This is a genomic window from Herbiconiux daphne (assembly GCF_024979295.1).
GTDB classification, from domain to species: Bacteria; Actinomycetota; Actinomycetes; order Actinomycetales; family Microbacteriaceae; genus Herbiconiux; species Herbiconiux daphnes.
Genome location: NZ_JANLCJ010000003.1, coordinates 1 through 230686, shown reverse-complemented (window position 1 = coordinate 230686; position 230686 = coordinate 1). Strand labels below are relative to the sequence as shown.

The window sequence follows — 230686 nt, the reverse complement described above, 5'->3', positions numbered from 1 at the left end:
CCGGCGACGTGCTCACCCGCATGGCGGGCAAGACGCTGGCGAGCGACGGCACCCTCGAGGAGTACTGCGACGTCATCCAGACCCAGGGCACCGACGGCACGATCGACGTCGACGTCTACCGCCCCTCCGACGACGCGCTCTACCGCGGGCAGTTCAACGGCAAGCCGCTCGAGGCGGTCACGGTTCCGGGCCACGGAGCCACGTCGGCCGGCCCCGACGACCGGGCCTACACGACGGTGTACGACGACTCGGGAGTTCTCGGCGTCGAGGTGCCGGCCGACTGGACCGACGTCGACGGTGCATCGTTCACAGGCATCAACGGGCACGAGTTCCTCGACGTGCGGGCCAGCACGAATCTGCAGCAGTTCGCGGAGTCGTGGGGCACGTCGGGGGTCACCCTGTCCGCCGCCGAGATGGCCGACGACCTCACGCCCGAGGCGATCTTCGCGTCGTTCGCCGACCTGACGGCGCAGTGCACGCCGGCCGAGACCGACGCCTACTCCGACGGCGTCTACGAGGGCCAGTACCAGTACTTCACCGCCTGCGGCGGGGTGAGCGACTACGCGATCGTGGTCGCCTACCCGAGCGATCAGAGCTACGTGGTGGTGGTCAGCGTCGCGATCGCGAGCGAAGCCGACCTGCCCGCGATCGAGCACGTGATGGGCAGCTTCGCCGCGGTGTTCTGATCCCGGTCGCCGCTCACTCGGCGACCCCGGCGAGCGAGCCCGTCACGGGCCCGTCGGGGTCGCCGATGATGCAGCTCACGAGGCGGTCGTCGCCCTCCGACCACGATCGCTCGGTCGGCGCGAAGTAGCTGTAGGCGTACTGCGAGTCGTCGTAGGCGATGCCGACGAACGGCTCGAATTCGTCGAGGCATCCGCTTTCGGCGCTGTCGGCCACGTCGGATTCGCCCGGGAAGTCGTCGCCCGAGAGGTCGAAGTCGGCGTACACCTCGAAGTCGTGGGGGTCGCCGCAGTCGACCACGGGCACCTCGGTCACCTCGGTGCCCGGAGCATCGTCGAAGCACTGGCCGACCGAGATCGTGAAGACGTCGGTGTCGTTCTGTTCGGGCTGGGCCTCGGCGTTCGGCGTGCTGCCGGAGCCCGACGCCGCGCCCGGGCCGTCTGCGCCCGAGTCGGCGGCGGTGCACCCCGCGAGGGCGAGGCCGAGGCACAGCGCCAGTGCGCCCAGGGCCGGAGCACGCCGGGCCAGCACGTGGCGGGTCAGCACGCGGCGGGCCGGCGCCGGCGCCGACCGCTCCGTCGTCGCGCCGGTCACTGCCGGGCGCGACGCACCCGCGCGCTCAGCGCGAGTCACGACCGCCGCCGACGATGCCGAGCACGGCGTCGTGCACGAGCCCGTTCGAGGCGAGGGCGCTGCCGCCCCAGGGCCCGGGTTCGCCCTCGACCGAGGTGAACCGGCCCCCGGCCTCCTCAACGATCGGCACCAGGGCCGCCATGTCGTAGGGCTTCAGATCGAACTCGGCCGCCACCTCGAGCTGCCCTTCGGCCACCATCATGTACGACCACATCTCGCCGTAGGCACGCGTGCGCCACACCGTCCGGGCGAGGGCGGTGAGGTCGTCGAGCCGGCCCTCCTCGTCCCAGCCCTTGAAGCTGTTGTAGCTGAGCGAGGAGTCGGAGAGATCGGAGATGCCCGACACCCGGAGCCGTCGCGGGGCATCCGCGCCGCCGTCGAGCACGTCGGTGGTGAAGGCGCCGGCTCCCTCCGCCGCCCACCATCGCCGGCCGAGGGCGGGCGCGCTCACCACTCCCACCACGGGAACACCGTCGACGGCGAGCGCGATGAGCGAGGCCCACACCGGAACCCCGCGCATGAAGTTGGCGGTGCCGTCGATCGGGTCGACGATCCACTGCCGGTCGGACTCCCCGGCCGTTCCGAACTCCTCACCGAAGATGGAGTCGGTGGGCCGGGTGAGGGTGAGCTCTTCGCGGATGACCCGCTCGACCGCGCGGTCGGCATCCGTCACCGGCGTCATGTCGGGCTTCGTCACGACGGTGAGGTCGGTGGCACGGAACCGCGACCGCGACACGGCGTCGGCCAGGTCGGCGAGCCGCAGGGCCAGCGCGAGGTCGTCGGCGTAGGGGCTCGTCGGGGGTGCTGCGGCGGCAGGAGTCGAGGTCACGGCTCCAGGCTACCGAAGCGGGTCGGCGGTCGTGCCGATGAGTTTGCGCAGCGACTCGATGCGCGCCTTGCCACACTCGCCGAGCTCCCCACCCTCGACGCGGTCGATGATCTCCCAGTCGTGCGCCTCGGTGAGCGGGATGCCGCCCGGCGGTTCGCCCTCGGGCACGAACGCGGTCGCCGCGAACGACTTGAGGATGTTCGCGGGGTCGACGTGTCCGAGCCCGAACGAGCGCACTCCCGGGGTGTCGATGATCCAGCCCGTGCGGCCGTCGGGCGCGCGCAACCGCAGGCAGAGGGTCGACGACGAGGTGTGCCGGCCGCGCCCCGTGACGGTGTTGACCACGCCGGTCGCGCGGTCGGCGCCCGGCACCAGGATGTTGACGAGCGTCGACTTGCCGACGCCCGAGTGCCCGACGGTGACCGTCGTGTGACCCACGAGCAGGTCGGTGAGCGCCGCGAGCGGCACGTCGTCGTGCGAGAGGGTGACGACGGTCAGGTCGAGACAGGCGAACTGCGTGAGCAGCGGCGCCGGGTCGGCGAGGTCGGTCTTCGTGATGCAGAGGATCGGCTTCAGGCCCGCGTCGAACGCCGCCACGAGGTAGCGGTCGATGAGGCGGGCGCGCGGTTCGGGGTTCGCCGCGGCCACCACGATCAGCATCTGGTCGGCGTTGGCCACGATCACGCGCTCCACGGCATCGGAGTCGTCGGCGCTCCGGCGCAGTAGCGTGCTGCGGTCGTGCACCCGCACCACCCGCGCCAGCGTGCCGGGCTCACCCGAGGTGTCGCCCACCAGATCGACCCAGTCGCCGGTCACGATGTGCGTGCGGCCGAGCTCCCGGGCTCGGGATGCCGTGATCTCGCGTTCGACGGGCGTGTCCTGATCGATCAGCACCGAGAACCGACCGCGGTCGACCGTCATGATGCGGCCGGCCAGCGCGTCTTTGTGCTCCGGCCGCGTCTTCGTGCGGGGGCGGTTGCCCTTCGGGTTCGGCCGGGTGCGGATCGACGACTCGTCGAACTCGTCGTCGTCATCGTCGTCGGCGTCGGACCACCAGCTCATAGGCCCCCCGCGAGCATGCCGCGCCACAGCTCCGGAAACTGGGGGAGGGTCTTGGCGGTGGTGGCGATGTCCTCGATCAGCACGCCGTCCGTGACGAGGCCGATGATGGCGCCGGCCGTGGCCATGCGGTGATCGGCGTAGCTCGACCAGAGTCCGCCGTGCAACGGCTGGGGGGTGATCGCGAGCCCGTCGGGCAACTCGACGACGGCTCCGCCGAGATTGTTGATCTCGGTGGCCAGGGCCGCCAGCCGGTCGGTCTCGTGATGACGGATGTGCCCGATGCCGGTGATCTCGCTCGGCTCGGCGGCGAGAGCCGCGATGGCCACGATCGCCGGCGCGAGCTCACCGCCGGTGCTGAGGTCGATGCTGATGCCGCGAACGGTGTCGCCGCCGGTCACGGTGAGCCGGTCTCCGTCGCGTTCCACGGTCGCACCGAACAGGGGCAGGATGTCGGCGAGATCGGCTCCCACCTGGGTCGTCGACTCCGGCCAGCCGGTGATCGTCACCCGTCCGCCGGTGACGACGGCGGCCGCGAGGAACGGCGCCGCGTTCGAGAGGTCGGGCTCGATCGCGACCTCCGCCCCCGCGATCGCGCCCGCCCGCACCGACCAGCTGCCGTCGTCGCCCGACTCGGCATCGACGCCGCGGGCGCGGAGGGCCGCGATGGTCATGTCGATGTGGGGCTGGCTCGGCAGTCGCGCGCCCGAGTGGCGCAACTCGAGGCCGTCGTCGAAGCGGGCGGCCGAGAGCAGCAGGCCGCTGACGAACTGGCTCGACGCCGAGGCGTCGATGGTGAGGGAGCCGCCGGCTACCCGGCCGAAGCCGTGCACGGTGAACGGCAGGGCGGCGCGGCCGTCGTCGCCGATGTCGACACCCAGCGCGCGCAACGAGGTGATCGTCGTCGCCATCGGCCGCCGCCGGGCGCCCTCGTCGCCGTCGAAGGTGGTGGGACCGAGGGCCAGCGCGGCCACCGGGGGAAGGAAGCGCATCACCGTGCCTGCGAGTCCGCAGTCGATCGTGGTGCTGCCGATCAGCTCCTCGGCCGGCGTGATCTCGAGATCGGCACCGTATTCTCCGGTGCCCTCGACGGGGGAGACGGTGGTGCCGAGCGAGCGGAGGGCCTCGATCATGAGATCGGTGTCGCGCGAGTGCAGGGGAGCACGCAGCACCGACGGACCGCTCGCGAGCGCCGAGAGCACGAGTTCGCGGTTGGTGAGCGACTTCGAGCCCGGCAGCGAGAGCGTGGCGTCCAGCGGCGCGGTCGCGCGCGGCGCGACCCAGTGCTCGTCGACCGTGATCGGCGCGTCGTCACCGTAGGGATTGAACTCCGGCTTGGAATATCTCGAAACAGGCATCGGTTATCAGAATAGTCGGGTGCAGGCATCCGGCCCCTGGAAGATCATCATCGGGATGCGACCGAGTAGACGACCCGGGCAGACGATCCGAGCAGACGAGAGGAGAGCGCGTGACGAGCACCACGGCAGTAGCCGAGCGCATCGCCCTCGCTCCCACGATCGACCTCAGCGCGCCGGTCGTAGACTGGGGCGTGATGAGCACTCCCACTCCCGCAGAGCAAGCCCCCGTCGAACCGGCTCCCGCAGATCCGCGCGCCCTGTTCGAAGAGCAGGCGATCCCGTTCCTCGACCAGCTCTACGGCGCGGCGTTGCGCATGACCCGCAACCCCGCCGACGCCCAAGACCTCGTTCAGGAGACCTTCGTCAAGGCCTACGCCGCGTTCGGCCAGTTCGAGCAGGGCACGAACCTCAAGGCGTGGCTGTACCGCATTCTCACGAACACGTTCATCAACACCTATCGCAAGAAGCAGCGTGACCCCTACCTCAACTCCACCAGCGACATGGAGGACTGGCAGCTCGGCACCGCCGAGTCGGCGACCGCCACGCTCTCGAGCCGGTCGGCCGAGGCCGAGGCCATCGATCACCTGCCCGACAGCGACGTCAAAGAAGCGTTGCAGTCGATTCCCGAAGACTTCCGTCTGGCCGTCTACCTGGCCGACGTCGAAGGCTTCTCCTACCAGGAGATAGCCGACATCATGAAGACCCCCGTAGGCACGGTCATGAGTCGCCTGCATCGAGGCCGACGGCTTCTGCGAGGGCTTCTCACCGATTACGCACGCGAACGCGGCCTGGCCACCGCCAGCGTCAAAGGGAGCAAGAAATGACTGACTGCGGCTGCGACAAAGCCCGAGCCGAGCTCGAGGAGTATCTGCGCAACGAGATCTGCCGAACGGATGCCGCCGACATCCGTGCTCACCTCGAAACCTGCGAGGGGTGCCAAAGTGAACTGCACATCGGCATCGTGCTGACCCAGACCGTGCAGCGCGCCTGCAAAGAGACCGCCCCCGAAGAACTGCGCGACCAGCTCCTGGTGCGCATCCGCAGCCTGCAGAGTCACTAGCTAGCTGCCGCCGCGGCCGTGCTTCGCGCGGCTGCGGCGGGGCGCGCCGCCGCCTCTGCGGCGCGCCGGCACATGTGAGCACGCGGTCGCTGCGCGGCCACGCGCTCACCCTGGGTCGTCGACAAGGCCCAAACACCTGCGGTGCCGTCCCCGTCATCCCCGCGACATCGCGCGCCCCCCCCCGTTCCTCGACCTCTTCCGCCGAGTGGTCGCTTTCGGCGGCAAACACGCGCCCTTGGCGCACTTTCCGCCCACTCGGGTCCGTATCGCGGCGATCTCGGACCTCCTCGTGCCTCCGATCCCACGTCCCGCTCCGCGAGTGGTCACTTTCGACGGTAAAAGGGCGATCTTGGCGCGAATAGTGCCCACTCGGGCAGTGCCTGCGGTGGCCGGACGATTGCGTTCTTCCCATCCGGCGATCCCGTGCGTCGAGTGGTCACTTTCCGTTGTTAGCGCGCGGGTTTGGCGCGGATTGTGCCCACTCGCGGCTGTGTCGCGGGGCGGCACGGTTCGGACGCCCGCGTAAGGGTGGGGCGCGCGCTCTCGTCCGTCAAGTTGGCGCACGCCCTCGTCCGTCGAGTGGTCACTTTTGGGGGTAAGCGCGGGGTTTTGGCACGGATAGTGACCACTCGCGGGGGAGGGGAGGGCTGCGTGTCTTGCGGAGGAGGGCGGCGTGTCTCGCGCGAGGGGTGGGGTGTCTTGCGGGGAGGTGGGTGCGGGGGCGGAGGCGCGGGCCGTACTCGACGACCCAGGCTGAGCGCGTGGCCGCGCAGCGACCGCGCGCTCAGGTGTCGCCCCGCGCCGCAGAGGCGGCGGCGCGGGCTTCGGACGCCGCGCGAAGCACGGCGCCCGAAGCAGCTAGCTCAGCGCCCTCGCGATCAGCTCCGTCTGCTCCACCGCGTGGCGTTTGGCAGAGCCGGCGGCGGGGGAGGCGGAGGCGGGGCGGGAGACGACTCGCAGGGGGCGGCCCTCGAGGCGCTGGGGGAGTTCGGCGTAGATGAACGGCCAGGCGCCCTGGTTCTGCGGTTCGTCTTGCACCCACACGAGCTCGGCGTTCGGGTATTCCGCGACGACCACGTTGAGCTCTTCGACGGGCAGCGGGTAGAACTGCTCCAGGCGAACGAGCGCCACACCGTCATCCGGGTTCTTCTGCAGTTCGCTGGCGAGGTCGTAGTGGATCTTGCCGGAGTGCAGCAGCACGCGGCGCACCGCGGCCTTGTCGGTGATGCGTGCGTCGTCGATGACCGGTTCGAAGCGACCCTCGGTGAGCGATTCCACCGAACTGGTCGCGCCGCGCAGTCGCAGCATCGCCTTCGGCGTGAACACGATCAACGGCTTGCGCGGGCGGGCGTAGGCCTGCCGGCGCAGCAGGTGGAAGTACGACGCCGGGGTCGAGGGCCGAGCCACGATCATGTTGTCTTCGGCGCACATCTGCAGGTAGCGCTCGATGCGGGCCGACGAGTGGTCGGGGCCTTGACCTTCGTAGCCGTGCGGCAGCAGCAGCACGAGCGACGAGCGCTGGCCCCACTTCTGCTCGGCCGACGAGATGAACTCGTCGATGATGGTCTGCGCGCCGTTGGCGAAGTCGCCGAACTGCGCCTCCCAGAGCACGAGGGCGTCGGGCCGCTCGACGGAGTAGCCGTATTCGAAGCCCATGGCGGCGTATTCGCTGAGCAGGGAGTCGTAGATCCAGAAGCGGGCCTGGTTGTCGGCGAGGTTCGCCAGCGGCAGCCACTCCTGGCCGTTCTCACGGTCGTGCAGCACCGCGTGCCGTTGCACGAACGTGCCGCGGCGCGCATCCTGACCCGCCAGGCGCACCGGGGTGCCCTCGACGAGCAGGGAGCCCAGGGCGAGCAACTCGCCGAACGCCCAGTCGATGCCGCCGTTGCGGGTCATCTCGACGCGCTTCGTGAGCAGCTGCTGCAGCTTCGGATGCACCGAGAAACCCGCGGGCGGGTTGTTGAACGCGTCGCCGATGAGCTGGATGGTCGACTCGGAGACCTTGGTCTCGAACGGCGACTTCGCGCTGTCGTCACGCTGCGCCTCGGGGCGCTCGAGGTCGGCCACGGCGTTGACGTCGCCCGTGACCACCGGGATCGACGCGGTCTGCGCCGCGTGCGTCTCGGCGAAGGCCCGCTCGAGGCGGTCCTGGAAGTCGGCGTGGGCGGCCTCGTACTCGGCCTCGGTGATGTCACCACGGCCGACCAGCGACTCGGTGTAGAGCTTGCGCACCGACCGCTTGGCCTCGATGAGGTTGTACATCAGCGGCTGGGTCATCGACGGGTCATCGCCCTCGTTGTGACCGCGGCGGCGGTAGCAGATGAGGTCGATGAACACGTCGCGGTGGAACTGCTGGCGGTATTCGAAGGCCAGCTGGGCCACACGCACGACCGACTCGGGGTCGTCGCCGTTGACATGGAAGATGGGGGCCTGGATGGTCTTGGCGACATCCGTTGAGTACACCGACGACCGCGACTCGGTGGGCGGCGTGGTGAAGCCGACCTGGTTGTTGATGTTCACGTGGATGGTGCCACCGGTGCGGTAGCCGCGCAGCTGCGACATCTGCAGGGTCTCGACCACGACGCCCTGGCCCGCGAGGGCGGCGTCGCCGTGGATGAGGATGGGCAGGGTCGAGAAGGTGCCGATCGGCTTGCGATCCTGCTTCGCGCGGGCGATGCCCTCGAGCACGCCGTCGGCGGCCTCGAGGTGCGAAGGGTTCGCCGCGAGGTAGACCGGGATCTCTTTGCCGTCGCTGGCTGTGAAGGTGCCCTCGGTGCCGAGGTGGTATTTCACGTCGCCCGAGCCCTGCACGGTGCGCGGGTCTTGGGTGCCCTCGAACTCGCGGAAGATCTGGCCGTAGGTCTTGCCCGCGATGTTGGTGAGCACGTTCAGCCGGCCGCGGTGGGCCATTCCGATGGCGACCTCGTCGAGATCTTCTTCGGCCGCTCCCTGGATGATCGCGTCGAGCAGCGCGATGGTCGACTCGCCGCCCTCGAGCGAGAAGCGCTTCTGGCCGACGTACTTCGTCTGAAGGAACGTCTCGAAGGCCTCGGCCTCGTTGAGCTTCTCGAGGATGCGCATCTGCTCGTCGTGGCCGGGCTTGGCGTAGGGCCGCTCGACCTTCTCCTGGATCCAGCGGCGCTGCGCGGGATCTTGGATGTGCATGTACTCGATGCCGATCTTGCGGCAGTAGGAGTCGCGCAGCACGCCCAGGATGTCGCGCAGGTAGGCCTGCCGGGTGAGGCCGAACTCGCCCGTGACGAATTCGCGGTCGAGATCCCAGAACGTCAGCCCGTGGGTCGCGATGTCGAGGTCGGGGTGGGTGCGCTGGCGGTATTCCAGTGGGTCGATGTCGGCCATCAGGTGGCCGCGCACGCGGAACGCGTTGATGAGCTCCTGCACGCGCGCGGTCTTGTCGATGGCGCTCGCCTCGTCGACGCTGATGTCGGCGGCCCAGCGGATGGGCTCGTAGGGGATGCGCAGCTCGGCGAAGATGTTCTCGTAGAAGTGGCGTTCGCCGAGTAGCAGCTCGTGCACCTTCTTCAAGAACTCGCCGGAGCCGGCGCCCTGGATGACGCGGTGGTCGTAGGTGGAGGTCAGCGTGATGACCTTGCCGATGCCGAGGTTCGCGAGCACCTTGGGCGAGGCGCCCTGGAACTCGGCGGGGTATTCGAGCGCCCCGGCGCCGATGATGGCGCCCTGGCCCTTCATCAGCCGCGGCACGGAGTGCACGGTGCCGATGCCGCCCGGGTTGGTCAGCGAGATCGTGGTGCCCTGGAAGTCGGCGGCGGTGAGCTTGTTCTGCCGGGCGCGCTGCACGAGGTCTTCGTAGGCGGCGAGGAACTCGTTGAAGCCCATGGTGTCGGCGCGCTTGATGCCGGGAACCAGCAGCGCGCGCGAGCCGTCGGGCTTCGGGATGTCGATGGCGATGCCGAGGCCGACGTGCGCGGGTGCCACGACGGAGGGCTTGCCGTCGACCTCTTCGTAGAAGACGTTCTGGCTCGGGAACTCCTTCAGCGCCTGGATGAGGGCCCAGCCGATGAGGTGCGTGAACGACACCTTGCCGCCACGGGCGCGACGGAGGTGGTTGTTGATGACGATGCGGTTGTCGATCAGCAGCTTCGCCGGGATCGACCGCACGCTCGTGGCCGTGGGGACGGTGAGACTCGCGTCCATGTTGGTGGCGAGCGACTTCGACATGCCGCGGAGCGGGGTGACCGTGTCTTTCTCGGCGTCTTCGGCCGCCTCCTTGGCGGCCTCTTCGGGGGTGCTCGGCCGGGCGCTCGGCGCCTCGGCCGGGATGGGCTGCGGCTTCGCCTCGATGCTCGTGGTGCGCGCGACCGGCTGGGTCGCGGGGCGCGAGTCGGCGGTGGGGGAGGGCGCGGCCGGCGCCGGGGCCGCGGGGCCGTCGGACTCGGCGGCCTCGATGCCCGTCGGGGCGGCGGATGCCGGTGCGGCGGTGGGGGCGGCGGGCGCGGGTGCGGGTGCCGCGGCGGCGGGTGCCGGGGGAGTTGCGGCGGCGGCATCCGGTGCGGCCGCGGCATCCGGAGCCGTGCTGCCCCCGGACACGTGCGAGCGGTAGCTCTCGAGCACCGGCCACCACGATTTGTCGACCGAGTTCTTGTCGGCGACGTACTGCTCGTAGAGCTCGTCGACGAGCCACTCGTTCGCTCCGAATTCGCCCGACGCGCCGTCGTCGGTGCTCGTACCTGTCAATTGGCTAGCCAAAGCCGATCGCCCACTTCCCGTTGCCTCACGTAGGTCGCACGTGCCGGTGTCTGCTGCGCTGCTTGTTCACGCGTGGACACGTGCAGCAACAAGCCTATGCCTTTCGCGCTGGTAGTCCGCCCAGCCGGGGCCGGTTAGCGTGGAAGCATGGAATTCTATGGCGATCCCGGCCGGAACGACTTGACCTATTCCGACGTCTTCCTCATTCCGAGCCGCTCCGCGGTGACGTCACGACTGGATGTCTCGCTCGATCCGACCGACGGCACCGGCGCGACCATTCCGATCGTCTCGGCGAACATGAACTCGGTCACCGGCCCCCGGCTCGCGGCCTCGCTCGCGCGCCGCGGCGGGCTCGGTGTGCTTCCGCAGGACATGCCGCTGCAAGACCTGGATGCCGCGATCCGCTGGGTCAAGCAGCAGCCGGTGGCCTTCGACACCCCGTTCTCGTTCAGCCCCTCCGACACCGTCGAGGACGCGCTGCGCGTGGTGCCGGCCGTGGCCGGCCAAGGGCTCGTGCTGCACGAGCCCGACGGCACGTTCGTGGGGTGCATCGCGGCGTCGCGCCTGGCGACCGCGCTGCCGGATGCCCGGCTGGGCGATCTGCTGCACGGAGCCCTGACCTCCATCTCGGCCGACGACGTCGCGGGCCCGCGTGACGCGTTCGACGCCATGGTCGCCGCCGACATCGACTTCGCGCCGATCATGCGGCACGGTTCCGTGGTCGGCACGCTCAGCCGCACGAGTGCGCTGCGCTCGACCATCTACCGCCCGGCGCTCGACGGTTCGGGGCGCCTGCGCGTGGCCGCCGCCGTGGGAATCAACGGCGACGTGGTCACGAAGGCGCGTGCGCTCGTGGCCGCGGGGGTCGACGTGCTCGTCGTGGACACCGCGCACGGCCATCAGGAGGGCATGCTGCGCGCACTGCGGGCGCTTGCGAAGGCGAAGCTCGGCATCCCGATCGCGGCGGGCAACGTCGTGACCGCGCGGGCCGTCGCCGACCTCGTGGATGCCGGTGCCGACATCCTCAAGGTGGGCGTCGGCCCGGGCGCGATGTGCACGACCCGCATGATGACGGCGGTGGGCCGGCCGCAGTTCTCGGCGGTTCTCGAGACCGCGGCGGCGGCGCGCGAGCTGGGGGCGCACGTGTGGGCCGACGGCGGGGTGCGGTACCCGCGCGACGTCGCCCTGGCGCTGGCCGCGGGGGCGGCATCCGTCATGATCGGCTCGTGGTTCGCCGGAACCATCGAGGCGCCCGGAACCCTCGACGTCGACCCGGCCGGCCGGCTCTACAAGGAGAGCTGGGGCATGGCCTCGACGAAGGCGGTGCAGGAGCGGTTCAGGCGGCTCGACGCGTATGAGCTCGCGCGCAAGACGCTGTTCGCGGAGGGCATCTCGTCGAGCCGCATCTACCTCGACCCGCTGCGGCCCTCGATCGAAGACCTGCTCGACATGATCACCGCCGGGGTGCGCTCGTCGTTCACCTATGCGGGCGCGTCGACGCTGGCCGAGTTCCACGACCGGGCGCTCGTCGGCATCCAGTCGGCCGCGGGCTACGAGGAGGGCAAGGCGCTGCCGGTCAGCTGGTGAGCCGAGCGGGGCGGTGGCGGGCCGGGGCGGTGTCCGGCCGGTCGCCGGCTCGGGGCCGTCGGGTTTGCGGCGCGGCCGCGTTCGGCTATCCACCCCTGGCTGACGGTCAGCAGCCCACGGTATAGTGGGCCGGACAATGGACGACCCTCCCTCTGCCCATCATCCGTCACCGACCATGATCACGCATGATCGACACCGCCGCGGGGGTTCCCGTGGTCTTTGAGTTCGTCATGCTGGGAGTCGGACTCCTGCTCACCGTCGGAACCGGCTTCTTCGTCGCATCCGAGTTCTCGCTGGTCAATCTCGACCGCAGCGACCTCGAGGCGCGCAGCGAGCGCGGCGAGAAGGGCCTCCAGCCCGCGATCGCCGCGCTGAAGCACACCTCGACCCACCTCTCCAGCGCGCAGCTGGGAATCACCCTCACCACGCTGCTCACGGGTTACACCATGGAGCCCGCGATCTCGAGCCTTCTGCGCGACCCGCTGATGGGCCTCGGCATTCCCGAGGGCGTCGTGCCGGCGATCAGTGCGGTCATCGGCATCCTGATCGCCACCCTGTTGTCGATGATCATCGGCGAGCTCGTGCCGAAGAACTTCGCGCTCGCGCTACCGCTCAAGACGGCGCGCATCGTGGTGCCGTTCCAGTTGGCGTTCACGATGGTGTTCCGCCCCGCGGTCTCGCTGCTCAACAACAGCGCCAACGGACTGCTGCGGCTCGTCGGCATCGAGCCGAAAGAGGAGTTGTCGGGCGCGCGCACGGCCGAGGAGCTCTCGTCGCTCGTGCGCCGGTCGGCGCTCCAAGGCAGCCTCGAAGAAGACACCGCGACGCTGCTGAACCGCACGCTGCTGTTCTCGTCGCATACGGCCGCCGACGCCATGACGCCCCGGCCCCGCATCTCGAGCGTGAAGCGCAGCGACTCCGCGGCATCCGTGTTGCAGCTCGCGCGCACCACCGGGCACTCCCGCTTTCCGGTCATCGACGAGGGCATCGACGACGTCGTGGGCATCGTGCACGTCAAGCAGGCGATGGCCATTCCGCACGAGCGCCGCGGCGAGGTGCCCGTGGTCGCCATCATGACCGAGGTCACGCGGGTGCCCGAGACGATGCGGCTCGACGTGCTGCTCGGCGAGCTGCGCGGCCGTGGATACCAGATGGCCGTGGTGGTCGACGAATACGGCGGAACGGCGGGGGTCGTGACCCTCGAAGACCTGGTCGAAGAACTCGTCGGCGACCTCGCCGACGAGCACGACCGCAGCCGGGCCGGAGTCGTGGTGTCGAGCGGTGCCACCACCTTCCCCGGCATCCTGCGCCCCGACGAGCTGGCCGACCAGGCGGGCATCCGGGTGCCTGAAGACGGACCCTATGAGACCGTCGCCGGTTTCGTGATGAGTGAGCTGGGGCGGCTGCCCGAGGTCGGCGACACCGTGACGCTGCCCGAGGGGGCGTTGCGGGTCGAGCGACTCGACGGCCGGCGCATCGATCGGCTGCGGTTCATCCCGTCGCCCGAGACCGCCGAAGAAGAACGAGAGGATGCCGCGCCCGGCAGACTCGCGACCGGCGAGAGCAAGGGGGCCACCCGTGGCTGATTGGCTGGGGATCTTCTGGCTCGTGGTACTGCTCGCGGGCAACGCCTTCTTCGTGGCGGCCGAGTTCGCCGTCATCTCGGCGCGACGGTCGCAGATCGAGCCGCTCGCCGAGCAGGGCAAGTCGAGCGCGAAGACGGCGCTCTGGGCGATGGAGCACGCCACGCTCATGCTGGCGACCAGCCAGCTCGGCATCACGGTGTGCTCGCTGCTCATCCTGAACGTCTCGGAGCCGGCGATCCACCACCTGCTGGAGGTGCCGCTGCACCTGACCGGGCTGCCCGAGGAGGCGATCGGCACCATCGCGTTCATCATCACGCTCGTGCTGGTGTCGTTCCTGCACGTGGTGCTCGGCGAGATGGTGCCGAAGAACCTGTCGTTCTCGATGCCCGACCGCGCCGTGCTCATGCTCGCGCCGCCGCTCGTGGGCATCTCGCGGCTGTTCAAGCCGGTGATCGTGGCGCTGAACTCGACGGCCAACGGTGTGCTGCGGCTGTTCCGGGTGGAGCCGAAGAGCGAGGCGGCGAGTGCCTTCACGCTCGACGAGGTGTCGACGATCGTGGCGCAGTCGAAGAAGGAGGGCGTGCTCTCCGATCGCACCGGCACCCTGTCGGCGGCGTTCGAGTTCACCTCGAAGACGGTGGCCGAGGTCGCGGTGCCGCTCGAGTCGCTGATCAGCCTGCCCGAGACGGCGACGCCGGCCGACGTGGAGCGCGCGGTGGCGAAGTACGGCTTCTCGCGCTACGTCATCGTCGACGACGAGGGCCTTCCGGCCGGGTACGTGCACCTCAAAGACGTGATCGACCTCGACGACGACGAGTTCGACGACCCCATCCCGCCCAAGCGCATCCGCCTGCTGCCGTCGATCTTCGAGAAGACCGACCTCGAAGACGCCCTCGCGTCGATGCGCCGCTCGGGCGCTCACCTGGCGCGGGCCTTCACCGAATCGGGCCTCACCACGGGCGTGCTCTTCCTCGAGGACATCATCGAGGAGCTCGTGGGCGAGGTACAGGACGCGACTCGGCGGTAGCTGCGGTGTGTTAGCTGCCGCCGCGGCCGTGCTTCGCGCGGCTGCGGCGGGGCGCGCCGCCGCCTCTGCGGCGCTCCGGGACATGTGAGCGCGCGGTCGCTGCGCGGCCACGCGCTCACCCTGGGTCGTGTGGGCGCGCCCAGCGGCTTCGCCGCCGCTGCCCCCACATTCTCCCGAGAAGTCACTTCTCGGTGCCCGAGGTCGCATTCGGCACGGATTGTGAAATCTCGCGGGCCCCGCCTGCGCCGAGAAGTCACTTCCTGTCACTGGCGGGCGCCATTTGCACCGAAAAGTGACTTCTCGCCGGGCGATGCCATCCCACCGTCTCCCTGTACTCCGCCACGAGGTCGTGTTTCGTCGCTGCCGCGCGCCATTTGCACCGGGCTGTGACTTCTCGCGGAACTGCGCAGGGAGGCTGAGTCGAGAGTGGGCGGGGTCGGGCGCGAGCAGGTGGCGGGGCTCGCCGCGAATGGGTGGTGTGTGCGCCGTTGGGTGACGTGGCAGATGAGCGGGCGGCATCCGCGTGCTTGCTACCCCACCTCCGCCGAGAAGTCACTTTTCGGTGCTTGAGGGGTGCACGCGCACCGGATTGTGACTTCTCGCGGGATGGCGCAGGAGCGAGTTGGGCGCGAGCGGGTGGGGAGAGCGCGGGTGAGGCCGGGCGCGAGTGAGGCCGGGCGCGGGTGGGTGGGGTGTGCGCGGGGTGGCTGGTGAGGGGCGGCATCCGCGTGCTCGCTACTCCCACCACCGCCGAGAAGTCACTTTTCGGTGCTTGAAGGGTGCATGCGCACCGGATTGTGACTTCTCGCGGGTGGCCGGGCCGGGTGGGCGGGGTGGGGTGCGAGAGGGGTGGGGTGAGCGCGAGTGGGGCGAGCGCGGGCGGGGGCCGCTGCTGTTCGCTGCCTCTGCCTGCGCCGAGGAGTCACTCTTGGGTGGCTGAAGGGGGTGATTGCAACGAGAAGTGACTTGTCGAGGGAGGGGCGCTCAGGGGTTGGGGCAGGGGCGGCACGGCAGCGCACGCAACGGGCCGCTGTCGACGACCCAGGCTGAGCGCGTGGCCGCGCCAGCGACCGCGCGCTCAGGTGTCGCGGCGCGCCGCAGGGGCGGCGGCGCGCCCCGTCGCAGCCGCGCGAAGCACGGCCGCGACGGCAGGGTCACAACTTCGCCCGCACGTACTGCGGCGGCCAGTAGGTGAGGTCGACCCCGAGCTCGCGGGCGGCACGGAGGGGGAAGTGGGGGTCGCGCAGCAACTCTCGGGCGAGCATCACGGCGTCGGCACGACCGGAGGAGACGACGTCTTCCGCCTCTTGCGGGGTGGTGATGAGGCCGACGGCCGACACGGGGGCGGGCGCGTGCTCGCGCACGTAGGAGGCCAGGGGCACCTGGTAGAGCGGGCCGACCGGGATGCGCGCGCCCACCACGTTGCCACCGCTCGAGATGTCGAACACGTCGGCTCCGGCATCCCGTGCCCAGCCGGCTACGGTGGCGGTCTGCTGCTCGTTCCATCCGTCGTCGACCCAGTCGGTGGCCGAGAAGCGCACGAACAGCGGAACGGCCTCGCCGATCTCTGCCCGAACGGCGCGCACGACGTCGATCAGCAGCCGCGCCCGGTTCTCGAGCGACCCGCCGTGCTCGTCGGTGCGCAGGTTCGACAGCGGCGAGAGGAACTGGTGCAGCAGGTAGCCGTGGGCGGCGTGGATTTCGAGCACCTCGAAGCCGGCCTCGATCGAGCGCCGCGCGGCGGACACGAAGTCGTCGACGACCCCGTCGATCTCGCCGGCCGACAGCTCGTGCGGCACGGCGTAGTCGCCGAACGCGATCGCCGACGGGCCCACGGGCTCCCACCCGCCCTGCTCGGCTGGCACGGTGCCGCGCTCGGGGCTCCACGGCTTGAAGGTCGAGCCCTTGCGCCCGGCGTGGGCGAGCTGGATGCCCGACACCGAGCCCTGCGACCGGATGAACGCGGTGATGCGGGCGAACGCGTCGCGCTGCTCGTCGTTCCAGATGCCGAGATCCTGGGGCGAGATACGGCCCTCGGGGCTCACGGCGGTGGCCTCGGTGAAGATGAGCCCCGCGCCGCCGGTGGCGAACGACCCCAGGTGGATCAGGTGCCAGTCGCCCGGCATGCCGTCTTCGTCGTCGGCCGAGTACTGGCACATCGGCGCCACCCAGATGCGGTTGCGAGTGGTGACCTCGCGGATGGACAGGGGGCTGAAGAGCGCGGATTCGGGCACTGACGACCTTTCGCAGGAGACGGTGGCAGACGATGACCACCGGTTCGATTATCGCCTGTGCCGGAGCGGCTCCGGTCGCCCTATCGTGGTGGGATGACCCAAGCGCCCTCCGATCCCGTCTCCGGCCCCGAGCCGACCGCCTGGCGCGACTGGAGCGAGCTCGCCGCCGCCGAGTGCGTGAAGGTTCCCGGCGCCGACGACGACAAATACACGCGCGGCGTGCTCGGCGTGGTGACCGGCTCGGCGGAGTTCCCCGGCGCCGCCGTGCTCGGCGTCGAGGCGGCCGTGCGCACCGGCCTCGGCATGGTGCGCTACCTCGGGCCCCGGCGACCGAGCCGCCTCGTGCTGCAGGCCCGGCCCGAGGTGGTCACCGTCGCGGGCCGGGTGCAGGCCTGGCTGATCGGGTCGGGCATGAATTCGGCGACTCGCACCGAGTCGGCCGGCGAACTGCTCGCCCACGCCCTCGACGACGGCACCCCGGTCGTGATCGACGCCGGCGCCCTCGACCTCGTGGGCCGGGTCACCGGCCCCGCCGTGCTCACCCCGCACGCCGGCGAGCTCGCGACCCTGCTCACCGCGGCCGGGTTCGAGGTCGACCGCCGGGCGATCGCGGCCGAGCCCGAGCGCTGGGCCGAGACCGCCGCCGACAGCACCGGATGCGTCGTGCTGCTGAAAGGGCGCGTCACGCACGTGTGCTCCCCGCTCCGCGACGGCGTGCGCACGGCGGCCCGCATCGAGGCGCCGTCGAGCTGGGCGGCGACCGCGGGCTCGGGCGACGTGCTGGGCGGCGTGGTCGGCGCCGTCGTGGCCACCCACGCCGACGAGGCCGGCGACCCGGCGCGCCTGGTGGCCCTCGCTGCCACCGGCGCCTACGTGCACGCCTGGGCCGCCGACCGGGCCTCCAACCGCGGCCCCATCGCCGCGCTCGACATCGCCGCGGCCGTGCCGCGCATCATCGCCCGCCTGGCGAGCGGCTCCGCCGACTGAGCCGACCAAGCAGACAGAGCCGACGAAGCAGACAGAGCCGACCAAGCCGATCAAACCGACTGAGTCTGAGCCTGAGCTCGAGCCCCGGCCCCGTCAGTCGGCCGACGCGACCAGGTCGACGTCGATGTACCCGGTGTCGTCGAGCTCGATCACGCCGAAGTCGGGCACCTGGATGCCGTAGGCCGCCAGATCGACGGGGATGCTGCCGGTCATCGCGCCGCTGTCGCCGTCGAAGTCGAGCTGCACCTCGGCCCGCACCTCGTTGGTGACGCCGCGGATGGTGAGGTCACCCACGATCTCGCCCTCCGACTGTCCCTCGGCGACCTCGACCGGCTCGGTCAGCACGAACGACGCCATGGTGTTGCCGCCGGTCGCGAACACGATCGTGCGCAACACGGCGTCGCGGGTGCCGTCGTCGCTCACGAGCGTCGACAGGTCGACCATGAACTCCGCGTCGGTGAGCCGGGAGCCCGACATCATCACGACGCCCGAGAGGTCGTTCGTGTGGCCGCTCACCACGTCGCCGTCGGTCGACGCCACGCGGTAGCCCACCGTCGACTCGGGGTCGAGGTGCCACGACGTGGTGGTCTGCGAGCCCGTGAGGGTGCCGTCGGGGGAGTCGAACACCGTCGGCATGACCTGCTGCATCGTGGCGCCGGGATCGAGCGAGACACCCTGACTCACGATCGGCACCGCCACCACCGCGACGGCGCCGACGGCGACGACGCTCGCCATGACGGCGACGGTGTACTTGACGGTGTTGTTCACTCAGCGGCTTCCGGTTCGTGGGATCGCCCCAGTCAAGCAAGTGAAGGTGGTCGGTGGCTGGGAGCCGCCGGAACGACACCTGTGCCGATGGTCACCGGGCATTCAGCCAGCCCGGATTAGGATGCATCCGTGCTGATACGCCTCCGACGACTCGCGGCTCATCCAGTCGTTCTCTGGGGCGCGTTCCTCGCCACCCACCTGTGGCTGGGCTATCTCGGCCTCACGCAGGCCAACGATCCGTTCGGCGACGTCACCAACGTCTACCTGCCGTGGGTGCAGCAGTCGCTCGACGGCTTCCGGCTCGGCATCGACGGGCCGTGGGTCTACCCCATCCTCGCCTTCCTGCCCATGCTGGCCGCGATGGTGCTGGGCCCGGGGCTCTACGGCATCGGCTGGGTCGTGATGGTCGCGATCGCGGATGCCGCGGTCTTCGCCTATCTGGTGGTGCGCCGTCGTGGCGCCGGAAACGACCGTCGCATCGTGGCGGCGTGGTGGTGGCTGGCCTTCTTGCTGCTGCTCGGGCCGGTGTCGATCGGCCGCATCGACATCTTCACCGTCGACCTCGTGATCGCCGGACTGCTCGTGCTGAGCACCCGCCCGGCGGTCGCCGGGGTGCTGCTCGCCCTCGCCACCTGGGTCAAGGTCTGGCCGGCCGCACTCATCGCGGCGGCCGTCATCGCGATGCGCCAGCGGCTGCGGGTGGCCGTGGCCGCGCTCATCACCCTCGTGGGTGTCGCTGCGGGTGCCATGGCGTTCGGTTCGGGCATGAACGTCTTCAGCTTCATCAGCGAGCAGAACGGCCGGGGCATGCAGGTCGAGTCGCCGGCGTCGACGCTGTGGATGTGGCTGGCCTTCGCCGGCGACCACTCCCAGGTGTTCTTCGATCAGCAGATCATCACGTTCGAGGTCACCGGCCCGGGCAGCGCCCTCGCGGCGAAGCTGATGACCCCGTTGCTCGTGGTGGCGGTCGCCGCCATCCTGGTGCTCGCGTTCCTGGTGGTGCGTTCGGGCGCGTCGTCGACCGTCGTGCTGCCGCCGCTCGCGCTCGCGCTCGTCACCGCGCTGATCGTGTTCAACAAGGTCGGCTCGCCGCAGTTCATGGTGTGGCTGTCGGCACCCGTCATCCTGGGCATCGTCACCCAGGGCCGGAGGTTCTTCGTGCCGGCGCTCACCGCGTTCGTGATGGGCGCGCTGACCCAGGTGATCTACCCCATCGCCTACGACTGGGTGATCGGGCTCGACCCCGTCATGCTCACCGTTCTCACCGTGCGCAACCTGCTGACCGTCTCGCTGCTCGTGATGGCCGTCGCGATGCTGTGGCAGAGTAGGAAGACCACTCCGAGAGAGGTTGAAGACGATGCTCGTGGCCTTTTCCGTGGCACCTTCCGGGGGGCCGTCACCCGACGCTAGCGTGCACGATGCCGTGGCGGCCGCTGTGGCCGTGGTGCGCGACTCCGGTCTGCCGAACTCCACCGATTCGATGTTCACCACGATCGAGGGCGAGTGGGACGAGGTGTTCGACGTCGTGAAACGCGCCACCCTGGCCGTGCAGGCGTTCGGGCCGCGCGTCTCGCTCGTGCTGAAGGCCGACATCCGGCCCGGTCACACCGGCGAGCTCACCGGCAAGGTCGAGCGCCTCGAAGCGGCCCTCGAGCGGCGCGACGAGGCCTGACCGCCCCTGCCAGACCGCCGCCGCCTCAGCTCGGCAGCACGTCGTCTTCGAAGTCGTCGGCCGACTGGTTGCCGAGGTATTCGTCGCGCGGCAGCAGGCCGTCTTGAATGGCCCGCTTGCGCAGGGCCACCTTCGTGCCCACGTCGATGCCGACCAGGCGGTACTTCTCGCGGATGCGCTTGAGGTAGCTCTTCGCGGTCTCCTCGGAGATGTCGAGGGCCTTCGCGACCTGCTTCACCGGCTCACCGCCGCCGTAGAGCGCCATCACCCGCCGCTCCTGCGCGCTCAGGCGGGGCGAGGCGTCGAGGTCGTCGGCCGCCAGGGCGAGGTCGAGCTCGGTCGAGATGAAGCTGTCACCGGCGGATGCCGCGCGGATCGCCTCGACGATCATGTCGGCCTCCTCGCTCTTCACCAGGTAGCCCAGAGCGCCGGCGGCGATGGCCTCGCGCACCACGACCGGCTCGGAGTAGGTGCTCATCAGCACCGTCTTCACCCCGGCCGACTTGAGGGCCCGCAGCTTCAGCGACACCGGCAGGTTGTCTTTGAGGTCGAGGTCGAGCAGCACGACGTCGACCGGGAACTCCGGATGCGTCAGCAACTCGGGCCAGGTCGTGACGGCCGCCACCATGGTGATGTCGTCGGCCGCTCCGCGGATCCACTCGGTGAGGGCGCCGAGGAGCATGCGATGGTCGTCGACGATGGCAAGGCGGATGGGATCGCGGGTGATCGTCACCTGGGGACTCCTTTCGTCCGGATCACCGTGCGGCATCCGGAACGACAACGTGGGCATCGACTCTGACTCTAAGCCGACCCGTGCGGGCGTCGACGGAGTACAGGCCGACTCGGGACAATGCCGACCAGACAGCCGGGTCGATTCGGCGCCGCGGGATGCCGCCGACCGACAGGGTTATCGGAAGCACCATCATATCGGCCGGCGTCGTTCTGGTCTTGGCGTCGGGGCCGCCCACCACGAGCTCGATCGTGGGGGTCCAGCGACCGGATTCGTCGACGATCAGCCAGATGGCCGAGAGCAGCCCGTCGCGCTGGGCCGGTTCGAGATAGCCCGCGAGCCCGTCGGGGTCGCTCAGCGTCACCACGGGGGCGAGGTACTCCGACTCGGAGATCGCGTGGTGCAGCCAGGTCTCCCGCCGGCCGGCCACGAGCATCCGCCGCAGATCGGTGGCGAGCATCGAGGCGGTCGACGAGAGATCGCGATCGAGGGGCAGTGCCGCGCGCCCGGTGGCGACATCCTGCAGCAGTTCCTCGGCGGCGAGGTCGAGCCGGGCGAGTTCGGTGGAGGCCAGGATGCCGAGTCCGTAGCGCGGGGCGTCGATGGTGCTCTCGATCACGGTGCGGTCGAGTTCGCGCTGCACGAGCTGGCCGAACGACCGCACCATCACGATGCCGGCGACGGCCGGCACGACGGTGAGCACGAGCTGGGCCACGCCGACCGAGGCACTCGCCGGCATGGTGAGCGAGAGCCAGCCGAGCCCCAGGAGCGAGATGCCGGCCAGCACGCTGACCGAGAGCACCATGTTCGCCATCGGGCGGAACGTGACGCAGGCGAGCAGGGTCGCCCCCACGCCGATGCCGACCGTGAGGTAGTTGGCTTCGTTGCCGCTCAGCAGCAGGGCGGCGTAGTCGAGCCCGAGGGCGATGCCGTCTCCGGTCACCACCACGACGAACGCCCACCCCGGCAGGCTGCCCCGGCGCCGCCGGCTGCGGGCGTAGAGGGCCGCGAAGGCGAACAGGGCCGCCACCACGACCCAGCCGATGAGGGTCAGTGCCCGCCAGTCGTTGTAGGGCCAGGCCAGCCAGAACGACGCGACGCCGCGGATGATGAGCAGGATGCCCACCATGACGGCCCCGACGCCGAGGTAGCCGATGCCGAGGCGCGAGTTGAGCTCGATGCCCTGCCGCACGGCGTCGACGGCCCGCGGGCCCATGCGGCGGGCCCGCACGAGCTCGGTCAGGGCGCTGTCGGACGGCGTGCGCGTGCGCCCGCGCAGGGGGCCCGTTCCGCTCATTTCGGCACCTCGAGCACGACGGTCGTCCCCGAGCCCGGGGACGAGAACAGTCGCACCTTGCCGCCGACGTCGCGGATGCGCGCGATCACCGATTCGGCGAGGCCCAGGCGGCCGACATCCACGGCCTCCAGATCGAAGCCCACGCCGGAGTCGGTGACCATCGCGCGCACCGTGCTGTCGTCTTCGGTGATCGTGACGTCGGCCGAGCCGACCTCGGCGTGCCGGCGCACATTCTCGAGGCACTCCGACAGCGACAGCAGAAAGGCGTCGAGAACGTGGCTCGGCAGCAGGATCTGGCCCGATCCGTGCCACGCCACCTGCAGTCCCATGCGCCCGAAGCGCTGCTTGACCGACTCGAGGGTGTGGCCGAGGTCGCTCGTCTCGACCGGCTCGAGCGTGTAGCCGCCCGACGACCGCGGCATCGGGGTGCCGCCGAGCCGCAGTTGACGCAGTAGCCTGGCGTCTTCGCTCGCCTGGTTGCGCAGCGCGTCGGGATCGACCCCGACGCCCGAGTGCGCGAGCAGGGTGAGCGTGGCCAGCACCGTGTCGTGCAGCAGGCGCGCACCGTGCCGGCGCTGGGCCTCGGTCTCGCTGGCCTGGCGCTCGACGGCGTGGGCCCGGCCGAGCCGCGCCATGCCGCCGAAGGCGCGCCGCAGGCTGGCGGAGAGCCAGGCGGCGGCGACGAACAGCGACACCCACCCCACGGCGAGGGCCACGAGCACGTAGGCGACACGGTCGGAGGGCCAGGTGGCGAGCGTGGTCAGCACGAGCACGGGCACGTAGCCGGGCAGCACCAGCCAGAGCAGGCGAGAGGATGCCGCGATCGTGCCGATCAGCGAGGGGATCGCCGTCGAGGCGAAGAACGTGACTGCGCTCGCCATCGCGGAGTCGGTCACAGCGGCGCCGGGCAGCAGGAAGGTGGCCAGCGTGGCGAGCCCCAGCAGGTAGGTGAGGCCCGGGATGACGAGCGACCGCGATTCGCCGACGAAGTAGAACGCGACCCCTGTCAGCGCCATCAGCGCGAGACTCGGCGCGAACGAGCCGAGCTGCCCGAGATGGGGCAGAACGACGCAGGTCATGGCCGACGCGGTGAAGAGCAGCCCGAAGTTGCGGGCCGATCGGGTCAGCAGTTTGCGGCGCTCGCGCTCGGTTCTCGGCATCAGACTCCCGCGACTCCCGGCACATCTGCATGATACAGCCGCGTGACCCCTGAATTGGGGAGCGTGCAAGTCGACAGGTGTCGCTAAAGTGAAGACCAAGACCTGGGGGGAATTGGCCGGGGAACCGTTGGCAAGGCGGTTCCCCGGCCGCATTTTTTTTGCGGCCCTGCCTCAGCCGGCCCCGCCCGGCCAGGCGCTCGGGTCGCCGCTCAGCTGGCGAGCAGCCGAGAGATCTGAGCGCCGACGGCGTCGAACTCGATCAGGAATCCGTCGTGGCCGAAGTTCGACTCGATCACGACGGGCCGGTCGCCGTCGAGCGTGTTCGGCAGGTGCCGGGCGATCAACTCCTGGTCGGCCACGGGGAACAACCGGTCGCTGTCGATGCCGATGACGAGCGTGGTGGCGGTGACCGACTGCAGGGCCGGCACCACTCCCGCGCGCCCACGCCCGATGTCGTGCGAGTTCATCGCCTCGACGAGCGTGATGTAGGTGTTCGCGTCGAATCGCCGGGTGAACTTGTTGCCGTGGAAGTCGAGATACGACTCCACGGCGAACTTGCCGCCACCGCCGAGCGGGCTGATGCCGCTCTGCCAGCTGCGCTTGAAGCGGTCGTTGAGTTCGGTAGGACTTCGGTAGTTCAGCAGCGCCATCCGCCGGGCCAGGGCGAGACCCTGGTGCGGGCCCTCGCCGTCGGCCGCGTCGTAGTAGTCGCCGCCGTGGAACAGCGGATCGGCCCGGATGGCCTGGATCTGCACCGAGTTCAACGCGATCTGATCGGCCGAGCTCGTGGCGGGCGCGGCGATCACGGCGAGGCGTTCGAGCTGGTCGGGAAAGCGCACGCCCCACTCGAGGGCCTGCATGCCGCCCATCGATCCGCCGACCACGGCGAACCACCGGTCGATGCCGAGTCGCTCGGCGAGCACCTGCTGGGCGCGCACCTGGTCGGCGATGCTCGTGTAGGGGAAGCGGGCGCCCCACTCGACGCCGTCGGGAGCCATCGACGACGGACCGGTGGTGCCCTGGCAGCCGCCCAGCATGTTGGGGGCCACGACGAACCAGCGATCGGTGTCGATCGGCAGACCCGGGCCCACGAGGCCGGGCCACCAGCCGTCGGTTGGCTGGCCGGGGCCGGCGGGGTGGTTGAGGTTGCTGTCGCCGGTGAGGGCGTGCAGCACCAGGATGGCGTTGTCGCGCTCGGGCGAGAGCGTGCCGTAGGTCTCGTAGGCGATGTGCACGTGCGGCACCACGTCGCCGTGCTCGAACACGAAGTCGCCGATCGCCTCGAACCGGCGCCGCCCCACCGGATCGCCCACCCGCCACGCCCCGGATGCCGGCGGCTTGCCGAGCACCGATCGAATCTGCGCCTCGGTGATGAACCCGCTAGGAACCGTGTCTTCGTTAGTCTGCCAGTCCATGTGTATCTTCCTGCTGGGCTGCTGCTGCGCGGCGGCCCAGCAGCCGGCGCCGCCGCCCCTGCGGCGCCGGGCGACATGTTCCCGTGCGGTCGCTCTCGCGGCCGCGCGCTCACCCTGGGTCGTCCAGGAGCGGCCTCTTGCGTTCGCTCCCGGTCTCTTGATTCTGGACGAGCGAGAGGCCCGGCACGTCATTGTTACGTGCCGGGCCCCTCGACTGTCTGGCTAAACCGCGTTCGCCTTGACGGTCGCGCGGGCCGCGGCGAGACCCTGCTCGAGGTCGGCCTTGAGGTCGTCGATGTTCTCGAGGCCCACCGAGAGGCGCACCAGGCCGGGGGTGACACCGGTGGTGAGCTGCTGCTCGGGGGTGAGCTGCGAGTGCGTCGTCGAGGCCGGGTGGATGACGAGCGAGCGCACGTCGCCGATGTTGGCCAGGTGGCTGAACAGCGACAGGCTCTCGACGAAGGTGCGGCCGGCATCCACGCCGCCCTTGAGTTCGAACGAGAGCACGGCGCCGACGCCCTTCGGGGCGTACTTGTTGGCTGCGGCATACCAGGGGCTCGACGGCAGTCCGGCGTAGTAGACGGTGGCGATGTCGGCGTGGTTGTCGAGCCACTCCGCGATCTCCTGCGCGTTCTGCACGTGGCGCTCCACCCGCAGCGAGAGCGTCTCGATGCCCTGGATGAGCTGCCAGGCGCTGGCCGGAGCGATGGAGGAGCCGAGGTCGCGCAGCAGCTGCACGCGGGCCTTGATGATGTAGGCGATGCCGTCGCCGAGCACGCCGGTGTAGCTGGCCCCGTGGTACGACGGGTCGGGCTCGGTCAGGCCGGGGAACTTCTCGACGTTCTTCGACCACTCGAACTTTCCGCCGTCGACGATGATGCCGCCGATGACCGTGCCGTGGCCGCCGAGGAACTTCGTGGCCGAGTGCACGACGATGTCGGCGCCGTGCTCGAACGGGCGGATGAGATAGGGCGTGGCGATGGTGTTGTCGACGATCAGCGGCACGCCGTTCTCGTGCGCGACATCCGCCACCAGCTCGATGTCGAGGATGTTGATCTTCGGGTTGCCGATGGTCTCGGCGAAGAACAGCTTCGTGTTGGGCCGCACGGCGCGGCGCCATTCGTCGGCGTCGTCCTGGTTCTCGACGAAGGTGGTCTCGATGCCGAGCTTCGCGAGCGTGTACTTGAAGAGGTTGTAGGTGCCGCCGTAGATCGACGACGACGACACGATGTGGTCGCCCGCCTGGGCGATGTTGAGCACGGCGAAGGTCTCGGCGGCCTGGCCCGAGGCGACCAGCAGCGCTGCTGTTCCGCCTTCGAGGGCGGCGACGCGCTCTTCGACCACGTTCTGGGTGGGGTTCTGGATGCGGGTGTAGATGTTGCCGAACTCCGCGAGGGCGAACAGGTTCTTCGCGTGCTCGGCGCTGTTGAACACGTAGGAGGTGGTCTGGTAGATCGGCGTCGCACGCGCGTTGGTCACCGGGTCGGGCTGGGCGCCCGTGTGGATCTGTTTCGTCTCGAACTTCCAGTTCGCAGCGTTGTCGCTCATGGACTTCTTCCTCAAAGTCAGGGGATTTGGGCTCTTCGAACAGTAGGCGCGGCCCCGGGAGGGGTCAATCGCCCCGGACACGCGGCGTAACGTTATGCGCCGCGGGCGGAGGGGGCGAAGAGCCACTTCGCGCGGGGCGCGACGAGCGGCCGGAAGACGCGCTGCACGACCTTCGTCGAGAGCGCCACGGCGATCAGGATGCTGAACGCGATCATGCCGACGAGCAGCAGGTCGTTCTGCGGCCCGCTGAGCACGCCCGACTCCCGGATCGGGTAGAGCACGAAGCTGTGCAGCAGATAGACGTACATGGTGGCCTGGCCGAGCGGCGAGAACCAGGTGGAGCGCCGGGGCATCAGCGTGAGGAAGGCCAGGATGAGCACCACGGCGAGCGCGATGGCGCCGAGCCGCAGGGCCCCCGCCCACCACTGGTCGTAGCCGAACTCGGGATAGGCCTGCTCGAACAGGAAGACGCGCCTGATCTTGAGGTCGCGCCAGAGCGGCACGTTCACCGCGATCACCACGGCCAGCGCCGCGAACACGGCGACCGCTCCCGCACGCACGATCAGGATGCGCCGTTGCGACGCGCGGATCCAGATGGCGGTCACCGGCAACTGCCGGATCTTCCAGCCGAGCACGAAGAACGGCAGCAGCGCCAGGGTGCGGTCCAGGGCGAACGCGCCGCCGACGCCGGGCAGGTAGCCGGCCGCCACCGACACCACGACCGAGATGAGGAACGGGAATCGCAGCAGCGCGAGGTAGGGCAGAACGACGCGCCACACGATCAGGGCGAGCAGGAACCACAGCGTCCACGACGGCGTGACGAGGTCGATCGACGGGCTGCCGGCCCGGAGGGAGTGGATGACCGACCAGATGGTCTCGAAGATCAGGTAGGGCAGCACGAGGTCGGTGACGATGCGCTTCAACTGCTTCACGCCGGGCGGGTTCGCTTTGGCGAAGTAGCCGGCGACCGCCACGAACACCGGCACGTGAAAGGCGTAGACGAAGAGGTAGACACCGTAGGCGGTGTCGGACTCGGCGATGAGCTTGAGGATGGCGTGCCCGATCACCACGAGGGTGATGGCGATGAAGCGCGCGTTGTCCCACAGGGGCACCCGCTTCGTCTGACCGGGCACCGCAGCGGGAGCGACCGGAGCAGACACGATTCCACACTACCTTTGAAGGTGCGGAAGGGACCGGGGTGGTCCCGGCCGGCAGAAGGATGCTGATGAAGCGAGCAGTGGTCACAGGAGCGAGTTCGGGAATCGGCGCGGCCACGGTGCGGCTGCTCCGCGCGCACGGCTGGAACGTGGTCGGGGTCGCCCGCCGCGAGGACCGCCTGCGCGAGCTCTCCGCCGAGACCGGAGCCGAGGTGTTCGTGGCCGACCTCACGGTGCAGGCCGACATCGACGCCCTCCGCGACCACCTGCGGGCGACCGGGGGCGTCAGCACCCTCGTGAACAACGCCGGCGGAGCCATGGGTCTCGACCCCGTCGAGGCCGGAGACCCCGACGACTGGCGCTGGATGTACGAGATCAACGTGATCGCCGTGCAGCGAGTCACGAGCGCCCTGTTGCCGCTGCTGCGGGAATCGGTGGAGCCGGGGGGCGTCGCCGACATCATGACCGTGTCGTCGATCGCCGGCCACATCGCCTACGAGGGCGGTGGGGGCTACAACGCGTCGAAGTTCGCGGTGCACGCCATGATCGACGTGCTGCGTCTCGAGCTGAGCGGTGAGCCGATCCGCGTGCTCGAGATCGCGCCGGGCATGGTGAAGACCGAGGAGTTCTCGCTCAACCGGTTCCGCGGCGACCAGTCGCGCGCCGACGCGGTCTACGCGAACGTGCCCGACCCGCTGAGCGCCGACGACGTGGCCGCCACGATCGTGTCGACCCTCGAACTGCCGCCGCACGTGAGCCTCGACCTCGTGGTGATCAAGCCGGTCGCGCAGTCGGCCGCCTACAAGGTGGCGCGGGGCCCGCTCGAGGTCAAGAAGCCGACCGCGGAATAGCGCCCGGCCGCGGGTCGTCGAGCGGCACGGTCGCGTCGGCGAAGGCGAGTTTGGGCACGAAGAACAGCAGCACCGCGGCCACCAGGGCGCCGGCCGAGCAGATCGACCACACGATCAGGTAACCCGACAGGCTCGACGCCGTGGCCGTGACGGCCGTCGACGCACCCTGGAACAGCACCACGGCGAAGATCGCGGATGCGAATGATCCGCCGATCGTCTTCGTGGTGTTGGTCAGCCCCGCGGCGATGCCGGTCTGACCCGGGGGAGCGGCGGCGGCCGCCGCGGCCGGCAGCGCCCCGACGAGCGCACCCGAGCCGAGCCCGGCGATGAACATGTTGACGAAGACCTGCCAGGTCTCCTGGTGGAACGGCAGGAACAGCGCGTAGCCGATCGCCACGAGGAAGGTGGCCCCGATGAGCGCCACCCGCGGGCTGGTCGCCTTCGACAGCAGCGGGAAGAGCAGGGCGCCGACGATCATCGAGATCAGGTAGACGCCGATCAGCAGCGAGCGGCTCGTGGCGCCGAGCCCGAGCCCGTAGCCGTTGACCGGATCGGTGCCGGCGAAGGTGCTGAGAGGGGCCTGCGCTCCGAGCAGGCTGATGCCCACGAGGCCGGCCGTCAGCTGAACCGGCCACATCGCCGGCTGCCGCAGAACGCGCAGGTCGATCGCGGGGTCGCGCTGACGCAGCTCGTAGCGGCCGAACGGGATGAACACCAGCACTCCGGCGGCGATCAGCGCCCACACCCACCAGGTGTCCGCCCCGTTGATGCGCAGGAAGGTGAGACCGCTCGTGATGAGCAGCAGGCCGAGGGTGAGGATCGAGAATCCGGCGACGTCGAGCGACCGGCCGGGCGTCGGCTGCGATTCCGGCACCCCGAACAGGATGGCGAAGAACACGAGCGTCACGGCGATGGCCGGCAGCACCATGGTGAGCGGCACGTTCTCGCCGAGGGCGGTGAACACCAGGCCGCCGGCCAGCGCGCCGATGATCGCCCCGGTCTCGAGCGCCACCACCAGCAGCCCCGCGGCACGCCGGGTCTGCGATGCCGCGCGCCCGGTGCGCCGGCCGCGATCGAAGATGAGGGCGACCTCGAGCGGCAGCCAGACCACGTAGAAGCCTTGCAGGGCCCAGGCGATGAGAAAGCTCGTGAAGTCGCCCGCGGCCACGAGCCACCAGCTCGCCAGAGCGGTCACGACCGTCGAGATCAGCAGCATCCGCTTGTGTCCGACCATGTCGCCGAGCTTCGCGAGCACCGGCACCACGAGCGCCGAGAGCAGCAGTTGTGCGGCTTCGAACCAGTTGAAGTCGGCGTCGCGGATGCCGAGATGCTTCACCAGGTCGGGGATGAGCGGAACGTAGTAGCCCTGGATGATGCCGCTCGTGATCTCGACCAGGAACAGGAAGCCGATCAGCGACGCCGTCACCCCGATCGCGACCCTCGTCGACCGTGCAGATTCCGGTAGCGTGGCCCCCATGAGTTTGAGCGTAGACCCTGAGCCCACCGCCGCACCGGAACGGGAGGTGCTCGGCTGGCTCGAGTTCGGCGACGCGTCGCGCTCGCTGGCCCGCGACATCGTCGAGAGCGGTTTCGTGCCCGATTTCGTGATCGCCATCGCACGCGGCGGCCTCATCCCGGGCGGAGCGCTCGCCTACGCGCTCGGCGTGAAGAGCTGCGGCAGCCTCAACGTCGAGTTCTACTCCGACATCGAGGAGACCCTGCCCGAGCCCATCATCCTGCCCCCGCTGCTCGACAACGAGCCGCTGATCGGCAAGAACGTGCTGCTCGTCGACGACGTGGCCGACTCGGGCCGCACCCTCGCCCTCGTGGTGGAGCTGCTCGAGAAGGTCGACATCACCGTGAAGTCGGCCACCCTGTTCATCAAGCCGCGCTCGGTGATCGCGCCCGACTTCCACTGGAAGACCACCGACCGCTGGATCGTCTTCCCGTGGTCGGCGCACCCCCCGGTCAGCGCGGAATCGATCGACGCGTCGTGAGCATCCACCTGGTGGGCGGCGGCTGGCCGTTCGACGACGACGGCGCCGTCTACCGCCCGTTCTTCGAGGAGGTGTCGGCGCACGCCGAGGCCGCCGGAAAGCTCGAGGGCGCCCACCTGGCCATCGTGCTGGTGCGCGACGGCGATGCGCCCGAGAAGTTCGCCGAGCTCGTCACGGCCTACGAGCAGTTCGCCAAGCTCGAGCCGGTGGGCGTGCTGTCGCCCGAGAACGCGCCGATCGACCCGGCGGTCTTCGCCGACGTCGACGGCATCGTGGTCTGGGGCGGTCTCACCCCGGCGTACCGCACGTCGCTCGAGCCGTGCTTCGGCGAGATCCGGCGCCTGGTGGCATCCGGAGTTCCCTACCTCGGTTTCTCGGCCGGCGCCGCCATCGCGGCCGAACGGGCCATCGTGGGCGGCTGGAAGATCGACACCGTCGAGATCGGCTCCGAAGACGCCTCGGAAGACCTCGAGCAGCTCACCGTCGCCGAGGGCATCGGCCTGATCGACCTGTCGGTCGACGTGCACGCCGCGCAGTGGGGCTCGGTCAGCCGCCTGATCGCCGCGGTGGAGGCCGGTGCGGTCGACGGCGGCGTCGCCATCGACGAGCACACGGCGCTGATCGTGGGGGAGGGCCCGCTGCGCGTGGCCGGCCGCGGCAGCGTCTGGAAGGTCACCCCCGACTCCGGCAGCGTGCGCGTCTCGACCGCGGGCGCCGACGCGAGCTGAGGATGCCGGGCCTCTCGCTCGCCGCGCTGGCCGAGAACGGGTCGATCGACCCGGGTTGGGCGACGGCGCTCGCCCCGGTCGGCGACCGGATCGCCGGGCTCGGCGACTTCCTGCGCGCCGAGAACGCCGCCGGGCGGGGCTATCTGCCGGCCGGCCCGAACGTGCTGCGCGCCTTCGGCACACCGCTCGAGAACGTGCGCGTGCTCATCGTGGGGCAAGACCCCTATCCGACACCCGGGCACCCGATCGGGCTCTCGTTCGCGGTGGAGCGGCACGTGCGGCCCCTGCCGCGAAGCCTCTCGAACATCTACCGGGAGCTGAACGACGACCTCGGCATCGCGCCCGCCGAGCACGGCGACCTGTCGTCGTGGAGCGCCAACGGCGTGATGCTGCTGAACCGCGTGCTGACCGTGCAGCCCGGCGCTCCCGCGTCTCATCGCGGCAAGGGCTGGGAAGAGGTGACCGAGCACGCGATCCGGGTGCTCGTGGCCCGAGGCGGCCCGCTCGTGGCCGTGCTGTGGGGCCGGGATGCCGCCGGGCTCGTGCCGCTGCTCGGTGCCGTGCCGCACGTGAGCTCGCCGCATCCGAGCCCCCTCTCGGCCAGCCGCGGCTTCTTCGGCTCGAAGCCCTTCAGCCGGGCCAACGACCTGCTCGTCGCGCAGGGCGCGGAGCCCGTGGACTGGACCGTCTCGTGACCGTCGTGCGGCCGCATCCCTGGCTAGGCTGACAGCATGTTGGAAGAGGAGTATCAACCGCGCCGCCGGCTGCCCCGCGAGCTCCGCCCCGTCACGGGCGAGAAGCCACCGCTCGAGGTGCCGTTCGAGTACTCCATCCGCGATGCGGTCGAGACCGACCTGCCCTACATCCGCGAGATCTACAACCACTACGTCGCCAACACGGTGGTCACCTTCGACGAAGACGCGATGACCCTCAAGGAGTGGCGGCACAAGTTCGCCTGGACGCGCAAGCAGAACTACCCGTTCCTCGTGGCCGTGTCGCCGACCGGCACCCTGCTCGGCTTCGCCTACGTGTCGGCCTGGAAGCAGAAGGCCGCCTACCGGCGCACGGTCGAGAACTCGATCTACCTCGGGCCCGCGGCCACCGGCAAGGGGCTCGGGCGTGCGCTGCTGGCCGAGCTGATCGACCGGTCGAAGGCGGCGGGCATCAAGGAGATCCTGGCCGTGATCGCCGACCGGGGCGCCGAGGCGTCGATCAGGCTGCACGAGAGCTTCGGGTTCAAAGAGGTGGGCCGGCTGGGGCGCGTGGGGTTCAAGTTCGGCCACTGGCTCGGCACGGTGCTGCTGCAGAAGTCGCTCAAGTAGCCCCGGCCCCGGTCGGGTCGCCCCACGGGGAGTAGCCCTGCCTCGGGTCGCCCGGAATCAGGTGGCCTTGGGAGCGTGGTCTCCGCCCAGCTCGAGCAGCAGCACGCCGCCCACCACGAGGCCGATGCCGACCAGCTGCTGCCAGGTGAGCAGCTCGCCGAACACCAGCCAGCTCACGATCGCCACGAGCACGACTCCGGCGCCCGCCCACACGGCGTAGGCGATGCCGAGGGGCACCCCGGCGCCGAGCGTCAGGCTCAGCATCGTGAACGCCAGCAGGTAGCCGGCGGCGACGATCAGGTAGTCCCACCACTTGGCGCTCTCGCCGGAGGCCACGCGCAGGAACGTGGTCGCGACGACCTCGGCGACGATCGCCACGGAGAGATAGAGATAGCCCACGGGTGCTCCTTCGGTCGGGATCATGCGAATGCTACTGGAGCGGCCGACGGCCGCCGTGCGCGCCGCCCCGCGCGGTATCGTCGCTCGTGTGACCGAGATCCACGACCTCACCGCGCTCGAGCAGTACCGGTTCCTCCAGCGAGGAGAGCTCGGCGTGCTCGAGGTGGTCGACCACTACCTCGAGCGCATCGACAGGCTCGACGGCGGGCTGGGCGCCTTCCACACGGTGACGGCGTCCGAGGCCCGCGCCCGGGCACGGGAGGTCGAGGCATCCGTTCCGCGCACCGCACCGCTCTGGGGCCTCGCCTACGCCGACAAAGACCTCGTGCGCCGCGCCGGTGTGCGCACGACCTTCGGGTCGCGCGTGTTCGCCGATTTCGTGCCCGACGAGAGCGACGAGCTGCCGCTGCAGCTCGACAGCGCGGGCGCCGTGAGCCTCGGCAAGACCGCGACCCCCGAGTTCGGGCTGCCGAGCTACACCGAGAACCTGGTGGCGCCGCCCGCCCGCGACCCCTACGACACGAGCCTGGGCGCCGGCGGGTCGAGCGGCGGCGCGGCCGTGGCCGTGGCGGCGGGACTGCTGCCGTTCGCGCCCGGCTCCGACGGCGGCGGCTCCATCCGCATCCCGGCGGCCGTGTGCGGGCTGGTGGGGCTGAAACCCAGCCGGGGGCTCGTGCCGGCCGGGTCGGGGCAGGACTCGCTCGCCGGCCTTCCGGTCGCCGGGCCGATCGCGCGCACGGTGTCGGATGCCGCCCTGCTGCTCGACGGCATGATCGCGCGTCGTGGCGACCGCATCCTGCACCACCACACCCTGCGGGCGCCGACGTTCGACGACGGCCTCTTCCTCGGGGCGGCGGTGCGCGGCGAGGGGCGGTTCCAGGTCGGGGTGACCACCGGGTCGCCCTGGGAGACGGCCTACGACATCCACCTCGATCCCGAGGCGCGCGCCGCGCTCGACGTCGCCCGCGACACGCTCGTCGCGCTCGGCCACGGCATGGAGGAGTTCGCGGTCGAACCGGCGCCCGACTACCCCGACGCCTTCCGGGTGATCTGGCAGGCGGGCGCGTCGCAGATCCCGGTCGACGACGACAGCGAGCAGCTGCTCGAGCCGCTGACGCGCTGGCTCGTGCACCGCGGGCGGGCGCTCCCGGCGTCGGATCTGGTGCGGGCTCTGGCGACCCTGTCGGCCTACGAGCGCTCGATCGTGCGGCAGTTCGACCGTTTCGACGCCGTGCTCATGCCGACGCTCGCGATGACGCCGCGGCCGATCGGGTGGTACGACCGCGACGACGGCGAACGCAACTTCGCGCAGCAGGTGGAGTACACGCCGTTCACGTCGTTCGTGAACGTGAGCGGGCTACCGGCCATCACGCTCCCGGTGCATCGCACCCCCGACGGTCAGCCGATGGGCGCGCAGCTGATCGGGCGCCCCGGCGGCGAGGCCACGCTGCTCTCGCTCGGCCGGCAACTCGAGCGCCGGCTGCACTGGGACCGGGTGCATCCGCCGCAGTGGTGACGGCCCGATTCCGGCCCCGACGTGGCCCGCAGTCGTGAGTCTGCCGAATGCCGGAGTTATGTATGGCAATCCTAAGTTAGGGATGCCTATACTGACTTCATCATGTATGTGATCGCTTCTGACGCCACCGTCGTCTCCCGTGCTGCCGGCCGTGTGCTCCTCGCCGGAACCGAGGCGAACCTCGACGAGATCCGCGCGATCGTCGCCACCCTCGCCGACAACGCTCGCGGGCAGGTGTTCATCGAGGTGCCGTCCGCTGCCGCGATCGACCCGATGGCCACGCCCGAGCGCGTGACGGTCACCTGGCTGGCCCGCGACGTGCGCTCCGGCGACATGGGCACGGGCCTCGCCTGCGCTCCCGGGCAGGCGGTCGCCCGGGCCATCCGCGCCTGGGTCGGCGAGATGTCGACCGGCGACGCCGACATCGACGGCGATGCAATCTGCGTCTGGCTCGGCAAAGACGTGCCGCACGACGCCGCGTCGGTCTAGTCCTTCAGATAGTTCCCGTCGCGAAGGCCCGCCTCGATCTCGAAGTGGTTGGTCAGCGGGTTCTGCCCGGCCAGAGCGTAGAGCAGCGGGAACATCATGCCGTACTGCTGCCACTGCGTGCGGTGCACGGCCTCGTGGCGCAGCACCCGCGGCGCGTCGTTCGTGTCGGTGAGGTAGACCCCGCCGATGCACGTGCCGCCCCGGCGGAACGCCCACGACGGCATGCCGGCGCACACGAACAGGCCGTCGACGCGCCGGATGCGCCCGGTGCTGAACAGCGCCCCGAGCGTGAGCCCGACCGCCGTGGCGTAGAGGTAGCCCGCCCGCGCGACCGGCGGTGCGTAGAGAACAGCCCGGATGCGCTCCATCACGCGCTGGCGTCCCGCCCGTAGGTCTCGAGGAACCGCAGCCAGACCTCGCTGATGGTCGGGTAGGAGGGCACGGCGTGCCACAGCCGGTCGAGCGGCACCTCGCCCACGATGGCGACCGTGGCAGAGTGCACGAGCTCCTGCACCGCGGCGCCGACGAAGGTGACACCGAGCACGACCTTGCGGTCTTCGTCGACCACCATGCGGGCGCGGCCGGCGTAGCCGTCGAGGTAGACGCTGGCGCCGGCGACCGAGCCGATCTCGTAGTCGACGACCTTGGTGCGGTACCCGGCCTTCTCGGCCGCGGCGGCGGTGAGTCCGACCGAACCGACCTGCGGGTCGGTGAAGGTCACCTGCGGCACGGCCTCGTGGTCGGCGGTGGCCACGTGGCGGCCCCACGGGGCATCCGACACCGGCAGTCCTTTCGCGCGCGCCACGATCACGTCGCCGGCCGCGCGGGCCTGGTATTTGCCCTGGTGGGTGAGCAGCGCACGGTGGTTGACGTCACCGGTGGCGTAGAGCCACTCGCCCGCGAGCGGCTCGCCGTCGTCGCCGAGCACGAGCATGGTGTCGTCGGTCTCGAGCCACTGGTTCGGCGTGAGGCCGATGGTCTCGATGCCGAGGTCGCCGGTGCGCGGCAGGCGCCCCGTCGCCACGAGGATCTCGTCGGAGTCGATGACCTCCCCGCCCGGCAGCGTGGTGTGCACGACCCCGTCGGCGTCGCGGGAGACAGCGGTGGGGGAGCCGCCGATGCGCAGGTCGACCCCCAGGTTCTTGAGCGATTCGGCCACCAGTTCGCCGGCGAACGGCTCCTGGTTCTGCAGGATCACGGTGCGGGCCACGAGGGTGACCTCGGTGCCGAACGACGCGTAGGCGGTCGCCATCTCGACCGCGACCACGCCGCCGCCGATGATGACGAGACGGGCCGGGGCCTTCTGGGCGCTGGTCGCCTCGCGGCTCGTCCACGGCGTGGCGTCGGCGAGACCCGGGATGTCGGGCAGCAGCGGCACCGAGCCCGTGGCCACCACGACCGCGTTCCGCGCGCGCAGCTCGGTGACCGTGCCGTCGGGCCCGGTGACCGTGACCTCCTTCACGCCGGTGAACACGGCGTGCCCGCGCACCAGGCCGATGCCGGCCCCCTCGACCCAGCTCACCTGGCCGTCGTCGTGCCAGTCGCTCGTGAACGAGTTGCGCCGCCGGAACACCGCGGCGACGTCGATCTCGCCGGTGACCGCCTCGGCCGCCCCGCCGACCCGCTGGGCCTCGCGGATGGCGTCGCCCGCGCGGAGAAGGGCCTTCGACGGCATGCAGGCCCAGTAGGAGCACTCACCGCCCACGAGTTCGGCCTCGACCAGCACGGCCGAGAGCCCGCCCTGCACGGCACGGTCGGCCGCGTTCTCGCCGATGGCTCCGGCTCCGATGACGATGACGTCGTATTCCGTGGTCATGACAACTCCTGATCGCTTCGTGGCTGCTGCGCGGCCCCCGGCCCACCCGGCGGGCTGCCGTTTCTTCTCATTCTCCGATGAACACCGCGTCGGTGCGCGAGAGGAAGGCCCGCATGCCGATGCGGGAATCCTCGGTGGCGACCAGCCGCACGAGTTCGGGCTGGAGCTCTCGGGCCGCGGCGGCGTCACCGGCGCGCACCGCGAGCCGCGCGTTCGCGAGCGTGGCCTGCACGGCGAGCGGCGCCTGAGCGGCCACCCGCTCGGCGATCTCGAGTGCGCGGGGGAGCAGCTCCGCGGGGGAGACGACCTCCTGCACGAGCCCGAGCCGCCGGGCTTCGGCGGCGTCGAACAGGTCGCCGGTGAGCATCCACCTCATCGCGTCGCCCCAGCCCGCGACGCGCGGAAACCGCAGCGTGGCACCGCCGAAGGGCAGGATGCCGCGACCGACCTCCACCTGGCCGAACCGCGCATCCGTCGCCGCGACCACGATGTCGCTGGCCAGCATGAGCTCGATGCCGAGCGTGAGGCAGATTCCCTGCACGGCGACGACGACCGGTTTGCCCACGCCATCGCCCTCCATGCGCCAGGGGTCGAGGCCGCCGTCGGGCACGAACCGCAGACCCTCGGGCGTGATGCGGGGCCCGAGATCGGCGAGGTCGAGACCGGCCGTGAAGTGCTCGCCGACGGCGTGCACCACGGCGACCCGCAACTCCGGGTCGCGATCGAACGCCCCATAGGCGAGCGCGAACTGCTGCAGCAGCTCGAAGTCGGCGGCGTTGCGCTTCTCGGGCCGGTCGAGCCCGATCAGCAGCACGTGCCCGCGTCGCTCGGTGACGATGCGCGTCATCGCACGAGGGCCGACACGATGCGCAGGATGGCCGGCAGGTCGTCGACCGCGGCCTCGGGCGTCGACGGCGCGAACTCGGTGATGCCCGCGCCGACCACGGTGAACTCCTCGCGCACGGCCCGGATGGCGGCCGTCAACTGCGCCGTCGTCACCCCGAAGGGTTCGGGGAACGCGATGCCGGTGATCTCGCTCGGGTCGAGCACGTCGAGGTCGACGTGCAGGTAGACCTCGGTCGCGCCGGTGTCGCGCAACGCGAGCACGACGGCATCCGGGCTGTCGAAGCGATCGGGCGAGATGAGCGCGATGCCGGCCTCTTCTGCGTAGTCGGCCTCGGCGTCGTCGAGCGCGCGCGTGCCCGCGAGCACCACGAGCCCCGGCTCGACCACCGGCGAGTCGGCGAACTCCGCGGGACCTCCGCCGAGCAGGGTGCGCAGCACCATGCCGTGGAACGCCCCGGAGGGAGAGGACTCGGGCGTGTTGAGATCGGCGTGCGCGTCGAACCACACCACCGCGACCGGCCCGGCCGAGCGCCGCACGGCGGCCCGGATGGCGGCGAACTCGACCCCGCAGTCACCGCCGATCACGATCGGCACGTCGGTGACGTCGGCGAGGGCCTGATCGACCGCCTCGGCGACGACGGTGAGCGACGAGAACCGGTGCACCCCGGTCTCGAGCGACTCACCGGCTCCCGCCGGCACCTCCACCAGCCGGGTCGCCGACGAGGGCAGGTCGCCCCGAATGGCGTCTGCCCCGTCGATCAACCGCATGGCACGGCTCGAACCCGAGCCCTGCCACTGCGGCACGACCACGAATGTCGCGGGCACCAGCGCCTCCGCGCCTATTCGCCGCTCGTCACGGCCTTGGAACCGGATGACGTCTTGAGCGCGGCGAGGCGGGCCTCGACCTCGGTCAGCTCACCGATGTCTTCGAGGCTCTCGAACTGGGCGTCGAGGCTCGACGCGTTGAGCTCCTCCTGGCCGCGCACCCGGGCCTCCTCGCGACGGATCTTGTCTTCGAAGCGGCCGAGGTCGCTCGTGGGGTCGAGCACGTCTATGTTCTTCAGCGCATCCTGCACCTGGCTCTGCGCCTGGGCGGTCTTGGCGCGGGCGACCAGGCTGTCACGCTTGGTCTTCAGCTGGTTCAGCTTCTCTTTCATGGCGCCGAGGCCGGCCTTCAGCTTGTCGACCGACTCGGTCTGCGACGCGATCGACGGCTCGGCGCTCTTGGCCTCGTTCTCGGACTGCAGCTGGCGGGTCAGCGCGACCTTCGCCAGGGCGTCGAACTTGTCGGCGTCGACGGTGTTGCCGGCCGTGCGGTATTCATCGGCCTTGTTGCTCGCGGCGAGGGCCTTGCGGCCCCAGTCCTCGGCCGCGGCGACGTCGTCGCGGTGGTCTTCTTCGAGCAGACGGAGGTTGCCGATGGTCTGGGCGATGGCGCTCTCGGCGTCGGCGATGTTCTCGGTGTAGTCGCGAACGAGCTGGTCGAGCATCAGCTGCGGGTCTTCCGCCTGATCGATGAGGGCGTTGATGTTCGCCTTCGCGAGCTGCGCGATGCGTCCGAAGATGGACTGCTTGCTGGTCATGCTGATCTCCTTCTGTTCTGGCTAATCGTGGCACTGATACGCGTTCTGGTGCGAGGTGCGGGGCAGGTCGATCAGAAGCGGCCGCCACCGCCGCGCCGGCCGCCACCGCCACCACCGCCGAAGCCGCCGCCTCCTCGGCTGCCGCCGCCCCAGCCGCCCCGGGAGCCGCCACCGCCGCCGCCGAAGATGCTGCCGCCGCTGTAACCGCCCGAGCGGCTGCCGCCCCCGCCGCTGAGAAGACCGCCGAGGATGCCGCCGAGCAGGGCTCCGGTGAAGTCGCCGCCGCCCCCGCCGCCCATGCCGGGCATGCCCTGGTTGCCCGATGACTGGGCCCAGGTGACGTCCTGCTGCGCCGTCGACGACGCGAGCTGGGCCAGCTGCGCTGCGCTCGACGCCTCCCGCAGCGAGCCCTCGGGGTCGGTGGTGGCGGTGGCGAGTGCTTGATCGAGGTGCCGCTGGGCTTCGGAGAGGCGGGTGCGGGCATCCGGACCCACCGCTCCGCGTCGGGTCTGGAGGTAGCTCTGGGCCGCCGCTATCTCGCTCTGCGCGGTGCTGATGGCCCGGTCGCGCTGGGCGGTCAGGCGGGCGACCCGCTCCTGTTCGCTGCGTACGGTGGCCAGGGCCGCGTCGAGCGGGGCGTTGGCCTTCTCGAGTGCGACGCGCGCGTTGAGCGGGTCGCGGGCGCCGCTCGTCTGCGCCCGCCGCACCTCGACGGAGAGGCCCGCGGCGAGCGGGTCGAGCCGGGCGGCGTTCGGATCGGCGGCGGCGTCGAGCCGTGCGGCCTCGGCGAGGTCTTGCTGCGCGTCGGAGATGGCCGCGTCGAGGCCGGTCGCGGCCTGCTCGAGATCGCGCTCGAGCGTCGCGATCGAGGTGACGAGCGTCTGAGCCTGCGTCACGGCCTGGCGAGCGGCCCGGATGCGCAGTGCAGCCTGGGCGTTGTCGCCCGACGTGATCGACTGCGCCGCCTGGTCGAGCTGCGTGCCGGCGAAGGCGCGCAGCTGGTCGGCCTGCTCGACGCTGCCGTTCACCGTGCCGAGCGCGGGTGGGTCGTAGCGTGCGGTGAGCCGGCCGAGGCGCTCGCGCGCGTCGGTGCCCGAACCGGTGAGCGCCGACAACTCGCCCTTCGCGGTCTCGAGGGCCGTCGTGGGGTCGCGTTCGACGTCGCGGAGGGCGGTGAACGCGTCGGTCTGGGCGTCGAGCTTGTCGGCGGCGGCGTCGCAGAGCGCGATGATCTGCTCCGACCACGCGCGCCGTTCGGCGTCGGTGTCGGGTTCGGCGTCGTCGAGGCGCTGCTTCAGCGTGAACGCCTGCGACAGCGACGCCTTCACCTCGGTGAGCACGTCGGAGAAGGTCTTCGTGGCCTCCGCGCCGAACTGGGCGACCGCGAACCCGAGCTCCTCCTCGCTCGAGGTGACGGCGTCGTCGAGGTCGACGAGCACCGCCCCCACCTGGCGGTCGAGCTCCTTCTGCGTCGGGCCGCTCACCGCCGCTTGCTGATTGACCGATCGATCGATCGACCGGCGCCGGCGCAGCACGAGCACGACGACGAGGGCCGCCACCACGACGATGATCAGGATGGCGATGACCCAGACGAACCCGCCGAGACCGCCGCCCGTGCTGGAGTCACCCGAGCCGCCCGACCCTCCGCCGAGGGCGTCGCCGATGCCCTCGGCCGCGGCGATGCCGGCGCCTGCCCAGTCGTCCTGCCGCAGCGCGGGCACGATGTCGTCGGTCTGGATGGCGCTCAGCTGGTCGACGGTCAGCGGCGAGTCCGACGCGACCGACAGCTGGTAGACCCGGTCTTCGGTGGCGACGGCGAGGAGCGCGTCGTTGGTGCCGAACTGGTTGATCTCGGCGACGTCGTTCGCCCAGGCCTCGCGGTCGGACGGGTTGGTGAAGCTGTCGGTGTAGATGACGAAGAGATTCACGCCGTGCTCGGTCGACAGGGTGTCGAGAGCGTCTTGCAGCTCGGCCTGGTCGCCGCCCAGCACGCCCGACTCGTCGGCGATGTAACGCCCGCCGAGATCGACGGGGTCGCCCGCGAAGGCGGGCAGGGCGGGGGCGAGCACGGCGAGGCCGATCGCTGCGACGACGGTGGCGACAGTGGCGAAAACAGGGCGGATGCTCGCCGCGCGGCGATTCCGGTGCGGGTGTCTCATTGACCCAGATTCTAGGAGGGCGGCGCCGCGGGCGTCTATGAATCTGAGCGTTCTCCCCGCGATTCCCGGGAGCCTCCCGGGTAGGCCGTCGGCTGTCCGTCGGCTGACCGTCGGCAGGCTCCGACGGGGGTGGGCGCGGTGCGGGCGCGTGGCGGTGGGCGTCATGTTTCCCTGCGTTACGCGAGGGGATGCATCCGTCGGCCGCCCTCGGCAGGATGAAGGCCATGAACTCCCGGGCCCGCCTCAGCGTCGTCGTGGTGACGCACGCCCGGCCGCATGCCCCGGAGTACCACGCCTACTCGTCGGTGCTGGTCGAGCGCGCGGTGCGGGCGTCGGAGCGCGCGGGCTGGATCGTCGACGTCATCGCCGCTGAAGACGAGGGCCTCGACGCGTCGCTGCGCCGTACGGTATCCTCCGACGCCCTGCTCGTGCTCGGCGGCGAAGACATCGCCCCCGAGTTCTACGGCGCGGCGCGCGGCTACCGCGCCGAGGGGCGCCACGCCGAGCGCGCCGACGAGGCGCAGATCGCCCTCGTGCAGCGGGCAGTGCGCCGGGGCACGCCGGTGCTCGGGGTCTGCCGCGGCCACCAGATCATCAACGTGGCCCTCGGCGGCACCCTGCTGCAGGATCTCGGCGAGTCGTCGGCGCACCGCCGCGACGCCGTGCCGATCGAGCGGGTGATGGCGACCCACGACGTGGCCGTCGCCGCGGGGAGTTCGCTCGCGCTCACGCTCGGCGACGTGGTGTCGACGCAGAGCGCTCACCACCAGGCCGTCGACCGGCTCGGCGCGGGCCTGCGGGTCGCGGCCACGGCATCCGACGGTCTGATCGAGGCGATCGAGCACGTCGATGCCCCCGTGGTGGGCGTGCAGTGGCATCCCGAAGACGCCGGAGCGCCGGTCGGCCAGCTCGACGCCCTGCTCACGCGGCTCGTCCTGCAGGTGGCCGTCGCCGCCTGACCGCGTGCGCCGGCGAGCTGTTCGCACCGCTGAGCTGCGCGTCAGGCCGGCGCGCGTGTCGCCGCGGCGATCAGCCCGGTGAGCAGGTCTCGCGTGTGCTCGAGCGTCTCGAGCGGAACGGCCAGCCGCTCGGCGACGGCGGCGGGCACCGCGAGCGCCTTCGACCGCAGAGCGCGGCCGGATGCCGTGAGCACGATGTCGAGGCGGCGCTCGTCGCCGGCCGAGCGGGTGCGGGTGACGTAGCCGGCGGCCTCGAGCCGCTTGAGCAGCGGAGACAGGGTCGCCGGCTCGAGTTGCAGCGCGGTGCCGAGCTCACCGACCGACCGGGGGTCGTGCTCCCAGAGGGCGAGCATCACGAGGTACTGAGGATGCGTGAGGCCGAGCGGTTCGAGCACGGGCCGGTAGAGCGCGATGACGCTGCGCGAGGCGACCGCCAGGGCGAAGCAGACCTGGTTCTCGAGCGCGAGCGGGTTGGCCACGGTGTCGGTCATCTGTCCATCTTCCCAGGTCGGAGCACTCGCTGAGGGTGCGAATAGTTAGTACACTAATCGATGTGAGCAAATTCATCGACCGGTTGAATCGCCGACTACTGCCCTGGATCGGTCCGCCGCCGCTCGGCCCCTATGACGTCGAGGTGCCGACGCCGCCCGCCGCCCGGGTCTGCCCCCTGTGCGGCCGGCCGATGGACGAGCACGAGATCGACCGCTCGGGAGAGCGCACGCAGCTCTATTGCCCGACCGCGGATCGCGGACTATAAACCCGACGATTCGAATTCGGCTGTCAGAAACGCCGGTGAGTTGCTAATGTGATCAGCGTTGTTGCTGTTGCGCGTGTGACTGGTGTGAATCGGATGCCGCGGAGCTCGATCGTTCGGGGGAGTACATGCGGGTCACCGCGTCATCTGCACATCGCCTCAAGCGGCTGTTCGGCGCGGGTGCGCTGGCAGTCGTCGGCGTGCTCGCCGCCACTCTGCTCGTGACGTCGCCGGCGGCCGCCACCGACTACCCGTCGTGGGACGACGTGCAGGCCGCCAAGGCCAGTGAGGGCGCGAAGCAGAGCCAGATCGACGAGATCGAGGGCCTGATCGCGGGCATGCAGGCCGAGGTCGAGGCCGCGCAGGCGGTGGCCAACCAGGCCTGGGAGGCCGACCAGATCGCCCAGAACGCACTCGCGCAGGGCACGCGCAAGGCCGCTGAACTCGGCGCGCAGGCCGCCACGGCGGCGACGATCGCCGACCAGTCGAGCAAGCGCGCCGCGGGCCTCGCGGCCCAGTTCGCCCGCAGCGCCGGCAACGACCTGACCTCGCACCTGCTGGTGTCGGGCGGCGGCAGCGACGACCTGCTCTACCAGCTCGGCACGATGTCGAAGCTGAGCGAGACCAGCAAGGGCGTGTTCGACAAGGCGAAGCAGGACGAGAACACGGCGTCGTCGCTCAGCGATCAGGCGGCGGTGGCGCAGGCCGGTCTCGCCGCGCTGGCGGCGGCCGCGGATGCCTCGTTGCAGTCGGCTCTCGAGGCGCAGAAGACCGTGCAGGGCGCCTTGATGGAGCAGGAGAACCATCAGGCCGAGCTGACGGTGCAGCTCGCGGCCCTGAAAGACGACACGGTGAACACCGAGGCGCAGTACCGAGAGGGCCTCGTGCAGGCCGAAATCGAGCGTCAGGCGAGGGCCGAGCAGGAGGCCGCGGCAGCGCAGGCCGCCCGCGACGCCGCAGCGGCCGCAGCCGGCGACGGCGGCGGGTCGGGTTCCGGGGGTGGGGGCTCCGGTTCGGGTGGGGGAGCTGGGTCCGGCGGCGGTGGGAGCGGCGGCATCGTCGTGGCGCCGCCGGCCCAGTCGTACAGCGGTGAGGCCGTCGTGGCCTACGCCGAGCAGTTCGTGGGCGTGGTTCCCTACGGCTACGGCGCCGACCCCAACGACAGCTTCGGCTGCGACGGTCTCACGCAATACGTCTTCGGTCAGTTCGGCATCCAGCTGCCGCGTCTGGTGAGCCGCCAGGCCGCCATGGGCGTGCGCGTGTCGCCGCAAGACGCCCAGGCCGGCGACCTCGTCGTGTGGCCGGGAACGCACATCGGCATCTACGACGGCACTGGCGGCGTCATCCACTCGCCCGACTGGGGCCGCTACGTCACCCACAACCCCGGCCTCTGGGGCAGCTACTACTTCGTCCGCCTGGTCTGACCCGAACACGACCCCGCACCGCAACACCGGCGGATAAGCCACCCGCGCCGCAGAGGCGGCGGCGCGGCATGAACACGGTGCCCCCAGTAGGATTTGAACCTACGGCCTTCTGCTCCGGAGGCAGACGCTCTATCCCCTGAGCTATGGGGGCTCGGGGTGCGTCACCAAGGTTAGCAGGATGTCGGCCGGTGATCGGTCACGCCGGGCTCCGCGGCCGTGACAAGATCGAAGGCATGCAGCGTTCCGTCTTCGCCCACATCGACGCGACCGTCGATTTCGGCACGACCGTCGTCTTCTCGATCGCCGCCGCACCGGGCGCGACGTTCACGCGGGAGGTCATCGACTACCGCGTCGACGGAAAACCGATCGTGCCGGAGGACATCACCGACAACCACGGCACGCGGCTGCACCAGTTCCAGGTGCCGCCCGGCCGGTTCACGGCTCGTTACGAGGCCGTGGTCGACGGCGAGGCGCCCGCGGCGCCGGTCGAGCCGGTCGATCTCATCCGTTACCTGCGCCCGAGCCGCTACTGCGAGTCCGACACCCTGATGCCCACGGCGCTGGGGGAGTTCCGGGGCCTGTTCGACCGCGAGCTGCTCGAGGCGGTCAGCTCGTGGGTGGGCTCCGAGCTGAGCTACGTGCCCGGTTCGAGCGCCCCCACCGACGGCGCCGTGCAGACCCTGCTGCTGCGCAAGGGCGTCTGCCGCGACTACGCCCATCTCGTCATCGCCCTGCTGCGCGCGCTCGACGTGCCGGCGCGGCTGGTGTCGGTGTATGCGCCCGGTCTCTACCCGATGGATTTCCACGCCGTCGCCGAGGCGTTCGTCGAAGGCGCCTGGCACATCGTCGACGCGACCACCCTGGCCCCCCGCCAGTCGTTGCTGCGCATCGCGACGGGGCGGGATGCCGCCGACACCGCGTTCCTCACCAACCACGGCGGCAACCTCGTGCTCGACCACCTCGAGGTGTCGGCGGTCGCCGACGTGCTGCCGGCCGACGATCTCACCCAGCTCGTCGAGCTGCACTAGCGTCGAGCTCGGGCGCCCCGCCGCCGGAGCGCTCAGCCGCGCGCGATAGGATCGTTGGCCGTGACTCCCGAAGCCCTCTCCGCCGCTCTGTTCGCCATCGTGACCGACCGCCTCGCCACCGCCGGGGGCGTCGAGATCACCGAGGGCGACACCGCGCTCGAGCGCCCGCGCAACCGCGACCACGGCGACTGGGCCTCGAACATCGCCATGAGACTGGCCAAGCGGCTCGGCACGAACCCGCGCGCGTTCGCCGAGGAGCTCGTTCCCGCCATCCGGGCTCTCGACGGCGTGGCCTCGGTCGAGGTCGCAGGCCCGGGCTTCATCAACATCACCCTCGAGGCCGCCGCGGCCGCCGAGGTGGCGCGCACGATCGTCGAGAGCGGCGACGGCTACGGCCACAACGACGCCCTCGCCGGCCACACCATCAACATGGAGTTCGTCTCGGCCAATCCCACCGGCCCGCTGCACATCGGCCACACCCGGTGGGCGGCGCTCGGCGACTCGATCGCCCGCGTGCTCAAGGCATCCGGTGCCGCCGTCACCACCGAGTACTACATCAACGACGCCGGCAGCCAGATGGATGTCTTCGGCCTCTCGATCCTCGCCGCGGCCAAGGGCGAGCCGACGCCCGAGAAGGGCTACCCCGGCCCCTACATCCAGACCCTCGCGCAGCGGGTGCTCGAGCAGATCCCCGACCTGCTCGAGCGGCCCGACGCCGAGGCGATCGCGCTCGCCCGCGACCTGGCCTACGAGCTGCAGCTGGCCGAGATCAAGCAGTCGCTGGCGAACTTCCACGTGCACTTCGACGTGTTCTTCTCCGAGCGCACCCTGCACACACCGGATGCCGCCACCGGCCTCACCGCGATCGACGACGCCGAGGCACGGTTGCGCGCCCAGGGCCACGTCTACGAGGCCGACGACGCCGTGTGGGTGCGCACCACCGACTTCGGCGACGACAAAGACCGCGTGCTCACCCGGGGCAACGGCATCGTGACCTACTTCGCCGCGGATGCCGCCTACTACCTGTCGAAGAAGGACCGCGGGTTCCCCGAGAAGATCTATCTGCTCGGGGCCGACCACCACGGCTACGTGGGGCGCCTCAAGGCCCTCGCGGCCGCGGCGGGCGACGACCCCGACACCGGTCTCAGCGTGCTGATCGGGCAGCTGGTGAACCTCAACGGCGCCAAGCTCTCCAAGCGCGCCGGCAACATCATCGAGCTCGACGACCTGCTCGACTGGCTCGGCGCCGACGCGCTGCGCTACTGGCTCGCGCGCTACCCGGCCGATTCGCCGCTCTCGCTCGACGGCGAGAAGCTGCGCTCGCGCACCAACGACAATCCGGTGTTCTACGTGCAGTACGCCCATGCCCGCACCCGCTCGGTGGCCCGCAACGCCGCCGACGCCGGCGTCACGCGCGCCGATTTCGAGCCCGCACTGCTCGTGCACCCCACCGAGAACGCCCTCATCGGCGCGCTGCAGGAGTTCCCCCGCATCGTCGCCCACGCGGCCGAGCTGCGCGAGCCGCACCGCGTGGCCCGCTACCTCGAAGAGCTCGCCGGCTACTACCACCGCTGGTACGACGCCTGCCGGGTGCTGCCGTTCGGCGACGAGCCGATCACGGCCCTGCACGGCACGCGGCTGTGGCTGAACGACGCCACCGGCCAGGTGCTGCGCAACGGCCTCGACCTGATCGGCGTCTCGGCTCCCGACCGCATGTGACCCGCCGCCCGGCGGCGTTTGCGGGCAGGATGGGGTCATGACCACCGAGCATCACGTCAGCCCGCCCGCGCCGGTCGCGAAGAAACGGCCGTCGCGCGCCCTCTGGTGGGTGATCGGCATCGTGGTGGTGCTCGCCGTGCTCGTGGTGGTGGCCGACATCGCGGTGCGCGCCTACGCGCAGAACCGCGCCGAGGCCGAGATCGCCGACCAGCTGCCCGAGCAGGTGCAGGGCGACATCCAGGTGACGATCGGCGGGTTCTCGTTCCTCACCCAGCTGATCGCGGGCTCGTTCGACGAGGTGCAGCTCGACGCCCCCGCCCTCACGGTCGACGGGGTGCCGGTCGCCGCTCACGTCACGGCGAAGGGCGTTCCCACCGACCTCACGAAGCCGGTCGGCGACATCCAGGCCTCGCTCACCCTCGATCAGAACGCGGTGAACCGGGTCATCACGCTGCCGGGTGACGCGCAATTGGCGCTCGGCGACGACGTCGTGAGCTATGAGGGCGACATCACCTTCCTCGGCATCGACCTGGGCTACCGGGTGACCGGGCAGGTCGACGCCTCGGGAACCGAGGTCACGATCCAGCCCGAGTCGGCCACCCTCACGCAGGGCTCGAACGACCTGAACATCGATGTCGGCAGCCTGCTGCAGAACGTCACGAACGAGCCGATCACCGTCTGCGTGGCCGAATACCTGCCGCAGGGCGCTTCGATCGACTCGCTGCAGGTGTCGCAGGGCGAGGCGACCGTTTACCTCAGCGCCGACGACTTCGTGCTGAGCGAGGACAGCCTGCGCACCCTCGGCACCTGCCCGTAACACGACGGGCCGGGTGGCCCGCGAACGGTAGGATCCCTATTACCGCCGAGTGCTCACACCTCGGTGCGCGGCTTCAGGGACCAAGCCGGGTCCGCTCGCCCCTTGTGCCACTCGGTTCTCGCACGGCCGAGCCCGCTCCGCGGGTCTCGACGACACAGCAAAGGGATCGCCCATGACCTCCAGCCCGCTCGCTCCGGCGTGGCTCGGCCACCCGGCCGACGCCAACGTGCTGCCCGCGCCGATCTGGTCGCGCGGCGCCGTGCGTGAGGCCTCCGGCGAGATCGCGTTCGCCGGAGTGCCCGCCTCGGCCCTCGCGCGTGAGTTCGGCACGCCGCTCTACGTGGTCGATGAAGCGGATGCCCGCACGCGCGCCCGCGACATCCGCGACGCCTTCGCCGACGCCGCCGGACGCGCGGGAACCACCGCGAAGATCTATTACGCCGGCAAGGCGTTCCTCAGCATCGAGGTGGCGCGCTGGATGACCGAGGAGGGTCTCGCCGTCGACGCCTGCAGCGGCGGAGAGCTCGCGGTCGCCCTCGCCGCCGGCGTCGACCCGGACCGCATCGGGCTGCACGGCAACAACAAGTCGCTCGCCGAGATCGACCGCGCCGTCGCGGCCGGAGTCGGCGCGATCGTGATCGACAGCGCGATCGAGATCGAGCGGATCGCCGCGGCCGCCGCCCGGCACGGCCGCGTGCAGCCCGTGCGCGTTCGGGTGAACAGCGGTGTGCACGCGCACACCCACGACTTCCTGGCCACGGCGCACGAAGATCAGAAGTTCGGCGTGCGGCTCGATCAGGCCGAGGAGTTCGCGGCCGCCATCCGGTCGTATCCCGAGCTGCGGTTGCTCGGGCTGCACTGCCACATCGGCTCGCAGATCTTCGGATCCGACGGGTTCGCCGAGTCGGCCGCGCGGCTGCTCGAGGCGCACGCGCTGCTGCTCCGCGGCGGCGAGGTGCCCGAGCTCAACCTGGGCGGCGGCTTCGGCATCGCCTACACGGTCGCCGACGACCCGACGCCCGTGCCCGAGCTCGCGGAGTCGATCGTCGCGGCCGTGGCGGGGGAGTGCGCGCGCCTCGGCATCCCCGTGCCTACCCTCGCGTTCGAGCCCGGCCGGTCGATCATCGGCACCGCCGGAGCGACGCTCTACGAGGTCGGAACCATCAAAGACGTGCTCGTGAGCGTGCCGGGCGAGAGCGGCGAGGCCGTCGACCTGGTGCGCAAGTATGTCAGCGTCGACGGCGGCATGAGCGACAACGTGCGGCCCGCCCTCTACGGCGCCGACTACTCGGTGCGCATCGCGTCGAGAACCTCGGATGCCGACCCCGCGCTGGTGCGCATCGCCGGCAAGCACTGCGAGAGCGGCGACATCGTGGTCTACGCCGACTACCTGCCGGGCGACGTCGAGCCGGGCGACCTGGTGGCCGTGCCGGCCACGGGCGCCTACTGCTGGTCGCTCTCGAGCAACTACAACCACGTCGGCCGCCCCGCGGTCGTCGCCGTGCGCGACGGCCACGCGCGCGTGATCGTGCGGCGCGAGACCGAAGCCGACCTCCTCTCCCGCGACGCCGCCTACCCCGGAGCACAACCATGATCGAATACCGCAACCTCCGCATCGCCTTGCTCGGCGCGGGCTCGGTCGGCTCCCAGGTGGCCCGGCTGCTGCTCGAGCAGGGCGACGAGCTCGCCTCGCGGGTGGGCGCCGGCCTCGAGCTCATCGGCATCGCCGTGCGCGACGTCGACGCGCCCCGCGACGCCGATCTGCCGAAGCACCTGTTCACGACGGATGCCCGCACGCTCATCCAGTCGGCCGACGTGGTGATCGAGCTGATGGGCGGCATCGAGCCGGCCCGCGAGTACATCCTGCTCGCCATCAACTCCGGCGCCGACGTCGTCACGGGCAACAAGGCACTGCTCGCGACCCACGGGCCCGAGCTGTTCGACGCCGCCGAGCAGGTGGGCGCGCAGCTCTACTACGAGGCCGCGGCCGGCGGCGCCATCCCGATCATCCGGCCGCTGCGCGACAGCCTCGCCGGCGATCGCGTGCGGCGCGTGATGGGCATCGTCAACGGCACCACGAACTTCATCCTCGACCGCATGGACACCGAGGGCGACACCCTCGAGGCCGCGCTCGCCACCGCGACGGCGCTCGGCTACGCCGAGGCCGACCCGACGGCCGACATCGAGGGCTACGACGCCGCGCAGAAGGCCGCCATCCTCGCCAGTCTCGCCTTCCATACCGCCGTTCCGGTCGAGGCCGTGCACCGCGAGGGCATCACCGGCATCACGGCCGCGCAGGTCGAGGCCGCCCAGCGCACCGGCTACGTGGTGAAGCTGCTCGCGATCTGCGAGCGCCTCACCGATCCCGCCACCGGCGTGGAGGGGGTCGTGGTGCGCGTGCATCCGGCGCTGATCAGCCGGCTGCATCCGCTCGCCGCCGTGCACGGAGCGAAGAACGCCGTGTTCGTGCAGGCCGAGGCGGCGGGCGACCTGATGTTCTACGGCGCGGGCGCGGGCGGGCTCGAGACGGCGTCGGCCGTGCTCGGCGATCTGGTGTCGGCCGCCCGGCGGCACGTGGCCGGCGGCCCGGGCGTGGGGGAGTCGACGCACGCGAACCTGCCGGTGCTCTCGATCGGATCGGTCACCACGCGCTACCAGATCACCCTCACCGTCACCGACAAGCCGGGCGTGCTCGCCCAGGTGGCCGGTCTGTTCAGCGAGCACGGCGTCTCGGTCGAGGCCGTGCAGCAGACCGTCGCCTCGGCGGTGCCCGGCCTGACGGCGGGCGCCGCGCAGCACGGCGACGACCGGTCATCGATCGTTCAGCTCACCGCTACCCTTGTGATTGTCACGCACGAAGCCCCCGAAGCCGCCCTCGCGGCCACGGTGGCGGCTGTCTCGTCGAACGATGCCGTCGTTCGTGTCGAAGCAGTCCTACGAGTTGAAGGAGACACGCCCTAGTGGCCGACACCACCGATCGCATCCCCTCCCGCCAGTGGAGAGGCGTTCTGCGCGAATACGCCGACCGCCTCGACATCAGCGACGCCACCCCCGTGGTGACGCTCGGTGAGGGCGGCACGCCGCTCATCCCGGCCCCGGCGCTCTCCGCTCGCACCGGCGCGACGGTCTACGTCAAGTACGAGGGCATGAACCCCACCGGCTCGTTCAAAGACCGCGGCATGACGATGGCCATCTCGAAGGCCGTCGAGCACGGCGCCGAAGCCGTCATCTGCGCCTCGACCGGCAACACCTCCGCCTCGGCGGCCGCGTATGCGGCCCACGCGGGCATCACCGCGGCCGTGCTCGTGCCCGAGGGCAAGATCGCGCTCGGCAAGCTGAGCCAGGCGATCGCCCACAACGCGCAGCTGATCCAGGTGCAGGGCAACTTCGACGACTGCCTCGACCTCGCCCGCGACCTCTCGGCGAACTACCCCGTGCACCTCGTGAACTCGGTGAACCCCGACCGCATCGAGGGCCAGAAGACCGCCGCCTTCGAGGTGGTCGAGGTGCTGCAGGACGCCCCCGACTTCCACATCGTGCCGGTCGGCAACGCCGGCAACTACACCGCCTACACCCGCGGCTACACCGAGGAGCTCGAGCGCGGCGTCACCACCAAGCTGCCCCGCATGTTCGGCTTCCAGGCGGCCGGCAGCGCGCCGATCGTGCTCGGTCACCCCGTGACCAACCCCGAGACCATCGCGAGCGCCATCCGCATCGGCAACCCCGCCTCGTGGGAGCTCGCCCTCGCGGCGCGCGACGCGACCGACGGCTACTTCGGCGCCATCGACGACGACCACATCCTCGCGGCCTACCGCATCCTCTCGGCCGAGGTGGGCATCTTCGTCGAGCCGGCCTCGGCGATCAGCGTCGCCGGCCTGCTCGAGCGGGCCGAGGCGGGCGCGATCCCGGCCGGCTCGACCGTCGTGCTCACCGTCACCGGGCATGGCCTGAAAGACCCCCAGTGGGCGCTCCGCACCGCCGACGGCTCGGATGTCACACCCACCGTGGTTCCGGTCGACGCGGCCGAGATCGCCGGCGTGCTCGGCCTCTCGAAAGAAGCCTCGTGACCGTGGGCCCGGCGCTCTCCGGCCGCACGGTGACCGTGCGCGTTCCCGCGACCACGGCCAACCTCGGCCCCGGTTTCGACACCCTCGGTCTCGCGCTCGCCCTCTACGACGAGCTCACCGTGTCGGTGCGCGACGAGCCGGGCGCCTTCGTCGAGGTGCACGGCGTGGGCGAGGGCGAGGTGCCGACGGATGAGTCGAACCTCGTCGTGCGCGCCATCGCCCACACCTTCGCGGCCTACGACCAGCCGCTGCCGGGTCTCCACCTGGTGGCGAACAACGTGATCCCGCACGGACGCGGGCTCGGGTCATCCGGCGCCGCCATCGTGTCGGGCATCATGGCCGCGAAGGGGTTGCTCGAGGGCGTCGTCGAGATCGACTCGCTCGGCCTGCTCGCCCGGGCCACCGAGCTCGAGGGCCACCCCGACAACGTGGCGCCCGCGCTCTTCGGCGGGCTCACCATCGCCTGGGTCACCCCCGAGGGGCCGCAGTTCAAGAAACTGATCGTGCACCGCGGGGTGTCGCCGCTCGTGCTGGTGCCGCAGGAGACCATGTCGACGGCTCTCGCGCGCAGCCTGCAGCCCGAGTCGGTGCCGCATGCCGACGCCATCTTCAACGTGTCGCGGTCGACGCTGCTGATCGCGGCCCTCATCCAGAGCCCCGAGCTGCTGCTGGCGGCCACCGAGGACAAGCTGCACCAGAGCTACCGCGCGAGCGCCATGCCCGAGACCGACCGGCTCATCCAGGCCCTGCGGGCCGAGGGGTTCCCGGCCGTCGTGTCGGGCGCCGGCCCCAGCATCCTGGTGCTCTGCAGCGACCCCGGGCAACGGCTGGCGGCGGCCGAGCTGGTGGCCGCGAGCGCCGCGACACCCTGGCAGTCGCTCGTTCTGGCCGTGGACTTCAAAGGTGCTACAGTGGTGCTGCACCCGGACGAAGTCAAGTAGCCCTCAGTTGCTCTGAATCCCGTCCCGGCCGCATTTCTTCCAACTCATTCCTGCCGCGTGCAGACTCATCCGGCCGCGACCACCGCGTCGCTCCCCGTGTGCGTACCAGCCCGCAGGCAGTTCTCTGCCTGGCTTTTCGTAGCCGACAGGGGAAGGACACAATCTCCGTGACTGACGTCAACATCCAATCCGATCTCTCGACCTTGAAGGTCTCCGAGCTGCAGGCGATCGCCGCCGGGCTCGGCATGGCCGGTGCCTCGAAGCTCCGCAAGGGCGACCTGATCGAGGCCATCCGCCGCGTTCAGGAGGGCACCGCCGCTCCCGCCGAGGCGATCCCCGCCGACGCGATCCCTGCCGACCAGGCCCCGAACGACCAGGCCCCGACGCTCGACTTCGCGACGCCGACGGATGCCGCCGCCGAGGCCACTCCCGCGGCCGACGCCCCCGCTGCCGAAGCACCTGCCGCGCCCGCGGTCGACGGCCCCATCGTTCCCGACGAGCTGCTGCGTGCCGCTCCCGTCACCTCGTCGCAGCCCAAGGAGCCGATCGTCATCGATCTGCCCGAGGGCCCCGTGTCGCCCAAGCGCCGCGGCTCGCGTCGCGTGACCTCGGTCGACGGCGGCTACGCCATCGAGCGCTCGAACGGCCGCTCCGCCGGCCAGAGCACCGCCCGAGTCTCGGCCGGCTCGCACGTCAACAGCGCCGACGCCGAGCAGCTCATCCCCGCCGACGCTCCTGCCGTCGCCGGCGACATCACCTCCGGCACCGATGCCGCTGACGCCGCTGCACAGGGCGCTGTCGCCGCCGATGCCACCGCACACGGCGGCGCCGACCTCGACACCGCCGACACCCCCGACGTGCTCGAGCAGGGCGACGACGGCCAGGGCGAGCAGGGCGAGCCGACCTCGGGCCGCAGCGGCCGCAGCCGCAACCGCCGCAACCGCAACAACAACGGCCAGAACGCCGACGGCGGCCAGAACGCCACCCAGGGCGGTGCCGCCAACCAGGGCGACCGCAACCAGGGCGCACAGAACCAGAACGAGCGCGGTAACCAAGACCGCGGCCAGGGCGGCTCCGCTCAGGATCGCGGCCAGAACGACCGCAACCAGAACGACCGCAACCAGGGCGACCGCAACCAGGGCGACCGCAACCAGGGCGACCGCAACCAGAACGACCGCAACCAGGGCGAGCGGGGCAACCAGCCCGAGCGCGGCCAGGGCGGCGAGCGCGCCAGCCAGGCCAGCCAGGGCAACCGCGAAGCGGCCAAGCAGGCCGACCAGGCCGAGCAGAACCAGCGCGACGCCGACCGCAACGGTCCCGACGGCGACCGCAGCGAGCGGGGTGCGCGCAACCGCTACCGCGACCGCAAGCGCCGCGGCCAGACCGGTGGCGACGAGCTCGAGCCCGAGATCAGCGAAGACGACGTGCTCATCCCCGTCGCCGGCATCCTCGACATCCTCGACAACTACGCCTTCGTGCGCACGAGCGGCTACCTGCCCGGCAACAGCGACGTCTACGTCTCGCTCGGCCAGGTCAAGAAGTACAACCTGCGCAAGGGCGACGCCGTCGTCGGCTCGATCCGCCAGCCCCGCGAGGGCGACTCGAACGGCCGCCAGAAGTACAACGCGATCGTGCGCATCGAGTCGATCAACGGCCTGCCGGTCGAAGAGGCGCAGAACCGCGTCGAGTTCGGCAAGCTCACCCCGCTCTACCCGCAGGAGCGACTGCGCCTCGAGACCGAGCCCGGCAAGCTGACCCAGCGCATCATCGATCTGGTCGCGCCGATCGGCAAGGGCCAGCGCGGCCTCATCGTCGCGCCGCCCAAGGCCGGCAAGACCATCGTGCTGCAGCAGATCGCCAACGCGATCTCGACCAACAACCCCGAGGTGCACCTCATGGTCGTGCTGGTCGACGAGCGGCCCGAAGAGGTCACCGACATGCAGCGCACCGTCAAGGGCGAGGTCATCGCCTCGACCTTCGACCGCCCGGCCGAAGACCACACCACGGTCGCCGAGCTCGCCATCGAGCGCGCCAAGCGCCTGGTGGAACTCGGCCACGACGTGGTCGTGCTGCTCGACTCGATCACCCGCCTCGGCCGCGCCTACAACCTGGCGTCGCCGGCATCCGGTCGCATCCTCTCGGGCGGTGTCGACGCTTCGGCGCTCTACCCGCCGAAGCGCTTCTTCGGAGCCGCGCGCAACATCGAGAACGGCGGCTCGCTCACCATTCTCGCGACCGCTCTGGTCGAGACCGGCTCGAAGATGGACGAGGTGATCTTCGAGGAGTTCAAGGGCACCGGCAACTCCGAGCTCCGCCTCTCGCGTCAGCTCGCCGACAAGCGCATCTTCCCGGCCGTCGACGTCAACGCGTCGTCGACCCGTCGCGAAGAGCTGCTGATGGGCGCCGACGAGACCAAGATCACCTGGAAGCTGCGCCGCGCCCTCGCCGGCGTCGACCAGCAGCAGGCGCTCGAGATCGTTCTCGGCCGGCTGAAGGAGACCTCGTCGAACGTCGAGTTCCTGATGCAGGTGCAGAAGTCGATGCCGACGCCCGCACAGAACGGCCACAACGGTCACAAGGCCGACTGATGTTCGAATCCGTCGCTGCGCTGCTGGTCGAACACGACGACCTGCAGCAGCAGCTGTCCGATCCGGCGCTGCACAGTGATCCGGCGCGCTCGAAGCGGGTCAACCGGCGTTATGCCGAGTTGAGCCGCATCGTGGGCGCCTACGCCGCGTGGACGCAAGGCGTCGAAGACCTCGAAGCCGCCCGCGAGCTGGCGAAAGACGACGAGTCGTTCGCCGCGGAGGTTCCGGCGCTCGAGCAGAGCCTGGCCGAGGCCGAAGAGAAGCTGCGCCGGCTGCTGATTCCGCGCGACCCGGATGACGCCCGCGACGTGATCATGGAGATCAAGGCCGGAGAGGGCGGTGCCGAGAGCATGCTCTTCGCTGCCGACCTGTTGCGCATGTACCTGCACTACGCCGAGTCGAAGGGCTGGAAGACCGAGCTCCTCGAACGCACCGAGAGCGATCTGGGCGGCTACAAAGACGTGCAGATCGCCGTCAAGGGCAACTCCACCGACCCGGCGCAGGGTGTCTGGGCGCACCTGAAATACGAGGGCGGCGTGCACCGCGTGCAGCGCGTGCCCGCCACCGAGTCGCAGGGGCGCATCCACACCTCCGCCGCCGGTGTGCTCGTCTTTCCCGAGGTCGACGAGCCCGAAGAGGTCGAGATCAACCCCAACGACCTCAAGATCGACGTCTTCCGTTCGTCGGGTCCCGGCGGCCAGTCGGTGAACACCACCGACTCCGCGGTGCGCATCACGCACCTGCCCACGGGCATCGTGGTGTCGATGCAGAACGAGAAGAGCCAGCTGCAGAACCGCGAGGCCGGCATGCGCGTGCTGCGCGCCCGCATCCTCGCGAAGCAGCAGGAGGAGCTCGACGCCGAGGCATCCGCGGCTCGTAAGAGCCAGATCCGTACGGTCGACCGCTCCGAGCGCATCCGCACCTACAACTTCCCCGAGAACCGCATCGCCGATCACCGCACGGGCTACAAGGCCTACAACCTCGACCAGGTGATGGACGGCGCGCTCGAGCCGATCATCCAGTCGGCCATCACGGCCGACGAGGAGAGCCGGCTCGCCGCGGTGGGCACCGACTCGTGAGCCTGTCGGTGATCGATCAGCCGGTGACCGTGCGAGCGCTCTTCGACCGCTCGGTCGCCATCCTCGCCGCGGCCGGCATCCTCGACCCCCAGGTCGACGCCGAGCTGCTGATCGGTCACGTGCTGGGCGCCTCACGCGGCCGCGTGCAGTCGCTGACGGTGACGGATGCGCCGATCGGCGTCGACGAGGCCGTGTCGATCATCGAGGCGGTCGAGCGCCGCGCCGCACGCGAGCCGTTGCAGCACATCACGGGTGTGGCCTGGTTCCGCTCGCTCGAGCTCGCCGTCGGCCCGGGCGTGTTCGTGCCCCGGCCCGAGACCGAATTCGTCGCGGGCCTCGCGGTCGACGCGTTGCGCGCGGTCGTGCCGGCTCCGGATGCGCGCCCGCTCGCGATCGACCTCGGCACCGGCAGCGGCGCGATCGCCCTGTCGCTGGCGACGGAGGTGCCGCACGCCGACGTGGTGGCGGTCGAGAACTCCACCGCCGCGTTCGTGTGGGCCAAGCAGAACCTCCGTGCAACCGGCGCCGACAACGCCCGGCTGGTGTTCATCGATCTCGCCGACGCACTGCCCGAGCTCGACGGCTCGGTCGACGTGGTCGTGTCGAACCCGCCCTACATCCCCCTCGGCGCCATCCCGCGCGACCCCGAGGTGCGCCTGCACGACCCCGAGCACGCCCTCTACGGCGGCGTCGACGGCCTCGACGTGGTGCGCCAGGTCTCCTCGACCGCCCGGCGCCTGCTGCGCCCGGGCGGCAGCCTCGTGATCGAGCACGGCGACCTGCAGGGCGCCGACCTGCGCGCCTTGCTCGCCGCCGACGGCTGGCGCGCGGTCTCGACCCAGCGCGACCTCACCGGTCGCGATCGGGCGACCACCGCACTCCGCTGACCGATAGGCTTCTCACGCGGTGACCCGGCCGCTCGAGGAGGCACTCTTGGATCCGATCACCATCACCTTCGGCATCGTGGGCCTCATCGTCTTCATCCTCACCGCGGTGTCGATCCTGCGGAACCCCAACCACGGCGCCCTGGGCAAGTTCGTCTGGCTGCTGGTGGCGTTCTTCCTGTCGCTGCTCGGCTCGATCCTGTGGCTGATCTTCGGCCGAGGCCGCGTCAACCGATAGGCCGGGCTCCGGTCCCGCTATCATGGGGGACGAGATGGCTGCCACTTACGACTGCTCTGCGCCGACGGAGCTTCTCACCGGAATGCGGCTCGCGCGGGCAGCGCTCGGCAAGGGCGAACTCGTCGTGCTGCCGACCGACACCGTCTACGGCATCGCCGCAGACGCCTTCAACCCGCGTGCCGTGCAGCGACTGCTCGACGCCAAGGGGCGCACGCGCCAGTCGCCGCCGCCGGTGCTGATCCCGGGGCTGCCGGCGCTCGACGCCCTGGCCACCGACATCCCCGACTCCGTGCGGCGGCTGGTGGCCGAGTTCTGGCCCGGCGGGCTCACCATCATCCTGCGCGCCACCCCCTCGCTGGTGTGGGATCTCGGCGACACCGGCGGCACCGTGGCCCTGCGCATGCCCGACGACCCGATCGCCCTCGAACTGCTGGCCGAGACCGGCCCGCTCGCGGTGTCGAGCGCCAACCTCACCGGTCAGCCCGCGGCCGCTACGGCCTCTGCCGCGCGCGCCATGCTCGGCGACAGCGTCGAGGTCTACCTCGACGGGGGAGAGCGAGCGGATGCCGTCGCCTCCACCATCCTCGACGCCACCGCCGGTGACGGCCGTCTCGCCGTCGTGCGTCTCGGAGCCGTGTCGGCCGAGCGCATCCGGAGCGTCGTCGGCGACCTGCTGCAGACCGAGAACACCGCCTGACGCATGCGGTTCTATCTTCTCGTCGCACTCATCTCGGCCGTGGTCACCTTCGGCCTCACCTGGGTGATCTACAAGCTCAGTCACCGCTACCGGCTCTATCCCAAGATCCGTGCCCGCGACGTGCACACCCGCCCGACGCCCCGGCTCGGCGGCATCGCGATGTTCTTCGGCGTCGTGATCGCCATCACGGTGGCGTCGCAGATCAGCTGGTTCCGGCTCGTGTTCGCCGAGCCCGGCAAGGTCTGGGCCATCCTCGGCGCGGCGCTCATCATCGTGCTCATCGGCGTGGCCGACGACATCTGGGATCTCGACTGGCTCACGAAGCTGGCCGGTCAGATCATCGCCGCGGGCCTGCTCGCCTGGCAGGGCGTGCAGATCGTGTCGCTGCCCATCGGCGGGCTCACGATCGGTTCGAGCAACATGTCGCTCGTCATCACCATCCTGACGGTGGTGCTGGTGATGAACGCGATCAACTTCATCGACGGGCTCGACGGTCTGGTGGCCGGCGTCGCGCTGATCGCCAACGGCGTGTTCTTCATCTACAGCTACCTGCTGGTGCAAGACACCTCGCCCACCGACTACTTCAACCTCGCCTCCCTCATCACGGCGGTGCTCATCGGCGCCTGCGCCGGCTTCCTGCCGCTGAACTTCCATCCGGCGAAACTGTTCATGGGCGATGCCGGCGCGTTGCTGGTGGGCCTACTCATGGCCACCAGCGCGATCGCGGTGACCGGGCAGGTCGACCCCGCGCAGCTCGGCCGGTCGCAGCTGTTCCCCGCGTTCATCCCGATCCTGCTGCCGTTCGCGATTCTGATCATCCCGCTGCTCGACTTCGGTCTCGCCATCATCCGGCGGCTGCGGGCCGGCAAGAGCCCGTTCAGCGCCGACCGCAAGCACCTGCACCACCGGCTGCTCGACATGGGGCACACCCACCTCCAGGCGGTGCTGATCTTCTACGCCTGGACGGCCGTCATCTCGGTGGGCTGCCTGCTCTTCTTCGTGCTGCAGCCCTACTGGCTGGCGTTCGTGTTCCTCGGGGTGGGGCTCGTGGTCTGCACGGCCGTGACGCTGTCGCCGCTCAGCCGGGCCAAGCGCCGCGAGATCGAGGCGCAGTCAGCCGATGCGGGTACCCTCGAAGCGCAAGTGAAAGCCGGCGACGACCCGCTCGACGCGGCCGCCGACGAACCAAGGAGCCCCAGAACGTGACCGACCCAGTGATCCGCGGAAACTATCCGACGCCGTCGTCGAGCGCGGTCTTCTCGAAGATCTTGAAGTACGACGTCATCCTCGCGGCGGCGATCGCCGTGGTCGGGGGAGTCGTGGGCTTCGTCGTCGACGGCTGGACCGGCACGCTCAGCGCCCTCATCGGCACCGTCATGGTGCTGGTGTTCTCGGGCATCACGGTGGTCAGCATCATCGTGGCCAACCGCTACACGGCGTCGCCGCTCTACACGACGCTGTTCTTCGTGATCGTGCTGGGCTCCTGGATGGTGAAGTTCGTGCTGTTCATCGTCGTGGTCGTGCTGCTGCGGGGCCAGCCGTGGCTGAACGACCTCGTGCTCTTCCTCAGCATCGTCGCCGCGGTGCTCGGAGCCCTCGTCGTCGATGTGGTCGTCGTGGCACGCACCCGCATGCCGTACGCCTCCGATGTGCGCCTTCCCGGCGGGCAATGAGCCCCTCACGATTCGTCAGGATGCCCTAAGTATTGATAGGGTAATACCAGATCGTTCCGCTGTCCGACAGTGCCTTCGGCGCTCGGAGACAGCACACCCCCACCCGTTCGTCGTCGCGAGAACCGTGAAAAGTTCCACGCCCCGAAACAGGAGATAGCGCTGATAGCTAACGCTGTGAACCTGCTAGCCCCAATGGCAACTTCCGATGACGGGGGTTTCCACGGTCCGTCGATCGATGAGTTCTTCCCGGACGCCATTTTCTTCGCTGGCACGCCGTTCGAAATCAACCGAATCATCATCATCCGCTTCCTGGCGATGCTGGCCATCATCCTGATCTTCTGGATCGGAACGCGCCGCATGAAGGTGGTTCCCGGCCGCTTCCAGAGCATCGTCGAGATGGGCCTCGACTTCGCCCGGGTCAACATCGCCGAAGACCTGCTCGGCAAGAAAGACGGCCGGCGCTTCCTGCCGCTGATCACCACCATCTTCTTCGTGGTGCTGTTCGCGAACCTCACCGGAATCATCCCGTTCCTCAACATCTCGTCGAACGCCATCATCGGCATGCCGCTGGTGCTCGCGCTGGTCGCCTGGTTCGCGTTCATGTACGCGGGCATCAAGAAGCACCCGGGGGCGTTCTTCAAGAACGCGCTGTTCCCGCCCGGCGTGCCGAAGGCGCTCTACATCATCGTGACGCCGATCGAGTTGGTCTCGACCTTCGTGCTTCGGCCGATCACCCTGACGCTCCGACTCCTGATGAACATGCTGGTCGGCCACCTGCTGCTGGTGCTGTTCTTCTCGGCGACGCAGTTCTTCCTCTTCACGGCCACCCAGACGAGCATCTTCTACGGTCTGTTCGGCGTGGGAACGCTCGCCTTCGGCTTCGTCTTCACGCTCTTCGAGATCCTGGTGGCCGTGCTGCAGGCCTACGTCTTCGCACTTCTCACCACGGTCTACATCCAGCTCGCGCTGGCTGACGAACACTAAAACGGCGCCAGGCACCCGCCTGCTCCACCATCACGAAAGGGAACAACAATGGCAGACACCGCCATCCTCGCCGAGATCTCCGGTAGCATCGCCACCGTCGGTTACGGCCTCGCCGCAATCGGCCCGGCCATCGGCGTCGGCATCGTCGTCGGCAAGACCATCGAGGGCGTCGCCCGTCAGCCCGAGCTGGCCGGCCGTCTCCAGGTGCTGATGTACATCGGTATCGCGTTCACCGAGGCCCTCGCCTTCATCGGTATCGCAACCGGCTTCATCTTCGGCTTCTAGACCCTCTTTCACCCTAGGAAGGAGGCGTCATGCTCCAGACCATCCTGGTCGCAGCCACGGAGGGCGAAACGCCCGCCAACCCGCTGCTGCCTGAACCGTACGACATCATCTGGTCAGCGGTGTGCTTCGTGGTCATCCTGTTCTTCTTCTGGCGGCTCGTGCTGCCTCGCATGAAGAAGCTCCTCGACGAGCGTTCCGCCGCCATCGAGGGCAACATGGAGAAGGCCGACGAAGCGCAGCGCGAGGCAGAAGCAGCTCTCGAGCAGTACACCGCTCAGCTGGCCGAGGCACGCGCCGAGGCCGGCAAGATCCGTGAGCAGGCGCGTCTCGACGCCCAGCGCATCGGATCGGAGCTCACCGCCCAGGCACAGGCCGACGCCGAGCGCGTCAAGGCCAACGCCCAGGTCGCGATCGAAGCCGACCGTCAGGCCGCCCTCGTGTCGTTGCGCTCCGAAGTCGGCAGCCTCGCCATCGATCTCGCATCGAACGTCATCGGGGAGTCGCTCACCGACGACCAGAAGGCCACGGCGCTCGTCGACCGGTTCCTCGCCGACCTCGAAGCATCCGACACGTCGGGAAAGAAGTAACACATGGGTAGCGCGACCAGAGTTGCCCTTGGAGAAGCCAAGGCTCGTTTGGCGAGCCTTGGCTCCAAGGTCGATCTGGCCACGGGAGAAGAGCTCTTCGCCGCGGGCCGGATCATCGGTGATTCGTCACACCTGCTCGGAGCCCTCTCCGACCCCGGGGTCGACGGCCCCATCAAGGCGGCGCTCGTGAAGCAGCTCTTCGGCCCGGGCTACGGCCCGAACACCGTCGACCTGCTCTCGGACATCGCCTCGAGCCGGTGGTCGAGCCACAGCGACCTGCTCGCCGGAATCGAAGAGATCGGCATCCGTGCGATCGCCCTCTCGGCACCCGCCGAGGCGGCCATCGACGCCGAGCTGTTCGAGTTCGGCCGTGCCGTGACGAGCGATTCGAAGCTCGAGCTCGCGCTCGGGTCGAAGCTCGGCTCCACCGACCAGAAGCGTGCGCTCGTCGAACGCCTGCTGGGCGGTCGCGCCTCGGTGCAGACGGCGGCCATCGCCCGTCAGCTGGTCACTCAGCCGCGCGGGCGCCGCATCGGCGAGCTGATCCGTTATGCGTCGACCATCGTGGCCGACCAGGCCGGTTCGGCGGTCGCGACCGTCACGGCGGCCAGGCCCCTCGACTCCGCGCAGCTCGACCGACTGCAGAGCCTGCTCTCCACGCAGTACGGCCGCGCGGTGCAGGTCAACCAGATCATCGACCCGTCGGTGATCGGGGGAGTGCGCATCCAGATCGGCGACGACGTCATCGACGGCAGCGTCGCCTCGCGCATCAACGAATTGAGACTTCAGCTCGCTGGCTAATCGGCGGGCACCGGAACACACTGGGGTCAGGCCCCATCAGAAAAGGGAAAACGATGGCTGAACTTACGATCCGCCCCGACGAGATCCGCGACGCGCTCAAGGACTTCGTCGCGGCCTACGAGCCCGGCAAGGCCGCGACCACCGAGGTGGGCTACGTGATCGACGCCGCAGACGGCATCGCCCACGTCGAAGGCCTCCCGGGCGTCATGGCGAACGAGCTGATCCGTTTCTCGGACGGCACGCTCGGCCTCGCCCAGAACCTCGACGAAGACGAGATCGGCGTCGTGGTGCTCGGTGAGTTCACCGGCATCGAAGAGGGCCAGGAAGTCACCCGCACCGGCGAGGTGCTCTCGGTGCCCGTCGGCGACGGCTACCTCGGCCGCGTCGTCGACCCGCTCGGCAACCCCATCGACGGCCTCGGCGAGGTCGCCACGGAGGGTCGCCGCGAGCTCGAGCTGCAGGCTCCGGGCGTCATGCAGCGCAAGTCGGTGCACGAGCCCCTGCAGACCGGCATCAAGGCGATCGACGCCATGATCCCGGTCGGCCGTGGCCAGCGCCAGCTCATCATCGGCGACCGCCAGACCGGCAAGACGGCCATCGCGATCGACACGATCATCAACCAGAAGGCCAACTGGGAGTCGGGCGACGTCAACAAGCAGGTGCGTTGCATCTACGTGGCGATCGGACAGAAGGGCTCGACCATCGCCTCGGTGAAGGGCGCGCTCGAAGACGCCGGAGCGATGGAGTACACCACCATCGTCGCGTCGCCGGCATCCGACCCGGCCGGCTTCAAATACCTGGCTCCCTACACCGGCTCGGCCATCGGCCAGCACTGGATGTACGGCGGCAAGCACGTTCTGATCATCTTCGACGACCTGTCGAAGCAGGCCGAGGCCTACCGCGCCGTGTCGCTGCTGCTGCGTCGTCCCCCGGGACGCGAGGCCTACCCCGGCGACGTGTTCTACCTGCACTCCCGTCTGCTCGAGCGTTGCGCGAAGCTGTCCGACGAGCTGGGCGCGGGTTCGATGACCGGCCTGCCGATCATCGAGACCAAGGCGAACGACGTCTCGGCCTACATCCCGACCAACGTGATCTCGATCACCGACGGCCAGATCTTCCTGCAGTCCGACCTCTTCAACGCCAACCAGCGCCCGGCGGTCGACGTGGGAATCTCGGTCTCGCGAGTCGGCGGTGACGCCCAGGTGAAGTCGATCAAGAAGGTCTCCGGCACGCTCAAGCTCGAACTGGCGCAGTACCGCTCGCTCGAGGCGTTCGCGATGTTCGCGTCCGACCTCGACGCGGCATCCCGTCGTCAGCTCGCCCGCGGCGCGCGCCTCACCGAACTGCTCAAGCAGCCTCAGTACTCGCCCTTCCCGGTCGAGAACCAGGTGGTCTCGATCTGGGCCGGCACCAACGGCAAGCTCGACGAGGTTCCGGTCGAAGACATCCTGCGCTTCGAGGCCGAGTTCCACGACTTCCTGGGCCGCAACACGACGGTGCTCACCGAACTGCGCGACACCAACTTGCTGAGCGACGGCATCGTCGAGGCGCTCGAGAAGGCGGTCGACGACTTCAAGCTCGAGTTCCAGACCGGTGAGGGCAAGCCCCTCGCCTCGGTCGGCCGCGAGGAGTTCGCTCCCACCGCCCCCGAAGACGTCAACCAGGAGAAGATCGTGAAAGGGCGCCGCTAAACCATGGGAGCTCAGCTTCGGGTCTACCGGTCGAAGATCAAATCGGCCCAGACGACCAAGAAGATCACGAGGGCGATGGAGCTCATCTCCGCGTCGCGCATTCAGAAGGCGCAGACCCGGGTGGCTCAGACGACCCCCTACTCCCGTGCGATCACGCGCGCGGTCTCGGCCGTCGCGACCTACTCGAACGTCGATCACCCGCTGACGACCGAGCGCGAGAAGCTCGACACCGCGGCGATCGTGATCTTCACGTCCGACCGCGGTCTGGCCGGTGCGTTCTCGTCGTCGATCCTCAAAGAAGCCGAGAGCCTCGCCGAACTGCTGCGCAGTGAGGGCAAGAAGGTCGTCTACTACCTCGTCGGCCGCAAGGCGGTGGGCTACTTCAGCTTCCGCAAGCGCGACAGCGCGAAGTCGTGGACGGGCGGCACCGACCAGCCCGTCTTCGAGACCGCGAAAGAGATCGCCGATGCCGTGGTCGAGGCCTACAACCTCGACGACGAAGAGGGCGGCGTCGACGAGATCCACCTCGTCTTCAACCGCTTCGTGAGCATGGTGTCGCAGGTTCCCGAGGTGGTTCGCCTGTTGCCGCTCGAGATCGTCGAGGGCGAGGAGCCCGAGACCAACGAGGTCTTCCCGCTCTATGAGTTCGAGCCCGACGCCGAGACGGTTCTCGACGCCCTGTTGCCGATCTACGTCGAGAGCCGCATCTTCAACGCGATGCTGCAGTCGGCGGCCGCCGAGCACGCCGCGCGCCAGAAGGCGATGAAGTCGGCCAGCGACAACGCCGACAACCTGATCCGCGACTACACCCGACTGGCCAACAACGCCCGTCAGAGTGAGATCACGCAGCAGATTTCCGAAATCGTGGGCGGGGCCGACGCACTGGCCTCCGCCAAGTAGACAGCGCCCGTCAGGGCACGTGAAGAAAAGAGAAAGCACAATGACTGACACTGCAACCGCGCCAGTCCAGGCGGAGGAGACGCCCACCGGCCTCGGCCGGGTCGCGCGTGTCACGGGCCCGGTCGTGGACATCGAGTTCCCGCACGACTCGATCCCCGAGGTCTACAACGCGCTCAAGACCACCATCACCATCGGCGGCGAGTCGCACGAGATCACGCTCGAGGTCGCTCAGCACCTCGGCGACGACCTCGTTCGCGCCATCGCCCTGAAGCCCACCGATGGTCTCATCCGCGGTCAGGAAGTGCGCGACACCGGTGCCGCGATCTCCGTTCCCGTCGGTGACGTCACCAAGGGCAAGGTCTTCAACGTCATCGGCGAGGTGCTCAATGCGGCACCCGGCGAGAAGATCGAGATCACCGAGCGCTGGCCCATCCACCGCCGTCCGCCGGCGTTCGACCAGCTCGAGTCGAAGACCCAACTGTTCGAGACCGGCATCAAGGTCATCGACCTGCTCACCCCCTACGTGCTGGGCGGCAAGATCGGCCTGTTCGGTGGAGCGGGCGTCGGCAAGACCGTGCTCATCCAGGAGATGATCCAGCGCGTGGCGCAGGACCACGGTGGTGTGTCGGTGTTCGCCGGTGTCGGCGAGCGCACCCGTGAGGGCAACGACCTCATCCACGAGATGGAAGAAGCGGGCGTCTTCGACAAGACCGCCCTCGTCTTCGGCCAGATGGACGAGCCGCCGGGAACGCGACTTCGCGTCGCCCTGTCGGCGCTGACCATGGCGGAGTACTTCCGCGATGTGCAGAACCAGGACGTGCTGCTCTTCATCGACAACATCTTCCGCTTCACGCAGGCCGGTTCCGAGGTGTCGACCCTTCTCGGCCGCATGCCTTCGGCGGTGGGCTACCAGCCCAACCTGGCCGACGAGATGGGCGTTCTGCAGGAGCGCATCACCTCGACCCGTGGTCACTCGATCACCTCGCTGCAGGCGATCTACGTGCCGGCCGACGACTACACCGACCCGGCCCCGGCCACGACGTTCGCGCACCTCGACGCGACGACCGAGCTCTCGCGTGAGATCGCGTCGAAGGGCCTCTACCCGGCCGTCGACCCGCTCACGTCGACCAGCCGCATCCTCGACCCGCGCTACCTGGGCGCCGACCACTACCGGGTCGCCACCACGGTGAAGCAGATCCTGCAGAAGAACAAAGAACTGCAGGAGATCATCGCGATCCTCGGTGTCGACGAGCTCTCCGAAGAAGACAAGATCACCGTGGCCCGTGCGCGCCGCATCCAGCAGTTCCTGTCGCAGAACACCTACATGGCGAAGAAGTTCACCGGTGTCGAGGGTTCGACGGTTCCGCTGAAAGAGACGATCGAGTCGTTCGACGCGATCGCTCGCGGCGACTACGATCACGTCGCCGAGCAGGCCTTCTTCAACGTCGGTGGCATCAGCGACGTCGAAGAGAAGTGGGCTCAGATCCAGAAGGAGAACGGCTAAGCATGGCTTCTCCGCTGACAGTGAGCGTCGTGTCGGCCGACCAGGAGATCTGGTCGGGCGAGGCGTCGATGGTCATCGCGAAGACCGTCGAGGGTGAGATCGGCATTCTGGCCGGTCACGAGCCGATGCTCGCCATCCTCGCCTCGGGTGAGGTGCGGGTGAACGCCACCGGCGGTGAGCGCATCGTCGCCCGTGCCGACGACGGCTTCCTCTCGGTCGACAACGACGTGGTGACGATCGTCGCCCGCGACGCGGAACTGGTCAAGTAGCACCCGGCCGATCCCATCGGCTCAGGCCGCCGTGCCCGCTCCTCGGAGCAGCACGGCGGCCTTTCCCGTGCGGGGCCGCCGCCGCGCACCTCCCGCGGGCGCACCCTGTCGTGAACCCTCTCGTGAGCCCACCGCCATGAACCTGCTGTCGTGAAAGGAGACGATCCGTGCTCATCCTCCTGCCGCCGTCGGAGACCAAGCGCGACGGCGGATCGGGCGACCCGCTCGACTTCAGCTCCCTCGCGCATCCGCGGCTCTCGCCGACCCGCCGGGCGCTCGTTCGCCGGGTGGTGCAGCTCGCCCGGCGCCCCGACGAGATGATGACCCGGCTGAAACTGGGCCAGAAGCTCGCGTTCGAGGTTGATCGCAATCGCGCCCTCGCGAAGGCGCCCACCATGCCCGCCATCGACCGCTACACCGGCGTGCTCTACGAAGCCCTCGACGCGCCCAGCCTCGCGCCCGATGCCCGCGCGTTCGCGGCCGAGCACGTGCGCATCCACTCGGCGCTGTTCGGCCTGCTGCGGGCGTCGGACCCCATCCCGGCCTACCGGCTCTCGCACGACTCCCGCCTCGACGCCCCGGGCATCAAAGCGACCTGGGGCGCCGCGATCTCGCGCGAACTCGAGGCCCACCGCGGCGAGCTCATCCTCGATCTGCGGTCGGAGGCCTACGTCGGTCTCGGGCCGCTGCCGCCGGGCACCGGCCACTTCGTGCGGGTGGTCACGACCGGCGCCGATGGTCAGCAGCGTGCCCTCAACCACTTCAACAAGAAGGGCAAGGGAACCCTCGTTCGCGCGCTCGTGGAGCACGGGGTCGATTTCGGCACGGTCGACGAACTCGTCGCCTGGGGCGCGGCATCCGGTCACCGCCTGTCGGTGTCGCCCACGGGGGAGCTCCTGCTGGAGGTCTGAGGGGCGGCGGCCGTCGCCGCCGATGGCGGCGCACTCGGCGTGAGGGGCGCGTGCCCGATGCTCTCGTGATCGAGCAGCCAGGCCTTGGTGGCGACGCCTTTGCCCCAGCTGTAGCCCGTGATGCGCCCGCTCGCCGACAGCACACGGTGGCAGCCGACCAGCAACGGGGTGGGGTTCGAGGCGATCGCGCCGCCCACCGCGCGACCCGACCCGACCTTGCCGACCGCCGCCGCGATGGCGCCGTAGGTCGTGACCTCGCCCCAGCCGATGGCCGCGAGCTCTTGCCACACGGCCACCTGGAACGGTGTGCCCCGGTGGGTCACCGGAACGGTGAACCGTCGCCGGTAGCCCTGGAAGTAGTCGAGCAGCGGGGCGACGGCCTCGTCGGCCACCGCGGTGGAATCGTAGGCCAGGCCGTCGTGGGGGAGCGTGCCGTTGCGTTCGATGGCGACCGCGGTGATCGACTCGCCGTCGCTCGCCACCTCGAGACGGCCGATCGGCGTCTCGCAGCGCTGCAGATAGGGCGACGCCGAGCGGAGTTGAATGAGTGTGTCCATGCGCCCGACGGTAGGCCGCCGCGCATCGCCGGCGACCACCCCGGCGGAATCTGTGGATAATTCCGGCCACGCCCGGGATGCGGGAGAAGAAGACAGCGGGAACGGGCTGGCTAAACTCGTTCTCGTGCCTACTCGCTTGTCTTCGTACTTCCTCAGAACCCTTCGTGAAGATCCTTCCGACGCGGAGGTGGCGAGCCATGTGTTGCTCGTGCGCGCCGGCTACATCCGCCGCCAGGCGCCGGGCATCTTCGCGTGGCTGCCGCTGGGGCTGAGGGTCAAGGCGAAGATCGAGGCGATCGTGCGCGACGAGATGGCCGCCGCGGGGGCCTTCGAGGTGCACTTCCCGGCGCTGCTGCCCAAGGAGCCCTACGAGATCACCGGCCGCTACGACGAGTACGGCCCCGGCATGTTCCGGCTGAACGACCGCAAAGACGCCGGCCTCGTGCTGGCGCCGACGCACGAAGAGGTGTTCACGCTGCTCGTGAAAGACCTCTACAACAGCTACAAAGACCTGCCGTTGACGATCTTCCAGATCCAAGACAAATACCGCGACGAGGCACGCCCTCGCGCTGGTCTGCTGCGCGGCCGCGAGTTCACGATGAAAGACGCCTACTCGTTCGACTACACCGATGCAGGGCTGGATGCCTCCTACCAGGCGCAGCGCGACGCCTACGAGCGCATCTTCACCCGGCTCGGTCTCGAGTACGTGATCGTCAAGGCCGATGCCGGCGCCATGGGCGGCTCGAAAAGCGAGGAGTTCCTGCACCCGACACCCGTGGGCGAAGACACCTTCGTGCGCTCGGCCGGCGGCTACGCGGCCAACGTCGAGGCGTTCACGACGCTCGCGCCCGACGCGAAGCCCCTCGAGGGCCTTCCCGCCGCCGAGGTGCACGACACCCCCGACACACCCACCATCCAGAGCCTGGTCGACGCCGCGAACGCCGACCACCCGCGCGCCGACGGCAGCGCCTGGACCGCGGCCGACACCCTGAAGAACGTGGTGCTCACCCTCGTGCACCTCGACGGCACGCGCGAGCTCGTGGTGATCGGCCTGCCCGGCGACCGCGAGGTCGACCTGAAGCGCGCCGAGGTGGCGTTCGCCCCGGCCGAGGTCGAGGCGGCCAACGAGGCCGATTTCGCCAAGCACCCGGGCCTGGTGAAGGGCTACATCGGGCCGTGGTCGACGGGCGGCGCCGTGCTCGGCGACGGGTCGAGCACCGGCATCCGCTATCTCGTCGACCCGCGGGTGGTCGACGGCACGCAGTGGATCACAGGCGCCAACGTGCCCGGCGAGCACGTGTTCGGCCTGGTGGCCGGGCGCGACTTCGTGGCCGACGGCACCATCGAGGCGGCCGAGGTGTTGGCCGGCGACCCGGCTCCGGATGGCTCGGGCCCCGTCGAGCTCGCTCGCGGCATGGAGATCGGCCACGTGTTCCAGCTCGGCCGCAAGTACGCCGAGGCGCTCGGGCTCAAGGTGCTCGACGAGAACGGCAAGCTCGTCACCGTCACGATGGGCTCCTACGGCATCGGCGTGACGCGCATCCTGGCGATCATCGCCGAGCTCAACAACGACGACAAGGGCCTCATCTGGCCCCCCACGGTCGCGCCGTTCGACGTGCACGTCATCGCCACCGGCAAAGACCCGGCCATCTACGAGGCCGCCGAGCGCGTGGTGCTCGACCTCGAGGCGAAGGGGCTCGACGTGCTCTTCGACGACCGGCCCAAGGTCTCGCCCGGCGTGAAGTTCGGCGACGCCGAACTCATCGGCGTTCCGACGATCGTGATCGTCGGCCGCGGGGTGGCTGACGGGGTCGTCGAGCTCTGGGATCGCAGAAGCGGAGAGCGAACGCAGGTCGCTCTGGATGCCGTGGCCGCCAGCTTCAGGTAGTCTTTGCGTTTGACTGCCGGATGAATCGGCATCTAGATCTGAACAGAGGAGGCCGGAAATGGACATCGACCTCAGCGTCTTACGTCTCTTGGAACGCGAACGAGAGATTCCCTTCGAGGAACTCGTGGGAATCATCGAGCAGGCCATCCTGACGGCATTCCTCAAGCACACCGACCGGCCGGCCACGACCGAAGACGGCACGGTTTCGGCGCGCGTGCACCTCGATCGCAAGACCGGGCACATCTCCATCTACGTTCCCGAATACGACGAAGACGACGTGCTCATCGGCGAGGCCGAGGAGAACCCGAGCGACTTCGGCCGCATCGCCGCCTTCGCCGCGAAGCAGGTGATCAACCAGCGTCTGCGCGACATCGCCGACGACCACGTGCTGGGCGAGTTCCGCGGCCGCGAGGGCGACATCGTCGCCGGAGTGATCCAGCAGGGGCCCAACCCGCGCATGGTGCACGTCGACCTCGGCACGATCGAGGCGATCCTGCCTCCTGAAGAGCAGGTTCCGGGCGAGAGCTACACCCACGGTTCGCGCATCCGCGTCTATGTCACGAGCGTGGCCAAGGGTCCGAAAGGCCCCTCGATCACCGTGTCGCGCACACACCCGTCGCTCGTGCGCAAGCTCTTCGCGCTCGAGGTGCCTGAGATCGCCTCGGGCGTCGTCGAGATCGTGTCCCTTGCCCGCGAGGCCGGCCACCGCACGAAGATCGCGGTGCGTGCCACGGAGCCCGGCGTGAACGCCAAGGGCGCCTGCATCGGCGAACTGGGCCAGCGTGTGCGCGCGGTCACCGCCGAGCTCGGCAACGAGAAGATCGACATCGTCGACTACTCCGACGACCTGCCCACCTTCGTGGCGAACGCGCTCTCGCCTGCCAAGGTGTCGAGCGCCTTCGTGATCGACGAGTCTCTCAAGGCCGTTCGCGCCCTCGTGCCCGACTACCAGCTGTCGCTGGCCATCGGCAAAGAGGGGCAGAACGCCCGCCTCGCCGCCAAGCTCACGGGCGCCAAGATCGACATCCAGCCCGACTCCATCCTCGATGGCGACTGACCACGTCGATGGCGACTGAGCACGACCCCGTTCGAACCTGCGTCGGCTGCCGCAAGCGCGGCAGCCGATCCGAGCTGTTGCGGTTCGTGGCATCCGAGGGCCGGCTCGTGATCGACGAGCGGCGGAGCCTCCCCGGTCGCGGGGCGTGGCTGCACCCGGATGCCGCGTGCGCCGCCCGCGCGGAACGCTCGAGGGCCTTCCCCCGCGCGTTACGGGCACCCGCGTCGATCGACCTGCAGGCCGCCGAATCGGTCGGCTGACAGCGGAGCCCGCCCGGCGCGGGGTGTACTATGGAGTAGATGAGAATGCGTGCGGGGTTCCGCGTGCGTGCCAGGCGGTCTCCCCGTGAGAATCGCCATCCCCATCCCGGCCCCCTACTCCGTTCGCGGCAGTTCGATGCCCGGACCGGTGCGCACGAGGTCGCCGCGAAGCGCATCCACGTGCTCGCAGGGTCACCCCGCGAGAACGGCCCGATCAGTTCAACAGACCCGGCGCTCGCGCCAGAATGACTGAAAAAGTGACCAGCTAATGAGTGACAAGCACTAATGAGCGGCTCGAAATGAGACCCCTCCGCTACTAATGGTCTGCCTGTTTCGGGTAGACCCGAGACAGGAGAATTGTGGCTGCAAAACCACGTGTACATGAAGTCGCCGCCGAGCTCGGCGTCGACAGCAAGGTCGCCCTTGCAACCCTCAAAGAGATGGGCCAGTTCGTGAAGGGCCCCTCTTCGAGCATCGAACCCCCCGTCGCCCGGCGGCTGCGTGAGGCCCTGATCAAGGCCGGCGCCACCTCGACGGGTGCTTCTGCCGCGCCCGCTCCCAAGGCGGCGACGCCCGGAAGCGGTCCGCGCCCGGGAGCGCGACCGGCTCCGGCGGCACCCGTGGCCGCCGCGCCCAGCGCTCCGGCCGCGGCTCCCGCCTCACCGGCTGCTGCGGCTCCGGCTCCGGCCGCCGCGCCCGCCGCCAAGGCTCCGGCCGCGCCCGCCCCGGCGGCGCAGGCTGCTCCGGCTGCGTCCGCGGCACCCGCTGCTCCGAAGTCCGACGCTGCTCCGGCGGCGCCGGCCGCGGAGTCCGGCTCGTCTGACACCGCTGCCCCCCGTCCCGGCGCTCCGCGTCCGGGCATCCCGCGCCCGGGCAACAACCCGTTCGCGAGCCAGCAGGGCATGCAGCGCCCCGGCGCCACCCGCCCCGGCAACAACCCGTTCGCGAGCCAGCAGGGCATGCAGCGCGGTGGCGCCGGTGCCGGCGGTGGCGGAACCAACTCGGCCATCCCGCGTCCTGGCGCTCCTCGTCCCGGCGCCCCGCGCCCGGGTGCTCCTCGTCCCGGCGCTCCGCGTCCGGGCGGTCCCGGCGGCTTCCGCCCGGGCGGAGCGGGTGCCGGCGGCTTCCGCCCCGGTGCGGCTCAGGGTGGCGGCGCGCGACCGGCTCCGGGTTCGCCCGGATTCCGTCCGGGCGGCGCTCCCGGCGGCGGTGGCTTCGCGCCTCGCCCCGGCGCCGGCGGTCGTGGCCGTGGCCCCGGTGGTGGAACCGCCGGTGCGTTCGGTCGCGGTGGCGGCAAGAGCAAGGCTCGCAAGTCGAAGCGCACGAAGAGAGCAGAATTCGAGCTCAGAGAAGCTCCGTCGCTCGGCGGCGTGAGTGTTCCCCGCGGCGACGGCAACACCGTCGTGCGGCTGCGTCGTGGTGCCTCCATCACCGACTTCGCCGACAAGATCGACGCGAGCCCGGGCAACCTGGTGACGGTGCTGTTCCACCTCGGTGAGATGGCGACGGCGACCGAGTCGCTCGACGAGGCCACCTTCCAGGTGCTCGGCGAAGAGCTCGGCTACAAGATCATGGTCGTCTCGCCCGAAGAAGAAGACCGCGAGCTGCTCGAGGGCTTCGACATCGATCTCGACCAAGAGCTGGAAGACGAGACCGACGAAGACCTGGAGATCCGTCCCCCGGTCGTCACCGTCATGGGTCACGTCGACCACGGTAAGACGCGCCTTCTCGATGCGATCCGCAACGCGAACGTCGTCGCCGGTGAGGCGGGTGGCATCACCCAGCACATCGGTGCCTACCAGGTCGTCACCGAGCACGAGGGCATCGAGCGCCCGATCACCTTCATCGACACGCCGGGCCACGAGGCGTTCACCGCCATGCGTGCCCGTGGTGCGCAGGTGACCGACATCGCGATCCTCGTGGTCGCGGCCGACGACGGCATCATGCCGCAGACGATCGAGGCACTGAACCACGCCCAGGCGGCCAACGTGCCGATCGTGGTCGCGGTGAACAAGATCGACAAGGCCGACGCCAACCCGGCGAAGGTGCGTCAGCAGCTCACCGAATTCGGCCTCGTGGCCGAGGAATACGGTGGAGACGTCATGTTCGTCGACGTGTCGGCGCGCAACGACATCGGCATCCAAGATCTGCTCGACGCGGTGCTCCTCACCGCCGACGCCGGTCTCGACCTGCGGGCCAACCCCAACAAGGATGCCCGCGGCGTGGCGATCGAAGCCAAGCTCGACAAGGGCCGTGGTGCGGTGGCGACCGTGCTCATCCAGTCGGGAACGCTCCGCGTCGGAGACGCGATCGTGGCCGGCACCGCCTATGGGCGCGTGCGGGCGATGGTCGACGAGAACGGCGTGACCGTGACCGAGGCGACCCCGTCGCGTCCGGTGCAGGTGCAGGGTCTGTCGACCGTGCCCCGAGCCGGCGACACCTTCCTCGTCACCGAGGAGGACCGCACCGCGCGTCAGATCGCTGAGAAGCGTGAAGCCGCCGAGCGCAACGCCCAGCTGGCCAAGGCCCGCAAGCGCATCTCGCTCGAAGACTTCACCCGTGCTCTCGAAGAGGGCAAGGTCGAGGCGCTCAACCTCATCATCAAGGGTGACGTCTCGGGTGCCGTCGAGGCACTTGAGGAGTCGCTGCTCAAGATCGAGGTCGACGACAGCGTTCAGCTGCGCATCATCCACCGTGGTGTGGGTGCTGTCACCGAGAGCGACGTCAACCTGGCCACCGTCGACAACGCGATCATCATCGGGTTCAACGTGCGGCCCGACACGAAGGCGCGCGAGCGCGCCGCTCGTGAAGGCGTCGACATCCGGTTCTACTCGGTCATCTACAACGCGCTCGACGACATCGAGTCGTCGCTCAAGGGCATGCTCAAGCCCGAGTTCGAAGAGGTGCAGTCGGGTGTGGCCGAGATCCGCGAGATCTTCCGTTCTTCGAAGTTCGGAAACATCGCGGGTGTCATCGTGCGGTCGGGAACGATCACGCGGAACGCCAAGGCCCGGGTCATCCGCGAGGGTGTCGTGGTGGGGGACAACCTCGCCATCGAGTCGCTGCGCCGGTTCAAAGACGACGTCACCGAGGTGCGCACGGACTTCGAGGCCGGTATCGGTCTCGGCAAGTTCAACGACATCCAGATCGGCGACGAGATCGAGACCATCGAGATGAAAGAGAAGCCCCGCGTCTAGCGAGAGGCTGACGGAGGAGTGGTGAGGCCGAGGTCTCACCACTCCTTCGTGAAGAACGACTGAAAGGCAGGATGCTGTGGCTGATCCGGCTCGTGCCGCCAAGATGGCGGACCGTATCAAGGTGATCGTGGCGAAGACGCTCGAGCGCGGTCTCAAAGACCCGCGGCTGGGTTTCGTGACGATCACGGATGTGCGGGTGACAGGAGATCTGCAGCACGCCTCGATCTTCTACACCGTCTACGGCGACGACCGCGAGCGGGCCGATTCGGCTGCCGCTCTGAAGTCGGCCACCGGCATGCTGCGGAGCGAGGTCGGCAAGAACATCACGGCGCGGCTCACGCCGTCGCTCGAGTTCATCGCCGACGCGCTGCCCGAGAACGCGCAGGCGCTCGAGGGCCTGCTGGCCGAGGCCCGCGCCCGCGATGCCGAGGTCGAGGGTCTGGCGAAGACGGCGCAGTACGCCGGCGACGAAGACCCCTACGTGAAGCCGCGGGTGATCGACGACGACGACGAGAGCTGACGCTCTCAGGACGAATCGAGCCCTGCCTCAGGGGAGGGCGAAGAGGTCGTCGGCGGTCGCGGTGACCAGGCCGTCTTTGAGGAGCCCGGCCAGCGCACGCCCGAACTGGGCGGCATCCGGCACGGCTTCGGCCAGCACGTGCGTCGGCACCGCGCCGTCGGAGGCGCGCAACACCGCGAGGATCGCGCCGCGGGCCTGCCGGTCAGACCCCTCGTAGCGTTTCTGCGTCGGCCGGCGCGCGACGTCGGTGGCAGGATAGCCCGCCTGACGCCAGGCGCACACCTCGGCCAGCGGGCAGCGTTCGCACGTCGGGGAGCGCGCCGTGCACACCAGCGCGCCGAGCTCCATCATGCCGGCGTTGAACCTTGCCGCATCGTCGTCGTCGGCGGGTAGCAGAGCCGCCATGGCAGGCAGGTCGTGCCGGGCGTTCGGGGCTGCGGCATCCGGTTGCGCCTCGACCGCCCGGGCGATGACCCGGCGCACGTTGGTGTCGACGACCGGATGCCGCGAGCCGAACGCGAACACGGCGACGGCGCGGGCGGTGTAGTCGCCGACGCCCGGCAGGCTGAGCAGCGCTGGAACGTCGTTCGGCACGGCGCCGTCGAAGCGGTCGGTGATCGCCACGGCGCAGGCGTGAAGATTGAGGGCGCGGCGGGGGTAGCCGAGCGACTGCCAGGCGCGCACCGCATCGCCCGCCGGCGCCGCGGCGAGGTCGGCCGGCGTGGGCCAGCGCGTGAGCCACTCGTCGAGACGCGGGATGACCCGCACCACCGGGGTCTGCTGCAGCATGAACTCGCTGACCAGCGTGCCCCAGGGCGGAAAGCCGGGCCGCCGCCACGGCAGGTCGCGCGCGTGTACCCCGAACCAGTCGATCACCCGGGTGGCGAACTGCCGGGCGGCGGAGTCGGTCTCGGCGGGCATCCCTCCACCCTAGGCGGCGCCGCCGACGCGTCTACACTCGGAGCATGGTGCAACCTCCGGATGCGGCGAGCGAGTTCGCCGACGCCCTGGTCGGCGAGATCAGGCACAAGTACAAGCTCGGTCGCGTGATCGTGGGCATCGACGGTGTCGAAGGCACCGCGCCCTTCGCCGACGAGCTCGGCCGCGCGTTCACCCGGGCGGGCTCGACCGTGGTGCGGGCGTCGCTCGACGACTTCCAGCGGCCGCGCGCGGCCCGTGAGCTGCGAGGTGAGCACTCGCCCGAGGGCTACTACTTCGACCGCTACGACCTCTCCACGCTGAAGCGCGTGCTGATCGAGCCGTTCCGCATGGCCGGAAGCACCGGGTTCCAGACCGCGTCGTTCGACGCCGCTCGCGATGTCGACCGCGAGTCGAAATGGCTCACCGCGCCCGCCGACGCCGTGCTCGTGCTCGACGGCCCGTTCCTGCAGCGACCGGGCCTGCGCGGCCAGCTCACGTTCACCGCCTACCTCGAGGGCAGCCGGTTCGGCCTCGCGCCCGAGGTGATCGGCGCCGACGATCTCTACCAGGCCGAGGCCTCCCCGCGCTTCGGGGCGAGTGCCATCGTCGAGATCGCCGACCCGCAGCACCCGCGCCGGAGCTTCGCCGACTCCTGTTAGCGTGGCAGGCGTGCCGAATTCCTCTCCGCGCCGCGAGCAGTCGACGATCAGCGGCATCCTGCTGGTCGACAAGTCGGGCGGCCTGACCAGCCATGACGTGGTCGCCCGCACCCGCCGCCTGGCCGGCACCCGCAAGGTCGGCCACGCCGGCACCCTCGACCCGCTCGCGACCGGGCTGCTGCTGCTCGGCCTCAACAGCTCGACCCGGCTGCTGACCTACCTCGTCGGTCTCGATAAGGAGTACCTCGCCACCGTGCGGCTCGGCGCCGCCACCACGACCGACGACTCCGAGGGCGAGATCACCACGACGGCGGCACCGGATGCCGTCGAGGCCCTCGACCCGGCGGACATCGAGCGCGCGTTCGACACGCAGCGCGGCACGATCACGCAGGTTCCGAGCTCGGTGAGCGCCATCAAGGTCGACGGTCAGCGCGCCTACGCCCGGGTGCGCTCGGGCGAGGAGGTCGTGCTCGCCGGCCGCACCGTGACCATCTCCGAGATCGCGCTGCTCGCCGAACCCCGCTCCGCGACCGACGACGAGGGCCGGCCGTTCGTCGACGTCGATGTTCGGGTGGTGTGCTCGTCGGGCACCTACATCCGGGCGATCGCGCGCGACGTCGGGGCCGCCCTCGGCGTCGGCGGCCATCTCACGAGCCTGCGCCGCACGCGCGTCGGCCCGTTCGCCGTGACCGACGCGCACACCCTCGAGCAACTCGGCGACCTCGCCCCGTCGACGCTGCCCCTTCTCGAACCCGCGGATGTCGCCCGGCGGCTCTTTCCGGTGCTCGACGTCGCCACCGCCGAAGCCATCGCCCTCGGGCACGGGCAGCGCATCGCGGTCGATGCCGAGCGGGTCGGCGCCCCGGCATCCGGCGCGGGGCCGGCATCCGGCCCCGTCGCCGCCATCACGCCCGAGGGCCGCTTGCTCGGCCTGGTCGAGATCGTGGCGGGTTCGGCCAAGAGCATCGTCAATTTTCCGCCCGACGAGTATGCGACGGTGGCAGGGGGAGCAATCTCGTGATCGAATGGTTCACCATCGTGCAGGTCGTGGTGGCCGTGGCCGCCGGGCTGCTCTGCGTCGTGCTCGGGCTCGCCGGCCGCGTGCCCAACGACCTCACCATGGGCGCCACCGCCCTGGTCGAACTGCTGCTCATCGTGCAGCTCGTGGTGGCCATCGCCTCTCCGGCCTTCGGCAACGAGGCCCGCGGCAGCCTGCTCGAGTTCTACATCTATCTGATCTCGGCCGTGCTGCTGCCGATCGGCGGCGGGTTCTGGGCGCTGATCGAGCGCTCGCGCTGGAGCACGGTCATCCTCGGCGCCGTGTGCCTCGCGGTCGCCGTGATGGTCTACCGCATGAACGTGATCTGGTTCGTGCAGGGAACCTGAACGGCCCGATCGCGTCGGCCCGTGCCATAAACTCGTACTGCCATGGCACACGACACCCTTGTGAAACCCGCTCCGACCCGCGCCCGTGGAATCGGGCGGGTGCTCATCGTCGTCTACGCGATCCTCGCCCTCGCCGCCACGGGCCGGTCGGTCTACGAGATCATCGCGAAGTTCGACCAGGCCCCGTTCGCCTACACGCTCTCGGCCATCGCCGCCGTGGTCTACATCGTCGCCACCGTGGCCCTCATCGCGCCGGGCCCGGTGTGGTACCGCGTCGCCTGGGTGACCATCTCGTTCGAGCTCGTCGGGGTGCTCACGGTCGGCACCCTGAGCCTGTTCCTGCCCGACCTGTTCGCGAAGGCCTCGGTGTGGTCGTGGTACGGCATGGGCTACCTCTTCATTCCGCTCGTGCTGCCCGTGCTCGGCATGCTGTGGTTGCGGCGCACGAGGTGAAGACCTACACCGACCTCGCCGAGGTTCCCCAGCCGTTCGGGCCGTCGGCCGTCACGATCGGCAAGTTCGACGGCGTGCACGCCGGCCACCGGGCCGTGATCAGCGAGCTGGTCGACGTCTCGCGTGCCCGCGGGCTCACGTCGGTCGTCATCACGTTCGACCGGCATCCGCTCGCCCAGCTCGACCCCTCGGCGCGCCCCGACGCGCTCGTCAGCAACGAGCAGAAGCTGCTGCTGCTCGAGCAGACCAGGGTCGACGTCGCCCTGTTCGTGAAGTTCGATCAGGCCCTCGCGTCGATGAGCCCCCGGCAGTTCGTGTCGCAGGTGCTGCACGACGTGTGCAACACGAAGGTCGTGATGGTCGGTTCCGACTTCCGCTTCGGCGCCCGGGGGGAGGGCACGATCGACACGCTGCGCACCCTCGGAACCGAGTTCGGCTTCGACGTCGACCTGATCGCCGAGGTGAAACCCGACGAGTCGCGCAAGGTGTCGTCGACCTGGATCCGCGAGCTGCTCGCCGGCGGCGACGTCGAACGAGCGGGAGAGCTGCTCGGCCGCGCACCCTCCGTGCGCGGAATGGTCGTGCACGGGGCCGCGCGGGGGCGCGAACTCGGCTTTCCGACCGCCAACCTGTCGCCCGAGTCGGAGGGGCTCATCCCCGCCGACGGGGTCTACGCCGGCTGGCTCACCGACGGCGACCAGCGCTACCCCGCCGCCATCTCGGTGGGCAGCAACCCGACGTTCGAGGGCGTGCCGCCGAAGCAGGTCGAGGCCTACGTGCTCGATCGCGAGATCGATCTCTACGACCACGTCGTCGACGTGTCGTTCGTGTCGCGCATCCGCGGTCAGGTGCGCTACACCGGCATCGACCCGCTGATCGCGCAGATCAGTGCCGACGTCGACGCGGTGCGCGCGTTGCTCCATGACGGCGCCTGAGTCGGCCTCGCCGGCCCCGTCGCCGCGACCTCGGCCGCTGTGGCACGGGCGCGCGTTCGCGCTGCTCGCCGTGGTGTTCGTGGCGCTCAACCTGCGCACGGCCGTCAGCGCGCTCTCGCCGATCTTCGACGAGATCGAGCACGACATCGCGCTCGGCAGCATCGGCATCGGCTTTCTCGGCACGCTGCCGCCCATCTGCTTCGCGGTGTTCGGTCTCGTCGCCCCGGTCGTGCAACGGCGGTTCGGGCTCGAGCCCGTCATGGTGGCGGCGCTGGTCATCATCCTCGTCGGGCACGTCGCGCGCGGCGCATCCGGCTCCTATGCCGTGCTCGTTGTCGCGAGCACGCTGACGTTCGCGGGCATGGGCGTCGCGAACGTGCTGCTGCCGCCGCTGGTGAAGAAGTACTTCCCCGACCGCATCGGCCTGGTCACCTCGATCTATGCCACGGTCATGTCGATCGGGGCATCCGTGCCCGCTCTCGTCGCCGTGCAGGTAGCCGACACCGCCGGCTGGCGAATCTCGGTGGGCATGTGGTCGGTGCTGGCCGTGCTGGCGCTGCTGCCCCTGGTGGTCGTGGCGGCGGGTGCACGCCGAACGGATGCCGCGGCCCCCGTCGCCGCCGGCCGCCATCGCCCGAGCGGCCGCATCGTGACCTCGCCGATCGCCTGGTCGCTGATGCTCGTGTTCGCCCTCACCTCGGTGAACGCCTATGCGATGTTCGCCTGGCTGCCCGAGATTCTGCAGGGTCTCACCTCGGTGTCGCCCGCCCAGTCGGGAGCCCTACTCGCCCTGTTCGCCTTCATGGGGCTGCCGGCCGCCCTGCTCGTGCCGCTGCTCGCCGTGCGGCTGAAGAACGTGGGCGGGCTCATCGTGGCGGGCGTGGCGTTCTATGTCATCGGTTACGGCGGGCTGCTGCTCGCGCCCGACTCGGTGCCGTGGTTCTGGGTGGCGTGCGTGGGTCTCGGGCCGCTGCTGTTCCCGCTCGCCCTCGTGCTCATCAACCTGCGCACGCGCACGCAGGAGGGCTCGGTGGCGCTGAGCGCGTTCGTGCAGGGCTTCGGTTACGCCCTCGGGGCGCTGGGCCCCCTGATCGTCGGCGTGCTGCACGACGCGACCGATGGTTGGACACTTCCTCTCGTCTTCCTGCTCGTCACGGCGCTCGCCTTGACGATCTGCGGCATTGTCGTCGCCCGGCCCCGGTTCGTCGAAGACGAGTGGCACAATTGATCGATGCGCTGAACACGACCGAGTGCGGCGCAGGCAACGACGAGAGAAATACGGAGACGTCGTGACGATAGAACGAGCGGTCAGCCCGGCGCAGCGCGCCCTCGCGATTCTGGGCGACGACCTCACCGAATCCACCCTCAAGCGCTACCTCGACGGCATCCCCGGTGTCGACGCGGTCGGGCTCGAGCAGCGCGCCGCGGCCCTCGGCACGCGGTCGATCAAGACCACGTCGAAAGCCTGGGCGCTCGACCGCATCATCGAACTGATCGACCTCACGACGCTCGAGGGCGCCGACACCCCCGGCAAGGTGCGATCGCTCGTGGCCAAGGCCGTGCTGCCCGACCCCTCCGACCTCAGCACGCCGCAGGTGGCCGCGGTGTGCGTCTACGGCGACATGGTGCCCTACGCCGTCGAGGCCCTCGGCGCGGCTCATTCGGCCGGCACCGACGAGGGCATCAACGTCGCCGCCGTGGCCACCGCGTTCCCCTCGGGGCGCGCCTCGCTGGCCGTGAAGCTCGCCGACACCGCGGATGCTGTGGCCGCCGGCGCCGACGAGATCGACATGGTCATCGACCGGGGTGCGTTCCTCTCCGGCCGCTACGGGCGCGTGTTCGACGAGATCGTGGCGGTGAAGGAGGCCTGCCGTCGCGACGACGGGTCGTTCGCGCACCTCAAGGTGATCCTCGAGACGGGCGAGCTCAACACCTACGACAACGTTCGCCGGGCGTCGTGGTTGGCGATCCTCGCCGGCGGCGACTTCATCAAGACGTCGACCGGAAAGGTCGCCCCGGCGGCCACCCTGCCCGTGACCCTGCTCATGCTCGAGGTCGTGCGGGACTGGCATCGCCTCACCGGCGAGCAGATCGGGGTGAAGCCCGCGGGCGGCATCCGGTCGTCGAAGGATGCGATCAAATACGTCGTCACCGTGGCCGAGACCGTGGGCGAGGAGTGGTTGCAGCCGCACCTGTTCCGGTTCGGCGCGTCGAGCCTGCTGAACGACGTGCTGCTGCAGCGTCAGAAGATGAAGACCGGGCACTACTCCGGCGCCGACTACGTGACGATCGACTAGACCCGAGACTTGAGAGAACCAACCATGTCATTCCTCGAATACGCGCCGGCTCCCGAGTCGACCGCCATCCTCGATCTGAAGCCCGAGTACGGGCTGTTCATCGGCGGCGAGTTCGTCGCGGCCGGCGGCGGGTCGTTCCGCACCATCTCGCCGGCCACCGAGAAGCAGATCGCCCTCATCGCGAACGCCGACGACGCCGACGTCGATCGTGCGGTTGCCGCGGCCCGCAAGGCCTACGACAAGACCTGGTCGAAGCTCTCGGGCCGCGATCGCGGAAAGTACCTGTTCCGCATCGCGCGGCTCGTGCAGGAGCGCGCCCGCGAACTCGCCGTGGCCGAGTCGCTCGACAACGGCAAGCCGATCAAAGAGAGCCGCGATGTCGACGTGCCGCTCGTGGCCGCCTGGTTCTTCTACTACGCCGGCTGGGCCGACAAGCTCGACTACGCCGGCCTCGGGGCGAACCCTCGGGCGCTCGGCGTGGCCGCCCAGGTCATTCCGTGGAACTTCCCGCTGCTGATGCTGGCGTGGAAGATCGCGCCGGCTCTCGCCGCGGGCAACACCGTGGTGCTGAAGCCCGCCGAGACCACCCCGCTGACGGCGTTGCTGTTCGCCGAGATCCTGCAGCAGGCCGACCTGCCCGCGGGCGTCGTGAACATCATCACCGGCGCGGGCGAGACCGGGCGTGCGCTCGTCAACCACCCCGACGTGAACAAGGTCGCCTTCACCGGGTCGACCGCGGTCGGCCGCGAGATCGCCCGGTCGACGGCCGGGTCGGGCAAGAAGCTCACCCTCGAGCTCGGCGGCAAGGCGGCGAACATCGTGTTCGACGACGCGCCGATCGACCAGGCCGTCGAGGGCATCGTCAACGGCATCTTCTTCAACCAGGGTCACGTCTGCTGCGCCGGTTCCCGGCTGCTCGTGCAGGAGAACATCCACGACGACGTCGTCGAGCGCTTGAAGTCGCGGCTCTCGACACTGCGGGTGGGCGATCCGCTCGACAAGAACACGGATGTCGGGGCCATCAACTCGGCCGAGCAGCTCGCCCGCATCCGAGAGCTCTCCGACGTCGGCGAGGCCGAGGGCGCCGAGCGGTGGTCGCCGGCGTGCGACCTGCCGGCCGAGGGGTTCTGGTTCGCGCCGACCATCTTCACCAACGTGTCGACGTCGCACCGCATCGCGCGCGAGGAGATCTTCGGCCCGGTGCTCTCGGTGCTCACCTTCCGCACTCCGGCCGAGGCGATCGCCAAGGCGAACAACACCCCCTACGGGTTGTCGGCGGGCATCTGGAGCGACAAGGGATCGAAGATCCTGGCCGTGGCCGACAAGTTGCGGGCGGGTGTGGTGTGGGCGAACACCTTCAACCGGTTCGATCCGGCGTCGCCGTTCGGCGGTTACAAGGAGTCGGGTTACGGCCGCGAGGGCGGCCGCCAGGGTCTCGCCGCCTACCTGAAGGGATCGAAATGAGCCACGTCGCCGTGCCCAAGACCTACAAGCTGTTCGTCAACGGCGCGTTTCCGCGCAGCGAGTCGGGCCGCGTCTACGAGGTGACCACGCCCAAGGGCGTCTTCCTCGCCAACGCCGCCAAGGCGTCGCGCAAAGACGCCCGTGATGCGATCGTGGCCGCCCGGGCCGCGGTGGGCGGCTGGGCCGGCGCGACCGCCTACAACCGCGGGCAGGTGCTCTACCGGGTCGCCGAGGTGCTTGAGGGCCGGCGCGCCCAGTTCGAAGACGAGATCGTGCGGCTGGAGGGCGTCAGCGCCGGTGCCGCGCGCGCCCAGGTCGACGAGGCGATCGACCGCTGGGTCTGGTATGCCGGGTGGACCGACAAGTTCGCCCAGGTGAGCGGCAACGCCAACCCCGTCGCCGGCCCCTACTTCAACCTCTCGGTGCCCGAGCCGACCGGCGTGGTGGCGGTCGTCGCGCCGCAGGACAGCTCGCTGCTCGGCCTCGTGAGCGCCGTCGCCCCGGCCCTCGTGGCCGGCAACACGGTGGTCGTGGTGGCGAGCGAGGCGTTCCCGCTCTCGGCCATCACCCTCGCCGAGGTGCTCGCCACGAGCGACCTGCCGAAGGGTGTCGTCAACGTGCTCACGGGCTCGCCGGCCGAGATCGCCCCGTGGCTCGCCAGCCACGCCGACGTGAACGCGCTCGACCTCGTGGGCGCGGCCGAGCTCGAGTGGATCGACCTCGAGATCGCGGCCGCCGAGACGCTCAAGCGCGTCTATCCGCCGGAGTCGGGCCCGGATGCCGCCGCCCCCAGCCTCGCGCGCATCACCGCCTTCACCGAGACGAAGACGGTGTGGCACACGAAGTCCCTGTTGTAGCCCCCTGACGAGCAGCGCTTGGCAGCACACCCGGCAGTCCGCCCGGAATCGCGAGCGGGTGTCGGTGCTCCGGGCTAGCTTGAGGGCATGACCGACTCACAGCGCCTTGCCCTCGTCACCGGAGCCACCGGATACATCGGGGGCCGACTGGTGCCGCGGCTGCTGGAGGCCGGGTTCGCCGTGCGGGTGTTCGTGCGGGCACCGGAGAAGCTGCGCGATGTTCCGTGGGCGGCATCCGTCGACGTCGCCGTCGGAGACCTCGGTGACCCCGAGTCGATCGCCGCGGCGGTCGAGGGCGTCGACGTGTTCTACTACCTGGTGCACTCGATGGGCGGCAAGAAGAACTTCGAAGACACCGAGCTCGAGTCGGCGAAGAACGTGGCGACGGCCGTCGCAGCCGCGGGCGTGAAGCGCATCGTCTACCTGGGCGGGCTGCATCCCACCGAGGGCGCTCTGTCCCCGCATCTGCGATCGCGCGAGGCCGTGGGGCGCATCCTGCTCGATTCCGGGGTGCCGACCGCGGCGCTGCAGGCGGGAGTGGTGATCGGGTCGGGGTCGACGTCGTTCGAGATGATCCGGCACCTCACCGACGTGCTGCCCTACATGCCGGCGCCCAAGTGGGTGCGCAACTTCATTCAGCCGATCGCCGTGCGCGACGTGCTCTATTACCTCGTGAAGGCGGCCGATCTGCCGGCCGATGTGAACCGCACCTTCGACATCGGCGGGCCCGACGTGCTGCGCTACGGCCAGATGATGAACGGCTACGCGCTCGAAGCGGGCTTGAAGCAGCGCCCGATCGCCGCCCTGCCGGTGCTCACGCCCTGGCTGGCCTCCCAGTGGGTGAACCTCGTGACGCCGATTCCGCGGGCCCTGGCGATGCCGATCATCGCGTCGCTGCAGTTCGACTGCGTCACGCACGAGCACGACATCCGCGATTTCGTGCCCGATCCGGATGGCGGGCTGACGCATTACCGACGGGCGGTGCGGCTGGCTCTCGAGAAAGAGCGGGCCGGCGAGGTCGAGACGAGCTGGCAAGACGCCTTCGTCGACGGCGCCGTGAGCGACCCGCTGCCGAGCGACCCCGACTGGGCCGGTCACACCGTGTTCCTCGACGTGAAGGAGCGCACCACGAGTGCCCGCGTCGAAGACCTGTGGCGGGTCATCGAGGGCATCGGCGGGCAGAACGGGTGGTATTCGTTCCCGCTCGCCTGGGCGGTGCGGGGGTGGATGGACAAGCTGGTCGGGGGAGTGGGGCTCCGCCGCGGACGGCGCAGCGCCACTCGGCTCAACACGGGCGACGCGCTCGACTTCTGGCGGGTGGAGCAGATCGACCGTGGCCAATTCTTGCGCCTGCGGGCCGAGATGCGGGTGCCGGGGCGGGCGTGGCTCGAGATGCGTGCCCGGGCGACCGACGACGGGGGCTCGGTCTACGACCAGCGCGCCATTTTCTTTCCCCGCGGGCTCGGGGGCCGGCTCTACTGGTTCGCCATCCTGCCCTTCCACGGCATCATCTTCAACGGCATGGCGAACCGCATCACGGCGACGGCCGCGGCGGCCGAGAACACCGGGGCGGCGGCAGCGTGAGCGGGTTTAACGGCCCGCGCGCGAGCGGCTGTTAACATGGAGGGGAACGATCTTCACCAGGAGGCGCAGATGTCCGGTAAAGCCAAGACGGTGTTCGTGGGCGACAGCCTCACCGAGGGTGGGCGGTGGCAGGAGTGGTTCCCCGACGTCGAAGCGATCAACCTCGGCGTCGGCGGCGAGACCACCGAGGGGCTGATCGACCGCCTCGACGAGGTCGCCGCGCACGATCCCGACACGGTCGTGCTGCTGATCGGCACCAACGACGTGGCGAACCGCCGTGCCGTCGAGCAGGTGGTTCGCAACATCGAGACCATCCTCGTGAACCTGCGGGCGGCTCTGCCTGACGCGCGCATCCTCGTGCAGTCGGTGCTGCCGCGCGGCCAGGAGTACGCCGCCTTCGTCAAAGAGATCAACCGCCACATCTGGCAGTTCGCGGCCACGGTGAAGGCGCACTACCTCGATCTGTGGCCCGTCATGGCTCTCGACGACGGCGAGCTCAACCCCGCCTACTCCGAAGACCGGCTGCACCTGAACGACGCGGGCTACGAGGCGTGGCTCTCCGAACTCGTGCCGGCGCTCGAGCGGGTGCACGATCTGCCGCCGTCGAGCCGGCCGATCCGGCTGCCCGAACTCGGCAACGTCTGAGTTCTGCGCTCCGCCCCGACGCTCGCCTCAGAGCCGGGCGATCAGGCCTTCGAAGAACCGGATGCCGGTGAAGAACGTGCTCACCGACATCCGCTCGTCCTTGGCGTGCAGTGTGGCGCGCTCGTCGCTCGACATCTCGAACGGGCTGAACCGGTAGACCGTGCGGCTGAGCGTCGCGAACTGCCGCGAGTCGGTGGCGCCGGTCTGCACGTAAGGGGTCACGATGGCCGTGGGGTAGGCCGACGTGATGGCGTCGGAGAGCAGGTTCCAGGTGGGGCCGGACATCTGCGACACGGGGGCGGGCTCGTTCGCGCTCTGCACCTCGACCCGCACGGCGGGGTCGGCGATCACGCGCTCGAGTCGTCGGCGCGTGCCCTCGACCGTGGAGCCGATCGCGATGCGCGCGTTGACCACGGCGGTCGCCTGCTCGGCGAGGGCGTTGGCCGCGAGGCTTCCGGAGAGCTGGGTCACGGCGATCGTGGTGTGCAACAGGGCCGCGGTCTCGTCGGTGAGGCGGGAGAGCACCAGCACCAGCAGCGGGCGGAACAGATTCACCCTCGTGAAGACGAACCGGATCGCTCCGCGGCCGTGCGCGCCGACGGTGGCGAGCATGCGGCCGGTGACCGGATTGATGCGCGACGGGAACGGCCGTTTCGACAGGCGCACGATCGCGCGGGCAAGCCGATTCGTCGCGGTGTCGCGCGGAGGGGTCGACGCGTGCCCGCCCGGCTGCTCCACCGTGAGGCGGAACATCGTCGTGCCCTTCTCGCTCACACCGACGACGGCGACCGGCCGGTCGACGGTGGGAAAGAGCTTCTCGACCACCGCGCCGCCCTCGTCGAGCACGAGGCCGATGCGCACGCCGCGGGCGGTCAGCAGGTCGACCACGGCGGCGGCGCCCGTGCCGTCGACCTCTTCGTCGTGGCCGAAGAGCAGGTAGAGGTCGTGTCGGGGCGCGAACCCCGTGGTCACCGTGCGCTCGACGGCCTCGAGGATGCTCACCGCCGACGCCTTGTTGTCGAGCGTTCCGCGCCCCCAGAGCACGCGGTCGTCTCCGCGCCCGGTGACCTCGGCGGCGAACGGCGGATGCCGCCACCCCTCGTCGGTGGCCGCGACCACGTCGTAGTGCGCCATGAGCACGGAGGCGGGCCCCGCCTCGGTGCCCTTCCACCGGAACAGCAGCGTGTGGCCGCCCACCAGCTCGCGCTCGAGGGCCCCGTGCGTCGCCGGGTAGAGCTCTTCGACCGCAGCCACGAACGCCTCGAACGCCGCCCAATCGACCTCGGCCGCATCCCCCCGCGAGATCGTCGGAATCCGCACGAGCGCCCGCATTCGCTCGAGCGCCCCCTCGTCGCCGGCCGCGCGCGTGCTCTGGCTCGCGCTCGTGGCGGCGGGCTGTGCGGCGGCGGCGCGCGATCCCGCTTCGGCCCCGCTCCCCGGTGCATCCGCGGCGTCGCTCATCCGCCCAGTCTACAAACCGCCCGCCCGCCCCTCGGGCAGCACCCGCGCCCGCGTCCCCTCCCTCCCGGTAGCGCAAACGCACCCAAACGGGGCCGCAGAGAGCTCTTTCCGCGACCGCAGCGCGACCGGTTGCCCTCGGCCAGACACTTGCTCCCGCTCGCACCCCAGACTCGGCATCCGGGTCGCACGGAAGTACGCATCGTGGGCGGCAAGGAGCATTTTGTGCGACCGCGGCGCAAACGTTGCTGCTCGGGCGGGGACATGGTGCGGCGCTCACCTCTGGGCGCGGCATCCGGGTCGCGTCAAAGCACGCAACGAGCGCGGCAGGGAGCACTTTGTGCGACCGCGGCGCAAACGTTGTCGCTCGGGCGGGGACGCTGGGCGGCGCTGGCCTCCGGGCGCGGCATCCGGGTCGCGTGAAGGCACGCAACGGGGGGGCGCAGGGAGCAGTTTGTGCGACCGGGGTGTTAGTGCTCGGGTGCGGGTGGGCGCGCTCCTACTTGGCGGATGGCGCGCGCTGCACAGGCCACTCCGGATCGGCAGGCCGCGGCCAGCGTGGCGGTGTCGAGGTCGGGGCCGATCGCGTGACCCGAATCCAGCAGGCTCGTCACGAATCCGGCGCTGAAGGCATCGCCGGCGCCCGTGGTATCGACCGGGTCGACGAGCACGGCAGGCACGGCCACCGGCCCGTGCTGGCGGCTCGCGGCGAGCACCCCGCCGCGTCCGAGCGTGAGCGCCACCACCTCGGCGTGCTCGAGCAAGGCGTTCAGGATGCCGGCGGGCTCGTCATGCCCGGTGAGCGCCCGCCCCTCGTCGAGATTGGGAATGAGGATCGTCGATCCCGCGGTGGCCGCCAGCAGGCTCTCGGCACCGTGATCGGCGATGAAGCCGGCCGATCCGGGGTTCACCGACACCGACATCCCGGCCGCTCGCGCTTCGGCGATGAGCCCGGCGAACGCAGCGCCAGGCGAGCCGGCACTCGCATCGCCACGCGAGCCCGGCCCCGCACCTGCATCGGCGCCCGCGCCCTCCCTCGCGCCCGCACGCGAACCCGCGTCGGCGGCGAACACCGAGTAGCCCGTGAAGTGCAGGTGCCCACCGGGCGCGAACAGCGAGCGATCGACGTCGCCGGGCCCCGTGAGCGCGTTCGCCCCGCGCTCGGTGAGCATCGAGCGGGTGCGATCGGGCTGCAGCACGACCACGATCGTGCCGGTCGGCGTCGAAAGCTCCCCGCGCAGATGCGGCACAACACCCGAGCGCGCGAGCAGCCCGGAATGCCGCTCGACGTCGTCGGCCCCCACCCGCCCGAAGAAGTGCGTCGGCCGCCCCAGGTGGGCGAACCACGCCGCAGCGTTCGCGGCCGACCCGCCCGCCCGCCGCTCGATGCTCGCCATCGTGTCGGTGTCGGGCCGGATGTCGCCAACGGGCGTCACGATGACGTCATCGATCACGTCACCGAACACCACGACGGATGCCGCCGCCCCACCGCTCACGTCAGTCGTCGGATTCGGCGTTGAGCGCGCTCCACGCGATCGCGATCTCGCCCGCGAGCCGCACATTGTTGCGAGCGATGTCGAGGTTGACCTCGAGGCTCTTGCCACCCGAGGCGTCGACGATGAAGCCGAGCAGGAACGGCGTGACCGCCTTGCCCGTCACCCCGGCCGCGGATGCCGCGTCGAACGCCGTGGCCAGCACACGGTCGTGCTCCGCCGGGTCCCACTGCTGGTCGACCGGCAGCGGATTCGCCACCACGATGCCCTGCCCGTGCCCCAGGTCGTCTTGGCTGCGCATCACGCGCGCGATCTCGGCCGCGTCGTCGACCTGCCAGTCGATCGTGTAGCCCGAACCGCTCAGCCAGAAGCTCGGGAAGTCGGTGGTGCGATACCCCAGCACCGGCACGCTGAGCGTCTCGAGGCGCTCGAGCGTGGCCGGGATGTCGAGCACCGACTTCACACCGGCCGACACGACGGTCACACCCGAGATGGCGAGCGAACTCAGGTCGGCCGATTCGTCGAACGATTCGGATGCGCCGCGATGCACGCCGCCGAGCCCGCCGGTCGCGAACACGCGCACTCCGGCGCGGCCCGCGAGGTAGGCCGTGGCGGCGACCGTCGTGGCCCCGCTCGCACCCTTGGCCGCGAGGATCGGGAGGTCGCGCACGCTGGCCTTCGCCATCGGCTCCGAGGCGATGCGCTGCACGCCCGCCGCGTCGAGACCGATGCGCGGCACGCCGTCGAGCACGGCGATGGTCGCGGGCGTGACGCCCGACGCCCGCAGGATCTGCTCGAACTCGACGGCCGCCTCATGGTTGCGGGGCCGGGGGAGTCCGTGCGAGATGATGGTCGACTCGAGCGCCACCACCGGGCGCCCTTCATCGAGCGCCTCCGCGACCTCGTCGGAGACGAGGAACGGGGCGAGACGCTTCCCGCTCAGTGGAGGCGCGCTTTCAGTGCGACGACCGGGTCGGCCGCGGTGAGCACGCCGGGGCCGAAGCGCAGCATCGTGATGGTGTGCGACACCGGGCCGGTGCCGGCCGACAGGCGCGTGGCGACGGTGGCGCGCTCCCAGATGAGGATCGCCTCCTGGGCCAGCTGCACGGTCAGGCCGAGCGGCTGCGTGTTGCCCGAACGCACATCCGGAAGCGTGTACCCACCCAGGCCCGCGAGCGTCGCGTAGACGTCGGAGACCTCTTTCTGCGGCAGCGGCACAGCGCCCTGCCCGGCGAAGACGGCGACGAAAAGGCGAGCGGCCAGCTCTTCGGGATCTGCCGTCCACAGGCCCTCGGGCCCGGCGAACAGAGGAGTCGAAGGACCCGTGGGAATTGTCATGGACTCACCATATCCACCGCCGCGTAGGATTGGCGAGACATGACCAACCGATACGCCACCCCGGCCTTCACCCGCCCGGCACTCGCCCCCGGCATCCTCGGAGCGATCGCCCTTCTGGCCTTCATCGCCGTGGTCGGCGACAGCGGATGGTTCACGATCGCCCGCTTCGTGGTGAGCATCCTGGCGCTCATCATGTGCGTCTTCGCCTGGCAGGCGAAGCAGTGGTGGTGGCTCCCGCTGCTCGGCGCGATCGCCGTGCTGTGGAACCCGGTGCTGCCGATCGACCTGCCCGTGATCGCCTGGCAGATCGCCCACATCCTCGCCGCGGCCGTCTTCGTGGCGAGTGGACTGTTCATCAAGGTGAATCGCGTAGACTGAGAGGGCAACGGGGAAACCCGCTCTTCGTGCCGACCGTGACTCCAGTCGCGTTGCTCGGCCCAGGCTCCCGTGCGAACTGTTCGCAAGTCGAGTGACGACACCGATCCGGTGTCCGGCATCCGACCGGCCGCGTGGTCTCCGGCGAAGACGAGACCCCGCCCATACTCCACAGGAGAACGATGTCAAGGTCCGGCAATCGCCGAACACGCAGTGCAGACAACACTGGTCTCATCCCGATCCTCGCCCGCAAGGTGCGAGAGGTCGAGGCCGCGGCTCAGCGGGGCAAAGTCGCCCCGGCGAACCGCACCAAGTTCCTCGTCGTCGCGCTGCTCATGCGCGAAGAGCGTGCGTCGATCAAGACGGATGCCGCCCTCGGCGACTCCGAGCGCTCCGAGCAGTTGAAGCGGCTCGACGGCATCGCCTCGATCCTCGCCCGCACCGCGGCGCGCGACACCTCGCTGATCGCACTGCTCGAGAACGACGCGGCGCTCTCGCCCGCGGCCAAGAAGCTGCGGCGGGAGTACCTCGAAGACGCCGGCTACGACGTTCCCGACGACGAGCCCGACGTGCCGGCCCCCTCGGCCACCGTCGTGCCACCAGAGCTCGCCGAGCGCCAGGTGGTGCCGCTGTCGGTGAAGTCGCGTCAGCTCGCCAACCCGTTCATGGCCCCCGACCTCACGCCCGCGAAACCGCACGGCGTCGGCCGGCTGAGCAACTGGGAGCTCCTCGGCCCGCTCTACCGCGCGTTCGAATACGGCGCCGGCGGCAACGCGGCCAGCATGGAGCTGCCCGAGGCGCCGACCATCGACCGCCTGTCGCCTCCCGGCCACGAGCTCATGGTGCACCAGTCGCGATTCCTGCAGAGTGTGCAGGCCGGGCACCGCACGTTCCTGCTGGCCGACGAACCCGGTCTCGGAAAGACGGCCCAGTCGCTGCTGGCCGCATCCGTCGCCGACGCCTACCCGCTGCTCGCCGTCGTGCCCAACGTCGTGAAGATGAACTGGGCCCGCGAGGTCGAGATCTGGACCCCGCACCGCCGCGCCACCGTCGTGCACGGCGACGGCGACACGCTCGACGCCTTCGCCGACGTGGTGATCGTCAACTACGAGGTGCTCGACCGGCACCTCTCCTGGCTCGGCACGCTCGGGTTCCGCGGCATGGTGGTCGACGAGGCGCACTTCATCAAGAACATGTCGTCGTTGCGATCGCGCAACGTGCTCGCGCTGGCCGACCGCATCCGCCGCACCGCGCCCGGCGGCAACCCGCTCATGATGGCCCTCACCGGCACCCCGCTCATCAACGACGTCGACGACTTCCGGGCCATCTGGCAGTTCCTCGGCTGGATCGACGGCACCAAGCCCACCCCCGTGCTGATGGAGCGCCTCGAAGAAGTGGGCCTCACGCCCGCCGACACCGGCTTCTTCGCCGAGGCGCGCGAGGCCGTCATCGACATGGGCATCGTGCGCCGGCGCAAGATCGACGTGGCCGCCGACCTGCCGGCCAAGCGCATCGTCGACCTGCCGGTCGAGCTCGACGACGACCTCGGGCGCTCCATCCGCGAGGCCGAGCGCGAGCTCGGCGCCCGGCTCGTCACGCGCTATCGCCGCCTGATCGCCGCTCGCGCCAAGTCGCGCGGCGACGAGCTCGACGACATCCCCGACGACGACCTCATGCGCCTCGTCGCCCGCCAGGAACTCGAAGACACCAAGGCCACCGAAGACGGCCTCAACGTGTTCACCATGGTGCGCCAGATCGGCACGGCAAAGGCCGGCCTCGCGGCCGACTACACGGCGCAGCTGGCCCGCTCGGTGGGCAAGGTGGTGTTCTTCGCCAAGCACATCGACGTGATGGATGCCGCCGAAGACCTGTTCGCCCGCCGCGAGCTGAAGACGGTCTCGATCCGCGGCGATCAGTCGGCCACGCTGCGCCAGCGCGAGATCGACGCCTTCAACAACGATCCGGATGTCTCGGTCGCCGTGTGCTCGCTCACCGCCGCCGGTGTCGGCCTCAACCTGCAGGCCGCGTCGAATGTGGTGCTCGCCGAGCTCTCGTGGACCGCCGCCGAGCAGACCCAGGCCATCGACCGCGTGCACCGCATCGGCCAGGAGGAGCCCGTCACCGCCTGGCGCATCATCGCCGCGCAGACGATCGACACCCGCATCGCCGAGCTCATCGACTCGAAGCAGGGTCTGGCGGCCCGCGCCCTCGACGGCTCCGATGTCGAGATCGGCTCCACCGACAGCGTGCAGCTCGACGCCCTCGTCAGCCTCCTGCGCAGCGCTCTCGACGCCTGACGCTCGCTGCCGAACCGGCTCAGACGCCTCAACCGGCTAATTTTTCGACCGCCATCCACACGGGCGCGCTCGACCCGAGAAAATTATCCCGATCCGAGTCCATCCACCATGTGTACACTGTCCACATGACCCGGATGCCGCTGCCGCACCCCGTGGGGCCCCTCGACCACACCTTCACCGCCCCCATAGGGGTCGACGTGAAGGGCGCTGCTCGGCAAGGCCGTGGCGACGACGTCACCGTGCACCTCACCGAGCGGCTCAGCTAGCGCCGTCGCCCGCCCGCCCGAGCACATCGAGCACCCACGCGTAGTCGAACGCCACCTCGCGCCAGCGCGCATACCGCCCCGACACCCCGCCGTGGCCCGCACTCATCTCGGTCTTGAGCAGCACCGGCGCCCCGACCTCGCGCAGCCGCGCCGTCCACTTGGCCGGCTCGACGTAGAGCACGCGGGTGTCGTTCAGGCTGGTCACGGCCAGGATGCGCGGGTAGTGCTGATCGGTCACGTTCTCATAGGGCGAGTACGACTTCATGTAGGCGTAGACCTCCGCGGAGTGAAGCGGATCGCCCCACTCGTCCCACTCGATCACCGTCAACGGCAGTGACGGGTCGAGGATCGAGGTGAGCGCGTCGACGAACGGCACCTGCGCCACGATGCCCGCGAACAGGTGCGGCGCGATGTTGGCGACCGCGCCCATCAGCAGGCCGCCCGCACTGCCGCCCTGGGCCACGAGGCGGTCGGGCGCCGTGAAGCCGAGCTCGATCACGCGTTCGGCGCAAGCGACGAAGTCGGTGAACGTGTTGCGCTTGGTGAGGGTCTTGCCGTTCTCGTACCAGTGCCGGCCGAGCTCCCCGCCACCTCGCACGTGGGCGATCGCGAACGCGACACCGCGGTCGAGCAACGACAGCCGGGCCACCGAGAAGCTCGGGTCGATGGATGCCTCGTAGGAGCCGTAGCCGTAGAGCAGCAACGGCGCCGGCGACCCGGCGTCGAGCACGCCGCGCCGCGCGACGACCGAGATCGGAACCCGGGTGCCGCCGGCCGCCGTGGCCCACTCGCGCCGCTGCTCGTAGTCGGCCGGGTCGTAGCCGCCGAGCACGGGCTGCTGCTTCAGCAGGGTCGAGGTGCCGGTGCTGACGTCGTAGTCGAACACCGACGAGGGCGTCACGAACGAGGTGTAGCCGTATCGGATGGTCGGCTGCAGCCACTCGGGGTTGCCCGAGGTACCCACCGAGAACAGCGGCTCGTCGAACGCGACCTCCACGAAGCCCGATCCGTCGATCGACGTGCTCGAGGGGTCGAGCCGCAGCACGCCGATGCGGGTGAGGCCGTCGCGCCGGTAGTCGAGCGTGAGATGGCCGGCGAACGCCTCGACGTCTTCGAGGCGCACGGCCGGGTCGTGCGCCAGCACGGTCGTCCAGCCCGCGCGGTCGGCGGGGCGGGAGGGGTCGGCCGCGAGCAGCTCGAAGTTCTCGGCGCCGTCGTTGTGCAGGATGAGCAGCGTGTCGACACCGCCGACGACGGCGTGCTCGACCGAGTACTCGACACCCTCGCGCCGCGGCCAGACCACCTCGAAGGAGGCATCCGGGTCGGTCGTGTCGAGCAGGTGCACCTCGCTCGTGATCTTCGAGCCGACCGCGATCTCGAGGTACTTCTTGCTGCGGGTGAGGCCCACGCCCACCCAGAAACGCTCGTCGGGCTCGGTGAACACGCTCTGATCGGCGGATGACTCGGTGCCCACCTCGTGCCGCCAGATGGTGTCGGGGCGCCACGCGTCGTCGACCGTGGGGTAGTAGATGCTCGCCCCGTCGCCCGAGAAGACGGCGCCGGGGAAGGTGTCGGCCACGATGTCGGGCAGGTCGTCGCCCGTGCGCAGATCGCGGATGCGGAGCGTGTAGCGCTCGTCGCCGAGGGTGTCGACCGCATAGGCGAGCAGGTTGCCGTCGGGGCTCACGTCGAACGACCCGAGCGAGTAGAACTCGTGGCCGTCGGCCTGCACGTTGTCGTCGAGCACGACCTGCTCGCCCGGCACCTCGGTGCCCGGCGCGAGGTCGGGCGGCGTCCAGTCGTCGTCGCCCGTGATCGGCGCGCGGCAGTGCACGCCGTACTGCGACCCCTCCGCCGTGCGGGTGTAATACCAGTAGCGTCCGTCGCGCACCGGCACCGACAGGTCGGTCTCGAGGGTGCGCGACTTGATCTCGTCGAACAGGCGTTCGCGCAGCGCGGCCAGGTGTTCGGTGGCGGCATCCGTGTAGGCGTTCTCGGCCTCGAGATAGGCGATGACCTCGGGATCGTCTTTGTCGCGCAGCCATTCGAAGTGGTCGACGACGACGTCGCCGTGGTGAACGCGTTCGGTCGGCACCTTGCGCGCCACGGGAGGAAGAGCATCCATTGTTCCAGCGTAGAGCGGAGCAGCGGATGCGTCGTCGAGCCTGGCGGAGTTGACCCCGACCGGGGTGGGTGTCATTATCGTGACGGCTCCTGTTCGGGCCACCCCACGTGCATGAATTCCCGATGAATGGTCGGCGTGCGCGCCGCATGCGACATTCAGGAGAAGGCACGGGTGGATCTGACCGTCATCGTCGTGCTCGTGATCGCCCTGGCGTTGTTCTTCGACTTCACCAACGGGTTCCACGACACCGCGAACGCCATGGCGACGCCGATCGCCACGGGGGCGCTGAAGCCCAAGGTGGCCGTCGCGCTGGCCGCCGCGCTCAACCTCGTGGGCGCGTTCCTCAGCACCGAAGTGGCGAAGACCATTTCGAACGGGCTGATCAAAGAGGGCGACGGCGGCGTGCAGATCCTGCCGGAGATGATCTTCGCCGGGCTGATCGGCGCGATCGTCTGGAACCTCGTGACCTGGCTCTTCGGCCTGCCGTCGAGCTCGTCGCACGCCCTGTTCGGCGGCCTGATCGGCGCCGCGATCGTCGGCGCCGGGTTCGGGGTGGTCGACTACAGCGTGCTGGTGAGCAAGGTCATCCTGCCCGCCCTGATCGCCCCGGTGGTGGCGGGCATCGTGGCGTTCACGGCCACCCGTCTCGCCTACGCGATCACCCGGATGCCCGCCTCCAGCGCGCAGTCCGGCGTGCGCGGGCGGTTCCGCTACGGCCAGATCTTCTCATCGTCGCTCGTCGCCCTCGCGCACGGCACGAACGACGCCCAGAAGACGATGGGTGTCATCACCCTGATGCTGATCTCCGCGGGCCTGCAGGATTCCGGCACGGGGCCGCAGATCTGGGTGATCGTCACCTGCGCCGTCGCCATCGCCCTCGGCACCTACATGGGCGGGTGGCGCATCATCCGCACGCTCGGCGCCGGGCTCACCGACGTCAAGCCCGCCCAGGGCTTCGCGGCCGAGACCAGCACGGCGGCGACCATCCTGGCCTCGAGCCACTTGGGCTTCGCCCTCTCGACCACCCAGGTCGCGTCGGGTTCGGTGATCGGGTCGGGACTCGGCCGCAAGGGCTCGTCGGTGCGCTGGCGCACCGCCGGCCGCATCGGCCTCGGCTGGACGTTCACCCTGCCGGCCTCGGCCGTCGTGGGCGCGCTGGCGGCTCTCGTGGCGGGCATCGGCGTGGCCGGCATCGTGATCGACCTCGTGCTGGGGCTCGCCGTCATCATCACGATCTTCGTGCTCTCGCGCCGCAACCGCGTCGACTCGAGCAACGCCATCAGCGAGGTCGACGCCGCCGGCATCGCCGTGCGCAGCCCCAAAGCCACCCGACGCAAGAGGAAGGCCGCCCGATGATCGACTGGGGTGCATTCCTCGTGGTGGCCGTGGCGTCGCTGGTGTCGACCGCGGTCGTCGTGAGCCTCTACTCGTTCGGCCTGCGCTTCCGCGGGCTCACGCACGTCGACGCCAAGACGGGGGAGCAGGTGCGCCCCGCCTACGCCACCGTGCTGTCGTATGCCTGCTTCGGGTTGAGCGCGTGCGCGGTGCTCTACGGCATCTACCTGATCGTGCCGTTCTTCCACCGCTGACGGCACCCTCCTACGATGGGCTCATGACGCTGGAAGCCACCGAGCCCGCCGAAGCAACCGCCCTGTCCGTCGTGCCCCGGCTGCGCGAGAGCTTCGAGCGCGGCGTGACCCGGTCGTATCGCTGGCGGGTGCAGCAGCTCACCGCCCTGCGGTCGCTGCTCGACGAGAACGCGGCGGCGATCGAAGACGCCCTGTTCCACGACCTCGGCAAGAATCCGGCCGAGTCGCAGCTGACCGAGGTGGGCATCGTGCTGAGCGAGATCGACCACACGCTCAGCCACCTGCGGTCATGGCTGCGACCGCGCCGCGTGGCGGTGCCGCTCGCGATCGCGCCGGCCACGGCGTCGACGATGCTCGAACCGCTCGGCGTGGTGCTCGTCATCGCCCCCTGGAACTACCCGGTGCAACTGCTGCTCGCCCCGGTGGTCGGCGCGCTGGCGGCCGGCAACGCGGTGGTGCTCAAGCCGAGCGAACTGGCGCCCGCGACATCCGCTCTGCTCGCCTCGCTCATCGAGCGCTACCTCGACCCCCGCGCCGTCGCGGTGGTGGAGGGCGGGGTGCCCGAGACCACCGCCCTGCTGGCCGAGCGCTTCGACCACATCTTCTACACCGGCAACGGCGCGGTCGGGCGCATCGTGATGACCGCGGCGGCCAAGCACCTGACCCCCGTGACGCTCGAGCTCGGCGGCAAGTCGCCGGTCTACGTCGACGATACGGTCGACCTCGCCGCAGCGGCCCGCCGGATCGCCTGGGGCAAGTTCATGAACGCCGGCCAGACCTGCGTGGCGCCCGACTACCTGCTCGCCACCCGCCAGGTCGCCGACCGCCTCGTGCCGCACCTGATCGACGCCATCGCCGAGCTCTACGACGGCGATCCACGCACGAGCTCGAGCTACGGCCGCATCGTCAACGACCACCACTTCGGCCGCCTGACCTCGCTGCTGGCGGGGCAGAACGTGCTCGCCGGGGGCCGCACCGACGCGCGCACGCGCTACATCGCGCCCACCGTGCTCGGCGACGTCTCGCGTGACGCCGACGTGATGCAGCAGGAGATCTTCGGGCCGATCCTGCCCATCGTGCCCGTCGACGGCCTCGACGACGCGATCGCCTTCATCCGCAGCGGTGAGAAGCCGCTCGCGCTCTACGCGTTCACCACCTCGAAGACCGCGGCCCGGCGCATCCTCACCGAGACCTCCTCGGGCGCCGTCGGCTTCGGCGTGCCGGTGGCCCATCTCACGGTTCCCGGCCTGCCGTTCGGCGGCGTCGGCGAGAGCGGAATGGGCAACTACCACGGCCGTCGCAGCATCGAGACGTTCAGCCATCAGAAGGCGGTGCTCTCGAAGCGGCTCGCGCCCGACACGCTGAAACTGGTCTATCCGCCCTTCACCGAGAAGAAGGACGGCTTCATCCGAGGGTTGCTGCGCCGGCTGAGCTGACCCGGAGGGGTAGAGTCGATGCCGTCAAGCCACAAGCGACACGACAGAAGCAATGGAGCTCCACCCGTGACAATCTCACCGGCGTCCGCAGAACGAACGCACAACACCCCCCGCCTCGACGACGAGGCATCCACCCACGACGATCCCGGCGCCACGCGCCTCGAGACCGACAGCCTCGGCAGCATCGAGATTCCGGATGCCGCCTACTGGGGCATCCACACGGCTCGCGCCCTCGAGAACTTCCCGATCAGCCGCCGGCCGATCTCGGTCTATCCCGACCTGATCAACGCTCTCGCCATCGTGAAGCAGGCCGCCGCACGCGCCAACCGCGAGATCGGTGTGCTCGACGCCCGCAAGGCCGACTGGATCGAGGCCGCGTGCGAGCGCATCCGGGCCGGCGACTTCCACGACCAGTTCGTGGTGGGTGTCATCCAGGGCGGCGCCGGCACCTCGACCAACATGAACGCCAACGAAGTCATCGCCAACATCGCGCTGGTCGAGCACGGCTACGCCAAGGGCTCCTACGACGTGCTGCATCCGCTCGACGACGTCAACCGCAGCCAGAGCACCAACGACGTCTACCCGACCGCCGTGAAGCTCGCGATGTGTTTCTCGCTCGACCGCCTGATGGCTGAGCACGAACTGCTGCGCGACTCGTTCGCCGAGAAGGGCCGAGAGTTCGCCCACGTGCTGAAGGTGGGCCGCACCCAGCTGCAGGACGCCGTGCCGATGACCCTCGGCCAGGAGTTCCACGGCTTCGCCACCACCCTCACCGAAGACCTCGAGCGCATGCGGCACACGCTTCCGCTGCTCTGGGAGATCAACCTCGGCGCCACGGCGATCGGCACGGGCATCACCGCCGACCCAGCCTACGCCGCGACGGTGTGCCGCCACCTGCGCGAGCTCACGGGCTTCGAGCACGTCACGGCCGCCGATCTGGTCGAGGCCACGAGCGACGCGGGCGTGTTCATGACACTCTCGGGCGTGCTGAAGCGCTCGGCCATCAAGCTGTCGAAGATCTGCAACGACCTGCGCCTGCTCTCGAGCGGCCCGCAGGCCGGGTTCGGCGAGATCAACCTGCCGCCCCGGCAGGCCGGCTCGAGCATCATGCCGGGCAAGGTCAACCCCGTCGTCCCCGAGGTCGTCAACCAGGTCGCGTTCGCGGTGGCCGGCGCCGACGTCACGGTCACGATGGCGGCCGAGGGCGGTCAGCTGCAGCTCAACGCCTTCGAGCCCGTGATCGCCCACTCGCTGCTGCAGAGTCTCGCCTGGATGACCGGCGGATGCCGCACCCTGCGCGTCAACTGCGTCGACGGCATCACCGCCAACCTCGACCGGCTCGACACGATGGTGTCGTCGTCGGTGGGCGTGGTCACGGCGCTCACGCCCTACATCGGCTACGCGGCGGCATCCGCTCTGGCGAAGGCCGCCCTGCTGACGCATCGAAACATCGCCGACCTCGTGGTGGAGGCCGAACTGATGAGCCGCGAGCGCGTGATGAAGCTCATCTCGCCCGCGCGCCTGTCGGGAATCGAGGCCATCACGTCGTCGATCCCCATCATCGAGCCGCCGGTTTCGTAGGATCGGAGGATGGTCGTCGTCGCCTCCTCCTCCGTCTCCCCGTCCGTCGTGGTCGATCTGCTCCGTGAGGAGCTCGGCGACCGGGTGGTCACCGACCCCGCCGTGCTCGACGCGCTGCGCACCGACAAGTCGGGCTGGTGGTCGGCCGACCCGGCCATCGCGCTCGTCGAGGCGCGGGAGGTCGGCGACGTGCAGACCGCCGTGCGCATCGCCCATCGGCACGGGGTGGCGATCGTGCCGCGCGGAGCCGGAACGGGTCTGGCCGGGGGAGCCACGTCGACGGCCGGATGCATCGTGCTGAGCCTTCTGCAGATGAACCGCATCCTCGAGATCTCGCTCCACGACGAGCTCGCGGTCGTGGAGCCCGGGGTCATCAACCAGGCGCTCAGCGACACGCTCGCCCCGCACGGCTACGTGTTCTCACCCGACCCGGCGAGCAAGGCCATCTCGACCATCGGCGGCAACATCGCCAACAACGCGGGTGGGCTGCTCTGCGCGAAGTACGGGGTGACCCGTGAGGCCATCCTCGGTCTCACGGTCGTGCTGCCCGACGGTTCGCTGCTCGAGACCGGGCGCCGCACCGTGAAGGGCGTCACCGGCTACGACCTCACGGCGCTGTTCACCGGCTCCGAGGGCACGCTCGGCGTGGTCGTGCAGGCGACCGTGCGCATCCGGCCCATTCCCGAGGGCCCGGTGGCCACGATCGGGGCGTTCTTCTCCGACGTCACCGCCGCGGCTGCCGCGTGCGCCGCGGTCACCGCCGCGCGCGTGCGGCCGGCCGTGATGGAGCTCATGGACGCGGCATCCGTGGCCTCGGTCGACCGCTACCTCGGCACCCCGTCGGTGCAGCCGGGCGCCGCCTACGTGCTCGTGCAGACCGACACGCTCTCGGCCGAGGCCGAGGCCGCGCAGATCGCCTCGATCCTCGACACGAACGGGGCCTTGCAGGTCGAGCTGTCGACGGATCCCGCCGCCGGTGAAGCGCTGCTGGCGTTCCGTCGCGCGTTCCACCCGTCGCTCGAGGCGCTGGGTGAGGTGCTGGTCGAAGACGTGTGCGTGCCGCGGTCGAACCTGGCGGCGATGTTCGCCGAGATCGAGCGCATCAGCGTGGCCTACGGCATCGCCATCCCGACCGTCTCGCACGCCGGCGACGGCAACCTCCACCCGAACTTCGTGATCTCGCGCGCTGCGGTGGAAGACTCGGATGCCGCCGCCGATGCCGCCCCGACCGACCAGCTCGGGGTTCCCGACGTCGTGTGGCAGGCGGCCGACGAACTGTTCCAGGCGAGCGTGCGCCTCGGCGGAACGCTCACCGGCGAGCACGGCGTGGGGGTGCTCAAGCGGCGCTGGCTCGAGAACGAGCTCGGCACGGCCGGCCTCGATCTGCAGCGGCGCATCAAGGCAGTGTTCGACCCGACCGGCATCATGAATCCGGGCAAGGTGTATTGAGGCTCGGCCGACCGACGCCCGGTGGGTTACGCTGGGCGTGACCTGACGTGAGGAATCCTCTTGACTCTCTTCGACCCTGAGCGCGGTGCCGGATCGCGCGGTGCCGGATCGCCTGGTGCGGGATCGCCTGGCGCCGGTGCTCCTGGTGCCGGATCACCTGACGCCGGTTCGGCCGGTGTCGCCGCGCCGCTCGCCCCGCCGCCCGCTGCCGGCGCGCTGCCGCCCGTGCCGGTGGTCACGCCCGGCACCCGCGCCGAGAGCACGAGCACGGCCACGCTCGTGCTCGCCATCGTGGGCATCATCGTGCTGGGCTTCGTGTTCCTGGCCGTGATCGGCTATCTCGTGCTCGGCCTCGGGCCCGTCGCCTTCGTGATCTGCGCCCTGCTCGCGCTCGTGCCGCTCGCCGTGGTGATCACCGCGATCACCCTGATCGACCGGTGGGAGCCCGAGCCGCGGCCCGCCCTGTGGTTCGCCTTCCTCTGGGGCGCGGCGGCATCCGTGGCCATCGCCCTCATCGTCGACTTCAGTGTGCAGCTGATCGTGGCGGCCGCGAGCGACAGTCAGAACACCTCCAGCGACCTCTGGGCGTCGGTGGTGCAGGCACCGGTGGTCGAAGAAGGGGCGAAGGCCGCCGGCATCCTGATTCTGCTGCTGTTCTTCCGCAAGCAGTTCGACGGGCCGATCGACGGGCTCGTCTACGGCGCCACCGTCGCCGCAGGCTTCGCCTTCACCGAGAACATCCTCTACTTCGGTCAGTCGCTGATCGAGTCGGGCGGGGTGGGGCTCGGGTTCACCTTCGTGCTGCGGGGCATCATGTCGCCCTTCGCGCACGTGATGTTCACGGCCTGCACGGGCGTGGCCCTGGGCTTCGCGGTGCGCCGGCGCAGCTGGCTCGCCGGTCTCGGCATCTTCGTGGTGGGACTGGCTCTCGCGATGGGACTGCATGCGCTGTGGAACGCGTCGGCGTTCTTCGCCGAAGGGCTCGACGGCTTCTTCGCGGTGTACTTCATCGTGCAGGTGCCGCTGTTCGCCCTCGCGGTGGTGTTCGTGGTGCTGCTGCGCCGATCCGAGGTGCGAGTCACCCGGGCGCGGCTCTCCGAATACGCGGCGGCCGGCTGGTTCACGCCCGCCGAGGTCGACATGCTCTCGTCGGGGCGGGCGCGCCGTCAGGCGGTGCGCTGGGCCCGCAGTCTTCCCGGCAACGGGGCGGCCGCCATGAAGGCCTACACGAAGCACGCCACCCGGCTGGCGTTCGTGCGGCAGCGGATGCTGACCGGCCGCGCCGGCATCGCTCCGAAGCACGACGAGGCCGCACTTCTCGACGCGCTGCTCGGCGATCGGGTGGCGCTGGCCGCGGCATCCGCACCGCCGGCGGCTTTTTGACCTGACCCGCCGCGTGGGATTGGATGGAGGCATGACAGATTCCAACGGCACCAAGCCCGAAATCGAATTCCCCGAAGGCCCGGCTCCCACCGAGCTCGAGATCGTCGACATCGTCGAGGGCACCGGCGCGGAAGCCACGCCGGGCGCGACCGTCGAGGTGCACTACCTCGGCGTCGAGTACGACACCGGCGAGGAGTTCGACTCCTCGTGGAACCGCGGCGAGACCATCACCTTCCCGCTCAACGGCCTGATCGCCGGCTGGCAGGAAGGCATCCCCGGCATGAAGGCCGGCGGCCGCCGCAAGCTGACCATCCCGCCCGCCCTCGCTTACGGCCCCGCCGGCAGCGGCCACTTCCTGGCCGGCAAGACCCTCATCTTCGTGATTGATCTGGTGAACGTTCCGTAGGTCGGCTTCGCCCCGACAGCCCGCCGGGGATGATCGGAAGCGGCGGCGTGTACGTCGCTTCCGATCGTGCGGGCGGCCAGCACGAAGGCGCGATCAGCCGATCGCACCGTGCGCCGCAGGGGCGGCGGCGCACCCGGCAAACCGCCGCCTCCGATCGACCCGACGGCTTGTTCACGCGCCGGTGACATTTCGGCCGATTCGGACGAGTAGAATTGCTTGCCGGATTCGGGAGGTGCCGTGGCTGATACAGAGCTGGCGCGAGAGCGTGAGTATGTGGCTGGGTTGTACGCAAGGCTCGACAGTCTGCGCGAGGAGGCGGAGCGCGAGCTCACCACCGTTCGGCGCGAAGACGTGGGCGGCAACCACCAGAGCCGTTCCGAGCGCGACGCCTACGCGCGGGCCTATGAAGACCGCATCAGCCAGCTGCGCGAGGTGGGGGAGCGACTGGCCTTCGGCCGGCTCGAACTGATCGACCCCGACGCCGACGGCAGCGACCTGCGCTACATCGGCCGCATCGGCCTGCGCGACGAGAACCTCGAGCCGCTGCTGCTCGACTGGCGGGCGCCGCAGGCACGCGCCTTCTACCAGGCCACCGCCGCGACGCCGCTCGGTGCCCGTGCCCGCCGCCACCTGACCACCAAGGGTCGAGACGTGGTGCGCATCGAAGACGAGGTCTTCGACTCGACGCTGCTCGACGAGGAGGGCACGCAGCTGCAGGGCGAAGGCGCTCTGCTCGCCGCGCTGTCGGCGCAGCGCACGGGGCAGATGCACGACATCGTCTCCACCATCCAGGCCGAGCAGGATCGCGTCATCCGTTCCGACCTGTCGGGCGTGCTCGTGGTGCAAGGCGGGCCCGGAACCGGCAAGACCGCCGTCGCCCTGCACCGCGCGGCCTACCTGCTCTACACCTACCGCGAGCGTCTCGGGTCGAGCGGTGTGCTCGTGGTGGGGCCGAGCCGCGCCTTCCTGCAGTACATCAACGCCGTGCTGCCGAGCCTCGGCGAGACGGGCGTGGTGCTCTCGAGCCTCGGCCAGCTCTACCCCGGCGTCGAGGCGACCCTCGAAGACGCCCCCGCGGTCGCCGCCCTCAAGGGCTCGGCCGAGATGGCGGCGCTGGTCAAGCGGGCCGTGCGGTCGCGCCAGCGGGTTCCCGAGGCCGACCAGACGCTCGAGATCAACGGCGAGAAGCTCGTGCTGCAGCCCTCGCTGATCGCCGATGCGATGGCCAAGGCCCGGGAATCTGGCAAGCCCTACAACGAGGGCCGCGTGCTGTTCGTGAAGAACGTGCTGACCCAGTTGACCAAGCAGCTCACCGAGCAGTTGCGCCGGCGCGGCAGCACGGTCGACGAGGCCGACCAGGCCTACCTGCGCGAAGACATCCGCACCGCCTACGACGTGCGCGTCGCGCTCAACACGGCGTGGATCCCGCTCACGCCCGAGAAGCTCATCGAAGACCTCTACGCCCGGCCGCAGTGGCTAACGTCGCTCACCGGGCACTGGTCGAAGGCCAAGCGCGAGCTGCTGCGCCGCGACCGCGGTTCGGAGTTCACGGTCTCCGACGTGCCGCTGCTCGACGAGTCCGCCGAGCTGCTCGGCGACTACGAGCCCGGCGACGCGGCCAAGAAGCGCGCCGAGAAGGCACAGCGCCGCCGCGACATCGAGAACGCGAAGAACGCGATCCGCAACATGGGCGTCGATGGCATGGTCAGCGCCGAGAGCGTCGTGTCGGGCTTCGCCGAAACGACGGCCTCGCTCACCACCGCTGAGCGCGCGGCCTCCGACCGTTCGTGGACCTACGGGCACATCGTGGTCGACGAGGCGCAGGAGCTGTCGCCGATGCAGTGGCGGGTGCTGCTGCGCAAGTCGCCGTTGCGGTCGTTCACGATCGTGGGGGATGTCGCGCAGGCGAGTTCCGCGGCGTCGTCGACGAGCTGGGATGCCACCCTCTCACCCCTGATCGGCGAGAACTGGCGACTCGAGGAGCTCACGGTGAACTACCGCACCCCGTCGCAGATCGTCGACGCGGCCGAGCGGGTCGCCCACGCCAACGGTCTCACCGTGACCCGCTCGCGGTCGGTGCGCACCACGGAGTGGCCGGTGTCGGCCGACGAGACGACGACGGATGCGCGGCTCGTCGACCGCACGCTGCAGCTGGCCCACGAGATGGCGGCCTCGGGCGGCACGGTGGCGGTGATCGCGCCGGCCTCGCGCACGGCCGAACTCGCCGACGCCCTCGCGGAGTCGTTCGGCAACGACGCGGGAGCCGGAGTCGCCGGCCTGTCGCGCACGGTCGCTCTGCTGGAGCCGCCGGAGGCGAAGGGGCTCGAGTTCGACTCGGTGGTGGTGGTGTCGCCGGCCGGGATCGTCGCGGAGAACACGCGCGGGGCATCCGCTCTCTACGTGGCGATGACCCGGTCGACGCAGCGGCTCGCCCTCGTGCTCTCGCCCGGCGAGGAGCCGCCCGCAGGGCTCTGAGAGGGCGCGGCCCGGTCGAGCCTGGGCTCCAGGCACGGGGCTCGGGGCTTCGGCCCAAGGGCTTCGCGCCTCAGAGCTCAGGGCTTCGGGTCGAGGCTGTCGTAGTCGCGGAACGATCGCGTGAACCGCACGATGAGCGCCACGGCCACGATGACCACGATCCCGCCGAGCAGCGGCGGGAACCACAGCGCGGCGAACAGCGTCAGCGCGCCGACGTAGAGATCGCCCACGCGCGGGCCGCCGGTGACGACCACCACGAACACGCCCTGCAGGCGGCCGCGCATGTTGTCGGGCACGGCGGTCTGCAGCATCGTCGACCGGAAGATCGCGCTCACGTTGTCGGCGGCGCCCGCGGCGGCGAGCACGATGCTCGCGAGCACGATGGCGGGGATGTTCGCCGAGGCGATGTCGGGCGCGACATCCACCCCGGTGAGCGTCGCGACGAGCAGCACGACGCCGAAGGCGAGGATGAAGAGCCCGTAGAACTGCACCGATCGCCCGATGGCGCGGCCCTGCCAGCGCACGTGGCCGAGCCTGCCCGAGAGCAGGCTGCAGACGGTCGCTCCGACGGCGGTGGCGGCGGTCAGGATGCCGACGGTGATCGCCCCGCCGCCGAGCACGAGGGCGCCCACCGCCGGGTAGAGCACGCGTGGTTGCCCGAACGTCATGGCGATGATGTCGACGAGGAAGCCGGCCCGGATGTTGGGGGCGCGCTTCAGGAAGTCGTAGCCGTAGCGCAGCGACTCGAGACCGGGCTTCTGCACCTCGCCCTCGGGCAAGATCTTCGGCAGGCTCGCGATGCCGAGGAACGCGGCGAGAAAGAGCACGACGTCGACGGTGTAGGTCCAGTCGAAGCCCACGGTGGCCACGAGCACGCCGGCGAGCGCGGGGCCGACGGTCACCATCACGCCGACCGTGATGCCGTTGAGCGCGGCGGCGGCAGGCAGCAGCTCGCGGGGCAGCAGGCGCGGGAAGATCGCGGTGCGGGTGGCGTTGATCACCGTGGCGGCGCACGCGTTGACGGTGGTGAGCAGGTAGAGCAGCCAGACGCTGTCGACGTGGGTCCACGCGAGCAGGGCGATGAGCGCGGTCGACGACCAGGCCACGATCGCGGCGATCAGGGCGACCAGCCGCCGGTCGAACGCGTCGGCGAGCATGCCGCCGTAGAGCCCGAAGACGATCATGGGCACCAGCGCGAACAGCGCGACGCCCGCGACCGCGAGGGTCGAACCGGTGAGGTCGTAGATCTGCAGACCCACGGCCACGATCGTCATCTGCGAGCCGATGCCGGCGATGGCCTCGCCGGTCCAGAGCCGCGCGAACGGCGCGCTGACGCGCAACGGGGTCAGGTCGACGAACGGGTTGCGGCGTCTGACCGGCTCGGCCTCGGGCGGCGGCGCGGGCGCGTTCTCGGGGCTGTTCGTCACTGCGCGGCGCGCGTCACTCGGCGGTGGTGGACGGGCTCAGGATGTCGCCGTGATGGATCGCCGCGACATCCGGGTGTGCGCGCAGCCGGCTCTTGAACGCGTTCTCGCCGTAGGTGCGGAAGATCGGATTGTCGGGGTCGGCTGTGACGCCCGTGGCCTCGGCCGCGAGCTCGGGCGGCAGGGGCAGCACGGGGATCGTGGCATCCAGGGCTGGGCTGTAGAAGAAGGGGATGGAGATGCGGTCGTCGCCGATGCGCGGCGAGATGACCCGGTGCACGGTGGCCTTGAGGTAGCCGTTCGTGGCGACCTCGAGCAGTTCGCCGATGTTGACGACGAAGGCGCCGGGAAGCGGGGGAGCGTCGATCCACTGGCCGTCTTTCTCGACCTGCAGACCGCCCTTGCCCGGCTCCACGAGCAGCAGGGTGAGAACGCCGGAGTCCTTGTGGGCGCCGACACCCTGCTTGGGCTCGGGGTCGCTCTTGCCCGGGTAGCGCACGATCTTGATCAGCGTCGAGGGGCGCTCGGCGAACGCGGCGTCGAACACGTGCTCGTCGGCGCCGAGCGACAGCGCCCAGGCGCGCAGCAGCGTGAGGCTCACCCGGGTGAGGGCGTCGTACCACTCGGTGACGACCTCGCGCAGCTCGGGCAGGGCCGCGGGCCACTGGTTGGGGCCTTCGAGGCGCAAGTAGGCCGGGGTGTCGGGCGTGAGTGCGACCGGCTCGCGCTCGGTGCCGATGTCGATCTGCTCGCGCCAGTCGACCTTGCCCTGCGTCAGCTCGCCGCCCACCCGCGTGTAGCCGCGGAAGTGGGGGCTCTTGAGGTTCTCGATCGCCAGCTTGTCGGCCTCGGGCAGGTCGAAGAAGCGCCGGGCCGTCACCATCACGCGGTCGATGAGCTCGTCGGGCACACCGGTGTTGACCAGATAGAAGAAGCCGTAGTCGTGGGTGGCTTCGCGCAACTCGGTGCGGAAGGCCTCGGCCTCGGTCGGGCCCGCGGCGAGCCGTGAGAAGTCGAGCACGGGGAGGGATGCGGGGGCGAGCGCGTCAGTCATGTCAGTCATCAATGCTAAGCCGTGGATGCGCATTGTTACGCGCATGTTTCTGGTAGGCTCTACAGGTTGCCGTGAAGACGGCCGCGGATAAAGAGAGCCACAGCATCAGGCTGATTGGCACCGCGCAACGAGAGAAAGGGGATCCCATCTATGGCACTCGAAGCAGACGTCAAGAAGGCGATCATCGAAGAGTACGCGACCCACCCCGGTGACACCGGATCCCCCGAAGTTCAGGTTGCGATCCTGACCAAGCGGATCAAGGATCTCACCGAGCACCTCAAGGAGCACAAGCACGACCACCACTCACGTCGTGGTCTGCTGCTGCTCGTGGGCCAGCGCCGCCGCCTCCTGGGTTACCTCCAGGACATCGACATCGACCGCTACCGTTCGCTCATCGAGCGACTCGGCCTGCGCCGCTAGTCGAAGAAAGCTCTTCGCCGACAACGCGATCTTCTTCGCGAAGGCCGTCATCCTGAGGGATGGCGGCCTTCTTCGTTCCCGGGCCGGCGAACCGTTCCCCGGCCGGCATGCCGTGCCGTGCCATGCATGCCTTGCGTGGCTAGGGATCACACGGAAGTGACAGTGCACGGAGTTTCATGCGCGGCGACGTGGTCATGCGCCCACCCGAGTGGGGTGGACCGGGTCGCGGTCGGGTTCGGCCGTGAAGACGGGGCGCCGGGGGCCGGTGCTGTTCGTGCCGCCGGAGGCTCTGCCGTTCGGGGTCGTGGAGTATCGACGGCCGGTGGGGGAGGTCCACTCGAGGGTGCGGTCGTGGTTGGCGCGCACGCTCCAGCCCGTGCTGTCGTGCTTCACGTGGTGGTGCTGCACGCAGAGGTGATGCAGGTTGACCTTCTCGGTGGCACCCCCGCGCGACCATCCCAGCGTGTGGTCGAGCTCGCACGCCTCGGCGCGGCGGTTGCAGGTGGGAAATCGGCACGTCTCGTCTTCGAGCAGAAGCGCGAGGCGCAGATCGGACGGCGGACTATAGCGCTCCCGCCCCACGCTCAGGGTCTCGCCGGTGTCGGGGTGGGTGAGGATGCGGATGAAGCTCGGTGCCCGCGCCGCGAGCCGTCGGGCCGTGTCGATGTCGATCGGACCGTATCCGTGCAGGTCGGCGTTGCCGGCATCGTGGCCGAGCAATGAGAGCGCCGGCACCGTGAGCACCACCGTGGGCACGATGTGCAGCAGCGCCGAGTCGACCGAGAGATCGGTCATGTCGCTCGAGTCAGCCTCGTCGGACGCTCGACCGTCGCCGAGAAGAAGCGACGCGAGGGCATCGGCACGCAGTTGCGCGACCGAGAGCTCACTCTCACGCGACCGCGCGGCCCGGGCGATCCGGGTCAGCCGCTCGTCGATGGCGACCGCGGCCACAGCGGGCAGGTAGCCGCTCACCCAGGCCATGCCATCCGCATCCGGGGTGACGGTGACGTGTCGCTCGGTCAACGCGGTGGACGTGCGCACCTCGATCGACTCGGGGTGCAGGCGCTCGCGCTCACGACGGGCGACGCGGTCGAGGCGGGCCGCCGTCTCTGTCTGAGCGGTCGCGAGAAGCGCCTGCTCGAACGGTGCGCGGGCGTCATGCGGAAGCGACCGTGCGTTGGCCAGCAACACTTCGGCGTGCCGGTAGCTGATGCTTCCGGCCGTCAGTGCGGCCAGCGTCGTGGGCAACGATCTGGTCAGCGTCTCGGCGTCGTTGAGAAGCCGAGTGGCTGTGCTGCCGGGCAGGTGCAGCGCGCATCCGATCTCGGCGGCGAGCGAGCGCATGGCCAGTTCGTGCTGATCGCGGCGTGACTGCGCGAGTCGCACGGTCGTCGCTTCGGCGAGCAGCACCGCTCGCCGGCCCGCGAGCGCGGCGATGCTCGACTCGACCTCGGCCAACTCGGCGAGGATCGAATCGAGTCGATCAGCCAGCTCGTTCATGAGGTTAATTCAACAGCAAGCCACCGACATTGGGATCTCGCCCCGACAGGCTGCCGCGCGCTACGCGCTTGCCATCGATGTCATGGCTGAGAGAGCGCGGGAATAGATTCGCTCGAACCGCGTTGTAGCTATTATTCATGCAAACGCATCGATTAGAGAGGTCGACATGCAGTTCGGAATCTTCACCGTCGGAGACGTCACGACCGACCCGACGAACAACACCACCCCCACCGAGAACGAGCGCATCAAGGCCATCCTGACCATCGCGCAGAAGGCCGAAGAGGTCGGTCTCGACGTCTTCGCCCTCGGTGAGCACCACAACGAGCCCTTCGTGCCCTCGAGCCCCACCACCATGCTCGGGTATGTCGCGGCCAAGACCGAGAACCTCCTGCTCTCCACCGCCACCACGCTGATCACCACCAACGACCCGGTGAAGATCGCCGAAGACTACGCCATGCTCCAGCACGTGGCCGACGGCCGCGTCGACCTCATGATGGGCCGCGGCAACACCGGTCCGGTCTACCCCTGGTTCGGCAAGGACATCCGCCAGGGCATCCCGCTCGCCATCGAGAACTACGCCCTACTGCGCCGCCTGTGGGACGAAGACGTGGTCGACTGGGAAGGCCAGTTCCGCACCCCGCTGCAGGGCTTCACCAGCACCCCGCGCCCGCTCGACGGCGTGGCCCCGTTCGTCTGGCACGGCAGCATCCGCAGCCCTGAGATCGCCGAGCAGGCCGCCTACTACGGCGACGGCTTCTTCGCGAACCACATCTTCTGGCCCAAGGAGCACTTCCAGCGCCTGATCAACTACTACCGTCAGCGCTTCGAGTTCTACGGGCACGGCAAGGCCGACCAGGCCTACGTCGGTCTCGGCGGCCAGGTGTTCATGGCGAAGAACTCGCAGGACGCCGTGAACCAGTTCCGGCCCTACTTCGACAACGCCCCGGTCTACGGCCACGGGCCGAGCCTCGAGGACTTCACCGAGCAGACTCCGCTCACCGTCGGCAGCCCGCAGCAGGTGATCGACCGCACCCTCACCTTCCGTGAGACCTTCGGCGACTACCAGCGCCAGCTGTTCCTGATGGACCACGCCGGCCTGCCCCTCAAGACCGTGCTCGAGCAGCTCGACATGCTGGGCGAGCTCGTGGTGCCCACGCTCCGCAAGGAGCTCGAGGCCAAGCGTCCCTCCCACGTGCCCGACGGCCCGACCCACCAGTCGGAAATCGAGCGGATGGCGGCCCGCCAGGCCGCGAAGCTCGTGGCCGAGGCCGACGACGAGGCCCGCTCCGCGGTGGCCGCCGAGGCCACCCGCGCCGGCGCATCCGCTTCCCCCTCCACCCACACCGGTGCCGCCTTCGGCATCAAGGGAGCCTGATCATGACCGATACCACCCCCCGTAAGGTCGTCGCCCTCTCGTCGGGCCTCAGCCAGCCGTCGTCGACGCGTCTGCTCGCCGACCGCCTGGCCGAGGCGACCGTGGCCGACCTCGAAGACCGCGGTCTCGAGGTCGAGCTGACCACCATCGACCTGCGCGATCTCGCCCACGACATCACGAACAACCTCATGACCGGCTTTCCGAGCGCCAAGCTCGGAGCGGCGATCGACGCCATCACCCGGGCCGACGGCCTGATCGCGGTGACACCGATCTTCACGGCCAGCTACTCGGGACTGTTCAAGTCGTTCTTCGACGTGATCGACAACACCGCCCTCATCGGCCTTCCGGTGCTGATCGCGGCCACCGGCGGAACGCCGCGCCACTCGCTGGCACTCGACCACGCGATGCGGCCGCTGTTCAGCTACCTGCGCGCACCCGTGCTGCCGACGAGCGTGTTCGCGGCAGCCGAGGACTGGGGTTCGAGCGCCGGCGGGGACGGTCTGCCCTCGCTTCCCGACCGCATCCGCCGCGCCGCGGGGGAGCTCGCGGCGGCGGTCGCGGTCTCCACCCGTTCGGCCGACGTCAAAGACCCGTTCGAGCTCGACGCGTCGTTCAGCCCGGTCGGCGGCTACGGCGCTCAGTAGGCACCCTCGGCCGCGGATGCGACATTGCTGTGATGGGCCCATGCAAGCGAATGATCGTGCTTACATGGGCCTATGGCAGTGAGCATTCGAACCATCCAGACCGCGGTGCCGGCCACTGTTCTGAAACAGCCCCTCGTGCGCGACGTCTTCGCGGCCCAGGAGGGGCTCAACCGCTTGGGCGTTCGGCTCGTCACGGCGTCGTTCGACGGCTCGGCCATCGACACCCGCTACACCGTGATCGATGAGCTGACGCTCGACGAGCAATACGACGACCCGCAGTTCTTCGACCTGGCCTCCGGTGCCCTGCTGAAGCCGTCGACCCGGGTGCGCAACGAGCTCTACATCGAGCGGGCATCCGTTCTCTACGTCGAAGCCGGCCGCAAGGCGCTCGACGCCACCCCCGGCATCGAGGCGGGCGACATCACCCACGTGGTGACGGTGTCGTGCACCGGTTTCTTCGCCCCCGGCCCCGACTACGTGCTCGTGCGCGAGCTCGGCCTGGCCCCCAGCACCCTGCGCTACCACGTGGGGTTCATGGGCTGTTACGCCGCGTTCCCGGCGCTGCGGATGGCGAAGTCGTTCTGCGACGCCGACCCCTCGGCGGTCGTGCTGGTGGTGAGCGCCGAACTCTGCACACTGCACGTTCGCTCGTCGAACGAGCCCGACCAGATCGTGGCGTCGTCGGTGTTCGCCGACGGCGCGGCGGCGGCGATCGTGACGGCACGCGAGCTCCCGGCGGGCCCCACCCCCGTGCTCGACCTCGATGCGTTCGAGAGCGTGCTCACGCCGGTGGGCGAGCAGGACATGGCGTGGAAGATCGGCGACGAGGGGTTCGAGATGATCCTCAGCTCCTACGTGCCGAAGATCATCGACGAGCACATCACGGGCGCCCTCGAACCGCTGCTGGCGCGCGCGCCCGAACTGGTGGCGACGCCGAACGAGTCGATCACGCACTGGGCGATCCACCCGGGCGGCCGCAGCATCCTCGACAAGGTCGAGTCGAAGCTCGAACTCAGCGAGCAGCAGCTCGTGCCGTCGCGGCAGATCCTGCGCGACTACGGCAACATGTCGAGCGCGACCATCCTGTTCGTGCTGAAGAGCATCGTGGATGCCGCGGCGGCGCGATCGGCGGCGACCGGGTCCTCTCCCGCCGAGGTCGACGGCGAGCGCGTGTGCGCCATGGCGTTCGGCCCGGGCCTGACCGTCGAGACCGGCCTGCTCACCCTTCGCACCCCCCGGGTGGCTTAGGGGTGCTGTGGCCGATGCTGCGCAAACGGGCGGTCGACGCCCGTGAGCTGATGGACGACCCGCGCTGCGACCCCGAACTGCTCGACCGCACCTACGAGCAGTTCCGGCTCGTGAACTCGGTCGTCTCGGGGTGGCATTCGACCTACCGTGCGCGCATCCGGCCCCTGCTGCAGCCCGATGTGCCGGCGACCCTGCTCGACATCGGCTGCGGCGGCGGCGACGTGGCCCGCGCCCTCGCCGCCTGGGCGGCCCGCGACGGGCTGCCGCTTCAGGTGACCGCGATCGACCCCGACCCGCGGGCCCTCGACTTCGCTGCGCGCACGCCCAACCCCGACGGCGTGCTGTTCCGTCAACTCGAGAGCAGCGAGCTGGTGGATGCCGCCGCCCGCTTCGATTTCGTCATCTCGAACCATGTGCTGCACCACCTCGACGCGCAGCAGCTCGCCGATCTGATGATCGACAGCGAACTGCTCTGCCGTGGGCTGGCCATCCACAGCGACATCCGGCGCAGCGCTTGGGCCTACGCGGGGTTCTCGGTGGGAACGCTGCCGTTCTTCCATCGGTCGTTCATCCGGGTCGACGGGTTGACATCGATCCGTCGCAGCTACACCACGGCCGAGCTGCGGGTGGCCGCCCGGCGCGGCTGGACGGTCGAGGCGCTGCCGCCGTTCCGCAACCTGCTGATGTATGCCGCGAGCAATGCCGCGAGTGCGGCCCTGGGCGAGCCCGATGCGGATGCGTGACGGAACCGGGTGCGCGGCATGACCGACGTCGATGTCGACATCGCGATCGTGGGTGGCGGGCCGGTCGGGCTGTTCGCCGCGGCGGCGCTGGCCCAGCGGGGGCTCGAGGTGGCGGTCTTCGAGCGCCGGCCGACGGAGCGCGAGCACTCGCGGGCCATCGGCATCCACCCGCCCGCCCTCGCGGCTCTGGAGCGGATCGGCGTGGCCGAGCGGGTGATCGCCGCCGGGGTGCGCATCGATCGCGGCATCCTGCGCATCGGCGGCGAATCGCGTGCCGAGCTCGACTTCGCCGAGGCCGGGGGCCGGTTTCCGTTCGTGGTGTCGCTGCCGCAGGTCGAGACCGAGCGCATCCTGCGCGCCCGGCTCGCCGAACTCGCTCCTCGCGCCCTCCGCGCCGGGGCGACGGTCGAGCGGTTCGAACGCAGGGCCGCGGGGGTCACCGTGCTCGTGCGCCACGGGGAAGGAGCCCTCGAGCGGGTCGCCGCGCGGTTCGTGGTGGGGGCGGATGGCGCGGGCAGCCTGGTGCGGGCGGCGGCGCGCATCCCGTCGGAGCGGCACGACTACCCCTACCGCTACGTGATGGGCGACTTCGCGGATTCGACCGGCGACGGCCCCACGGCCGTGCTGCACCTGCACCCCGACGGCATCGTGGAGTCGTTCCCCCTGCCGGGCGGGCGCCGGCGCTGGGTGACGCACGTGCCCGACGGCGCGGCGGATGGCCCGGCACAGGGCGGTGCCGGAGCCGGTGCGGAAGCCGGTGCAGAAGCCGATGCCCGGGCCCGGGGCGGGGCCGGCGACACAGACCTGGCCGGCACGCCGTCGGCCGCGCTCGTGGCGCGCCTGATCGCCGAGCGCATCGGCGACGGTGCGGCGCCCGACGCCGCCACCGCCACGATGACGAGCGCCTTCGGGGTGCGCCGCCGCATCGTGCCGCGGATGGCCGACGGCCGCATGATCGTGATCGGCGACGCGGCCCACGAGGTGAGTCCGATCGGCGGTCAGGGCATGAACCTCGGATGGCTCGATGCCGACGCCCTGGCCGACCTCGCGCCCGGGCTGCTCGCGAACCCGTCGGGTGCCCGGGCTCTGCTCGCCGGATTCGAGCGACGACGGCTGCACTCCGCCCGCACGGCCTCGCGCGTGGCCGAGTTCAACATGAGCATGGGGTCGCCGTGCAACGCCGCCACCTTCGCCCTGCGCGGGCTGGTCGTGACCGCGGCCGACCGCGGCGCGGTGCGGCGGCGCCTGGCGCGGGCGTTCACGATGCAGGGGCTTTGAGTCGAAGAACGGCACGGCAGACTAGGGGCATGAACGAGAAGCGCAAGTGGAAGCCGATCTGGCGCTGGGAGACGTTCCAGCTCGCGATGGTGCTGCTGCTCGCCATCGTGGCCAACGTCGTCACCCGCGCCGACTGGCCGGTCGTCGGCCCCGTGCTGGCGATCGTGCTGCTGGTGCTCGCCGTAGGGTTCGCGCTGCTGCTGATCGTTCCGCTCTTCCTGCCCTCGGGCCGCGACAGCGAGAACAGCCGCCGCAGCCTCGACGGTGTCGCGCTCGTGCCGGCCGCCGACGCCGGTCGCGGCCCTGACGACACCGGCACCGACGACACCGGCACCGACCGCACCAGCACCGGCACCGGCCGCACCACCACGAACGACGTCACGAACGACACCCCGACCGCCGAGGTGCTGGTGCCCGTCGACGAGACACGCCGGCACCAGACCTCGATCGACGCCGCCCAGGCGAAGACCGTGGGCGGGCTCACGGCCGTGCTGACACCGGATGCCAGCCGCTGGCTCGGGCGCGAACTGCGCGTCGCCGTCGACCTGGTGGCCGGCGACGGGCGGCTCTACCGGGCCGGGTTCCTGCCGCGCGACTTCGGAGCCGCGCTCGACCCCGAACTGCAGCGCCTCGCCAAGCAGCGCGCGGCCGTGCAGGCGCCGGTGACCGTCGAGGGCGCCGCTCCGCGCTTCACGGTCAAGATCGCTCTGCCCCCGCTGCGACGCGCCCGGAGTGAACAACCTGGGTGATCCTCGGCTCTGACCCTCCCGCCTGATAGGATGGGCTGGTTGAGAGCAGGCTGGCAGGAAGCTGGTCCTCGGTGGTGGATTTCCGATTGCCGCCCGCAGAGATGCGGGTGCGGCATCCGGAGGTCTTCTACTGGTGGCCAGCAATGTGTTAAGTCACAGCGTCGCCCTTCAACACACGTATCGGCTCGTTTCGCCTGCCGTCATGCCTGCTCCCACGCGAGGAGTCGCATGCCCACACGGGGCTGTGTCGACAAAGAGCAAGACGCTAAACAAAGGAGAAAGACCTCTTGGAAGGTCCTGAAATCAAATTCGCCGAAGCCGTTCTCGACAACGGCAAGTACGGCACCCGCACCGTTCGCTTCGAAGCCGGCCGCCTCGCGCAGCAGGCCCAGGGCGCCGTTGCCGCTTACCTCGACGAAGAGACCATGCTGCTCTCCGCCACGAGCATCGGTAAGCACCCGAAAGACAACTTCGACTTCTTCCCGCTGACGATCGACGTCGAAGAGCGTTCCTACGCCGCCGGCAAGATCCCCGGTTCGTTCTTCCGTCGTGAGGGCCGCCCCTCGACCGAGGCGATCCTGGTCTGCCGTCTGATCGACCGGCCGCTGCGCCCGTCGTTCGTCACCGGCCTCCGCAACGAGGTTCAGGTCGTCATCACGGTGCTGTCGATCGCGCCCGACGAGTTCTACGACTCGCTCGCCATCAACGCGGCCTCCGCGTCGTCGCAGATCTCCGGCGTGCCGTTCTCCGGCCCGATCGGCGGCGTGCGCCTCGCGCTCATGCCCGGCTACGGCTCCGAGCCCGACCAGTGGATCGTGTTCCCGAAGTACTCGCAGCTCGAAGAGGCCGTCTTCGACCTCGTCGTCGCCGGCCGTGTCGTCACCGACAAGCACGGCAACGAGGACGTCGCGATCATGATGGTCGAGGCCGAGGCCACCGAGAACAGCTGGAACCTCATCAAGGCCGGCGCCACGAAGCCCAACGAGGCCGTCGTGGCCGAGGGCCTCGAGGCCGCCAAGCCCTTCATCAAGCAGCTCGTCGAGGCGCAGAAGTCGCTCGCTGCACAGGCCGCCAAGGCCGTGCAGGAGTACCCGATCTTCCTGCCCTACACCCAGGCTGCCTACGACGCGGTCGCCGAGGTCGCCTACGACGAGCTCGTCGCGGTCTACCAGATCGCCGACAAGATCGAGCGCCAGGATGCCGACGACGCGCTGAAAGAGCGCGTCAAGGCCGCCATCCAGGCCAAGGTCGACGCCGGTGAGCTCGGTGGCGACGTGCCGCCGATGGTCTCCGCCGCCTACAAGTCGGTCACCAAGGTGGTCGTTCGCGGTCGCATCCTGCGCGACGGCGTGCGCATCGACGGTCGCGGGCTCGCTGACATCCGGCCGCTCGACGCCGAGGTCGCGGTCATCCCGCGCGTGCACGGCTCGGCCATCTTCCAGCGCGGCGAGACCCAGATCCTGGGCGTCACCACGCTGAACATGCTGAAGATGGAGCAGCAGATCGACTCGCTGAGCCCGATCACGAAGAAGCGCTACCTGCACCACTACAACTTCCCGCCCTACTCGACCGGTGAGACCGGCCGCGTGGGTTCGCCGAAGCGTCGCGAGATCGGGCACGGCTTCCTGGCCGAGCGCGCGCTCGTGCCGGTGCTGCCCTCGCGTGAGGAGTTCCCCTACGCCATCCGTCAGGTGTCCGAGGCCCTCGGGTCGAACGGCTCCACCTCGATGGGTTCCGTCTGCGCCTCGACCCTGTCGCTGCTCAACGCCGGTGTGCCGCTGCGCGCCCCGGTCGCCGGCATCGCGATGGGTCTGGTCTCCGACGAGGTCGACGGCGAGACGCGCTACGCGGCACTCACCGACATCCTCGGCGCCGAAGACGCCCTCGGCGACATGGACTTCAAGGTCGCCGGCACGAGCGAGTTCGTCACGGCGATCCAGCTCGACACCAAGCTCGACGGCATCCCGACGAACGTGCTCGACGGTGCCCTCAAGCAGGCGAAGGCCGCTCGCGACGCGATCCTCAACGTGATCAACGCCGCGATCGACGCCCCCGACGAGATGGCCCCGACCGCGCCCCGCGTTATCTCGGTGCAGATTCCCGTCGACAAGATCGGCGAGCTGATCGGCCCGAAGGGCAAGACGATCAACGCCATCCAAGACGAGACCGGCGCCGACATCTCGATCGAAGAAGACGGCACCGTCTACATCGGCGCCGTCGACGGCCCCTCCGCCGAGGCGGCCCGTCAGCAGGTCAACGCGATCGCGAACCCGCAGAACCCCGAGATCGGCGAACAGTTCCTCGGAACCGTCGTCAAGCTCGCCACGTTCGGCGCGTTCATCTCGCTCCTGCCCGGCAAAGACGGTCTGCTGCACATCTCCGAGGTGCGCAAGCTCGCCGGTGGCAAGCGAGTCGAGAACGTCGAAGACGTGCTCGGCGTCGGCCAGAAGATCCTGGTCGAGATCACCAAGATCGACGACCGCGGAAAGCTGTCGCTCGCTCCGGTGCTCGCCGAGGCCGCCGACACCGAGGGTTCCGCTGCTCACAGCGAGGGCCCCACGGAGCCGGCCGAAGGCTGATAGCGCTGCGTAGTTCCGCTACGCAAACGGATGCCCGTTCCACCACGTGTGGGGCGGGCATCCGTCGTTCGCCCTCCTGTGAAAGAATGAGAATATGTCAGCTACGCCACCCTCCTCGGTGTTTGCAGACGACGTCATCCGCTTAGTGCTGGGTACCTTCGAATCGCTCGTGCTCCGGCCGAGGCCACCCTCTCGGATTGCCGCGGCGGCCGCCCTCAGGGGCGCCTACCGCGCCTGCTACGGTCGCGATCCGGAGTACGTCATCGCGGTACCGTCGCCTCGGGCGGGCGCGTTCGCCGTCGGCCTGATCCCGTTGCTTCATGACGATGCGTTGGGCCTGAGGCGTGCGCCGGCCGACGAGGACGCCGAACGGCAGATATCGGCAGTGCTCGTCGACGATGTCGCGGCTCAACTCAGTTCTCAAGCGCGCAATCCGGCCGCCGCACTTCCGCGGCATCGCCTCAATGCACCCGAGCTTGCCCTTTGGAGCCGGGTATACGTTAACGCAGAGCGGTTTCTCGGACAGTCCCTCTTGGAGAGGTGCTACTTGGGTGCCACGTTCGCACACACGGTTCTGCGCTGGGACGACAACATCCTGCGCCAGCTCGAGGCCGACATACCGGCTGATTGGTTCGAGTACCGAGACGTCCGCTCCGTGAACGACCTCTGCGACGCCCGCTTCATCGACGTGCTCGGCGGACTCGGGGTTCCCGGTCTCGAGGCGTGGGGTCCCTTCGTGCAAGTCGGCGACCTCGTCGATCATTTCTGGATGAGGCCGGGCTATCTCGTCCATTGCGACCCTCCGGTTTCCGGCAAGCGAAGGGTCGACGCGGATGGCGAAGCCGTCGTCGATATGCGATGGGCCGATGGCTGGACGGTGCGCTTCTCTCCAGCGCCACTGGGGCAGGCATCCGTTCCCGGCGCGTGCGGTGAGTCCCCAGCTTCACCAGGCTAGGGACACTAAGGTGGGCAACGATGAATGGCGCCGTTGCACTTCCCCTCGACCTTCCCGAGCTCTCGATCGGCACCGTCGCCGATGGATTGGTGCGGCGAACCATCCTGCCGAGTGGAGTGCGCATCCTCACCGAGCACATTCCCGGCAGCCGAAGCGCCACCATCGGCTACTGGGTCGCCGCCGGTTCGCGCGACGAACAGGGTGCCAGCCCCGGCTCGCCGTCGCACTACGGCTCCACCCACTTTCTCGAGCACCTGCTCTTCAAGGGCACCCCGAGCCGCACGGCGCTCGACATCGCCATCTCGTTCGACTCGGTCGGCGGCGAGCACAACGCTGTCACGTCGAAGGAGTACACCTGCTACTACGCGAAGGTGCGTGACGCCGACCTGCCCATGGCGGTCACCGTGATCGCCGACATGCTCACCTCGTCGCTGATCGACCCGGTCGAGTTCGAGACCGAGCGTGGCGTCATCCTCGAAGAACTCGCGATGGCCGAAGACGACCCCACCGACCTCGTCGGCGAGCGGCTGTTCGAGGCCGTGCTCGGCGATCATCCCCTCGGGCGGCCGGTCGGCGGCACCCCCGACACCATCCGCGCCGTCACCCGAGACGCCGTGTGGGAGCACTATGTCGCCTCCTACCGCCCCAACGACGTGGTGGTCACGGCCGCGGGGGCCGTCGACCACGATGAGCTGGTGGCCGCGGTGACCGCTGCGCTTCAGACATCCGGGTGGAACCTCGATGTGGCCGCCGTGCCCCGAGCACGCCGCTCCGTGCAGCCGGCGGAGCTGGCATCCGGTCGCCCGCTCTCGGTCACCACCAAGCCCACCGAGCAGGCGAGCGTGATGCTCGGGCTACCCGGGCTCGTCGCCACCGACGACCGGCGCACCACGATGGCCGTGCTCAACTCGGCGTTCGGCGGCGGCATGTCGTCGCGGCTGTTCCAGGAGATCCGCGAGAAGCGAGGGCTCGCCTATTCGGTCTACTCCTACGCCCCGAGCTACTCGGATGCCGGCATCTTCAGCATGTACGCCGGGTGCACGCCCGGGCGCGAAGGCACCGTCAGCGAACTGATGCTGAGCGAACTGCAGCGCCTCGCCGACCACGGCATCAGCGACGACGAGCTCTCCCGAGCCCACGGCCAGCTGTCGGGCTCGGCCGCCCTCGCCCTCGAAGACAGCGACACGCGGATGTCGCGGCTCGGCCGCTCGGAGCTGACGCTGGGGGAGTTCATCGACCTCGACGAGAGCGTGCGCCGGCTGATGGAGGTCACCCGCGACGACGTGCAGGAGCTCGCCCAGGAGCTCGCGGCGCAACCGGTGAGCATCGCGGCCGTCGGGCCGATCGACGACGACGCGTTCCGCACGGCGGTGCAGGTCTGATGGGTCACACGCTCTACCTCGTGCGCCACGGCGAGCAGCTCGATGCCGAGCACGGCGTCGACGACGGCCCGCTCTCCCCGCGCGGGCAGCGTCAGGCCCGGCTGATCGCCGACCGCCTCGGCGGCGTGCCGTTCGACAACGTCTGGCACTCGCCCCTGCAGCGCGCCGAGCAGACCGCCCGCATCATGTCGGAGCACCTGCCCGCCCTCGACCCCAAACCGAGCGCGCTGCTGTTCGACTGCGTGCCCACGGGCTACTCGCCCCAGATGCCGCACACCTTCGAACCCTTCTTCAACTCCGTCACCGACGACGAGGTCGAGGCCGGCCGGGCCCAGATGGCGGATGCCGTGGCCGAGTTCCTGACCCCGTCGCGCGCCACCACCCACGACCTGCTGATCACCCACAACTTCGTGATCGCGTGGTTCGTGCGCGAGGCCGTCGACTCGCCCGAGTGGCGATGGGTGGGGCTGAACCAGGCGCACTGCGGGCTCACGATCATCCGCTTCAAGGCCGGACGACTGCCCGAACTCGTCGCCCACAACGACCTCGGCCACCTTCCGGTAGAACTCCGCACCGGAGTGAACGACCCGCAGCCATATTAAGGCGCCGCCGCCTCTGCGGCGCCTGGTGCGGTGACGTAGCGGCTGCCCTCGTGCTGGCCGCCCTCACGAGCTGAATGCGACGTACACGCCGCCGCATTCAGCTTGAGGCTTGGCTACAGGGGTTTGCGGTACCAGCGGGTGGCGTTGGGGTTGGTGTTGTAGGGGGCGGTGGGCTCAAAGCCGAGGCGCGTGTAGAGGCGGGCGGCCGCCGTGAGGGTGTCGTGGGTGTCGAGCACGAGTTCGGTGGCGCCGAAAGCGCGCGCGCGGGCCTCGAGGTCGTTCATGAGGTCGGTGGCCCAGCCCCGTCCGCGGGTCTCGGGCGCGAGCCAGACGTGCTTCACCTCGAAGCGCACCGTTGCGGGATCGTCGGTGGCAAGCATCCGGATGCCGCCGGCCCCCACGAGCGCGCCCCCGTCGTCTTCGACCACCAGGAAGACACCGTTGCCGCCCGCGAACGCGGCCGGATCGGGATAGGTGACCGCGTAGGGGCTGCCGTCTGAGGGGAACGCAGCGGCGCGGAAGGCGAAGTAGTCGTCGAGCAGGGCCCGTTCGGGGGCGGCGGTGACGTCGCCTGGTCGGATGCGCATGGGTCCAGCCTAAAAGCCCGACCGCCCGCTGACCCCGGTAGATTGGAGGGATGACTACGAAGGTTGCCATCGTCGGATCGACCGGAAAGATGGGGAGCCTCTTCACCCGTCTGATCGGGGAGTGGCCCGAGTTCGAACTCGTGGCCTCGCTCGATTCGACCACTCCGCTCGAGGAGATGCTCGACGCCGACCTCGTGGTCGACGTGACCGTTCCGGGCGTCAGCCAGAAGGTCGTCGACTTCGCCGTGGCGAACGGCAAGAACGTGCTCGTGGGCACCTCGGGCTGGTCGGCCGACCGGGCGACGGCGCTGCGCCGCACGCTCGGCGACACCCCGAAGACCGGCGTCGTCATCATCCCGAACTTCTCGCTCGGCTCGGTGCTCGCGACCTCGTTCGCCACCATGGCGGCGCGCTTCTACGACTCGATCGAGATCGTCGAGGCCCACAGCGCCGGCAAGGTCGACTCCCCGTCGGGCACCGCCGTGCGCACGGCGGAGCTCATGGGCGCGGCACGCGCGGGCATCGGCCCGGTGTCGGCCCCGCACACCGACCAGCGGGCGCGCGGACAGCAGGTGGCGAGCATCCCGATCCACAGCCTGCGCCTGGGCGGTGTGGTCGCCCGCCAAGACGTCGTGTTCGGCGGCACCGGCGAGGTGCTCACCCTCACCCACGAGACCATCTCGCCGAGCGCCTACGAGACCGGCATCGCCGTGGCCCTGCGCGCCGCCGTGACCGCCCGCGGTGTGATCGTGGGCCTCGATCGCCTGATCGACCTCGGCACCGGGTCGACGGATGCCGCCTCCCGCCGGTCTGCGGCCGAGCCCGCCGACGCTGCTGCCGCCGACGCTGCTGCCGATGGTGCCGCCGTGCCCGAGAACGTCTCGGGTCAGGCGGCCACCGCCACGAGCGTGACCCCGTGAAGAGCCGCGTCGCCGCACTGCTGATGGCGGTGCTGCTCGCGGTCTACCTGGTGCTGGTCGGCCAGCGCGCCGTGATGTTCGTGCTCACGGGCGAGCCCATCGCCATCGCGATCGGGGTGGCGCTGATCATCCTGCCGCTCGTCGGCGCCTGGGCCCTCGTGCGCGAGTTGATGTTCGGGTTCCGCACCCAGCAGCTCGTCGAGCAGCTCGAGCGCGAGGGCGAGCTGCCCGTCGACGATCTGCCGAAGCGAGCGAGCGGTCGCCCGCTGCGCGAGGCGGCCGACGCCGAGTTCGGCCAGTACCGCGACGCGGTGGAGCACGACGAGACCGACTGGCGGGCCTGGTTCCGGCTCGGACTGGCATACGACGCCTCGGGCGACCGCCGCCGTGCGCGCCAATCGCTGCGCACCGCCATCCGCCTCGAGCGGGAGCGGGAGCGGCACGCCTAGCAGCGAGAGGGCGCCTAGACCAGCGCCAGCGCCTTCTCGATCGTCGGCTCGCTGAACGTGAAGCCGTCGGCGGTGAGCTTCTGGCTCGAGACGTCCTGGTCGGCCAGCAGCAGGTCTTTGCCGGCGTCGGCCAGAGCGGTGCGCAGCGCCCAAGCAGGAGCGGGCAGCCAGTATGGCCGGTTGAGGTGGTCGGCGAGCTCACGCACGACGACCGATGCGGCCACCGGCTCAGGCCCCACGAGGTTGACCGGCCCCGAGAGTTTCGAGTCGATCAGGTGCCGGATGGCGGCTGCTTCGTCGTGCAGGCTGATCCAGGGCCAGGTCTGCTCACCCGACCCGAGCGGCCCGGCGAGGCCCGCTTTCGCGAGCAGGGTGAGCGGCTTGAGCGCCCCGCCCCCGGCCCCCACCACGAGACCGGTGCGCACGAGCACCACCCGGGTGCGAGCCGCGGCCGGCGCCGCCGCCTTCTCCCAGGCGTCGGCGACCTTGGCGAGGAACCCCGACCCGGCGACGGATCCTTCGGTCAACGCCTCGCCCGGCCGGTTGCCGTAGAAACCCACCGCCGAGCCGCTGATGAACACGTCGGGCGGCGACTCGGCCCGCAGGATCGCATCGGCGAGCGTAGAGGTGGCCTGCACCCGTGACTGCAGGATCTCGCGCTTGTACGACAGGGTCCACGGCAGGCGTGAGATCGAGGCCCCGGACAGGTTGATCACGACATCCGCTTCGTCGATGAGGCTCGTCTTGATCCAGCCCGCCTCCGGGTCCCAGGTGCGCTCGGTGGGCTCGTGCGCGGGCCGGCGCACGAGGATGAGCACCGTGTGGCCGTCGCCCCGCAGCTGCTCGGCGAGCTCGGTTCCGATGAACCCGCTGCCGCCGGCGATGAGGATCGTGCGTGGCTCGGCCATGGGCGCGTCAGGCCAGACTGGCTTCGAGGGTGATCGGGATGCCGGCCAGGGCGCGCGAGACGGGGCATCCGGCTTTCGCCTCTTCGGCGATGCGCTGGAAGTCGGCCTCGCTGATGCCGGGAACCACGCCGCTCACGAGCAGGTGGCTGCCCGTGATGCCCTCGGCGGGGTCGAAGGTGACGGCCGCGGTGGTCTGCAGTGACTCCGCGGTGGTGCCGAATCGGGCGAGCGCATTCGCGAACGCCATCGAGAAGCACGAGGCATGGGCCGCGCCGAGCAGCTCTTCGGGCGTCGTGACGCTCGAGGCGCCCTCTGAGCGGGCCTTCCAGTTGACGGCGAACGTTCCTGCCCCGGAGGAGTCGAGCGTGGTCGATCCCGACCCGGAAGGAAGGTCTCCGTGCCAGACGGTCGTGGATTCGGTGGTGACAGCCATGGACACACCTCTCTGTCGGTGCTCCCAGACTATTCGGGTTCGCCGGGAATGTCAGGAGCCGCCCGCCCGTGGCGCGGCCCGCTATCGTGAAGACGTGCCCGACATCGAATTCCGAAGCGACATGACCGTCGAGCTCGTGCGCTCGAGTGCCCACGACTCCGACGTGCTGTTCGCGGCCCGGGTGTCGACCCAGGGGGAGCAGACCCTCGAGTCGGCCGAGGCGGCCACCGAGGCCGACCCGAAGCGCGACCGGGGTCTCATCAACTACCTCATGCGCGACCGCCACGGCTCGCCGTTCGAGCACAACTCGATGACCTTCTACGTGCAGGCGCCGATCTTCGTGTTCCGCGAGTTCATGCGGCACCGCATCGCGAGCTACAACGAGGAGTCGGGCCGCTACCGGCAGCTGACCCCCGTGTTCTACGTTCCGGGCGCCGACCGCAACCTGGTGCAGGTCGGAAAGCCGGGCGCCTACGACTTCCTGCCCGGCACCCCCGAGCAGACCGCCCTCACCGCCGAGGAGGTGCGCACGGTGAGCACCGCCGCGTTCGAGTCCTACGAGCGGATGCTCGAGGCCGGCGTCGCCCGCGAGGTCGCCCGCATCGTGCTGCCGCTCAACATCTACTCGTCGATGTACGTCACCATGAACGCCCGGTCGCTGATGAACTTCCTGTCGCTGCGCACCAAACGCGCCGACACCCATTTTCCGAGCTTTCCGCAGCGGGAAATCGAGATGTGCGCCGAGAAGATGGAAGACATCTGGGCCGGGCTCATGCCGCTGACCTACCAGGCCTTCAACGCGAACGGCCGCGTCGCTCCCTGAGTCTCGCTGCCTGGGCCCTCGTGCTAACCTGTGATGGTGTCTTTCGGTCTGCTCCTTCTTAGCTGCCGCGACGAGTCCTAGTTCATAAGGCCTCCCTCGTCGCGGAGTTCGCTGTCGGCTGACCACCACTTCTGCAGAGGGAACACACCATGAAGAACAACCAGGCCGCTTCGGCCATGCCGATCCACAAGTATCGGCCCTATCACGAGCAGATCGCCGTCGACCTGCCCGACCGCACCTGGCCGGCCAAGCACATCACCCAGGCGCCGCGCTGGTGCGCGGTCGATCTGCGCGACGGCAACCAGGCGCTCATCGACCCGATGAGCCCCGAGCGCAAGCGCATCATGTTCGACCTGCTCGTGCGCATGGGCTACAAAGAGATCGAGGTCGGCTTTCCGAGCGCCTCGCAGACCGACTTCGACTTCGTGCGGTCGCTGATCGACGAAGACGCGATTCCCGACGACGTCACCATCCAGGTGCTCACCCAGGCGCGCGAGCACCTGATCAACCGCACCTACGAGTCGATCAAGGGCGCCAAGCAGGCGATCGTTCACCTCTACAACTCCACCAGCATCCTGCAGCGGGATGTCGTGTTCCGCACCGACAAGCAGGGCATCATCGACATCGCGCTCGAGGGCGCTCGGCTGTGCAAGCAGGCCGAGAAGACGGTGCCCGAGACCACGGTGTACTACGAGTACTCGCCCGAGAGCTACACCGGCACCGAGCTCGAGTTCGCGGTCGACATCGTGAACCAGGTTCTCGAGATCTTCGAGCCGACGCCCGAGCGAAAGGTCATCATCAACCTGCCCTCGACCGTCGAGATGGCGACCCCCAACATCTACGCCGACTCGATCGAGTGGATGGGCCGCCACATCAACGACCGCGAGAACGTGATCATCTCGCTGCATCCGCACAACGACCGCGGCACCGCCGTCGCGGCGGCCGAACTCGGCTACCTCGCCGGCGCCGACCGCATCGAGGGCTGCCTCTTCGGCAACGGGGAGCGCACCGGCAACGTCGACCTGGTAGCGCTCGGCATCAACCTGTTCACCCAGGGCATCGACCCGCAGATCGACTTCAGCGACCTCGACGAGGTGCGCCGCACCGCCGAGTACTGCAACCAGCTCAAGGTGCACGAGCGCAGCCCCTGGGCGGGCGCCTTGGTCTACACCGCCTTCAGCGGATCGCACCAGGATGCGATCAAGAAGGGCTTCGAGGCCATGGCCGCCGACGCCGCGGCGCAGGGCAAGAACGTCGACGAGCTGCTCTGGGCCGTGCCCTACCTGCCGATCGATCCCAAAGACCTGGGCCGCTCCTACGAGGCCGTCATCCGCGTCAACTCGCAGTCGGGCAAGGGCGGCGTCGCCTACCTGCTGAAGACCGACCATGCGCTCGACCTGCCGCGCAAGCTGCAGATCGAGTTCTCGGGCGTCGTGCAGGCCAAGACGGATGCCGAGGGCGGCGAGGTCACGAGCGACCAGATCTGGGACATCTTCAACGACGAATACCTGCCGGCCCCGGCCGACCGGGCCGAAGACAAGTGGGGCCGTTTCGAACTCACGCGCACCCGCACGGCGAGCGACCTGTCGGGGTCGGTGTCGCTCGAGGTCGAGCTGCGCATCGGCGACGAGGTGATCGAGACGGGCGCCACGGGCAACGGGCCGATCGCCGCGTTCCTCAACGTGATGAGCGAGCAGGGCGTCGAGATCAAGCTCTACGACTACGTCGAGCACGCCCTCAGCGCGTCGGGTGACGCCCTCGCGGCTGCCTACGTCGAGCTGCAGGTCGACGGCACGCGGCTCTGGGGCGTGGGCATCGACGCCGACATCTCGACGGCCTCGCTGAAGGCCGTGGTCTCGGCCGTCAACCGCGCCATCCGGGTGCGCGACGCCGACCGCGAGCTCGCCACGGTCTGACGGGGCGCGTTCCCGGCCTCCCGAACGACGCTGGTCGCACGAAGTGCTCTATCTCGCCGACTCGAGAGCACTTTGCGCGACCTGGCGGCCGTCGCGCAACTCGATCACGCGATCGGCGCGCGCGGCGAAGACGGGATCGTGGGTGGCGACCACCGCGGCGACGCCGCGAGCGTGCACGAGTTCGGCGATGAGGTCCATCACGATCTGGGCGTTCTGACTGTCGAGCTGGCCCGTGGGTTCGTCGGCGATGAGCAGCCGTGGGTCGGCCACCAGCGCCCGCGCGATGCCGACGCGCTGCTGCTGCCCGCCCGAGAGCTCGTCGGGCAACTGCCCGCCGTGGTCGGCGAGGCCCACCGTGCGCAGAGCGTCGCGCACCCGCTGGTCGCGCTCGGCGGCATCCGTTCGGCGCAGCCGCAGCGGAACCTCGACGTTCTCGGCGGCGGTGAGCACGTCGAGCAGTCCGAAGCCCTGAAAGACGAAGCCGAGCGAGTCGCGCCGCAAACGTGCGATCGCGTCGGCGTCGAGGGCGGCGACATCCACGCCGTCGATAGCGATCGTGCCCGCCGTGGGCCGGTCGAGGGTGCCGATGAGGTTGAGGAGCGTGGTCTTTCCGGCTCCCGACGGGCCGCGCACCACGACGAGTTCGCCCGGAGCGACATCGAACGAGATGTCGTCGCACGCCCGCACGTCGCCGGCGGGCGTGGTGAACACCCGCGTCAGGCCGCGCGCGCTCAGCACGGGTGCGGGGCGGCCGGCGGATGCGCCGCCCGTGAAATGCGTGTTCGGGTCGCTAACGGGGCGGGTGCTGGACGGGTCGCCGGCGGGGTTCGTGCGCGGCTCGGTCACGGGGCCGGTGCCCGGCGGGTCGCTGGCGGGGTTCGTGTTCGGCTCGTTCACGGAGTGTCCTTCGGCGAGGTGGGCGCGGGTGACGGGGCATCATCAGGCGACTGCGCAGCAGCGGGTGGCGACGCCGCGGCCGGGGCCTCCGGCGGGCCGGCGTGGCGGGGGCGACGACGGGGTGGGGCGGCGCTCTCGCCGGGCCAGACGCCGACGTGGTCGCTCTCGAGCGCCAGGCGCACCCGGTCGCGCAGGCCGAGCTCGCTGGTGAAGTTCTCGGGCAGCTGCAGGCGGCCCACGCGGTCGAGCACCGCGAACTCCTCGGCGACGGCGTGCTCCGAGCCGTCGTCGGCGATGCGGGTGCTGCGCAGCACCTCGGTCGAGGTGCGTCCGTCGCGAATCTGCACCGTGCGCCGCACGTGCGACGACACCGAGGGGTCGTGCGTCACGATGAGGGTGGTGACCCCGCGCAACTCGTTCACCGACCGCAGGGCCTCGAGCACGTCGACGCTCGACGCCTCGTCGAGTTCGCCGGTGGGTTCGTCGGCGAGCAGCACCCGCGGCTCGTTGGCGATGGCGACCGCGATCGCCACCCGCTGCTGCTGGCCGCCCGACAGCTGGTCGGGTCGACGGTGACGGATGTCGCCGAGCTCGAGCAGCTCGACCAGCTCATCGGTTCGGCGCCGGCGGTCGCGGGCGCTGCCGCTGCGCGCGATCGCCGTGACCGCCTCGATGTTCTCGGCCGCCGTGAGGTAGGGGAACAGGTTCTTCGACGTCTGCTGCCAGACGAACCCCACGCTGCTGCGCTGGAACCTCACCCGCTCGCGGGTTCCCATTGTCAGCAGGTCGTGCCCGGCGACCCGGGCGGAGCCCGCCGTCGGCGTGTCGAGCCCCGACAAGATCGACAGCAGCGTCGACTTGCCCGACCCCGACGCGCCGATCACGGCGACGATCTCGCCCGGCTGCACGCGCAGGTTGAGGCCCTGCAGGGCCTGCACCTCGACACCCCGGGTGCTGAAGATGCGCACGAGGTCGACGCACAGGATGTGCGGGTCGACGCCGGTCGTGCTCTCGATGGTCATCTGATCATCCTCTCTCGACGACGGAGGCGGTGGGCGTTCGGGCGGGCCGAAAGGTTCCGATCAGCACGGCGGCCCCCGACACGATCACGAACCCGGCCACGGCCCCGAGGGCGGTGAGCGGATCGACCGTCACGGCGGGCCGCTCGACCCCACCCGTGAAGGGGGTGAGGTCGGCCAGGCTGAGCACCACCGCCGACGCCGCCGCCCCGGCGAAAATGCCGCCGGCCGTGGCGATCACGATCGAGGGCGCCATCTCCCACAGCGCGAGCGCGCGGTTCTGGCGCCGGCCGGCGCCGAGCGCCGAGGTCAGCTGCACCAGGCGCGCCCGGGCCGTGCTGCCGAGCGCCAGGGTCATCACGACGGCACCGGCGCAGAGCATCAGGGCGAACGCTATGGCGAAGAACAGGGTGGTCTGCAGGGCCGAGATGCGCGGATTCAGAGCGACGGATGCCGCCACCCCCTGCGCCGTCGTGACCTGCGTGCCGGTCTCGACCGCCGCGTCGACCACGGCCTGGGCGGCGGAGGCGACCTCGGCGGCATCCGCCCCGTCGGTCACCCGCACGAGCACGCGCTCGATCGAAGTGATGTCGCCCACGGCGGCCGAGCCGTGCTCGCGGTCGAGCAGCAGCCACGACGAAGCGGTCGTGAAGGGCAGAGCCGTGGTCGGCGAGGTTGCGATCACGTCGATCGGGTGCCCGCTGAGCGTCGGCTCGGCTCCGCCCAGGTCGGCCACCGCCGGTGCCGACGCCAGCACCGGCACGGGGGAGTCGCGGCCGTCACCCGTGTCGGCCGCGAGCCCGGGCGGCAGCTCGACGGCCCCGGGGCGGCCCCGCTGCACCTCCGCGAGCCGGTCGGCGTCGACGACGACCGCCCTGATCCTCGTGCGGGAGCCGCCGACGATCACCACGACCGGCTGATCGGCGTACACCGCCGCCGTGGCCTCGACCCCGGGCACCTCGGCGACCTGGTCGAGCACCGAATCGGGGATGCCCTGCCCGCGGATGGAGATGTCGGCGCCGAGGTCGGCCACGGCCGCCGAGTCGATGCCGGAGCGCACGGTGCTGAGGAACACGGTCGAGAACACGGCGATGCCGACGCCGATCACCACGGCGAACACGAGCACCGTGCCCCCGGGCGGGCGGCGCCGTGCCCGGGTGGCGCCGAGGAAGGCGACCACCCCCACCCGCTTGCGGGCCCAGGCGGCGCACCGGCCGAGCACCCACGGGTAGGCGCGCACGGTCAGGGCGCAGGTGGTGAGGGCGATGAGCAGGGGAGCGGCCGCGGGCACCGGGTCGAACGACGCTCCGGATGCCGCCGCCTGAGCGCCGACCGCGAGCACCACGATCGACGCCACCGTCGCCAGCACGATGACGCCGTCGGCGATGCCCCGCACGCGCCTGGCCGCGGGGGTCGAGGCCGCCTCCGCGGCATCCGGGGCCGTTCCGCCGCCGGGCCGACCCGCACGGAGACGTTGCGCCTGGCCGAGCAGCACCACGACCGGCAGCACCGCCAGCACGAGGGCGACGCCCGCCGCGGCGAGCAGCCGGGTGGCGTCGAGGGCACCGGGCCCGACCACCGCGGCCGCCAGGCCCAGCCCGATCGCGGTGCCGGCGACCGACCCGATGAGCCCGATGGCCGCTCCCTCGAGGGCCAGGAACCCGCGCAGCTGCCCGGCTGACGCGCCACGCGCGCCGAACAGCGCGAGCGTGGCGCCCCTCCGCCGCAGCAGCAGGCTCGTTCCGAGCAGCAGCACGGCGACGAGCACGCCGATGGGGCCGCTGACGGCCATGGCGACCACTTCATTGGTCGCGGTGTTGCGCGCCAGGGAGTCGCCGATGAGCGTCGGCAGGCGCGAACTGAAGGTGAGCGCGGTGACCGACGCCTCGAAGATCGCGCCGGACAGGTCGGGCGCGGGCGCCGCCGCATCGTCGACGACGGCGTGCGGCGTGCTCATGAATTCGCGCAGCTGGCGGCTGACCACCGGCGCCGTCGCCACCGAGAGGGCCTGCGGACGAGCCGGGAACCATGCCTGGGTGTGCTCGTGCAGCGGCATCCCGGCCGCCGACGGCCACGACGCGGGATCGACGTAGGCCAGCGCCACCACGGTCGTGCCGCCGGAGCCGTCTTGCACGAGGCCCGGCTCGAGCACCGTCGGCGTGTGCAGCCAACAGGGGTCGGCCGGGTCGACGGCCTCGATGATGCCGGTCGGCACGACGGGCTGGGTGCGCCCGTCGCCGAAGACCACCTGGCGGGTCTCGCCGACGGCCCACTCCGCGCCGTCGCTGACGGGTTGCGAGATCACCACCTCGATGGGCGCGCCGGTCGCCAGGAAGTCGTCGGAGGCCACCGGCCACTCGCCCGAGACCAGGTCGACGCGGTCGCGATAGTGAGGATCGAATTGGAAGCCGAGATCGGTCGAGCGCGCCGGAGGGTCTCCGGGCAGTTCCGTCAGCGGAACGAGGTCGCTGGTGACCGTGGCGACCGGGTCACCGAGCACTGAGGCGAGCGGTTCGGGAACGGTCGACCGGATGGCGCGGAGCGCGTCGTGCTGGGCGCCCCAGATCGCGTCGACCGCGTCATCCAGACCCGTGGATGCCGGCCCACCCGCCGAGGGGCCGATCGCGGGCCCGCCGGTGGCTTGCGCGATGACGTCGGCCTGGTCGGCCGGCGCATCCGAGGCGACGTCGTAGCGGAGGGCCTCGGTGGCCGACCGCTCGAGCACCGCGGGCGCCGCCGCCGCAAGGGCCGCGCTGAGAGCCACCACCACGGTCAGCGCGATGGTGGCGGCGGGGCCGGAAAGCATCGACCGGCGCAGCACGCCGCCGAATCCGAACGGACGATCGCGCCCGCTGTGCGACGAGGGTCGGCTCATCGTGACCTCCTGACGAGCGAGCCGTAGACCGTCACGACGGCCGCGCAACCGACGCCGAGCGCCGCCAGGGCCGCAGCCGCGAAGGCGGGGTCGATGGCGAGCACCGATCCGGCCGCGGCCGCGCCGGGCACGGCGGCCCGGGCGAAGACGGCCGCGAGCAGCACCGCGACGGCGGCTCCGGCGACGACGCCGGCGACCAGGCCGTAGGCGACAACGGCCGACGCCTCGGTGCGGCGTTCGGCCACGTCGTCGCGCCGCGTGCTGCCGAGTGCGGCGAGCACGCCCGACTCCGCGCGCCGCGCAGCGAGCAACGCGGCCACCACGGCGATCAGGCAGACCAGGGCGATGACCACACCGCCTCCAACACCCACCTGCACGGCGACCACGGCCGGCAGCACGATGGCGGAGGCCGAGGCGTTCGCCCGCGTGGTGACCGTCACCGCCAGGGGCGAGCTCGTGCTGATCGCCGCCGCGGTGCCGCGGGGGTCGGATGTCGCGACCCACACCTCCGCGGGCAGCGGCACGGCGCCGCCCGCGGCGAGGATGCCCTGCTGGAGCGTCGCGGTGTCGGCGAAGACGACCAGTTCCCGCCCCGAGCCGGGAACGGCGTCGACGGTCGCGGCGACGACGACGTCGACCGCCCGGCCCGTCGAGGGCGTCAGGCTCAGCTCGTCGCCCGTGCCGACGCCCAGGCGGCTGGCGAGGGCAGTGGTGAAGACCACGGGCACACGACGGCCTGCGTCGGGGGCGAGGATGCGCCCTCGGGGGGTCTGACGGGTGAGGGCCACGGAGAGCGGCTCGTCACCGGCCTGCGCGATCTCGGCCGGGAGGGCCTCGCCGTCGGCCGCGGAGACCGAGACGGCGTCGAGCACGACGGTCGACCGCGACGACTCGGCCGATCCGACGCGCGCGACGTCGAGACCGAGCAGGGCGACCTCGCTTGACGACGGCGGCAGTGCGCGGGTGAAGACGGCTCCCGTGGTGGCGGTCGTGGTGTCGATCTCGCCCAGCGAGAGCTGCCAGACGGCACCACCGGAATCGGCGAGCCACGCGGCCACCGTCACCGTTCCGTCGGTGTCGGTGAGCGGTGCGGAGTCGGTTCCGGCCACCGTCACGGCCACCGAGAGCGTCTGTGATCCAGCGGGAAGGGCGGCGATGCCGGGCATCCCGTCGTCGCCGGCCTCGAGAGCCGCCGAGGAGCCCGCCAGCTGAGTTCCGGGCAGCAACCCCGGCAGCGTCGCGGCCGGCAGGGCGACGAGACCGACCTCGTCGGTGCCGAGGGTGGCGATGGTCGAGAGCGCCGTGGCGGCATCCGTCGCTCCGGGGGCGTCGGATGCCTCGAGGGAGGTGACCCGGGGGCCGTCGAGGTCGACGTTCGCGGGCACCGAGTAGGCGGCGCGCACGTCGGCGCCGGTGACGAGCGCCGAGGTGCGCTCGTCGGCGCGGTCGAGCGACCCGGTCACGCTGGCGGCGAAGACCGCGCCGCCGGCCGCGAGGGCGGTCACGAGCACGGCGACGGTGAACAGCGAGGCGCGGCGGGTGAGCGTGCGCACGGCGAGCAGCCGCGTGAGGGAGCGCCCTCGGGCGGCTCCGGCGCCGAGCACCCGGGTGATGGGCGGCACGCCGGCGACGGCGAACAGGGCGAGTGCCAGCAGGGCGAGCCCGGGAGCCAGCACCGCGACAGGGTTGACGGCCCCGGCGCCAGCAGAGGAGCCGGCGGCAGAGGGGCCGGCCAGCAGGGGCGTGCCGGCGGCGACGAGCTGCCACGCGGCCAGTGCCGCCACCGCTGCGGTGACGGCGGCGGCGATGAGCACCGGCGCGCCCGCGGTGCGGCTCGACCCCTCCCCGCGCGCGGCGGCCCAGGCCGCGAGCGCACCCCGCCCGGTCGAGACCAGCACGGCGGCGGCCGCCGTCGCGACCCCGAGCACCAGGGCGTCGAGGAGTGTGGCCCCGAGGTCGCCCACTCCGCCCGCGATCGACCAGCCGGCCACCGCACCCGCTGCGGCGCCGAGGAGCGCGGCCGGCACGGCCACGACGCCCGTCTCGACCGCGGCCCACAGGGTCAGCCGGCCGACGGATGCGCCGCGCGCGCGAAGCAGACGGGTGTCGGCCGAGCGGGAGCCGGCCAGCAGGGTGGCGAGCTGCAGCAGGGCGATGATCGCGAGGGTCGCGACGAGCACGGCCGGCACGAGCGTGACCGCCCGGGCGGCCGACGCGGCCTGCGTCACGCGCGCGGTCTCGGCGTGCAGGTCGCCTTCGACCGTCACCGACTGCGCGCCGAAGACGTCGGCCCGCGCCAGCAGCTCGGACAGAGCGCCGTCGGCCGACGCGCCTTCGACCACCGACCACGCCGAGGGCGTGAGGGAGGCGGCATCCGGTTGCACCACCCAGCGGGCGGTGACCGCGGCGAAGACCCCGGCGAGATCGGTCTCGGCCACGAGCAGCGGGCCGACCGCATCGCCGGTGCGGCCCGAGGCGATGGCGGGGTCGCCGAACCAGCGTGCGGCGGTGGGGTCGTCGGCGCGCCAGATCGCCGAGATCACGAATTCGCGGCGACCGCTCTCGGGGCCGACCAGGATGCGGTCACCGGCGGCGAGCCCGAGAGCCTCGGCGGCGCGTTGCTCGAGGGCCGCCTCGCCGGGAGCCGTGGGCCAGGCCCCGGCCACCGTAGCGATGCCCGCGTCGGAGCGGTCGTCGGCCTGCAGCACCACCTCGGGCGTGTCGTCGTCGGCACTCGGGTCGCCAGAGGGGGTTCCGTCGGCCGCGAGTGGCTGCACGGGCACCGGCGCGGTGCGCAGTGAGCGCCAGACCGTGACCGGAGCCCCCGCGAACGCGTCGCCGACCACGGCGCGGGTGCCGGCATCCTGAGCCGGGGCGGTCGCGGGGTCGTAGGCGCTCGAGACCTGCAGTGCCGCCTCGGTGGCGGGGGCCTGGGCGAGCGTGTCGCGCATCGCCTGAAGGGTCGAACCGGCGAGGAATCCCGCGGTTCCGGCGAGCAGTGCGACAGCGATCAGAACCACGGTCGCCGACGCGACGAGGAACGACGATCCGGCCCGCGATCGCTGGAAGGGCAATGACACTCGAAAGAGGGTATACGCCGAATGTGTCGCGCGTGTTGCCGACCGCTACGCTGAGGCCATGTTCTGGCATGCCTTGGGGGAGGTCATTCCCCTCGCCTTCGCGGTGATCATCTCGCCGATGCCGCTGGTGGCCGTGATCACCCTGCTGCTCGGGCCGCGCGGGCGCGGCAACGCCGTGGTGTTCACCATCGCCTTCGCGGTCGCGTTCTTCGCGCTGACGCTGGCACTCGCCTCGGGGTCGAAGGGCACCACCGAGAACGACTCGTTCTTCGCCACGGTGTTCCACATCGTGATCGGCTTCGCGTTCGCCGCCCTGTTCTTCTATCTGGCGCTGCGCAGCTGGCAGAAGCGGCCGAAGAAGGGTGCCACCCCGGTGGAGCCGAAGTGGCTCGCCGCCATGGACTCGTTCGGGGTGGTGAAGTCGGCCGGCCTCGGCGTGCTGCTCGGGGTGGCGAACGTGAAGAACATCCCGATCGCCATCGCGGCCGGTTCGTCGATCGGCTCGGCCGACCTGCCGTGGTCGCTCGTGTTCGTGTGCTCGGCCGTCTTCGTGGCGGTCTCGTGCCTCGGACTCATCGTGCTGACCGTCGTCGGAGGCTCGCACTCGCAGCACATCGCGAGCGGTCTCGCCTCGGCCAAGGCCGCGCTCATCCAGCACAACAACCTCATCATGGCGGTGCTGTTCATCATCCTCGGCGCCCTTCAGCTCGGCCGGGCGTTCGAGGCGTTCTAGCCCGGGTCGCTCGGCCGCCTGTCGGCGGGGCGAGGGATACTTGACTGTGCCCGTTTACCGAGATGAAGCCGTCGTGCTGCGCACCCACAAACTGGGTGAGGCCGACCGCATCGTCACGTTGCTGACCCGTCAGCACGGCAAGGTGCGCGCGGTCGCCCGCGGCGTTCGGCGAACGGCCTCGAAGTTCGGCGCCCGGCTCGAGCCCTTCATGGTGGCCGACGTGCAGTTCTATGAGGGCCGGAGCCTCGACACCATCACCCAGGCGGTGACGATCGGCTCCTACGGCGCCGAGATCACGGCCGACTACGCCAGCTACACCGCGGCGAGCGCGATGGTGGAGACCGCCGACAAGCTCACCGAAGAAGAGCCGTCGCTGCAGCAGTACCTGCTGCTCGTCGGAGCGTTGCGATCGCTCTCACGCGGCGAGCACGGGGCCGCGATGACCCTCGACTCCTACCTGCTGCGGGCGCTCTCGATGGCGGGCTGGGCGCCGAGCTTCCACGACTGCGCCGTCACGGGCGAGGCGGGCCCGCACTCGGCCTTCGTGGTGCAGCTGGGCGGGGTGGTGAGCGACAAGGTCGCGCCCCCGGGCACGCCGCGACTGGATGTCAGCACCCTCGAGCTGCTCGCGGCCCTGCTCACCGGCGACTGGTCGTCGGCCGACTCGTCGGAGCCGGCGACCCGCTCCCGCGCGAGCGGTATCGTTGCGGCGTACACCCAATGGCACCTGGAACGCGGGCTCCGATCGCTCGAGCACGTCGAACGGTCGCAGACGAAGAAGGTTCAGCCGCAGTGAGTCCCGTTCGAAAGACGTCCGACAAGGCGGAGCCGTTCCGGCCCCTCGACTGGACGGGGCTGCAGCCGCCGTCGCTGCCCAAGGGGTCGGTGCCGAAGCACGTCGCGATCGTGATGGACGGCAACGGCCGCTGGGCGAACCAGCGCGGCCTCACCCGCATCGAGGGCCACCGCGCCGGGGAGGCGGCCCTGCTCGACGTGGTGGCTGGGGCGATTCAGATCGGCGTGGAGCACGTGAGCGTCTACGCCTTCTCGACCGAGAACTGGAAGCGCTCGCCCGACGAGGTGCGCTTTCTGATGGGATTCAACCGCGAGGTGCTGCACCGTCGGCGTGACCAGCTCAACGAGTGGGGGGTGCGCATCCGCTGGGCCGGCCGCAAGCCGCGTCTCTGGGCGAGCGTGATCAAAGAACTGCAGTTCGCCGAGCAGCTCACGGCGCACAACTCGACCCTCACGCTGACGATGTGCGTCAACTACGGCGGCCGTAACGAGATCACGGATGCCGTGCGGGCCATCGCCGACGACGTGGCCGCCGGGCGCATCCGGCCGTCAGCCGTGTCGGAGAGACTCATTCAGAAGCACCTCTACGTTCCCGACCTGCCCGATGTCGACCTGTTCGTGCGGTCGTCGGGCGAGCAGCGCACGAGCAACTTCCTGCCCTGGCAGTCGGCGTACGCCGAGATGGTGTTCCTCGACCGGCTCTGGCCCGACTTCACCCGGGTCGACCTGTGGCAGGCGATCGAGCACTACGCGGGCCGCAACCGCCGGTTCGGGGGAGCGGTCGACACCCCGACGGCGGCGGATGAGGACTGACTTCGTGCAGGATGACCGATGCGGAATGACTTCTGAGCCGGCGCGGTTCACCTTTGCATGAGTGACGCCATCAAGATCGACATCTGGTCGGACATCGCCTGCCCCTGGTGCTACATCGGCAAGCGCAAGCTCGAGAACGGCATCGCCGAATACGGGGTCGACGACGACGCCGTGCCGGTGCAGATCGAGTACCACAGCTTCGAACTCTCGCCCGACACTCCCGTCGACTTCGCGGGCAGCCATGAGGAGTTCCTGGCCATGAAGGGCTTTCCGCCCGAGCAGATCGGGCCGATGCTCGAGCGAGTCACCGGCATCGCCGCGTCGGTGGGCCTCGACTACGACTACCCCAACCTCAAGCACGCGAACACCGTGCTGGCGCACCAGCTCATCCACTACGCCAAGGCCCGCGGCCTTCAGCTCGAGGCGAAGGAGCGCCTGCTGAAGGCCTACTTCGTCGAGGGCCGGCAGGTGGGAACCATCGACGGCCTCGCCGATCTGGCGGTGGAGCTCGGCTTCGACCGCGACGACGTGGTGCGGTCGCTCCGCGCGAACGAATACCTCGCCGACGTGCGGGCCGACCAGAACCTGGCGATCCAATACGGCATCCAGGGCGTGCCGTTCTTCGTCATCGACGGAAAATACGGTGTCTCTGGTGCGCAAGACGCGTCGACGTTCGCCCAGGTGCTTCGCCAGGTCGCCGACGAGCGCGTGGAGGTCGGGCAATGAGCGCGGCCGACGGCGGGAGCCAGACGGCCGAGGTGCCGCCGCGTGCTCCGCTCAACGGGCTGACGCCGCTCACGGTGCTGGCGCCGCTCGGCGACGCCGGAGCGGTCTGCGAAGGCGATTCCTGCGCTCTGTGACCGTGCGGCGCTCGGCGGCCCGGCGCCCGTGCTAGGGCCGCGGCGGAAGCGGGTCGCTGATGTCGGCGACCGTGGCGCCGAGCCCGAGCGCGAGCGCGTCGGCGTCGACGAGGGCACTGAACCCCGGAGCCCCCGCGCCCATGGCGACGCGGCGGCCGGCGAACGACTCGTCGAGGTAGACCGGCCAGGCCGTGGTCGACCCGAGCGGCGTGATGGTGCCGCGCTCATAGCCGGTCGCATCGAGGGCCACGTCTTTGTGCGGCATCGAGAGCTTGTTCACGCCCACCAGGGCGCGCAGTTTCGGCCAGCTGATCTGGCGGTCGCCGGGAATCAGGGCGAACAAGAAGTCGCCGTCGTGCCGCTTCACCACGAGGCTCTTCATGATGTCGGCCGGTTCGAGGCCGAGTCCGGCCGCGGCGGCTTCGAGGCTGCCCGCCGGCGGGCGCTCGATGATCTCGACGGGGATGCCGCGCTGGTCGGCGTCGTGCTGCACGCGGTCGGTGCCTGTCTTCTCACTCACAATCACAGTCAACCGGATGTCTGTGCACAGGATTCCCATGAATGACGGCTCCGGCGCCCGGGTCTGGGAGAATTGACCACGATGTCCACTTCAACCCTCACCGCTCCCAAGCTCTCGATCGGGCCGATCGCGCTCGACGTGCCCGTCGTGCTCGCGCCGATGGCGGGAATCACCAACACCGCGTTCCGGCGCCTGTGCCGCGAGTTCGGTGCCGGCCTCTACGTGAGCGAGATGATCACGAGCCGTGCTCTCGTCGAGCGCACCCCCGAGACCATGCGGCTGATCACCCATCACCCGAGCGAGACGCCGCGGTCGATCCAGCTCTACGGCGTCGATCCGGCGACCATGGCGACCGCTGCGCGCATCCTGGTCGACGAAGACCACACCGATCACATCGACATGAACTTCGGATGCCCCGTGCCGAAGGTCACGCGCAAGGGCGGCGGTGCCGCGCTGCCCTGGAAGCTCGATCTGTTCCGCGAGATCGTGGAGTCGGTGGTCGACGCGGCCGGCGACATCCCGGTGACCGTGAAGATGCGCAAGGGAATCGACACCGACCACCTCACCTACCTCGAGGCCGCCCGTGCCGCCGAAGGCGCGGGGGTCAAGGCCATCGCGCTGCACGCCCGCACGGCGGCCGACTTCTACAGCGGCCACGCCGACTGGTCGGCCATCGCCACCCTCAAAGAGACCATCACGAGCATTCCGGTGCTCGGCAACGGCGACATCTGGTCGGGTGAAGACGCGCTGCGCATGGTCGACGAGACGGGGTGCGACGGTGTCGTCGTCGGCCGCGGCTGCCTCGGCCGACCGTGGCTGTTCGGCGACCTGGCGGCCGCGTTCCGGGTGCGCTCCGGCGAGCTGACCGCCGACGAAGCCGTCGGGCTGCGCGCGGCACCGTCGCTCGGCGACGTGGCGCGCACGCTGCGCCGGCACACCGAGCTGCTGGCCGAGTTCTTCGGCGACGAAGACCGCGCGTGCCGCGACATCCGCAAGCACGTGGCGTGGTATCTCAAGGGCTACCCGGTGGGGCACGAGGTGCGCGCCGGCCTCAGCACGGTGAAGACGCTCGAGGCGATGGACGAGATCCTGGCCACACTCGACTGGTCGGCTCCCTACCCCGGCGCCGACGCCGAGGGCCCCCGGGGTCGCGCGGGCAGCCCCAAGAACCCCTCGCTGCCCGACCGGTGGCTCGAGTCACGGTCGCTCGCCGACGCCTCGGTGCGGGCCGACATCGCCGAAGCGGAGCTGCATCACAGTGGCGGCTGACGCACTCGACCTGTCGACCTTCACGCCGACCAAGGGCTACTCCGACCGCGACGCCGAGAGACTGCTGCCCGAGGAGCACTACACCCGCCGCAGCGACTTCGCGCGAGACCGCGCCCGGGTGCTGCACTCGTCGTCGCTGCGCCGGCTCGCCGCCAAGACCCAGGTGCTGAGCCCCACGGTCGTGGCCGACTTCGCACGCAACCGGCTCACCCACTCGCTCGAGGTGGCCCAAGTGGGCCGTGAACTGGCCGACAGCCTCGACCTCGACCCCGACGTGGTCGACACCGCATGCCTCGCTCACGACCTCGGCCACCCGCCGTTCGGTCACAACGGCGAACGGGCGCTCAACGACTGGGCGGCCGACATCGGCGGGTTCGAGGGCAACGCGCAGAGCCTGCGCATCCTGACCCGCCTCGAGCCGAAGGTCATCGGCGAGCAGGGCGAGACCTACGGGCTCAACCTCACCCGGGCGAGCCTCGACGCGAGCTGCAAATACCCGTGGGCGCACGCCGATCCGGTCGAGGATGCCAGTGGCCGGCTGAAATACGGCGTCTACGACGACGACCTGCCGGTGTTCGAGTGGTTCCGCGAGGGTGCCCCCGACCGCACGCTCTGCGTCGAGGCCCAGGTGATGGATCTCTCCGACGACATCGCCTACTCCGTGCACGACTTCGAAGACGCCGTGCTGAACGGCTACATCGACGTCGCCGTGCTGGGCGTCAAGGCCGATCACACGGCGCTGATCCGCAGCATCCATACCCGCACCGGCGGGGGCTTCACACTCGACGAGCTGACCGAGGCGTTCGACCGGCTCGACTCGCTCAAGGTGTGGCTCTCGGAATGGACGAATTCGCGCCAGGCGCACGCGAGACTCAAGAACCTCACGAGTCAGCTCATCGGCCGCTTCGCGGGTGCCGCGACGCGGGCCACCCGCGAGCACTATCCCGCGCCCAGCATCACGCGCTACGGGGCGAACGTGGTGGTTCCGCGGTGGGTGGAGGCCGAGATCGCGACGCTCAAGGGCATCGTCTCGGTGTTCGTGATGAGCAACGACGCCCGCCAGCCGATCTACGTCGATCAGCGCAACCTGCTGCTCGAACTCGCCGACACGCTCTGGCGATCGGAGGGCCGTGCGCTCGAGACCGCGTTCCGCGACGACTGGCAGCGGGCCGACGACGACGCCGAGCGCAAGCGCATCGTGGTCGACCAGGTGGCGAGCCTCACCGACCAGAGCGCCGAGGCGTGGCACGCGCGACTGTGCGGTGCGACGAGCGCCGGCGCCGCCACTGTCGGTGCCCGGAACGTATCCTAGAGAGATGGCAGGGCTGATACGTCGAGGAGACATCGATGAAGTCCGGTCCCGGATCAATATCGCCGATGTCGTGGGCGATTTCGTGACCCTGAAGAGCGCCGGAGTGGGCTCGATGAAGGGGCTCTGTCCGTTCCACGACGAACGCTCCCCGAGCTTCCACGTGCGCCCCCAGGTGGGCTACTACCACTGCTTCGGCTGCGGCGAGGGCGGCGACGTCTTCACCTTCCTGCAGAAGATGGACCACGTCACCTTCTCCGAGGCGGTCGAGCGCCTCGCGGCCAAGATCGGCTACCAGCTGCACTACGAAGACGGCGGCCCCGCGGCCGACCAGGGCAACCGTGCCAGGCTGCTCGCGGCGAACGAGGCCGCCCGCGAGTACTTCGCCGAGCAGCTCACCGCGCCGGGCGCCGATGCCGGGCGGGCGTTCCTCGGTGAGCGCGGGTTCGACGCATCCGTCGCCGCCCATTTCGGCGTGGGCTACGCCCCGCAGGGGTGGGACAACCTGGGCAAGCACCTGCGCGGCCGCGGCTTCACCGAGGCCGAGCTCACCGCCGCGGGCCTGCTGAGCGCCGGCGACCGGGGCACCTACGACCGGTTCCGGGGGCGCTTGATCTGGCCCATCCGCGACCAGACGGGTCAGACGGTCGGGTTCGGCGCCCGCCGGCTGTTCGACGACGACAAGGGCCCGAAATACCTCAACACGCCCGAGACACCGATCTACCACAAGGCGCAGGTGCTCTACGGCCTCGATCTGGCCAAACGCGACATCGCCCGCAGCCGCCAGGTGGTGGTGGTCGAGGGCTACACCGACGTGATGGCGTGCCACTTGGCCGGTGTCACCACGGCGGTCGCCACCTGCGGCACCTCGTTCGGCGTCGACCACATCAAGATCATGCGGCGCGTGCTCTCTGACGACAGCGCGGGCCTCGGCGAAGTCATCTTCACCTTCGACCCGGATGCCGCGGGCCAGAAGGCCGCCCTGCGCGCGTTCAGCGAAGAGCAGCGGTTCGCCGCCCAGACCTACGTCGCGGTCGCGCCCGACGGTCTCGACCCGTGCGACCTGCGCCTGGCGCAGGGCGACGACGCCGTGCGCCGGCTCGTCAAGGGCAAGAAGCCGATGTTCGAGTTCGTGATCAAGCAGAAGCTCTCGGCCTACGACCTCGAGACGGTCGAGGGGCGCGTCGCCGCGCTGCGCGACGCCGCTCCGATCGTCGCCGACATCCGCGACCCTGCTCTGCGACCGGCCTACACCCGTCAGCTCGCCAAGATGCTCGCGATGGAACTCGACGACGTGCGGCGAGCCGTCGACAGCGCCGGTTCGCGCTCGTCGGCGTCGACGTCGGCGTCGGGCGCAGCCTCCGGTCGCGACGGCGGTCGGGCGCTGGAAGCACGGCCCGATGCCCGGTCCGGCGACGCCCGGCACGGGGCCTCCTCGGGCACGCCCGCGGCGGTTTCGCACGGCCGGGGCGACGCCGGGGGAGCGCAGGGCGTGGTGGTCGTGACTCCCGGTGCCCAGTCGATCACCTCGCTGGCCGAGCCGGCCCCGGGATTCGACCAGCCCGTCGTGCGGCCGAGCGTGTCGATCACCGACCTGCCGTCGACCACGGCGGTGCGCACCGAGCGCGACGCGTTGATGGCCCTGCTGCAGTCACCCGTGATCGTGGGGCGCGAGCTGCTCGGCCAGGCGAGCGTCTGCGGGTTCAACAACGGCGCGCTGGCGGCCATCCGCGACTCGATCGGCCGCAACATCGATGCGTTCGACCGCCCCGACTGGGTGGCCGTGGTGCAGGCCGACGTGCCCGAGGAATACCGCTCGCTCGTGGAGCAGCTCGCCGTCGCGCCCATTCCCGAGCGCCCCGAACGGCAGCCGGAACTCTACCTGCGGCGCATCACGAGCTCGCTCATCCAGCGTCACCTCGGCCGTCGCAAAGAGGAGCTGAAGGGCACGTTGCAGCGCACCGACGCGGTCGCCCAACCCGAGGTCTACCGCGACATCCAGCGGCAGCTCGTGCAACTCGAGGCCGACCGCCGCGCCTTGCAGGCCGAATGAGGCCAACCGCCTAGGCTCGAAAATCATGGCCGACAGAAACATACTCACCGCCAGCGACGTCACGGTCGAATACCCCGCGCACAGCGTGAGCTCGGCGTTCACGGCGGTCAAGGGTTTCACCCTCACCATCCGGCCGGGCGAGATCGTCGGCCTCGTGGGGTCGAGCGGCTCGGGCAAGTCCACCCTCGCCCAGATCGCCTCGGGCCAGGCGGCTCTGCGGGGCTCGAAAGACAACTCGCCGCGCATCATCGGCGGCAGCCTCGACGTGCTGGGCTTCGAGATGCGAGGCATCAAACGGTCGAAGCTCAACAAGCTCACCCTGGGCGTGGGGTTCGTGTCGCAGGATGCCGGATCGAACCTCACCTCGAACATGACGGTCGCCGAGCTCGTGGCCGAGCCGCTGTTCCTTCGCGACAAGCGCTACAACCGGCAGAAGGCCGGGCTCAAGGCCGCGACCCTCGTCGATGCCCTTCTGCTGCCCGTGGGCTCGATGCTGAAATACCCGCACGAGCTCTCGAGCGGCCAGCGCCAGAGGGTGGCGGTGGCCCGGGGGCTCATCCTCGACCCGGTGCTGCTCATCGCCGACGAGCCCACGGCGGGCGTCGACGTGTCGGTGCGCGGCGCGGTGGTCGACGTGATCGCCGGCCTGCAGCGGTCGCGCGGCGCGAGCGCGCTGATCGTGAGCCACGACCTCGAGACGCTGCGCCGGTCGGTCGACCGCATCGCCGTCATCCACGAGGGCGTCGTCGTGGGCCTCGGACCGATCGACGACGTGCTGGGCGACCCCCGGCATCCCTATGTGGCCGGGCTCGCCCGCGAGAGCTACGGCGACGACGAGTACGACGACGAAGATTTCGACGGTGACGGAGATGACTTCGACGGAGACGGAAATGACCTCGACGGTCACGCCGATTCCAACGGCGATGGCGACGACGGCCCCGACGTCGCTGGCGTCACAGGTGACGGCGACGTCCACGACGCCGGCGACGCCGGCGACGGGCGCCGCGCGTGACGGGGCCTGACCGTCGGGGCCGGCACCGCGAGGTGCTCGCGGTGCCGGCCGAGACCCTCGCGCCGGGCGACCGGCCCGCACCGGGCCCGATCGCGGTGCTGCCCGAGCCCGACCCGTTCTTCGTCGCCGCGGTCGAAGACGCCGGCGGAACCGTCGCCCCGCTCGACGACGACACCCGCGGCCTGGTGTGGCTCAGCTCCGAGGGCGCCGACGACTTCGCCGCCGCTCTGGCCGCGCATCCGCAGATCGGATGGGCGCAGCTGCCCTGGGCGGGCATCGACGCCTTCGCCGAGGTCATCCGCGACCAGGCCGTGCCAGGCCGCATCTTCACCAGCGCGAAAGGCGCATTCGCCCAGCCCGTGGCCGAGCACGCGCTCACACTCACGCTCGCGCTGCTGCGCGACCTGCCCGAGCGCATCCGGGCCACCTCGTGGGGCCCGAAGGCTGGCTGGTCGCTCTACGGTCTGCACGTGGTGATCGTAGGCGCCGGGGGCATCGCGATCGAGCTGCTGCGCCTGCTCGAGCCATTCGGCGTGACCAGCACGGTGGTGCGCCGTTCAGGCGACCCCGTGGCCGGCGCCACGCGCACGGTCACCGACGACCGCCTGCACGAGGTGCTCCCCGATGCCGACGTCGTCGTGGTCGCCGCGGCGTCGACCCCCGGCACCGCGAACATGTTCTCGGCAGCCGAGTTCGAACTCATGCGCGATTCGGCATACATCGTGAACATCGCCCGCGGCGCCCTGATCGACACCGACGCCCTGGTGGCCGCGTTGCGGTCCGGAGCCATCGCAGGAGCCGGGGTCGACGTGACCGACCCCGAGCCGCTGCCCGACGGTCATCCGCTCTGGGCCGAGCCCCACGCCATCATCACGCCGCACTCGGCAGACACGCCCGAGATGACTGCGCCGCTGCTCGCCGCGCGGGTGCGCCACAACGTCAGGGCGCTGCTCGACACCGGCGATTTCGCGGGCCGGGTCGACCCCGCCGCCGGCTACTGACACCCGCCCGCCGGGCGTGCCGGAGGGGAGCGGTGACAAAGCGCCCCGAAAATCAGTGATAGTGTATTCACGCTTCACCAGCATTCCTCGATAGCTCAATTGGCAGAGCAGCCGGCTGTTAACCGGCAGGTTCTTGGTTCGAGTCCAAGTCGGGGAGCGAAGGCCTCGCGGCTCCACCCGCGGGGCCTTTCTTCGTCTGAGGAGACCATGTCCAGCCGCCCGCGTCGCACCCCCGAAGAGACGGCGGCCTTCCGCGCCGGTCTCGCGGTGGGGCTCGCCACCACGGCCTACGGGGTGTCGTTCGGGGCTCTCGCCACACTCTCGGGCCTCGACATCTGGCAGACCTGCTTTCTCAGCCTGGTGATGTTCACCGGCGGCTCGCAGTTCGCCCTGATCGGGGTTCTCGCGTCGGGCGGCATCGCGGCCGGACCTTCCGCCATCACGAGCGCGGGCCTGCTCGGCGTGCGCAACGTGTTCTACTCGATCCGGATGTCGCCGCTCATCGGCCCCGGATTCTGGCGCCGTGCCGCCGCCGCCCAGGTCACCATCGACGAGTCCGTGGCCGTGGCGGTGGCGCAGCCGACCCCGTCGGCGCAGCGGGTCGGCTTCTGGGTCACCGGCATCCTGATCTATCTCGGCTGGAACGTCACCACGCTGATCGGGGCGCTGATCGGCGACCTCCTCGGTGACGTGAGCGCCTACGGCCTGGATGCCGCGGCCGCGGCGGCCTTCCTCGGGCTGCTCTGGCCCCGGCTCAAGCAGCGTCAGACCCAGGCCGTGGCCGTCGGCGCCGCGTTCGTCGCGACCCTCCTGACGCCCTTCCTCACCCCCGGACTGCCGGTGCTCGTGGCGGCCGTGGTCGCGATCGTGGTGGGCGCGTTCAACCTGCTCGGCGGCAAGGAGGAGCGGGCGTGAGCGCGTGGAACATCGTCATCCTGGCATCCGTCGTCTGCGTCGCCCTCAAGGTGCTGGGCTACCTCATTCCGCCGCGGGCGTTCGAGCACCCGACGGTGTCGCGCATCGCCAACCTGCTCACCGTGGCGCTGCTGGCGGCGCTCATCGCCGTGCAGACGCTCGGCGCCGGTCAGTCGATCGCGGTCGACGCGCGGGTGCCGGCCGTGCTCGTGGCGGCGGGGCTCTACGCCCTGCGGGTGCCGTTCGTGGTGGTCGTGATCGTGGCCGCGGCGGTGGCGGCCGGCATCCGCGCCTTCACCTGAGCGGAGGCTCTGCACCTGAGCGGAGCCCTGCGCGGAAAACTCCCAGCCGTGCCGTCAGGCGTCGAGGTGGTCGACTCCGGGCAGCCAGGCGATTCCCGGAACTCCCCAGCCCTTCTTGCGCTCGATCTTCGCGGCGACCTTGCCGTAGACGCGATCGATGCGGTCGATGTAGAGCAGGCCGTCGAGGTGGTCGAACTCGTGCTGGAAGATGCGGGCGAGCCATCCGCCGGTCTCGATCTCGAACGGCCGGCCGTCGAGATCGTGGGCGCGCAGCAGCGCCCGGGCGCCGCGGGCCAGTGGAAAGCGCGGGCCCGGGAACGACAGGCAACCCTCCGACTCGGTGTCGGGATCGGCCGGCTCGGGCGAGGCCGGCGTGATGAAGAGCTCGGGGTTCACGGCCACCCCGCGGTGCTGCTCGTCGTGGTCGTCGGTGTAGCTGTAGACGAACACGCGAAGTGGCACGCCCACCTGCGGGGCGGCGAGACCGACTCCGGGGGCTTCGTCCATCGTGTCGAACATGTCGGCGACGAGGGTTCGCAGCGTGTCGTCGAACTCGGCGACCGGAAAGGCGGGGGAGTGCAGCACGGGGTCTCCGGAGATCCGGATCGGGAGAACGGCCATTCGCTAAGCCTAACGGCGCACCTGTCGAGGTAATGTCGACGGGTGCCTCCTGAACTGTTCGAGCTCAGCGACCAGATCGCGCTCGACCCGAAGCAATTCATCGGCATCCCCATCGCTCTGGTCGGTGCCGTCTTCCTGAGCCTCGGCGCGCAGTTCCAGCACCGCGGGGTCACCAAGGTCGAGGCGAACACGCAGCAGGCCGACAAGGGCCTCAACGGCCGCCAGCTGTTCGCGCTGCTGAGCCGGCCGTCGTGGGTGATCGGCACGCTCATGCTCGGGCTCGCCATCGTGTTCCAGCTCACCAGCCTCGGGTTCTCGCCGATCATCGTGGTGCAGCCGCTCGGCGCCGTCGCGCTCGTCATCACGGCGATCCTCAACTCGCGCATCAGCAAGGTCAAGCTCAACCGCAGCTCGGTCATCTCGATCGTGCTCTGCGTGGGCGGCGTGGGGCTGTTCGTGCTCGTCGCCGCCTTCACGGCGGTCGACAAGCCGGTCACCACGGCCGACCTCATCATCATCCTGATCGTGCTCGCCGTCGTGCTGCTCATCTTCGCCCTGACGTTCGCCTTCCTGCGCCGCCGCTTCAAGGCGCTCGCCTACATCGTGGGGGCCGGCGTGCTCTACGGCTTCGTGGCGACGCTCGCCAAGGTGGTCATCAGCCGGGTCTTCCAGGCGCATTTCGAGTGGTTGACGCTGCTCGCCCTCGTCGGGCTGCTGTCGGCCGCGGCGCTCGGCGGCTACTTCGTGCAGAACGCCTACTCGTCGGGCCCGCCCGACCTGGTGATCGCCGGGCTCACCGTCATCGACCCCCTGGTGGCCGTGGCCATCGGGGTGCTGGTGCTCGGCGAGGCGTCGCAGGCGCCGCTCTGGGCCATCTTCGCCTTCCTGCTGTCGGGCCTCATCGCGATCCTGGGAGTGTTCGGGCTCGCGAGATACCACCCCCAGGCGCAACGCTAAGGTAGGTTCTTCCCAAGCATGAGAGACGACGGTTTGACAGACTCCGCAGACACCGACGCAGAAACGGGCACCGGCACGGCCGGCGCCCCCACGGCCGGCGACCTGCAGCGGCCCCTTCGGATCCTGATCGGCGGAGACACCTTCTCGCCCGACGTCAACGGCTCGGCCCGCTTCGCCGAGCACCTGGCCTCGGGCCTCGCCGCCCGCGGGCACGACGTGCACGTTGTCGCGCCCTCCGCCAAACTGCCGGTGGGCGCCCGCACCGAGATCTACGACGGTCAGAAGGTCACCGTGCACCGGCTCTACAGCTGGCGCTGGTATCCGCACGACTGGCTCACCTTCGCCCTGCCGTGGCGCATCAAGCAGAACAGCGCCCGCATCATCGACGAGGTGAAGCCCGACGTGGTGCACTTCCAGTCGCACATCATCATCGGGCGCGGCCTCTCCGACGAGGCGCAGAAGCGCGGCATCCGCATCGTGGGCACGAACCACGTCATGCCCGAGAACATGCTCGCGTTCACCGGCATCCCGAAGTTCTTGCAGAACTGGGCCATCGGTCTGGCCTGGGCGGCTGCCCGCCGGTCGTTCATCCGAGCGGATGTCGTCACCGCACCCACCCGCAAAGCCGCCGACTACTTCGAGAAGGCCACGGGCATCGACAACGTCTATGCCATCTCCTGCGGCATCAACGCCGACGAATACGTCGCCGACTTCACGCCGCGCACCGAGAACCGCGTCATCTTCGTCGGCCGCGTGGCCGGCGAGAAGCACCTCGACGTGCTGCTCAAGGCCATTCAGCTGCTGCCCGCCGACCTCGACACGAAGCTCGACATCGTGGGCGGCGGCGACCAGCTGAAGAACCTGCAGGCCATGGCCAACCAGCTCGGCATCGGCGACCGCGTCACCTTCACGGGCTACGTGACCGAAGAAGAGAAGCAGCGGCTCTACACCCGGGCCACCGTGTTCGCGATGCCCTCGATCGCCGAGCTGCAGAGCATCGCCACCATGGAGGCGATGGCGAGCGGGCTGCCCGTGGTCGCGGCCGACGCCATGGCTCTGCCGCACCTGGTGCACGACGGCAAGAACGGCTTCCTGTTCACGCCGGGCGACGCCCAGGAGCTCGCCGACAAGCTCGAGCACATCCTGCGGCTTCCGCAGGCCGAGCTCGACGTGCTGAAGAACGAGTCGCTCACGATCGTGGCCGCTCACGACATCCAGCGCACCCTCAACACCTTCGAGCATCTCTACCGGGGCGAGCCGGTGACGGCGCCGGTGGTCGGCAGGTCGGCAACCGACGGCCGCACCGACGCGGCCTGACCGGCGGCCGCTGCCTGACCGGATGCCGCCGAGCGAGGCGGTATCGTTGTCTCGCGGTAACGCCCTCGCCTCTCGGCCGGGCGCGACCCGATCGGGGCGGTAGCTCAGCTGGTTAGAGCAGCGGACTCATAATCCGTCGGTCACGGGTTCAAGTCCCGTCCGCCCTACCGAGAGCGCGCGCCCCGATCGCGTCGGTCAGGCGGATGCCGGGGCGGCGACGCCGAAAATCCAGGTCACCCCGAAACGGTCCGTAAGCATGCCGAAGCCGGCGCTCCAGGCCGACGCGGCGAGCGGTTCCACGATCGTCGCGTCCTCGGCGAGTGCCTGCCAGTAGGCCCCGACCTCGGGCAGGGTGCCGACCTCGACCGACACGAAGAACGGCTGATCGGTGATCGTGACGCCGTTCTCGCGGTGTGTCGAACCGGTGCCCGCCGCCGAGCCGCCCGACTGACCGGGGATGTCATAGGCCAGCACGCGGAAGCCTTCGGGGCTCACGACCTGGCCGAAGACGACGTTCTGCGCCCCGGGGGCCTCGGCCGGCATACCGAAGTCGCCGTAGGTGGTGATGGCGAGCTCGCCGCCGAAGACCGACTGGTAGAAGGTCAGCGCCGCCCGGGCGTCGCCGCGGAAGTTGAGGTGGGTGGTGGTCGTGATGCTCATGTCTGCTCCTCGTGAGACCGTCGCCGGGGCTTCTCCCCGACGTCTTCGACTCTCGCAGCCGTCTAGGTCTGTTTCTGTCCTAGATAAGCAATACGATCGGACCATGACGACGACCACACGCCTGTTGACCCTGCTGTCGCTGTTGCAGACGCGCCGCGACTGGCCGGGCTCGGTGCTCGCCCAGCGACTGAACATCAGCGACCGAACGGTGCGCCGCGACGTCGACCGCCTGCGCGAACTGGGCTATCGCATCCAGGCCACGATGGGGGCGGATGGCGGCTACCGCCTCGATGCCGGCAGCGAGCTACCTCCGCTGCTGTTCGACGACGACCAGGTCATCGCCCTGACGGTGGCGCTGCAGGCGGCCACGGCGACCGGCGCCGGCATCGAGGAGGCGGCGGTGCGAGCCCTCACCACCGTGCGCCAGGTGATGCCGTCTCGTCTGCGGCACCGCGTGAACGCGCTGCAGTTCACGGCCATGCCGGCCCGGCCCGGCGACGCGGCCGTCGAGCCGGTGCCGCCCGACGTGCTGGTCGCGCTGTCGACGGCCGTTCGGGCCCGGGAGGTGGTGCGATTCGACTACGCCGGCGGCTCCTTCGAGGGGGCCGGGCATCCGCCGGATGCCGCCGCCCCGGTTCCCCCGCGACGGGTGGAACCCCACCACCTGGTGATGTCGCGCGGCCGCTGGTATCTCGTGGCCTGGGATCTCGACCGCGACGACTGGCGACTCTTCCGCGCCGATCGCATCACGCCCCGCACCCCCACCGGCCCGCGATTCGCACCGCGCGACCTCCCGGGCGGCGCCGACGCGACCGCGTTCGTGTCGGCCCGGTTCATGGGGTCTCAGCACGCGGACCGCTGGCCGTGCGTCGGCAGCGTGATGCTCGAGCTGCCCGCGAGCGACGTGCTGCCCTTCGCGGGCGACGGCGTCGTCGAAGACCTGGGCCCCGACCGCTGCCGGCTCGACGCCGGCGCGTGGTCGTGGGTCGGACTCGCCGCCTCGCTCAACCGGTTCGACGCGGCCATCCGGGTCATCGGGCCGCCGGAGCTCACCGCGGCCTTCGCCACCCTCGCCGCCCGCAACGCGGCGACCGCGGCCGGCTGACCGGGCCGACTCCCAGCTGAGGTTTCGTCGACTATGCTCGTTCCGTGTTCGAGGGGCCTAGAACGACGGAAGGTCGAGCGTCCGCCGACGGGCCCTGGCCGGCCGGCTGGCGCGAACAGACGCTGGAGCGCCTGACCGAGGTCGAAGACACGACCTTCGGCGGATTCGGCGGCCCGTCGAAATTCGTCAATGCGCCGGCGATCCTCCTGCTCCAGCGTCTCGATGCCGAGCGTTCTGCGACCAGGGCACTCTCGGTGCTGGCCGCGTCGCCCCTCCGTGACGCCAGCGGAGGGTTCAGCGCCGCGGCGGCCTTGCGCGACTGGAACGCCCCGCGTCCGCAGCTGCCTCTCGACGTCAACGGCCTTCTGCTCGACGCCTTCCTCGTCGCTGCGGCCGAGTCGAGTGACGTGGCGACGCGGTCGACGGCCATGGAATGCGCCGCCGGCATCGCCTGGTTCGTGCGGGATGCCCTCCGGCTCGACAGCGGCGGCTTCGCCTCGGGCATCGACCGCGAGACCGAGCGCCGCGATCTGCGGGTCGAGACGGCGGGCACCGGTCTCGCGGTACGGGCTCTGTCGCGCGCGGCGACGGTGCTCCGGGAACCCCGGTTGCTCGACGCGGCGGTGGCGGCGATCGAGTTCCTGCTGACGAGGCACCGCTACGTCGACGGTCGCCTCGCGCGTTCGTCGATCGAGGGTCGCCTGAGTGGATCGAGCGCCGGCCTCGCCGACTACGCCCTGTGCGCCGCGGGCCTGATCGCAGTCACGCGGGCCTCGGGAGACCCCGGGTTCGCCGACGCCGCGCGTGACCTCGTCGCGGTCGCCCTGGCGGAACCGCGGCCCGACGGCACACCGGTCTCAGCGGTGTCGTCGGTCTCAGCGGCGTCGTCGGGGTCAGCGGTGTCGTGGGACCCGTCGGTGTTCGTCGACACCGATGACGGCGCCCGTCCGTCGGGAGGAGGCTCGCTCGCCGGTGCGCTGCTCGATCTCGCCGAACTCACGCGCGACGAGTCCCACATCGCCGTCGCACGCTCCCTGTTGGCTCGCGTGCCGTCCGAGGCGGTTCGTAAGCCGTTGTCGTATGCCACCGCTCTCGAGCAGGCCTGTCGCCTTGCGCACCCGTGACACCGCCGATGCGGGCGGGCTCCTCAGGGCACGGCCGGCGGATGCAGCGAGCCGCGGTGGATCTCGTAGGCGCGCGCGGTGCCGGGCGCATCCGGGTCGTCGACGATGGGCTTGTCGGCCATGAACTGACGGATGACGTTGGCCAGCTCGCCGGGGTTGCTGAAGTTGATCGCGTGGGCCGCGCCGTCGATGACGACGACCAGCACGTGGTTCTCGCTCTGCCGGGCGACCTCGCGGATGCGCGCCGGGCCCGGCATCAGCGGGTCACGACTGCCCAGCACCACGAGCGTCGGGATGCGCAGTGCCAGCAGGCGGTCGAGCGAGGGATAGCGGGTGAGCGCCCGGAAGAGCCGCAGCGTGCTCGGCACCCCGAACCGGAGGTAGTCGGGCGCCGCCACCCTCATCATGCTCGCCGGCTCGCGCGATCCGTCGCGTGCGAGCTGCCGGATGGCGCGGCGCAAGGGCTGGTTGTAGATGCCGCCGGCCGGCGACACGAGCACGGCCCGCTCGATGCGTTCGGGGTGGTGGTAGGCGAACTCGCAGATGACCGGGCAGCCCATCGAGTTGCCGACGAGCGTGGCCGACTCGACCCCGCGGTCGTCGAGGAACCGCGCGGCCGCGTGGGCGAGTTCGGGCACGTCGAGCGGCTCGGCGGGGCGGCCGCTGCGGCCGAACCCCGGCAGGTCGGGCACGAGGGTGTGGAACTCGTCGCGCAGCAGTTCGGCCGTCGGCAGCAGGTAACGGCCCGATAGCCCGAAACCGTGCAGGTGCATCATGGTGCGAGTGGCCGGTTCCGGCGAACCCGGCGGCCCCGCCTGCCCGACGGGCCCAGCCGGCCCGACCGGCCCGGGCGACTCCCGGTAGAACACGTCGACACCGTCGACGGTCGTCCACCGCTCGGCGAGTGCCGACGAGGGGCGCTTCGGAACCCTGCGCATCCGCTCCTCCTCGCTCGCTGTGCTCGAAGCTACCGCCGACTCCGCCCGGTCGCCTCATCCTGATCGGGTGACGACCCCGGGCAGCCGGTTTCACCCGCACCGGATGAGTCGGCGGCATCCGCCGGGCGGTACTGTCGGCCCACCGCACCATTCTGAACGAAGGCGTGACGACATGTGCCGCTGGCTGGCCTACATCGGCGAACCCCTGCAACCCTCCACCGTGATCCTCGACGCCCAGCACTCGCTCGTGGCGCAGTCGCTCAACTCGCCGCTCGGCAACGAGACCGTCAACGGCGACGGCTTCGGGTTCGGCTGGTATCCCGAAGACGGCGGCCCCGGGGCGACGCCGGCCTTCTTCCACAGCATCGAGCCCGCCTGGAACGACCGCAATCTGCGCGAGCTCACCCAGGCCATCCGCAGCCCGCTCTTCTTCAGCCACGTGCGGGCCGCGGCCGGTCCGCCCATCCAGCAGACCAACTGCCACCCGTTCCGCCACGAGAACTGGCTGTTCATGCACAACGGCTTCCTCGCCGGTTTCGCCGAGGTGAAGCGCGATCTCACCTGGGCCGTCGACCCTTCGCTCTACCCGCACCTGCAGGGCACGACCGATTCCGAGGTGCTCTTCCACCTCGCGCTCACCCTCGGGCTGCAGAGCGATCCGATCGCGGGCCTCGGTGCAGCCATCGGCCTCGTCGAGTCGGTGGGCCGCGACCACGGCATCCCGTTTCCGATGCAGGGCACGGTCGCGGTCTCCGACGGCAGCACCCTGTGGGCCTTCCGCTACTCGTCCGAGGGCCGCAGCCGCTCGTTGTTCCACTCGGTCGACGTCGACACGGTGCGGCAGATGTATCCGGATGCCGCCCGGCTCAAGCTTTTCGGCGACCACGCGCACGTCGTGGTCTCGGAGCCGCTCAACGACCTGCCGGGCATCTTCCGAGAGGTTCCGGAGTCGACCGTCGCCGTCATCGACCACGACGGCTACCACCACCGGCCGTTCCTCTCGGCCGACGCCTGACCGCCCCAGGCCGTGTCAGGTCGCGTCGGGGTCCGCGGCCCGCAGCGGCACGCCGACGTCGGCACCGCCCTCGCGGGTCAACCGCGCGCCGAGGCGCACCATGGTGGGCGCCGGCACGAAACCGCCGGCGAACAGGGCCTCGCCCTGCCGGAACCGAGGCGATCGCGCGAACAACGCCGGCGGCACGAACCCGAAGATCGTGGCGAGCTCGTCGAGGTCGACCGGTGACGTCATCTTCATCAGGGCCAGGTTGTCGCACTGCGAGACGATGCTCGGGTGCACCCGCGAGGGCCGCTGGGTCGACAGCAGCAGCCACAACCCGAACTTGCGCCCCTCGGCGGCGATCTGGATGAGCCGCTCGCGCACGGCCACGTGCAGCGGACTGGTCTGGTCGGGTGAGCAGAGGTTGTGCGCCTCGTCGATCACGAGCAGCACGGGCCGGCGGCGCTCGCGCTTCGCCCACAGGTCGTCGAGCACGGCCATGGCCACGACGAGCGATTCGTCGGGGAACGCGAACCCGCCGAGGTCGAGCACCGTGGCATCCGGTCGCGTCTCGATGATGTCGGTAACCGCTTCGTGCCCGCCCGCCCAGACGCCCCAGTCGATCACGCGGATGTTCTCGATGCGTGCCGCGAGGTCGCGCGCCGCCGTGGTTCCGCGCTCGAGCAGCCGGGGCACGATGCGGTCGGGCTCCAGTGTGCCGAGCGTCTCTTCGAGATGCACCAGTTCGTTGTACTCGTCGCGGTCGTCGAGCGGATGCAGCCGCAGGATGGCGCCCTTCGAACGCAGCGGCAGGTCGACGAACCGCACGCGCAGCGAGTCGGGGTCGGCCGACGAAGGCCGCAGAACCCGGATGTCGCGATCTCCGAGCGCTCCGGCGGGCTCGCCGAGGCGCACGAAGTCGGCGTTGGGATCGAAGATCACCAGCGGCAGCCCGGTGTGCAGCAGCACCTGCTCGAGAACCACGCCGAGGGCGTAGGTCTTGCCCGACCCGCTCTGACCGCACCAGAAGGTGTGGCGGTTGAAGCGCTGCGCCAGCAGCCGTGCCGGCACGTCGTCGCGGGCGAGGAAGGAGCCGATGGTCAGGGTCGCGGAGCCCTGCGGGTGGAGCAGTTCGATCTCGTCGGCCCCCGCGTCGGCGACCTGCGCCGCGGCGAACGCCGACGAGCTGCGGTTGTCGAGGTGCCCTCCGTCAGCCGAGATGGCGCCGAGGATGCGGCCGCTCCCGGCGAGCTCCCCGCCCGGGTGTGCGCCGGCCGAGAGGTCGACGTCGTCGATCTGACCCAGCTGCCGCCGCCCGCCCGGCTCGGTGAGAGTCACGAGCCGGCCGGAATCGACGGCGACGTCGGCGGGCCCCGAGAACCGGAAGGAGCGGCCGTCGATCGACCGGGCGGTGACGGCGGCAACGGGCGGCGGATCACTCGGCACGGGGGCTCCGTTCGTCGGGGGGAGTCGCGGGGTCTGCGTCGGTGCCTGTGCCTGCTCCGCCGCTCGGCCGGTCATCGGCGCCCGCCGGGTGCACGATCATCTCGGGCCCGCGCGAGACGAGCAGCCAGGTCGGCAGGATGGCGATGCAGAGCACCGGCAGGATGGTGACGCTGCCCGTCACCGCAGCACCCACGAACAGCGCGATCCATCCGTCGCGCGAGATGGCGAGCACCATGCCGAGCACGCCGGCGGCGATCGCCACGGCCGGCGGGATCGACGGGATCACGGCGTTCGCCAGCACGCCGACCGCGGCGCCGATGAACACGGCCGGAAAGATGCGGCCGCCCCGGAAGCCCGCCGCGGCGCTCACCGTGAGGGCGACGATCTTCACCAGCACGATCAGCACGAGCGCCCCCACGGTGTAGTCCGCACGATCGGAGACGAGCTCCCCGGTCTGGGTGAGCCCCTTGAACAGGGTGATCGGACCGCCGATCACGCCGAGCAGTCCGAGCAGGATGCCGCCGAGGGTGACGTAGAACACGGGGTTCCGCAGCACCCGGAAGCCCGCGTGCAGCCGGGGGAACACCGACGCCGCGGTCAGGCCGAGCGCGGCGGCGACGACCGCGATGACGGTGGCACTCAGCAGATCGATCGGGGCGACCGTGTCGTAGGCCGGCATCGGCACGGCGAAGTGCGGCGCCGCGAGCAGGGTCATCGTGATCGATCCGGCGCCGGCGGCCACGAGCGGCAGGAACAGCTTGTCCCACAGCGCCCCGCCGGCCTTGAACGCGCCGACCACACCGGTGAACACGAGTGCGGCCGCCACGGGTGTGCCGAAGAGGGCGCCGATGGTGCCGGCCGCGGTGATCATCACGACGAGATCGACCGGGATCTTCGGCAGGAACCGGCGCACGAGCGCCACCAGCAGCGCCGTGTTGATGGCGATGATCGGCCCCTCGGGTCCGAGGCTGACGCCGCCCGCGAGCGCCAGCACGGTCACGATCAACAACGACGGCAGGGTGCGGAGTGGCAGGGGAGGGGCGATCAGCTCGACGGTCGCGGAGTCGTGACCACCGTGACCCGGCACGAGCCAGAGCACCAGGCCGATGACGAGGCCGGTGACCGACAGGATGCCGAAGATCCACCAGCCCGACGCCGGATCGATGCCGAGCGCCGCGGGCAGGCCGCTCCAGAGCCCGTGCTCGATCAGCTCGGCGAACTCCTCCACCGCCCAGAGCACGAGCGCCGACACCACGCCGATCACGGCGGCGGGAATCGAGAGGCGCAGCAGCATCCGCACCGTCGACGCCGAGGGTCGGTCGACAGCGGCGCCGGCGGTCCCTCGGGCCCGGCTGCCGTCGCCGCTCATCCGCGGCCTCGCGCGGGCGGGCGACCGGCGTCTCCGGTGCGGCTGCAGCAACTCATGATCCGTCCCCGTCCGGAGCCGGCGGCTCTCTGCCGCAGCCGACGGCTCCTGCCGCAGCCGGAGGCTCTGTGCCGCAGCCGGAGGCTCTCTGCCACAGCGTAGCGCCGCCGTTCCCGCGAGCGGAAGTGGCGGCATCCGGCCCCGCTCTCACCCGAGGCGGACGATGCGCGCCGCCATTCGGCACCGCTACTGTGAGCCACATCACCGCGGGAATGAGGGTCTCATGGCAGGTCAGACGAACGCCGAACTGGTGCGCCGACTCGAAGCGCTCGAGGCCGAGAACGCCGCCCTCCGGCAGCGGGTCGACGCCCAGCCCACCCTGCCGCTCGAGCCGCTCGGCGGCACAGGCGGCGGCCCCAGCGGCGGCCCGAGCGGCGCACCGCTTGCCGCGGCCAAGAAGAAGCGCGGCTGGGGCTGGACCCTGCTCGCGACCGTGCTCATCGTGATCGGCGCCGTGCTCGCCCCGCTCGCCGTCGCGGCGTCGTGGTCGAAGGTCGTGCTGACCGACACCGAGAGCTTCGTCGCCACCTACGCCCCGCTGGCCGACGACCCGCGGGTGCAGGCCTACATCACGGATCAGACCGTGATCGTCATCAACGAGCAGGTCGACATCCCGAAGCTGACCGCCGACGTCATCGACGGCATCACCGGGCTCGGCACCGGACCGGCGGCCACGCGAGCGCTCGAGTTGCTGAAAGGTCCGGCGGCCTCCGGCATCCAGTCGCTCATCCAGAGCGGCGTCTCGGGGTTCGTCGAGTCCGACGCGTTCGCGGATGTCTGGACGTCGGCGTTGCGCATCAGCCACGCCCAGCTCGTGGCGGTGATGCAGAACGACCCGAACGCCGCCGTGACGCTCGGCGGCGACGGATCGATCGGCATCCAGCTGGGCCCCATCATCGAGGCGGTCAAGTCGGCGCTCATCGCGCAGGGCATCGACTTCGCCAGCCAGATCCCGGCCATCGATCGCACGATCGTGGTCGCCCAGTCCGACGCGCTGCCGACCGTGCAGCTGGCCTACGGGCTCGCCGTGTCGGCGGGCGCGTGGCTGCCGTGGATCGCCCTGCTCTTCCTGGCCGCCGGCGTCGTGGTGTCCCGCCGTCGCTCGGTCGCCCTGATCTGGGCCGCGGTCGCCCTCGCTCTGGTCATGGCGCTGACGGCCGCCGCCTTCGCCGTCGGCAGTCTGGTGTTCGTGTCATCCGTCAGCCCCGCCCTGCTGCCCGGGGATGTCGCCGGGCTGCTCTACGAGACGGTGGCCGGCGACATGCGCACCACCGCCGTGGCCGTGCTGGTGCTCGCGATCGTGGTGGCCGTGGTCGCCTGGCTCGCCGGGCCCTTCGACGTGCCCCGGCGCTTGCGGCGGTTCGCGGCCGAGGGTGCCGGGCGCATCCGGGGCGCGGCCGAGCGCCGGGGCATCACGACGGGCCGGGTGGGCGAATGGCTCTACGCCCAGCGTGTGCTGCTGCGGGTGGTGGTCGCCGCGATCGGCGCCGCGATCGTGCTGTTTCTGCGGCCGCTCACGCCGGCGCTCACCATCTGGACCCTCGTGCTCGCCGGCGTCGTGCTCGCCGTGCTCGAGATCGTGCAGCGGCCGGTCATCACCGTGCCCGCGAACGCGGAGGGAGACGTGCCGGTCGTCAGCGTGGAGTGAGCTGCACATCTCTCGCAAATACTGGTGTGGAAGCCTATCGTGGAGACGACAGCGACGACGCCGATCCGAAGGAGCAGAGTGCGCGAGAGAACACACGACCGGGAGTTCGATTCCCGGTTCGACGCAGCGTTCCAGCCCGGGTTCGAGGAGTCGCTGCAGATCGACCTCGACGAGCTCGCGTCGGGTGGCCTCGAGCGTGACGTCGCCGGCGACGCCGCCCCGCGCCGGCCGCGGCACCTGATCGACCGGTTCGTCGTGGCCCTCTGGGCCGTCGGCGCGGGCCTCATCGTGGCCGGCATCTACAGCCTGGCCCGCACGGTGGTCGTCTACACCACGAGCAACGGCGCCGACGGCCCGAGCCCCGACTACGTGGCCAGCATGGTGATCTCGCAGTTCGCCCCCTGGCTGTTCTTCGTGGGCGTCGCCACGATCGTGGGCACCCTGTTTCTTCTCGCCGTTCGATGGGAGCGCCGCGCGTGACATCCGAATCCTCCGTCTCGACCGCCGGCCAGCCCGGGTCGGGTGCGCCCCTCACGCTCGCCGAGTTCGACGAGCACGCGAGCGCCATCATGGCCAACCTCGAGAGCGTCATCGACGGCAAGACCGAGGCGGCGACCCTCGCGCTGATCGTGCTCATCGCCGAGGGCCACCTGCTGGTCGAAGACGTGCCGGGCGTCGGCAAGACCACACTCGCCAAGGCCCTGGCCACGAGCGTCGGCTGCACGGTGTCGCGCATCCAGTTCACGCCCGACCTGCTGCCCTCCGACGTCACGGGGGTGTCGATCTACAACCAGGTCGACCACGCCTTCGAGTTCAAGCGGGGCGCGGTGTTCGCCAACATCGTCATCGCCGACGAGATCAACCGGGCGTCGCCCAAGACGCAGTCGGCCCTGCTGGAGTGCATGGAAGAGGGGCAGGTCTCGCTCGACGGCACGACGCATCCGCTCGACCCGCCGTTCATCGTGGTGGCCACCCAGAACCCGATCGAGATGGAGGGCACCTACGCGCTGCCCGAGGCGCAGCGCGACCGGTTCATGGCGCGCATCTCGATGGGCTATCCGGATGCCGCGGCCGAACTCTCGATGCTGCACCAGCGTGAGACCACCAGTCCCCTCGACAAGCTCACCGCGGTGGTCGACAAGCGCCAGCTCGGCGACATGATCCAGACCGCCCGCCACGTCTACGTGAGCCGGGCCGTCGAGTCCTACGTGGTCTCGATCGTGCAGGCCACGCGCACGCATCCGGAGTTCCGGCTCGGCGCGAGCCCCCGCGGCACCCTGCACCTCGTGCGGGCCGCGAAGGTGCTGGCGGCCCTGAACGGCCGCGAATTCGTGGTGCCCGACGACATCAACGAGCTCGTGGTGCCCGTGCTGGCGCACCGCATCGTCGCCACCCGCCGCGCGGCCAGCGACGCCCGCGGTGGCGGGTCGCAGGCCATCGCCGACGCCCTGCGCGCCATCGTGGCGTCGACCCCGGTGCCGCTCAACCGCTCCCGGTCGGCATGACGGCTCCCCGGCCCGAACGCACCGCACCGCGCCTGACCGTGCGCGGGTGGGGGTTCGTCGTCGCGGCGATCGTGGCGTTCGTGGCCACCCAGGTGTTCCGGCGGCAGGAGCTGGCCTACCTCGCCTGCTTCCTGATCGCGGTTCCGGTGTTCTCGCTGGCGTGGGTGGCCCTGCGCCGCCTCGCCCTCAAGGTGCGCCGCCGGTTCTCGCCCGAAGCGGGTTCGGTGAACCAGACCGTGATGGCGACGATCTTCCTGCAGAACTGGGGCAGCCTGCGCACTCCCGCAGCTGTCTGGGTCGAGCGTGCGGGCGAGCCGCTGCGGCCGAGCGACCCGGCGCCCCTTCCGGCCCTTCCCGGCTACTCGTCGTCGACCCTCGACGAGCCGGCGGCGCAGCGGCTGCGCTACCGGCTCGACACGCGCTACCGCGGTGCGCATCAGATCGGGCCCTTCCAGGTGACGGTCACCGACCCGTTCGGCTGCGCCATCCGCCGGGTGCGGTTCGGGGGCACCGACACCGTGCTCGTCACTCCCACGGTCTACGAGCTCGCGCGCATCGACCTGCGGCTCTCGGCCGGCGACGGCGCGGAGCAGGTGTCCCGCCGCCTCGTGGGGGCGGGGGAGCAAGACGTCATCGCCCGCAAGTACCAGCCCGGCGACTCGATCCGCCGGGTGCACTGGCCGGCCACCGCGAAGCACGGCCAGCTGATGGTGAGGCAAGACGACCAGCGCAACGATCAAGATGCCGTGATCGTCATCGACGCCCACTCGTTCGCCCGCGACGACGGGTCGCGGCGGGGAGCCGGCCGGGCGGGTCGCGCGGGTCGCACCGGGCGCGCGGGTCGCCCCGGCGGCGCGGGTCGCCCCGGGAGCACGGGCGGTTTCAGTGACCCGGACGGCCGGCGCGGCTCCGAGGCCGAGGTCGACCCGGCGTTCGAGTGGGCGGTGAGCGCCGTCGGGTCGTTCGCCGTGCACCTGATGAACGAGGGCTACGGCGTGCGGTTGGTGGGCCATGCCCCGCCGCACTTCAGTGACGATGACGACGCGGTGTTCGCCGCGCCGCACGGACTCAGCCGGGTGGTGCGCGATCTGGCGTTCGCGAGCCGTGACGCCCTGCACGACCCGGTCGAGTTCCGTCAGGCGGTCGAAGAGGCTGCGCTGACGTCACCGGATGCCCCGCCCGTGTTCGCGATCGTGTCGAACGTTCCCGGGTCGGCCGCACGCATCCGCGATCTCGCGGCGATGTCGTCGCATCCGATCGCCTTCGTGGTCGGCGCCGACAGCGCGGCCCGGCGGGCGTCGGTGGCCGTGGCCGACCGGTCCGTCGCCACCGAGTTGCGCGGAGCCGGCTGGTCGGTGCTCGAATGCACGGCCCACGACGACCTGCCGTCGCTCTGGAAAGCGCTCGGCGATGCGCGGGGGATCGCATGAGCGCCGCCCGCCGCCGCAGCGCGGCGCTCTACCGCCGGGCCGAGAAGACGGGCGCCTGGAAGAGCACGGCGGCCGTGGCGCTCACGATCGCCGTGGCGCTGACCGGTCTGTCGCCGCTGCTGCAGGGGTTCACCTGGTGGATCGCCACCATGGCGATGGTGGTGGCCGTGCTCACCGTCTCCGCCGTGCTGCGCGGGCGCGGTGCGCCCGAGGTCACGGTGGTCGCGGTGTCGGCGCTGGTCTGGGGAGCCCTCGTCGTGCTGCTCTATGCCGCGTCGACGCTCTGGTTCCTGCTGCCGACGCTGCAGACGCTCACCGACATCTCCGGCGACCTCGCGGCCGCGCGGCTCTCGATCGCCGAGCAGGAGGTGCCCGCCGTCGCCGACGGCGCCATCACGCAACTGATCGTCATGGCCGTCGGACTCATCGCGATCGTCAGCGACGAGCTCGCCACCGGCCTCCGCACCCCCGTGCTGAGCGGCGTCGGCCCGCTCGCCGTTCTCGCCATCGCGCCGCTCGTGCGGCGGTCGGAGCCGAACGTGCCCGTCTACGTGCTGACGGCCGCCGCGTTCCTGCTGGTGGTCTGGTGCAGCTCGCGCATCGGGTCGGGGCCGCCGCGGGCGACCACCAGGCCCACCGTCAAGGGCGGGCGCAACCCGGGGCTGGCGCTCGGCGTGGGCGCGGGCGCCGTCGCGGCCATGATCGTGCTGCCGGTGATCACCCCGGGCCTCACCGCCGAGTCGCTGGCCGACGACGGCTCGGGCAGCCGCTTTCCGTCGATCTATGCCACCGGTGTCGATCCCACCATCCAGCTGGGGCGCGATCTGCGCCGCAGCGCCCCGCTGCTGTCACTGACCTACACCACCACCTCCACCGAGGGTCTCTACCTCAAGATGGTCAACCTCAGCGACTTCTCCACCGGCGTCTGGGTGCCGGAGCGGCCGCTCAACTCCATCGGCTACAGCGGGCAGGAGTTCGGCACGCCGCCCGGGCTCGCGCCCGAGGTGCCGACCGAGGAGGTCTCCACCACGGTCTCGGTCGCGAGCCTGCGGAGCGACTGGCTGCCGCTGCCCTACCCGACCCAGCGCGTCGACAACCTCAACGGCGACTGGCTGCTCACGCCGTCGTCGTTCACCGTCACCGACTTCCAGGGCGACACCCGCGGCCTCAACTACCAGGTCACGGGGCTGGCCATCAACCCGACGCCCGGGCAGCTCGCCGAGGCGGGCGCGATCGTGCCAGACGCGGTGCGCGACTTCCTCGCCGTGCCCGACGACCTGCCGCCGCTGATCGCCGAGACCGCCACGGAGGTCACGAGCGGCGCCGCCACCAACTACGACCGCGCGGTCGCCCTGCAGGAGTACTTCCGGTCGGGGGTGTTCCGCTACTCGCTCTCGGCGCCGGTGTCGGGCGACTACGACGGCGACAACGCGCAGATGATCGCGGCGTTCCTCGAGGCGCGCGAGGGCTACTGCGTGCACTTCGCCTCGGCCATGGCCGTGATGGCGCGCACCCTGGGCATCCCGTCGCGCATCGCGGTCGGCTACTCGCCCGGCCAGACCGCCGACGGCACCACCGAGGGGCGGCCGGTCTACGAGGTCTACACCGATCAGCTGCACGCCTGGCCCGAGCTCTACTTCGACGACATCGGCTGGCTGCCCTTCGAGCCCACCCCGGGGCTCGACATCACGCCGCCCGACTACAGCCTGCCCGACTACGCCCAGGTCGGGGCATCCGGCTCCACCACGCCCACCGACGCCGGGGCGACCTCGACGGCCGGTCCCGACGCGCAGCGCGACGACACGGGCGCGGTGGGCGCCGTGCAGACGCCCGAGCAGGTGCTTCTGGGGCAGGTGCGCGGCTGGGGCGTATTCGCGGCGGTGCTGGGCGGCATCGTCGCGCTGGGGCTGCTGCCGTGGGGAGTGCGTCAGCTCGTGCGGCGGTCACGCGTGCGCCGGATCGGCACCGACGGGATGCCGGGAACGCTCGCCTGGACCGAGCTCGAGGACACCCTCGACGACTACCGGGTGCAGCGCTCCGCCGGAGACACGATGTACGACCTCGAACGGCGCCTGCACCACGACATCGCGCTGCCCGCCGAAGCGATCGACCGGCTGCGCCGTCAGGTCGAGATCGAGCAGTACGCCCCACCGGGGTCGGCGGGGGTCGAGACGCGCGCATACATCCGCGACGACCTGCGGCAGATCATCGCCGCGCTCGAGGCGGAGGCGTCGCCGGCCGGGCGACGCCGTGCCCGGCTGCTGCCCACGTCACTCTGGCGTCGGCGCCGGACGACGGCCGCGACGGGGTCGCTCGTTCCGTAACGGCAGCACGAGCGACGGCAGACCGCCCGGCAACGCCTCGAGGTCGTCGAGCCAGGCCTGCGCCGCCTCGGCGAGCCGGAGACGCGCCAGGCTCGCGGGGGAGGGCGCTCCGGATGCCTCGGCGGCGACCGCGCTCCAGGCGGCGCGGTAGCGCTCGACCAGGTCGCTCGCACCCGCAGCGCCCAGACTGCTCGCGAGCAGCACCTTGAAGGTCATGTCGACCCAGGGGGAGGCGCCGTCGACCGCGGCCTCGGTGAGCCACTCGGCGGCGGCCCGGCGGCCGTCGAACGTCACGCCGTAGAGCGGGAGACCGTCGTCGGTGCTGCCCGTCGACCGCACGAGCCCGGCGATCACGAGGCGATCGAGCGTGGAGTAGATCTGCCCCACGTTGATGCGGCCGTGCCGGTCGGTGCGCTCCTCGAGCTCGGCGTGGATCTGCAACCCGTAGGCATCCGACTCCGTCAGAACGGCGAGGATGCCCGCGCGGATCGACATCGACGACATCCTCGCTCTCCGGTCACCCGTCGGCTGGTAAATACTCACTCAGTATATTTCTGTGAGTTCATGAACCGCGGATTACACGGTTGTCATTCCCGGAATTCCTGCGGCATACTATGAGCACAACTGCATAGCGCCGCCGAAATCCGTTCACAGGTCGTTGGGGAAGACGTACCTCACGAATGGAGAGAAAAATGGCGGCAACCGTTGCACGCGGAGTGGTCTACGTCCACTCCGCTCCTCGCGCGCTCTGCCCCCACGTCGAGTGGGCCGCAGGTCGCGCCATCGGTCGTGCAGTGAACTTCGACTGGATCGATCAGCCTGTGCTGCGCGGTTCCCAGCGAGCCGACTTCTTCTGGGAAGGCGCTCCGGGCACCGGCGCGGCGATCGCGTCTGCCCTGCGCGGCTGGGAGCACCTGCGCTACGAGGTGACCGAAGACGCCAGCGACGGCACCGACGGCGGTCGCTGGATGCACACACCCGACCTCGGCATCTTCTACGCGCAGGTCGACAACGCCGGCAACACCGTCGTGCCCGAAGACCGCATCCGTGACGCCATGGAGACGGCCGGCACCAACGCTCTCGAGCTGCACCGCGAACTGCGCCTCGCCCTCGGGCAGGCGTGGGACGACGAGCTCGAGCCCTTCCGCTACGCCAGCGACATGTCCCCGGTCATCTACCTCCACCGCGGAGTCGGCTGAGCCTGACCCGTCGAGACGTCAAAATCCGCCCCAAAAACACACGTTTTGGGGCGGATTTTGACGTCTCGGGGTGGGATCAGGCCGTTTTGAAGGCCACCACCGCGTTGTGGCCGCCGAAGCCGAACGAGTTCGAGATGGCGAGCAAGTCGCCGGCGGGCAGGGTGCGAGGCTCGCGCACGACGTCGAGGGGGATGTCGGGGTCTTGCTCGCTGAGGTTGATCGTCGGGGGAGCGGTGCGTTCGTGCAGCGCGAGCACGGTGAAGATCGCCTCGATGCCGCCGGCGCCGCCGAGCAGGTGCCCGGTCGAGGCCTTCGTGGCCGACACCGGGATGTCGTGCAGTCGCTCGCCGAAGGTGTGCAGCAGCGCCTTGTATTCGGCGATGTCGCCGACCGGGGTGCTCGTGGCGTGCGCGTTGATGTGCGCCACGTCGTCGAGCGAGAAGCCGGCATTGGCCACGGCGGCGATCATGGCGCGCGCGGCCGCCGAACCCTCGGGGTCGGGGGCCGTGATGTGGAAGGCGTCGCTCGTGACGGCACCACCGAGCAGCTCGGCGTAGATCTTGGCGCCGCGCGCCTTCGCGTGCTCCTCGGTCTCGAGCACGAGGGCCGCGCCGCCCTCGCCGAGCACGAAACCGTCGCGGGTGAGGTCGTAGGGGCGGGATGCCGTGGCCGGGTCGTCGTTGCGCTTCGAGAGCGCCTGCATGGCGGCGAAGGCCGCGATCGGCAGCGGGTGGATGGCCGCCTCGGAGCCACCGGCGATGATGATGTCGGCGTAGCCGGCCTGCAGGTGGTCGTAGGCGTTGACGATCGACTCGGTGCTCGAGGCGCACGCCGACACGACCGTGCGGGCGCCGGCGCGAGCGCCGAGCGCCATCTCGATGGCGGCCGCGGGGCCGTTCGGCATGAGCATGGGAACCGTCATCGGCAGCACCCGCCGCGGGCCCTTCTCGCGCAGGGTGTCCCAGGCGTCGAGCAGCGTCCAGACGCCGCCGATGCCCGTGGCCCAGTCGACCCCGAAGCGTTCGGGCACGACATCCGGCGACCCGGCATCGGCCCAGGCCTCGCGTGCCGCGGTGAGCGCGAACTGGCTCGACGGGTCGAGGCGCTTGATCTCGATGCGCTCGAGAACCTCTGACGAGGGCACCCGTGCCTGGCCCGCGAAGGTCACCGGCAGGTCGTTCTTGGCGACCCACTCCTGCTCGAGGGTGGTGATGCCCGACTCACCCGCCAGCAGGTTCTTCCAGCTGTCGGTGGCGGTGCCCCCGAGGGGTGACGTGGCACCGATTCCGGTGACGACGATCTTCTTCGTGCTCATGGCAAAACTTTCTGTGGGTGGTCAGTCCAGTTCGCGCCGGGGCGGCGCAGTTCGGTCGACAGGATCGGGCGTGTCTCAGGCCGCGATCCTGCCGACCATCCGCGTGGAACGGGGTCGTCAGGCCTGGGCGGCGACGATGAAGGTGACGGCGTCGCCGACGGTCTTGAGGTTCTTGACCTCTTCGTCGGGGATCTTGACGTCGAACTTCTCTTCGGCGTTGACGACGATCGTCATCATCGAGATGGAGTCGATGTCGAGGTCATCGGTGAACGACTTGTCCAGCTCGACTGTGTCGGTAGCGATGCCCGTCTCGTCATTGATGAGCTCGGCCAAGCCGGCCAGTACTTCTTCGTTGGACAATGCCATTGTTCTCTCCTTGAGGGTGTCGTTTGACCGAGACTTAGTTTAGTCAGGCCGGGGGGTCGGGTTCGTGCATACGATCAGGGCAGCACGACCACCTGGGCTCCGAACACCAGCCCGGCGCCGAAACCGATCTGCAGGGCCAGGCCGCCCGAGAGCGACGGGTTCTCGGCCAGCAGGCGGTGGGTGGCGAGCGGGATCGACGCGGCCGAGGTGTTTCCGGTCGTCTCGATGTCGCGGCCGATGGCCACCGACTCGGGCAGCTTCAGCTGCTTGGCGAACTCGTCGATGATGCGCATGTTGGCCTGGTGCGGAATGAACGCGGCCAGGTCGTCGACGGTCACGCCAGCGGCCTCGAGGGCTTCCTTGGCGACCTTCACCATCTCCCAGACGGCCCAGCGGAACACCACCTGGCCGTTCTGCCACAGGGTCGGCCACTCGGTCTCGCCGTCGCGGAACTCGATCGTGGTGCCGGTCATGTGGATCTCGTCGCGCTTCGTGGCGTCGGAGCCCCAGATGGTCGGCCCGATGCCGGGGGTCCCGCTCGGCCCCACGATCGCCGCGCCGGCGCCGTCGCCCAGCAGGAACGAGATCGAGCGGTCGGAGGGGCTGACGTACTCCGACAGCTTCTCGGCGCCGATGACGAGCACGTACTCGGCCATGCCCGCCCGGATGAGCGAGTCGGCCTGCCCGATGCCGTAGGCGTAGCCCGCGCAGGCGGCGCTGATGTCGTAGGCAGCCGCGAGCGGCGCGCCGATGCGCTCCGCCACGTGCGTGGCGAGCGAGGGCGTGATCACGGGGTTGCTGATGGTCGAGACCAGGATGGCGCCGATCTGCGACGGCACGATGCCGGCGCCCTCGATCGCCTCCTTGGCGGCGGCCTCGGCCAGATCGACGGCGAAAACGTCGTGTGACGCCCGCTTGCGCTCGACGATGCCGGTGCGCTGGCGGATCCACTCGTCAGAGGAGTCGATCGGGCCGACCAGGTCGTCGTTCGGCACCGCGAGGTCGCCGCGGGCGGCTCCGATCGCGTGGATGCGGGTGAACTGGGGCCCGGTGGCCTGCTTCAGTGTGGGCTGCGTCATGGGCGTGCGCGATGCCTTCCGTGTCGGGTGTGGATGTCGGCGGTCGCTCAGGCGGCCTGGTCGATGAGTTCGAGGGCGGCGGCGAGGTCGTCGGGGGTCTTCACCGCGACGGCCGGGATGCCTTTGAGCCCGCGCTTGGCGATGCCGACGAGGGCGCCGGCGGGGGCGACCTCGATGAGACCGGTCACCCCGGCGGCGGCGAACGCCGCCATGTCGAGGTCCCAGCGCACGGGCGACGAGACCTGCCCCACCAGCAGGTCGACGAACCGGGCGCCGTCGTCGACGACCGAGCCGTCGTTGTTGGTCCAGATCGTCAGGGTCGGGTCGGCAGGGGTGAGCGTGGCCGCGACGGCGGCGAGGCGCTCGACCGCGGGCGCCATGTAGTGCGTGTGGAACGCGCCGGCCACCTGCAGCGGGATGACGCGTACTCCACGCGGGGCGCGCTCGGCGAGCAGGGCCAGCGCCGCGGGCTCGCCGGCGACCACGATCTGACCGCCGCCGTTGTAGTTCGCCGGCAGCACACCCACCTCGTCGAAGAGGGCGAGCACCTCGGCCTCGGTGCCGCCGACGACAGCGCTCATGCCGGTCTGCGCGAGGGCCGCGGCATCCGCCATCGCCCGCCCGCGTTCGCCCACGAAGCGCATCGCCTCGGTGTCGCTCAGGATGCCGGCCCCCACCGCCGCGGTGATCTCGCCCACCGAGTGGCCCGCGATGCCGCCGATCTTGTCGCGGCGGCCGTCGGCGAAGAGTGCGCGCAGCGTGATGATGCCGGCGGCCACGATGAGCGGCTGGGCCACCGCGGTGTCGCGGATGGTGTCGGCGTCGCTCACGGTGCCGTGGGTGACGAGGTCGACGCCGGCGGCGGAGCTCAGCTCGTCGAGGGCGCCCGCCGGGGAGCTCTCGATCCAGGGGGCGAGGAATCCGGGGGTCTGCGAGCCCTGGCCGGGGCAAACGACGACGATCATTACTTCAGTCTCCCAACAGTTCGGTCATTGGATGTGTCGAACGCGACCAAGAGATTCCGGCAGACGTTGTCGGAACCGCACAGTTGGTGCGTGCACGAGTGGTGCGTGAACAGTCACGGGATGCACGGTCACTGCTTGCGCTGGCCTGGCGTCTCGTGGTCGTTCATCGAGCCGAGGATCAACGCGGACTGCAGGATGAGCGCTTCGCGGGCGCCCGTCGCATCCCAGCCGATCACCTGGGTGACCCGTTTCAGGCGGTAGCGCACGGTGTTCGGGTGCACGAAGAGCTCGCGGGCCGTGGCCTCGAGCGACCGGCCGTTGTCGAGATAGCACCAGAGCGTGGTCATCAGTTCGGGCGACTGGTCTTGCAGCGGCCGGTAGACGCGGTTGACCAGGGTCGAGCGGGCGAGTGGATCGCCCGCGAGGGCGCGTTCGGGCAGCAGGTCGTCGGCGAGCATCGGCCGAGGGGCGTTGCGCCACGCGCGCGCGACGGCGAACCCGGCGAGAGCCGCCTTGGCGCTGCGCGAGGCATCCACGAGGCTCGGCACCTCGTGGCCGAGCACCAGGTAGCCGGGGCCGAACCCGGGTTCGAGCTGCTCGGCGATCTCGAGGAAGGTGAGCATGCGCTCGGGACCGGTGCCGAGCGCGTCGCCGTCGGCCGGCGCGGCATCGATGCCGTTGCCGTCGAACCCGTTGCCGTCGAAGCCGTTGCCGTTCACCGGATGCGCGCGGCCGATCACGAGCACGAGCCGGCCGCCCTGCACCCCGATCAACAGATCGGCGTTGACGTGGCGGGCGGTGCGGCGCAGCTGGTCGACGTCGAGCTGGCGCGGTGTGGTGCCGACGAGAACGCTGACCTCGCCGTGCCCGTGCCAGCCGAGCGCCGCGATGCGGCTGGGCAGCTCGTCGTCGTATTCACCGCTCAGGATGGAGTCGACGACGAGCGCCTCGAGCCGGGCGTCCCAGAGTCCGCGGGCCTCGGCGGCTCGTGCGTAGACGTCGGCCGCGGCGAACGCGATCTCGCGCGAATAGAGCAGGATCGCCTCGCGCAGCGAACCGTCGGCTCCGGCGACGCGTTCCTCGACCACCTCGACCACCACGCGGATGAGCTGCAGGGTCTGCTGCAGGCTGACCGATCGCAAGAGCTCCCGGGGCGCCGAGCCGAACACGTCGGCGGCGATCCAGGTCGTGGTGGTGGGGTCGTCGTACCACTGGATGAACGACTTGATGCCCGCCTGCGCCACGAGGCCGACCGCAGAGCGCCGCCCCGGGGGCATGTCGCCATACCAGGGCAGCGTCTGATCGAGCTTCTTGATCGTGGCGGTCGAGAGCTCGCCCGAGATCGTGCGCAGCCACGCGAGTGTCTGCGCCTTGGTCTTAGGCATCACGCCTCCGGGGCATCCGTGCCTCCGACCGCGAAGGATCCGATCGTCATGCGGGGTGGGATCAGCTCTCGCCGCCCGCCGAGCCCGATGTGCCGGCCGTCACGTCGTAGAGGCGGTACTTCTCGATCGCCCACGACGGGGCGTTCTGGTCGACCTCGCCTCGGGCGGCCAGCTGCTCGAGAACGCGCACGACCACCGAGGGTCCGTCGATCTTGAAGTAGCGGCGCGCGGCCGGTCGGGTGTCGCTGAAGCCGAAGTCGTCGGCGCCGAGCGTGGCGTACTCGCCGGGAACGAACTGACGGATCTGGTCGGAGACCGCGTGCATGTAGTCGGTGACCGCGATGAACGGGCCCGGGGCATCCTGCAGCTTCGTGGTGAGGTAAGGCACCTGGCGCTCCTCGGTCGGGTGCAGGAAGTTGTGCTCCTCGGCACGCAGGCCGTCGCGGCGCAACTCGGTCCACGAGGTGACCGACCAGACATCCGCCGACACACCCCAGTCGTTCGCCAGCAGCTCCTGGGCTTCGAGGGCCCACGGCACCGCCACGCCTGACGACAGGATCTGGGCCTTCGGACCCTCGATCGTGCCAGACTTGAGCTTGTAGATGCCCTTCACCAGGCCCTCGACGTCGACGTTCTCGGGTTCGGCGGGCTGCACGTGCGGCTCGTTGTAGACCGTGATGTAGTACATGACGTTGGGGTCGGGATGCGTGCCGCCGTACATGCGGTCGAGACCCGATCGCACGATGTGGTTCATCTCGTAGCCATAGGCCGGGTCGTAGCTGATGACGGCCGGGTTGGTGGCCGCGAGCAGGTGCGAGTGGCCGTCGGCGTGCTGCAGGCCCTCACCGGTGAGCGTGGTGCGCCCGGCGGTGGCGCCGATGACGAAGCCGCGTGCCATCTGGTCGCCGGCGGCCCAGAGGGCGTCACCCGTGCGCTGGAAGCCGAACATCGAGTAGAAGACGTAGATCGGAATGAGGGGTTCGCCCTGGGTCGAGTACGACGTTCCCACCGCGGTGAACGACGCGAGCGCGCCGGCCTCGTTGATGCCGACGTGGATGATCTGACCCTGGGGGCTCTCCTTGTAGGCGAGCAGAAGTTCGCGGTCGACGGACACGTAGGTCTGACCCCGAGGGTTGTAGATCTTGTTCGACGGGAAGAACGCGTCCATGCCGAAGGTGCGTGCCTCGTCGGGGATGATCGGCACCACGCGGTTGCCGAAGTCCTTCGACCGGGTGAGGTCTTTCAGCAGGCGCACGAACGCCATCGTGGTCGCGATCTCCTGCGTGCCGGAGCCCTTCTTTAGGGTCTGGTAGGCCGAGTCGTCGGGCAGCGTGATGGCCGTGTGGTTGGTGCGGCGCTCGGGCAGGTAGCCGCCGAGGGCGCGGCGGCGCTCGTGCAGGTACTGGATGGCCTCGTCGTTCTCGCCCGGGTTGTAGTAGGGCGGGAGGTAGGGGTTCTCTTCGAGCTGGGCGTCGCTGATCGGGATGTGCATCTCGTCGCGGAACGTCTTGAGGTTGTCGAGCGTCATCTTCTTCATCTGGTGGGTCGCGTTGCGACCCTCGAACGACGGACCGAGGCCGTAGCCCTTGATCGTGTGCGCCAGGATGACGGTGGGCTGACCCTTGTGCTCGCTGGCCGCCTTGAAGGCCGCGTAGACCTTGCGGTAGTCGTGGCCGCCGCGCTTGAGGTTCCAGATCTGGTCGTCGGTGTAGTTCTCGACGAGCTTCAAGGCACGCGGATCGCGGCCGAAGAAGTTCTCGCGCACGTAGGCGCCCGACTCCGCCTTGTAGGTCTGGAAGTCGCCATCCGGAACCGTGTTCATCAGGTTGAGCAGCGCGCCGTCGGTGTCGCGGGCGAGCAGGTCGTCCCACTCGCGGCCCCAGACCACCTTGATGACGTTCCAGCCCGCACCGCGGAAGAAGCTCTCGAGCTCCTGGATGATCTTGCCGTTGCCGCGCACCGGGCCGTCGAGGCGCTGGAGGTTGCAGTTGATGACGAAGTTGAGGTTGTCGAGGCCGTCGTTCGCGGCCACCTGCAGCTGGCCGCGGCTCTCGACCTCGTCCATCTCGCCGTCGCCGAGGAAGGCCCAGACCTGCTGGTCGGAAGCGTCTTTGATGCCGCGGTTGGTGAGGTACTTGTTGAGCTGCGCCTGGTAGATCGCGTTGATCGGGCCGAGACCCATCGACACGGTGGGGAACTGCCAGAACTCGGGCATCAGCCGCGGATGCGGGTAGCTCGAGAGGCCGCCGCCTGCGTGCGACTTCTCCTGGCGGAATCCGTCGAGCTGGTCGGCGCTCAGCCGGCCCTCGAGGAAGGCGCGGGCATAGGTGCCGGGGGAGGCGTGGCCCTGGATGAAGATCTGGTCGGCGCCGCCGGGGGCGTCGTGGCCGCGGAAGAAGTGGTTGAAGCCCACCTCGTAGAGCGCCGCGCTCGAGGCGTAGGTCGAGATGTGGCCGCCCACCGCGATGCCGGGCCGCTGGGCGCGGTGCACGAGCATGGCGGCGTTCCAGCGGATCCACGCGCGGTATTTGCGCTCGAGTGCCTCGTCGCCCGGGAAGTCGGGCTCGTTCTCGGGGGCGATCGTGTTGATGTAGTCGGTCGTCGGCACCATCGGCACGTTCAGGTGAAGCTCTTTGGAACGCTTCAGCAGACTGAGCATGATGTCGCGCGCACGGCCGTGACCGCGGGCTTCGACGAGGGCGTCGAGCGATTCGTTCCACTCGGAGGTCTCGTCGGGATCGGTATCGATGTGTCCCGCCGAATAGGGGTCCTGGTCGTTGACAGTCACCGTCGACCTTTCTGTTGTGTACAGATCGTTTCGTGTCGGGCGCCACCCACCCGGATGAGGTGCGGAACGCCACAGACAAGCCTAGTGAGTTTAAGACCGCCCACTGTCCCGTGGGCGCCCGAGCGCTGCTCAGGACGAGTTCACAGCGGGCTCCCACCATCGTTTGGTGGAACCGTCGGGCGGGTCTAGTATGAGGGGCGCTTTTGCCGGTGAGACGCCCGGCAGTGAAAGGAAGCCATCATGGCTTTGGAGAACGACACTCTGGCACCCGATTTCGAACTGCCGAACCAGTACGGCGAGCGCATCCGGTTGAGCCAGTTCCAGGGAAAGAAGCCCGTCGCACTCGTCTTCTTCCCGCTCGCCTTCTCGGGCGTGTGCACGAGCGAGCTCTGCACTCTCGAAGACAACCTCGCGCTGTTCAAAGACGCCAACGTCGAGCTGATCGGCATCTCCGTCGACTCCAAGGCGACGTTGCGCGCCTGGGCCGAGAAAGAGGGCTACGACTTCACGCTCGTGGCCGACTTCTGGCCGCACGGCGACGTGGCGAAAGACTACGGTGTGTTCCTCGAGGAGAAGGGGTTCGCGAACCGCGCCACCTTCGTGATCGACGAGAACCGCATCATCCGGGCCTCGTTCATCACCGCTCCCGGTGAGGCGCGCTCGATCGCCGCCTATCGGGCGGCTCTGGAAGACCTGGCGCCCGCTCGCGTCTGAGCGCCCGCTCGGGTCTGAGCGCCCGCTCGGGTCTGAGCGCCCGCTCGGGCCTGATCAGCCCAGCAGGCTGACGCCTCGGGCGATCACGAGGGCCAGCAGCACGAAGCCGGCGAACGCCTCGAGGCCCATCATGAGTTTCGCGCGGTGCGTGAGCGGCATGACATCCGTGGGGCTGAACGCCATCGAGTCCGACAACGAGAAGTAGAGGTAGTCGACGAAGCCGGGCAGCCAGTTGCTCGTCTTCGACGAGTGCGCTGCGACCTCGGGCGAGGCGTCGTGGTCTTCGTCCTGCGGAAAGCGGAAGTCGGCCGGCGGGATCAGCGCGCGAGGGCGGTGCGTGCGCACCACGGGGCCGCCGCGGTCGAGCTCCCAGTAGATCAGCGCGAAGCCGATCACGTTGGTGAGCCACACCTGCAAGGCCGCGAGCAGCAGGGTCGGGCCGTCTTGCTCGTTCTGCACGAGCTCGGTGACGAGCAGCACCAGGATGATCTGGTTCGTCACGCCGATCACGAGCGCGAGCGCCACCCCGATGCGCCTCGACCACCGGGTCTGCCGGTTCATGCGGCGCGGGTTGATGACGATGACGGCGGCGAGCAGCGCGACGCAGATGCCGATGATGGGGTAGCGGATGGTGCCGAGGAAATCGGGCGGCAGCGCGGCATAGCTCGCGAGGATGGCGATCACCCCGATCGCGGCGGGCCAACGGTGTTCTGCCTGAGTGCGTTCCTTCTGGATGTCGGCCACAGCCGCAGTCTAGGCCTGTAAACTCGTCTCGCGCCCCAGGGCGTGAGGGGCCTTTAGCTCAGTTGGTAGAGCGCCACGTTTACACCGTGGATGTCATCGGTTCGAGCCCGGTAGGGCCCACTCGCGCAGATCCGCTCCAGCACGCGGATGTGCGGATATTTCGCCGCCGTCCTCGCACGCAGCCATCTCGAGCGTGTCCCCCATGTGTCCGCCCGCACGCGCGGCGGTCCCTACTGTCATTGCTTGCAGTCGTCCGCGAATGCCTGGTGTTAGATGCCAATAGAGCGCAAATTCTCGGCCATGCCGTGCATGCAGTGGATATGACCATCAACTCCGGCTAGGCCCCCGTTTCCTCCGCTGATCCCGAGGTCGGCGTCGATGGTTCCGAGGCCAGCGCAGCAAGCAAACTAGAGCCTTTACTCACCATTCAGGAAGTCTCCGAGTACTTGGGTGTCTAGGTGAACACCGTCTATCAGTGGAACGTCAGTCACCGTGGGCCACGATTCAGCAAGATCGGAAAGCATCTTCGGTACAAGCGCTCGGAGGTCCTAGCCGTACTCCTCTACGTCGGCCGAGGGGCATCCACTGCTCGCTGGACACCATGGCACAGCATCAGCGCCTAAATCTACATGGTCCCGGCAGCCGAACAGGTCCTCTCGGTTGGCATACGCCTGACCCGAAACTGTGAGCGCCGTCGCCCAATCAACACCTCCTTGCCGGCCCTCACTGAGGCGACAAGACGGTTCCGAATTGGATTAGATAATACCTATTGCGAGGAAGGCTCATATTCAATAGGCTCACGACGGCTCATCCGGGGGGACGCCAACTTGAGAGACGAAAGTCTCGACGTCATGGAGAAACTCAATGTCGCGTCACTCCAGAAGGATGCCGTTTGTCCTTTCGGCATTCACCATCGTGGCTCTTGCTGCATGCACCACAGTCCCCGCTTGGGGCGCTGCCGCTGAGCCCATCACAACCTCTGGCGAGACGAATCCGGCCCCCGTCGATGAAACCCTTCCAGTCGAAGGGATCACCCCTGCGGCCCCGTCACCAGACACCGGCCCGGACGGTGTGATGCCTGATCCGGCGGAGATGCCGGCAGCGACGACACCCTCAGGCGACACTCTCCCTGCGCCTGTCGAAGCGGACGCCCCGCCCCCCACCGCCGAATCCGCGGCCTCGCTTCAAGCTTTATCAGCAGGCCACAACGTCGTCGTCGATTCGCTGACCACGGAAACGACCTTGATCGAAGCGCTTCCTGATGGCACCTTCCAGATGACATCCACCGCGGTCCCATCCCGAGTCAAACAGGACGATCAATGGGTTGACGTCGACACCACCCTGGGGGATGCGAATGGCGGCTATCTCGCCCCCGCCGTAACCGCCGTTCCGGTTCGTTTCTCCGCAGGTGGTAGCGGTCCCGTCGCTCAGATTCAGCTTCCCAGCGGTGACTGGTTCAGCGAATCCTGGGAGCTCGGAATTCTCCCCGCCCCGACAATCGAAGGTTCGATCGCCACGTATGAGAACGTGATCCCGGATGTCGATCTTCGTCTGACAGCGACCGCGACGGGGATGACCGAGGTGCTCGTGGTCAAGACGGCCAAAGCCGCCGCCGACTCCCGGATCGAGACGTTGAAGCTCAAGGTGAGTGGCGCGTCGATCGCAACGGCGCCGTCCGGCGGAACAATCGCCGCCCCGTCTGGCTCCGACGCGATCAACCAGCTGCGTGGCGGGTCGCCGACTGTCGACGAGGTCGACGCCGAATCGATGCTGCACTCGAATGAACCCGTGATGTGGGATTCGAGCGATCCCACTTCGGGACCTGAAGGCCCAGGCGGCAACACGGTCGCCGCGCCCGTGGATTCCATGATCACCGGTGGAAACACGCTCGCCCTGGACGTCGCCTCGATCACGAAAGACGACGCCACGACCTACCCGCTCTACATTGACCCCGATTGGGGATCGGGAAACATCCAAGCCTGGAGCATTAACCAGACCTATCCCGACACGCACTACTGGAATGTGCCCGACGACAGCGACGAGCGCGGGAACCAGATCGTGGGCTTCCTGCCGGCCGGCTGGACGGAACCGTACCCAGGTGATGGCCGGCAGCAGTGGGGCCGTTCGTTCTGGCAACTCAGCACGGCCGGGTCGGCCGGGAAACACATCATCCAAGCGCGATTCAATGTGCGGCAATCATGGAACTCCTCCTGCGCATCCACCGGGGTACGCCTCTTCAGGGCAACAAACATCCCCTCTGCGGGCGCATCCTGGAACGAATCGGTCGGAGTGGTCTACAACGGCCCGTCGGACGTGGTCAGCACCAACTACGGAAGTCACTGCGCCGGCCCGAGCTGGGTCGGCATGAACGCCACTCAGGCCGTCATCGACAACAGCACCGGCGCTGCGATCATCCTGGCGCTGGCAGCCAGCGACGAGACGAACGAGTCGTGGAAGCGATTCAACCTCGACGCGCAACTGATCGTCACCTACAACACACCCCCGAACAATCCCGCGAATCCTCGATTCATCTCGCCGGCCCGCCGTTGCGGTACGTCCGGCGACCCGGTCTACCTCAACGCCAATGTGCCCGTCACCTTGGCTGCCGACGTCTCAGATCCCGACGGCCAGAACGTCGCGGGCCAGTACCGGATCATGGAAGGCAACAACGGATCAATCAACAAGATGACCCCCTACACGACGGGTTACGGCGGGGCAGGCCCCAGTTCGGTGAACCTCAACCTCGCGACAATGGGCCTGCTCGAGGACCATCTGTATGCGTGGGGCGTCACTACTCTCGACCAGTACCCGTTGCCTGGCGGAGGCAACGGGCACGACCCGTCACAGGAAGCTCTGTGCTTCTTCAAAATCGACAACACGCCCCCGCCTGCCCCTACCGTGACCCTGCCCCCGGGCGGGGCGACCGTCGGCGTGGGAATCGGCGGAATCACGATCACGTCATCCCCGAGCGACCGGGTCGCGACCTTCGCCTACTGGTGGGCACCCGATCACGTGTTGTTCCCGAAACCGGCCATCCCTGTCTTCCAGGCTGACCCGCGGACTGTTCTGCCCGCCTGCGAAAGCGCGTATGGCGGAGTCGACTTCGTCTGTCCCGACTCGACAGGGAAGGCGGTCATCACGGCCGCGCCGATCGCGATGACCTCCACGCTCTGGGTCGCGAGCTACGACAGGGCCGGCAACGTCTCGGGAAGCACCCCACCCAACTCCGGCAACGGAGTCAACGTCAACGCCGGCATCGACACCATCAACGTCTCATTCAACGTGGGCCACGGCTGGAACACCGACGGCCTACCAACGCCGCTGACCGACCTGGCCGACGGCAACACGAACACGACAGGCTCCCCACAGAACAGGCAGATGGCACTGCAGTTCACCACCGGATTCAGCCGCACCACGACGGCGACGCTGCCGAAGATCGGGTACCCCACGCCAGTCCTCGACTTCCACGGCCTCGCCGCCCTCATCCGATCGAACTCCGGACCAGACCACGGTGCATTCGCTGAATCAACAGGACCGGGCGGATACCGATTCGAACAGGTCCTCGGCCAGCTCGGACAGCTCGAGAATCCCGTCGGTGCAACACCCCCGAACTCGAAGCTGCTCTACTCGTGCGCTCTCCCCGGCGGCGACGACATGACCTCGGACCGGTCCGACTGCGAAGGAACAGGCGTCACCGGGGCGCGGCTGGGCTACATCTGGACCACGGCAGCCGCAGCAGTGGATGCCGGAGGGCCAGGCGCGATAGCACGACAGCTCTACCGGTGTCGCGTCGGGGCGGACCACTTCGACTCCCTCTCGTCCACCTGCGAAGGGTGGGCCAGCGATGGTCCGCGCGGATGGGTGGTGAACCTCGACAAAGTCCAGACCACCGATCGGCCGATCGACACGACCCAAAGCTTCACCGTCTCCGCATGGGTCAATCCCCTGGACCAAAGCCACTCGAGCCGGTATCAGACGATCATGTCGCAAGACGGCGCCAGCTACGCCGGCTTCTACCTGATGACCACCCCCGGCGGTGTGCTGCGCTTCTGCATGCGCTCGCAGGTCACGCTCGCAACCGACTGCGCCGTGGCTCCGACCGCGACCTCACCGAACACGTGGGTGTTCGTCACCGGCGTCTGGGACCGAGCGAACAAGCAGATCCGCCTGTACGTGAACAAGAAGCTGGTGACGACCAACTCCCATTCGCTGTCGCCCGGGGAGACAACGGCGAGTGGAAGGTTGTCCGTTGGTTCGGCTGTGACCAACAACGCCCGCACGAATATGTGGAGCGGCAACATCCTCTACCCGAGCATCTTCCCCGGCGTAGCCGACTCCTCGCAGCTCGACAACCTCATGTACCTCGGGCAACCCTAACCCGGCCTTTCACACCATCCATCGTTCCAAACACAGCACAACTCTGGGAGCACCCGTGAGGCACCGTTCGTCATTCTTCCGCGTCATCCGCCGCGCCCTCTGCGGGGTCGCCGCCACCATGACCGTCGTCCTAGCGGTCTCGCTCCTTCCCTCCACGTCAGCGTGGGCCGGGGAGGGGACCGAACCGACGCCCACGAGCACGACGCCTGCGCCGGCCCCGCCATCAAGCGAAGACGACACACGCGCCGGCGACGCGGAACCAGCACCCACCCCGTTCCCGACCGGTCCCTCAACACCCGTCCCCACTGACGACACGGACGGCAGGGCGCCAGATACGCCAGCAACCGAGGATGACACTCAAAGGACCCAGGACGAGGCCACAGCTACCGACGTCCCAGACGATCAGGAGCCCGTCAACGTCGACCCGGCCCTCATACCGCCACCCGACCGCGGCCCGCAGATCGACGGCACCGCTGCGGCCGACGCCTCCGCACCCACCGACGGGCCGTCCGCACGGGACGCACCCACCCCCTCGAACGTTCCTCTCGCAGCAGCTCACCAGGATGTCACACTGACTCAGGGGCCCGCAGCGGCCATACGAACGAGAACCGCCCAGGGCGGAGCCGCCGCGACCCTCAACGGTGCTTGGCAGCCTGTAGGCGATTCCGGTATCGCCGTCGCCCCCGCCACCTCGAACCCGCAAGCCCAATCGCTCTGGGCGACACCGCCGGTGTCCAAGGTGACCGCAGAAGTGCTCTCTGCTCAGGCGATCAGCGCCGCTGGATTGCCCGCGCCACTCGCGGTGCAGTTGGTTCGCGCAGACGGGCATGCTAGTGACGCGCTCATCGCCGTCCGCATTCCCGCACAGGCCACCGCAGGCCTGTTCGGGGCGGACTACGCCAGCCGTATCCGCTGGGTACAAGTACCGACCGGCACAGAACCGTCGAAGCTCGTAGAGTCCGCGCTGCCGGTTGCGTCCACCATCGATCCGACGGATGGGTCGACCGTGCTGACCCCCAAGGTCGGCGCTAAGCCGATGACGCTGATGCCCCTCACCGGCGCCGAGTCATCCAGCGGCTCCGGTGCGTTCTCGGCATCCTCGTTGAAGCCGTCAAGCACCTGGGACGTGTCGGCCCAGACCGGTGACTTCTCCTGGTCCCTGCCCATGCGCGTGCCGCCCGCGGCCGCCGGACCCACACCATCCGTGTCGCTGCAGTACGACTCCCAATCCATCGACGGCGAGACCGGCGCCACCAACAACCAGCCCACGGCCGTGGGTGAGGGCTGGGACGTCACCGGTGGCGGGTACATCGAACGCAGCTACGTGTCCTGCGCGATCGACAACGGCGCATCCGGTCCTACCACCACGTCGGGGGACCTGTGCTGGAAGACCGACAACGCCACGATCTCATTGGCCGGCCACTCCGGGCAGCTGATCCGCGATGCCGGAAGCGGCACCTGGAAGCTCCAGAACGATGACGGATCGCGCGTCGAACACCTGATCGGCATCAGTCAAGGATGCGCCGACAACGGCACCTACAACACGGAATGCTGGCGCCTCACCACAACCGACGGCACCCAGTACTACTTCGGCCTCAACAAGCTACCCGGCTGGACGACCGCTAAAACGACCACGAACTCGACCTGGACGGTGCCGGTCTTCGGCAACGACCCCGGTGAGCCCTGCAACACAGGCACCTTCGCAACGTCCAGCTGCATGCAGGGATGGCGGTGGAACCTCGACTACGTCGTCGACACCCACAACAACGCCGAAGCCCTGTACTACAGCTCGGAAACCAACAAGTACGCGCGCAACGGGTCCACCGCCGTGTCGTACACACGAGGTGGCCAGCTGGAGCACATCGACTACGGCCTCCGCGGCGACCAGGTGTACGCCACGAACGCTGCCTCGGGCAAAGTCATCTTCGGGTACGACGCCTACGGTCGCTGCAACGACACCAGCCACGCGAACTGCACCTTCGAGGCACTGAGCTCTGCCGCCGTGGCGCCGGCACACCCGACCGCCTACCCGGACATCCCCTTCGACCAGCTCTGCACGGGTGCGACTTGCCCGACGTTGGTGTCACCCACGTTCTGGACCACCGGAATGCTGAACACCGTCACCACAAAGACGCTCTCCGGTGGGGCGTACGGCACGGTCGACGTGTGGGCGTTGAGCCACTCGTTCCCCGCCCCGGGAGACACGACCAACCCCGCCCTGTGGCTGACCCAGGTGGTCCACACCGGCTATTCGGGTGGCTCGAGCATCGCTGAACCCCCCACCAAGTTCAACGGCATCACGATGCAGAACCGCGTCTGGGGACAAGACGGCTTGGTGCCGCTGGACAAATGGCGAATCTCCTCGATCACCCTGTCGACCGGAGCGACGATCTCGGTCAATTACTCCGCACCGACCGCAGCGTGCAGCGACACGAACGCTCCGAACATCATCGCCAACGCGAACACCAACACGGCGCTGTGCTTCCCCCAATGGTGGAGCCCCCAGGTGACGCCGCCGATCGCGGCGCAGAAGGACCTCTTCCACAAGTACGTCGTCACATCCGTGATCTTCAACCCCGTCACGGGCGGCGGCAACGACGCCATCCAGGAAACCGACTACGTCTACACCGGCACCCCCGCATGGCGATACGACAAATCGCCGCTCACCCCGGATGACAAGCGCACCTGGTCGGTGTTCGCCGGCTTCTCCGCGGTGGAAGTCCGCGTTGGAGATCACAACGTTCCGAGCAAGCAGCAGACCACCGCCTACACCTTCTTCCAAGGCATGGACGGTGACCAAGCCAGCACCGCCGGCGGAACGAAATCCGCCGCCGTCGGGGGAGTGACGGACTCTCTCTGGTTCGCCGGCCGAACCCGTGAAGTGAAGACCCTCAACGGTGTCGGCGGTGCCGTCCTCTCCGCCACCGTGACCACGCCCTGGGCCTCGTCCGCGACGGCGAGCGATGGGACGTACACGGCCCACATGCTCGGTGACGCGGAAGTCGTGAAGATTGAGCCTGTTTCGACGGGCGGTAACCGCACGATCCGCACTACGCGAACATTCGACGGCACCACCGGGCTTCCCCTCACCGAGAGCGTGAACAGGTCAGACGCCGGATCCATGTGCACGAGAACGACCTACACGCCCTCGAACACGACTGCCTGGATCATCGGTCTGCCCAGCGAAATCGGTAAGGCGGGTGTGGACTGCGCCAGCTATGACGCCGGACCTTACCCGGCTGCGGCGATCTCGCGCACGCGACTGCAATACGACGGCGCCGATTGGGGAGTCGCCGCTGCTAGGGGTGACGTCACGAAGATCACAACCGTCGACTCCTATACCGGCACTACAGCTGACAGCGCCCACTGGATCGACGCGTCATCGGCCGGCTACGACGCCATGGGCCGAGTGACCACCGCCACCGACATCCTCGGCCATACCACCAAGACCGCCTACACGCCCGCAGCCGGTGCGGCGGCCGGCGGCGGTGCGCTGGTCGGCTCGACGGTGACCAACACAGCGGGATGGACGACCACGACCACGTTCAACCCGGCCTGGGGCGCCGAGACCTCTGCGACCGATCAGAACGGGAAGGTCACGACAGCCACCTACGACGCTCTCGGTCGCCGAACCGGGGTGTGGCTCCCTGACCGGCCTGTCGCCACGAACTCGACCCCGTCGATCGGCTACGCGTACACGGTGTCCCAGACCAAACCGCTGGCCGTGGCGACGACGACCCTGGTCGATTCGGGAACCAAGATCGACTACACCCTCTACGACGGTCTCGGGCAGCAGATCCAGACCCAGGGCCTCGGCGAAGGCGGAGGCTCCGTCATCACCGACACCGGGTACGACTCTGCCGGCCACGTGTGGATGACCAACAACCCTTACTGGACGACCGCGGTCACCCCGTCCGCAACCCAGTTCGTGCCCCTGTCGGAGGGCAACATCCCGTCGAAAGTCACCACGACCTTCGATGGCGCCGGTCGCCCAGCTACCAGCATCCTCTCGTCGTACACGGTCGAGCAGCAGCGCACCACGTACAGCTATCAGGGTGCCGACCGCACCGACACCACCCCACCGGCCGGCGGGACACCGACCTCGACTTTCACGGACTCGCTCGGCCAGCAGACCAAGCTCATCCAGTACCTCGGAACCTCCCCGGCAGCGACCGGAAAAGAGACGACAACTTACGCCTATGACGTGCAAGGTCACATGTCCTCGATGATCGACCCCGCGGGCAACCAGTGGTCATGGAGCTCTGACGTGCTCGGTCACCAGATCAGCGCAACCGACCCCGACACCGGTACGTCGACCACGACCTACGACAACGCCGGCAACATCCTCACCACCAAGGATGCCCGCGGAATCGTCCTCGCCTACACCTACGACGCCCTGAACCGGAAGACCGGCCAGTACAAAGACAGCACCGGCACCGGCGGAACGAAGCTCGCCTCCTGGACCTACGACACACTCGCGAAGGGACAACTCACCTCCACCAGCAGCTACGTCAACGGGGCCGCCTACACGCGCGCAACGACCGGATACGACGCGGCATACCGGCCCACCGGAGCATCGGTCAGCATCCCGTCCAGCGCCCCTGCCTTTGGTGGCCAGACCTTCACCACCACCCACGCGTACAACCAGGATGGGTCCCTCCTGTACTCGATGCTCCCCGCCGCCGGCGGCCTTCCCGCCGAAACCATGCGCTTCGCCTACACCGGAGCGGGGCGCCTCAACTCCGTGCGAGGCTCGGTCCAAATGCTGAGCGAGACCGTCTACACCGGTATCGGCCAGGTCTCGCAATACAATCGCGTCGGTGCCACGTCCGACTTCTCCAGTTACGGTCACGAACTGGCCACCGGAGCGTTCGGGAGCATCAAAGAGACCACCGTGACGGGCTCGACGTTCACAATCGTCGCCGACCGTCAGTACAAGCACGACGCCGCCGGCAACGTGACATCCGTGTCCACCACCGCCTCCGGCATCGCGACTGACACACAGTGCTACAGCTACGACTACCTTCGCGACCTCACGGCTGCATGGACTCCGGCCAGCAACAACTGCGCTGCCACCCCCACGAGCACAACGATCGGTGGGCCGTCGCCCTACTGGACGACCTATGCCGTCGACCCGGCAACGGGAAACCGGACCAGTATCGTGAAGAAGGCCGTCACCGGCACCGGAACTTCTGTCACCGACACCTACTCCTACCCGTCCGCCACCAGCTCGCGACCGCACGCCGTGCAGTCGGTCTCGCACTCAGGACCAGGCACAAGCGACGGTTACGGGTATGACGCGAGCGGCAACATGACGTCCCGACCCGGCCAGAGCCTCACATACGACGCCACCGGCAAACTCGCCACAGTCACGGTCGGCACCGCTACTCAGTCGAACATCTACGACTCGTCCGGCACTCTGCTGATGCAGACCGACTCGAAAACTGGGACGACACTGTTCCTTGACGGCACCGACCTCCACATCGGCCCCGGAACAGCCGGCGTCTCAGCTGTTCGCACCTACACCGCCGACGGAGTCCCGTTCGCTGAACGGACCACAACGCCGGGCGTAGCGGGCAGCATGTTGCGCTGGATCACTACGGACATCGATCGGAGCTCCGACCTCCAAGTCGTGGTGTCCACCGGCGCGATCACCCGCAGATACACCGACCCCTACGGCAACCCTCGCGGCGCAACTCCCACCTGGTCAAGCAACCACACCTTCCTCAACGCACCCAAATCAACACTGTCCGGCCTGGTGCAGCTCGGAGCACGTGCCTACGACTCGGCGATCGGCAAATTCCTGTCGGTCGATCCGGTGCTGTCGCCCTTCAACCCGCAACAGAACAACGGGTACGCCTACGCCTCCAACACGCCCATCACCCTGACGGACCCGTCGGGCCTGTGTCCCCTCGGCGCTGGAAACGGTTGCGACCGCGGGGCAGGCAAAAATCACGGATCGGTCAGCACCGGCACACCCATCACCCCATCGACCGGCGACGGACCTACTATCGGCAACAAAGCTGGTGCGACAAACGGGCCGTGGAAGAGCCGCGCTGAGGACTCCCAGAGCAAGTGCTTCGCGCTATTGTGCGGAGTCACCACTCCTAAGGTCGCACCCAAGGCGCTTCCCAAACTTGGACAATGCCAATCTCAGGTGACGGATGGTAACAACTGTGAGACATCTCGGGACGTTCGAATTGATGTGAGCAAGTTGCTCACTGAAGACCTGGTACCTGAGTGGCTGATGGAATGGTGGAACACTGAGGGCACTGCGCCCAATCCCAAGTACTGGTCCGGCATCGTCAACGTGGCATATGGCTCCTCGAAAGTGGTCAAGAGCGCAGAAGCCCTGGCCGCTAGCGGTGCGGCGGATGAGACCGGAATTGGCATACCACTCGGATTTGTCGCCGGGACAATCGCCTCGTACAACCTCGTGACAGGAGGAGCCAGAGTTCTCCGCGGAAGTATGCAGATCGCTGAGGCGAATGATCACCCGATGGTCACCGAGACACACGGCGAATACGTCATGGACATACTCAACGGTGTAGTCCCGCAAATAGACACCGCCATCAACTTCATTGGAGGACTCTTATGAAAAACGTGCGAACCTCATGTAATGGCTCATACTTGAAAAGGAGGTAAGGCTTATGTCTGGCGACGGGATTTTGATGACGGTCATCGCCGGTGTGCTTGTCTTGTTGCTATTGGTGGGAGGCCTCACTTTCCAGAAGTACTTATGGAAGTACATCGCTAACTATCACACCAAGCCCAACAAAGACGGGCTGGATGAGAACTACCGAATCAAGTAGTGGGTCGTCGAGAGCATGACAGTGCTCAGTGAGTTGCGTAGCGATGTGAAAGCCGCGATCGAGCTACTTGAGCTTCCAAGAATGAGTGGATGATTTACACCGTGGATGTCATCGGTTCGAGCCCGGTAGGGCCCACTCGCGCAGCCCCAGGGCGCGCCTTGGTCACGTCCCGCAGGGCGTCAGGGCCTCGACGGCCGGCGTGAGGCTCGACGTGCCGCCGAGCACCGTGACGTGGTCGACGCCCTGCGCGGCGATGGCGGTCAGCACGCCGTTAGGCACGCAGGTCGTTCGTGTGACGTAGAGCGGGGATGCCGTCACTCCCGCCCAGGCCGAACCGGAGAGCGCGTCGGGAAAGGTCAGCCCGGTCGCGAAGAACGCCCGCGTCGCGGCGGGGAAGGCGCGCAGATTGATGTTCACCGACGCATCGAAACGGTCGGTGCCGCCGTCGCGGACCACCGACAGCGACCCCTTCAGCGCGTTCTCGATGCCCACGCTCACGGAGTTGGGGCCCCCGGCGATGACGACGTCGTCGACGCCCAGATCTGCCAGGGCGAGCTTCGTCGCGTCGTCGACGGTGGCGGCCGAGCCGTTGACCAGGATGACGGGGCCGTCGGCCACTGCTGCGGCCGGCCCGGCACTCAGCGCGTCGGGGAAGTTCGTGCCGGTGGCGACGTAGGAGGTCTCGGCGCCGGATGCGCGGAACGCGAACTTCGCCAGGTTGCGGGATGCCTCATAGCGGTCCTTTCCGCCGATTCGCACCGTGTTGGGGCTGACGGCCTGCACCTCGTCGAACACGGCGGGGGAGATCGAGTCCGGCCCGCCCACGACGACGATCTGATCGGGCTCGAGCCGTCTGATCTCGGCGAGCACGTCGGGGAGCAGCGTGCCGGGCGCGGTCAACAGCAAGGGGCCGCCGAGATGAGCGGCGGCGGGCCCGGCCGAGAGCGCATCGGGGTAGTTGCCTCCGGTGGCGAGGAAGACGATGTCGGCGGTGGCGGGGTAGGCCGCCTTCGAGATGTTCAGAGCGACCTCGAACCGATCGGCACCGCCCACCCGGTCGACCGTCGGCGGTGGTGCGGCAGAGGAGAGCGTCAGCTGGAAGTCGCCGGCGTCGAACCCGAACGATCCCACCTGGATGAAGTAGGTCTGGCCGGCCTGCGCCGTGAACGTCGCCAGGGCCTCGGAGTTTCCGGCGTTCTCCGGTGCACAGGCGAGGCTGTTCTGCGGAGTCGAGCCGTTCGAGTCCCACACCACGAAACTGACCGGCGTGAAGCTCTCGCGCAGATCGGCCACGATCGGGCCGGTCGTCGTCGCCGTGAACTTCCACCAGATCGTGCCCATCGCGGTGTGATCGATGGAGTCGCAGCCGATGTAGGGCTCATACCAGTTGAAATCGACCTTCATGTTCGACCCCTGCACGGTGGCGGGCAACGAGGCGATGGTCTGCGCCGACTCGGGCGTCACGCCGTCGACCGGCGCGCTTCCGCTCAGCCGGAACGTCGCCACGTCGCCCGGAGTCAACGGCTCGTAGCCGGCATCCCCGACCTGGAAGACGTAGGTCACCCCGGGTTCGGCCTGCACGAAGTTGAGGTCGCGGTAATCCGTCTCGACGCAGCTGATCCGCTGCAGATCGGCGATCGGCGCGAGGCGGTAGGCGTTCACGATCGAGTACTGGTTGTTCACGCCTCCGTCGAAGGTGAGGGTCTGGCGCACGGGAGACGTGTAGCGGAACCAGATCGAACTGACCGCATCGGTCAGGTACTCCGTGACGTCGGGGTCGGTCGTGCGGCACGGCGTGGGCTCGCCGGGTTGCAGCGTCGCGCCGTCGTAGGGCGCGCTCGTCGTCGAGAACGGGAGAGTCGGGATGTCGGTGGCGTTCGCCAGAGCGTCGTTCGGCGGCGGCGTGACGAGCGCGCGAGCGGATGCATCCGGTGGCGTGCGCTCGGAGGAGGGGCCCGGTGCGACACCCGAGTGCGCGACCCCGCGAGTCGGGTCGTCGGCGTTCGGGACGTCGTCGGCCGCCGACGCCGACAGTGTGGGTGAGAGAACCAGTCCGACCACGGCCGCGACCGTGGCGATGATGGTGATCCTGCGACGCACAAGCGACATCGTTGCTCCTCCCGCCAGGCCCGGAGCGCCGTCGCTCCGGTGGGGTGGTTCGAGTCTCCCAGCGCTGCACGACGGTCACAAGACCCCCTGGGTTGTGTCGTACTCGAAATCGTATATTATCGTCAGGGTCGTGACTCTCGAACGGGAGGCACGACCGACATCGACGTCACTGTACGAAGGAGTACGACACATGACTTCAACCGGGTTCACCCCTACGGGCTCGATCGCGAGCGTCGGCGACCGCCGGCGGGTGGTGTTCGCCACCGTCATCGGCACGACCGTGGAGTGGTACGACTTCTTCATCTACGCCTCGGCGGCCGCGCTGGTGTTCGGCCAGCTGTTCTTCCAGCCCGCGGGGGAGCAGGCCGCCATCCTGCTCTCGTTCGCCACGGTGGGGGTGAGCTTCTTGTTCCGACCTCTGGGCGCCTTCCTCGCCGGGCATTTCGGTGACAAGTACGGGCGACGGGTGGTGCTCGTCTTCACGCTCATCCTGATGGGTGCCGCGACCGCCTTGATCGGCCTGCTGCCGACCTTCGCCCAGATCGGCGTCGCCGCACCGATGCTGCTGATCTTCCTGCGCATCGTGCAGGGCATCTCGGCCGGCGGCGAATGGGGCGGCGCCGTGCTGATGGCCGTCGAGCATGCGCCCACCAAGAAGCGCGGACTGTTCGGCGCCTCGCCGCAGCTCGGCGTTCCGCTCGGATTGCTGCTCGCGTCGGGCGTCATGGCCCTCATGGCGGTCATCGCACCGGGTGACGCCTTCCTGGTGTGGGGCTGGCGGGTTCCGTTCCTGCTCAGCATCGTGCTCATCCTGATCGGCTACTGGGTGCGTCGCACCGTCGAGGAGAGCCCCGTGTTCGCCGAACTCGCGGCACGCAAAGAGAAGGCGCGCATGCCGATCGTGCAGCTGTTCCGCAAGCACCTGCTGCTGGTGATCATCGCGGCGCTGGTGTTCGCCGGCAACAACGCCGTCGGCTACATGACCACGGGCGGCTACATCCAGAACTACGCCACCAACCCTGACGGGCCCATCGGCCTCGAGCGCGGGCCCGTGCTCTGGGCGGTGGCGGGCAGCGCCGTCACCTGGTTGCTGTCGACCTTCTTCGCGGGCTGGATCTCCGACCGCATCGGGCGCCGCACCACCTACATCACCGGCTGGGTGCTGCAGCTCATCGGTGTCGTCGCGCTCTTCCCGCTCGTCAACACCGGCAGCATCTGGGGCCTGTTCGGCGGCGTCGCGATCCTCACCATCGGGCTCGGCTTCACCTACGGCCCCCAGGCGGCGCTCTACTCCGAGCTCTTCCCCGCGTCGATCCGGTTCTCGGGGGTCTCGATCTCCTACGCCCTCGGCGCCATCCTGGGCGGCGCGTTCGCACCCACCATCGCCACCGCCCTCGTGCAGGCGACCGGCACCACGGTGTCGGTCACGCTCTATCTCGCCGGCATGACCCTGGTCGGGCTCGTCGCCACCCTGCTGCTGCGTGACCGCAGCGGCATCCCGCTCGGGCCCGACCACGAGGCCGAGCAGGAGAAGAGCCCCATCTACGGGGCCTCGCGCGCCTGAGCCGGCGCCACGGCGACGCGCTCGGCCCTCATCCGCCGAGCGCGTCGCGAATGGCCGTCGCCGACCGCGCCAGCCGTTCGGCCACCGACGCCGCCTCAGTGCCCGTCGGCAGGTAGACGGCCGCGAGCGCTGCGGGGGCGCGGCCGCGCAGCACGAGCGGCACGGCGACCGCGTGCAGGCTCGGGATGACCTCGTTCTGACTCTCGGCCCAGCCCCGCACCGCGGCCTCGTGCACCTCGCCCGCGAGCCCTGTGCCGGCATCTGGAGGCCACGCACCGGCCGGCACCTGGGTCAGGATCGCCTTGCCGGGCGCCCCCACGGTCACCGGATGCCGCGTGCCCGGCCTCTGCGCCACGGCCGCCACGGCATGCCGCGGCTCGACGCTCGCGAGCGTCACGCACTCCTCGTGGTCGAGCACCACGAGGAAGCAGGTCATGCCGAGATCGTTCGCGGCCGCCGTGAGTTCGGGCAGGGCCTCGGCGTGCAGGTCGCGCGCGACCCCGGCGGCGAGCGCCGCGAGCCGCGCCCCGAGCACCAGGCGCCCGGCGGCATCCCGCTCGACGAGGCCGTGCGCCTCGAGGGTGCGGATCAGCCGGTACGCCACCGACCGGTGCACCGAGAGGCGCGCGGCGATCTCGTCGATGGTGAGGGCCCGCCGGGCGTCGGCGAGCTGCTCCAGCACCCGGATGCCGCGGCTCAGCGTCTGGGAGGCCGGTCCGGATGCCGCGGAAGCATCGATCGGGCTCGGGCTCGGGCTCGTCGTCATGAGTCACTCCGTTGCAGATCGGAACCGGGTCGGGTTAGCATCGAACCCATAGTAGAACACAGTGTTCGATAAACGAACACATTCCGTCAATGACGACACGTGAGGAAAGCCCATGCAGTTCCACCACCACGGCTACGTCTCGGGCGACCCACGGGTGAGCCCCGCCTCCGGCACCGGCCTCGACCGACCCGAGGAGCTGCCCGACGAGGTCGACGTGCTCATCGTCGGCGCCGGTCCGGCGGGAATGATCCTCGCCGCGCAGCTGTCGCAGTTCCCCGACATCACCACCCGCCTCGTCGAGCGCCGCCCCGGCCGGCTCGCCATCGGGCAGGCCGACGGCATCCAGGCCCGCAGCGTCGAGACGTTCCAGGCGTTCGGGTTCGCGGGCCGCATCATCGACGAGGCCTATCGCATCACCGAGATGTGCTTCTGGGGCCCGGATGCCGCCGACCCGTCGAAGATCGTGCGCACCGACCGAGCGGTCGACGACGCCACCGGAGTGAGCGAGTTCCCCCACCTCATCGTCAACCAGGCCCGGGTGCTCGACTACTTCGCCGAGGTGATGCGCGCGTCACCCTCGCGCCTGGTGCCCGACTACGGGCTCGAATTCGTCGCGCTTGAGATCGCACCAGACGGCGACCACCCCGTCGAGGTCACCCTGCGCGAGACAACGGGCCCCCACGAAGGACGGGAGCGGCGGGTGCACGCCAAATACGTCGTGGGCTGCGACGGCGCCCGCAGCGGCGTGCGCGAGTCGATCGGCCGCACTCTCGTCGGCGCCTCCGCGGCCCACGCCTGGGCCGTGATGGACACGCTCGCCGTCACCGACTTCCCCGACATCCGCACCAAGTGCGCCATCCAGTCGCAGGCGGGCAGCATCCTGCACATCCCGCGCGAGGGCGGCCATCTGTTCCGCATGTACGTCGATCTCGGCGAGGTGGCGCCGGGCGACAACGGCGCCGTGCGCCACACCACGGTCGAGACGGCGATCGCGAAGGCGAACGACATCCTGCACCCCTACACGCTCGACGTGAAGGATGTCGCGTGGTACAGCGTCTACGAGGTCGGCCACCGCCTCACCGACAAGTTCGACGACGTTCCCGCGGGCGAGCCCGGCCGGTCGCCGCGCGTGTTCATCACCGGCGACGCCTGCCACACCCACAGCGCCAAGGCCGGCCAGGGCATGAACGTCTCGATGCAGGACGGATTCAACCTCGGCTGGAAGCTCGCCCACGTGCTCACCGGGCGGGCGCCCGAGCGCCTGCTCGACACCTACTCCGCCGAACGCCAGGTGATCGCGAAGAACCTGATCGACTTCGACCGCGAATGGTCGACGCTCATGGCGAAGAAGCCCGAGGAGTTCGAGAACCCGAAAGAGCTCGGCGAGTTCTATGTGCGCACCGCCGAATTCCCGGCGGGTTTCATGACCGAGTACCCGCCGTCGATGCTCATCGGTGAGGCGACGCACCAGCGGAGGGCGACCGGCTTTCCGATCGGCAAGCGCTTCAAGTCGGCGCCCGTCGTGCGGGTGGCCGACGCCAATCCGGTGCAGCTCGGCCACCACCACCGGGCCGACGGCCGCTGGCGGCTCTATGCGTTCCCCGGCGCCGGCGCCGGCACGGCGGATGGCGACCCGGTGTTCGAGCACTGGGCCGACTGGCTCGCGACCTCACCCCAGTCGCCGGTCGTCACCTTCACTCCCGCTGGCTCCGACCTCGACGCGCTCTTCGACGTGAAGGTCGTGTACCCCCAGGCGCACGTCGATGTCGACATCACGGCCGTGCCGCCGATCTTCCTGCCCCGCACGGGCCCGTTCGGCCTGATCGACTACGAGAAGGTCTACGCCGCGGCGCCCGGAGACGACGTGTTCGACCTCCGAGGCGTCGACCGCGACTCCGGATGCGTCGTGGTGGTGCGCCCCGACCAGTACGTCGCGCATGTGCTGCCGTTCACCGCGACCGACGAACTGGCCCGCTTCTTCGCCGGCGCGCTGCTCGAGCCCGCCCGGTCGTGACCGCGCAGATCCCCGCCCGGTCGTGACCGCGGAGATTCCCGTCCGGTCGTGACCGCGACGATCGGGTGCCCGTCAGGAGTTGACGCGGATGATCTCCTCCTGGTGCGGCGAGAGCACATCGGCCGAGATGCGGAGGTCGAGCAACAGGAACGGGCGATCGGCAGCGGGACGTGCCGCCCAGGTGGCGAGCGCGTCGAGGTCGTCGAGGGTGCGCACCACGATGCCGAGGGCGCCCACCGCCGCCGCCAGCGCGGCGAAGTCGACCTCGGGAATGCGCATCGGCCCGTCGGCGAGTCCCTTCAGACCGTAGAGGTTCACCTCGGCGCCGTAAGCGGCGTCGTTCCAGACCACGGCGAGACCGCGTCCGCCGGCCACCCGCACGGCGGTCTCGAGGTCGGCCAGGGCCATCAGTCCGCCGCCGTCTCCGGTCGTCAGCACGACGGTCGACTCGGGCTTCGCGATGGCGGCGCCGGGCACGCTGGCGAACCCGAGACCGATCGACTGGTAGGCGGTGCCGACCATGAGCATCCGGTCGGGCGCCGCCACCGGCCAGTACATGTTGGCCCAGCCGATGAAGTGGCCGCCGTCAGAGACGACGACCCGGTCGGCCGGCAGCAGCTTGCCGATGCGCCGCGCCGCCGATCGCGGGTCGAGCCGGCCGTCGGGGGCGAGGGCTTCGCCCGGATGCCGGTGGTCGACGCCGGCCAGATCGACCGTGTCGCGCCATCCGCTCGGCGTCGACCCTGCCGCCTCGAGCGCGGTCACCAGGGCGCCCGCCACCACCGCCGCGTCGCCCCGGATGTAGCCGCCGACGTGGGCGTGGGTGGCCGTGGGCGCGACATCGACCTGGAACACCCGCGTGCCGGGCGAGAAGAGCGCGCCGAAGCGCATGGTGAACTGGTTGAGCGACGCGCCGAACACGACGGCCACGTCGGCCTGGGCGATCAGCTCCATCGCCCGGTCGGCGCCGAAGCCCCCGGTCACCCCGAGATCATGAGCGGTGTCGGGAAAGACCCCGCGGCCGAGTGCGGTCGACGCGGTGAGCGCGCCGGTGGCGTCGGCCAGGGCGCCGAGAGCGGGGCCGGCTCCGGCCACCCAGGCCCCGCGCCCGGCGAGCAGCAACGGGCGCTCGGCGCCGGCGAGCGCCGCGGCGAGCTCACGCAGAGAACCCTCGGCGAACGCGCCGACGGGGGCGAGCGGCTCGGGCAGCCTGGGCGCCGTGGTGCTCGGCACCGGGCCCGCTTCGACGGTGGCCACGTCGTAGGGGATGGCGAGCACGGTCGGCACGCGGTAGGTCAGGGCGTGCTCGACGGCGATCACCGTGGTGGCGGCGGCATCCGTTCGCCCCACCGTGTAGGTGCGGGCACCGACCGCCGAGGCGAGGGCGATCTGGTCGACGTCCCACGAACGAGGACCGGAGGTGGGCTCGTCGCCGACCACGAGCACGAGGGGCACCTGCGCCTGCACGGCCTCGGCGAGCGCCGTGAGGGTGTTGGTGAACCCGGCGCCGTAGGTCGCGGTGCCGGCGGCGAGCCGGCCGCTCGCCCGGTGGTAGGCGTCGGCGGCCACGACCGCGCCGGCCTCGTGGCGAACGGCGGTGTAGCCCACCGGCGTCTCGCGCTCGAGCGCGTCGAGGAAGTAGGCGTTGCCGTTGCCCATCACCCCGAAGACGTGATCGACCGAGCGGGCGAGGGTGTGCGCGACGTGCGCCGAGACGGTGGGCATGGGGGAGCCTTTCGAGACAGTGACGGGAGGATGCCGTATGTGTCTCGCAGGGCGGTCGCCTCCGCTTCGTGCCCATTTTTCGAGCACAGGTCGGCGTCACCGACCGGACGCTCCGAGTCTACGCGCTGAACGAGCGCGGTTCAGTAGCTGCTGCGGGTGCCGGAGGCGGGGTCGGTGCCCTCGTCGGTCCACTGGCCGGTGCTCTGGCCGGTGCTCTCGTCAGTGCCCTCGTCGGTGGCCGGCACGTAACGCAGCGCGAGCGCCTCCGAGGCGCGCGCGAGCAGCGCGACGTCGGCCCCGACGAGCACGAACGAGGCGCCGGCGTCGAGGTAGCGCCGGGCGATCGGCTCGGCGAAGGCATTCACGCCCGCCGGAACGCCGTGCTCCCGCGCGACCGTGATGCAGTGCTCGACCGCGGCGATGACGTCGGGATGCTCCTGCTGCCCGAGCAGGCCCATCGAGGCGGCGAGGTCGGAGGGCCCGAGGAAGATGCCCGCCAGGCCGTCGACGGCGACGATGTCGTCGATGTTCGAGACCCCCTCCGCCGACTCGATCTGCACGATCACCGAGATGCGCTGGGCGGCCGTGTCGAGGTAGCCGTCGACACGGTTCCACCGCGAGGCCCGCGCGAGCGCCGAGCCGACGCCGCGGATGCCGCGGGGTGGGTAGTGCACGCTCCGCACCGCCAGTTCGGCGAGTTCGGCCGTGTCGACCATCGGAATGAGCAGGGTCTGCGCCCCGAGATCGAGATACTGCTTGATCAGCACCGGGTCGAGCACCGGCGGACGCAGCACCGGCAGCACCGGGTAGCCGTGCACCGCCTGCAACTGCGCGAGCAGCGACTCGAGGCCGTTCGGGCTGTGCTCGGCGTCGATCAGCAGCCAGTCGAGCCCCGACCCGGCGCAGAGCTCCGCGATCAGCGGGCTGCCGCTACAGACCCACATGCCGGCCAGGGGCCGGTTCTGCGCCGCCAGCGAGGCGGCGAATCCGTCATCAGGGCTCAGGCGAAGCGGCATGTCACCACTCCCAGGGGCCCGTAGTCGGCGAACACCGAATCTCCCGCGAAGACCCACATCGGTCTCGTGAACGACCCGGAGAGGATGAGCTCGCCGGCCCGCAATCCGTCGTCGTGGGCCGCGAGCTTGTTCGCCAGCCAGGCGACACCGGATGCCGGGTTGTTCAGCACCCCGCCCGCCAGGCCCGTCTCCTCGATGCCTTCGTTGCGGTAGAGCATCGCTCCGGCCCAGCGCAGGTCGATGTCGTCGGGATGCACCGCGCGCCCGCCGACGACCATCACGCCCATCGCGGCGTTGTCGCTGATCGTGTCGACGATCGTGCGACCCTCCATCTCGATGCGCGAATCGAGCACCTCGAGGGCCGGCACCACGTAATCGGTCGCGGCGAGCACATCGAGCGTCGTGACGCCCGGCCCGCGCAGGTCGCTCTTCAGCCGGAACGCCAGTTCCACCTCGACGCGCGGGTGCGTGTAGACGCCCCAGTCGAGCACACTCCCGGTCTCGAGCACCATGTCATCGAAGATGACTCCGTAGTCGGGCTCGGTGATGCCGGTCGCCGCCTGCATCGCCTTCGAGGTGAGGCCGATCTTGTGGCCGACGAGCGTGCGCCCGGCCGCCTCGTTGCGCGAGCGCCAGAGCGACTGCACGGCATAGGAGTCGTCGACGGTCATATCGGGGTAGCGAGCGGTCAGGCGGGGAACCGGGGTGCGGCTGCGCGCCGCGTCGACCAATTCGTCGGCGATCCTCGCGATCGTGTCCTCATCGAGCATGACGTCCTCGTCTCTCCTCGGGTTGCATCATCGATCTTATCGTATACGATGTGGTCATGACGTACGAAGAAGTGTCGTCGGAGACGCTATCGCACTACGACCCGGCCGGAGCCGACCGTCCCGGCAAGGTGATCGCGCTGCACCTCAATTATCCGAGCCGCATCGCGCAGCGTGGGCGCACCCCGGCTCAGCCCTCCTATTTCCTCAAGCCCTCCACCTCGGTCAGCGGCAGCGGTGAGATCGAGCGCCCGGTGGGCACCGAGCTGCTCGCCTTCGAGGGCGAGATCGCGCTCGTCATCGGGCGCGCGGCCCGCGGCGTCGACCGGGCGTCCGCCTGGTCGCACGTGCGGGGCGTCACGGCCGCGAACGACTTCGGGGTCTACGACCTGCGCCTCGCCGACAAGGGGTCGAACCTCCGCTCCAAGGGAGGGGACGGGTTCACGCCCCTCGGCTCCGTGGTGATCGACGCCCGATCGATCGATCCCGCCGGTCTGCGCATCCGCACCTGGGTCGACGGCGTGGTCGTTCAAGACGACTCCACGGCGACCCTGGTGTTCCCGTTCGACCAGCTCGTGGCCGATCTGTCGCAGCTCATCACGCTCGAGCCGGGCGACGTCATCCTCACCGGCACGCCCGCGGGCTCGAGCGTGGTCGGGCCGGGTCAGACCGTCGAGGTCGAGGTCGACGCTCCGGATGCCGCGGGCTCACCCAGCACCGGACGCCTGATCACCCGCGTGGTCGACGGAACGTCGGTGCCGGGTGCGTTCGGCGCAGCACCGGTGGTCGACGACCAGCAGCGCGCCGAGGCGTGGGGGAGCGCCGAGGCGGCGGGCCTCGCGCCGGCCTGGCAGCTCACCGACGAACGCCGGGCGAAGCTCGCGTCGGTCGCCACGGCGACGCTCAGTTCGCAGTTGCGCAAGCGCGGCTTCGACGACACGAGCATCGACGGCGTTCGGCCCATCCTGCCGGGCGTGCGCCTGATCGGGCGCGCTCGCACCCTGCGTTTCATCCCGGCCCGGCCGGATCTGTTCGCCTCGCACGGGGGAGGGTTCAACGCGCAGAAGCGGGCGTTCGACGGTCTGAACTCGGGCGATGTGCTCGTCATCGACGCGCGGGGAGAGGCGTCGACCGGCACGGTCGGCGACATCCTGGCGCTGCGGGCGAAGGTGCGCGGGGCCGCGGGGATCGTGACCGACGGCGGCATCCGTGACATCGCGGCCGTGACCGCCCTCGGTCTGCCGGCCTATTCCCAGGGCGGTCATCCCGCCGTGCTCGGGCGCCGGCACGTGCCGTGGGACGTCGACGTCACGATCGCCTGCGGCGGCGCCGCCGTCCAGCCCGGCGACGTGATCGTCGGCGACGACGACGGCGTGCTGGTGATTCCGCCGCACCTGGTCGACGAGGTCGTCGAGGCGGCGATCGCGCAGGAGCGCGAGGAGGAGTTCATCGCGGCACGGGTGGCCGAGGGCGAGCCGGTCGATGGGCTCTATCCGATGAACGCGGCCTGGAAGGCCCGTTACGAGACGGAAGGTGCGACCGATGGCCAGTGAGGCCGGAGCCGGAACGGGAGACCTGGTGAACCTGAGCAAATCCGAGCGGGCGTATTCGTTCATCAAGGAGCGCATCGAGAACGGGAGCTTCTCACCGGGCTTCCGCCTGGTGCTCGGCCAGATCGCGAAGCAGCTCGACGTCAGCGTGGTGCCGGTGCGCGAGGCCGTGCGCCGGCTCGAGGCCGAGGGCGCGGTGACGTTCGAACGCAACGTCGGGGCGCAGGTGGCGATGGTCGACGAGCGCGAGTACTTCTACACGATGGAGACGCTCAGTCTGGTCGAGGGGGCGGCCACGGCGCTCTCGGCGCCGTTCGTCTCCGCGAGCGACATCGCCGACGCCCGCGCGGTGAACGCGGCGATGATCGCCACCCTCGACGACTTCGAGCCCCACCGCTTCACGGAACTCAACCTGGAGTTCCACGCGGTGATCTTCGAGCACTGCCCGAACCCGCACATCCTCGACCTGGTGCACCGCGGCTGGAAGCGTCTCGCCCTGCTGCGCGACTCCACCTTCAGTTTCGTGCCCGGCCGCGCCCGCGAGTCGGTGGCCGAGCACGAGAACCTGCTACGGCTGATCGAGAGCGGAGCCGAACCGCTCGAGATCGAACTCGCGGCGCGGGCCCACCGCACCGGCACCCTCGACGCCCTGCTGTCCCACCAAGCGAATCAAGGACGATGATCATGACCACCCAGACGACGACGGCCCCGGCCGCCACCCCCGTTCAGCACATCCCCGACGGACTGCCCGAGCGCATCCAGCACTTCATCGCCGGCGAGTTCGTCGACAGCGTCGGCGGCGAGACGTTCGACGTGCTCGACCCCGTGTCGAACGAGAACTACGTCACCGCCGCGGCCGGCCAGAAGGCCGACATCGACCGCGCGGTCGCCGCCGCCCGCAAGGCCTTCGACGACGGCCCGTGGCCCCGGATGCTGCCCCGCGCACGGTCTCGCATCCTGAACACGATCGCCGACATCGTGGAGTCGCGCGACGCCCGCCTCGCCGAGCTGGAGTCGTTCGACTCCGGTCTGCCGATCACGCAGGCCCTCGGCCAGGCGCAGCGCGCGGCCGAGAACTTCCGATTCTTCGCCGACCTGATCGTGGCGCAGAGCGACGACACCTACAAGGTGCCCGGCCGCCAGCTGAACTACGTCAACCGCAAGCCCAAGGGCGTCGCCGGCCTCATCACCCCGTGGAACACGCCGTTCATGCTCGAGAGCTGGAAGCTCGCTCCCGCGCTGGCCTCCGGCTGCACCGTGGTGCTGAAACCGGCCGAGTTCACCCCGCTGTCCGCCAGTCTCTGGGCCGACATCTTCCGTGAGGCGGGGGTGCCCGACGGCGTGTTCAACCTGGTGAACGGCCTGGGTGAGGAAGCGGGCGACGCGCTCGTGAAGCATCCGGATGTTCAGCTCATCTCGTTCACCGGCGAGAGTTCGACCGGCCGGCTGATCTTCGCCAACTGCGCGCCGACGCTCAAGGGCATGTCGATGGAGCTCGGCGGCAAGTCGCCCGCCGTGATCTTCGCCGACGCCGACCTCGATGCCGCCCTCGACTCGACCCTCTTCGGCGTCTTCTCGCTGAACGGCGAGCGGTGCACGGCCGGGTCGCGCATCCTGGTCGAGCGCCCCGTGTACGACGAGTTCGTCGAGCGCTTCGCCGCCCGCGCCAAGAACATCGTGGTGGGCGACCCGCACGACCCGAAGACCGAGGTGGGTGCGCTCGTGCACCCCGAGCATTTCGCCAAAGTGATGAGCTACGTCGAGATCGGCACGAGCGAGGGCCGGCTTGTGGCCGGTGGCGGCCGCCCCGAGCACCTGCCGACCGGCAACTACGTGCAGCCGACGGTGTTCGTCGATGTGAAGCCCGACGCCCGCATCTTCCAGGAGGAGATCTTCGGCCCGGTCGTGGCGATCACCCCCTTCGACACCGAGGATGAGGCGCTCGAACTCGCGAACGGCGTGAAGTACGGCCTCGCCGCCTACATCTGGACCTCGAACCTCGAGCGGGCCCACACCTTCGCACAGGCGGTCGAGTCGGGCATGGTCTGGCTCAACTCGCACAACGTGCGCGACCTGCGCACCCCCTTCGGCGGCGTGAAGGCCTCCGGTCTCGGCCACGAGGGCGGCTACCGCTCGCTCGACTTCTACAGTGACCAGCAGGCCGTGCACATCACCCTCGGCCCCGTGCACACCGCCCGCTTCGGCGCCCACGAGACCCCCGCCTCCTAGCCCCCACCCCCTCCCCTCCCATCCCCTTCCCCGAGTGGTCACTTTCGGCGCCAAATCCCGCGTTTTACCGCCGAAAGTGACCACTCGGCAGACGAGAAAGACACGTTCGATGACGAATGACATCCTGACTCCCACGGCCACCCCGCCCGACATCCTGCGCTGCGCCTACATGGAGATCGTGGTCACCGATCTCGCCCGTTCCCGCGCGTTCTACGTCGACGTGCTCGGCCTGGTGGTGACCGAGGAAGACGAGAACGCGATCTATCTGCGCACGTTCGAGGAGTTCATCCACCACAACCTGGTGCTGCGCCAGGGTCCGGTCGCGGCCGTCGCGGCGTTCGCCTTCCGCGTGCGCACCCCCGAAGACGTCGACCTCGCCGAGGCGTACTACCAGGAACTCGGATGCCGCACCGAGCGTCGCCCGGACGGGTTCGTGAAGGGCGTCGGCGACGCGGTGCGCGTCACCGATCCGCTCGGCTTCCCCTACGAGTTCTTCTACCAGGTCGACCACGTCGAGCGCCTCGCCTGGCGCTACGACCTCTACGGGCCGGGTGCCCTGGTGCGCCTCGACCACTTCAACCAAGTCACCCCCGACGTGCCGCGCGGGCGGAAGTATCTCGAAGACCTCGGATTCCGGGTCACCGAAGACATCCAGGACTCCGACGGGGTCACCTACGCGGCCTGGCTGCGCCGCAAGGACACCGTGCACGACACCGCCCTGACGGGAGGGGACGGCCCGCGGATGCACCACATCGCGTTCGCGACGCACGAGAAGCACAACATCCTCTACATCTGCGACAAGCTCGGCGCTCTGCGCATGAGCGACGTGATCGAGCGCGGCCCCGGCCGCCACGGCGTCTCGAACGCGTTCTACCTCTACATCCTCGACCCCGACGGCCACCGGGTCGAGATCTACACCCAGGACTACTACACCGGTGACCCCGACAACCCGGTGGTCACCTGGGACGTGCACGACAACCAGCGCCGCGATTGGTGGGGCAACCCGGTGGTGCCGAGCTGGTACACCGAGGCATCCCTCGTGCTCGACCTCGACGGCAACCCGCAGCCCGTGCAGAAGCGCGACGACCCGAGCGAGATGGCGGTGACCGTCGGCGCCGACGGCTTCTCCTACACCCGCAAAGACGACGTCGACCAGGGATTCAAGCTCGGATCGTCGCTGTGAGCCTGGCGACCGCGGAGCGGACGCTGCTCGACGGGGTTCCGACGAAACTGTTCATCGGGGGCTCGTGGGTGGATGCGTCATCCGGGCGCACCCTCGACGTGATCGACCCGGCCACGGGCGAGGTGATCGCCTCGATCGCCGATGCCGGTGTCGACGACGGCGCAAAGGCGCTCGACGCCGCCGTCGCGGCACAGGAGAGCTGGGCGGCGACCGCGCCTCGCGTGCGGGGCGAGGTCTTGCGCGGAGCGTTCGACCTCTTGCAGCAGCGCAAGGAGGACGCCGCGCTGCTCATGACCCTCGAGATGGGCAAGCCCCTCGGTGAGGCCCGCGGGGAGGTCGCCTACGGCGGAGAGTTCCTACGCTGGTTCAGCGAGGAGGCGGTGCGCATCTCGGGGCGCTACGGCACCAACCCCGAGGGCACCGGCCGGATGATCGTGACCCAGCGCCCGGTCGGCCCGACCTTTCTCATCACCCCGTGGAACTTCCCGCTCGCGATGGCCACACGCAAGCTCGCGCCCGCGATCGCCGCCGGGTGCACGTCGGTGATCAAGCCGGCCGCGTTGACGCCGCTCACGACGCTCTTCCTGGTCGCATTGCTCGAAGAGGCGGGCCTGCCGGCTGGGGTCGTCAACGTGATCACCACGACGTCGACCCGTCCGGTCTCGAGCGCCATCATCGCCGACCCCCGGCTGCGCAAGCTCAGCTTCACCGGCTCGACCCCGGTGGGCGTGCAGTTGCTGAAGCAGGCGGCTGACAACGTGCTGAAGACCTCGATGGAACTCGGCGGCAACGCCCCCTTCGTGGTGTTCGACGACGCCGACCTCGACCAGGCGGTGGAGGGCGCGCTGCTGGCGAAGTTCCGCAACATCGGTCAGGCCTGCACCGCCGCCAACCGCTTCATCGTGCACGAATCGGTGGCCGACGAGTTCGGCCGCCGTCTCGCCGAGCGGGTGAAGACGTTCCGGATCGGTCGCGGCACCGAAGAGGGCGTCACCATCGGGCCGCTGATCGACGACAAGGCCGTGGCCAAGGTCGGGTCGCTCGTCTCCGACGCGGTCGACCGGGGCGCGACCCTGCTCACCGGCGGCTCACCCATCGCCGGAGCCGGCTCGTTCTTCGAGCCCACGGTGCTCGCCGACGTGCAGGCCGGCAGCGACATCCTGCGCGAGGAGATCTTCGGGCCGGTGCTGTCGATCACGACCTTCACCGACGAGGCCGACGCCGTGGCGAAGGCCAACGACACCGAGTACGGCCTCGTGGGCTATGTGTTCACGCAAGACCTCGCGCGGGGCCAGCGGCTGATCGACTCACTCGACACCGGCATGATGGGCCTCAACACCGGCGTCGTCTCCAACGCCGCCGCGCCGTTCGGCGGCGTCAAGCAGTCGGGCCTCGGCCGCGAGGGCGGCTCGGAGGGCATCCACGAATACCTCGAGACCAAGTACGTGCTGACGCCCGACCCATTCGCCTGAGCGGGTTGCGGGCGCGCTCAGTCGAGCTTGGGCTCGTCGGGTTCGGCGGTCTCGGCATCGCGCCCGGGGGTCAGCCCCTCGAGCTCGATGGCCTCCGCGGGGTCGGGCTCGTCGGCGAAGCCCGCGATCTCGATGTCGTCGTCGTCGGGGTCGGTGGACATGGTCATCGTGGTTCCAATCATCGGGGTGACTAAGTGGGATCGTCGGGGACGCGTCATAGCGATGCGTCGACTCTGCGTCGAGACTCGCACGGTCGAGACTCGCACGAGAGCGGATGCCGCCGCCTACATGAATCCGGCCTCTTTGAACATGCGGCGCAGCGCGAGCACCGTCTTCTCGTTCACCGGCTCACCCTCGGTCTCGGTGAACTCCTCTTTGAGGTCGCCCAGCCGCACCACGGCCTTCGCCCCGCCGTGGCTGACTTCGACGTCGGCGACCTCTTTCAGCATGTCGACCAGGTCGCTCCACGCGATGTTGTGCGTCGTGGGGTGGTATTCGATCTGATCGAGGATCTGGCGTGAGTACGCGCTGATGTTCTCGGGTGCATGCATCGTGTGGTCCTTCCTGTGCAGCCCGCCGCGTGGTCGGTCTGACCGCCATCATGGCACCGTCCTGTTCCCGGATCGAGGCGCGCGGGGGTTAGTCTCGACACATGGCGGAACGCACGATCGTGATCACGGGTGCGAGCTCGGGCATCGGCGCCGTCGCCGCCGCGCAGCTGGCGGAGCGAGGCGACCGCGTGGCGGTGGTCGGGCGCAACCCCGAGCGCACGAAGGCGGTGGCCGAGAAGATCGGCGGCACGCCGTTCGTCGCCGACTTCGCCCGCCTCGACGACGTGCGCGAGCTCGGCGCGACCCTGCTCGGCCATTACGACACGATCGACGTGCTGCTCAACAACGCGGGCGGGCTCGTGTCCAAGCGCACCATCACGGTCGACGGCCACGACGCGACCCTGCAGAGCAACTACCTCGCGCCCTACCTGCTCACCCGCACGCTGCTGCCCCGGCTCGAGGCTTCTGCACAGGCCGGCGGCACCGCCCGCGTGGTGTGCACCTCCAGCGTGGCGAACCTGTTCGGCCACCTCGACCTCGACGACCTCGACTTCACCGCACGGCCGTGGCGCGGCGGCTGGCAGGCCTACGGAACCGCGAAGCTCGCCGTCATCATGTTCGTGCGCGAGTTCGCGCGTCGCGTGAGCACGACGGGAGTCGAGGCCTATTCGGTGCACCCGGGCAGCATCGTGTCGGGCTTCGGAGCCGACTCGCGGCTCATCCGGTTCGGCACCGCGGTGACGGGCGGCCACTGGGGGGCGACGGTCGAGGTGGGGGCGGCGCCGTTGCTCGCCCTCGCCGCCGAGTCGCCGGTTCCCGCCGCCAGCGGGGCGTACTTCGACCGGCTGAAGCCCAACGGCCGGGTCGGCCGCCAAGCGCGCGACGTCGACCTGCAGCACGCGCTGTGGCTGCGCACCGCCGCGCTGGTCGGCCTGCCCGCCGACTGACCCGCGCACCTGCGCCCGACCGCATGCGCCCGACCCCACTGCGCCCGACCCCACTGCGCCCGACCGCGCCGCGCCCGACCGCGCTGCGCCCGACCGCGCTGGGGCCAACGGCACTGAGTATGATTGTCGGGTGGGCACTACACTCCGAGAATTCAACGCCGCGGTCGAACGACTCTGGCCGGTCGAGTTCGCCGAGCAGTGGGATGCGCCCGGTCTTCTCAGCGGGTCGCCGGGCGACGACGTCGACCGGGTGCTGCTCGCGGTTGATGCCGTCGCAACCACCGTCGAGCAAGCCGTGGGCATCGGCGCCGACGTTCTGCTCGTGCACCACCCGCTGCTGCTGCGCGGCGTCACCACGGTGGCCGAAGACACCTACAAGGGCGCACTGCTGGCCAAGCTCATCCGCTCGCGCTGCTCGCTGATCGCCGCGCACACCAATGCCGACATCGTCGACGACGGCACCTCGGCGGTGCTCGCCGACGGACTGGGCCTCATCGATCAACAGCCCATCGTGCCCGGCGCGCGGCCGGGAACCGGTCTCGGCCGGGTCGGCCGCCTGCCCGAACCCGTCTCCCTGGGCGCCCTCGCGCTGGCGCTCGGCGAGATGCTCCCCGCCACCGCCACCGGCGTGCGCGTGGGCGGCGACTTCGAGCAGCCCGTGTCGCGCATCGCGCTCTGCGGGGGAGCGGGCGACTCGCTGCTCGGCGAGGCGGCGGTGCGGGCATCCGATGTCTACATCACCTCCGACCTGCGGCACCACCCCGCATCGGAGTCGCGGGAGCAGTCGCTGCTCGCCACCGGCCCCGCGCTCATCGACGTCTCGCACTGGGCGAGCGAATGGCTCTGGCTCGAGACGGCCGCCCGGCAGCTCGCCGACGCCCTGCCCGAGGTCGAATTCGTGGTGAGCGACCTGCGCACCGACCCCTGGGACTTCGTCGTCACCCAGTGACCCCGCCCATCACCCGTGCGGCCTGACCGCCGCACCACCGCACCACCCGAGAACTCCACACACGAAGACCTGAAGAAGGATCCACATGAAGGCTCCCGCCCTCGAGCAGCGCAAGCTGCTCGACCTCCAAGCCGCCGACAACCGCATCGCGCAGTTGCAGCACACCCTGCGCACCCTGCCGCAGGAGGTGCGCCTGGCCGAGCTGCAACGGGACTCGGTGGCCGCGCGTCAGGAGTTCGGCGGGGTGAACGGCGAGCTCGAAGACGCCCGCGCGGAGATCGCGCGGGTGGAGGCCGACATCGACACCGTGGCGGCGCGTGAGAAACGCGACCGTGAGCGGCTGCAGGCCAGCTCGTCGTCGAAGGACATCCAGGGGCTCGAACACGAGCTCGCGTCGCTCAAGGTGCGGCGTTCGAACCTCGAAGACATCGAGCTCGCCGTGATGGAGCGGGTGGAGGAGATCGAGCAGCGACTCGCCGCCATCACCGCCCGCCGCGACGACATCGCGACCGAGGAGCGCCTGCTCGCGGCGCAGCGCGACGAGCAGCGCGACCGGGTGGCCGCCCAGCTCGAGGTCGCGAAGTCGGAGCGGTCGGCGATCGCCGGCGGCATCGGCGCCGAGCTGCTCGCGCTCTACGAGCGGCAGCGCGAACGTTACGGCGTGGGTGCCGCGCTGCTGCAGGGCGGCGTGTCGCTCGGCACCAACGTGGCGCTGACCGAATCCGACCTCGCGCAGATCCGTGCGGCCGCGCCCGACGAGGTGGTGCTCGATCCCGACGGCGCCTGCATCCTCGTGCGCACGGAGGAATCGGGACTCTAGGGGGCGAGCGCCGCCAGGCCGCCGCCGCGGCATCCGTCGCCCGGCCCGGTGCCGTAGGATTGCGGGCGTGAATGGGCCGGCAGACGGTCGCGTCACCGCGCTCGTGCCTCGTGCAGGGGTGCGGTGCCGAGGAACGTCCGGGCTCCACAGAGCAGGGCGGTGGGTAACACCCACCCGGGGCAACCCGCGAGACAGTGCCACAGAGAACAGACCGCCCCGGGTTCACGCCCGGGGTAAGGGTGAAACGGTGGTGTAAGAGACCACCAGCGACCGCGGTGACGCGGCCGGCTCGGTAAACCTCGCCCGGAGCAAGGTCAGACAGGAAGCGCTAACGCTGCTCGCTCAGCTTCCGGGTAGACCGCTGGAGGGCTGCGGCAACGTAGTCCCGAGATAGATGGCCGTCAGGGAGTGATCCCGACAGAACCCGGCGTATCGCCGGCCCATTCACCTCGCGGCCGCGCGCGCAGCCCGTGCGGCTATTCGAGGAACGTCGTCTTCATGGTCGACAGGCACGCGGCGCCCAGGATGCCGGCATTGTTCCTGAGGGCGGCGGGCACCATCGGCACGTCGAGCTTCAGCAGCGGCCCGAACTCCTCGAAGCTCTTCGACACGCCACCACCCACGATAAACTGGTCGGGCGAGAACAGCTTCTGCAACTCCTCGTAGTACTTCTGCAGGCGCTCGGCCCACTTCTTCCAGCTGAGGTCTTCGCGCTCCTTGGCCGAGTAGGCGGCCTTGGTCTCGTAGTCGACGCCGTCGATCTGCAGGTGGCCGAGCTCGGCGTTCGGAATCAGCACGCCGTCGTAGATGAGGGCGGTGCCGATGCCGGTGCCCAGGGTGGTGAGGATGATCAGACCGCCTTTGCCCTTGGCCGCGCCGTAGCGCACCTCGGCGAAGCCGGCGGCATCCGCGTCGTTGACGAAGGTGATGTCGCGGCCGAGCGTGGTCTCGAAGAGCTTCTCGGCCTCGAAGCCGATCCACTTCTTCGACACGTTGGCGGCCGACATCGTGACGCCGTGGCGCACGACGGCCGGAAAACAGATGCCCACGGTGGCCGCGGCCGGGATCTCGCCCAACGACTCCATCAGGTCGCTCACGGTCTTGGCGATGTCGTCGGGCTTTCCGCCCTCGGGCGTGGCGATCTTCTTGCGGTCGGTCAGGAGCTCGCCGGTCGTGACGTCGACGATCGCCCCCTTGATGCCGGTTCCGCCGATGTCGATTCCGACGGCAACCGTGTCGGGGGTGTTCTCGGTCATGCGTTCAGTCTCCTGTCGGCCGCGCGTCAGCGGTTGTCGCGTGCGTCGTCTTCGGCCCACTTCGCGCTGTTCGCGCGGAGCGTCTCGAGCGCGTGCTCGGCCTCCTCGTGCGTCTCGAACGGGCCGACCCGGTCGACGACCGACGACACGTAGCCCTTCTCGACCGCGCCGGTCTTCATGTTGTACCAATACTGGTTCGAGGGGTCTTCACTCATGGTTCCTCCGTCGTGTCTCTCTACTCGTAGCTGTGCTCAGGGCCAGGGTAGCTATGGTCGGCCACCTCGGTGCGGAACCGGGTGACGGCAGAAGTCAGCGCGCCGCGCAGATCGGCGTACTGCTTCACGAATTTGGGGATGCGCCCGGTGGAGAACCCGGCGAAATCGGTCCAGACCAGCAGCTGGCCGTCGACGTGCGGGCCGGCTCCCACCCCGATGGTGGGGATGCGCAGGGCGGCCGTCACGCGCTCGGCGGCCTTCGCGGGCACCATCTCGAGCACCACCGAGAACGCCCCGGCCTCTTCGACCGCGAGCGCGTCGGCGATCAGCTGCTCCTCGCCCTCGCCGCGGCCCTGGATGATGTGGCCGCCGAGACCGTGCTCGCTCTGCGGGGTGAACCCGACGTGGGCCATCACCGGGATGCCGGCGTCGACGATGCGGCGGATCTTGTCCGCGCTGCGCACGCCGCCCTCGAGCTTCACGGCGTGAGCGCCCGTCTCCTTCATGAACCGCACCGCCGTGTTGAGGGCCTCTTCGGCGCTGTTCTCGTAGGAGCCGAACGGCATGTCGGCCACGACGAAGGCGCGCTTGGCGGCGCCGGCAACGGCGCGGGCGAGCGGGATCAGCTCGTCGATCGTCACCGGCAACGTGGTGTCGTAGCCGTAGACGTTGTTGCCGGCCGAGTCGCCCACCAGCAGGAAGTCGATGCCCGCCTCGTCGAAGATCTGCGCCGAGAGCTGGTCGTAGCTCGTGAGCCCCGTGATCAGGATTCCGGTGTCTTTGGCGTTCTGGAAATGGCGGGTGCGAACCCGCTTCGGCACGGACACCTCAGGCGTCGTCGGCTGGTCTGGCATGTCACCAGTCTAGTTCCGCGGCAATGCCCGACCCATGCGTTAGGTTGGGGGCACGTAACCCGAATGCGTGAAATCGTGACCCGAAGTCGAAAGGGAGACGTGGGCCGTCGAACTATTGCGCAGCTCGTGCTGGGGGCCGTCGTGGCAGCGCTGCTGATCGGCGCGCAAGCAGCTCCCGCTGGCGCCTCCACCGTTGCCGAACGCACCTGCGAGCCCGGCCTTCCGGCGAATGCCGTGTGCGGAACCCTGACCGTTCCGGAGACCCGCGGCAACCCCGCGAGCCGGGCGATCGACCTGCCCTACGTGGTCATCCCCGCCTCCACCCAGCCGGCCACCGGCACCCCGATCGTGACGATGGCCGGCGGCCCCGGTCAGTCGTCGACCGAGGTCGCCGAAGCCCTCGCCGCCGACCCGCGCATCGGCGGCACGCGCGATGTCATGGTGCTGGCCCAGCGCGGCAGCCTCGAGTCGAGCGCGCCGCTGGACTGCCCCGCGGCATCCTCGCAGTACGTCGACACGTTCACCGAAGACAACTCACCGGCCGACGAGATGGCCGAGGTGGGTCTCGCGCTCAAAGACTGCGTCACCGAGTTCACCGCGGCGGGCGGCGACGTGGCCGCCTACACGAAGAGCGACACGGCGAGCGACCTGATCGAGCTGCGCCAGACGCTGCAGATCCCCACCTGGACGTTGTTCGGCGACTCGTGGTCGACGAAGGTCATGGAGCAGGTCGCGAACCGCGACTCCGCAGGCGTCGACGCGATCGTGCTCGACGCCTTCAGCCCGGTCGATCGCGATGTGAAGGGCGACGCCTATCTGGCGCTCTCCGAGACACTGGCGCGTCTCTCGGAGCGCTCGGGCGGCGAATACCCCGACCTCAACGCCGACCTCGCCGAGGCCGCCGCGGTGTTCAGCGACTCGCCCGTGCACGGTCTGCTGACCAACCCGCTCACCGGCCGCCAGCGCTACTACGCGCTCACGGGGTCGGATGTCGTGACCATCGTGCAGCAGGCCCTCTACGACCCCGCGACCGCCGCGGCCGTGCCCTACCTGCTCTCGCGCCTGGCCGACGGCGAGACGGATGCGATCAACCCGTTCATCCCGGTGGCCCTCGAGAAGCTCACCGACACGAGCCTCGGGCAGTACTGGCTCGAGTCGTGCCGCGACGAGCAGCCGTTCTGGTCGGTCGACCCCACCGTGCCCGCCGAGGAGGGCGCGGAAGACACAGAGCCCACGCCGCTGCCGGTGCTCACCTATCTCACGGCCGCCGATGCGGTCTGCACGTCGCTGGCGCTGCCGCCCTCGCCGGCGGAGAGCCGCACGGCCGCGCCGATCGCCCAGCCGACCCTGATCTTCGCCAGCGACACCGACCCGCTGATCTCGGTGGCGGCGGCCCAGTCGGCTCAGGGGCTCTTCGCGAGCAACCAGCTGGTGACGGTGCAGGGCGCCGGCCGCGCCGGAGCCACGGCCGACGCGTGCGCCATGGATCAGCTCGCGACCTGGCTCGCCGCACCGGGCACCCCGGTCGAGACCACCTGCACCGATTCGGTCGAGGCGTTCCCGGTGGTGAGCGGCGACTCGCTGCATCCGTCGTCGCGGTTCTCGTCGGTCGTCGCGGCCATCGACCAGAAGAACCTGTTCGAGCTGACCATTCCGCTCATCTTCGGCGTGTTCGCCGCGCTGTGGCTCGTGGGCTGGCTGATCGCCGTGCTCGTGCAGGTGCTGCGGCGCGAGCCGTTCGGCTTGCTGATCGCCACCGGCATCGCCCCGGTCACCGGGGTCGTGTTCCTCGCCGCGCTCTGGATCGTGGTGTCGACGGCGATGATCGCCACGCCGGCCGTGACGCTCGTCGGTGTTCCGAGCATCGTTCCGTGGCTCGGCATCCTGCTCGGAGTCGGCTTCATCGGCATCATCCCGGTCTGGCGTCTGGGTGGCCGGGGGTCGGCGGCGCTGGCCGCGGCGGCGACGCTGGTATGGCTCGCGATGATCGTGTGGTTCGTCTGGGTGGCGGTGCTGCCGAGCTAGCCCGAGGTCGCTTTCGACTTCTGCCCTAGCCGCGCCGCACCCGGTCGCGGTAAGAATGGGGTAGCCGAGCGAAGGAGTTCCCGTGGCCGATCAGAATGTCGAGACCTTTCACCAAGACGGCCGGTGGTTCAACCGGGTCGACGGGGAGAAGGGCGCCACCGGCCCGTTCCACAGCAAGGCCGAGGCGGTCGCGGCCGGCCGCGAGCACGCCCGTCACCACAAGAGCAGCCACGTCGTGCGCGGTGAAGACGGCGAGGTCGGCGACACCGACGACTTCAGCGAGCAGGACGACCGGCGCGACACGGTCGGCTGAGCGGTTCTCGGCTGAGCGGTTCTCGGCTGAGCGGCGCTACACGCTCGTCGGCCGGTAGGTGATCGGCAGGCGCCGGTCACGACCGAATGCCGTGCGCGAGATCTTCGGGCCGATCGCGCTCTGGCGGCGTTTCCACTCGGCCCGGTCGACCAGGGTCGTGATGCGCTCGACCGTGCCCCGGTCGAAGCCGGAGTCGACGATCTCGGCGATGCTCGCGCCGCCGTTGATGTAGGCCTCGAGGATGGCGTCGAGCTCGGCGTACTCGGGCAGCGAATCCTGGTCGGTCTGGTCGGGGCGCAGCTCCGCCGACGGCGGCTTCGAGATGGAGTTCTCGGGGATCGGCGCCGTTTCGCCGCGCTCGTCGGCGAAGGCGTTGCGCCAGCGCGCGAGCTCCCACACGAGCAGCTTCGGCACGTCTTTGAGCGGCGCGAAGCCGCCCACCGAGTCGCCGTAGATCGTGGAATACCCGACCGCGAGTTCGCTCTTGTTTCCCGTGGTGAGAACCAGGTGCCCCTCCTGGTTCGACAGGCCCATCAGGATGACGCCGCGAGCGCGCGCCTGCAGGTTCTCGGCCGCGATGTCGGTCAGGCCCAACTGCGTCTCGAACGGCAGCACGAGATCGGCGATCGCCTCGGTGCGGAAGTTCAGGCCGATGCGCTCCGCGAGGTCGTCGGCGTCGGAGCGCGAGTGGTCGGACGAGTAGCGCGACGGCATCGACACCCCGAACACCCGCTCGGGGCCGATGGCGTCGGCCGCGATCGCCGCGCAGACGGCCGAGTCGATGCCGCCGGAGAGGCCGAGGATGACCGACGGGAAGCGGTTCTTCTCGACGTAGTCGCGCAGTGCCAGCACGAGCGCGTTCCAGATCTGCTGCCGGTCGTCGGGCAGCTCGGCCACGTCGAGGGCGATCGCCGGCTTCTCGCCGCCTGATGCGCCGGCCGGAGCGCCGCCCGTGCCGGCGTCGGGGCTGCCGTCGGGGCCGCCGGCCGTGAGCTCGACGCGACGGATGTCGTCGGCGAGCGGCGCATCCGTCGCCGCCTCGGGCTCCAGGTCGACCAGCAGCAGGTGCGGCTCGAACTGGGGCGCGCGGGCCAGGATGCCGCCGTCGCGATCGACCACGACGCTGTCGCCGTCGAACACCAGGTCGTCCTGACCGCCGACCAGATTGACGTAGGCCACGATGGTGTCGGTCTCGATCGCGCGCCGGGTCACGAGCGGCAGGCGCACCTCGTCTTTGTCGCGCTCATAGGGCGAGCCGTTGATCACCACGAGAAGGCCGGCATCCGCGTGCAGCACCCGGCCGACCGGGCCGCCGTCGCGCCAGAGGTCTTCGCAGATGATGAGGGCGACGTCGATGCCGCGCAGGCGCAGGATGAGCAGTTCGTCGCCCGGGATGAAGATGCGGTACTCGTCGAACACCGAGTAGTTCGGCAGGTGGTGCTTCGCGTAGCGGGCCACCACCCGGCCGCCCTGCAGCACGCTCGCCGCGTTCTGAGCGATGGCGGTGGGGGCGTTGCTCGTGCCGAGCAGGCGGGGCTCGAACGGGCCGTCGGGGTGGCCGACGATGACCGGGATGTCGCCGAGCCCGGCCGCGGCGAGTTCGCCCGCGAGCAGCTCGACCCGCTCGTGTGCGGCGGCGAGAAAGCTCGGCCGCATCGCGAGGTCTTCGATCGGGTAGCCCGAGATCGCCATCTCGCCGAACGCCACGAGATCGGCGCCCTGTTCGGCGGCCTGTCGCACGGTGTCGACGACCTGCCGGGAGTTGCCTTCGAGGTCGCGCAGCACGGGGTTGGATTGGGCCAACGCTAAGCGAAGTCTCGGCATAGCCACTAGCCTAATAGGGGCATGAACCAGTGCCGGAGAGAGGGTTTGTTCCGCCGATGGATAAGCAACGGGACTTCGTTCTTCGTACGATCGAAGAGCGAGGCATCAAGTTCGTGCGACTGTGGTTCACAGACGTCGTGGGAACGCTGAAATCCGTTGCGATCGCACCGGCCGAGGTCGAGGGCGCGTTCGCCGAGGGGCTGGGCTTCGACGGCTCCGCCATCGAGGGTCTGACCCGCTCGTTCGAGGCCGACGTGCTGGCGCACCCCGACCCCACGACCTTCCAGATCCTGCCGTGGCGGGGCGAGATCGACCCCACGGCGCGCATGTTCTGCGACATCACGACGCCCGACGGGCAGCCCGCCGTCGCCGACCCGCGCAACGTGCTGAAGCGCACCCTCGCGAAGGCGGCCGACCGCGGCTTCACGTTCTACACGCATCCCGAGATCGAGTTCTATCTGCTCAAGTCGTCGCAGTACGGCCCGGGCGGCCCCGAGCCGGTCGACTCGGCGGGCTATTTCGACAACGTGCCCGGTGGCACCGCGCACGACTTCCGCCGTCGCTCGGTGCGCATGCTCGAAGACCTCGGCATCTCGGTGGAGTTCAGCCACCACGAGGCCGGCCCCGGCCAGAACGAGATCGACCTGCGCTACGCCGACGCGCTCACGACGGCCGACAACATCATGACCTTCCGCACGGTGATCAAAGAGGTGGCGATCGAGCAGGGCGTCTACGCGACCTTCATGCCGAAGCCGCTGTCGGGGCATCCGGGGTCGGGCATGCACACGCACCTCTCGCTCTTCGAGGGCGACGCGAACGCGTTCTACGAGGCCGGCGCCGAATACCAGCTGTCGAAGATCGGTCGCAACTTCATCGCGGGCCTACTCAAGCACGCCCCCGAGATCACCGCGGTCACCAACCAGTTCGTCAACTCCTACAAGCGCCTCTGGGGCGGCGACGAGGCCCCGAGCTTCGTCTGCTGGGGTCACAACAACCGCTCGGCGCTCGTGCGGGTGCCGCTCTACAAGCCTAACAAGGGCCAGTCGTCGCGCATCGAATACCGCGCCATCGACTCGGCGGCCAACCCCTACCTCTCCTACTCGCTGCTGCTCGCGGCCGGGCTCAAGGGCATCGAAGAGAACTACGAGCTGCCGCCCGAGGCCGAAGACAACGTGTGGAGCCTCACCGACGCCGAGCGCAAGGCTCTGGGCTACGACCCGCTGCCGGCATCCCTCGACCGGGCGATCAGCCTGATGGAGGAGTCGGAGCTGGTGGCAGAGACCCTCGGCGAGCAGGTGTTCAACTACGTGCTGCTCAACAAGCGGCAGGAGTGGAAGGCCTACCGCGCCCAGGTCACGCCCTACGAGCTCGAGTCGAACCTAGAGATCTTGTGATCCGGTCCCGGCAGTCGGCCGGGCTGAACTGACCGCTATGCCCCGTTCGCAGTCCACCCTCACCGACCTCGCCCGAGTGGGTTTCGCCCAACTCGGCTGGGCCGGTGAGGAGTTGCGCACGCTCGCCGACACGAGCGGGGTGGCGCTCGACGAACTGCTGGCCTCGTTCCAGCTCGCCGCCGATCCCGATCAGGCGCTCAACGGCGTGAAGCGCCTGCTGCAGCGCGATGAGGCGGGCATGATCGCCGCACTCGTCGACCCCGTGGCGCGGCGGCGGGTCATCCGGGTGTTCGGGGCGTCGTCGGGGTTGACGGAGTTCTTCGCGCGGCATCCGGAGCAGCTCGCCGAGCTCGGGTCGGCGCCGCTGGTGCTGCTCGACGAGCAATCGGCCAAACGCGAGCTGCTCGCGTCGGTGGGCGCGGTCGACGGGTTCTCGACGGCGCTCGGCGAAGACGCCTGGACGGCGTTGCGCATCCGCTACCGCGTGCTGTTGTCGCTCGTGACGGCGTTCGACCTCGAGCAGCCCAACCCGGTCGCCGGGCTCGACACCATCGCGCGGGCCCTGGCCGATCTCGCCGCCGGGGCGCTCGAAGCGGCACTGGCCGTGGCCCGGTCGCAGGTGTCGACGAAGGGGCACGGGCTGTGGCAGTTCCCGGTGGAGCAGGTGCGGGCCACCCGGTTCGCCGTGATCGGCATGGGCAAGGCGGGGGCGGGCGAGCTCAACTACGTCAGCGACGTCGACGTGATCTTCGTGGCCGAGGGCGACGAAGCCGCGGGGCTGCCCACCAGCACCGCGGTCGAGATCGGCACCCGGCTGGCGATGGTGACGATGCGCGGCATCAGCGAGACCGGGCTCGAGCCGGGCCTCTGGGAGGTCGACCCCAACCTGCGGCCCGAGGGCAAGGCCGGAGCGCTCGTGCGATCGCTGGAGTCGCACGCGGCCTACTACGACCGCTGGGCGAAGAACTGGGAGTTCCAGGCGCTGCTCAAGGCCCGCCCGCTGGCCGGCGACCTGGCTCTCGGCGACGACTACACCCGCATCGTGGCGCCGAAGGTGTGGTCGAGCGCGTCGCGAGAGAACTTCGTCGAGTCGGTGCAGCGCATGCGCGAACGGGTCACCGAGCACATCAAGCCGGCGGATGTCGAATACCAGCTCAAACTCGGGCCGGGGGGCTTGCGCGACATCGAGTTCACGGTGCAGCTGCTGCAGCTCGTGCACGGTCAAACCGATGTCGACGTGCGTCAGCGCGGCACCCTTCCGGCGCTGGCCGCCCTGGCCGAGGGCAGTTACATCGGGCGCGTCGAGGCGGTGGAGTTCGCTCAGGACTACCGCATCCTGCGGCTGCTCGAGCACCGGCTGCAGCTGCGCAACCTGAGCCGCACGCACCTGATGCCCCGCGACGAGGCCGAGCAGCGCGTTCTGGCGCGGGGGAGCGGGCTCGCCACGAGCGCCGCCGCCCTCGTGCTGCGCTGGAACGCCATCAAGGTGCGCGTGCGAGGGCTGCACGAGCGGTTGTTCTACCGCCCGCTGCTCGCGGCCGTCGCCGCGCTGTCGCCCGACGAGCAGGCCCTGACCAGTGCGCAGGCCGAGGCCCGGCTCGCGGCGATCGGGTTCCAGAACCCGGCCGGAGCGCTCGCCCACATCGCGGCGATGACCACGGGGGTGAGCCGGCGGGCCGCCATCCAGCGCACCCTGCTGCCGGTGATGCTGCAGTGGTTCGCGAACGGCGCCGACCCCGACTACGGTCTGCTGGCGTTCCGCCGGCTCTCCGACACGCTGGGGGAGACCTACTGGTTCCTGCGCATGCTGCGCGACTCCTCGGGCGCCGCCGCCCGGCTGACGCAGGTGCTGTCGGGGTCGCGGTTCGTCGGGGAGCTGCTCGAGCGCATCCCCGAGGCCGCCGCCTGGCTCGAGAACGACGACGAGCTGCATCCGCGGCCGATGGCGGTGCTCGACGACGAGACCCGCGCGATCGTGGCCCGCCACGACACTCCGGATGCCGCGGCCATGGCTTTGCGCACGGCCCGCCGCCGTGAAGTGCTGAGGCTGGCCATCGCGTCCATCCTCGGCATGGTGACGGTGGAGGAACTCGGGCGCGGGCTCACCGACATCACGACCGTGCACCTGCAGGGCACGCTGAGCGTCATCCGGCAGTCGGCGGCGCTGATGAACGGCGACGGCATCGAGTTCGCCATCATCGGCATGGGGCGTTACGGCGGCGGCGAGCTGGGGTTCGGTTCGGATGCCGACGTGCTCTACGTCTACCGCCCGGTGCGGGTCGACAAGGCCACCGCGCAATCGGTGGCGCAGTTCATCGTGAACGAGCTGAAGCGCCTCACCGAAGATCACCGGCTGCCGCTCGACCTCGACATCGACCTACGGCCCGAGGGCAAGAACGGGCCGACGGTGCGGTCGCTCGAGTCGTATGCCGCCTACTACGAGCGCTGGTCGCTCACCTGGGAGGCCCAGGCGCTGCTGCGGGCGAACGGGGTGGCGGGCGATCGATCGCTGATCGAGTCGTTCCACGCCCTCGCCGACACGGTGCGCTACCCCACGGCCATTTCCGAGACCGAGATCCGTGAGGTGAAGCGCATCAAGGCGCGGGTCGAGAAGGAGCGGCTGCCGCAGGGCGCCGACCCGGCCCGGCACCTGAAGCTCGGCCGGGGGTCGCTCAGCGACGTGGAATGGTATGTGCAGCTGCTGCAGCTGCAGTACGCCGCCCGGTTGCCCTCGCTGCGCACCACCTCGACCCTGCTGGCGCTGTCGGCGGCCGAAGACGCCGGTCTCATCAACCACGACGATGCCCGCAAGCTCCATGACGCCTGGATCTTCGCGTCGCGCGCCCGCTCGGCGATGACCCTCTGGACGAACAAGACCGCCGACGTGCTGCCCTCCGATCGTCGCCAGCTCGAGGGTGTGGCCCGGCTGCTGGAGTACCCGCCGGGATCGGCGACGCAGCTCGAGGAGGATTATCTGGGGGTCACGCGCCGGGCCCGCACGGTGTTCGAGCGGCTGTTCTACGGGCAGTAGTGCTCGGGCGGTCGTCGTCGAGTGCGGCTCAGTCGCGCCCGGGTCACTTGCGCCCGGCTCAATAGAGTGCGCGCCAGGCGTCTTCGTCGCCGGGCCGGTCGACGGGCAGGTGCCGCCGGGGGTCGGCGGCCGTGAAGCCGAGCTCGGCGAGGGTGTCGAGGCAGCGGTCGATGCTCCAGCCCAGGTGCAGCGCCAGCTGCGCGACCCTCACCGGGGAGATGGGTCGGCCCCATTCGATGGCGGGTCCATCGATGAGGTGCCACAGCAGGTCGTGGTGACGTGTGTGCAGTGTGGCGAGGATGCCTTCGTGCGCGACGCGGTAGCCCATACGCCTGAGCATCGCCGAGGTCACGCCGGGTTCCACGGTGCAACTGTGCGCCGCGACGTGCACCACAGCGGGCGAGAGCTCCAGGTCGAGAGGGTGACCGGGCAGATCGCCATCGTTGTCGCGGGATGCCGCGATGCGGTCCGAGCGACTCGTCGCTGCCCCACGGGGCGCGACGGAATAGCCGAGGGTCGCGAGCCGGTGCTCGATCGACCGGCGCGGCTCCTTGAGACTGACGGCGAGGATGGCGACCTGTGCGAGCGGGAGCGGGATCGTCGTGTCGAGCTGATGGGCCGCCGGAACCGTCTCGACATCGTCTACGCGATACGGGGAGGCGCCATCGAGATCCTGGCTGGCGAGCAGGGTGTCGACCGAGTCGAACGCGCGTTCCCGCCACCGGCTGCCGTCGACGAGTCCGTCGATGGGGCCGATGCCGAGCCGTCGCCACGCGCACAGCACCGCGGGTGCCGCAACCGAGAAGTCTGTCGCTGCGATCGCGGCCGAGGCGACCGACTGTTCCTCGGCCGATCGCCATGGCGCCATTCCGTCGCCGTTCACGCTGGCGAGCCGCAGTTCTTCCGAGGTCGGGGGATCCGCGGCTAATTCGTTGAGACGGGCGTCGTAATGGAGTCCGCGGTCACGGAGTTGGTTCCGTGCCGCAGCGATCGTGAGTCCGAGGTCGGATGCTGCCCGCACGACGGCGAAGGTTCCGATCACGCGATCGGATCGGGCCTCGTGGGCAGCGGCATCCGGTATCACGAGTCGGATGAGGTCGGTCGACTCCGGCAGGTCGTCGAGCCGGGGGTCGACCGGAAGGCCGAGCGTGCGCGCCCGTTCGAGGATGGTCGCGAGTGGGCGGCGCAGGCTGTTCTCGGCGGCATAGAGGCTGAGGGCGTCACCCTGCCACGGCGTGACGGTGACGGTGGTCTCCGCTGCCGTGGTGCTGTCGGCGCGCCCGAGCAGCACGGCGTCGGTCGGCAGCCCCTTCACGAAAGAGTGCCATTCCGAGCCGTCGATGCCGAGTTCGGGGTAGGCGCCGCCGGCGATGAGCCGAGTGAGCGACCAGGCGTCGGAGGGCACGAGGTCGCCGTCACCGGGGACGTAGCCTGCGACGGTGGCGTCGATCGTGCGGGTCTCGGGGTCGAGCACGATGGGAAAGGGGGATGACGCGGCCCACGCCTCTCGGATGACCGCATCCACGAGCTCGTGGTTCCGGCCGAATGTGCGGTCGAGCCATTCGGCATGTGCGGCGATCGACGGCCGTTGCTGCTCAGTCATCGTACGCAGAATGGTTCAGCACGGGCGATTCTTCGGAAGATGCGTTCGCGGGTCGGCAACACTCAAGCCGAGTTCCTCCAGAACGCGGACAGTCTTCGACAGCGGCCAGTGCAAGGCAAGAGCTTCTGCAACCACCCGGGCAGGACTGACGGGTCGGGCGACCCAGCTCATTCCGCTGCGGGCCAGGATGGCTCGATGACAGTTCCCGAGGGTCGTCATCGGTGAACCCTCGGCGATCGAATACCCCATTCGTATCAACCGCTCGACCGCGACGGGAGGCGACACGTCAGCTCGGTCGGCCGCCCGATGCACGAGAGGGATGCTGATGGGCGTTCCCAGGGGATGGCACGGCAGGTAGCCGGTGGCGTCCGCGGACGCCAGGATGAAGTCGCTCGCGGTCGGCTCCGACAGAGACGATCTGCCGACGGAGTAGCCGAGGCGTCGCAGACAGCGTTTCACCGTGCTCGGGCGCTCGGCCAGATCGCGAGCCACCAGCTGAGCGTGGATCTCGGGCAGGGGCGTGGCGGGGTCGGCGCGCTGGCCCGCGTCGTCGATCACCCCGCACCGGCGATAATCCGATTCAGGGGTGGCGTCGTCAGCGGCGACCTCGTAGCCCAGAGTCCGGAGCCGCGAGATCGTGTCGCTGACCGGCATCCGGAGCACTGCTGCCGCTCGCTTCGCATGCCGAAGTCCGCACACCCGTGATCGGAGGAACGGCGCTTCCCCGTCGAGACCGAGACTGGTGAGCACGAGGTCGACCGCGGTGATGGTTCCTGCCCGCCACACTCCCTGATCGGGGACTCCCGGGATGGGCGCGTAACCGAGCCGCCGGAACGCCGCGATCACCTGCATGGCCGGCAGCGAGGCAGATGCCGCGATGGCCGCGACGGTGGCGATCGACAGGTCGTCGTTGGTTCTCCAGGGGAGCAGCCCGTCGCCCGCGACGCTGGCGATCCTCGCCTCCGTCGAGGTGGGGGCTGCTCGACCAGGGCATCGAGGGTCTCGTCGTGCGCGATGGCGCGCGCACGGAGTTCGGCCCGGGCCTGCGCCGGAGTGAGGCCGTACTCCAGAGCGGTCACCAACACTTTGAGTGCCGGAAGGCGGTAGTGGCCAGGCGCTTCCGGTCGGTGTGCGTAGCGCATCACGCCACGGATGAAGTCCGTCGATTCCGGGAGCTCATGGGCGCTTTCGGGGAGGGGCAACCCCAGGATCGAGGCGCGTTCCACGATGTCACCGATCGGGCAGCGCACGCTGTTCTCGGCCGCGTAGACGCTGGTCGCGTCACCGAGCCACGGCCGTACGGCCACGACCTGATCGCCGACTACCGTCGTGCGCACCCGCCCCAGGAGGACGGCATCGAGGGGTCGCCCGGGAACGAGCTCGTCCCACGTCGCCGTGTCGATCGCCAGCTCCGGGTAGGCACCGCCCGCGATGAGCCGACTGACTGTCCAGTCACAGGTGGCGGCGTTCGCGGTGTCGCGATAGACATAGCCCGCTTTCGCAGCGTCCATCCGTCGCCCTCGTGTTCCGAGCGTGATCGTCAGACGACAGCATCCGGGCCCGCCGTGGACGATGGCGTCTGCTACCCGGGGATTCGTCCGAATGAGGTCGTCCAGGCGGCTGTCGCGGGCGACGATGTGCACGGTCCAACTCACGGGTCAGTACAGCCCGCGCCAGGCGGCGTCGTCACCCGGGCGGTCGACGGGGAGGTGTCGGCGAGGATCGGCCCCGGTGAGTCCGAGCTCGGTGAGGGTGGTGAGGCATCGGTCGAGTGACAGATTCACTCTCAGTGCCAGTTGCAGGACGGTTATCGGCGGCACGGGGGCGTCACCGCCGGTGATGTCGGAGTCTGCGAGCCAGTAGAGCATCGCACGATGCCGGTCTTCGAGGCGGGGCAGGATGTCGCCCGATGCCACCTGATATCCCTGGCTCCTGAGCATCCCGACCACGGTGGGCGGATTCTCGTCGCTGCTGAAGGCCGCGAAGTGCACCGCGATCGGAGGCACGCCGAGATGCACCGGATGGCACGGCAGTTCTCCGTCGGCCTCACGGGAAGCGGCGATGAGGTGCTGCGGACCGGGCACGACGTCGTAGGGCGCGATCCGGTATCCGAGCTCTTCGAGCCGGGCCACGACCGCGGTCAGGGGGCGCTTCAACCTGCGCGCGAGGATCGCGGCGTGGGCAATCGGCAGCGGGTTCACCAGATCGAGAGGGTTGCCCTCGTCGTCCACGAGCTCGAGTTGTTCATAACCGCTTTCGGCCGCGGCCACGCCGTCGACCTGGTGGTATCCGAGCGCCTCCAGGCGTGAGCGCGCTGCGGATTCGCTGATATGCGCGTTGTGCGCACCTCGGCGGATGTGGTCGCGACTGACCTCGACGCTCGGCAGGAACGGCATCGAGCCATCCAGGTCTCGGCTCGCGAGCAGCACATCGACGGCGTCGAAGTCGCGCGAGAGCCATCTCGTGCCGTCGAGCAGGCCCCGGATCGGACCGAATCCGAGCCGCTGCAGGGCGCGTATCGCCTGACTCGACGACACCCCCGCATTCGCCGCGATGGCAGCCACGGTGGCGATCGACAGCTCCTTGGTCGTGCGCCAGGGCGCGACTCCGTCACCGCGCACGCTGGCGAGTCGTAGCTCCCCACCCGTCGGCGGCTCGTCGACCAGACCGTCGAGGCAGGGGTCGTAGGTGAGTGCGCGATCGCGGAGTTGGTCCCTGGCGTCGGCCAGCGTGATGCCGAGGTCGCCGGATGCCCGAACCACGGCGAAAGCGCCGATCACGCGGTCGGAGGCGGCCTGGTGGGCAGCGGCATCCGTTACGACCCGTCGGACGAACTCGGTCGACTCCGGCAGGTTGTCGAGCTCGGCGTCGATCGGCAGGCCGAGCGTGCGGGCCCGCTCGAGAATCGTCGCGGTCGGCCGGCGCAAGCTGTTCTCGGCGGCATAGAGACTCAGCGCGTCGCCCCGCCACGGTGCGACGGGCGTGGTCGTCTCGCCCGCCATGGTGCTGCCGGGGCGCCCGAGCAGCACGGCGTCGGTCGGCAGTCCCGCGACGAAGGAGTTCCACTCCGAACCGTCGATGCCGAGTTCGGGATAAGCGCCACCGGCGATCAGCCGGGTGAACGACCACGCGTCGGGAGGCACGCCTTCGCCGTCGCCGGGGACGTAGCCCGCGATGGTGGCGTCGACCGTGCGCGTCTCGGGGTCGAGAACGATGGGGAAGGGGGAAGGTGGGCCCGAGGCTTCGCGGATGATCGCGTCGACGATCTCGTGGTTCCAGGCGAACGTGCGGTCGAGCCAGTCGGCGCGTCCGACGATCGCCGCCCCCTCCTGCACTGCCGAGCCGACCGCCGCGAGGGCGAGCACGTCGACCTGCGCGAAGTCGGTGTCGATCATGGTCGTGCGGTCGGCGGTCATCGGCGGCGCGTCGTCGCCGGTCAGATTGACGATTATCCCCAAGGTCATCGCACCCGACCAGATGCCGTCGGGAAGCACCGCGCCACGGCCGGAGCACCACCAGACCTTGCCCGCCGGATCGGCGACGATCTGGGCGTCGGGCTCGACGGCCCCCGACTCCCGGTTGAGCACCCCGGCCTCCCAGCGGTGCTGCCGCCCGCGGTCGTCGAATGCCTCGACGTCGTAGGGGCTCACCGCCACGAGGTCTCGCAGCACCGCGATCGGTGAGGCGTGTCCGTCTTTCAGGGCGAGCCGCACCGTGGTGCCCGCGGCCTCGCCGGGGCCGTGGTCGACGACCAGGCCGGGAGTGTGCGGACCGGTGACGTCGAACGACAGCCGTCGCCCGAGGCTGCCGTCACGGTTCAGCCGTGTGGTGGTGACCGACACGGCGTCGGCCACCATGAAGTAGCTGAAGGCGCCGATGCCGAACCGCGAGTTCGTCCAGAACTCGATCGGCTCGTCCAGCTGCGCGAACGCCTCACGTTCGTCGGCATCCTCCTCGAGTTCACGCCCGCGCACCCCTGCCTGGCAGAACGCCGACGCGAGCTGGAGGTAGCCCATGCCGACACCGGTGTCACGGCACTCGAGCACCCGCGATCCGGAGGTGTCTTCGAACTCGCGCACGACGATCCGCGGGGCCCCGGGTTCGCGTGCCGCTCCGCTCGGCAGGTCCTGACCCGACCGACGCAGATACTCCGCTCGGGCGTCGTGGTGCCGGCACGCGTCGACGGCGTTCTGATGGAGCTCGCGGAACGCGAAGCGCGAATCGCCGTAGAGACTGGTGCCCATCAGCAGGGCGAGCACCCGGTCGCTCAGGTGGAAGGTGAGCGGATCGCCGACCGGTCGGCCTGGTGGGCTCATGCGTGCGTCGTCTCGGTGCATGGCACCTGAGCATAGCTCAGGTCTGCCGGATGTTGGCGATCGCGATGTGACCCTGTGCGATGCCGCGCGAGATCTGGGCGAGAGTGACCGCGAGATTCGAGACGGCGCCGATGAGGTCGTCGACCGCCCCCGCCGGGTCGTCGAGTTCGTGCAGTTTCCGGCGGGCCGACTCGGCGAGGTGCACGGCCGCGGTCACGTTGTCGGCATCGATGGTGACGATGGCCGACCGGCCACCGTCGGGAGCCGGGGGAGCATCGGCGGCATGCCGGGCATCACCGGCATGCCGGGCATCCGCAGCGGTCTGGGCATCGGCAGCGTTCTGGGCATCGGCGGGATCGTGCACGCGCAGGTTCGTCATCGCCACACCCTAGTCACCCGGGCGGCGGCGGATCAATCGAGATGTCGGCGAAGTGGCGCAACCGCTTCCAGCCCGAGTGCCCGGCCTCGGTCGCCTGCGGCACGGGCGTGAAACGGTCGGCGTCGACCAGGGGGCCGAAGTCGAGATCGGTGAGTCGCTGGATGTCGGCCACGGGAGCCTCGAACGTGAGGAACCCGCCGAGGGGCGGCGGCGCATCGGCACCCGCCACGAGGGCGGTGAGATCGATCGCGTCGAGCTGGGGCGACTGGTCGAGCACGTAGCCGGTGGTGGCCAGTTCATGAGTGGCGGCATCCGCCCACGCCGCGACCTTCCAGAACAGCCGGGGAATTCGGATGCCGCGGTAGAGCGGATCGTCGTCGGCGAACACCACCCCCGTGAACACGTTCAAGCGCACGCGGTAACCGGCGGCGTAGTCGAGCAGGTAGTCTTCGAGCCCGTTCCAGAGCACCGGCGACTGGTTGAACACCGCGGCCTGCGGGGCGGCATTGGTGTAGACGAACGAGTCGAATTCGGCGCGGCGGGCGGTGGCCTCGTCGCCCCACACCGGGTCGCGACGGCGCACGAGGTGCCCGCGGTCGAGGTCGTTGCGGGCATAGAGCTCCGGGCCGGCCTGCTGCGACTCGTCGACGCGATCGTCGAGGTGCCAGTCGTCGGTGCGGGCGACATCCGTCAACAGCAGGCCGTCGATGTTCACGGCGGTGAGCGCGGCGAGCCGGCGTGACGTGTCGAGCAGCACCGTGAAGTGCGTGTAGGCGAGCGGAACGATGGGGCGGCCGGCCCGCGGCACCGCAACGGGGCAGTCGGGGCCGAGGAACCCGGGCGCGAAGCCGGATGCCAAGCCGGGCGCTATCCCGGGCGGCGCCTCGGGCGGAGTCTCGGTGGTCGAGTCGTCGGTCATGCGTCCAGTCACCCATGAACCTCTGACATCACACACCCACCAGCACGAAGGCCGCACCCCCGGAGGAGTGCGGCCTTCGCGTCGAGCGGTGTCGAGTGCTTACACGCCGTAGTAGAGCTCGTACTCGAACGGGTGCGGGCGCTGCGCGATCGGCTTGATCTCGTTCTCGCGCTTGTAGGTGATCCACGTCTCGATCAGGTCGGGCGTGAACACGTTGCCCTTGGTGAGGAACTCGTGGTCGGCCTCGAGGGCGTCGAGCGCCTCGCCGAGCGATGCCGGCACCTGAGGAATGTTCTTCGCCTCCTCGGGGGGCAGCTCGTAGAGGTCCTTGTCGACGGGCTCGTGCGGCTCGATGCGGTTCTGGATGCCGTCGAGACCGGCCATGAGCTGCGCGGCGAAGGCGAGGTAGGGGTTGCCCGAGGCATCCGGAGCACGGAACTCGATGCGCTTGGCCTTCGGGTTGGTGCCCGTGATCGGGATGCGGATCGACGCCGAGCGGTTGCCGGCAGAGTAGACCAGGTTGACGGGGGCCTCGAAGCCGGGAACCAGGCGGTGGTAGGAGTTCACCGTCGGGTTCGTGAAGGCGAGCACCGCGGGGGCGTGCTTCAGCAGACCGCCGATGTACCAGCGCGCCAGGTCGCTGAGTCCGCCGTAGCCGGCCTCGTCGTAGAACAGCGGCGAACCGTCGTTCCACAGCGACTGGTGGGTGTGCATGCCCGATCCGTTGTCGCCGAAGAGCGGCTTCGGCATGAAGGTCGCGGTCTTGCCCCACAGGTTCGCCGTGTTCTTCACGATGTACTTGAACTTCAGGATGTCGTCTGCCGCGTGCACCATGGTGTCGAAGCGGTAGTTGATCTCACCCTGGCCGGCGGTGCCGACCTCGTGGTGGGCGCGCTCGAGGATGAGACCGGAGTCGATCAGCTTGAGCGAGATGTCGTCGCGCAGGTCGGCGTGCTGGTCGACCGGGCTGACGGGGAAATAGCCGCCCTTGTAAGGGGTCTTGTTGGCGAGGTTTCCGCCTTCTTCGACGCGGCCGGTGTTCCAGGCTGCTTCGCTCGAGTCGACCGAGTAGAAGCTGGAGTTCTGCTTCACCTCGTAGCGCACGTCGTCGAAGATGTAGAACTCCGCCTCGGGGGCGAAGAACGCGGTGTCGGCGATGCCGGTCGACGCGAGGTACTTCTCGGCCTTCTTGGCCACCTGGCGCGGGTCGCGCGAGTAGATCTCGCCGTTGCGGGGGTTGTAGATGTCGAACACCAGGATGAGCGTGCGCTCGGCCCGGAAGGGGTCGACGTAAGCCGTGGAGACGTCGGGAATGAGCTGCATGTCCGACTCGTGGATCGACGCGAAACCGCGGATCGAGGAGCCATCGAAGAGTTGACCGACGGCGAAGAACTCCTCGTCGACGGTGGCGGCGGGAATGTTGAAGTGCTGCTGGACACCGGGGAGGTCGGTGAACCGGATATCAAGGAACTTGACGTCCGTGTCCTTGATGAACTTGAGCACCTCGGAAGAGTCACTGAACATGTGAGAGATCTCCAAATGGCTTGGTACAGAAAACAGCTGCAGATGCAGCCTTCGTCAGACTAGGCGTGTGCCATTACCCGGCGGTGTCGCCATTGTTTCGGGGATGTTACGGTCTTGCCACAGACAACTACTCTTTCGCTCGCCTAGGCTTGTGCGGTGACGAACAGAGACGACCAGGCGGCATCCGCTCGCGGTGCAGCCCCGAGCCAGTGGCCGGGCGAGCGTCTGGGCTTCCGCCGCGAGGGGCGCGGCTCGATCGCGCGCCCCGGCCGCCGCATCGCCGCTCTCGCCATCGACTTCGCCTTCTGCTACGTGATCTACTTCGCGTTCTTCTTCGGCAGCGACTGGGCGAGCCTGGTGATCTTCGTGATCGAGCAGGTCGTGCTGCTGGTGACGCTGGGTGGGGGCCTCGGGCACCTGCTGCTGGGCCTTCGGCTCGTGAAGCTCGACGGCACCTATGCCGGCTGGTGGCGGCCGATCGTGCGCACCGTGCTGCTGGTGCTGCTGGTTCCGGCGCTGATCTGGGACTCCGACCAGCGCGGCCTGCACGACGTGTTCGCCGGCACGGTGCTGATCAAGAAGTAGCGCGGGGCGCGACCGGATGCCGCGGCCGCCCGTTCTGCGGGCGTGGGGTGCCGCGGGCGGCGAATGTCGTCAGCGGCCGCGCTGCGGCCGCATGCGCATGGGGTCGATGCCCTTGGGGATCGGCAGCGGCGACGACGACAGCGAGGTGAGACGGTTGCTCACGGCCACCACCTCGGGCTTGGTGAGGGTGGGCTTGATGCGGGCCATCTTGGCGGCCACGCGGTGCAGCGGCACCGCATCGGGGTCGGGCCCGACCGCGAGGAAGGTCACCGGAACGTTCGGCAGGATGCGCAGCACCTTGCGGCGCTCGTCTTCGAGCATGCGCGTGGTGCGCGAACGCGGACCCTCGCTGATGAGCACGACGCCACCCCGCCCGACCGCGCGGTAGACGGCATCCTGGGTCTTGCCGTTGACGGCGACGGGCATCTCGCTGCCGCGCCAGCTGCGCTTGAGCGAGCTGCGCAGCACGGCGCCGACCGCACCGGGCTGGCCCTCGATCTGCTTGTAGGCGGCCCGCTCGGCGCGGCGGCCGAGGATGATGAGGGCGGCGAGCAGGCCCGCGAGCACGCCCGCGAGAATCCACATGACGAGGCCGAACACGTTGTCGCGCGAGAAGATCAGCGCGAGCGCGACACCGGCGAGCACGGGCAGCGCGAAGCCGAGAGCCATGAACACGACGGCGTTCTTGTCGTAGCGGCGGGTCATGTTGAAGACCTGCCACATCTGCTTGATGCGGCCCGGTTCTTTCGGAGCCTTGGGGGCTTTCGGTGTTGCGTCGGTCTTGCGTGCCATGTGACCAAGGATACTTCGTCGCACCGCTCTCAGCGGCCACGATCGGGCCGATGCGACAGCTGTTCCTCCACAGGCGAACGGATGCGCCGGGCTGTGCACAGATGCGGTCGCCGCGGCGTCGCGCGGCTCGGTCTGGGCGAGCATGATCGAGTGCGCACCGAACCTGAACGAACCGTCGCCGGCTATCGCATCGCTGGCTATCGCATTGCCGGCTATTGCATCGACGAGCTCGTCGGTGTGGGGGAGCGCTCGAATGTCTACCGGGCGTCGTCGGTGGCCGACGGCGGGCGGTCGGCGGTGGTGATCAAAGTCTGCGCAGAGGCCGACGACGGGGCCCGGGCTCTGGAATGCCGGGTGCTGGGCGCGCGGCCGGTGCCGCAGATGCCGCGACTGATCGAGGTCGCCGAAACGGCTCGGGGAGAGTGTGCGATCGTCATGTCGGTCTGCCCCGGGCGCACGCTGCGAAGCCTTCAGGCACGTCGTGCAGACGGGCAGCGGGTTCGCGAACGGCCGCCCTCGCGATCAGGGGTCCGGCGTGGCCGCCGTGGTGGGTCGGCAGGGCGGCGCCGAGGCGAGCCGTTCGGGCTCGACGACGTCGACGGTGGGCCGGTCGTGCGGGAGGGGGCACTCGCCGCGCTGCTCGCCAGTCTGCATGCGGCGGGGGTCGCGCACGGGTCTCTTGATGCCGACGCGATCCTGGTCGACGACGGCGGCGAGCTGTCGCTCGTCGGGTTCGCCCAGGCCAGAGAACGCGGCGACCCGGGTTTCGAGGCGGCCGTGGCGGGGGATCGCCGCGCGGCCCGGCGGCTCGAGGCGGCCCTGTGCGCTCTCGACCGCGTCGACCGTTCTCGGGCGCATGCCGAGCAGGCGCATGCCGCGCGGGCCCATGCCACGCAGGCGCATGCAGCGGAGCACCCGAGGCCGGGGGCCATCGAGGGGCTCGATGAGGAAGATCCCTGGGACTGGACGCCCGATCCTGGGGACGAGGGCGTCCAGGCCGAGCCGATGCTGCTGGAGGTGCTCGAGCCGGCCGCCATGGCGCTCCGGGAGTGCTGGCACGCCGTGCGGTCGCTCGCGAGGTCGCGGTCGCGTGCGGTGCTGCGGCCTCGGCGCCGGCGGGGCCTGCTGCTCATCGGGTCAGTGCTGCTGATCGGCACGATCGTCGCGTGCGCCCTGCTGCCCGGTCGCGAGTCGGCTGGTTCGCAGTCGGCTGGAGCCGGGGCTGGGTCGTCTGCGACGACTGCGCCGGAGACCGCTGGTTTACGGTCGGCTGGGCCGCAGTCGGATGGGCCGCAGTCGGGCGGTTCGCAGTCGGCTCAGGCGCCGTCGTCCGGGTCAGGTGCGCCCGAGTCCGCTCGCCCCACCGCTGGGACCGCGACCGTGGACGCCGCACTTCGACCGACTGACGCCGCGCCTCCACCGACTGAATCCAGCCAATCCGACGAGGCGGCCGCACCCGGGGACAATGGCTCGCCAGGCGCCGTGGATCCACCCGGCGGGAACGCGAACGCGGCCGACTCGACGGGGGCAGCCACCACGGGCGACGATCCCGTCGTCGCGGGACAGGCTGTGCTGGGGCTGAGGAGGGGGTGCATCGCTCGCCACGAACCGTCGTGTCTCGACGGCGTGGTCGAGTGGGGGTCTCCCGCGGCGGTCGTCGATCACGAGCGCGCGCGGGCCGGAGGGCTGCCGCAGCGCGCCGATCCCCTCGCCGAGGTCGTCGAACTCCAGGTGGTGCAGCGGCTGGGCGGGGTCGCGGTGCTGCGCGGGCTCGCGCCGCCGGGGGCCGCGGACACAGCCGGCAGCGACGCGAATGGCACGGGTGCCGCGGGTGCCGCGGGCACGAAGAAGCCGGTCTCACTCCTCATGGTGAGGACTGAGACCGGCTGGCGACTTCGGTGGTACGACTCCGGTTAGATGCCGAGGTCGGCTTCGAACGAGCCCTCTTCGAGCCGGTTCTTCACCGCGGTGAGGAACCGGGCGGCGTCGGCACCGTCGACGATGCGGTGATCGTAGCTGAGCGCCAGGTAGACGAGCGAGCGGATGGCGATCGCCTCGCCGCCGTCGACCTTCACCACGGCCGGCTTCTTCACCACGATGCCGGTGCCGAGAATGGCGACCTGCGGCAGGAAGACGAGCGGGGTGTCGAACAGCGCCCCACGCGAACCGGTGTTGGTGAGCGTGAAGGTGCCGCCGGCGAGCTCGTCGGGCTTCAGCTTGTTGTCGCGGGTGCGCTCGGCGAGATCGGCGATCTGGTGGGCGAGCCCCGCGATGTCGAGGTCGCCCGCGTTCTTGACGACGGGGGTGAGCAGGCCGCGCTCGGTGTCGACCGCGATGCTGATGCTCTCGTGGTCGGGGTAGACGATGGTCTCGCCGTCGACGGTCGCGTTGATGATCGGGTAGGCCTTGAGCGCCTCGGCGGCGGCCAGGGCGAAGAAGGGCAGGAACGACAGCTTCGTGCCGGTCTTCTCGGCGAACTGGTTCTTCACCTTGTCGCGGTAGGCGGCCACCTTGGTGACATCAACCTCGACCACGGTGGTGAGCTGTGCCGACGCCTGCATCGACGCGACCGCACGCTCGGCCACGACCTTGCGCAGTCGCGACATGGGCTGCGTCGTGCCGCGCAGGGGCGAGGTCTCGAGCGGTGCGCGCTTGGCCGGCGCCGAGGACTCGGCCGCGGGGGCGGGCGTCGCGGCGGCGAGCACGTCTTCCTTGCGGATGCGCCCACCGACACCGGTGCCGGTGACCGTCGACAGATCGATGCCGCGGTCGTGCGCGAGCTTGCGCACGAGCGGGGTGACGTAACCGGCGTTCGACCCGGATACCGCGGGAGCGGCGGGCGCCTCCGCAGCGGCCGCGGGGGCCGGAGCAGCCGGCGCGGCCGCGGCCGGAGCCGGAGCGGTGGCAGGCGCCGGTGCGGCGGGGGCCGGTGCG

General features: G+C 69.8%; 200 protein-coding genes, 4 tRNA genes and 1 other RNA gene (1 of these 205 cut by a window edge). 131 read left to right on the top strand and 74 right to left on the bottom strand.

The window, feature by feature from the left end; genetic code table 11:
• Positions 1–686, top strand: the 3' end of a protein-coding gene (locus N1032_RS09815; RefSeq protein ID WP_259538878.1) for a S1C family serine protease. The gene continues 826 nt to the left of window position 1, outside the view; the window shows 686 of its 1512 coding nt (coding positions 827–1512); its start codon lies off the left edge, out of view; the stop codon is at positions 684–686.
• Between the two features lie 13 nt (positions 687–699).
• Here the strand turns inward: N1032_RS09815 and N1032_RS09810 are convergent, their stop codons facing one another.
• From N1032_RS09810 to aroA, 4 genes are read right to left on the bottom strand one after another with little or no spacing between them, the layout of a single operon-like run.
• Positions 700–1317, bottom strand: a complete 618-nt coding sequence (locus N1032_RS09810) for a septum formation family protein (protein WP_259538877.1) — start codon at positions 1315–1317, stop codon at positions 700–702.
• Positions 1304–2146, bottom strand: a complete 843-nt coding sequence (locus N1032_RS09805; RefSeq protein ID WP_259538876.1) for an inositol monophosphatase family protein — start codon at positions 2144–2146, stop codon at positions 1304–1306. Before N1032_RS09805 ends, N1032_RS09810 begins: the two co-directional genes overlap by 14 nt.
• 9 nt (positions 2147–2155) lie before the next feature.
• Positions 2156–3208, bottom strand: a complete 1053-nt coding sequence (gene rsgA / locus N1032_RS09800; RefSeq protein ID WP_259538875.1) for a ribosome small subunit-dependent GTPase A — start codon at positions 3206–3208, stop codon at positions 2156–2158.
• Positions 3205–4563 (bottom strand): 3-phosphoshikimate 1-carboxyvinyltransferase, encoded by a 1359-nt coding sequence (gene aroA, locus N1032_RS09795; RefSeq protein WP_259538874.1) that lies wholly within the window; start codon positions 4561–4563, stop codon positions 3205–3207. The genes rsgA and aroA overlap by 4 nt, the downstream gene beginning before the upstream one ends.
• Positions 4564–4757: 194 nt before the next feature.
• On the opposite strand from aroA, the gene N1032_RS09790 reads away from it, so the two are divergent.
• A complete protein-coding gene (locus tag N1032_RS09790) occupies positions 4758–5387 on the top strand; it encodes a sigma-70 family RNA polymerase sigma factor (protein ID WP_259539178.1) in 630 nt (209 codons plus the stop codon).
• Positions 5384–5623 (top strand): zf-HC2 domain-containing protein, encoded by a 240-nt coding sequence (locus N1032_RS09785; RefSeq protein WP_259538873.1) that lies wholly within the window; start codon positions 5384–5386, stop codon positions 5621–5623. The genes N1032_RS09790 and N1032_RS09785 overlap by 4 nt, the downstream gene beginning before the upstream one ends.
• An 858-nt stretch (positions 5624–6481) precedes the next feature.
• On the opposite strand, the gene N1032_RS09780 is transcribed toward N1032_RS09785, so the two are convergent.
• Positions 6482–10351, bottom strand: coding sequence for a multifunctional oxoglutarate decarboxylase/oxoglutarate dehydrogenase thiamine pyrophosphate-binding subunit/dihydrolipoyllysine-residue succinyltransferase subunit (locus N1032_RS09780; protein WP_259538872.1), 3870 nt, complete (start codon positions 10349–10351; stop codon positions 6482–6484).
• Between the two features lie 147 nt (positions 10352–10498).
• On the opposite strand from N1032_RS09780, the gene guaB1 reads away from it, so the two are divergent.
• The 3 genes from guaB1 to N1032_RS09765 all read left to right on the top strand — a co-directional run bounded on the left by guaB1 (position 10499) and on the right by N1032_RS09765 (position 14551).
• Positions 10499–11938, top strand: coding sequence for a GMP reductase (guaB1, locus tag N1032_RS09775; RefSeq protein WP_259538871.1), 1440 nt, complete (start codon positions 10499–10501; stop codon positions 11936–11938).
• Between the two features lie 185 nt (positions 11939–12123).
• Positions 12124–13524 carry a hemolysin family protein gene (locus N1032_RS09770; protein WP_259538870.1) on the top strand — a complete coding sequence of 467 codons (1401 nt, stop codon included), beginning with the start codon at positions 12124–12126 and terminating at the stop codon, positions 13522–13524.
• Positions 13517–14551, top strand: coding sequence for a hemolysin family protein (locus tag N1032_RS09765; RefSeq protein WP_259538869.1), 1035 nt, complete (start codon positions 13517–13519; stop codon positions 14549–14551). Before N1032_RS09770 ends, N1032_RS09765 begins: the two co-directional genes overlap by 8 nt.
• Before the next feature lie 1154 nt (positions 14552–15705).
• On the opposite strand, the gene N1032_RS09760 is transcribed toward N1032_RS09765, so the two are convergent.
• Complete coding sequence (locus tag N1032_RS09760) at positions 15706–16785, bottom strand: NADH:flavin oxidoreductase/NADH oxidase (protein WP_259538868.1); 1080 nt, start codon at positions 16783–16785, stop codon at positions 15706–15708.
• A gap of 93 nt (positions 16786–16878) precedes the next feature.
• Between N1032_RS09760 and N1032_RS09755 the strand changes: the two genes are divergently transcribed.
• Positions 16879–17772, top strand: a complete 894-nt coding sequence (locus N1032_RS09755) for an ADP-dependent NAD(P)H-hydrate dehydratase (protein ID WP_259538867.1) — start codon at positions 16879–16881, stop codon at positions 17770–17772.
• 93 nt (positions 17773–17865) lie between these two features.
• On the opposite strand, the gene N1032_RS09750 is transcribed toward N1032_RS09755, so the two are convergent.
• The gene (locus tag N1032_RS09750; protein WP_259538866.1) at positions 17866–18540 is read right to left on the bottom strand and encodes a YceI family protein; all 675 of its coding nucleotides are present in this window, start codon (positions 18538–18540) and stop codon (positions 17866–17868) included.
• Between the two features lie 129 nt (positions 18541–18669).
• On the opposite strand from N1032_RS09750, the gene N1032_RS09745 reads away from it, so the two are divergent.
• A complete protein-coding gene (locus tag N1032_RS09745; protein ID WP_259538865.1) occupies positions 18670–19950 on the top strand; it encodes a DUF2029 domain-containing protein in 1281 nt (426 codons plus the stop codon).
• A complete protein-coding gene (locus tag N1032_RS09740; RefSeq protein WP_259538864.1) occupies positions 19898–20212 on the top strand; it encodes a thiamine-binding protein in 315 nt (104 codons plus the stop codon). Before N1032_RS09745 ends, N1032_RS09740 begins: the two co-directional genes overlap by 53 nt.
• 25 nt (positions 20213–20237) lie before the next feature.
• Here N1032_RS09740 and N1032_RS09735 read toward each other — a convergent pair whose 3' ends face one another.
• The 6 genes from N1032_RS09735 to N1032_RS09710 all read right to left on the bottom strand — a co-directional run bounded on the left by N1032_RS09735 (position 20238) and on the right by N1032_RS09710 (position 27522).
• Positions 20238–20945, bottom strand: coding sequence for a response regulator (locus tag N1032_RS09735; RefSeq protein WP_259538863.1), 708 nt, complete (start codon positions 20943–20945; stop codon positions 20238–20240).
• A 22-nt stretch (positions 20946–20967) separates the two neighbouring features.
• Positions 20968–22239, bottom strand: a complete 1272-nt coding sequence (locus N1032_RS09730; protein WP_259538862.1) for a hypothetical protein — start codon at positions 22237–22239, stop codon at positions 20968–20970.
• A complete protein-coding gene (locus tag N1032_RS09725) occupies positions 22236–23399 on the bottom strand; it encodes a sensor histidine kinase (protein ID WP_259538861.1) in 1164 nt (387 codons plus the stop codon). Before N1032_RS09725 ends, N1032_RS09730 begins: the two co-directional genes overlap by 4 nt.
• Before the next feature lie 209 nt (positions 23400–23608).
• On the bottom strand, positions 23609–24814 hold the full coding sequence (gene metX, locus N1032_RS09720; RefSeq protein ID WP_259538860.1) for a homoserine O-acetyltransferase MetX: 1206 nt from the start codon (positions 24812–24814) through the stop codon (positions 23609–23611).
• 222 nt (positions 24815–25036) lie between these two features.
• The gene (locus N1032_RS09715) at positions 25037–26362 is read right to left on the bottom strand and encodes a bifunctional o-acetylhomoserine/o-acetylserine sulfhydrylase (protein ID WP_259538859.1); all 1326 of its coding nucleotides are present in this window, start codon (positions 26360–26362) and stop codon (positions 25037–25039) included.
• Positions 26363–26454: 92 nt separating this feature from the next.
• Complete coding sequence (locus N1032_RS09710; RefSeq protein ID WP_259538858.1) at positions 26455–27522, bottom strand: acyltransferase family protein; 1068 nt, start codon at positions 27520–27522, stop codon at positions 26455–26457.
• Positions 27523–27581: 59 nt separating this feature from the next.
• Between N1032_RS09710 and N1032_RS09705 the strand changes: the two genes are divergently transcribed.
• Positions 27582–28370 carry an SDR family oxidoreductase gene (locus tag N1032_RS09705; RefSeq protein WP_259538857.1) on the top strand — a complete coding sequence of 263 codons (789 nt, stop codon included), beginning with the start codon at positions 27582–27584 and terminating at the stop codon, positions 28368–28370.
• On the opposite strand, the gene N1032_RS09700 is transcribed toward N1032_RS09705, so the two are convergent.
• Complete coding sequence (locus N1032_RS09700) at positions 28348–29847, bottom strand: MFS transporter (protein ID WP_259538856.1); 1500 nt, start codon at positions 29845–29847, stop codon at positions 28348–28350. The two genes, N1032_RS09705 and N1032_RS09700, sit on opposite strands and share 23 nt — an antisense overlap.
• Between N1032_RS09700 and N1032_RS09695 the strand changes: the two genes are divergently transcribed.
• The 4 genes from N1032_RS09695 to N1032_RS09680 are packed head-to-tail and all read left to right on the top strand — an operon-like array spanning position 29846 to position 32417.
• Positions 29846–30367 (top strand): phosphoribosyltransferase, encoded by a 522-nt coding sequence (locus N1032_RS09695; RefSeq protein WP_259538855.1) that lies wholly within the window; start codon positions 29846–29848, stop codon positions 30365–30367. The genes N1032_RS09700 and N1032_RS09695 overlap by 2 nt on opposite strands.
• Complete coding sequence (locus tag N1032_RS09690; RefSeq protein ID WP_259538854.1) at positions 30319–31095, top strand: Type 1 glutamine amidotransferase-like domain-containing protein; 777 nt, start codon at positions 30319–30321, stop codon at positions 31093–31095. The genes N1032_RS09695 and N1032_RS09690 overlap by 49 nt, the downstream gene beginning before the upstream one ends.
• Positions 31096–31097: 2 nt before the next feature.
• Positions 31098–31790 (top strand): uracil-DNA glycosylase, encoded by a 693-nt coding sequence (locus N1032_RS09685; protein WP_259538853.1) that lies wholly within the window; start codon positions 31098–31100, stop codon positions 31788–31790.
• Positions 31791–31826: 36 nt separating this feature from the next.
• Positions 31827–32417 carry a GNAT family N-acetyltransferase gene (locus N1032_RS09680; RefSeq protein WP_259538852.1) on the top strand — a complete coding sequence of 197 codons (591 nt, stop codon included), beginning with the start codon at positions 31827–31829 and terminating at the stop codon, positions 32415–32417.
• A 57-nt stretch (positions 32418–32474) separates the two neighbouring features.
• Here N1032_RS09680 and N1032_RS09675 read toward each other — a convergent pair whose 3' ends face one another.
• Complete coding sequence (locus N1032_RS09675) at positions 32475–32840, bottom strand: DMT family transporter (protein ID WP_259538851.1); 366 nt, start codon at positions 32838–32840, stop codon at positions 32475–32477.
• 64 nt (positions 32841–32904) lie between these two features.
• Between N1032_RS09675 and N1032_RS09670 the strand changes: the two genes are divergently transcribed.
• Positions 32905–34332 carry an amidase gene (locus N1032_RS09670; RefSeq protein WP_259539177.1) on the top strand — a complete coding sequence of 476 codons (1428 nt, stop codon included), beginning with the start codon at positions 32905–32907 and terminating at the stop codon, positions 34330–34332.
• A 102-nt stretch (positions 34333–34434) separates the two neighbouring features.
• The gene (locus N1032_RS09665; protein WP_259538850.1) at positions 34435–34821 is read left to right on the top strand and encodes an SIP domain-containing protein; all 387 of its coding nucleotides are present in this window, start codon (positions 34435–34437) and stop codon (positions 34819–34821) included.
• Here N1032_RS09665 and N1032_RS09660 read toward each other — a convergent pair.
• The 6 genes from N1032_RS09660 to N1032_RS09635 all read right to left on the bottom strand — a co-directional run bounded on the left by N1032_RS09660 (position 34818) and on the right by N1032_RS09635 (position 41225).
• Entirely contained in the window at positions 34818–35189 is a 372-nt protein-coding gene (locus N1032_RS09660; RefSeq protein ID WP_259539176.1) for a Fe-S oxidoreductase, read from the bottom strand. The two genes, N1032_RS09665 and N1032_RS09660, sit on opposite strands and share 4 nt — an antisense overlap.
• Positions 35189–36637 (bottom strand): dihydrolipoyl dehydrogenase family protein, encoded by a 1449-nt coding sequence (locus tag N1032_RS09655; protein WP_259538849.1) that lies wholly within the window; start codon positions 36635–36637, stop codon positions 35189–35191. Before N1032_RS09655 ends, N1032_RS09660 begins: the two co-directional genes overlap by 1 nt.
• A 67-nt stretch (positions 36638–36704) precedes the next feature.
• Positions 36705–37484, bottom strand: a complete 780-nt coding sequence (locus N1032_RS09650) for a crotonase/enoyl-CoA hydratase family protein (RefSeq protein ID WP_259538848.1) — start codon at positions 37482–37484, stop codon at positions 36705–36707.
• Positions 37481–38308, bottom strand: coding sequence for an arginase family protein (locus N1032_RS09645; RefSeq protein ID WP_259538847.1), 828 nt, complete (start codon positions 38306–38308; stop codon positions 37481–37483). The genes N1032_RS09650 and N1032_RS09645 overlap by 4 nt, the downstream gene beginning before the upstream one ends.
• A 14-nt stretch (positions 38309–38322) precedes the next feature.
• Positions 38323–39066: a PspA/IM30 family protein gene (locus N1032_RS09640; protein WP_259538846.1), complete on the bottom strand. Its 744-nt coding sequence runs from the start codon at positions 39064–39066 to the stop codon at positions 38323–38325.
• 71 nt (positions 39067–39137) lie between these two features.
• The gene (locus N1032_RS09635) at positions 39138–41225 is read right to left on the bottom strand and encodes a TPM domain-containing protein (protein ID WP_259538845.1); all 2088 of its coding nucleotides are present in this window, start codon (positions 41223–41225) and stop codon (positions 39138–39140) included.
• Between the two features lie 224 nt (positions 41226–41449).
• On the opposite strand from N1032_RS09635, the gene N1032_RS09630 reads away from it, so the two are divergent.
• The gene (locus N1032_RS09630; protein ID WP_259538844.1) at positions 41450–42184 is read left to right on the top strand and encodes a gamma-glutamyl-gamma-aminobutyrate hydrolase family protein; all 735 of its coding nucleotides are present in this window, start codon (positions 41450–41452) and stop codon (positions 42182–42184) included.
• A 41-nt stretch (positions 42185–42225) separates the two neighbouring features.
• On the opposite strand, the gene N1032_RS09625 is transcribed toward N1032_RS09630, so the two are convergent.
• Positions 42226–42675: a MarR family winged helix-turn-helix transcriptional regulator gene (locus N1032_RS09625; RefSeq protein ID WP_259538843.1), complete on the bottom strand. Its 450-nt coding sequence runs from the start codon at positions 42673–42675 to the stop codon at positions 42226–42228.
• Positions 42676–42737: 62 nt separating this feature from the next.
• Between N1032_RS09625 and N1032_RS09620 the strand changes: the two genes are divergently transcribed.
• Positions 42738–42941 carry a hypothetical protein gene (locus N1032_RS09620; protein ID WP_259538842.1) on the top strand — a complete coding sequence of 68 codons (204 nt, stop codon included), beginning with the start codon at positions 42738–42740 and terminating at the stop codon, positions 42939–42941.
• A 125-nt stretch (positions 42942–43066) separates the two neighbouring features.
• Positions 43067–44362 (top strand): C40 family peptidase, encoded by a 1296-nt coding sequence (locus N1032_RS09615; RefSeq protein WP_259538841.1) that lies wholly within the window; start codon positions 43067–43069, stop codon positions 44360–44362.
• 78 nt (positions 44363–44440) lie between these two features.
• On the opposite strand, the gene N1032_RS09610 is transcribed toward N1032_RS09615, so the two are convergent.
• A tRNA-Arg gene (locus tag N1032_RS09610) sits at positions 44441–44513 on the bottom strand.
• Between the two features lie 82 nt (positions 44514–44595).
• Between N1032_RS09610 and N1032_RS09605 the strand changes: the two genes are divergently transcribed.
• The 23 genes from N1032_RS09605 (at position 44596) to N1032_RS09495 (ending at position 68025) form a co-directional block, all read left to right on the top strand.
• Positions 44596–45390, top strand: a complete 795-nt coding sequence (locus N1032_RS09605; RefSeq protein ID WP_259539175.1) for a transglutaminase-like domain-containing protein — start codon at positions 44596–44598, stop codon at positions 45388–45390.
• Between the two features lie 60 nt (positions 45391–45450).
• Positions 45451–47109 carry an arginine--tRNA ligase gene (gene argS / locus N1032_RS09600; RefSeq protein WP_259538840.1) on the top strand — a complete coding sequence of 553 codons (1659 nt, stop codon included), beginning with the start codon at positions 45451–45453 and terminating at the stop codon, positions 47107–47109.
• A gap of 37 nt (positions 47110–47146) precedes the next feature.
• A complete protein-coding gene (locus tag N1032_RS09595) occupies positions 47147–47926 on the top strand; it encodes an LmeA family phospholipid-binding protein (protein WP_259538838.1) in 780 nt (259 codons plus the stop codon).
• Positions 47927–48098: 172 nt separating this feature from the next.
• Positions 48099–49520 (top strand): diaminopimelate decarboxylase, encoded by a 1422-nt coding sequence (lysA, locus tag N1032_RS09590; RefSeq protein WP_259538837.1) that lies wholly within the window; start codon positions 48099–48101, stop codon positions 49518–49520.
• Positions 49517–50887 (top strand): homoserine dehydrogenase, encoded by a 1371-nt coding sequence (locus tag N1032_RS09585; protein WP_259538836.1) that lies wholly within the window; start codon positions 49517–49519, stop codon positions 50885–50887. The genes lysA and N1032_RS09585 overlap by 4 nt, the downstream gene beginning before the upstream one ends.
• On the top strand, positions 50887–51993 hold the full coding sequence (gene thrC, locus N1032_RS09580; protein WP_259538835.1) for a threonine synthase: 1107 nt from the start codon (positions 50887–50889) through the stop codon (positions 51991–51993). Before N1032_RS09585 ends, thrC begins: the two co-directional genes overlap by 1 nt.
• Positions 51990–52934: a homoserine kinase gene (gene thrB, locus N1032_RS09575; protein ID WP_407933020.1), complete on the top strand. Its 945-nt coding sequence runs from the start codon at positions 51990–51992 to the stop codon at positions 52932–52934. Before thrC ends, thrB begins: the two co-directional genes overlap by 4 nt.
• A gap of 167 nt (positions 52935–53101) precedes the next feature.
• The gene (gene rho, locus N1032_RS09570; RefSeq protein WP_259538833.1) at positions 53102–55522 is read left to right on the top strand and encodes a transcription termination factor Rho; all 2421 of its coding nucleotides are present in this window, start codon (positions 53102–53104) and stop codon (positions 55520–55522) included.
• Positions 55522–56601 (top strand): peptide chain release factor 1, encoded by a 1080-nt coding sequence (prfA, locus tag N1032_RS09565; RefSeq protein WP_259538832.1) that lies wholly within the window; start codon positions 55522–55524, stop codon positions 56599–56601. The genes rho and prfA overlap by 1 nt, the downstream gene beginning before the upstream one ends.
• A gap of 2 nt (positions 56602–56603) precedes the next feature.
• Entirely contained in the window at positions 56604–57488 is an 885-nt protein-coding gene (gene prmC / locus N1032_RS09560) for a peptide chain release factor N(5)-glutamine methyltransferase (protein WP_259539173.1), read from the top strand.
• Positions 57489–57534: 46 nt separating this feature from the next.
• A complete protein-coding gene (locus tag N1032_RS09555; RefSeq protein ID WP_259538831.1) occupies positions 57535–57723 on the top strand; it encodes a PLDc N-terminal domain-containing protein in 189 nt (62 codons plus the stop codon).
• A gap of 34 nt (positions 57724–57757) precedes the next feature.
• The gene (locus tag N1032_RS09550; RefSeq protein WP_259538830.1) at positions 57758–58420 is read left to right on the top strand and encodes an L-threonylcarbamoyladenylate synthase; all 663 of its coding nucleotides are present in this window, start codon (positions 57758–57760) and stop codon (positions 58418–58420) included.
• 3 nt (positions 58421–58423) lie between these two features.
• Positions 58424–59626 carry an MraY family glycosyltransferase gene (locus tag N1032_RS09545; protein ID WP_259538829.1) on the top strand — a complete coding sequence of 401 codons (1203 nt, stop codon included), beginning with the start codon at positions 58424–58426 and terminating at the stop codon, positions 59624–59626.
• Positions 59623–60093: a hypothetical protein gene (locus tag N1032_RS09540; RefSeq protein ID WP_259538828.1), complete on the top strand. Its 471-nt coding sequence runs from the start codon at positions 59623–59625 to the stop codon at positions 60091–60093. Before N1032_RS09545 ends, N1032_RS09540 begins: the two co-directional genes overlap by 4 nt.
• Positions 60094–60285: 192 nt before the next feature.
• The gene (gene atpB / locus N1032_RS09535) at positions 60286–61077 is read left to right on the top strand and encodes a F0F1 ATP synthase subunit A (protein ID WP_259538827.1); all 792 of its coding nucleotides are present in this window, start codon (positions 60286–60288) and stop codon (positions 61075–61077) included.
• A 48-nt stretch (positions 61078–61125) separates the two neighbouring features.
• A complete protein-coding gene (gene atpE / locus N1032_RS09530) occupies positions 61126–61362 on the top strand; it encodes an ATP synthase F0 subunit C (RefSeq protein WP_137836859.1) in 237 nt (78 codons plus the stop codon).
• 29 nt (positions 61363–61391) lie between these two features.
• Positions 61392–61949 carry a F0F1 ATP synthase subunit B gene (locus tag N1032_RS09525; RefSeq protein ID WP_259538826.1) on the top strand — a complete coding sequence of 186 codons (558 nt, stop codon included), beginning with the start codon at positions 61392–61394 and terminating at the stop codon, positions 61947–61949.
• 3 nt (positions 61950–61952) lie between these two features.
• Positions 61953–62750: a F0F1 ATP synthase subunit delta gene (locus N1032_RS09520; protein WP_259538825.1), complete on the top strand. Its 798-nt coding sequence runs from the start codon at positions 61953–61955 to the stop codon at positions 62748–62750.
• A gap of 53 nt (positions 62751–62803) precedes the next feature.
• Positions 62804–64441: a F0F1 ATP synthase subunit alpha gene (gene atpA / locus N1032_RS09515; protein WP_259538824.1), complete on the top strand. Its 1638-nt coding sequence runs from the start codon at positions 62804–62806 to the stop codon at positions 64439–64441.
• 3 nt (positions 64442–64444) lie between these two features.
• Positions 64445–65341, top strand: coding sequence for a F0F1 ATP synthase subunit gamma (locus tag N1032_RS09510; RefSeq protein WP_259538823.1), 897 nt, complete (start codon positions 64445–64447; stop codon positions 65339–65341).
• 40 nt (positions 65342–65381) lie between these two features.
• Positions 65382–66845 (top strand): F0F1 ATP synthase subunit beta, encoded by a 1464-nt coding sequence (atpD, locus tag N1032_RS09505; protein WP_259538822.1) that lies wholly within the window; start codon positions 65382–65384, stop codon positions 66843–66845.
• A 2-nt stretch (positions 66846–66847) separates the two neighbouring features.
• On the top strand, positions 66848–67114 hold the full coding sequence (locus tag N1032_RS09500) for a F0F1 ATP synthase subunit epsilon (RefSeq protein WP_259538821.1): 267 nt from the start codon (positions 66848–66850) through the stop codon (positions 67112–67114).
• A gap of 167 nt (positions 67115–67281) precedes the next feature.
• A complete protein-coding gene (locus N1032_RS09495; RefSeq protein ID WP_259538820.1) occupies positions 67282–68025 on the top strand; it encodes a YaaA family protein in 744 nt (247 codons plus the stop codon).
• On the opposite strand, the gene N1032_RS09490 is transcribed toward N1032_RS09495, so the two are convergent.
• On the bottom strand, positions 67977–68582 hold the full coding sequence (locus tag N1032_RS09490) for a methylated-DNA--[protein]-cysteine S-methyltransferase (protein ID WP_259538819.1): 606 nt from the start codon (positions 68580–68582) through the stop codon (positions 67977–67979). The two genes, N1032_RS09495 and N1032_RS09490, sit on opposite strands and share 49 nt — an antisense overlap.
• A 124-nt stretch (positions 68583–68706) precedes the next feature.
• Here N1032_RS09490 and N1032_RS09485 point away from each other — a divergent pair, with 124 nt between their 5' ends.
• The 5 genes from N1032_RS09485 to rbfA all read left to right on the top strand — a co-directional run bounded on the left by N1032_RS09485 (position 68707) and on the right by rbfA (position 75504).
• Positions 68707–70470: a proline--tRNA ligase gene (locus N1032_RS09485; RefSeq protein ID WP_259538818.1), complete on the top strand. Its 1764-nt coding sequence runs from the start codon at positions 68707–68709 to the stop codon at positions 70468–70470.
• A 58-nt stretch (positions 70471–70528) separates the two neighbouring features.
• On the top strand, positions 70529–71527 hold the full coding sequence (nusA, locus tag N1032_RS09480) for a transcription termination factor NusA (protein WP_259538817.1): 999 nt from the start codon (positions 70529–70531) through the stop codon (positions 71525–71527).
• 8 nt (positions 71528–71535) lie between these two features.
• A complete protein-coding gene (locus N1032_RS09475) occupies positions 71536–71787 on the top strand; it encodes a YlxR family protein (protein ID WP_259538816.1) in 252 nt (83 codons plus the stop codon).
• 359 nt (positions 71788–72146) lie between these two features.
• Entirely contained in the window at positions 72147–74984 is a 2838-nt protein-coding gene (infB, locus tag N1032_RS09470) for a translation initiation factor IF-2 (protein ID WP_259538815.1), read from the top strand.
• A gap of 76 nt (positions 74985–75060) precedes the next feature.
• Positions 75061–75504: a 30S ribosome-binding factor RbfA gene (rbfA, locus tag N1032_RS09465; RefSeq protein ID WP_259538814.1), complete on the top strand. Its 444-nt coding sequence runs from the start codon at positions 75061–75063 to the stop codon at positions 75502–75504.
• Positions 75505–75531: 27 nt separating this feature from the next.
• Here rbfA and N1032_RS09460 read toward each other — a convergent pair whose 3' ends face one another.
• On the bottom strand, positions 75532–76425 hold the full coding sequence (locus tag N1032_RS09460) for an HhH-GPD family protein (protein ID WP_259538813.1): 894 nt from the start codon (positions 76423–76425) through the stop codon (positions 75532–75534).
• Between the two features lie 44 nt (positions 76426–76469).
• Here N1032_RS09460 and N1032_RS09455 point away from each other — a divergent pair, with 44 nt between their 5' ends.
• From N1032_RS09455 to N1032_RS09405, 11 genes are all read left to right on the top strand, one after another.
• The gene (locus tag N1032_RS09455) at positions 76470–77084 is read left to right on the top strand and encodes a nucleoside/nucleotide kinase family protein (protein ID WP_259538812.1); all 615 of its coding nucleotides are present in this window, start codon (positions 76470–76472) and stop codon (positions 77082–77084) included.
• 10 nt (positions 77085–77094) lie between these two features.
• Positions 77095–78105 carry a tRNA pseudouridine(55) synthase TruB gene (gene truB / locus N1032_RS09450; protein ID WP_259538811.1) on the top strand — a complete coding sequence of 337 codons (1011 nt, stop codon included), beginning with the start codon at positions 77095–77097 and terminating at the stop codon, positions 78103–78105.
• On the top strand, positions 78102–78470 hold the full coding sequence (locus tag N1032_RS09445) for a hypothetical protein (protein ID WP_259538810.1): 369 nt from the start codon (positions 78102–78104) through the stop codon (positions 78468–78470). Before truB ends, N1032_RS09445 begins: the two co-directional genes overlap by 4 nt.
• A gap of 42 nt (positions 78471–78512) precedes the next feature.
• Positions 78513–78923 (top strand): hypothetical protein, encoded by a 411-nt coding sequence (locus N1032_RS09440; protein ID WP_259538809.1) that lies wholly within the window; start codon positions 78513–78515, stop codon positions 78921–78923.
• Positions 78920–79858, top strand: coding sequence for a bifunctional riboflavin kinase/FAD synthetase (locus N1032_RS09435; RefSeq protein WP_259538808.1), 939 nt, complete (start codon positions 78920–78922; stop codon positions 79856–79858). The genes N1032_RS09440 and N1032_RS09435 overlap by 4 nt, the downstream gene beginning before the upstream one ends.
• On the top strand, positions 79845–81086 hold the full coding sequence (locus N1032_RS09430) for an MFS transporter (protein ID WP_259538807.1): 1242 nt from the start codon (positions 79845–79847) through the stop codon (positions 81084–81086). The genes N1032_RS09435 and N1032_RS09430 overlap by 14 nt, the downstream gene beginning before the upstream one ends.
• Before the next feature lie 61 nt (positions 81087–81147).
• Complete coding sequence (gene deoC / locus N1032_RS09425; RefSeq protein WP_259538806.1) at positions 81148–82155, top strand: deoxyribose-phosphate aldolase; 1008 nt, start codon at positions 81148–81150, stop codon at positions 82153–82155.
• A gap of 24 nt (positions 82156–82179) precedes the next feature.
• Complete coding sequence (locus N1032_RS09420; protein ID WP_259538805.1) at positions 82180–83619, top strand: aldehyde dehydrogenase family protein; 1440 nt, start codon at positions 82180–82182, stop codon at positions 83617–83619.
• The gene (locus N1032_RS09415) at positions 83616–84476 is read left to right on the top strand and encodes an aldehyde dehydrogenase family protein (protein ID WP_259538804.1); all 861 of its coding nucleotides are present in this window, start codon (positions 83616–83618) and stop codon (positions 84474–84476) included. Before N1032_RS09420 ends, N1032_RS09415 begins: the two co-directional genes overlap by 4 nt.
• Before the next feature lie 87 nt (positions 84477–84563).
• Positions 84564–86060 (top strand): SDR family oxidoreductase, encoded by a 1497-nt coding sequence (locus N1032_RS09410; RefSeq protein ID WP_259538803.1) that lies wholly within the window; start codon positions 84564–84566, stop codon positions 86058–86060.
• A 69-nt stretch (positions 86061–86129) separates the two neighbouring features.
• Positions 86130–86705, top strand: a complete 576-nt coding sequence (locus tag N1032_RS09405; RefSeq protein ID WP_259538802.1) for a GDSL-type esterase/lipase family protein — start codon at positions 86130–86132, stop codon at positions 86703–86705.
• A gap of 27 nt (positions 86706–86732) precedes the next feature.
• On the opposite strand, the gene N1032_RS09400 is transcribed toward N1032_RS09405, so the two are convergent.
• The 4 genes from N1032_RS09400 to N1032_RS09385 all read right to left on the bottom strand — a co-directional run bounded on the left by N1032_RS09400 (position 86733) and on the right by N1032_RS09385 (position 90994).
• The gene (locus tag N1032_RS09400) at positions 86733–88166 is read right to left on the bottom strand and encodes a M20/M25/M40 family metallo-hydrolase (protein ID WP_259538801.1); all 1434 of its coding nucleotides are present in this window, start codon (positions 88164–88166) and stop codon (positions 86733–86735) included.
• A 467-nt stretch (positions 88167–88633) separates the two neighbouring features.
• On the bottom strand, positions 88634–89659 hold the full coding sequence (locus N1032_RS09395) for a carbohydrate kinase family protein (RefSeq protein WP_310795938.1): 1026 nt from the start codon (positions 89657–89659) through the stop codon (positions 88634–88636).
• A gap of 1 nt (position 89660) precedes the next feature.
• The gene (locus tag N1032_RS09390) at positions 89661–90599 is read right to left on the bottom strand and encodes a pseudouridine-5'-phosphate glycosidase (RefSeq protein WP_259539172.1); all 939 of its coding nucleotides are present in this window, start codon (positions 90597–90599) and stop codon (positions 89661–89663) included.
• Positions 90596–90994, bottom strand: a complete 399-nt coding sequence (locus N1032_RS09385; RefSeq protein WP_259539196.1) for a hypothetical protein — start codon at positions 90992–90994, stop codon at positions 90596–90598. Before N1032_RS09385 ends, N1032_RS09390 begins: the two co-directional genes overlap by 4 nt.
• A gap of 39 nt (positions 90995–91033) precedes the next feature.
• Here N1032_RS09385 and N1032_RS09380 point away from each other — a divergent pair, with 39 nt between their 5' ends.
• The 3 genes from N1032_RS09380 to N1032_RS09370 all read left to right on the top strand — a co-directional run bounded on the left by N1032_RS09380 (position 91034) and on the right by N1032_RS09370 (position 93932).
• On the top strand, positions 91034–91372 hold the full coding sequence (locus tag N1032_RS09380) for a DUF6804 family protein (RefSeq protein ID WP_259538799.1): 339 nt from the start codon (positions 91034–91036) through the stop codon (positions 91370–91372).
• 179 nt (positions 91373–91551) lie between these two features.
• Complete coding sequence (locus N1032_RS09375) at positions 91552–93666, top strand: DEAD/DEAH box helicase (protein ID WP_259538797.1); 2115 nt, start codon at positions 91552–91554, stop codon at positions 93664–93666.
• A gap of 125 nt (positions 93667–93791) precedes the next feature.
• Positions 93792–93932: a hypothetical protein gene (locus tag N1032_RS09370; RefSeq protein ID WP_259538796.1), complete on the top strand. Its 141-nt coding sequence runs from the start codon at positions 93792–93794 to the stop codon at positions 93930–93932.
• Here N1032_RS09370 and N1032_RS09365 read toward each other — a convergent pair.
• On the bottom strand, positions 93925–96057 hold the full coding sequence (locus tag N1032_RS09365) for a S9 family peptidase (RefSeq protein WP_259539171.1): 2133 nt from the start codon (positions 96055–96057) through the stop codon (positions 93925–93927). The two genes, N1032_RS09370 and N1032_RS09365, sit on opposite strands and share 8 nt — an antisense overlap.
• A gap of 171 nt (positions 96058–96228) precedes the next feature.
• Here N1032_RS09365 and N1032_RS09360 point away from each other — a divergent pair, with 171 nt between their 5' ends.
• The 8 genes from N1032_RS09360 to N1032_RS09325 all read left to right on the top strand — a co-directional run bounded on the left by N1032_RS09360 (position 96229) and on the right by N1032_RS09325 (position 106376).
• The gene (locus N1032_RS09360; RefSeq protein WP_310795937.1) at positions 96229–97413 is read left to right on the top strand and encodes an inorganic phosphate transporter; all 1185 of its coding nucleotides are present in this window, start codon (positions 96229–96231) and stop codon (positions 97411–97413) included.
• Positions 97410–97646 carry a hypothetical protein gene (locus N1032_RS09355; protein WP_259538794.1) on the top strand — a complete coding sequence of 79 codons (237 nt, stop codon included), beginning with the start codon at positions 97410–97412 and terminating at the stop codon, positions 97644–97646. Before N1032_RS09360 ends, N1032_RS09355 begins: the two co-directional genes overlap by 4 nt.
• 23 nt (positions 97647–97669) lie before the next feature.
• On the top strand, positions 97670–99082 hold the full coding sequence (locus N1032_RS09350) for an aldehyde dehydrogenase family protein (RefSeq protein WP_259538793.1): 1413 nt from the start codon (positions 97670–97672) through the stop codon (positions 99080–99082).
• Positions 99083–99100: 18 nt separating this feature from the next.
• On the top strand, positions 99101–100663 hold the full coding sequence (locus tag N1032_RS09345; RefSeq protein WP_407933019.1) for an aspartate ammonia-lyase: 1563 nt from the start codon (positions 99101–99103) through the stop codon (positions 100661–100663).
• Positions 100664–100672: 9 nt separating this feature from the next.
• Positions 100673–102112 (top strand): FAD-binding oxidoreductase, encoded by a 1440-nt coding sequence (locus N1032_RS09340; protein WP_259538790.1) that lies wholly within the window; start codon positions 100673–100675, stop codon positions 102110–102112.
• A gap of 60 nt (positions 102113–102172) precedes the next feature.
• Complete coding sequence (locus tag N1032_RS09335) at positions 102173–103495, top strand: PrsW family intramembrane metalloprotease (RefSeq protein ID WP_259538789.1); 1323 nt, start codon at positions 102173–102175, stop codon at positions 103493–103495.
• A 31-nt stretch (positions 103496–103526) separates the two neighbouring features.
• Positions 103527–103901 (top strand): FKBP-type peptidyl-prolyl cis-trans isomerase, encoded by a 375-nt coding sequence (locus tag N1032_RS09330; RefSeq protein WP_259538788.1) that lies wholly within the window; start codon positions 103527–103529, stop codon positions 103899–103901.
• 237 nt (positions 103902–104138) lie between these two features.
• Positions 104139–106376 carry a HelD family protein gene (locus N1032_RS09325; RefSeq protein WP_259538787.1) on the top strand — a complete coding sequence of 746 codons (2238 nt, stop codon included), beginning with the start codon at positions 104139–104141 and terminating at the stop codon, positions 106374–106376.
• Between the two features lie 77 nt (positions 106377–106453).
• On the opposite strand, the gene N1032_RS09320 is transcribed toward N1032_RS09325, so the two are convergent.
• Both N1032_RS09320 and N1032_RS09315 read right to left on the bottom strand, forming a co-directional pair.
• Positions 106454–107803, bottom strand: a complete 1350-nt coding sequence (locus tag N1032_RS09320; protein WP_259538786.1) for an MFS transporter — start codon at positions 107801–107803, stop codon at positions 106454–106456.
• Between the two features lie 13 nt (positions 107804–107816).
• Positions 107817–108863, bottom strand: a complete 1047-nt coding sequence (locus tag N1032_RS09315) for an isopenicillin N synthase family dioxygenase (RefSeq protein WP_259538785.1) — start codon at positions 108861–108863, stop codon at positions 107817–107819.
• A gap of 141 nt (positions 108864–109004) precedes the next feature.
• Here N1032_RS09315 and rpsO point away from each other — a divergent pair, with 141 nt between their 5' ends.
• Positions 109005–109274: a 30S ribosomal protein S15 gene (gene rpsO, locus N1032_RS09310; protein ID WP_022898789.1), complete on the top strand. Its 270-nt coding sequence runs from the start codon at positions 109005–109007 to the stop codon at positions 109272–109274.
• A gap of 192 nt (positions 109275–109466) precedes the next feature.
• On the opposite strand, the gene N1032_RS09305 is transcribed toward rpsO, so the two are convergent.
• Entirely contained in the window at positions 109467–110774 is a 1308-nt protein-coding gene (locus N1032_RS09305) for an HNH endonuclease signature motif containing protein (protein ID WP_259538784.1), read from the bottom strand.
• A 166-nt stretch (positions 110775–110940) separates the two neighbouring features.
• Between N1032_RS09305 and N1032_RS09300 the strand changes: the two genes are divergently transcribed.
• From N1032_RS09300 to N1032_RS09255, 10 genes are all read left to right on the top strand, one after another.
• Positions 110941–112149 carry an LLM class flavin-dependent oxidoreductase gene (locus tag N1032_RS09300; RefSeq protein ID WP_259538783.1) on the top strand — a complete coding sequence of 403 codons (1209 nt, stop codon included), beginning with the start codon at positions 110941–110943 and terminating at the stop codon, positions 112147–112149.
• Between the two features lie 2 nt (positions 112150–112151).
• Entirely contained in the window at positions 112152–112793 is a 642-nt protein-coding gene (locus tag N1032_RS09295) for an FMN reductase (protein WP_259538782.1), read from the top strand.
• A 72-nt stretch (positions 112794–112865) separates the two neighbouring features.
• Positions 112866–114041, top strand: a complete 1176-nt coding sequence (locus tag N1032_RS09290) for a type III polyketide synthase (protein ID WP_259538781.1) — start codon at positions 112866–112868, stop codon at positions 114039–114041.
• 14 nt (positions 114042–114055) lie between these two features.
• Positions 114056–114784 (top strand): class I SAM-dependent methyltransferase, encoded by a 729-nt coding sequence (locus N1032_RS09285; protein ID WP_259538780.1) that lies wholly within the window; start codon positions 114056–114058, stop codon positions 114782–114784.
• 18 nt (positions 114785–114802) lie between these two features.
• Positions 114803–116062, top strand: coding sequence for an FAD-dependent oxidoreductase (locus tag N1032_RS09280; protein WP_259538779.1), 1260 nt, complete (start codon positions 114803–114805; stop codon positions 116060–116062).
• 29 nt (positions 116063–116091) lie between these two features.
• A complete protein-coding gene (locus N1032_RS09275) occupies positions 116092–116811 on the top strand; it encodes a hypothetical protein (protein ID WP_259538778.1) in 720 nt (239 codons plus the stop codon).
• A gap of 287 nt (positions 116812–117098) precedes the next feature.
• Complete coding sequence (locus tag N1032_RS09270; RefSeq protein ID WP_259538777.1) at positions 117099–119390, top strand: polyribonucleotide nucleotidyltransferase; 2292 nt, start codon at positions 117099–117101, stop codon at positions 119388–119390.
• A 118-nt stretch (positions 119391–119508) separates the two neighbouring features.
• Positions 119509–120345, top strand: a complete 837-nt coding sequence (locus N1032_RS09265) for a hypothetical protein (RefSeq protein WP_259538776.1) — start codon at positions 119509–119511, stop codon at positions 120343–120345.
• 20 nt (positions 120346–120365) lie between these two features.
• Positions 120366–121727, top strand: coding sequence for a M16 family metallopeptidase (locus N1032_RS09260; protein ID WP_259538775.1), 1362 nt, complete (start codon positions 120366–120368; stop codon positions 121725–121727).
• On the top strand, positions 121727–122329 hold the full coding sequence (locus N1032_RS09255) for a histidine phosphatase family protein (protein WP_259538774.1): 603 nt from the start codon (positions 121727–121729) through the stop codon (positions 122327–122329). Before N1032_RS09260 ends, N1032_RS09255 begins: the two co-directional genes overlap by 1 nt.
• 113 nt (positions 122330–122442) lie before the next feature.
• Here the strand turns inward: N1032_RS09255 and N1032_RS09250 are convergent, their stop codons facing one another.
• Positions 122443–122916, bottom strand: coding sequence for a GNAT family N-acetyltransferase (locus N1032_RS09250; RefSeq protein ID WP_259538773.1), 474 nt, complete (start codon positions 122914–122916; stop codon positions 122443–122445).
• Positions 122917–122966: 50 nt separating this feature from the next.
• Between N1032_RS09250 and dapB the strand changes: the two genes are divergently transcribed.
• Together dapB and N1032_RS09240 are read left to right on the top strand one after the other, a co-directional pair.
• A complete protein-coding gene (dapB, locus tag N1032_RS09245; RefSeq protein ID WP_310795936.1) occupies positions 122967–123836 on the top strand; it encodes a 4-hydroxy-tetrahydrodipicolinate reductase in 870 nt (289 codons plus the stop codon).
• On the top strand, positions 123833–124285 hold the full coding sequence (locus N1032_RS09240; protein WP_259538772.1) for a tetratricopeptide repeat protein: 453 nt from the start codon (positions 123833–123835) through the stop codon (positions 124283–124285). Before dapB ends, N1032_RS09240 begins: the two co-directional genes overlap by 4 nt.
• Positions 124286–124299: 14 nt before the next feature.
• On the opposite strand, the gene N1032_RS09235 is transcribed toward N1032_RS09240, so the two are convergent.
• Entirely contained in the window at positions 124300–125193 is an 894-nt protein-coding gene (locus N1032_RS09235; RefSeq protein WP_259538771.1) for a TIGR01777 family oxidoreductase, read from the bottom strand.
• Between the two features lie 7 nt (positions 125194–125200).
• The gene (locus N1032_RS09230) at positions 125201–125626 is read right to left on the bottom strand and encodes an OsmC family peroxiredoxin (RefSeq protein WP_259538770.1); all 426 of its coding nucleotides are present in this window, start codon (positions 125624–125626) and stop codon (positions 125201–125203) included.
• 121 nt (positions 125627–125747) lie between these two features.
• On the opposite strand from N1032_RS09230, the gene thyX reads away from it, so the two are divergent.
• Positions 125748–126449: an FAD-dependent thymidylate synthase gene (gene thyX / locus N1032_RS09225; protein ID WP_259539170.1), complete on the top strand. Its 702-nt coding sequence runs from the start codon at positions 125748–125750 to the stop codon at positions 126447–126449.
• A gap of 149 nt (positions 126450–126598) precedes the next feature.
• Entirely contained in the window at positions 126599–128365 is a 1767-nt protein-coding gene (gene leuA / locus N1032_RS09220) for a 2-isopropylmalate synthase (RefSeq protein ID WP_259538769.1), read from the top strand.
• 48 nt (positions 128366–128413) lie between these two features.
• Here leuA and N1032_RS09215 read toward each other — a convergent pair whose 3' ends face one another.
• From N1032_RS09215 to N1032_RS09200, 4 genes are read right to left on the bottom strand one after another with little or no spacing between them, the layout of a single operon-like run.
• Positions 128414–129262 (bottom strand): ABC transporter ATP-binding protein, encoded by an 849-nt coding sequence (locus N1032_RS09215; protein ID WP_310795935.1) that lies wholly within the window; start codon positions 129260–129262, stop codon positions 128414–128416.
• The gene (locus N1032_RS09210; RefSeq protein ID WP_259538768.1) at positions 129259–130284 is read right to left on the bottom strand and encodes an ABC transporter ATP-binding protein; all 1026 of its coding nucleotides are present in this window, start codon (positions 130282–130284) and stop codon (positions 129259–129261) included. The genes N1032_RS09215 and N1032_RS09210 overlap by 4 nt, the downstream gene beginning before the upstream one ends.
• 4 nt (positions 130285–130288) lie before the next feature.
• Complete coding sequence (locus N1032_RS09205) at positions 130289–133156, bottom strand: FtsX-like permease family protein (protein ID WP_259538767.1); 2868 nt, start codon at positions 133154–133156, stop codon at positions 130289–130291.
• On the bottom strand, positions 133153–136236 hold the full coding sequence (locus tag N1032_RS09200) for a hypothetical protein (RefSeq protein ID WP_259538766.1): 3084 nt from the start codon (positions 136234–136236) through the stop codon (positions 133153–133155). The genes N1032_RS09205 and N1032_RS09200 overlap by 4 nt, the downstream gene beginning before the upstream one ends.
• A gap of 58 nt (positions 136237–136294) precedes the next feature.
• On the opposite strand from N1032_RS09200, the gene N1032_RS09195 reads away from it, so the two are divergent.
• From N1032_RS09195 to N1032_RS09175, 5 genes are read left to right on the top strand one after another with little or no spacing between them, the layout of a single operon-like run.
• Entirely contained in the window at positions 136295–136969 is a 675-nt protein-coding gene (locus N1032_RS09195) for a GAP family protein (RefSeq protein WP_259538765.1), read from the top strand.
• Positions 136970–137015: 46 nt separating this feature from the next.
• Positions 137016–137765: a DNA repair protein RecO gene (recO, locus tag N1032_RS09190; protein ID WP_259538764.1), complete on the top strand. Its 750-nt coding sequence runs from the start codon at positions 137016–137018 to the stop codon at positions 137763–137765.
• The gene (locus N1032_RS09185; protein ID WP_259538762.1) at positions 137762–138577 is read left to right on the top strand and encodes an isoprenyl transferase; all 816 of its coding nucleotides are present in this window, start codon (positions 137762–137764) and stop codon (positions 138575–138577) included. The genes recO and N1032_RS09185 overlap by 4 nt, the downstream gene beginning before the upstream one ends.
• A gap of 57 nt (positions 138578–138634) precedes the next feature.
• Complete coding sequence (locus N1032_RS09180) at positions 138635–139303, top strand: DsbA family oxidoreductase (RefSeq protein ID WP_259538761.1); 669 nt, start codon at positions 138635–138637, stop codon at positions 139301–139303.
• Positions 139300–139437, top strand: coding sequence for a hypothetical protein (locus N1032_RS09175; RefSeq protein ID WP_259538760.1), 138 nt, complete (start codon positions 139300–139302; stop codon positions 139435–139437). The genes N1032_RS09180 and N1032_RS09175 overlap by 4 nt, the downstream gene beginning before the upstream one ends.
• 31 nt (positions 139438–139468) lie before the next feature.
• Here the strand turns inward: N1032_RS09175 and N1032_RS09170 are convergent, their stop codons facing one another.
• A complete protein-coding gene (locus N1032_RS09170) occupies positions 139469–139957 on the bottom strand; it encodes an aminoacyl-tRNA deacylase (RefSeq protein WP_259538759.1) in 489 nt (162 codons plus the stop codon).
• Between the two features lie 81 nt (positions 139958–140038).
• Between N1032_RS09170 and dusB the strand changes: the two genes are divergently transcribed.
• The 8 genes from dusB (at position 140039) to N1032_RS09130 (ending at position 147818) form a co-directional block, all read left to right on the top strand.
• Positions 140039–141226: a tRNA dihydrouridine synthase DusB gene (gene dusB, locus N1032_RS09165; RefSeq protein ID WP_259538758.1), complete on the top strand. Its 1188-nt coding sequence runs from the start codon at positions 140039–140041 to the stop codon at positions 141224–141226.
• A complete protein-coding gene (locus N1032_RS09160; protein ID WP_259538757.1) occupies positions 141216–142538 on the top strand; it encodes a deoxyguanosinetriphosphate triphosphohydrolase in 1323 nt (440 codons plus the stop codon). The genes dusB and N1032_RS09160 overlap by 11 nt, the downstream gene beginning before the upstream one ends.
• 4 nt (positions 142539–142542) lie before the next feature.
• Complete coding sequence (gene dnaG, locus N1032_RS09155; protein WP_259538756.1) at positions 142543–144588, top strand: DNA primase; 2046 nt, start codon at positions 142543–142545, stop codon at positions 144586–144588.
• A gap of 25 nt (positions 144589–144613) precedes the next feature.
• Complete coding sequence (locus N1032_RS09150) at positions 144614–145600, top strand: ATP-binding cassette domain-containing protein (protein WP_259538755.1); 987 nt, start codon at positions 144614–144616, stop codon at positions 145598–145600.
• A complete protein-coding gene (locus tag N1032_RS09145) occupies positions 145597–146601 on the top strand; it encodes a D-isomer specific 2-hydroxyacid dehydrogenase family protein (protein WP_310795934.1) in 1005 nt (334 codons plus the stop codon). The genes N1032_RS09150 and N1032_RS09145 overlap by 4 nt, the downstream gene beginning before the upstream one ends.
• Positions 146602–146685: 84 nt before the next feature.
• Positions 146686–146758: transfer RNA gene (locus N1032_RS09140), tRNA-Asn, on the top strand.
• 50 nt (positions 146759–146808) lie between these two features.
• On the top strand, positions 146809–147516 hold the full coding sequence (locus N1032_RS09135; protein ID WP_259538754.1) for an AzlC family ABC transporter permease: 708 nt from the start codon (positions 146809–146811) through the stop codon (positions 147514–147516).
• Positions 147513–147818 carry an AzlD domain-containing protein gene (locus N1032_RS09130; RefSeq protein WP_259538752.1) on the top strand — a complete coding sequence of 102 codons (306 nt, stop codon included), beginning with the start codon at positions 147513–147515 and terminating at the stop codon, positions 147816–147818. Before N1032_RS09135 ends, N1032_RS09130 begins: the two co-directional genes overlap by 4 nt.
• A 54-nt stretch (positions 147819–147872) precedes the next feature.
• Here the strand turns inward: N1032_RS09130 and def are convergent, their stop codons facing one another.
• Positions 147873–148439 (bottom strand): peptide deformylase, encoded by a 567-nt coding sequence (gene def / locus N1032_RS09125; RefSeq protein WP_259538751.1) that lies wholly within the window; start codon positions 148437–148439, stop codon positions 147873–147875.
• Between the two features lie 42 nt (positions 148440–148481).
• Here def and N1032_RS09120 point away from each other — a divergent pair, with 42 nt between their 5' ends.
• The 3 genes from N1032_RS09120 (at position 148482) to N1032_RS09110 (ending at position 150880) form a co-directional block, all read left to right on the top strand.
• Complete coding sequence (locus tag N1032_RS09120; protein WP_259538750.1) at positions 148482–149396, top strand: DMT family transporter; 915 nt, start codon at positions 148482–148484, stop codon at positions 149394–149396.
• A gap of 102 nt (positions 149397–149498) precedes the next feature.
• Entirely contained in the window at positions 149499–150713 is a 1215-nt protein-coding gene (locus tag N1032_RS09115; RefSeq protein WP_407933029.1) for a glycosyltransferase, read from the top strand.
• Between the two features lie 93 nt (positions 150714–150806).
• Positions 150807–150880 (top strand) — tRNA-Ile (locus tag N1032_RS09110).
• 28 nt (positions 150881–150908) lie between these two features.
• Here the strand turns inward: N1032_RS09110 and N1032_RS09105 are convergent.
• Complete coding sequence (locus tag N1032_RS09105; RefSeq protein WP_259538749.1) at positions 150909–151373, bottom strand: VOC family protein; 465 nt, start codon at positions 151371–151373, stop codon at positions 150909–150911.
• A gap of 103 nt (positions 151374–151476) precedes the next feature.
• Between N1032_RS09105 and N1032_RS09100 the strand changes: the two genes are divergently transcribed.
• Entirely contained in the window at positions 151477–152478 is a 1002-nt protein-coding gene (locus N1032_RS09100) for a helix-turn-helix transcriptional regulator (RefSeq protein ID WP_259538748.1), read from the top strand.
• A gap of 44 nt (positions 152479–152522) precedes the next feature.
• Positions 152523–153602, top strand: coding sequence for a hypothetical protein (locus N1032_RS09095; RefSeq protein ID WP_259538747.1), 1080 nt, complete (start codon positions 152523–152525; stop codon positions 153600–153602).
• 23 nt (positions 153603–153625) lie between these two features.
• Here the strand turns inward: N1032_RS09095 and N1032_RS09090 are convergent, their stop codons facing one another.
• Entirely contained in the window at positions 153626–154540 is a 915-nt protein-coding gene (locus tag N1032_RS09090; protein ID WP_259538746.1) for an alpha/beta fold hydrolase, read from the bottom strand.
• 172 nt (positions 154541–154712) lie between these two features.
• On the opposite strand from N1032_RS09090, the gene N1032_RS09085 reads away from it, so the two are divergent.
• Positions 154713–155555, top strand: a complete 843-nt coding sequence (locus tag N1032_RS09085; protein WP_259538745.1) for a class II glutamine amidotransferase — start codon at positions 154713–154715, stop codon at positions 155553–155555.
• Between the two features lie 15 nt (positions 155556–155570).
• On the opposite strand, the gene N1032_RS09080 is transcribed toward N1032_RS09085, so the two are convergent.
• Positions 155571–156983 (bottom strand): ATP-binding protein, encoded by a 1413-nt coding sequence (locus N1032_RS09080; protein ID WP_259538744.1) that lies wholly within the window; start codon positions 156981–156983, stop codon positions 155571–155573.
• On the bottom strand, positions 156973–158352 hold the full coding sequence (locus tag N1032_RS09075) for an ion channel protein (protein WP_259538743.1): 1380 nt from the start codon (positions 158350–158352) through the stop codon (positions 156973–156975). The genes N1032_RS09080 and N1032_RS09075 overlap by 11 nt, the downstream gene beginning before the upstream one ends.
• 280 nt (positions 158353–158632) lie before the next feature.
• Here N1032_RS09075 and N1032_RS09070 point away from each other — a divergent pair, with 280 nt between their 5' ends.
• From N1032_RS09070 to N1032_RS09050, 5 genes are all read left to right on the top strand, one after another.
• Positions 158633–160057: a hypothetical protein gene (locus tag N1032_RS09070; protein ID WP_259538742.1), complete on the top strand. Its 1425-nt coding sequence runs from the start codon at positions 158633–158635 to the stop codon at positions 160055–160057.
• Positions 160058–160135: 78 nt separating this feature from the next.
• Complete coding sequence (locus N1032_RS09065; protein WP_259538741.1) at positions 160136–160537, top strand: hypothetical protein; 402 nt, start codon at positions 160136–160138, stop codon at positions 160535–160537.
• A gap of 89 nt (positions 160538–160626) precedes the next feature.
• Complete coding sequence (locus tag N1032_RS09060) at positions 160627–161562, top strand: AAA family ATPase (RefSeq protein ID WP_259539166.1); 936 nt, start codon at positions 160627–160629, stop codon at positions 161560–161562.
• On the top strand, positions 161559–162992 hold the full coding sequence (locus N1032_RS09055) for a DUF58 domain-containing protein (RefSeq protein WP_259538740.1): 1434 nt from the start codon (positions 161559–161561) through the stop codon (positions 162990–162992). The genes N1032_RS09060 and N1032_RS09055 overlap by 4 nt, the downstream gene beginning before the upstream one ends.
• A complete protein-coding gene (locus tag N1032_RS09050; protein WP_259538739.1) occupies positions 162989–165316 on the top strand; it encodes a DUF3488 and transglutaminase-like domain-containing protein in 2328 nt (775 codons plus the stop codon). The genes N1032_RS09055 and N1032_RS09050 overlap by 4 nt, the downstream gene beginning before the upstream one ends.
• On the opposite strand, the gene N1032_RS09045 is transcribed toward N1032_RS09050, so the two are convergent.
• Positions 165263–165811: a PadR family transcriptional regulator gene (locus tag N1032_RS09045; RefSeq protein ID WP_259538738.1), complete on the bottom strand. Its 549-nt coding sequence runs from the start codon at positions 165809–165811 to the stop codon at positions 165263–165265. The genes N1032_RS09050 and N1032_RS09045 overlap by 54 nt on opposite strands.
• Before the next feature lie 197 nt (positions 165812–166008).
• Between N1032_RS09045 and N1032_RS09040 the strand changes: the two genes are divergently transcribed.
• Positions 166009–166515, top strand: a complete 507-nt coding sequence (locus N1032_RS09040) for a DUF3145 domain-containing protein (RefSeq protein ID WP_259538737.1) — start codon at positions 166009–166011, stop codon at positions 166513–166515.
• Positions 166516–166591: 76 nt separating this feature from the next.
• On the opposite strand, the gene N1032_RS09035 is transcribed toward N1032_RS09040, so the two are convergent.
• The 6 genes from N1032_RS09035 to aceE form a co-directional block, all read right to left on the bottom strand.
• Entirely contained in the window at positions 166592–167830 is a 1239-nt protein-coding gene (locus N1032_RS09035) for a beta-ketoacyl-[acyl-carrier-protein] synthase family protein (protein WP_259538736.1), read from the bottom strand.
• Between the two features lie 117 nt (positions 167831–167947).
• Complete coding sequence (locus tag N1032_RS09030; protein ID WP_259538735.1) at positions 167948–168196, bottom strand: acyl carrier protein; 249 nt, start codon at positions 168194–168196, stop codon at positions 167948–167950.
• Positions 168197–168270: 74 nt separating this feature from the next.
• Positions 168271–169275, bottom strand: a complete 1005-nt coding sequence (locus tag N1032_RS09025) for a beta-ketoacyl-ACP synthase III (protein ID WP_259538734.1) — start codon at positions 169273–169275, stop codon at positions 168271–168273.
• A 47-nt stretch (positions 169276–169322) separates the two neighbouring features.
• Entirely contained in the window at positions 169323–170240 is a 918-nt protein-coding gene (locus tag N1032_RS09020; RefSeq protein WP_259538733.1) for an ACP S-malonyltransferase, read from the bottom strand.
• A gap of 128 nt (positions 170241–170368) precedes the next feature.
• Positions 170369–171625, bottom strand: a complete 1257-nt coding sequence (locus tag N1032_RS09015; RefSeq protein WP_259538732.1) for a PucR family transcriptional regulator — start codon at positions 171623–171625, stop codon at positions 170369–170371.
• Between the two features lie 61 nt (positions 171626–171686).
• A complete protein-coding gene (gene aceE / locus N1032_RS09010) occupies positions 171687–174413 on the bottom strand; it encodes a pyruvate dehydrogenase (acetyl-transferring), homodimeric type (protein ID WP_259538731.1) in 2727 nt (908 codons plus the stop codon).
• A 240-nt stretch (positions 174414–174653) separates the two neighbouring features.
• Between aceE and N1032_RS09005 the strand changes: the two genes are divergently transcribed.
• Entirely contained in the window at positions 174654–175127 is a 474-nt protein-coding gene (locus N1032_RS09005; protein ID WP_259538730.1) for a peroxiredoxin, read from the top strand.
• 54 nt (positions 175128–175181) lie between these two features.
• Here the strand turns inward: N1032_RS09005 and N1032_RS09000 are convergent, their stop codons facing one another.
• Entirely contained in the window at positions 175182–175871 is a 690-nt protein-coding gene (locus N1032_RS09000) for a hypothetical protein (RefSeq protein ID WP_259538729.1), read from the bottom strand.
• A 47-nt stretch (positions 175872–175918) separates the two neighbouring features.
• Between N1032_RS09000 and N1032_RS08995 the strand changes: the two genes are divergently transcribed.
• The 4 genes from N1032_RS08995 (at position 175919) to N1032_RS08980 (ending at position 187060) form a co-directional block, all read left to right on the top strand.
• Positions 175919–175991, top strand: a tRNA-Val gene (locus tag N1032_RS08995).
• A gap of 954 nt (positions 175992–176945) precedes the next feature.
• Positions 176946–180248, top strand: coding sequence for a LamG domain-containing protein (locus N1032_RS08990; protein WP_259538728.1), 3303 nt, complete (start codon positions 176946–176948; stop codon positions 180246–180248).
• 739 nt (positions 180249–180987) lie between these two features.
• Positions 180988–186846 carry an RHS repeat domain-containing protein gene (locus N1032_RS08985; protein WP_259538727.1) on the top strand — a complete coding sequence of 1953 codons (5859 nt, stop codon included), beginning with the start codon at positions 180988–180990 and terminating at the stop codon, positions 186844–186846.
• Positions 186847–186898: 52 nt separating this feature from the next.
• On the top strand, positions 186899–187060 hold the full coding sequence (locus tag N1032_RS08980) for a hypothetical protein (RefSeq protein ID WP_259538726.1): 162 nt from the start codon (positions 186899–186901) through the stop codon (positions 187058–187060).
• A 162-nt stretch (positions 187061–187222) separates the two neighbouring features.
• Here N1032_RS08980 and N1032_RS08975 read toward each other — a convergent pair whose 3' ends face one another.
• Entirely contained in the window at positions 187223–189169 is a 1947-nt protein-coding gene (locus tag N1032_RS08975; RefSeq protein WP_259538725.1) for a cell wall-binding repeat-containing protein, read from the bottom strand.
• Between the two features lie 190 nt (positions 189170–189359).
• On the opposite strand from N1032_RS08975, the gene N1032_RS08970 reads away from it, so the two are divergent.
• Positions 189360–190733, top strand: coding sequence for an MFS transporter (locus N1032_RS08970; RefSeq protein ID WP_259538724.1), 1374 nt, complete (start codon positions 189360–189362; stop codon positions 190731–190733).
• A gap of 28 nt (positions 190734–190761) precedes the next feature.
• Here the strand turns inward: N1032_RS08970 and N1032_RS08965 are convergent, their stop codons facing one another.
• Complete coding sequence (locus tag N1032_RS08965) at positions 190762–191499, bottom strand: IclR family transcriptional regulator (RefSeq protein WP_259538723.1); 738 nt, start codon at positions 191497–191499, stop codon at positions 190762–190764.
• Between the two features lie 112 nt (positions 191500–191611).
• Here N1032_RS08965 and N1032_RS08960 point away from each other — a divergent pair, with 112 nt between their 5' ends.
• Positions 191612–193513, top strand: coding sequence for an FAD-binding monooxygenase (locus tag N1032_RS08960; RefSeq protein WP_259538722.1), 1902 nt, complete (start codon positions 191612–191614; stop codon positions 193511–193513).
• Positions 193514–193585: 72 nt separating this feature from the next.
• Here the strand turns inward: N1032_RS08960 and N1032_RS08955 are convergent, their stop codons facing one another.
• The 3 genes from N1032_RS08955 to hpaH form a co-directional block, all read right to left on the bottom strand.
• Complete coding sequence (locus tag N1032_RS08955; RefSeq protein ID WP_259538721.1) at positions 193586–195238, bottom strand: thiamine pyrophosphate-binding protein; 1653 nt, start codon at positions 195236–195238, stop codon at positions 193586–193588.
• A gap of 140 nt (positions 195239–195378) precedes the next feature.
• Positions 195379–196254 carry an HpcH/HpaI aldolase family protein gene (locus N1032_RS08950; RefSeq protein WP_259538720.1) on the bottom strand — a complete coding sequence of 292 codons (876 nt, stop codon included), beginning with the start codon at positions 196252–196254 and terminating at the stop codon, positions 195379–195381.
• Positions 196239–197024, bottom strand: coding sequence for a 2-oxo-hept-4-ene-1,7-dioate hydratase (hpaH, locus tag N1032_RS08945; protein WP_259538719.1), 786 nt, complete (start codon positions 197022–197024; stop codon positions 196239–196241). Before hpaH ends, N1032_RS08950 begins: the two co-directional genes overlap by 16 nt.
• Before the next feature lie 56 nt (positions 197025–197080).
• On the opposite strand from hpaH, the gene N1032_RS08940 reads away from it, so the two are divergent.
• The 5 genes from N1032_RS08940 (at position 197081) to N1032_RS08920 (ending at position 203455) form a co-directional block, all read left to right on the top strand.
• Positions 197081–198574, top strand: a complete 1494-nt coding sequence (locus N1032_RS08940; RefSeq protein WP_259538718.1) for a fumarylacetoacetate hydrolase family protein — start codon at positions 197081–197083, stop codon at positions 198572–198574.
• Positions 198564–199253 (top strand): GntR family transcriptional regulator, encoded by a 690-nt coding sequence (locus N1032_RS08935; RefSeq protein ID WP_259538717.1) that lies wholly within the window; start codon positions 198564–198566, stop codon positions 199251–199253. The genes N1032_RS08940 and N1032_RS08935 overlap by 11 nt, the downstream gene beginning before the upstream one ends.
• 2 nt (positions 199254–199255) lie before the next feature.
• Positions 199256–200800 carry a 5-carboxymethyl-2-hydroxymuconate semialdehyde dehydrogenase gene (gene hpaE, locus N1032_RS08930; RefSeq protein WP_259538716.1) on the top strand — a complete coding sequence of 515 codons (1545 nt, stop codon included), beginning with the start codon at positions 199256–199258 and terminating at the stop codon, positions 200798–200800.
• Between the two features lie 109 nt (positions 200801–200909).
• Positions 200910–201983 carry a 3,4-dihydroxyphenylacetate 2,3-dioxygenase gene (gene hpaD, locus N1032_RS08925; protein ID WP_259538715.1) on the top strand — a complete coding sequence of 358 codons (1074 nt, stop codon included), beginning with the start codon at positions 200910–200912 and terminating at the stop codon, positions 201981–201983.
• A 2-nt stretch (positions 201984–201985) separates the two neighbouring features.
• Positions 201986–203455 (top strand): NAD-dependent succinate-semialdehyde dehydrogenase, encoded by a 1470-nt coding sequence (locus N1032_RS08920; RefSeq protein WP_259539165.1) that lies wholly within the window; start codon positions 201986–201988, stop codon positions 203453–203455.
• Between the two features lie 17 nt (positions 203456–203472).
• Here the strand turns inward: N1032_RS08920 and N1032_RS08915 are convergent, their stop codons facing one another.
• Entirely contained in the window at positions 203473–203622 is a 150-nt protein-coding gene (locus N1032_RS08915; RefSeq protein ID WP_259538714.1) for a hypothetical protein, read from the bottom strand.
• A 117-nt stretch (positions 203623–203739) separates the two neighbouring features.
• Positions 203740–204006 (bottom strand): hypothetical protein, encoded by a 267-nt coding sequence (locus tag N1032_RS08910; protein ID WP_259538713.1) that lies wholly within the window; start codon positions 204004–204006, stop codon positions 203740–203742.
• Between the two features lie 101 nt (positions 204007–204107).
• Here N1032_RS08910 and N1032_RS08905 point away from each other — a divergent pair, with 101 nt between their 5' ends.
• The 4 genes from N1032_RS08905 to rnpB all read left to right on the top strand — a co-directional run bounded on the left by N1032_RS08905 (position 204108) and on the right by rnpB (position 207170).
• Positions 204108–204953: an SDR family NAD(P)-dependent oxidoreductase gene (locus N1032_RS08905; protein WP_259538712.1), complete on the top strand. Its 846-nt coding sequence runs from the start codon at positions 204108–204110 to the stop codon at positions 204951–204953.
• 130 nt (positions 204954–205083) lie between these two features.
• Positions 205084–205902, top strand: coding sequence for a Nif3-like dinuclear metal center hexameric protein (locus tag N1032_RS08900; protein WP_259538711.1), 819 nt, complete (start codon positions 205084–205086; stop codon positions 205900–205902).
• Positions 205903–205987: 85 nt separating this feature from the next.
• On the top strand, positions 205988–206722 hold the full coding sequence (locus tag N1032_RS08895; protein WP_259538709.1) for a zinc ribbon domain-containing protein: 735 nt from the start codon (positions 205988–205990) through the stop codon (positions 206720–206722).
• Between the two features lie 71 nt (positions 206723–206793).
• Positions 206794–207170, top strand: an RNA gene (gene rnpB, locus N1032_RS08890) — RNase P RNA component class A.
• Between the two features lie 28 nt (positions 207171–207198).
• Here the strand turns inward: rnpB and ppgK are convergent.
• From ppgK to panB, 3 genes are read right to left on the bottom strand one after another with little or no spacing between them, the layout of a single operon-like run.
• Positions 207199–207978 carry a polyphosphate--glucose phosphotransferase gene (ppgK, locus tag N1032_RS08885; RefSeq protein WP_259538708.1) on the bottom strand — a complete coding sequence of 260 codons (780 nt, stop codon included), beginning with the start codon at positions 207976–207978 and terminating at the stop codon, positions 207199–207201.
• Between the two features lie 26 nt (positions 207979–208004).
• Positions 208005–208193 (bottom strand): SPOR domain-containing protein, encoded by a 189-nt coding sequence (locus N1032_RS08880; RefSeq protein ID WP_259538707.1) that lies wholly within the window; start codon positions 208191–208193, stop codon positions 208005–208007.
• Between the two features lie 20 nt (positions 208194–208213).
• Entirely contained in the window at positions 208214–209047 is an 834-nt protein-coding gene (gene panB / locus N1032_RS08875; protein ID WP_259538706.1) for a 3-methyl-2-oxobutanoate hydroxymethyltransferase, read from the bottom strand.
• 75 nt (positions 209048–209122) lie between these two features.
• Here panB and N1032_RS08870 point away from each other — a divergent pair, with 75 nt between their 5' ends.
• A complete protein-coding gene (locus tag N1032_RS08870) occupies positions 209123–211072 on the top strand; it encodes an alpha/beta fold hydrolase (protein ID WP_259538704.1) in 1950 nt (649 codons plus the stop codon).
• An 82-nt stretch (positions 211073–211154) separates the two neighbouring features.
• A complete protein-coding gene (locus N1032_RS08865; RefSeq protein ID WP_259538703.1) occupies positions 211155–211385 on the top strand; it encodes a DUF2188 domain-containing protein in 231 nt (76 codons plus the stop codon).
• Between the two features lie 36 nt (positions 211386–211421).
• On the opposite strand, the gene N1032_RS08860 is transcribed toward N1032_RS08865, so the two are convergent.
• Positions 211422–213209, bottom strand: a complete 1788-nt coding sequence (locus N1032_RS08860) for an NAD+ synthase (protein WP_259538702.1) — start codon at positions 213207–213209, stop codon at positions 211422–211424.
• Between the two features lie 56 nt (positions 213210–213265).
• On the opposite strand from N1032_RS08860, the gene N1032_RS08855 reads away from it, so the two are divergent.
• Both N1032_RS08855 and N1032_RS08850 read left to right on the top strand, forming a co-directional pair.
• Positions 213266–214603, top strand: a complete 1338-nt coding sequence (locus N1032_RS08855; protein WP_259538701.1) for a glutamine synthetase family protein — start codon at positions 213266–213268, stop codon at positions 214601–214603.
• A 37-nt stretch (positions 214604–214640) separates the two neighbouring features.
• The gene (locus N1032_RS08850; RefSeq protein ID WP_259538700.1) at positions 214641–217634 is read left to right on the top strand and encodes a bifunctional [glutamine synthetase] adenylyltransferase/[glutamine synthetase]-adenylyl-L-tyrosine phosphorylase; all 2994 of its coding nucleotides are present in this window, start codon (positions 214641–214643) and stop codon (positions 217632–217634) included.
• 58 nt (positions 217635–217692) lie between these two features.
• On the opposite strand, the gene N1032_RS08845 is transcribed toward N1032_RS08850, so the two are convergent.
• The 7 genes from N1032_RS08845 to glnA all read right to left on the bottom strand — a co-directional run bounded on the left by N1032_RS08845 (position 217693) and on the right by glnA (position 226375).
• Complete coding sequence (locus N1032_RS08845) at positions 217693–219237, bottom strand: hypothetical protein (protein WP_259538699.1); 1545 nt, start codon at positions 219235–219237, stop codon at positions 217693–217695.
• A 15-nt stretch (positions 219238–219252) separates the two neighbouring features.
• Entirely contained in the window at positions 219253–220089 is an 837-nt protein-coding gene (locus N1032_RS08840) for a wHTH domain-containing protein (protein WP_259538698.1), read from the bottom strand.
• Entirely contained in the window at positions 220080–220748 is a 669-nt protein-coding gene (locus tag N1032_RS08835) for a hypothetical protein (RefSeq protein WP_259538697.1), read from the bottom strand. The genes N1032_RS08840 and N1032_RS08835 overlap by 10 nt, the downstream gene beginning before the upstream one ends.
• A gap of 147 nt (positions 220749–220895) precedes the next feature.
• Positions 220896–223574, bottom strand: coding sequence for a wHTH domain-containing protein (locus N1032_RS08830; protein WP_259538696.1), 2679 nt, complete (start codon positions 223572–223574; stop codon positions 220896–220898).
• Between the two features lie 16 nt (positions 223575–223590).
• Positions 223591–223932: a hypothetical protein gene (locus N1032_RS08825; protein WP_259538695.1), complete on the bottom strand. Its 342-nt coding sequence runs from the start codon at positions 223930–223932 to the stop codon at positions 223591–223593.
• 13 nt (positions 223933–223945) lie between these two features.
• Positions 223946–224863 carry a DNA/RNA non-specific endonuclease gene (locus N1032_RS08820; RefSeq protein ID WP_259538694.1) on the bottom strand — a complete coding sequence of 306 codons (918 nt, stop codon included), beginning with the start codon at positions 224861–224863 and terminating at the stop codon, positions 223946–223948.
• Between the two features lie 87 nt (positions 224864–224950).
• A complete protein-coding gene (gene glnA, locus N1032_RS08815; protein WP_259538693.1) occupies positions 224951–226375 on the bottom strand; it encodes a type I glutamate--ammonia ligase in 1425 nt (474 codons plus the stop codon).
• Positions 226376–226531: 156 nt separating this feature from the next.
• On the opposite strand from glnA, the gene N1032_RS08810 reads away from it, so the two are divergent.
• Entirely contained in the window at positions 226532–226960 is a 429-nt protein-coding gene (locus N1032_RS08810; RefSeq protein WP_259538692.1) for an RDD family protein, read from the top strand.
• Between the two features lie 69 nt (positions 226961–227029).
• Here N1032_RS08810 and N1032_RS08805 read toward each other — a convergent pair whose 3' ends face one another.
• The gene (locus tag N1032_RS08805) at positions 227030–227752 is read right to left on the bottom strand and encodes a DUF4191 domain-containing protein (RefSeq protein WP_259538691.1); all 723 of its coding nucleotides are present in this window, start codon (positions 227750–227752) and stop codon (positions 227030–227032) included.
• A gap of 150 nt (positions 227753–227902) precedes the next feature.
• On the opposite strand from N1032_RS08805, the gene N1032_RS08800 reads away from it, so the two are divergent.
• On the top strand, positions 227903–229669 hold the full coding sequence (locus tag N1032_RS08800) for a hypothetical protein (RefSeq protein WP_259538690.1): 1767 nt from the start codon (positions 227903–227905) through the stop codon (positions 229667–229669).
• On the opposite strand, the gene sucB is transcribed toward N1032_RS08800, so the two are convergent.
• A partial coding sequence (gene sucB / locus N1032_RS08795; protein ID WP_259538689.1) for a 2-oxoglutarate dehydrogenase, E2 component, dihydrolipoamide succinyltransferase occupies positions 229666–230686 on the bottom strand: 1021 nt, incomplete at its 5' end. The genes N1032_RS08800 and sucB overlap by 4 nt on opposite strands.

Excerpts from the sequence above, each read along its gene's own strand:
- rsgA (WP_259538875.1), bottom strand. The coding sequence starts at position 3,208 with ATGAGCTGGTGGTCCGACGCCGACGACGATGACGACGACGAGTTCGAC.
- aroA (WP_259538874.1), bottom strand. The coding sequence starts at position 4,563 with ATGCCTGTTTCGAGATATTCCAAGCCGGAGTTCAATCCCTACGGTGAC.
- N1032_RS09790 (WP_259539178.1), top strand. The coding sequence starts at position 4,758 with ATGAGCACTCCCACTCCCGCAGAGCAAGCCCCCGTCGAACCGGCTCCC.
- N1032_RS09785 (WP_259538873.1), top strand. The coding sequence starts at position 5,384 with ATGACTGACTGCGGCTGCGACAAAGCCCGAGCCGAGCTCGAGGAGTAT.
- guaB1 (WP_259538871.1), top strand. The coding sequence starts at position 10,499 with ATGGAATTCTATGGCGATCCCGGCCGGAACGACTTGACCTATTCCGAC.
- N1032_RS09770 (WP_259538870.1), top strand. The coding sequence starts at position 12,124 with ATGATCGACACCGCCGCGGGGGTTCCCGTGGTCTTTGAGTTCGTCATG.
- N1032_RS09755 (WP_259538867.1), top strand. The coding sequence starts at position 16,879 with ATGACCCAAGCGCCCTCCGATCCCGTCTCCGGCCCCGAGCCGACCGCC.
- N1032_RS09740 (WP_259538864.1), top strand. The coding sequence starts at position 19,898 with ATGCTCGTGGCCTTTTCCGTGGCACCTTCCGGGGGGCCGTCACCCGAC.
- N1032_RS09730 (WP_259538862.1), bottom strand. The coding sequence starts at position 22,239 with ATGAGCGGAACGGGCCCCCTGCGCGGGCGCACGCGCACGCCGTCCGAC.
- N1032_RS09725 (WP_259538861.1), bottom strand. The coding sequence starts at position 23,399 with ATGCCGAGAACCGAGCGCGAGCGCCGCAAACTGCTGACCCGATCGGCC.
- metX (WP_259538860.1), bottom strand. The coding sequence starts at position 24,814 with ATGGACTGGCAGACTAACGAAGACACGGTTCCTAGCGGGTTCATCACC.
- N1032_RS09715 (WP_259538859.1), bottom strand. The coding sequence starts at position 26,362 with ATGAGCGACAACGCTGCGAACTGGAAGTTCGAGACGAAACAGATCCAC.
- N1032_RS09705 (WP_259538857.1), top strand. The coding sequence starts at position 27,582 with ATGCTGATGAAGCGAGCAGTGGTCACAGGAGCGAGTTCGGGAATCGGC.
- N1032_RS09695 (WP_259538855.1), top strand. The coding sequence starts at position 29,846 with ATGAGTTTGAGCGTAGACCCTGAGCCCACCGCCGCACCGGAACGGGAG.
- N1032_RS09700 (WP_259538856.1), bottom strand. The coding sequence starts at position 29,847 with ATGGGGGCCACGCTACCGGAATCTGCACGGTCGACGAGGGTCGCGATC.
- N1032_RS09685 (WP_259538853.1), top strand. The coding sequence starts at position 31,098 with ATGCCGGGCCTCTCGCTCGCCGCGCTGGCCGAGAACGGGTCGATCGAC.
- N1032_RS09680 (WP_259538852.1), top strand. The coding sequence starts at position 31,827 with ATGTTGGAAGAGGAGTATCAACCGCGCCGCCGGCTGCCCCGCGAGCTC.
- N1032_RS09675 (WP_259538851.1), bottom strand. The coding sequence starts at position 32,840 with ATGATCCCGACCGAAGGAGCACCCGTGGGCTATCTCTATCTCTCCGTG.
- N1032_RS09665 (WP_259538850.1), top strand. The coding sequence starts at position 34,435 with ATGTATGTGATCGCTTCTGACGCCACCGTCGTCTCCCGTGCTGCCGGC.
- N1032_RS09660 (WP_259539176.1), bottom strand. The coding sequence starts at position 35,189 with ATGGAGCGCATCCGGGCTGTTCTCTACGCACCGCCGGTCGCGCGGGCG.
- N1032_RS09655 (WP_259538849.1), bottom strand. The coding sequence starts at position 36,637 with ATGACCACGGAATACGACGTCATCGTCATCGGAGCCGGAGCCATCGGC.
- N1032_RS09650 (WP_259538848.1), bottom strand. The coding sequence starts at position 37,484 with ATGACGCGCATCGTCACCGAGCGACGCGGGCACGTGCTGCTGATCGGG.
- N1032_RS09640 (WP_259538846.1), bottom strand. The coding sequence starts at position 39,066 with ATGACCAGCAAGCAGTCCATCTTCGGACGCATCGCGCAGCTCGCGAAG.
- N1032_RS09635 (WP_259538845.1), bottom strand. The coding sequence starts at position 41,225 with ATGAGACACCCGCACCGGAATCGCCGCGCGGCGAGCATCCGCCCTGTT.
- N1032_RS09630 (WP_259538844.1), top strand. The coding sequence starts at position 41,450 with ATGAACTCCCGGGCCCGCCTCAGCGTCGTCGTGGTGACGCACGCCCGG.
- N1032_RS09625 (WP_259538843.1), bottom strand. The coding sequence starts at position 42,675 with ATGACCGACACCGTGGCCAACCCGCTCGCGCTCGAGAACCAGGTCTGC.
- N1032_RS09615 (WP_259538841.1), top strand. The coding sequence starts at position 43,067 with ATGCGGGTCACCGCGTCATCTGCACATCGCCTCAAGCGGCTGTTCGGC.
- N1032_RS09605 (WP_259539175.1), top strand. The coding sequence starts at position 44,596 with ATGCAGCGTTCCGTCTTCGCCCACATCGACGCGACCGTCGATTTCGGC.
- N1032_RS09595 (WP_259538838.1), top strand. The coding sequence starts at position 47,147 with ATGACCACCGAGCATCACGTCAGCCCGCCCGCGCCGGTCGCGAAGAAA.
- lysA (WP_259538837.1), top strand. The coding sequence starts at position 48,099 with ATGACCTCCAGCCCGCTCGCTCCGGCGTGGCTCGGCCACCCGGCCGAC.
- N1032_RS09585 (WP_259538836.1), top strand. The coding sequence starts at position 49,517 with ATGATCGAATACCGCAACCTCCGCATCGCCTTGCTCGGCGCGGGCTCG.
- prfA (WP_259538832.1), top strand. The coding sequence starts at position 55,522 with ATGTTCGAATCCGTCGCTGCGCTGCTGGTCGAACACGACGACCTGCAG.
- N1032_RS09550 (WP_259538830.1), top strand. The coding sequence starts at position 57,758 with ATGGCTGCCACTTACGACTGCTCTGCGCCGACGGAGCTTCTCACCGGA.
- N1032_RS09545 (WP_259538829.1), top strand. The coding sequence starts at position 58,424 with ATGCGGTTCTATCTTCTCGTCGCACTCATCTCGGCCGTGGTCACCTTC.
- atpB (WP_259538827.1), top strand. The coding sequence starts at position 60,286 with ATGGCAACTTCCGATGACGGGGGTTTCCACGGTCCGTCGATCGATGAG.
- atpE (WP_137836859.1), top strand. The coding sequence starts at position 61,126 with ATGGCAGACACCGCCATCCTCGCCGAGATCTCCGGTAGCATCGCCACC.
- N1032_RS09525 (WP_259538826.1), top strand. The coding sequence starts at position 61,392 with ATGCTCCAGACCATCCTGGTCGCAGCCACGGAGGGCGAAACGCCCGCC.
- N1032_RS09520 (WP_259538825.1), top strand. The coding sequence starts at position 61,953 with ATGGGTAGCGCGACCAGAGTTGCCCTTGGAGAAGCCAAGGCTCGTTTG.
- atpA (WP_259538824.1), top strand. The coding sequence starts at position 62,804 with ATGGCTGAACTTACGATCCGCCCCGACGAGATCCGCGACGCGCTCAAG.
- N1032_RS09510 (WP_259538823.1), top strand. The coding sequence starts at position 64,445 with ATGGGAGCTCAGCTTCGGGTCTACCGGTCGAAGATCAAATCGGCCCAG.
- atpD (WP_259538822.1), top strand. The coding sequence starts at position 65,382 with ATGACTGACACTGCAACCGCGCCAGTCCAGGCGGAGGAGACGCCCACC.
- N1032_RS09500 (WP_259538821.1), top strand. The coding sequence starts at position 66,848 with ATGGCTTCTCCGCTGACAGTGAGCGTCGTGTCGGCCGACCAGGAGATC.
- N1032_RS09490 (WP_259538819.1), bottom strand. The coding sequence starts at position 68,582 with ATGGACACACTCATTCAACTCCGCTCGGCGTCGCCCTATCTGCAGCGC.
- nusA (WP_259538817.1), top strand. The coding sequence starts at position 70,529 with ATGGACATCGACCTCAGCGTCTTACGTCTCTTGGAACGCGAACGAGAG.
- N1032_RS09475 (WP_259538816.1), top strand. The coding sequence starts at position 71,536 with ATGGCGACTGAGCACGACCCCGTTCGAACCTGCGTCGGCTGCCGCAAG.
- N1032_RS09460 (WP_259538813.1), bottom strand. The coding sequence starts at position 76,425 with ATGCCCGCCGAGACCGACTCCGCCGCCCGGCAGTTCGCCACCCGGGTG.
- N1032_RS09455 (WP_259538812.1), top strand. The coding sequence starts at position 76,470 with ATGGTGCAACCTCCGGATGCGGCGAGCGAGTTCGCCGACGCCCTGGTC.
- N1032_RS09440 (WP_259538809.1), top strand. The coding sequence starts at position 78,513 with ATGGCACACGACACCCTTGTGAAACCCGCTCCGACCCGCGCCCGTGGA.
- N1032_RS09430 (WP_259538807.1), top strand. The coding sequence starts at position 79,845 with ATGACGGCGCCTGAGTCGGCCTCGCCGGCCCCGTCGCCGCGACCTCGG.
- N1032_RS09420 (WP_259538805.1), top strand. The coding sequence starts at position 82,180 with ATGTCATTCCTCGAATACGCGCCGGCTCCCGAGTCGACCGCCATCCTC.
- N1032_RS09415 (WP_259538804.1), top strand. The coding sequence starts at position 83,616 with ATGAGCCACGTCGCCGTGCCCAAGACCTACAAGCTGTTCGTCAACGGC.
- N1032_RS09410 (WP_259538803.1), top strand. The coding sequence starts at position 84,564 with ATGACCGACTCACAGCGCCTTGCCCTCGTCACCGGAGCCACCGGATAC.
- N1032_RS09405 (WP_259538802.1), top strand. The coding sequence starts at position 86,130 with ATGTCCGGTAAAGCCAAGACGGTGTTCGTGGGCGACAGCCTCACCGAG.
- N1032_RS09400 (WP_259538801.1), bottom strand. The coding sequence starts at position 88,166 with ATGAGCGACGCCGCGGATGCACCGGGGAGCGGGGCCGAAGCGGGATCG.
- N1032_RS09385 (WP_259539196.1), bottom strand. The coding sequence starts at position 90,994 with ATGACAATTCCCACGGGTCCTTCGACTCCTCTGTTCGCCGGGCCCGAG.
- N1032_RS09380 (WP_259538799.1), top strand. The coding sequence starts at position 91,034 with ATGACCAACCGATACGCCACCCCGGCCTTCACCCGCCCGGCACTCGCC.
- N1032_RS09375 (WP_259538797.1), top strand. The coding sequence starts at position 91,552 with ATGTCAAGGTCCGGCAATCGCCGAACACGCAGTGCAGACAACACTGGT.
- N1032_RS09370 (WP_259538796.1), top strand. The coding sequence starts at position 93,792 with ATGACCCGGATGCCGCTGCCGCACCCCGTGGGGCCCCTCGACCACACC.
- N1032_RS09365 (WP_259539171.1), bottom strand. The coding sequence starts at position 96,057 with ATGGATGCTCTTCCTCCCGTGGCGCGCAAGGTGCCGACCGAACGCGTT.
- N1032_RS09355 (WP_259538794.1), top strand. The coding sequence starts at position 97,410 with ATGATCGACTGGGGTGCATTCCTCGTGGTGGCCGTGGCGTCGCTGGTG.
- N1032_RS09350 (WP_259538793.1), top strand. The coding sequence starts at position 97,670 with ATGACGCTGGAAGCCACCGAGCCCGCCGAAGCAACCGCCCTGTCCGTC.
- N1032_RS09345 (WP_407933019.1), top strand. The coding sequence starts at position 99,101 with ATGCCGTCAAGCCACAAGCGACACGACAGAAGCAATGGAGCTCCACCC.
- N1032_RS09340 (WP_259538790.1), top strand. The coding sequence starts at position 100,673 with ATGGTCGTCGTCGCCTCCTCCTCCGTCTCCCCGTCCGTCGTGGTCGAT.
- N1032_RS09330 (WP_259538788.1), top strand. The coding sequence starts at position 103,527 with ATGACAGATTCCAACGGCACCAAGCCCGAAATCGAATTCCCCGAAGGC.
- N1032_RS09315 (WP_259538785.1), bottom strand. The coding sequence starts at position 108,863 with ATGACTGACATGACTGACGCGCTCGCCCCCGCATCCCTCCCCGTGCTC.
- rpsO (WP_022898789.1), top strand. The coding sequence starts at position 109,005 with ATGGCACTCGAAGCAGACGTCAAGAAGGCGATCATCGAAGAGTACGCG.
- N1032_RS09305 (WP_259538784.1), bottom strand. The coding sequence starts at position 110,774 with ATGAACGAGCTGGCTGATCGACTCGATTCGATCCTCGCCGAGTTGGCC.
- N1032_RS09300 (WP_259538783.1), top strand. The coding sequence starts at position 110,941 with ATGCAGTTCGGAATCTTCACCGTCGGAGACGTCACGACCGACCCGACG.
- N1032_RS09295 (WP_259538782.1), top strand. The coding sequence starts at position 112,152 with ATGACCGATACCACCCCCCGTAAGGTCGTCGCCCTCTCGTCGGGCCTC.
- N1032_RS09290 (WP_259538781.1), top strand. The coding sequence starts at position 112,866 with ATGGCAGTGAGCATTCGAACCATCCAGACCGCGGTGCCGGCCACTGTT.
- N1032_RS09285 (WP_259538780.1), top strand. The coding sequence starts at position 114,056 with ATGCTGCGCAAACGGGCGGTCGACGCCCGTGAGCTGATGGACGACCCG.
- N1032_RS09280 (WP_259538779.1), top strand. The coding sequence starts at position 114,803 with ATGACCGACGTCGATGTCGACATCGCGATCGTGGGTGGCGGGCCGGTC.
- N1032_RS09275 (WP_259538778.1), top strand. The coding sequence starts at position 116,092 with ATGAACGAGAAGCGCAAGTGGAAGCCGATCTGGCGCTGGGAGACGTTC.
- N1032_RS09260 (WP_259538775.1), top strand. The coding sequence starts at position 120,366 with ATGAATGGCGCCGTTGCACTTCCCCTCGACCTTCCCGAGCTCTCGATC.
- N1032_RS09255 (WP_259538774.1), top strand. The coding sequence starts at position 121,727 with ATGGGTCACACGCTCTACCTCGTGCGCCACGGCGAGCAGCTCGATGCC.
- N1032_RS09250 (WP_259538773.1), bottom strand. The coding sequence starts at position 122,916 with ATGCGCATCCGACCAGGCGACGTCACCGCCGCCCCCGAACGGGCCCTG.
- dapB (WP_310795936.1), top strand. The coding sequence starts at position 122,967 with ATGACTACGAAGGTTGCCATCGTCGGATCGACCGGAAAGATGGGGAGC.
- N1032_RS09235 (WP_259538771.1), bottom strand. The coding sequence starts at position 125,193 with ATGGCCGAGCCACGCACGATCCTCATCGCCGGCGGCAGCGGGTTCATC.
- N1032_RS09230 (WP_259538770.1), bottom strand. The coding sequence starts at position 125,626 with ATGGCTGTCACCACCGAATCCACGACCGTCTGGCACGGAGACCTTCCT.
- thyX (WP_259539170.1), top strand. The coding sequence starts at position 125,748 with ATGACCGTCGAGCTCGTGCGCTCGAGTGCCCACGACTCCGACGTGCTG.
- leuA (WP_259538769.1), top strand. The coding sequence starts at position 126,599 with ATGAAGAACAACCAGGCCGCTTCGGCCATGCCGATCCACAAGTATCGG.
- N1032_RS09210 (WP_259538768.1), bottom strand. The coding sequence starts at position 130,284 with ATGACCATCGAGAGCACGACCGGCGTCGACCCGCACATCCTGTGCGTC.
- N1032_RS09205 (WP_259538767.1), bottom strand. The coding sequence starts at position 133,156 with ATGAGCCGACCCTCGTCGCACAGCGGGCGCGATCGTCCGTTCGGATTC.
- N1032_RS09195 (WP_259538765.1), top strand. The coding sequence starts at position 136,295 with ATGTTCTGGCATGCCTTGGGGGAGGTCATTCCCCTCGCCTTCGCGGTG.
- N1032_RS09180 (WP_259538761.1), top strand. The coding sequence starts at position 138,635 with ATGAGTGACGCCATCAAGATCGACATCTGGTCGGACATCGCCTGCCCC.
- N1032_RS09175 (WP_259538760.1), top strand. The coding sequence starts at position 139,300 with ATGAGCGCGGCCGACGGCGGGAGCCAGACGGCCGAGGTGCCGCCGCGT.
- dusB (WP_259538758.1), top strand. The coding sequence starts at position 140,039 with ATGTCCACTTCAACCCTCACCGCTCCCAAGCTCTCGATCGGGCCGATC.
- dnaG (WP_259538756.1), top strand. The coding sequence starts at position 142,543 with ATGGCAGGGCTGATACGTCGAGGAGACATCGATGAAGTCCGGTCCCGG.
- N1032_RS09150 (WP_259538755.1), top strand. The coding sequence starts at position 144,614 with ATGGCCGACAGAAACATACTCACCGCCAGCGACGTCACGGTCGAATAC.
- N1032_RS09135 (WP_259538754.1), top strand. The coding sequence starts at position 146,809 with ATGTCCAGCCGCCCGCGTCGCACCCCCGAAGAGACGGCGGCCTTCCGC.
- def (WP_259538751.1), bottom strand. The coding sequence starts at position 148,439 with ATGGCCGTTCTCCCGATCCGGATCTCCGGAGACCCCGTGCTGCACTCC.
- N1032_RS09105 (WP_259538749.1), bottom strand. The coding sequence starts at position 151,373 with ATGAGCATCACGACCACCACCCACCTCAACTTCCGCGGCGACGCCCGG.
- N1032_RS09100 (WP_259538748.1), top strand. The coding sequence starts at position 151,477 with ATGACGACGACCACACGCCTGTTGACCCTGCTGTCGCTGTTGCAGACG.
- N1032_RS09090 (WP_259538746.1), bottom strand. The coding sequence starts at position 154,540 with ATGCGCAGGGTTCCGAAGCGCCCCTCGTCGGCACTCGCCGAGCGGTGG.
- N1032_RS09085 (WP_259538745.1), top strand. The coding sequence starts at position 154,713 with ATGTGCCGCTGGCTGGCCTACATCGGCGAACCCCTGCAACCCTCCACC.
- N1032_RS09075 (WP_259538743.1), bottom strand. The coding sequence starts at position 158,352 with ATGAGCGGCGACGGCAGCCGGGCCCGAGGGACCGCCGGCGCCGCTGTC.
- N1032_RS09070 (WP_259538742.1), top strand. The coding sequence starts at position 158,633 with ATGGCAGGTCAGACGAACGCCGAACTGGTGCGCCGACTCGAAGCGCTC.
- N1032_RS09060 (WP_259539166.1), top strand. The coding sequence starts at position 160,627 with ATGGCCAACCTCGAGAGCGTCATCGACGGCAAGACCGAGGCGGCGACC.
- N1032_RS09055 (WP_259538740.1), top strand. The coding sequence starts at position 161,559 with ATGACGGCTCCCCGGCCCGAACGCACCGCACCGCGCCTGACCGTGCGC.
- N1032_RS09050 (WP_259538739.1), top strand. The coding sequence starts at position 162,989 with ATGAGCGCCGCCCGCCGCCGCAGCGCGGCGCTCTACCGCCGGGCCGAG.
- N1032_RS09045 (WP_259538738.1), bottom strand. The coding sequence starts at position 165,811 with ATGTCGATCCGCGCGGGCATCCTCGCCGTTCTGACGGAGTCGGATGCC.
- N1032_RS09040 (WP_259538737.1), top strand. The coding sequence starts at position 166,009 with ATGGCGGCAACCGTTGCACGCGGAGTGGTCTACGTCCACTCCGCTCCT.
- N1032_RS09035 (WP_259538736.1), bottom strand. The coding sequence starts at position 167,830 with ATGAGCACGAAGAAGATCGTCGTCACCGGAATCGGTGCCACGTCACCC.
- N1032_RS09030 (WP_259538735.1), bottom strand. The coding sequence starts at position 168,196 with ATGGCATTGTCCAACGAAGAAGTACTGGCCGGCTTGGCCGAGCTCATC.
- N1032_RS09025 (WP_259538734.1), bottom strand. The coding sequence starts at position 169,275 with ATGACGCAGCCCACACTGAAGCAGGCCACCGGGCCCCAGTTCACCCGC.
- N1032_RS09020 (WP_259538733.1), bottom strand. The coding sequence starts at position 170,240 with ATGATCGTCGTCGTTTGCCCCGGCCAGGGCTCGCAGACCCCCGGATTC.
- N1032_RS09015 (WP_259538732.1), bottom strand. The coding sequence starts at position 171,625 with ATGCCTAAGACCAAGGCGCAGACACTCGCGTGGCTGCGCACGATCTCG.
- N1032_RS09005 (WP_259538730.1), top strand. The coding sequence starts at position 174,654 with ATGGCTTTGGAGAACGACACTCTGGCACCCGATTTCGAACTGCCGAAC.
- N1032_RS08990 (WP_259538728.1), top strand. The coding sequence starts at position 176,946 with ATGCCTGATCCGGCGGAGATGCCGGCAGCGACGACACCCTCAGGCGAC.
- N1032_RS08980 (WP_259538726.1), top strand. The coding sequence starts at position 186,899 with ATGTCTGGCGACGGGATTTTGATGACGGTCATCGCCGGTGTGCTTGTC.
- N1032_RS08975 (WP_259538725.1), bottom strand. The coding sequence starts at position 189,169 with ATGTCGCTTGTGCGTCGCAGGATCACCATCATCGCCACGGTCGCGGCC.
- N1032_RS08970 (WP_259538724.1), top strand. The coding sequence starts at position 189,360 with ATGACTTCAACCGGGTTCACCCCTACGGGCTCGATCGCGAGCGTCGGC.
- N1032_RS08965 (WP_259538723.1), bottom strand. The coding sequence starts at position 191,499 with ATGACGACGAGCCCGAGCCCGAGCCCGATCGATGCTTCCGCGGCATCC.
- N1032_RS08960 (WP_259538722.1), top strand. The coding sequence starts at position 191,612 with ATGCAGTTCCACCACCACGGCTACGTCTCGGGCGACCCACGGGTGAGC.
- N1032_RS08955 (WP_259538721.1), bottom strand. The coding sequence starts at position 195,238 with ATGCCCACCGTCTCGGCGCACGTCGCGCACACCCTCGCCCGCTCGGTC.
- N1032_RS08950 (WP_259538720.1), bottom strand. The coding sequence starts at position 196,254 with ATGCCGCTTCGCCTGAGCCCTGATGACGGATTCGCCGCCTCGCTGGCG.
- hpaH (WP_259538719.1), bottom strand. The coding sequence starts at position 197,024 with ATGCTCGATGAGGACACGATCGCGAGGATCGCCGACGAATTGGTCGAC.
- N1032_RS08940 (WP_259538718.1), top strand. The coding sequence starts at position 197,081 with ATGACGTACGAAGAAGTGTCGTCGGAGACGCTATCGCACTACGACCCG.
- N1032_RS08935 (WP_259538717.1), top strand. The coding sequence starts at position 198,564 with ATGGCCAGTGAGGCCGGAGCCGGAACGGGAGACCTGGTGAACCTGAGC.
- hpaE (WP_259538716.1), top strand. The coding sequence starts at position 199,256 with ATGACCACCCAGACGACGACGGCCCCGGCCGCCACCCCCGTTCAGCAC.
- hpaD (WP_259538715.1), top strand. The coding sequence starts at position 200,910 with ATGACGAATGACATCCTGACTCCCACGGCCACCCCGCCCGACATCCTG.
- N1032_RS08915 (WP_259538714.1), bottom strand. The coding sequence starts at position 203,622 with ATGACCATGTCCACCGACCCCGACGACGACGACATCGAGATCGCGGGC.
- N1032_RS08910 (WP_259538713.1), bottom strand. The coding sequence starts at position 204,006 with ATGCATGCACCCGAGAACATCAGCGCGTACTCACGCCAGATCCTCGAT.
- N1032_RS08905 (WP_259538712.1), top strand. The coding sequence starts at position 204,108 with ATGGCGGAACGCACGATCGTGATCACGGGTGCGAGCTCGGGCATCGGC.
- N1032_RS08895 (WP_259538709.1), top strand. The coding sequence starts at position 205,988 with ATGAAGGCTCCCGCCCTCGAGCAGCGCAAGCTGCTCGACCTCCAAGCC.
- ppgK (WP_259538708.1), bottom strand. The coding sequence starts at position 207,978 with ATGACCGAGAACACCCCCGACACGGTTGCCGTCGGAATCGACATCGGC.
- N1032_RS08880 (WP_259538707.1), bottom strand. The coding sequence starts at position 208,193 with ATGAGTGAAGACCCCTCGAACCAGTATTGGTACAACATGAAGACCGGC.
- panB (WP_259538706.1), bottom strand. The coding sequence starts at position 209,047 with ATGCCAGACCAGCCGACGACGCCTGAGGTGTCCGTGCCGAAGCGGGTT.
- N1032_RS08860 (WP_259538702.1), bottom strand. The coding sequence starts at position 213,209 with ATGCCGAGACTTCGCTTAGCGTTGGCCCAATCCAACCCCGTGCTGCGC.
- N1032_RS08855 (WP_259538701.1), top strand. The coding sequence starts at position 213,266 with ATGGATAAGCAACGGGACTTCGTTCTTCGTACGATCGAAGAGCGAGGC.
- N1032_RS08850 (WP_259538700.1), top strand. The coding sequence starts at position 214,641 with ATGCCCCGTTCGCAGTCCACCCTCACCGACCTCGCCCGAGTGGGTTTC.
- N1032_RS08845 (WP_259538699.1), bottom strand. The coding sequence starts at position 219,237 with ATGACTGAGCAGCAACGGCCGTCGATCGCCGCACATGCCGAATGGCTC.
- N1032_RS08840 (WP_259538698.1), bottom strand. The coding sequence starts at position 220,089 with ATGCAGGTGATCGCGGCGTTCCGGCGGCTCGGTTACGCGCCCATCCCG.
- N1032_RS08835 (WP_259538697.1), bottom strand. The coding sequence starts at position 220,748 with ATGGACGCTGCGAAAGCGGGCTATGTCTATCGCGACACCGCGAACGCC.
- N1032_RS08830 (WP_259538696.1), bottom strand. The coding sequence starts at position 223,574 with ATGCACCGAGACGACGCACGCATGAGCCCACCAGGCCGACCGGTCGGC.
- N1032_RS08825 (WP_259538695.1), bottom strand. The coding sequence starts at position 223,932 with ATGACGAACCTGCGCGTGCACGATCCCGCCGATGCCCAGAACGCTGCC.
- glnA (WP_259538693.1), bottom strand. The coding sequence starts at position 226,375 with ATGTTCAGTGACTCTTCCGAGGTGCTCAAGTTCATCAAGGACACGGAC.
- N1032_RS08805 (WP_259538691.1), bottom strand. The coding sequence starts at position 227,752 with ATGGCACGCAAGACCGACGCAACACCGAAAGCCCCCAAGGCTCCGAAA.